219 protein-coding genes, 13 pseudogenes, 4 riboswitches and 1 other annotated feature (1 of these 237 only partly in view) are annotated in these 230,686 nt (G+C 44.6%); of the genes and pseudogenes, 74 read left to right on the top strand and 158 right to left on the bottom strand.

The window, feature by feature from the left end; all coding sequences use genetic code 11:
* From bacC to LJF29_RS11365, 4 genes are all read right to left on the bottom strand, one after another.
* Positions 1-730: the 5' portion of a dihydroanticapsin 7-dehydrogenase gene (bacC, locus tag LJF29_RS11380; RefSeq protein WP_229148598.1), read on the bottom strand. Its footprint begins 32 nt before the window's first position; only the first 730 of its 762 coding nucleotides appear in the window; it begins with the start codon at positions 728-730; its stop codon lies beyond the left edge, outside the window.
* The gene (locus tag LJF29_RS11375; RefSeq protein ID WP_229148596.1) at positions 730-1,440 is read right to left on the bottom strand and encodes a cupin domain-containing protein; all 711 of its coding nucleotides are present in this window, start codon (positions 1,438-1,440) and stop codon (positions 730-732) included. The genes bacC and LJF29_RS11375 overlap by 1 nt, the downstream gene beginning before the upstream one ends.
* Positions 1,430-2,044, bottom strand: coding sequence for a bacilysin biosynthesis protein BacA (locus tag LJF29_RS11370; RefSeq protein WP_168749025.1), 615 nt, complete (start codon positions 2,042-2,044; stop codon positions 1,430-1,432). The genes LJF29_RS11375 and LJF29_RS11370 overlap by 11 nt, the downstream gene beginning before the upstream one ends.
* 160 nt (positions 2,045-2,204) lie before the next feature.
* A complete protein-coding gene (locus LJF29_RS11365) occupies positions 2,205-3,443 on the bottom strand; it encodes an MFS transporter (RefSeq protein ID WP_229148593.1) in 1,239 nt (412 codons plus the stop codon).
* A gap of 233 nt (positions 3,444-3,676) precedes the next feature.
* On the opposite strand from LJF29_RS11365, the pseudogene LJF29_RS21235 reads away from it, so the two are divergent.
* Positions 3,677-4,409 (top strand): annotated as a pseudogene (locus tag LJF29_RS21235) (MFS transporter); the annotation flags it as partial.
* A gap of 30 nt (positions 4,410-4,439) precedes the next feature.
* On the opposite strand, the gene LJF29_RS11350 reads toward LJF29_RS21235, so the two are convergent.
* From LJF29_RS11350 to spsA, 14 genes and pseudogenes are all read right to left on the bottom strand, one after another.
* Positions 4,440-5,852 (bottom strand): amino acid permease, encoded by a 1,413-nt coding sequence (locus LJF29_RS11350; RefSeq protein ID WP_229148589.1) that lies wholly within the window; start codon positions 5,850-5,852, stop codon positions 4,440-4,442.
* Complete coding sequence (locus LJF29_RS11345; protein WP_229148588.1) at positions 5,852-7,552, bottom strand: M20 family metallopeptidase; 1,701 nt, start codon at positions 7,550-7,552, stop codon at positions 5,852-5,854. Before LJF29_RS11345 ends, LJF29_RS11350 begins: the two co-directional genes overlap by 1 nt.
* Positions 7,553-7,623: 71 nt before the next feature.
* Positions 7,624-9,171, bottom strand: coding sequence for an L-glutamate gamma-semialdehyde dehydrogenase (gene pruA, locus LJF29_RS11340; protein WP_229148587.1), 1,548 nt, complete (start codon positions 9,169-9,171; stop codon positions 7,624-7,626).
* Between the two features lie 228 nt (positions 9,172-9,399).
* On the bottom strand, positions 9,400-10,674 hold the full coding sequence (gene rocG, locus LJF29_RS11335; RefSeq protein ID WP_229148585.1) for a Glu/Leu/Phe/Val family dehydrogenase: 1,275 nt from the start codon (positions 10,672-10,674) through the stop codon (positions 9,400-9,402).
* Positions 10,675-10,854: 180 nt separating this feature from the next.
* Positions 10,855-11,319: a biofilm surface layer hydrophobin BslB gene (gene bslB / locus LJF29_RS11330; RefSeq protein WP_010332321.1), complete on the bottom strand. Its 465-nt coding sequence runs from the start codon at positions 11,317-11,319 to the stop codon at positions 10,855-10,857.
* A 328-nt stretch (positions 11,320-11,647) separates the two neighbouring features.
* Positions 11,648-12,103, bottom strand: coding sequence for a dTDP-4-dehydrorhamnose 3,5-epimerase family protein (locus tag LJF29_RS11325; protein WP_010332322.1), 456 nt, complete (start codon positions 12,101-12,103; stop codon positions 11,648-11,650).
* Positions 12,096-12,947, bottom strand: coding sequence for a dTDP-4-dehydrorhamnose reductase (gene rfbD, locus LJF29_RS11320; RefSeq protein WP_229148694.1), 852 nt, complete (start codon positions 12,945-12,947; stop codon positions 12,096-12,098). Before rfbD ends, LJF29_RS11325 begins: the two co-directional genes overlap by 8 nt.
* Before the next feature lie 13 nt (positions 12,948-12,960).
* Positions 12,961-13,908, bottom strand: a complete 948-nt coding sequence (gene rfbB / locus LJF29_RS11315; RefSeq protein WP_229148582.1) for a dTDP-glucose 4,6-dehydratase — start codon at positions 13,906-13,908, stop codon at positions 12,961-12,963.
* 2 nt (positions 13,909-13,910) lie between these two features.
* The gene (locus LJF29_RS11310) at positions 13,911-14,648 is read right to left on the bottom strand and encodes a sugar phosphate nucleotidyltransferase (protein ID WP_168749033.1); all 738 of its coding nucleotides are present in this window, start codon (positions 14,646-14,648) and stop codon (positions 13,911-13,913) included.
* 172 nt (positions 14,649-14,820) lie between these two features.
* Positions 14,821-15,021, bottom strand: a pseudogene (locus LJF29_RS21310) (spore coat protein); the annotation flags it as partial.
* Entirely contained in the window at positions 15,021-15,890 is an 870-nt protein-coding gene (locus LJF29_RS11300; RefSeq protein WP_229148578.1) for a GNAT family N-acetyltransferase, read from the bottom strand. The pseudogene LJF29_RS21310 and the gene LJF29_RS11300, both read right to left, overlap by 1 nt.
* Positions 15,891-16,218, bottom strand: a pseudogene (locus tag LJF29_RS11295) (DegT/DnrJ/EryC1/StrS family aminotransferase); the annotation flags it as partial. It abuts the gene before it with no gap.
* A 20-nt stretch (positions 16,219-16,238) separates the two neighbouring features.
* On the bottom strand, positions 16,239-17,663 hold the full coding sequence (locus LJF29_RS11290; protein WP_229148577.1) for a CDP-glycerol glycerophosphotransferase family protein: 1,425 nt from the start codon (positions 17,661-17,663) through the stop codon (positions 16,239-16,241).
* Between the two features lie 4 nt (positions 17,664-17,667).
* On the bottom strand, positions 17,668-18,438 hold the full coding sequence (gene spsA, locus LJF29_RS11285) for a spore coat dTDP-glycosyltransferase SpsA (RefSeq protein ID WP_229148575.1): 771 nt from the start codon (positions 18,436-18,438) through the stop codon (positions 17,668-17,670).
* A gap of 319 nt (positions 18,439-18,757) precedes the next feature.
* Here spsA and gerQ point away from each other — a divergent pair, with 319 nt between their 5' ends.
* Positions 18,758-19,288: a spore coat protein GerQ gene (gene gerQ, locus LJF29_RS11280; protein ID WP_229148573.1), complete on the top strand. Its 531-nt coding sequence runs from the start codon at positions 18,758-18,760 to the stop codon at positions 19,286-19,288.
* Positions 19,289-19,334: 46 nt separating this feature from the next.
* Here gerQ and LJF29_RS11275 read toward each other — a convergent pair whose 3' ends face one another.
* The 3 genes from LJF29_RS11275 to LJF29_RS11265 all read right to left on the bottom strand — a co-directional run bounded on the left by LJF29_RS11275 (position 19,335) and on the right by LJF29_RS11265 (position 21,428).
* Entirely contained in the window at positions 19,335-19,706 is a 372-nt protein-coding gene (locus tag LJF29_RS11275; protein WP_168749038.1) for a DUF423 domain-containing protein, read from the bottom strand.
* A gap of 62 nt (positions 19,707-19,768) precedes the next feature.
* On the bottom strand, positions 19,769-21,091 hold the full coding sequence (locus LJF29_RS11270; protein ID WP_229148571.1) for a purine/pyrimidine permease: 1,323 nt from the start codon (positions 21,089-21,091) through the stop codon (positions 19,769-19,771).
* A gap of 19 nt (positions 21,092-21,110) precedes the next feature.
* Positions 21,111-21,428: a YwdI family protein gene (locus LJF29_RS11265; RefSeq protein ID WP_010332334.1), complete on the bottom strand. Its 318-nt coding sequence runs from the start codon at positions 21,426-21,428 to the stop codon at positions 21,111-21,113.
* Between the two features lie 166 nt (positions 21,429-21,594).
* Between LJF29_RS11265 and LJF29_RS11260 the strand changes: the two genes are divergently transcribed.
* On the top strand, positions 21,595-22,965 hold the full coding sequence (locus LJF29_RS11260; RefSeq protein WP_229148569.1) for an aldehyde dehydrogenase: 1,371 nt from the start codon (positions 21,595-21,597) through the stop codon (positions 22,963-22,965).
* Between the two features lie 24 nt (positions 22,966-22,989).
* On the opposite strand, the gene LJF29_RS11255 is transcribed toward LJF29_RS11260, so the two are convergent.
* From LJF29_RS11255 to LJF29_RS11235, 5 genes are all read right to left on the bottom strand, one after another.
* Positions 22,990-23,667 (bottom strand): uracil-DNA glycosylase, encoded by a 678-nt coding sequence (locus tag LJF29_RS11255; RefSeq protein ID WP_229148567.1) that lies wholly within the window; start codon positions 23,665-23,667, stop codon positions 22,990-22,992.
* A 13-nt stretch (positions 23,668-23,680) separates the two neighbouring features.
* The gene (locus tag LJF29_RS11250; RefSeq protein WP_229148562.1) at positions 23,681-24,487 is read right to left on the bottom strand and encodes a glycosyltransferase family 2 protein; all 807 of its coding nucleotides are present in this window, start codon (positions 24,485-24,487) and stop codon (positions 23,681-23,683) included.
* 95 nt (positions 24,488-24,582) lie between these two features.
* Complete coding sequence (locus LJF29_RS11245; RefSeq protein WP_229148560.1) at positions 24,583-25,110, bottom strand: hypothetical protein; 528 nt, start codon at positions 25,108-25,110, stop codon at positions 24,583-24,585.
* A gap of 48 nt (positions 25,111-25,158) precedes the next feature.
* Positions 25,159-25,794 carry a permease prefix domain 1-containing protein gene (locus LJF29_RS11240; RefSeq protein ID WP_229148558.1) on the bottom strand — a complete coding sequence of 212 codons (636 nt, stop codon included), beginning with the start codon at positions 25,792-25,794 and terminating at the stop codon, positions 25,159-25,161.
* Positions 25,787-26,125, bottom strand: coding sequence for a PadR family transcriptional regulator (locus LJF29_RS11235; RefSeq protein WP_010332341.1), 339 nt, complete (start codon positions 26,123-26,125; stop codon positions 25,787-25,789). Before LJF29_RS11235 ends, LJF29_RS11240 begins: the two co-directional genes overlap by 8 nt.
* A 144-nt stretch (positions 26,126-26,269) precedes the next feature.
* On the opposite strand from LJF29_RS11235, the gene LJF29_RS11230 reads away from it, so the two are divergent.
* A complete protein-coding gene (locus tag LJF29_RS11230) occupies positions 26,270-27,076 on the top strand; it encodes a bifunctional hydroxymethylpyrimidine kinase/phosphomethylpyrimidine kinase (protein WP_229148557.1) in 807 nt (268 codons plus the stop codon).
* Between the two features lie 100 nt (positions 27,077-27,176).
* On the opposite strand, the gene LJF29_RS11225 is transcribed toward LJF29_RS11230, so the two are convergent.
* The 3 genes from LJF29_RS11225 to scrA form a co-directional block, all read right to left on the bottom strand.
* On the bottom strand, positions 27,177-27,425 hold the full coding sequence (locus LJF29_RS11225) for a hypothetical protein (RefSeq protein WP_229148556.1): 249 nt from the start codon (positions 27,423-27,425) through the stop codon (positions 27,177-27,179).
* 92 nt (positions 27,426-27,517) lie between these two features.
* The gene (sacA, locus tag LJF29_RS11220; RefSeq protein ID WP_229148554.1) at positions 27,518-28,957 is read right to left on the bottom strand and encodes a sucrose-6-phosphate hydrolase; all 1,440 of its coding nucleotides are present in this window, start codon (positions 28,955-28,957) and stop codon (positions 27,518-27,520) included.
* Positions 28,954-30,339, bottom strand: coding sequence for a PTS system sucrose transporter subunit IIBC (gene scrA, locus LJF29_RS11215; RefSeq protein WP_229148553.1), 1,386 nt, complete (start codon positions 30,337-30,339; stop codon positions 28,954-28,956). Before scrA ends, sacA begins: the two co-directional genes overlap by 4 nt.
* Before the next feature lie 298 nt (positions 30,340-30,637).
* Here scrA and LJF29_RS11210 point away from each other — a divergent pair, with 298 nt between their 5' ends.
* A complete protein-coding gene (locus tag LJF29_RS11210; protein WP_229148552.1) occupies positions 30,638-31,405 on the top strand; it encodes a formate/nitrite transporter family protein in 768 nt (255 codons plus the stop codon).
* Between the two features lie 38 nt (positions 31,406-31,443).
* On the opposite strand, the gene sacT is transcribed toward LJF29_RS11210, so the two are convergent.
* Together sacT and LJF29_RS11200 are read right to left on the bottom strand one after the other, a co-directional pair.
* Positions 31,444-32,274, bottom strand: a complete 831-nt coding sequence (sacT, locus tag LJF29_RS11205; RefSeq protein WP_229148551.1) for a sac operon transcriptional antiterminator SacT — start codon at positions 32,272-32,274, stop codon at positions 31,444-31,446.
* Between the two features lie 41 nt (positions 32,275-32,315).
* A complete protein-coding gene (locus LJF29_RS11200; RefSeq protein WP_010332348.1) occupies positions 32,316-32,618 on the bottom strand; it encodes a hypothetical protein in 303 nt (100 codons plus the stop codon).
* A gap of 529 nt (positions 32,619-33,147) precedes the next feature.
* Between LJF29_RS11200 and vpr the strand changes: the two genes are divergently transcribed.
* Positions 33,148-35,568: a serine protease Vpr gene (gene vpr / locus LJF29_RS11195; protein WP_229148550.1), complete on the top strand. Its 2,421-nt coding sequence runs from the start codon at positions 33,148-33,150 to the stop codon at positions 35,566-35,568.
* A 57-nt stretch (positions 35,569-35,625) separates the two neighbouring features.
* Here vpr and LJF29_RS11190 read toward each other — a convergent pair whose 3' ends face one another.
* The 8 genes from LJF29_RS11190 to LJF29_RS11155 all read right to left on the bottom strand — a co-directional run bounded on the left by LJF29_RS11190 (position 35,626) and on the right by LJF29_RS11155 (position 43,752).
* Positions 35,626-36,630, bottom strand: coding sequence for an LLM class flavin-dependent oxidoreductase (locus LJF29_RS11190; protein WP_229148549.1), 1,005 nt, complete (start codon positions 36,628-36,630; stop codon positions 35,626-35,628).
* A 178-nt stretch (positions 36,631-36,808) separates the two neighbouring features.
* Positions 36,809-37,558, bottom strand: coding sequence for an oxygen-insensitive NADPH nitroreductase (gene nfsA, locus LJF29_RS11185; RefSeq protein ID WP_229148548.1), 750 nt, complete (start codon positions 37,556-37,558; stop codon positions 36,809-36,811).
* Positions 37,559-37,650: 92 nt separating this feature from the next.
* Positions 37,651-38,310: an ABC transporter ATP-binding protein gene (locus LJF29_RS11180; RefSeq protein ID WP_229148547.1), complete on the bottom strand. Its 660-nt coding sequence runs from the start codon at positions 38,308-38,310 to the stop codon at positions 37,651-37,653.
* Between the two features lie 5 nt (positions 38,311-38,315).
* Complete coding sequence (locus LJF29_RS11175; protein ID WP_229148546.1) at positions 38,316-39,602, bottom strand: ABC transporter permease; 1,287 nt, start codon at positions 39,600-39,602, stop codon at positions 38,316-38,318.
* Complete coding sequence (locus tag LJF29_RS11170; protein WP_229148545.1) at positions 39,602-40,606, bottom strand: hypothetical protein; 1,005 nt, start codon at positions 40,604-40,606, stop codon at positions 39,602-39,604. The genes LJF29_RS11175 and LJF29_RS11170 overlap by 1 nt, the downstream gene beginning before the upstream one ends.
* A gap of 72 nt (positions 40,607-40,678) precedes the next feature.
* On the bottom strand, positions 40,679-41,005 hold the full coding sequence (locus LJF29_RS11165) for a hypothetical protein (protein ID WP_229148544.1): 327 nt from the start codon (positions 41,003-41,005) through the stop codon (positions 40,679-40,681).
* 205 nt (positions 41,006-41,210) lie between these two features.
* Complete coding sequence (locus LJF29_RS11160; protein WP_095712739.1) at positions 41,211-42,395, bottom strand: FtsW/RodA/SpoVE family cell cycle protein; 1,185 nt, start codon at positions 42,393-42,395, stop codon at positions 41,211-41,213.
* Between the two features lie 211 nt (positions 42,396-42,606).
* The gene (locus LJF29_RS11155) at positions 42,607-43,752 is read right to left on the bottom strand and encodes a GNAT family N-acetyltransferase (RefSeq protein WP_095712738.1); all 1,146 of its coding nucleotides are present in this window, start codon (positions 43,750-43,752) and stop codon (positions 42,607-42,609) included.
* Positions 43,753-43,981: 229 nt separating this feature from the next.
* Between LJF29_RS11155 and ywcE the strand changes: the two genes are divergently transcribed.
* Positions 43,982-44,248, top strand: a complete 267-nt coding sequence (ywcE, locus tag LJF29_RS11150; protein WP_081638379.1) for a spore morphogenesis/germination protein YwcE — start codon at positions 43,982-43,984, stop codon at positions 44,246-44,248.
* Between the two features lie 42 nt (positions 44,249-44,290).
* Here the strand turns inward: ywcE and qoxD are convergent, their stop codons facing one another.
* Genes qoxD through qoxA form a run of 4 tightly spaced genes read right to left on the bottom strand, consistent with a single transcriptional unit; the run spans position 44,291 to position 48,237 of the window.
* Positions 44,291-44,665: a cytochrome aa3 quinol oxidase subunit IV gene (gene qoxD, locus LJF29_RS11145; RefSeq protein WP_024123290.1), complete on the bottom strand. Its 375-nt coding sequence runs from the start codon at positions 44,663-44,665 to the stop codon at positions 44,291-44,293.
* Position 44,666: 1 nt separating this feature from the next.
* Positions 44,667-45,281, bottom strand: a complete 615-nt coding sequence (gene qoxC, locus LJF29_RS11140; protein ID WP_010332353.1) for a cytochrome aa3 quinol oxidase subunit III — start codon at positions 45,279-45,281, stop codon at positions 44,667-44,669.
* A gap of 13 nt (positions 45,282-45,294) precedes the next feature.
* Entirely contained in the window at positions 45,295-47,244 is a 1,950-nt protein-coding gene (gene qoxB / locus LJF29_RS11135; protein WP_010332354.1) for a cytochrome aa3 quinol oxidase subunit I, read from the bottom strand.
* Positions 47,245-47,271: 27 nt separating this feature from the next.
* On the bottom strand, positions 47,272-48,237 hold the full coding sequence (gene qoxA, locus LJF29_RS11130) for a cytochrome aa3 quinol oxidase subunit II (protein WP_081720819.1): 966 nt from the start codon (positions 48,235-48,237) through the stop codon (positions 47,272-47,274).
* Between the two features lie 514 nt (positions 48,238-48,751).
* Here qoxA and LJF29_RS11125 point away from each other — a divergent pair.
* Positions 48,752-48,997, top strand: coding sequence for a GlsB/YeaQ/YmgE family stress response membrane protein (locus tag LJF29_RS11125; RefSeq protein WP_010332356.1), 246 nt, complete (start codon positions 48,752-48,754; stop codon positions 48,995-48,997).
* Between the two features lie 62 nt (positions 48,998-49,059).
* Here LJF29_RS11125 and galT read toward each other — a convergent pair whose 3' ends face one another.
* The 4 genes from galT to LJF29_RS11105 all read right to left on the bottom strand — a co-directional run bounded on the left by galT (position 49,060) and on the right by LJF29_RS11105 (position 52,932).
* Positions 49,060-50,601, bottom strand: a complete 1,542-nt coding sequence (galT, locus tag LJF29_RS11120) for a UDP-glucose--hexose-1-phosphate uridylyltransferase (protein ID WP_229148543.1) — start codon at positions 50,599-50,601, stop codon at positions 49,060-49,062.
* 3 nt (positions 50,602-50,604) lie between these two features.
* On the bottom strand, positions 50,605-51,777 hold the full coding sequence (locus LJF29_RS11115; protein WP_229148542.1) for a galactokinase: 1,173 nt from the start codon (positions 51,775-51,777) through the stop codon (positions 50,605-50,607).
* Between the two features lie 82 nt (positions 51,778-51,859).
* Entirely contained in the window at positions 51,860-52,243 is a 384-nt protein-coding gene (locus LJF29_RS11110; RefSeq protein ID WP_229148693.1) for a GtrA family protein, read from the bottom strand.
* Between the two features lie 17 nt (positions 52,244-52,260).
* Positions 52,261-52,932 (bottom strand): TetR/AcrR family transcriptional regulator, encoded by a 672-nt coding sequence (locus LJF29_RS11105; RefSeq protein ID WP_229148540.1) that lies wholly within the window; start codon positions 52,930-52,932, stop codon positions 52,261-52,263.
* Between the two features lie 352 nt (positions 52,933-53,284).
* On the opposite strand from LJF29_RS11105, the gene slrA reads away from it, so the two are divergent.
* The 3 genes from slrA to LJF29_RS11090 all read left to right on the top strand — a co-directional run bounded on the left by slrA (position 53,285) and on the right by LJF29_RS11090 (position 55,717).
* Entirely contained in the window at positions 53,285-53,443 is a 159-nt protein-coding gene (gene slrA / locus LJF29_RS11100) for a transcriptional regulator SlrA (protein WP_010332361.1), read from the top strand.
* 421 nt (positions 53,444-53,864) lie between these two features.
* The gene (locus LJF29_RS11095; RefSeq protein ID WP_229148538.1) at positions 53,865-54,179 is read left to right on the top strand and encodes a DUF485 domain-containing protein; all 315 of its coding nucleotides are present in this window, start codon (positions 53,865-53,867) and stop codon (positions 54,177-54,179) included.
* On the top strand, positions 54,176-55,717 hold the full coding sequence (locus LJF29_RS11090) for a cation acetate symporter (RefSeq protein ID WP_229148536.1): 1,542 nt from the start codon (positions 54,176-54,178) through the stop codon (positions 55,715-55,717). Before LJF29_RS11095 ends, LJF29_RS11090 begins: the two co-directional genes overlap by 4 nt.
* A 44-nt stretch (positions 55,718-55,761) precedes the next feature.
* On the opposite strand, the gene LJF29_RS11085 is transcribed toward LJF29_RS11090, so the two are convergent.
* The 7 genes from LJF29_RS11085 to cidR all read right to left on the bottom strand — a co-directional run bounded on the left by LJF29_RS11085 (position 55,762) and on the right by cidR (position 62,877).
* Positions 55,762-56,364: a DsbA family oxidoreductase gene (locus LJF29_RS11085; RefSeq protein WP_059335201.1), complete on the bottom strand. Its 603-nt coding sequence runs from the start codon at positions 56,362-56,364 to the stop codon at positions 55,762-55,764.
* An 89-nt stretch (positions 56,365-56,453) separates the two neighbouring features.
* Positions 56,454-57,704 (bottom strand): iron uptake transporter deferrochelatase/peroxidase subunit, encoded by a 1,251-nt coding sequence (gene efeB, locus LJF29_RS11080; protein ID WP_229148535.1) that lies wholly within the window; start codon positions 57,702-57,704, stop codon positions 56,454-56,456.
* Between the two features lie 18 nt (positions 57,705-57,722).
* On the bottom strand, positions 57,723-58,880 hold the full coding sequence (gene efeO, locus LJF29_RS11075; protein ID WP_229148533.1) for an iron uptake system protein EfeO: 1,158 nt from the start codon (positions 58,878-58,880) through the stop codon (positions 57,723-57,725).
* Positions 58,877-60,322: an FTR1 family protein gene (locus LJF29_RS11070; protein ID WP_229148532.1), complete on the bottom strand. Its 1,446-nt coding sequence runs from the start codon at positions 60,320-60,322 to the stop codon at positions 58,877-58,879. The genes efeO and LJF29_RS11070 overlap by 4 nt, the downstream gene beginning before the upstream one ends.
* A 155-nt stretch (positions 60,323-60,477) precedes the next feature.
* Positions 60,478-61,146 (bottom strand): thiamine phosphate synthase, encoded by a 669-nt coding sequence (gene thiE, locus LJF29_RS11065; RefSeq protein WP_229148526.1) that lies wholly within the window; start codon positions 61,144-61,146, stop codon positions 60,478-60,480.
* On the bottom strand, positions 61,143-61,961 hold the full coding sequence (thiM, locus tag LJF29_RS11060) for a hydroxyethylthiazole kinase (protein ID WP_229148520.1): 819 nt from the start codon (positions 61,959-61,961) through the stop codon (positions 61,143-61,145). The genes thiE and thiM overlap by 4 nt, the downstream gene beginning before the upstream one ends.
* Positions 61,962-61,968: 7 nt before the next feature.
* On the bottom strand, positions 61,969-62,877 hold the full coding sequence (gene cidR / locus LJF29_RS11055; RefSeq protein ID WP_229148519.1) for a cidABC operon transcriptional activator CidR: 909 nt from the start codon (positions 62,875-62,877) through the stop codon (positions 61,969-61,971).
* 105 nt (positions 62,878-62,982) lie between these two features.
* Here cidR and LJF29_RS11050 point away from each other — a divergent pair, with 105 nt between their 5' ends.
* From LJF29_RS11050 to LJF29_RS11035, 4 genes are all read left to right on the top strand, one after another.
* On the top strand, positions 62,983-63,369 hold the full coding sequence (locus LJF29_RS11050; RefSeq protein WP_003227375.1) for a CidA/LrgA family holin-like protein: 387 nt from the start codon (positions 62,983-62,985) through the stop codon (positions 63,367-63,369).
* The gene (locus LJF29_RS11045) at positions 63,351-64,028 is read left to right on the top strand and encodes a CidB/LrgB family autolysis modulator (protein WP_229148518.1); all 678 of its coding nucleotides are present in this window, start codon (positions 63,351-63,353) and stop codon (positions 64,026-64,028) included. The genes LJF29_RS11050 and LJF29_RS11045 overlap by 19 nt, the downstream gene beginning before the upstream one ends.
* A gap of 105 nt (positions 64,029-64,133) precedes the next feature.
* Positions 64,134-65,336, top strand: a complete 1,203-nt coding sequence (locus tag LJF29_RS11040; RefSeq protein ID WP_229148517.1) for an MFS transporter — start codon at positions 64,134-64,136, stop codon at positions 65,334-65,336.
* Positions 65,337-65,370: 34 nt separating this feature from the next.
* Positions 65,371-65,568 carry a YwbE family protein gene (locus LJF29_RS11035; protein ID WP_010332373.1) on the top strand — a complete coding sequence of 66 codons (198 nt, stop codon included), beginning with the start codon at positions 65,371-65,373 and terminating at the stop codon, positions 65,566-65,568.
* A gap of 34 nt (positions 65,569-65,602) precedes the next feature.
* Here LJF29_RS11035 and LJF29_RS11030 read toward each other — a convergent pair whose 3' ends face one another.
* A complete protein-coding gene (locus LJF29_RS11030; protein ID WP_229148515.1) occupies positions 65,603-66,790 on the bottom strand; it encodes a class I SAM-dependent rRNA methyltransferase in 1,188 nt (395 codons plus the stop codon).
* Positions 66,791-66,911: 121 nt separating this feature from the next.
* On the opposite strand from LJF29_RS11030, the gene glxA reads away from it, so the two are divergent.
* Positions 66,912-67,292 (top strand): glyoxalase GlxA, encoded by a 381-nt coding sequence (gene glxA / locus LJF29_RS11025; protein ID WP_010332375.1) that lies wholly within the window; start codon positions 66,912-66,914, stop codon positions 67,290-67,292.
* A 39-nt stretch (positions 67,293-67,331) separates the two neighbouring features.
* Here glxA and LJF29_RS11020 read toward each other — a convergent pair whose 3' ends face one another.
* Positions 67,332-68,009 carry a DUF2711 family protein gene (locus LJF29_RS11020; RefSeq protein ID WP_229148511.1) on the bottom strand — a complete coding sequence of 226 codons (678 nt, stop codon included), beginning with the start codon at positions 68,007-68,009 and terminating at the stop codon, positions 67,332-67,334.
* 87 nt (positions 68,010-68,096) lie between these two features.
* Complete coding sequence (gene celB / locus LJF29_RS11015; RefSeq protein WP_168749073.1) at positions 68,097-69,431, bottom strand: PTS cellobiose transporter subunit IIC; 1,335 nt, start codon at positions 69,429-69,431, stop codon at positions 68,097-68,099.
* A 226-nt stretch (positions 69,432-69,657) separates the two neighbouring features.
* Between celB and LJF29_RS11010 the strand changes: the two genes are divergently transcribed.
* The 3 genes from LJF29_RS11010 to LJF29_RS11000 all read left to right on the top strand — a co-directional run bounded on the left by LJF29_RS11010 (position 69,658) and on the right by LJF29_RS11000 (position 74,313).
* On the top strand, positions 69,658-71,595 hold the full coding sequence (locus LJF29_RS11010) for a S8 family peptidase (RefSeq protein ID WP_229148509.1): 1,938 nt from the start codon (positions 69,658-69,660) through the stop codon (positions 71,593-71,595).
* 444 nt (positions 71,596-72,039) lie between these two features.
* On the top strand, positions 72,040-73,419 hold the full coding sequence (locus tag LJF29_RS11005; protein WP_229148508.1) for a sucrose-specific PTS transporter subunit IIBC: 1,380 nt from the start codon (positions 72,040-72,042) through the stop codon (positions 73,417-73,419).
* Positions 73,420-73,470: 51 nt separating this feature from the next.
* Entirely contained in the window at positions 73,471-74,313 is an 843-nt protein-coding gene (locus tag LJF29_RS11000; protein WP_010332379.1) for a PRD domain-containing protein, read from the top strand.
* A 53-nt stretch (positions 74,314-74,366) separates the two neighbouring features.
* Here the strand turns inward: LJF29_RS11000 and LJF29_RS10995 are convergent, their stop codons facing one another.
* Both LJF29_RS10995 and LJF29_RS10990 read right to left on the bottom strand, forming a co-directional pair.
* A complete protein-coding gene (locus LJF29_RS10995) occupies positions 74,367-75,227 on the bottom strand; it encodes a glycosyltransferase family 8 protein (RefSeq protein ID WP_010332380.1) in 861 nt (286 codons plus the stop codon).
* 110 nt (positions 75,228-75,337) lie between these two features.
* Positions 75,338-76,051 carry a TIGR02206 family membrane protein gene (locus tag LJF29_RS10990; protein WP_229148507.1) on the bottom strand — a complete coding sequence of 238 codons (714 nt, stop codon included), beginning with the start codon at positions 76,049-76,051 and terminating at the stop codon, positions 75,338-75,340.
* Positions 76,052-76,204: 153 nt separating this feature from the next.
* Here LJF29_RS10990 and LJF29_RS10985 point away from each other — a divergent pair, with 153 nt between their 5' ends.
* From LJF29_RS10985 to LJF29_RS10975, 3 genes are all read left to right on the top strand, one after another.
* A complete protein-coding gene (locus LJF29_RS10985; protein WP_229148505.1) occupies positions 76,205-76,720 on the top strand; it encodes a MarR family transcriptional regulator in 516 nt (171 codons plus the stop codon).
* Positions 76,715-76,927, top strand: a binding site (T-box leader). (Overlaps the previous gene by 6 nt.)
* Before the next feature lie 44 nt (positions 76,928-76,971).
* Positions 76,972-78,210: a tyrosine--tRNA ligase gene (tyrS, locus tag LJF29_RS10980; RefSeq protein WP_229148504.1), complete on the top strand. Its 1,239-nt coding sequence runs from the start codon at positions 76,972-76,974 to the stop codon at positions 78,208-78,210.
* Between the two features lie 152 nt (positions 78,211-78,362).
* Entirely contained in the window at positions 78,363-79,730 is a 1,368-nt protein-coding gene (locus LJF29_RS10975) for a M28 family metallopeptidase (protein WP_229148502.1), read from the top strand.
* Positions 79,731-79,760: 30 nt separating this feature from the next.
* On the opposite strand, the gene ywaC is transcribed toward LJF29_RS10975, so the two are convergent.
* Both ywaC and LJF29_RS10965 read right to left on the bottom strand, forming a co-directional pair.
* Positions 79,761-80,393: a GTP pyrophosphokinase YwaC gene (gene ywaC / locus LJF29_RS10970; protein WP_010332385.1), complete on the bottom strand. Its 633-nt coding sequence runs from the start codon at positions 80,391-80,393 to the stop codon at positions 79,761-79,763.
* Between the two features lie 140 nt (positions 80,394-80,533).
* Positions 80,534-81,469 (bottom strand): 1,4-dihydroxy-2-naphthoate polyprenyltransferase, encoded by a 936-nt coding sequence (locus tag LJF29_RS10965; RefSeq protein ID WP_059292251.1) that lies wholly within the window; start codon positions 81,467-81,469, stop codon positions 80,534-80,536.
* Between the two features lie 448 nt (positions 81,470-81,917).
* Between LJF29_RS10965 and LJF29_RS10960 the strand changes: the two genes are divergently transcribed.
* From LJF29_RS10960 to LJF29_RS10930, 7 genes are all read left to right on the top strand, one after another.
* Positions 81,918-82,067: a teichoic acid D-Ala incorporation-associated protein DltX gene (locus tag LJF29_RS10960; RefSeq protein WP_010332387.1), complete on the top strand. Its 150-nt coding sequence runs from the start codon at positions 81,918-81,920 to the stop codon at positions 82,065-82,067.
* A gap of 17 nt (positions 82,068-82,084) precedes the next feature.
* Positions 82,085-83,593: a D-alanine--poly(phosphoribitol) ligase subunit DltA gene (gene dltA, locus LJF29_RS10955; protein ID WP_229148501.1), complete on the top strand. Its 1,509-nt coding sequence runs from the start codon at positions 82,085-82,087 to the stop codon at positions 83,591-83,593.
* Positions 83,590-84,777: a D-alanyl-lipoteichoic acid biosynthesis protein DltB gene (gene dltB, locus LJF29_RS10950; RefSeq protein WP_229148499.1), complete on the top strand. Its 1,188-nt coding sequence runs from the start codon at positions 83,590-83,592 to the stop codon at positions 84,775-84,777. The genes dltA and dltB overlap by 4 nt, the downstream gene beginning before the upstream one ends.
* Positions 84,778-84,793: 16 nt before the next feature.
* Positions 84,794-85,030 carry a D-alanine--poly(phosphoribitol) ligase subunit DltC gene (gene dltC / locus LJF29_RS10945; protein WP_003227325.1) on the top strand — a complete coding sequence of 79 codons (237 nt, stop codon included), beginning with the start codon at positions 84,794-84,796 and terminating at the stop codon, positions 85,028-85,030.
* A complete protein-coding gene (gene dltD, locus LJF29_RS10940; protein ID WP_229148497.1) occupies positions 85,030-86,208 on the top strand; it encodes a D-alanyl-lipoteichoic acid biosynthesis protein DltD in 1,179 nt (392 codons plus the stop codon). Before dltC ends, dltD begins: the two co-directional genes overlap by 1 nt.
* Before the next feature lie 88 nt (positions 86,209-86,296).
* A complete protein-coding gene (locus tag LJF29_RS10935) occupies positions 86,297-87,055 on the top strand; it encodes an SDR family oxidoreductase (protein ID WP_229148496.1) in 759 nt (252 codons plus the stop codon).
* 140 nt (positions 87,056-87,195) lie between these two features.
* Entirely contained in the window at positions 87,196-88,287 is a 1,092-nt protein-coding gene (locus LJF29_RS10930) for a branched-chain amino acid aminotransferase (RefSeq protein ID WP_010332392.1), read from the top strand.
* A gap of 30 nt (positions 88,288-88,317) precedes the next feature.
* On the opposite strand, the gene licH is transcribed toward LJF29_RS10930, so the two are convergent.
* From licH to LJF29_RS10895, 7 genes are all read right to left on the bottom strand, one after another.
* Positions 88,318-89,646 (bottom strand): 6-phospho-beta-glucosidase LicH, encoded by a 1,329-nt coding sequence (gene licH / locus LJF29_RS10925; protein WP_229148494.1) that lies wholly within the window; start codon positions 89,644-89,646, stop codon positions 88,318-88,320.
* Complete coding sequence (gene licA, locus LJF29_RS10920; RefSeq protein ID WP_010332394.1) at positions 89,643-89,975, bottom strand: PTS lichenan transporter subunit IIA; 333 nt, start codon at positions 89,973-89,975, stop codon at positions 89,643-89,645. Before licA ends, licH begins: the two co-directional genes overlap by 4 nt.
* 17 nt (positions 89,976-89,992) lie before the next feature.
* Positions 89,993-91,351 carry a PTS lichenan transporter subunit IIC gene (licC, locus tag LJF29_RS10915; protein ID WP_229148488.1) on the bottom strand — a complete coding sequence of 453 codons (1,359 nt, stop codon included), beginning with the start codon at positions 91,349-91,351 and terminating at the stop codon, positions 89,993-89,995.
* Between the two features lie 15 nt (positions 91,352-91,366).
* Positions 91,367-91,675: a PTS lichenan transporter subunit IIB gene (licB, locus tag LJF29_RS10910; RefSeq protein WP_010332396.1), complete on the bottom strand. Its 309-nt coding sequence runs from the start codon at positions 91,673-91,675 to the stop codon at positions 91,367-91,369.
* A 133-nt stretch (positions 91,676-91,808) separates the two neighbouring features.
* The gene (gene licR, locus LJF29_RS10905; RefSeq protein WP_229148484.1) at positions 91,809-93,728 is read right to left on the bottom strand and encodes a transcriptional regulator LicR; all 1,920 of its coding nucleotides are present in this window, start codon (positions 93,726-93,728) and stop codon (positions 91,809-91,811) included.
* A 166-nt stretch (positions 93,729-93,894) separates the two neighbouring features.
* On the bottom strand, positions 93,895-94,011 hold the full coding sequence (locus LJF29_RS10900) for a hypothetical protein (protein ID WP_128568460.1): 117 nt from the start codon (positions 94,009-94,011) through the stop codon (positions 93,895-93,897).
* A 71-nt stretch (positions 94,012-94,082) separates the two neighbouring features.
* A complete protein-coding gene (locus LJF29_RS10895; RefSeq protein WP_010332399.1) occupies positions 94,083-94,673 on the bottom strand; it encodes a DNA-3-methyladenine glycosylase in 591 nt (196 codons plus the stop codon).
* 127 nt (positions 94,674-94,800) lie between these two features.
* Between LJF29_RS10895 and katX the strand changes: the two genes are divergently transcribed.
* Together katX and LJF29_RS10885 are read left to right on the top strand one after the other, a co-directional pair.
* Positions 94,801-96,444, top strand: a complete 1,644-nt coding sequence (katX, locus tag LJF29_RS10890; RefSeq protein ID WP_229148483.1) for a catalase KatX — start codon at positions 94,801-94,803, stop codon at positions 96,442-96,444.
* 99 nt (positions 96,445-96,543) lie between these two features.
* On the top strand, positions 96,544-97,746 hold the full coding sequence (locus LJF29_RS10885) for an MFS transporter (protein ID WP_229148481.1): 1,203 nt from the start codon (positions 96,544-96,546) through the stop codon (positions 97,744-97,746).
* Here the strand turns inward: LJF29_RS10885 and LJF29_RS10880 are convergent.
* Genes LJF29_RS10880 through sigY form a run of 6 tightly spaced genes read right to left on the bottom strand, consistent with a single transcriptional unit; the run spans position 97,743 to position 100,647 of the window.
* Positions 97,743-98,519, bottom strand: a complete 777-nt coding sequence (locus LJF29_RS10880; RefSeq protein ID WP_010332402.1) for an ABC transporter permease — start codon at positions 98,517-98,519, stop codon at positions 97,743-97,745. The two genes, LJF29_RS10885 and LJF29_RS10880, sit on opposite strands and share 4 nt — an antisense overlap.
* A complete protein-coding gene (locus LJF29_RS10875) occupies positions 98,516-99,403 on the bottom strand; it encodes an ABC transporter ATP-binding protein (protein ID WP_229148480.1) in 888 nt (295 codons plus the stop codon). Before LJF29_RS10875 ends, LJF29_RS10880 begins: the two co-directional genes overlap by 4 nt.
* 6 nt (positions 99,404-99,409) lie before the next feature.
* Positions 99,410-99,598, bottom strand: coding sequence for a sigma Y negative regulator YxlE (gene yxlE, locus LJF29_RS10870; protein WP_024123344.1), 189 nt, complete (start codon positions 99,596-99,598; stop codon positions 99,410-99,412).
* The gene (yxlD, locus tag LJF29_RS10865) at positions 99,598-99,801 is read right to left on the bottom strand and encodes a sigma Y negative regulator YxlD (protein WP_229148478.1); all 204 of its coding nucleotides are present in this window, start codon (positions 99,799-99,801) and stop codon (positions 99,598-99,600) included. The genes yxlE and yxlD overlap by 1 nt, the downstream gene beginning before the upstream one ends.
* Positions 99,801-100,118, bottom strand: a complete 318-nt coding sequence (locus tag LJF29_RS10860) for a YxlC family protein (protein ID WP_229148474.1) — start codon at positions 100,116-100,118, stop codon at positions 99,801-99,803. Before LJF29_RS10860 ends, yxlD begins: the two co-directional genes overlap by 1 nt.
* On the bottom strand, positions 100,111-100,647 hold the full coding sequence (gene sigY / locus LJF29_RS10855; RefSeq protein ID WP_229148472.1) for an RNA polymerase sigma factor SigY: 537 nt from the start codon (positions 100,645-100,647) through the stop codon (positions 100,111-100,113). The genes LJF29_RS10860 and sigY overlap by 8 nt, the downstream gene beginning before the upstream one ends.
* Positions 100,648-100,861: 214 nt before the next feature.
* On the opposite strand from sigY, the gene LJF29_RS10850 reads away from it, so the two are divergent.
* Positions 100,862-102,235, top strand: coding sequence for a purine-cytosine permease family protein (locus LJF29_RS10850; RefSeq protein WP_127696338.1), 1,374 nt, complete (start codon positions 100,862-100,864; stop codon positions 102,233-102,235).
* A gap of 12 nt (positions 102,236-102,247) precedes the next feature.
* On the opposite strand, the gene LJF29_RS10845 is transcribed toward LJF29_RS10850, so the two are convergent.
* The 5 genes from LJF29_RS10845 to cydA form a co-directional block, all read right to left on the bottom strand.
* The gene (locus LJF29_RS10845) at positions 102,248-103,078 is read right to left on the bottom strand and encodes an NAD(P)H-hydrate dehydratase (RefSeq protein ID WP_229148471.1); all 831 of its coding nucleotides are present in this window, start codon (positions 103,076-103,078) and stop codon (positions 102,248-102,250) included.
* A gap of 85 nt (positions 103,079-103,163) precedes the next feature.
* Positions 103,164-104,891, bottom strand: coding sequence for a thiol reductant ABC exporter subunit CydC (cydC, locus tag LJF29_RS10840; RefSeq protein WP_229148469.1), 1,728 nt, complete (start codon positions 104,889-104,891; stop codon positions 103,164-103,166).
* Complete coding sequence (cydD, locus tag LJF29_RS10835; protein ID WP_229148468.1) at positions 104,888-106,591, bottom strand: thiol reductant ABC exporter subunit CydD; 1,704 nt, start codon at positions 106,589-106,591, stop codon at positions 104,888-104,890. Before cydD ends, cydC begins: the two co-directional genes overlap by 4 nt.
* The gene (gene cydB, locus LJF29_RS10830) at positions 106,591-107,607 is read right to left on the bottom strand and encodes a cytochrome d ubiquinol oxidase subunit II (RefSeq protein ID WP_229148466.1); all 1,017 of its coding nucleotides are present in this window, start codon (positions 107,605-107,607) and stop codon (positions 106,591-106,593) included. The genes cydD and cydB overlap by 1 nt, the downstream gene beginning before the upstream one ends.
* Entirely contained in the window at positions 107,591-108,997 is a 1,407-nt protein-coding gene (gene cydA, locus LJF29_RS10825) for a cytochrome ubiquinol oxidase subunit I (protein ID WP_229148465.1), read from the bottom strand. The genes cydB and cydA overlap by 17 nt, the downstream gene beginning before the upstream one ends.
* A 554-nt stretch (positions 108,998-109,551) precedes the next feature.
* On the opposite strand from cydA, the gene cimH reads away from it, so the two are divergent.
* From cimH to LJF29_RS10810, 3 genes are all read left to right on the top strand, one after another.
* Positions 109,552-110,901: a citrate/malate transporter CimH gene (gene cimH, locus LJF29_RS10820; protein ID WP_010332414.1), complete on the top strand. Its 1,350-nt coding sequence runs from the start codon at positions 109,552-109,554 to the stop codon at positions 110,899-110,901.
* A gap of 123 nt (positions 110,902-111,024) precedes the next feature.
* Positions 111,025-112,713 carry a M56 family metallopeptidase gene (locus LJF29_RS10815; RefSeq protein WP_229148460.1) on the top strand — a complete coding sequence of 563 codons (1,689 nt, stop codon included), beginning with the start codon at positions 111,025-111,027 and terminating at the stop codon, positions 112,711-112,713.
* A gap of 56 nt (positions 112,714-112,769) precedes the next feature.
* Positions 112,770-112,973 carry a hypothetical protein gene (locus tag LJF29_RS10810; protein WP_026014625.1) on the top strand — a complete coding sequence of 68 codons (204 nt, stop codon included), beginning with the start codon at positions 112,770-112,772 and terminating at the stop codon, positions 112,971-112,973.
* A 12-nt stretch (positions 112,974-112,985) separates the two neighbouring features.
* Here LJF29_RS10810 and LJF29_RS10805 read toward each other — a convergent pair whose 3' ends face one another.
* From LJF29_RS10805 to LJF29_RS10785, 5 genes are all read right to left on the bottom strand, one after another.
* Positions 112,986-113,825 carry a polysaccharide deacetylase family protein gene (locus LJF29_RS10805; protein ID WP_010332418.1) on the bottom strand — a complete coding sequence of 280 codons (840 nt, stop codon included), beginning with the start codon at positions 113,823-113,825 and terminating at the stop codon, positions 112,986-112,988.
* A gap of 103 nt (positions 113,826-113,928) precedes the next feature.
* Positions 113,929-114,657 carry a ZIP family metal transporter gene (locus LJF29_RS10800; protein WP_229148458.1) on the bottom strand — a complete coding sequence of 243 codons (729 nt, stop codon included), beginning with the start codon at positions 114,655-114,657 and terminating at the stop codon, positions 113,929-113,931.
* 110 nt (positions 114,658-114,767) lie between these two features.
* Entirely contained in the window at positions 114,768-115,865 is a 1,098-nt protein-coding gene (gene msmX / locus LJF29_RS10795) for a maltodextrin ABC transporter ATP-binding protein MsmX (RefSeq protein ID WP_010332420.1), read from the bottom strand.
* A gap of 119 nt (positions 115,866-115,984) precedes the next feature.
* On the bottom strand, positions 115,985-116,878 hold the full coding sequence (locus LJF29_RS10790) for a PucR family transcriptional regulator (protein WP_229148457.1): 894 nt from the start codon (positions 116,876-116,878) through the stop codon (positions 115,985-115,987).
* 217 nt (positions 116,879-117,095) lie between these two features.
* Positions 117,096-117,932: a YitT family protein gene (locus LJF29_RS10785; RefSeq protein WP_010332422.1), complete on the bottom strand. Its 837-nt coding sequence runs from the start codon at positions 117,930-117,932 to the stop codon at positions 117,096-117,098.
* Between the two features lie 69 nt (positions 117,933-118,001).
* Positions 118,002-118,104, bottom strand: a riboswitch (guanidine-I (ykkC/yxkD leader).
* Positions 118,105-118,495: 391 nt separating this feature from the next.
* Here LJF29_RS10785 and LJF29_RS10780 point away from each other — a divergent pair.
* Positions 118,496-119,035 carry a DUF4352 domain-containing protein gene (locus LJF29_RS10780; protein WP_128568461.1) on the top strand — a complete coding sequence of 180 codons (540 nt, stop codon included), beginning with the start codon at positions 118,496-118,498 and terminating at the stop codon, positions 119,033-119,035.
* Positions 119,036-119,108: 73 nt separating this feature from the next.
* Here LJF29_RS10780 and galE read toward each other — a convergent pair whose 3' ends face one another.
* Both galE and LJF29_RS10770 read right to left on the bottom strand, forming a co-directional pair.
* Positions 119,109-120,128 (bottom strand): UDP-glucose 4-epimerase GalE, encoded by a 1,020-nt coding sequence (galE, locus tag LJF29_RS10775; protein ID WP_229148456.1) that lies wholly within the window; start codon positions 120,126-120,128, stop codon positions 119,109-119,111.
* Positions 120,129-120,242: 114 nt separating this feature from the next.
* Positions 120,243-120,749: a YbhB/YbcL family Raf kinase inhibitor-like protein gene (locus tag LJF29_RS10770; protein ID WP_010332425.1), complete on the bottom strand. Its 507-nt coding sequence runs from the start codon at positions 120,747-120,749 to the stop codon at positions 120,243-120,245.
* Positions 120,750-120,875: 126 nt separating this feature from the next.
* Here LJF29_RS10770 and LJF29_RS10765 point away from each other — a divergent pair, with 126 nt between their 5' ends.
* The 8 genes and pseudogenes from LJF29_RS10765 (at position 120,876) to LJF29_RS10735 (ending at position 127,453) form a co-directional block, all read left to right on the top strand.
* The gene (locus LJF29_RS10765; RefSeq protein ID WP_229148454.1) at positions 120,876-121,754 is read left to right on the top strand and encodes a LysR family transcriptional regulator; all 879 of its coding nucleotides are present in this window, start codon (positions 120,876-120,878) and stop codon (positions 121,752-121,754) included.
* Between the two features lie 91 nt (positions 121,755-121,845).
* Positions 121,846-122,324 (top strand): annotated as a pseudogene (locus tag LJF29_RS10760) (LuxR C-terminal-related transcriptional regulator); the annotation flags it as partial.
* 49 nt (positions 122,325-122,373) lie between these two features.
* Complete coding sequence (pepT, locus tag LJF29_RS10755) at positions 122,374-123,606, top strand: peptidase T (RefSeq protein WP_229148452.1); 1,233 nt, start codon at positions 122,374-122,376, stop codon at positions 123,604-123,606.
* A 106-nt stretch (positions 123,607-123,712) separates the two neighbouring features.
* On the top strand, positions 123,713-123,838 hold the full coding sequence (locus LJF29_RS21185; RefSeq protein WP_010332428.1) for a hypothetical protein: 126 nt from the start codon (positions 123,713-123,715) through the stop codon (positions 123,836-123,838).
* 277 nt (positions 123,839-124,115) lie between these two features.
* A pseudogene (locus tag LJF29_RS10750) lies at positions 124,116-124,394 on the top strand (hypothetical protein).
* An 86-nt stretch (positions 124,395-124,480) separates the two neighbouring features.
* Positions 124,481-124,666: pseudogene (locus tag LJF29_RS10745) on the top strand (hypothetical protein); the annotation flags it as partial.
* Positions 124,667-124,732: 66 nt separating this feature from the next.
* Positions 124,733-124,839: riboswitch (SAM riboswitch) on the top strand.
* Positions 124,840-124,923: 84 nt separating this feature from the next.
* The gene (locus tag LJF29_RS10740) at positions 124,924-126,057 is read left to right on the top strand and encodes a 5-methyltetrahydropteroyltriglutamate--homocysteine S-methyltransferase (protein WP_229148450.1); all 1,134 of its coding nucleotides are present in this window, start codon (positions 124,924-124,926) and stop codon (positions 126,055-126,057) included.
* A gap of 68 nt (positions 126,058-126,125) precedes the next feature.
* Positions 126,126-126,235, top strand: a riboswitch (SAM riboswitch).
* A 78-nt stretch (positions 126,236-126,313) separates the two neighbouring features.
* On the top strand, positions 126,314-127,453 hold the full coding sequence (locus LJF29_RS10735; RefSeq protein ID WP_229148448.1) for a 5-methyltetrahydropteroyltriglutamate--homocysteine S-methyltransferase: 1,140 nt from the start codon (positions 126,314-126,316) through the stop codon (positions 127,451-127,453).
* Positions 127,454-127,499: 46 nt separating this feature from the next.
* Here LJF29_RS10735 and LJF29_RS10730 read toward each other — a convergent pair whose 3' ends face one another.
* The 7 genes from LJF29_RS10730 to LJF29_RS10700 all read right to left on the bottom strand — a co-directional run bounded on the left by LJF29_RS10730 (position 127,500) and on the right by LJF29_RS10700 (position 134,203).
* Positions 127,500-128,894, bottom strand: coding sequence for a sigma-54 interaction domain-containing protein (locus tag LJF29_RS10730; RefSeq protein WP_229148447.1), 1,395 nt, complete (start codon positions 128,892-128,894; stop codon positions 127,500-127,502).
* A gap of 78 nt (positions 128,895-128,972) precedes the next feature.
* Positions 128,973-129,746 (bottom strand): 3-hydroxybutyrate dehydrogenase, encoded by a 774-nt coding sequence (locus LJF29_RS10725; protein WP_229148445.1) that lies wholly within the window; start codon positions 129,744-129,746, stop codon positions 128,973-128,975.
* A 17-nt stretch (positions 129,747-129,763) separates the two neighbouring features.
* Positions 129,764-130,420 carry a CoA transferase subunit B gene (locus LJF29_RS10720; RefSeq protein ID WP_024123370.1) on the bottom strand — a complete coding sequence of 219 codons (657 nt, stop codon included), beginning with the start codon at positions 130,418-130,420 and terminating at the stop codon, positions 129,764-129,766.
* Entirely contained in the window at positions 130,417-131,130 is a 714-nt protein-coding gene (locus LJF29_RS10715) for a CoA transferase subunit A (protein WP_229148444.1), read from the bottom strand. The genes LJF29_RS10720 and LJF29_RS10715 overlap by 4 nt, the downstream gene beginning before the upstream one ends.
* A 24-nt stretch (positions 131,131-131,154) precedes the next feature.
* Entirely contained in the window at positions 131,155-132,594 is a 1,440-nt protein-coding gene (locus LJF29_RS10710) for a GntP family permease (RefSeq protein WP_229148442.1), read from the bottom strand.
* Between the two features lie 228 nt (positions 132,595-132,822).
* Positions 132,823-133,665, bottom strand: a complete 843-nt coding sequence (locus LJF29_RS10705) for a methyltransferase domain-containing protein (RefSeq protein ID WP_229148692.1) — start codon at positions 133,663-133,665, stop codon at positions 132,823-132,825.
* A 376-nt stretch (positions 133,666-134,041) separates the two neighbouring features.
* Complete coding sequence (locus LJF29_RS10700; protein ID WP_229148440.1) at positions 134,042-134,203, bottom strand: hypothetical protein; 162 nt, start codon at positions 134,201-134,203, stop codon at positions 134,042-134,044.
* A gap of 169 nt (positions 134,204-134,372) precedes the next feature.
* Positions 134,373-134,474: riboswitch (purine riboswitch) on the top strand.
* Between the two features lie 127 nt (positions 134,475-134,601).
* On the opposite strand from LJF29_RS10700, the gene LJF29_RS10695 reads away from it, so the two are divergent.
* Positions 134,602-135,795 (top strand): NupC/NupG family nucleoside CNT transporter, encoded by a 1,194-nt coding sequence (locus LJF29_RS10695; RefSeq protein ID WP_010332441.1) that lies wholly within the window; start codon positions 134,602-134,604, stop codon positions 135,793-135,795.
* Positions 135,796-135,838: 43 nt separating this feature from the next.
* On the opposite strand, the gene LJF29_RS10690 is transcribed toward LJF29_RS10695, so the two are convergent.
* From LJF29_RS10690 to LJF29_RS10680, 3 genes are all read right to left on the bottom strand, one after another.
* Entirely contained in the window at positions 135,839-136,513 is a 675-nt protein-coding gene (locus LJF29_RS10690) for a DUF3298 and DUF4163 domain-containing protein (protein ID WP_229148438.1), read from the bottom strand.
* 147 nt (positions 136,514-136,660) lie between these two features.
* Positions 136,661-136,951 carry a hypothetical protein gene (locus LJF29_RS10685; protein WP_229148437.1) on the bottom strand — a complete coding sequence of 97 codons (291 nt, stop codon included), beginning with the start codon at positions 136,949-136,951 and terminating at the stop codon, positions 136,661-136,663.
* A gap of 51 nt (positions 136,952-137,002) precedes the next feature.
* Positions 137,003-139,063 carry a catalase gene (locus tag LJF29_RS10680; RefSeq protein WP_229148435.1) on the bottom strand — a complete coding sequence of 687 codons (2,061 nt, stop codon included), beginning with the start codon at positions 139,061-139,063 and terminating at the stop codon, positions 137,003-137,005.
* Positions 139,064-139,273: 210 nt separating this feature from the next.
* On the opposite strand from LJF29_RS10680, the gene citH reads away from it, so the two are divergent.
* Positions 139,274-140,554, top strand: a complete 1,281-nt coding sequence (gene citH, locus LJF29_RS10675) for a citrate transporter CitH (RefSeq protein ID WP_010332446.1) — start codon at positions 139,274-139,276, stop codon at positions 140,552-140,554.
* Between the two features lie 44 nt (positions 140,555-140,598).
* Here the strand turns inward: citH and LJF29_RS10670 are convergent, their stop codons facing one another.
* Entirely contained in the window at positions 140,599-141,705 is a 1,107-nt protein-coding gene (locus LJF29_RS10670) for a hypothetical protein (protein ID WP_229148433.1), read from the bottom strand.
* 323 nt (positions 141,706-142,028) lie between these two features.
* Between LJF29_RS10670 and LJF29_RS10665 the strand changes: the two genes are divergently transcribed.
* The gene (locus LJF29_RS10665; RefSeq protein WP_229148431.1) at positions 142,029-143,312 is read left to right on the top strand and encodes an MFS transporter; all 1,284 of its coding nucleotides are present in this window, start codon (positions 142,029-142,031) and stop codon (positions 143,310-143,312) included.
* A gap of 18 nt (positions 143,313-143,330) precedes the next feature.
* Here LJF29_RS10665 and LJF29_RS10660 read toward each other — a convergent pair whose 3' ends face one another.
* Both LJF29_RS10660 and LJF29_RS10655 read right to left on the bottom strand, forming a co-directional pair.
* Entirely contained in the window at positions 143,331-144,770 is a 1,440-nt protein-coding gene (locus LJF29_RS10660) for a DEAD/DEAH box helicase (protein ID WP_229148429.1), read from the bottom strand.
* Between the two features lie 81 nt (positions 144,771-144,851).
* Positions 144,852-146,000: a rhamnogalacturonan acetylesterase gene (locus LJF29_RS10655; RefSeq protein WP_229148428.1), complete on the bottom strand. Its 1,149-nt coding sequence runs from the start codon at positions 145,998-146,000 to the stop codon at positions 144,852-144,854.
* A 164-nt stretch (positions 146,001-146,164) separates the two neighbouring features.
* Here LJF29_RS10655 and LJF29_RS10650 point away from each other — a divergent pair, with 164 nt between their 5' ends.
* Positions 146,165-146,506: a PadR family transcriptional regulator gene (locus tag LJF29_RS10650; protein WP_095712674.1), complete on the top strand. Its 342-nt coding sequence runs from the start codon at positions 146,165-146,167 to the stop codon at positions 146,504-146,506.
* Positions 146,503-147,024 (top strand): DUF2812 domain-containing protein, encoded by a 522-nt coding sequence (locus LJF29_RS10645; protein ID WP_229148424.1) that lies wholly within the window; start codon positions 146,503-146,505, stop codon positions 147,022-147,024. The genes LJF29_RS10650 and LJF29_RS10645 overlap by 4 nt, the downstream gene beginning before the upstream one ends.
* A gap of 213 nt (positions 147,025-147,237) precedes the next feature.
* On the opposite strand, the pseudogene LJF29_RS10640 reads toward LJF29_RS10645, so the two are convergent.
* The 18 genes and pseudogenes from LJF29_RS10640 to LJF29_RS10555 form a co-directional block, all read right to left on the bottom strand.
* A pseudogene (locus tag LJF29_RS10640) lies at positions 147,238-147,366 on the bottom strand (hypothetical protein); the annotation flags it as partial.
* A 17-nt stretch (positions 147,367-147,383) separates the two neighbouring features.
* Positions 147,384-147,836 (bottom strand): hypothetical protein, encoded by a 453-nt coding sequence (locus LJF29_RS10635; RefSeq protein ID WP_229148423.1) that lies wholly within the window; start codon positions 147,834-147,836, stop codon positions 147,384-147,386.
* A gap of 13 nt (positions 147,837-147,849) precedes the next feature.
* Positions 147,850-148,146: a YxiJ-like family protein gene (locus LJF29_RS10630; protein ID WP_229148421.1), complete on the bottom strand. Its 297-nt coding sequence runs from the start codon at positions 148,144-148,146 to the stop codon at positions 147,850-147,852.
* Between the two features lie 36 nt (positions 148,147-148,182).
* Positions 148,183-148,671, bottom strand: coding sequence for a DUF2716 domain-containing protein (locus LJF29_RS10625; RefSeq protein WP_229148418.1), 489 nt, complete (start codon positions 148,669-148,671; stop codon positions 148,183-148,185).
* A gap of 22 nt (positions 148,672-148,693) precedes the next feature.
* Positions 148,694-149,143: a hypothetical protein gene (locus LJF29_RS10620; protein ID WP_229148690.1), complete on the bottom strand. Its 450-nt coding sequence runs from the start codon at positions 149,141-149,143 to the stop codon at positions 148,694-148,696.
* Between the two features lie 72 nt (positions 149,144-149,215).
* Positions 149,216-149,542: pseudogene (locus LJF29_RS10615) on the bottom strand (DNA-binding protein); the annotation flags it as partial.
* A gap of 205 nt (positions 149,543-149,747) precedes the next feature.
* Positions 149,748-150,164: a hypothetical protein gene (locus LJF29_RS10610; protein WP_229148417.1), complete on the bottom strand. Its 417-nt coding sequence runs from the start codon at positions 150,162-150,164 to the stop codon at positions 149,748-149,750.
* A gap of 47 nt (positions 150,165-150,211) precedes the next feature.
* Entirely contained in the window at positions 150,212-150,556 is a 345-nt protein-coding gene (locus tag LJF29_RS10605; RefSeq protein WP_229148416.1) for a hypothetical protein, read from the bottom strand.
* 28 nt (positions 150,557-150,584) lie between these two features.
* Positions 150,585-151,055 carry a YxiF family protein gene (locus tag LJF29_RS10600; protein WP_229148413.1) on the bottom strand — a complete coding sequence of 157 codons (471 nt, stop codon included), beginning with the start codon at positions 151,053-151,055 and terminating at the stop codon, positions 150,585-150,587.
* Positions 151,056-151,195: 140 nt separating this feature from the next.
* Positions 151,196-151,489, bottom strand: coding sequence for a molybdenum metabolism regulator (locus LJF29_RS10595; RefSeq protein WP_229148410.1), 294 nt, complete (start codon positions 151,487-151,489; stop codon positions 151,196-151,198).
* Entirely contained in the window at positions 151,479-151,751 is a 273-nt protein-coding gene (locus LJF29_RS10590) for a DUF4240 domain-containing protein (RefSeq protein WP_229148408.1), read from the bottom strand. The genes LJF29_RS10595 and LJF29_RS10590 overlap by 11 nt, the downstream gene beginning before the upstream one ends.
* Positions 151,744-152,592, bottom strand: coding sequence for a DNA-binding protein (locus tag LJF29_RS10585; protein WP_229148404.1), 849 nt, complete (start codon positions 152,590-152,592; stop codon positions 151,744-151,746). Before LJF29_RS10585 ends, LJF29_RS10590 begins: the two co-directional genes overlap by 8 nt.
* A gap of 59 nt (positions 152,593-152,651) precedes the next feature.
* Positions 152,652-153,554 (bottom strand): annotated as a pseudogene (locus LJF29_RS10580) (RHS repeat-associated core domain-containing protein); the annotation flags it as partial.
* 67 nt (positions 153,555-153,621) lie between these two features.
* On the bottom strand, positions 153,622-153,981 hold the full coding sequence (locus LJF29_RS10575; protein ID WP_121643646.1) for a YxiJ family protein: 360 nt from the start codon (positions 153,979-153,981) through the stop codon (positions 153,622-153,624).
* Between the two features lie 36 nt (positions 153,982-154,017).
* Positions 154,018-154,833 (bottom strand): annotated as a pseudogene (locus LJF29_RS10570) (RHS repeat-associated core domain-containing protein); the annotation flags it as partial.
* A gap of 170 nt (positions 154,834-155,003) precedes the next feature.
* Complete coding sequence (locus LJF29_RS10565; protein WP_129550932.1) at positions 155,004-155,477, bottom strand: hypothetical protein; 474 nt, start codon at positions 155,475-155,477, stop codon at positions 155,004-155,006.
* 22 nt (positions 155,478-155,499) lie between these two features.
* Positions 155,500-162,516, bottom strand: a complete 7,017-nt coding sequence (gene wapA / locus LJF29_RS10560) for a tRNA nuclease WapA (RefSeq protein WP_229148400.1) — start codon at positions 162,514-162,516, stop codon at positions 155,500-155,502.
* 170 nt (positions 162,517-162,686) lie between these two features.
* Positions 162,687-163,625 (bottom strand): DMT family transporter, encoded by a 939-nt coding sequence (locus LJF29_RS10555; protein ID WP_229148689.1) that lies wholly within the window; start codon positions 163,623-163,625, stop codon positions 162,687-162,689.
* Positions 163,626-164,740: 1,115 nt separating this feature from the next.
* Here LJF29_RS10555 and LJF29_RS10550 point away from each other — a divergent pair.
* Entirely contained in the window at positions 164,741-165,505 is a 765-nt protein-coding gene (locus LJF29_RS10550; protein WP_229148393.1) for a TerC family protein, read from the top strand.
* A gap of 121 nt (positions 165,506-165,626) precedes the next feature.
* Here LJF29_RS10550 and LJF29_RS10545 read toward each other — a convergent pair.
* The 4 genes and pseudogenes from LJF29_RS10545 to LJF29_RS10530 form a co-directional block, all read right to left on the bottom strand.
* Positions 165,627-165,764 (bottom strand): annotated as a pseudogene (locus LJF29_RS10545) (universal stress protein); the annotation flags it as partial.
* A gap of 224 nt (positions 165,765-165,988) precedes the next feature.
* Complete coding sequence (locus LJF29_RS10540) at positions 165,989-168,748, bottom strand: AAA domain-containing protein (protein ID WP_229148392.1); 2,760 nt, start codon at positions 168,746-168,748, stop codon at positions 165,989-165,991.
* A 156-nt stretch (positions 168,749-168,904) separates the two neighbouring features.
* Positions 168,905-170,326, bottom strand: coding sequence for a glycoside hydrolase family 43 protein (locus LJF29_RS10535; protein WP_229148390.1), 1,422 nt, complete (start codon positions 170,324-170,326; stop codon positions 168,905-168,907).
* Between the two features lie 95 nt (positions 170,327-170,421).
* Complete coding sequence (locus LJF29_RS10530; protein WP_229148389.1) at positions 170,422-170,856, bottom strand: hypothetical protein; 435 nt, start codon at positions 170,854-170,856, stop codon at positions 170,422-170,424.
* 191 nt (positions 170,857-171,047) lie between these two features.
* Between LJF29_RS10530 and hutP the strand changes: the two genes are divergently transcribed.
* The 6 genes from hutP to LJF29_RS10500 all read left to right on the top strand — a co-directional run bounded on the left by hutP (position 171,048) and on the right by LJF29_RS10500 (position 178,521).
* Complete coding sequence (hutP, locus tag LJF29_RS10525) at positions 171,048-171,494, top strand: hut operon transcriptional regulator HutP (RefSeq protein WP_069838380.1); 447 nt, start codon at positions 171,048-171,050, stop codon at positions 171,492-171,494.
* Positions 171,495-171,606: 112 nt separating this feature from the next.
* Positions 171,607-173,133, top strand: a complete 1,527-nt coding sequence (gene hutH / locus LJF29_RS10520) for a histidine ammonia-lyase (RefSeq protein WP_229148387.1) — start codon at positions 171,607-171,609, stop codon at positions 173,131-173,133.
* The gene (hutU, locus tag LJF29_RS10515) at positions 173,130-174,788 is read left to right on the top strand and encodes a urocanate hydratase (RefSeq protein ID WP_229148386.1); all 1,659 of its coding nucleotides are present in this window, start codon (positions 173,130-173,132) and stop codon (positions 174,786-174,788) included. The genes hutH and hutU overlap by 4 nt, the downstream gene beginning before the upstream one ends.
* 12 nt (positions 174,789-174,800) lie before the next feature.
* Entirely contained in the window at positions 174,801-176,066 is a 1,266-nt protein-coding gene (hutI, locus tag LJF29_RS10510; protein WP_229148384.1) for an imidazolonepropionase, read from the top strand.
* Positions 176,059-177,018, top strand: a complete 960-nt coding sequence (gene hutG, locus LJF29_RS10505) for a formimidoylglutamase (RefSeq protein ID WP_229148382.1) — start codon at positions 176,059-176,061, stop codon at positions 177,016-177,018. The genes hutI and hutG overlap by 8 nt, the downstream gene beginning before the upstream one ends.
* Positions 177,019-177,093: 75 nt before the next feature.
* Complete coding sequence (locus tag LJF29_RS10500; RefSeq protein ID WP_229148381.1) at positions 177,094-178,521, top strand: amino acid permease; 1,428 nt, start codon at positions 177,094-177,096, stop codon at positions 178,519-178,521.
* 42 nt (positions 178,522-178,563) lie between these two features.
* Here LJF29_RS10500 and LJF29_RS10495 read toward each other — a convergent pair whose 3' ends face one another.
* The 4 genes from LJF29_RS10495 to deoR all read right to left on the bottom strand — a co-directional run bounded on the left by LJF29_RS10495 (position 178,564) and on the right by deoR (position 182,886).
* Positions 178,564-179,865, bottom strand: coding sequence for a pyrimidine-nucleoside phosphorylase (locus LJF29_RS10495; protein ID WP_010332494.1), 1,302 nt, complete (start codon positions 179,863-179,865; stop codon positions 178,564-178,566).
* Positions 179,866-179,893: 28 nt separating this feature from the next.
* Positions 179,894-181,075, bottom strand: coding sequence for a nucleoside permease NupC (nupC, locus tag LJF29_RS10490; RefSeq protein ID WP_010332495.1), 1,182 nt, complete (start codon positions 181,073-181,075; stop codon positions 179,894-179,896).
* A 92-nt stretch (positions 181,076-181,167) separates the two neighbouring features.
* Entirely contained in the window at positions 181,168-181,839 is a 672-nt protein-coding gene (deoC, locus tag LJF29_RS10485) for a deoxyribose-phosphate aldolase (RefSeq protein WP_229148380.1), read from the bottom strand.
* Positions 181,840-181,944: 105 nt separating this feature from the next.
* Entirely contained in the window at positions 181,945-182,886 is a 942-nt protein-coding gene (gene deoR / locus LJF29_RS10480) for a DNA-binding transcriptional repressor DeoR (protein WP_229148378.1), read from the bottom strand.
* 353 nt (positions 182,887-183,239) lie between these two features.
* Here deoR and LJF29_RS10475 point away from each other — a divergent pair, with 353 nt between their 5' ends.
* From LJF29_RS10475 to LJF29_RS10445, 7 genes are all read left to right on the top strand, one after another.
* On the top strand, positions 183,240-183,815 hold the full coding sequence (locus LJF29_RS10475; RefSeq protein WP_229148376.1) for a hypothetical protein: 576 nt from the start codon (positions 183,240-183,242) through the stop codon (positions 183,813-183,815).
* Between the two features lie 12 nt (positions 183,816-183,827).
* On the top strand, positions 183,828-184,259 hold the full coding sequence (locus tag LJF29_RS10470) for a hypothetical protein (RefSeq protein ID WP_229148375.1): 432 nt from the start codon (positions 183,828-183,830) through the stop codon (positions 184,257-184,259).
* 134 nt (positions 184,260-184,393) lie between these two features.
* On the top strand, positions 184,394-185,200 hold the full coding sequence (locus LJF29_RS10465; RefSeq protein WP_229148373.1) for a hypothetical protein: 807 nt from the start codon (positions 184,394-184,396) through the stop codon (positions 185,198-185,200).
* A complete protein-coding gene (locus tag LJF29_RS10460; protein ID WP_229148372.1) occupies positions 185,187-185,999 on the top strand; it encodes a hypothetical protein in 813 nt (270 codons plus the stop codon). Before LJF29_RS10465 ends, LJF29_RS10460 begins: the two co-directional genes overlap by 14 nt.
* Before the next feature lie 19 nt (positions 186,000-186,018).
* A complete protein-coding gene (locus tag LJF29_RS10455; RefSeq protein ID WP_229148371.1) occupies positions 186,019-186,681 on the top strand; it encodes an ATP-binding cassette domain-containing protein in 663 nt (220 codons plus the stop codon).
* Positions 186,678-187,181, top strand: a complete 504-nt coding sequence (locus LJF29_RS10450; protein WP_229148370.1) for a hypothetical protein — start codon at positions 186,678-186,680, stop codon at positions 187,179-187,181. Before LJF29_RS10455 ends, LJF29_RS10450 begins: the two co-directional genes overlap by 4 nt.
* 17 nt (positions 187,182-187,198) lie before the next feature.
* Entirely contained in the window at positions 187,199-188,026 is an 828-nt protein-coding gene (locus tag LJF29_RS10445; RefSeq protein ID WP_229148369.1) for a hypothetical protein, read from the top strand.
* A gap of 61 nt (positions 188,027-188,087) precedes the next feature.
* On the opposite strand, the gene LJF29_RS10440 is transcribed toward LJF29_RS10445, so the two are convergent.
* The 13 genes and pseudogenes from LJF29_RS10440 to LJF29_RS10380 form a co-directional block, all read right to left on the bottom strand.
* Positions 188,088-188,918, bottom strand: a complete 831-nt coding sequence (locus LJF29_RS10440) for a DUF1206 domain-containing protein (RefSeq protein ID WP_229148368.1) — start codon at positions 188,916-188,918, stop codon at positions 188,088-188,090.
* A gap of 69 nt (positions 188,919-188,987) precedes the next feature.
* Positions 188,988-190,099 (bottom strand): annotated as a pseudogene (gene eutH, locus LJF29_RS10435) (ethanolamine utilization protein EutH).
* A gap of 71 nt (positions 190,100-190,170) precedes the next feature.
* Complete coding sequence (locus LJF29_RS10430) at positions 190,171-191,517, bottom strand: MmgE/PrpD family protein (RefSeq protein ID WP_229148367.1); 1,347 nt, start codon at positions 191,515-191,517, stop codon at positions 190,171-190,173.
* Entirely contained in the window at positions 191,514-192,656 is a 1,143-nt protein-coding gene (locus tag LJF29_RS10425) for a M20 peptidase aminoacylase family protein (RefSeq protein ID WP_229148366.1), read from the bottom strand. Before LJF29_RS10425 ends, LJF29_RS10430 begins: the two co-directional genes overlap by 4 nt.
* A gap of 15 nt (positions 192,657-192,671) precedes the next feature.
* Positions 192,672-193,421 carry an amino acid ABC transporter ATP-binding protein gene (locus LJF29_RS10420; RefSeq protein ID WP_229148365.1) on the bottom strand — a complete coding sequence of 250 codons (750 nt, stop codon included), beginning with the start codon at positions 193,419-193,421 and terminating at the stop codon, positions 192,672-192,674.
* A 12-nt stretch (positions 193,422-193,433) separates the two neighbouring features.
* Positions 193,434-194,108 (bottom strand): amino acid ABC transporter permease, encoded by a 675-nt coding sequence (locus LJF29_RS10415; RefSeq protein WP_010332503.1) that lies wholly within the window; start codon positions 194,106-194,108, stop codon positions 193,434-193,436.
* 22 nt (positions 194,109-194,130) lie between these two features.
* Positions 194,131-194,925: an amino acid ABC transporter substrate-binding protein gene (locus tag LJF29_RS10410; protein ID WP_229148364.1), complete on the bottom strand. Its 795-nt coding sequence runs from the start codon at positions 194,923-194,925 to the stop codon at positions 194,131-194,133.
* Between the two features lie 23 nt (positions 194,926-194,948).
* Positions 194,949-195,446, bottom strand: coding sequence for a GNAT family N-acetyltransferase (locus LJF29_RS10405; protein ID WP_168749196.1), 498 nt, complete (start codon positions 195,444-195,446; stop codon positions 194,949-194,951).
* 13 nt (positions 195,447-195,459) lie between these two features.
* Complete coding sequence (locus LJF29_RS10400) at positions 195,460-196,785, bottom strand: LLM class flavin-dependent oxidoreductase (protein ID WP_229148363.1); 1,326 nt, start codon at positions 196,783-196,785, stop codon at positions 195,460-195,462.
* 392 nt (positions 196,786-197,177) lie between these two features.
* Positions 197,178-198,164 carry a penicillin V amidase gene (gene yxeI, locus LJF29_RS10395; protein WP_229148362.1) on the bottom strand — a complete coding sequence of 329 codons (987 nt, stop codon included), beginning with the start codon at positions 198,162-198,164 and terminating at the stop codon, positions 197,178-197,180.
* 151 nt (positions 198,165-198,315) lie between these two features.
* On the bottom strand, positions 198,316-199,128 hold the full coding sequence (yidA, locus tag LJF29_RS10390) for a sugar-phosphatase (RefSeq protein ID WP_010332508.1): 813 nt from the start codon (positions 199,126-199,128) through the stop codon (positions 198,316-198,318).
* A 39-nt stretch (positions 199,129-199,167) separates the two neighbouring features.
* Positions 199,168-199,728 carry a hypothetical protein gene (locus LJF29_RS10385; RefSeq protein WP_229148361.1) on the bottom strand — a complete coding sequence of 187 codons (561 nt, stop codon included), beginning with the start codon at positions 199,726-199,728 and terminating at the stop codon, positions 199,168-199,170.
* Positions 199,718-200,140: a DUF3255 family protein gene (locus LJF29_RS10380; protein ID WP_229148360.1), complete on the bottom strand. Its 423-nt coding sequence runs from the start codon at positions 200,138-200,140 to the stop codon at positions 199,718-199,720. Before LJF29_RS10380 ends, LJF29_RS10385 begins: the two co-directional genes overlap by 11 nt.
* Positions 200,141-200,244: 104 nt before the next feature.
* Here LJF29_RS10380 and cotNE point away from each other — a divergent pair, with 104 nt between their 5' ends.
* Together cotNE and LJF29_RS10370 are read left to right on the top strand one after the other, a co-directional pair.
* A complete protein-coding gene (gene cotNE, locus LJF29_RS10375) occupies positions 200,245-200,610 on the top strand; it encodes an inner spore coat protein CotNE (RefSeq protein ID WP_229148359.1) in 366 nt (121 codons plus the stop codon).
* Positions 200,611-200,856: 246 nt separating this feature from the next.
* Entirely contained in the window at positions 200,857-201,210 is a 354-nt protein-coding gene (locus LJF29_RS10370; RefSeq protein WP_229148358.1) for a hypothetical protein, read from the top strand.
* A 41-nt stretch (positions 201,211-201,251) separates the two neighbouring features.
* On the opposite strand, the gene LJF29_RS10365 is transcribed toward LJF29_RS10370, so the two are convergent.
* From LJF29_RS10365 to LJF29_RS10340, 6 genes are all read right to left on the bottom strand, one after another.
* A complete protein-coding gene (locus LJF29_RS10365; protein ID WP_229148357.1) occupies positions 201,252-201,602 on the bottom strand; it encodes a YxeA family protein in 351 nt (116 codons plus the stop codon).
* 11 nt (positions 201,603-201,613) lie between these two features.
* Positions 201,614-203,488: an FtsX-like permease family protein gene (locus LJF29_RS10360; RefSeq protein ID WP_229148356.1), complete on the bottom strand. Its 1,875-nt coding sequence runs from the start codon at positions 203,486-203,488 to the stop codon at positions 201,614-201,616.
* Positions 203,463-204,236, bottom strand: coding sequence for an ABC transporter ATP-binding protein (locus LJF29_RS10355; protein WP_229148355.1), 774 nt, complete (start codon positions 204,234-204,236; stop codon positions 203,463-203,465). The genes LJF29_RS10360 and LJF29_RS10355 overlap by 26 nt, the downstream gene beginning before the upstream one ends.
* A gap of 154 nt (positions 204,237-204,390) precedes the next feature.
* Entirely contained in the window at positions 204,391-205,368 is a 978-nt protein-coding gene (locus tag LJF29_RS10350; protein WP_229148351.1) for a sensor histidine kinase, read from the bottom strand.
* Positions 205,365-206,054 carry a response regulator transcription factor gene (locus LJF29_RS10345; protein ID WP_229148349.1) on the bottom strand — a complete coding sequence of 230 codons (690 nt, stop codon included), beginning with the start codon at positions 206,052-206,054 and terminating at the stop codon, positions 205,365-205,367. The genes LJF29_RS10350 and LJF29_RS10345 overlap by 4 nt, the downstream gene beginning before the upstream one ends.
* A 122-nt stretch (positions 206,055-206,176) precedes the next feature.
* Complete coding sequence (locus tag LJF29_RS10340; protein WP_229148347.1) at positions 206,177-206,575, bottom strand: hypothetical protein; 399 nt, start codon at positions 206,573-206,575, stop codon at positions 206,177-206,179.
* A gap of 174 nt (positions 206,576-206,749) precedes the next feature.
* Between LJF29_RS10340 and LJF29_RS10335 the strand changes: the two genes are divergently transcribed.
* The gene (locus LJF29_RS10335; RefSeq protein WP_229148346.1) at positions 206,750-207,715 is read left to right on the top strand and encodes an iron-hydroxamate ABC transporter substrate-binding protein; all 966 of its coding nucleotides are present in this window, start codon (positions 206,750-206,752) and stop codon (positions 207,713-207,715) included.
* A 44-nt stretch (positions 207,716-207,759) separates the two neighbouring features.
* Here the strand turns inward: LJF29_RS10335 and fba are convergent, their stop codons facing one another.
* From fba to iolA, 10 genes are all read right to left on the bottom strand, one after another.
* Positions 207,760-208,632: a class II fructose-1,6-bisphosphate aldolase gene (gene fba, locus LJF29_RS10330; RefSeq protein ID WP_229148342.1), complete on the bottom strand. Its 873-nt coding sequence runs from the start codon at positions 208,630-208,632 to the stop codon at positions 207,760-207,762.
* 20 nt (positions 208,633-208,652) lie between these two features.
* Complete coding sequence (gene iolI / locus LJF29_RS10325; RefSeq protein WP_229148341.1) at positions 208,653-209,489, bottom strand: 2-keto-myo-inositol isomerase; 837 nt, start codon at positions 209,487-209,489, stop codon at positions 208,653-208,655.
* A gap of 87 nt (positions 209,490-209,576) precedes the next feature.
* The gene (locus LJF29_RS10320) at positions 209,577-210,446 is read right to left on the bottom strand and encodes a sugar phosphate isomerase/epimerase family protein (protein WP_229148338.1); all 870 of its coding nucleotides are present in this window, start codon (positions 210,444-210,446) and stop codon (positions 209,577-209,579) included.
* An 18-nt stretch (positions 210,447-210,464) separates the two neighbouring features.
* The gene (gene iolG, locus LJF29_RS10315; protein ID WP_229148336.1) at positions 210,465-211,499 is read right to left on the bottom strand and encodes a bifunctional inositol 2-dehydrogenase/D-chiro-inositol 1-dehydrogenase; all 1,035 of its coding nucleotides are present in this window, start codon (positions 211,497-211,499) and stop codon (positions 210,465-210,467) included.
* A gap of 22 nt (positions 211,500-211,521) precedes the next feature.
* Positions 211,522-212,838, bottom strand: coding sequence for a myo-inositol transporter IolF (gene iolF / locus LJF29_RS10310; RefSeq protein ID WP_010332524.1), 1,317 nt, complete (start codon positions 212,836-212,838; stop codon positions 211,522-211,524).
* A gap of 19 nt (positions 212,839-212,857) precedes the next feature.
* Complete coding sequence (gene iolE, locus LJF29_RS10305) at positions 212,858-213,754, bottom strand: myo-inosose-2 dehydratase (RefSeq protein WP_229148334.1); 897 nt, start codon at positions 213,752-213,754, stop codon at positions 212,858-212,860.
* Between the two features lie 15 nt (positions 213,755-213,769).
* The gene (gene iolD / locus LJF29_RS10300; protein ID WP_229148329.1) at positions 213,770-215,683 is read right to left on the bottom strand and encodes a 3D-(3,5/4)-trihydroxycyclohexane-1,2-dione acylhydrolase (decyclizing); all 1,914 of its coding nucleotides are present in this window, start codon (positions 215,681-215,683) and stop codon (positions 213,770-213,772) included.
* A 32-nt stretch (positions 215,684-215,715) separates the two neighbouring features.
* A complete protein-coding gene (gene iolC, locus LJF29_RS10295) occupies positions 215,716-216,693 on the bottom strand; it encodes a 5-dehydro-2-deoxygluconokinase (RefSeq protein WP_229148327.1) in 978 nt (325 codons plus the stop codon).
* Positions 216,694-216,716: 23 nt separating this feature from the next.
* Positions 216,717-217,532, bottom strand: coding sequence for a 5-deoxy-glucuronate isomerase (iolB, locus tag LJF29_RS10290; protein WP_229148325.1), 816 nt, complete (start codon positions 217,530-217,532; stop codon positions 216,717-216,719).
* 74 nt (positions 217,533-217,606) lie between these two features.
* Entirely contained in the window at positions 217,607-219,070 is a 1,464-nt protein-coding gene (gene iolA / locus LJF29_RS10285) for a methylmalonate-semialdehyde dehydrogenase (protein WP_229148324.1), read from the bottom strand.
* A 413-nt stretch (positions 219,071-219,483) separates the two neighbouring features.
* Here iolA and iolR point away from each other — a divergent pair, with 413 nt between their 5' ends.
* The 6 genes and pseudogenes from iolR to LJF29_RS10255 all read left to right on the top strand — a co-directional run bounded on the left by iolR (position 219,484) and on the right by LJF29_RS10255 (position 224,147).
* Positions 219,484-220,239, top strand: coding sequence for a myo-inositol utilization transcriptional regulator IolR (gene iolR / locus LJF29_RS10280; RefSeq protein WP_010332530.1), 756 nt, complete (start codon positions 219,484-219,486; stop codon positions 220,237-220,239).
* A gap of 53 nt (positions 220,240-220,292) precedes the next feature.
* The gene (locus LJF29_RS10275) at positions 220,293-221,225 is read left to right on the top strand and encodes an aldo/keto reductase (RefSeq protein WP_010332531.1); all 933 of its coding nucleotides are present in this window, start codon (positions 220,293-220,295) and stop codon (positions 221,223-221,225) included.
* A 264-nt stretch (positions 221,226-221,489) separates the two neighbouring features.
* Entirely contained in the window at positions 221,490-222,140 is a 651-nt protein-coding gene (locus LJF29_RS10270; RefSeq protein ID WP_229148323.1) for a hypothetical protein, read from the top strand.
* 3 nt (positions 222,141-222,143) lie between these two features.
* Positions 222,144-222,452 carry a DUF2653 family protein gene (locus LJF29_RS10265; protein ID WP_229148321.1) on the top strand — a complete coding sequence of 103 codons (309 nt, stop codon included), beginning with the start codon at positions 222,144-222,146 and terminating at the stop codon, positions 222,450-222,452.
* 79 nt (positions 222,453-222,531) lie between these two features.
* Positions 222,532-222,633: pseudogene (locus tag LJF29_RS10260) on the top strand (HPP family protein); the annotation flags it as partial.
* 128 nt (positions 222,634-222,761) lie between these two features.
* Positions 222,762-224,147 (top strand): sugar porter family MFS transporter, encoded by a 1,386-nt coding sequence (locus LJF29_RS10255; protein WP_010332536.1) that lies wholly within the window; start codon positions 222,762-222,764, stop codon positions 224,145-224,147.
* Positions 224,148-224,191: 44 nt separating this feature from the next.
* Here LJF29_RS10255 and htpG read toward each other — a convergent pair whose 3' ends face one another.
* Together htpG and LJF29_RS10245 are read right to left on the bottom strand one after the other, a co-directional pair.
* Complete coding sequence (gene htpG / locus LJF29_RS10250; protein ID WP_229148319.1) at positions 224,192-226,072, bottom strand: molecular chaperone HtpG; 1,881 nt, start codon at positions 226,070-226,072, stop codon at positions 224,192-224,194.
* A gap of 189 nt (positions 226,073-226,261) precedes the next feature.
* The gene (locus tag LJF29_RS10245) at positions 226,262-226,513 is read right to left on the bottom strand and encodes a hypothetical protein (protein ID WP_168749226.1); all 252 of its coding nucleotides are present in this window, start codon (positions 226,511-226,513) and stop codon (positions 226,262-226,264) included.
* Between the two features lie 116 nt (positions 226,514-226,629).
* Here LJF29_RS10245 and LJF29_RS10240 point away from each other — a divergent pair, with 116 nt between their 5' ends.
* Complete coding sequence (locus LJF29_RS10240) at positions 226,630-227,451, top strand: SDR family oxidoreductase (protein WP_229148318.1); 822 nt, start codon at positions 226,630-226,632, stop codon at positions 227,449-227,451.
* A 33-nt stretch (positions 227,452-227,484) separates the two neighbouring features.
* Here LJF29_RS10240 and LJF29_RS10235 read toward each other — a convergent pair whose 3' ends face one another.
* On the bottom strand, positions 227,485-228,645 hold the full coding sequence (locus LJF29_RS10235; RefSeq protein WP_229148317.1) for a TetR/AcrR family transcriptional regulator: 1,161 nt from the start codon (positions 228,643-228,645) through the stop codon (positions 227,485-227,487).
* Between the two features lie 141 nt (positions 228,646-228,786).
* On the opposite strand from LJF29_RS10235, the gene LJF29_RS10230 reads away from it, so the two are divergent.
* Positions 228,787-230,124 carry an aldehyde dehydrogenase family protein gene (locus LJF29_RS10230; RefSeq protein ID WP_229148315.1) on the top strand — a complete coding sequence of 446 codons (1,338 nt, stop codon included), beginning with the start codon at positions 228,787-228,789 and terminating at the stop codon, positions 230,122-230,124.
* A gap of 123 nt (positions 230,125-230,247) precedes the next feature.
* Here LJF29_RS10230 and LJF29_RS10225 read toward each other — a convergent pair whose 3' ends face one another.
* Positions 230,248-230,673: a DUF5391 family protein gene (locus tag LJF29_RS10225; protein ID WP_229148313.1), complete on the bottom strand. Its 426-nt coding sequence runs from the start codon at positions 230,671-230,673 to the stop codon at positions 230,248-230,250.
* Positions 230,674-230,686: the final 13 nt, after the last annotated feature.

Below are 230,686 nucleotides of genomic sequence, written 5' to 3'. Positions count from 1 at the left end.
TGGCGCTTCCGGTCATGTAGCTTGATAAATCAGAGGCTAAAAACAGCATCACGTTTGCTATTTCTTCAGGTTTTCCGAGTTTTAGCATCGGATTCACCTTCGCCTTTTCTTTCTTGATTTCTTCAAGTGTGCCTTCATTATTTTCAATAAAGGATTTCTCATTTAACGGCGTATCGATAATTCCCGGACATACACAGTTAACGCGGATTTGATATTTGGCGTAATCAACAGCCATTGACCTTGTCAGCTGCAACACGCCGCCTTTGCTGGCGTTATATGCCGGGATATCAGGCCATGCCACGACTCCGCCGACAGAGCACGTATTAATGATATTGCCCTTGCCGGCAGCCAGCATATGCTTGAGTGCGTGCTTGCTCATTAAAAACATGCCCGTCAGATTGACTTGGAGCACCTTATTCCAATCGCTCAGCTCCATCTCATGAATAGGCGCGACGATTTCGATCCCCGCATTATTAATTAAAATGTCTAATCCTCCGAATGTATCGATTGCCGATTGAACAGCGTGCTGGCAGGCCGCTTCGTCCGTGATGTCTGTTTGCACAAAGTGCAGCCGGTCATGATTTTCTTGCCGGACCATCGCTTCTCCCTGTGCTGCATCAATATCCGCCACAACCACATTTGCATGCTGGTTCAAAAAAGCTTGAACCGCGGCATAGCCGATGCCTGATGCGCCTCCTGTTATAAGGACGGTTTTATCGATGAGGTTCATTATGATTCATCCGCCTTTACCTTTTTCGTCTTTGATCTGTTATAGCGCGGCGGAAAGAAGATGTTAATGGATTGAGATTCTTTTTCAGAACGGTTGATGGCGCCATGGTCTTCACGAGGTTCGCAGAAATAGGCGGTGCCGAATGTCATATCCACTGTGCAGCCTTCAACGGTCATATCATATCCGCCGCCGATGCAGATGCCGATTTGTTCATTGCGATGTTTATGGAAAGGCATTTCGCCGCCGTTTCCAGGAATCTTGGCCAGCATAATTTCTATCCAATCCTCAACAAAGAACGTGACTTCCATTCCGGGCATTAAATCTCTTGTTTTAAAAATATTCAAAAAATAATCTTCAGGACTTGTATATGTTTCATCAGCTTTATACCGTTTAATATCAATGGCAATGACTTCTTGGTCTGTTTCATTTCTTGCTCCATGAGGCACTTGCGGCGGCGCGATATATGCCGATTCCAAGGCTGTCATTTTTTTTGTGACATCTCCGACAGTCATGGACAGCTCGCCTGAAACGACCATGCCGATTTGGACTTCCTGATGCTGATGCGGTTCAACATTAGTATGCGGCGGAACGTAAGACATCAGCACTTCAGTATCGCCGCGGACGGTGGAATACTGTCTCACTCCGTTCTCCCACTCTATTAATTTTGGTGTCGGGAAATAAATCTCCTTCAAATCTTGTTCAGTTTTCATACTCAACGTCTCCTTTTCCGAATAATGACCAGCTCATAGGAATGCTTTTAAACGTCTTAACAAATTTGAGCCCGTATTTTTGCCTTGCCAGTTCATTGGTTAAAGCAATGTCTGAAAGACCTTCTTTTACTTTTTTTGCTGCGGCGCTGGTTGAATTGACCAGCTCAAACCTAACGTCTTTGCGGGTAAAATATTTTATTAAATTGATAGGTGATGGATGTGAAACAATAACAGATGTGTCAAGCATGTCGTCGCTGAATGTGAAATCAGGACGGACTGCCAGGCCGTACATCGGTGTATCGCACCTGAAGATTTGCAAAAGCTGCAAATCCGGCCTCATGTAGAAATGCTTAATGCCGTCGTAAGCATGTGGAACGATGGTATATTCCAGCGGGCTTTGAAGAGTCCTTTCGATGCATGATTCAAATGTATCATGCAAAGATAATTTACTGTTTAGCCCCTGGAGAAGAGTAAAATTGGAGATGAAATGTTTTGCTGCGTACTCACTGCTTGTCCCTTCTGGGCCGAGCGTGTTGACTGTAATCAGTTTTGATATTGAATAAGCTTTGTTTTTTGTCTGAATGCTATTATCCAATATAATCATGAGCACCAACCAATCTTTTAAATTTTAAGTAAATTTTATCCAGCGGAGATAAGACTGTCAACATTATTTGGAAATATTGATAAATATCCCTATACAAACGAAAAAACCCTAAAAATAGGGTTTTATACATCGCTTATTTATAGGAATTTAGAAGCTTTGTTTATTGATATAATGAATGATCCGCTTTCTGATCATGAATGCCGTACTTTCTGTAGGCAAAAATACTGAGTCCCAATCCCAGTACTGTAATGCCTGCACATATGAACCCGACAGCTGTATAACCATATTCCACGTATACCGGTCCCATCAAAGCAGAACCCAACGTCACGGCAAGATTCGAGGCGAGGCTGTAAAACGCCATAATTTTCCCGCGATGACGCTCTGAGCAATCACTCAAAATGGTGCTGAGCAGCGTCACCGTCAAGCTCTGCATTAATCCCCAGATGAATAGACTGATGATGAGCAGAGGCATTGATGCAGGCGCATACGCGATACAAGCCAGCAGAACGCTGATGACCGCCAGCGCAATGACCAGAGAGCGCATTTTTCCAATACGGTCGGCAATTTTACCAGTAATGACGCTCATGGAAAATCCGATGCCATAAATCATGATAAATAAGCCGGCAGCCGTATTGCCTCCAGCAAAAACGTCCTGAAGGTAAGAGCCTAAAAACGAATACATACCGTAAAAGCCAATCATATTGCAAAAGGTGATTATGATATAAACGGGAACACGCGGCACTTTAAGCGCGTCTCGAAATGTCCCCGCCGGCTCCTCTTTTTCCTCGAGGCTGCTGTTTTTATTATCGTTATGGCGGCGCATTTCAAATAGAATGAGCAAAACAACAAGCACACCCATCAAGGCGAAAATCCAGAACGTCCATCTCCAATGTAAGACGCCGCCTATAAATGATCCGATCGGCACACCGAAAATCAGTGCAAGCGACCAGCTTGATACGATCAGTCCCATCACTTTGCCTCGATATGTATACGGGACACGATCCCCGACAACTGCGTAAGCGGTTGGGACAAATGCACCTGCTGCCAATCCTGAAAGCGCCCGGCCTAAAAAGAAGAAAAAGATATTTTGCGCCAAAGCGCATATCACGGTTCCTATAATAAAGATCACAAGTCCCAACATTAAACTCAGTTCTCTCGAGTATTTATCCCCTAAAGGAACCAGCAGCGGGGCACCGATAAAAATCATAATCCCATATATACTGATAGATAGCGCAAGCACGCTGACATCTGAGTTGAAGGCATCTGCTAAATCAGGCAGCAGCGGTGAAATGACAAGCTCTTCAGATCCAGCCGCAAATACGCCCATTGTTAAAGCCAACGCAAGAAATAGCGGAAAATGATGTTTTGATTTGTTGTGATTGTTTTGTTTACTGTTCATTCTCCCTTAACACCTCTTCCGGAATCTTAAAATAAAGTTGAATTATAGTTTAGCATCCTTTATTTGCAATTCACAATTCGAACGAAAATAATTTTCTTTTTATTATTTTCATTCAAATATGAATAAGGGGTTTCTTGTTTCAATTTTAAAATAAATAAAAACATATCCTGGGATATGCTATAGTAATGCATTTGTTAAGGTGTGCCACCTGTCGAATCAAGATTATTCAACAGTTAGCCCCGATTACGGGAGGATTCATCCTTCAATTTACTGACTGGTCAACCGTGTTTATCGTGCTGGCCGGGATCGGGTGTCTTATTTTTGTCGCGGTTCTTACCGCATTGCCTGAGTCACTGCCTCCTGAAAAACAAACAAAGGGCGGACTCCGGGAGACGCTGAGCACATTTTGGCACTTGCTTGCCGACCGGGCGTTTATGGGTTTTGCTTTCAGCCAGGCCTATATCATGACCGGCATGTTTGCTTATATTTCCGGTTCGCCATTTGTCCTGCAAAACATATACGGTGTATCGGCCCAAATGTTCAGCATGCTGTTTGCCATCAACGGGGCGGGCTACACAGATGACGGGGCGGCTGGCCAAAAATGTTGATGAGCGCAAGCTGTTCATCTCTGGTCTATTGATCTCCATCATCGGAAGCGCCGCACTTCTTTTGTCGCTCACTTTTGACCTCGGGCTGTTCGCTGCCTGCGCATCTTTATTTATTATCGTCTCCAGTGTCGGTATCGTCACAACGACAGGTTTTACGCTGGCGATGCAAAAGCAGGAAAAAGGGGCGGGCAGCGCCGCTGCGCTCCTTGGGCTTCTGCCCTTTATCGGAGGGGCCATTGCCGCTCCGCTCGTCGGTGTTGCCGGGGAAGAAAGCGCGTGGCCGATGGCGCTGAGTATATTTGGCTTTGATGTGCTCGCGATATTGTCCTATGTGTTTCTTGTCAGACGTAACGCATAAAAAGCTCTCCGGCCTCCCGGAGAGCTTTTTCTATTGCGCTTCTGTTTGCTCTTTTTTCAGCGGTTCTTTTTGTAAGCGTTTCTTGATGCTCAAATGATAGTACGCATAGCAGAAAATAATGAGTGGTACACCGCAGTACAAGCCGATTCTTTGATCTGGGATGAAAATAAGGCTTATCAATATGCATCCGTATAATACAAACCCAAGAATCGGCACCAACGGATAAAGAGGAGTTTTGAATTCCAGGTCGTTCACGTTCCCGCCTTCAGCGAGGAACCGCCTGCGAAAGAAAAATTGCGAGGCGCAAATGGACATCCACGCGACAACTGTCACCATGCCTGAGATTGATATACACCATAAATACACGGTTTCTGCAGCCATGACACTAGTCAGCAGCGAACAGCCGGAAATCCCAATCGTAATCAGCAGGGCATTGATCGGCACCCCTTTTTTGGTCAGTCTGGTTAAAAGAGCCGGGCCCATTTTGTTTGTTGAAAGCGACCACATCATGCGCGAGGCTGCATATAAACCAGAATTGGCAACAGATAAAATCGCCGTTAATATGACAAAGTTCATCATATCAGCCGCAAATGGGATGCCGATTTGATCAAGCACCGCTACAAACGGACTTTCAATCACCCCCGCTGTTTCGTACGGAAGAATGGCGACCAAGACGAACATGGCCAGCACAAAGAAAAACAGCGTTCGCCAGATGACATTTCGAATGGACTTCGGCAGTGTCTTTTCCGGACTTTCACTCTCCCCTGCCGCAATTCCGACCAGCTCCGTCCCCTGAAATGAGAAATTGACCATAACCAGCGTAAACATAACAGCCAGCACACCATTTGGAAACAGTCCTTTATCGGTCATGAAATGAGATAAAAAAGGCGTTTCCTGGCCGCCTTTAAAATCAATCAAGCCAAACACAGCGCACCCGCCGATCACGATAAATAATATGATCGCTGTCACTTTGATGCTCGAAAACCAAAATTCCATTTCCGCAAAGCTTCTGACTGACAGCACATTAATTAAAAAGATGATGATACCGAAAACGAGGCACCATATCCAGATTGGCACGGAGGGCAGCCATCTTTGCATCAAAATGCCCGCTGACGTTAGCTCCAAGCCGACTGTATTCGCCCAGCTGAACCAATACAGCCAGCCGATCATAAAACCTGTCGACGGCCCCAAAAACTTTGCAGCATAAGCTTGAAACGATCCGGAGACCGGCATGGCAACAGCAAGCTCCCCTAAACAAAGCATGACTAGATACATTAAAAATCCGCCAATCATATAGGCAACAATGGCTCCGAGCGGCCCCGCCTGGCTGATCGTAAAGCCTGAACCTAAAAACAGACCGGTGCCGATGACGCCGCCCAAGGCAATCATAAACAAATGCCGGCTTTTCATACTGCGCTGCAATTCATTTTTATGATCCTGCATCATCCTTCTCCCTTCGGCTCTTTTGTGCTGATATTCATCCGATAGCTTTGCAAAAGGTGAACAGTGGTCTGCTGTATCAGATCAGGCAATATATGAAATGTGTACGGCTTGTATACTCTTTCGGTCCATTTATGTCCGTCTTTGCCGTATACCCCCATGTTAATGGAAGGAATGTTCAGTTTCCGTATGTCTTTGAACGGAATGGTTCCAATCATCTCCCACCCCGGGAAGTTTCTGATAAAGGAATCAATTTCGTCATCGGTTTCGTGCAGCGACAAAAAGCTGCCGTCTGCCAAGTAAGGGAAAAACTTTTTGAAAACAAAGGTTTCACCTGTCGTTTTGGCGGTTTTGTCCACCGCTTCTTTGATTACATGCTGCAATAGCTGGTCTCTTGTGCTTTCTTCTTTTAAATAGTTATGCGGTAAATAAGGAGGAGCATAAAACAGAATGACTTTTGCGCCCTGATCGGGATCAAGTTTTTGGAGTTCTTCAATTGCATTAAAACATCTCATGCGCAGTTCAAGATGCTCATTGGCTTTGAATGCTTGCTCTATACACTGCTCAGGATCGATACCGCGGCTTCTTAGCTTTTCCATGTACTGGTCCAGACTGAAGAATTGAATATCCCAAGACAAATGTCTCTTTGGAAGATTTGTTCGCTTTAGATATTCTTCATAATAATCAGATAATTTTTGTCTTGTGATCCGGCACGCCTCCTCAGCGACTTGGGTAAGCTGGTCCATGACTTCCTTTGCTGTTTTTTCATATATAAAATAATTGAAATACAAATAGCTGCTGACGGCGGTTTGGACGTTATAGGATTCCTTGTTATCACGCTGGTACAAGCAGGATGGGGGCAGAACCAATTCGCCTTCAATCTTTTCTGCTAAATGAATATTGTTGTGGATGCGGCTTGTGATTTCAGAAGAAATGAGATTTGGATCGATGCCAGCAAGCGTATCTCCGACATGCACTTCCCGGCCTGATATATAAAAGCAAGGCAGCAGCTTTCCCGCGGCTCCGGTGTAAATATATCTTGTTGAATCACCATCGTATAGCGGCGTAATGAAATCGGTATTAATAGCAGCCAGATACTGAATCTGTTTCTCCTTTTTTAATCGGTTCAGCTCAGAAATACTGGCGAGAATACCGGCATGCTGGCTTTCTTCATCCGGATTTGCCATAAATAATAGATTTCCCGGCAATGCTTCGCGGTTCTCTGAAAAGTGCAGGAGATTGGACAAATGCACTGCGATGCCGCTTTGCATGTCGACAGAGCCTCTGCCGAACATCCATTCACCCGACTTGGCGTCCCGCTGAACGTCTTCATCAAAAGCATAGCTGGAGAAATACTCAGCCAATTTTTCAGAATCAAAAGCGATATCCTTTAGCGGTCCAAAATCTTCAATTCCCACTGTATCCAAGTGGGCGTGATAAATGACGGTATTTCGGCTTTCCCCGCTGCCTTTCACAAACGCAAACATATTTTTCCGGTTGTACGGGTCGTTAGGTATAGCCTGCTCCCATACATGGCAAGGATGTTCCTGAAAATAAGGATAGCTCATGATGACTTCTTTGATAAAATCAGCTTTCGTCCCTTCCCCGATGGTGCCATTCACACTGCTGAGGCTGACCAGAGACTTTGTCAGTGCCTCAATTCGTTCAGCCGGCATCATGTGACTGATTTTTGTATAGAGCATACATCATCCCCCTCATCCCAAAATGTAAATAGTGCGATCTAAACACAATCGCACTATTTCCGTTTTCTCAATTAATACGCTTCGGATGTTGTTTTCGCCTGCATATGAAGAATTAAATAATCCGGACCTCCTGCTTTTGAGTCTGTTCCAGACATATTAAATCCGCCGAATGGCTGATAGCCGACAATAGCTCCGGTACAGCCTCTGTTAAAGTATAAGTTTCCGACATGAAAATCCTCGCGAGCCCGCTCAATGTGCGCACGGTTTTTTGTCAGCAGAGCGCCTGTCAGTCCGTAGTCTGTGTTATTTGCAATCTCAAGCATATGGTCGAAATCACGCGCTTTGCAGATGGCAGCAACCGGCCCGAAGATTTCTTCCTGCATGAGGCGTGCATGTTCATCAACATCTGCAAAGATCGTCGGCTGAATAAAGTAGCCTTTTGAATCATCACCTTCTCCGCCGGTCAATAGCTTGCCTTCAGACTTGCCGATTTCAATATAGCGCATGACCTTATTATAGGATGCTTCATGAATGACAGGTCCCATATACGTATCAGGATCTTCCGGACTTCCGACTGTCAGCGTTTTGGTCAGCGCAACTGCTTTTTCTACGACTTCATCATAGACATCCTGATGAATCACTGCACGGGAGCCCGCTGAACATTTTTGCCCTGAGTACCCGAATGCGGAGTAAACGATAGAAGAGGCAGCAAGATCCAAATCAGCATCTTTGTCGACAAGCACTGTATCTTTCCCGCCCATTTCAGCAATCACACGTTTCAGCCATTTTTGGCCCGGCTGCACTTTTGCGGCACGCTCATAAATTCGGCAGCCGACTGCACGGGAGCCTGTAAATGATACAAATCTTGTTTTAGGGTGTTCAACTAAGAAATCGCCAATTTCGGCTCCATCTCCCGGAATGTAATTGAGAACACCGTTTGGCAAACCCGCTTCCTCCATCACCTCGACAAATTTAGCGGCCACGACTGGCGCAGCATCTGCCGGCTTCAGCAGAATTGTATTCCCCGTGACAATCGCAGCCGCAGCCGTTCCTGCCATAATGGCGAGCGGGAAATTAAATGGCGAAATGACAATGCCGACGCCAAGCGCTTCATAATGGTATTGATTATGCTCGCCTGCCCGGCTCTTTACCGGAGCCCCGTCCTTCAGCTTTACGATTTGGCGCGCGTAGTATTCCAAAAAGTCTATTGCTTCCGCTGTGTCAGCATCTGCTTCCTTCCAAGGTTTTCCCGCTTCCTTTACGAGATAGCTTGAAAATTCATGCTTTCTTCTGCGTAAAATAGCCGCAGCTTTAAAAAGGATATTCGCGCGATGCTCCGGTCTTTGTTTTTTCCACGATTCAAATGCCTGTAACGCCGATTGCATCGCTTTTTCAGCAAGCTCTTGATTAGCCGTTGAGGCGTAGCCGATCACTTCTTCCTTATTGGCCGGATTAATCGAAACAATTTTGCGATCCGTTTCGATCTTTTCTCCATTAATGACAAGCGGATAATGCTTGCCGAGCTGAGTATTTACAAAGGCCAGTGATTCTTGAAAGGCTGTTTTATGCTTCGCTTCCTTAAAATCAGTGAATGGTTCGTGCGCATATGAAACGGTCATATGTAGTCCCCCTCGTTATGTAATATGTCTTCTCACAAATATAAAAGCAAGATTCGTACCAGTGCTTCGCCTTTTCACAAAAAAATTGCAGAATCGCAGAGAACGTTGTCAGAAATCTAAACATATTGCCTTCTGTGAACAGAAAGTGCAAAATCACTTTGCGATTTTCATCCATACGCAAACAAAAAAAGCAAAATGTTTTTGCAGGAGAAGGGAGGGATTATCCCCCTAAACCCACCCGCGGAATTGAGACGCCTCTGCAGACTTTCTGATGCCCGTCATGTAAGCCGCCAAGCGCATATCGACTTTGTGTGTGGCCGCAATCTGATAAATCGTTTCAAATGAATTGACCATCACGTTTCTCAGCTTTTCCGCAACCTCTTCTTCTGCCCAATAATACCCTTGGTTGTTTTGAACCCATTCAAAATAAGAAACCGTTACGCCGCCTGCACTCGCCAGTATATCCGGCACCAGGAGTACGCCTTTTTCATTCAAAATCTTTGTCGCGTCGATTGTCGTCGGCCCGTTAGCCGCTTCGACCACAATTGAGGCCTTAATGTTATGGGCATTTTTGGCTGTGATTTGATTTGAGATAGCCGCAGGCACTAAAATATCGCATTCTTGTTCGAGCAGCTCTTCATTTGTAATGACATCTGTAAATAAATTGGTGACCATTCCGAAACTGTCCCGCTTATCGAGCAAATAAGGAATATCGAGGCCATCCGGGTTGTACAGACCGCCGTGGGCATCCGAAATACCGATAACCTTTGCGCCGGCATCATGCATAAATTTAGCCAGAAAACTGCCGGCGTTCCCAAAGCCCTGTATGACGATGCGCGCGTTTTGCAGCTTGATTCCTTTTTTCTTAACGGCTTCTTCTATACAAATGGTTACGCCTTGTGCTGTTGCTGTTTCCCGGCCCTGTGATCCGCCTAAAACGAGCGGTTTTCCTGTGATAAAACCCGGAGAATCGAATTCCCGAAGCCGGCTGTATTCATCCATCATCCACGCCATAATTTGCGAATTGGTGTACACATCGGGAGCGGGAATATCCTTTGTGGGGCCGACTAACTGGCTGATGGCGCGGACATACCCCCGGCTCAGCCGTTCCAATTCTCCAAATGACATCGTCCGCGGATCACAAATAATGCCGCCCTTTCCGCCGCCGTATGGCAAATTCGTGATGCCGCATTTGAGCGTCATCCAAATCGATAATGCCTTTACTTCCTCTTCATTCACTTCGGGATGAAAACGCACGCCCCCTTTTGTCGGGCCGACCGCGTCATTGTGCTGTGAACGATAGCCCGTAAACACTTTCACGCTGCCGTTATCCATTTTCACCGGAATTCGTACAGTGAGCATTCTCATCGGCTCTTTCATTAATTCATACATTCCGCTCGGATAGCCCAGTTTCCGCAGGGCTTCCTTTATGATCGCTTGCGTAGACAGAAATAAATTGAGAGCTTCTCTTTCTTCATCCTTTGTAATTTGTTTTTCTGACATGTTTTTCACCTCGTCATCATTTTATCTTCAGGAAAATATAAGCGCTTTTAAAAAACTGAAATAGATCAATTCCTTTCTTCACTGGGTTCACCCTTATCTACATGCAAGAATCGTACCAGTTTTTAAAACATACAAAAAAGAGGCTGATACCACATCAGCCCCTGATCATTTCTATTCCTATTAACGAGGGTCAATCACCAGCTGCGTTTCAGCATTTAAACTGCCGATTCCCAAACCGTTTACTACATCGCCTTTAATCGTGTAAGTGCCTGCGCGCGGAAGCGTTTTGCGCACCATCACGAGGTCAAATTCGGTTGCGCCTAACAAATCAAGCGTAAGCGGGAGTCTGACCGTTTTTCCATCGTTTAAAATCTGTGTTTCTTTCAGTGTTCTTCCATTTACAGAATCTCTTGTTGTCGCGTGGAACCCGTCAGGAAATTGAAACTCTACTGCTCCCAGAGAAAGCACTGCGTTTGGTTTATAAGTCACTTCAATATCTGAAGTTGTCCATTCTTTTGTACTGTTTATCGTTTTTGCCTCAATTGTTGCAGACTGCGCATGAGCTTGGCCTGAAGGAAGCAAGATTGATAGCAAGACAGCTGAACTGATGAAAAATGAAGATACGAATGAAGTTCTTTTTAACATGACAATTTCCCCCTCAAATCACTGTTGAAATTTGGCCAGAGCGTCCTCTGCAGAAAAAGCATTTAACCGTAATTCGCGAATTACCAATTCTTTTTCTTAAAAATTAATCTATCATCAATTTCCATGGAAGTAAATGCTTTTTTAGGAATATTAACACTTAAATGAAAATAATAAATTCATCCCATTTTCACAAGATTCTAATAGACTGTTTTCGACCTGCATCTAGTAAAATATGCGCCTAATATTTCTATCTTTTGTCCCGATAACAAAACGGGACAAAAAAAGTCGAAGATGCCTGATGATCTTCGATGGATAGCTGCTCTATGATCTATTTAAATTCGGTATTCCAGTTAAAACCGATTGTCTCATCATTCCATGGGATTCTTTTTTCATCGGGCTGATCAGGGTTATACGAGGTTGTTGTAAAATAGATAATTGTCAGCGGCGTTTCGCCCAGCACTCTGTATCCGTGAGCGACGCCTTTTGGAATCAACAACAGCATCGGGTTGTCTTCTCCCATATAATAGACATCGGTTTCTCCTTTTGTTTCTGAATCCTCCCGCAGGTCGTAAAGGACAACCTGAGCGTGGCCGGTCGGGAAGAACCAGAGATCGTCCTGCTTCTCGTGATAATGAAACGCTTTGATCACACCCGGATAGCTTTTGGACCAAGACGCCTGCCCAAAATGCTCAAGGAGGTTCTCATCATCGCGAACCAGTTCAGCAAAAAAACCTCTGTCATCACAATGCTTTGTCAGTTTCTTCACCTTGACTCCTTCAATCACAAGCACTGCTCCTTTCCTGCAAATATTCCCGTAAAGCATCCCGCCAATGACGCGGTCGTATGCCGGCTTCTTCAATAGCCCTGTGGCTCAGCACAGAGTAAGCCGGCCGGGGCGTCGAATTCCCATATTCTTCTGTCGTCACAGGTGTTATCGTTGTATCCAGCCCGCTTTCTTCCATAATAGCCTTTGCAAACTCATACCAGCTGCATATGCCTGAATTGCTGACATGGTAGATGCCCGGCGGATGGCTGAACAGCTTGATGACCGCTTCCGCCAAATCCTTCGTATAGGTCGGCGAGCCGATTTGATCGTTCACAACCCGCAGCTCTTGTTTTGTTTCAGCGAGCTTCAGCATCGTATGAACAAAATTGCTGCCGCTTTGTCCGTACACCCACGATGTTCTGATGATCGTGCTGTCTGTTCTTGCTAACTGGATCAGCTCTTCTCCGAGTTTTTTACTTTTGCCGTAGATGGTGTTCGGGTCGAGGTGGTCGTCTTCCCTGTATGGCTGGGTCCCCTTCCCATCAAACACATAATCCGTGCTGATATGAACATATTGCGCTCCGATGCGGGATGACTCCAGCGCTGTGTAGTAAGCGCCAATACCGTTGATCAAGTATGCTTTATCCAGCTCCGTCTCGCATTTGTCGACGGACGTAAACGCGGCGGTATTGACCACGATATCCGGCTGATAATGCCCGAACGAATGCCGTACAGAACGCTGATCGGCGATGTTCATCATCTGCTTTGTTAACGCAATGACCTCATATCCGGCTTGCTTCAGCTGCCGGCACAGCTCCAAGCCAAGCTGTCCGCTCGCACCGGTCACCAATACCTTTGTCAATCGGATCACCTTCTCATCGGTCATTGTCTGTATACCAGCGAATCGTGCGCGCAATACCTTCTTCAAACGGCACTTCCTGCCGCCAGCCAAGCTCATTTTTCAGCTTTGACGCATTGATCGCGTAGCGCCGGTCATGCCCTTTTCGGTCTTCCACGTGAGCAAACAATTCCTCACAGCCCAAATGTTTCATGATGATACTCGCCAGCTCTTTATTCGTGCGTTCATTTCCGCCGCCGATATTATACACCTCACCGTTTGTTCCTTTTTCTAAAATCAGCTTGATGGCGCGGCAATGGTCCTCTGCAAAAAGCCAGTCTCTGATCTGAAGCCCGTCGCCATAAAGCGGAACCGGCAGACCTTGTTTTGCATGGCGGATAATCGTTGGGATCATTTTTTCACTATGCTGATATGGGCCGTAATTGTTGCTGCAGCGTGTAATAATAGCCGGCAGTTTGTGTGTTTTCACATACGATAGAACAAGAAGGTCAGAGCTCGCTTTGCTCGCGGAATAAGGGTTGTTAGGAGAAAGCGGCGTTGCTTCCGTAAATGCGGGATCATTCGCTTCTAAATCCCCGTACACCTCGTCTGTTGAAATATGAATCAGCTTTTTGGCTTTTCCTTGTAAGACTGCCTCCGCCAGACGGTATGTGCCCATGACATTCGTTGTGATAAACGGCTCCGCTTGGGAGATGCTTCTGTCTACATGCGATTCCGCAGCGAAATGAATCACGCCGTCATAGGTCTCGTCAAACGCCCGGTCAATATCCTCTTGAATGCTGATATCCCCTTTTACAAACCGAAACCGGCTGTTTCCCTTTAGTTTTTCGATTTCCTGCGGGTGGCTGGCATACGTTAATTTATCTAAAACGGTAATGCGCGCATCCGTTTCCTTCAGCATGAGCTTTGTAAATGTGAGCCCTATGAAGCCGGCCCCGCCTGTAATGAAATATGATTTTGCCATAGCTATTCGTCCTGTCCTTTCTGTAAAGCCTGATGTACCAGCCGGGAGGCGAGATAAAGCGATTCGTGTGTTCCTGCATCGACCCACCAGCCCGATAACACATCATACGTCAGCTTGCTGTTTTCAATGTATAAATTATTTACATCAGTGATTTCCAGCTCGCCGCGCTTTGATGGTGATATTTGTTCAATATACGAAAACACTTCTGCATCATACATGTAAATGCCGGTTACACAAAGGTTGGTCGGCGGATTTGCAGGCTTTTCAATAATGGATCGAATTTGTTTGTTTTTCTCATCAATCTCAGCAATTCCAAAACGTTCTGGATCATCCACTTCTTTCAGAAGCACCTTCGCCCCTTTTCCCTGCTGTTGAAATCGCTCCGTATAAGGCTTTAATGAATCTTCAAATATATTATCACCTAATAATAAAATGAAAGGGTTCTTTCCAGTAAAGCGTTTTGCATACGATAACCCATCTGAAATTCCAGAGGCGGCGGGCTGCACTTGATAAGTGACGGAAACGCCAAGCTCCTCTCCGCTTCCCAGCAGCTTATAAAACTGAGGCATGTGCTCTTTTTGGCTGATAAGTAAAATCTCTTTAATTCCGGCTTCCTCGAGCTTCATTATCGACCAGTAAATCATCGGATAAGGGCCTACAGGAAGCAAATGCTTGTTGACGGCTTTGGTTAAGGGCATAAGGCGTGAGCCGTTTCCTCCGGCTAAAATGACACCTTTCACATTAACACTTCCTTACATGCATTTTTATATCTTATCATCAAGCAAACCATAATGGATGGGTGATACCCGGTTCATTCCTTTTCCATTTACGAGCGGCAGGCCGATTCACTCTGCAGCCGAGACAACAGGGTGCTCGCCTGCTTTTTGATAGAGGACTGAGACCAAGTGATAGTCTTCCGGCCGCCGTTTTGTCGGCTTGAAACATTTCAAATTTAACGAATTTAATGATATTGCACCCGCTTCCGACGCGGCATCAATCCCGTGCAAAGGCCTAATCCCTTTTACCGTCATGATTAATACCTGTCGTCTCGAGACTATTAAAAACGGGAGCGTGCTTGCCGACAGTTTTGTTCGCGATCTGAAAACCCGTCATTATTTCGCCTTCTTGCCCGGCCAAATGTGGTAATTATAATACGATTGAACAGCGGTAAATCCCATTCTTTCATATAGGCGGATCGCTCTTACATTATGAAGCTGCGTCCCCGCTGTTACCGTTTTATGCTTCAATGTCTCCGGTTGTTCTATGAGATGCGCCAATAAATGAAACGCGACACGCTTGCCTTCATACCCCGGCTTCACAGCCATCAAATCAAGCACATACTCATCACCTTTTGATAAACCTTGCAGGTAGCCGATCATCTCTCCATTATATTTAGCAGCAATATTGATATCTGCTCTCCCCGTCAGATTGTTTCGTGTCCACTCTTGAAAGATTTTGTTCGCCGCCTCACGGCTAAGATAAGGATCGTGAAAATATCTGCTTTTCGCAAATGCATCGCTGGCTAACTGGCAAATCTCTTCGGTGTCTCCAGGTTCAGGCTGAACCAGTTCAAAAAATGGCGGCGTTTTTTCATATGGAGACGGAGTGTTCACCAGTTTAAACAAACTGCCGACAAAATAAGAGGACGGCTGCTGCTGAATGACATGTACTGCTCCAATATCCTCTGCCGGTACACGCACAAACACAAAATCTGTTTCATCCATTTGCCGAACAGAATACAGGGCCTGAAACAGCTGTTTTAGCTGCCCTGTGCTGTTGGCCGCGAGAAGCTTTACGTTCATGACTTTTTTCTGAAGCATTTTGCTTTCCCAAAGGGCGTCTTCATACAGCATCACGCCTTGAAGCTGACTGTTTTCAAACAGGCCGAGCGAAAATTGATACGATCCGTCAAGCGTCATCTGTTTGCTTTGGAGAAATTCCATGATTGCCTCTTGGGAAACATTCTCTTTTATCGTATACACCTAACCAGCCCCTTTTGCGGTGTCCCGCACGGCCTCAATCACGCCGTTGACATCTTCGTCAGACATTGATGGATACAGCGGGAGTGACAGGGTGCGTTTGTAATTATTCATGGCGCGCGGGTAGTCTGTTTCCTTAAACCCAAATTGCTTTTGATCATACGGATGAATATGCACTGGGATAACATGAACACTGTGTGCCGATATTGTATTCATCCTTTAAAGCCGTAAACATCTCATTCCGAGTGACACCGGCCTGCTTTCCATTGGCTTGCAGGACATATACATGCCAGGCATGCCGGCCTTCATTATGAACAGACGGCGTGATCAGCTCTGACAAACGCGGCAATGTTATTCAGAATGATCCCGCCTGTAATCAACCCCTGTTTTCGCTTCTAGTGCCGAAAACAAGGCGAGTGTCGACTCAGTAACCGGGTAATTGGAAGCCGTAAATGACTGACGCGCCGCTTCTGCCCTCTGATACATGGCGGGATTTCGAAGAACCTCAATTAGGGTATGCGCTAATTCCTCCGGCTTTTCAAATATAAAATCGCCAAGAGACTCGTAATACGGGTACGTGCGGTTTCCGGTCGATTTTCCGATTAGTGCGGGTTTTTGAAACAGCATGGCCTCAAGACCCACCGTTGAGGTTTGCGTTACAGCGGCGTCTGCATACGCCAGGATATCGTACAGATCCATCTCTTTTTTGATGATTCTGCATGCTTTATGTTTTTTTGCCGCCGCATGATATATATCCAGCTTGTTTTTTCCGATTTCCCACGGGTGAGGTTTAATGATGATTTGCAGCTGTTTTTGCGTGGAAAGCTCCGCTAACACACGTGAATAAAATTCCTCGGAAAAGGGCTGTGTCGCGATCAAAACGATTTTTTTAGACGGGTGAAAGGCCAGCTTTCGATAAAATACTGACATGTCCATAGGTGTCCTGTTAAAAATTTCGTCAAAGCGGGGATGTCCCGTTATGAGAATTTGTTCTGGTTTGCAGCCTTTTTGCTGATACCAGCCAGCTTCATACGCGCCAAAAACAGCCTGATAGGTTGTAAAAACGGGCAAGAAGGCTTCATCTCCCATCAGCGCTCCATGCTGAAGGCAGATGCTCACGGCCCCTCTTCTTTCACATGTCAGAGCGAGCACCCTGCTGTAAATGTCTTCTGTCGTTCCAACAACAACGGCAGAAATGTTCTCTTTCGTGAATAAAGCATCTACTGTGTCAATGGCCTCCATGAACAAAGGAATATCCTTGAAAAGCCGTTCACGAAATGCTTGATCACCGAATGCCGGGTGGTCATCATAAGCCGAAAGAATTGAAAAAGCCTTTTCAAGATACGGCTTCGGATCGCCTTTTTTACATGAAGCAGCCACTTCAGGCTTGCTGATCACAGGCAAATCGCAATAATTTGGCATACTCCATCTTGCCAAAACAGCAGTTTTCTCAGGATCAAATTGGTAGTAATTTTCATTTACAAAACGAAGGTGATCAAAATGCAAGATCACTTTTCCCTTAACGGGCGCGTCATTTGTTTTGGCAATGCTCTGTTTTTTCTCTTCAAAGAACGTCTGAATCTGACCTTCATTGATATGCTGCTCCGCAGGTCCGAATAATTCCGGTTCTTCTTCCATCATCACTCTCAGCTCAGGGCTGATGTATTGGTAAAAATTACCGATAAGCCCGAGCGGAATCCCTTTGTAGCGAAGCCTGTCAAAAAGCTCCGCATACTTCCGGTACAGCACCCAATAATTGCTTAAATAGGCCGACAAACTCTCACCCCATTCCAAGCTTTCTTAATGATTCACGCAGTTCGCGGCAGTTGCGTTGCGGAGGAAGATTCCGTACGAACTCGTTTTTTTCTGACTCAAACAGCTGAAAATGAATGGATTGGTCTGTAATATAGTTCAGATCAAGCTCCTCGGCCAGCGGGTAAAACGGATAAAAATGATTGACTCTCCAAAAGAACCGGGCATCACCGATCCGATAAAACGCCGGGCTTTCATCCCAATAAGAGCCAAACGCCTCCTTCACCTTCTCAAGCACCGTATACCTGTGCATCACCGAGCAATGGTCAATTGCGCACGGGGCGTTCCACGTTACTTGACTGGCGGGCCTGACGGTTTCTTTTACAATGTCTTGATTCTCGTTTAAATGATAGGTTTTCGAACTTGAGTAGATCACAGCCTTTTCCGGGTGATCATCGAGTTCACGCACCATCTTTAACAGCCGATCCGGCATATAGATGTTGTCATCCGTCGCATAGGTGATATACTCACCCTGCGCCATCTCAATCGCTTGATTGATCAGCGCCGCGTATCTCGTTTTTTCCGTTCTCTCTTTCACTCCAGATACATCGCTTTGATAGAAATGCACACGGTTATCATTCAAAAAGGGACGGATTTCATTCAGCGTCTCTACATTTGAATTGTCATCCATAATAAACAATTCAAAATCAGAAAAAGTTTGTGAGAGTATGCTTGAAATGGACTTTGCCACATAATCGCTTTTGTTATAGCTCGTCATTATCACTGAGACTTTCGGCAAATCCTACACCTCCTTCTTGAATTTTCACACCTGAAACTAACGTTATCTTATGTTGCTTAAGCGCAAGTTGCGCTAGGAAGACAGACTAATATGCGAAAAGATTGTGTACATCGATTGAAAAAACAGTGATCGGCCAGAGAAATCGGCACGCTCACTGTTCTTTTTTCAGCATATTCCAAGCTTTGGCCTCATAAGGTGAAAGAGATAAAAATCGCACTAGCGACTAAGATCGTTTGTCATCGGGGGTGAGTCATCTCGGAGCGTTTATTTATACATCCGGAACATGTTCTGAATGGTTTTCATAAAAAGGAGGAACGATATGAAACCGAAAAAAAACCAATATCAGCAAATGCAGGGATATGATATGCAGGGGTATTCTCCTCAATTTGGCGCAAATCCGTATCCGCAGCCTCAAGGGCAAGGTCCGCAAATGCAGACGATGGGACAAATGCAGCAAATGCCCATGCAGCAGGGGCAGCAAGGCTTCGGATTCCCTACTCAGCAGCAAGGCCAGGGCGGCGGGTTTCAAATTCCATCGGGGCAAACACCATCGGGCGGCCAAAACATTCCCGGCATGCTGCCTGTCGAGGAATCATACATCGAGAATATACTGCGCCTGAACAGGGGAAAAACGGCTACCATCTATATGACATTTGAAAACAGCAAGGAGTGGGGATCAAAGATTTTCCGCGGCGTCATCGAGGCGGCGGGCCGGGATCACATTATTATCAGCGATCCGAAAACAGGAACCCGCTACCTTCTGCTGACGATCTATCTTGATTACGTCACCTTTGATGAAGAAATTGCATACACGTACCCATACTCGATGTCATCCTATTCACCAAGATAAAGAAAAAAAAGCCAATCCTCATGATATGAGAGATTGGCTTTTTTCTTTATAGATATTTGACAGCTGCGACAACGATCATGATCCAAGAAATAATGAACGCCACACCGCCAAGCGGCGTGATTGCGCCGAGAATGGAAATTTGCGTCACACTGAGGATGTATAAGCTTCCGGAAAACAGCACAATCCCCGCAAACATCAGCCAGCCGGCTGTTGTGACACTGCCAATGCCGGATATTTTATCAGCGAGAAACGCGACAACAAAAAGCCCCAGCGCGTGATACATGTGATACTGCACGCCTGTGTGCCAAACCTGAAGATATTTATCAGGAATTTTCCCTTCTAATCCGTGTGCGCCAAATGCCCCGAGTCCCACGGCAAGCATGGCATTAATAGCGCCTAATATGATAAATACTTTCATCTATTCTCTCCCGCCTTTTCGTTAAACTCCTATCAATTATCATATCGCACCTGTATAAAAATTCAATGTTTGTTCTCCGATGACACGAGATTGTCGGATTTTCTCCTGCGCCATAGCTGAAACTGATCCATCGCTATTGCAGCAAGCGTCCCTAAGACAAGCCCATTGCTTAACAGAGAAATAAACACCGGATGCATATCCTTTAATGCACTTCCCGGCACAAACATAATGCCGACACCTGTAAGCAGTGAAATGCCGATCACAGCCCGCATTCTTTTCAGCTCTGATGTCTCATAGGAATCAAATTCAGTAAACGCCAAACCAACCATTGCAGAAAACACAACAAAGTTTACCGCAAACCCAACGGGTGACGGCAGGCTCGCAAACGCATTCATAAAAAACGGAATCACGCTGATGAAAACGACCAGCATACTGCCGAGAACAAACGGCTTTTTAGAAGACATCTTGGTTGTTTCAATAAAACCCGCCGCTCCCGAAATCGGAACCGGTGCAATGGCTCCAGACAAACCGCTCAGCAAATGACTGAATGAAGCCGCAAATCCGGCATGGCGCTCATGACGCTTCCCATCCGTCTGTTTCCCGAATTTTTTCACCGCAATGTCCACAACCTTCATGCTTGCCAGCATGTTAACGATCAGCAGAATCGTAATAAAAACCGATGTGATGGCTAGGCCGCTGTTAAATAACGGGGCACCGAACGGCAACAGAGATGGCAGCTGAAACAGCCGATCCGGCCATTCGATCGGTTTTGCAACGCCCGCAGCCGCAAACAGCACCCATCCGCCGAAAAGAGCCAATAAAATAGAATATTGCTTTAAAAAAACGATATTAGAATTTGACATGATAAAAGCCGCGGCGACGACAACCAGCGCCAGGCCAAATACAAGACCATCCACGCTGTCTTTTAAATAGCCAATGCCAAGAAGCCCTTTTATAATCGGCTGGCTCAGCTGCATGACGAGCAGCAGCAAATAGACCCCTGTCACAACCGGAGTAAACAAGGCAGCAAGCCGATCAATGACCTTGAAGACACTTAACAAAAAGAAACATACAGCGCTTACAAGAAGCGCCCCCTGCAAGCCGCGCAGTGTTTCGCCATATGTCGCAAACACCGTTCCGGTCAGGCCGCCGTAGATTGTGTACACTCCCCACCACAAGCCGGCAGGGCTTTCATTTATAGGCAGCCGGTGTCCTTTCAAACACTGAATAACTGCGGCAATTCCCAATACAAAAAAAGTGCTTTGAATCAGCCGTGCAGAATCTGAATGATCCAGATGAAACGACTGGGCAACCGCCACCGGAACAACAATCGCCGCGGCAATCATAAACGCTGCCCATTGCAGAGCGCCAAGAACCAATTTCACGTAAGCTCAACCTTTCTGATTAAAAATCAAATAAAGACTCTCCGTTTCCATCCTCTTCCTGCTTATCTTTTTCCTGCTTCCGATACTTGTTTAATCCGGCGCTGCCCATCATTTTTTCCATCAGCAGCTGGTCTGTCGAAGGCGGCGCCGACGGACTTGCCGTAACACTCGGCTGAATGCGCGGCGTGCTCCCCGTCTCCGGCTGATCCAGCACGACGTCGCATAAAGAACGGACGACGGCCACGTGGCGCTTCAGCTCCTCATCATGTTCGGCCGTCTTTGCTTTCTTCAATTCCTCTTCCATCTTCTGAATCAAAGCGGATATATGAATGTTCATAAAAAATCCTCCAAAAATAAAATGTAGTCTCCCTGCATTTTATCAAATTCCTGCCGCAAACGCAGATATGAGTTTGTTATTTTTTCTGACAGGAATCTCGCATTTGACAAGCAGAAGCCAATTTTCACATAATGAATCACCATGACCTGCAGGAAGGAGAGAGATTATGAACAGCATCCCCTCGATTGTCAGCAGCCATCAAGCATTTTTCGCGGCAGGGCATACAAAATCAATTGACTCAAGATTGGACGTCTTAAAAAAGCTGAAACACACCATCAAAGCGTATGAAGCGGACATCACGGCCGCTCTCTATCAGGATCTTCACAAATCTGAACAAGAAGCGTACACAACGGAAATCGGCATTGTTCTTGAGGAAATCAGCTTTGTGATGAAACGGCTGAAAAAATGGGCCAAGCCGAAAAGAGTCAAAACGCCTTTGACCCATATCGGTTCCAAAAGTGTTATTTTCCCCGAGCCGTATGGCACCGTCTTGGTGATTGCGCCATGGAATTATCCCCTGCAGCTGGCGCTTTCTCCGCTGATCGGAGCCATTGCGGCCGGAAACACGGTCGTTCTCAAACCCTCAGAATATACGCCAGCTGTTTCGGCTGTTCTTTCCGCTCTCATCCGTGACGTTTTTCCGGGTGATTATGTCGCTTTGGCGGAAGGCGGGCCGGACATCAGCACAGCTCTATTACAGCAGCCGTTTGACTACATATTTTTTACTGGAAGCGTGGCCGTAGGAAAAGTTGTCATGGAAGCGGCGGCCAAACAATTAATTCCCGTCACCTTAGAGCTCGGAGGAAAAAGTCCCTGCATCGTCCATAAAGATGCTGACATCAAGCTTGCCGCCAAACGCATCGTTTTCGGGAAATTTACGAATGCGGGCCAAACCTGCATCGCACCGGATTACTTGCTCGTTCACGAAGACATCAAAACAGAGCTTACGGAAGAAATGAAGCGTGTCATTGGTGAGTTTTACGGACTGCAGCCCGAACTGAATCCGTCTTATGGCAAAATCGTCAGTGAACGCCATTATCAGCGGCTGCTGAGCTTTCTGAAAGACGGCGTCGCGCTAATTGGCGGCCAAGCAGACCACCGGCACCACAAAATAGCGCCGACCATTCTCGGTCAAGTCACAGATGATTCCCCAGTGATGCAAGAGGAAATTTTCGGACCCATTCTTCCGCTGTTTACATATCGCGGCATCGATGAAGTCATTGAGAAAGTCAAGTCGCGTCCCAAGCCGCTTGCCCTGTATGTGTTTACAACAAACCAAACAATTGAACGAGAGATAATAGAAAACCTGTCGTTTGGCGGCGGCTGTATCAACGATACGTTGATGCATGTTGCGACACCGTATTTGCCATTCGGCGGCGTGGGAGAAAGCGGAATCGGCAGCTATCACGGATTTGACAGCTTTAACACATTTACGCACAAAAAAAGCGTCGTCAAGCAAACGAACCGCTTCGACTTCGCTTTCCGTTATCCATCATCCAAAAACGGCCTGCGTTTGATACGGAAAATACTCAAATAAAAAAGCGCAGGTCATCTGCGCTTTTTATAAATCCTTTATACACCAATCAATCGGAGTTTCCCCCATTTTCTCCAAGTAGGCATTTGCCCGCGAAAATGGCTTGCTGCCAAAAAATCCGTTTCTTGCTGAAAACGGGCTGGGATGCGTCGATTCAATAATAAAATGCTTGGACGTGTCGATCCGTTCTTTTTTCATTTGGGCATGCCGGCCCCACAGTATAAAAATAATCGGCCGCTCTCTTTCATTCAGCACATCAATTATCCGGTCAGTCAGCTGCTCCCAGCCTTTTCCCTTATGGGAATTCGCCTGTCCGCGCCGCACTGTGAGCACGGTATTCAGCAAAAGAACCCCCTGCTTCGCCCAGCTGACGAGCGACCCGTGATTCGGTATGCTGCAGCCGATATCATCCTGAAGCTCCAGAAAAATATTTTTCAATGAAGGCGGCTGCTTCACACCCGGCTTTACGGAGAAGCTTAAGCCTTGAGCCTGTCCAGGCCCGTGATACGGATCTTGACCGAGAATAACCACCTTGACATCATCGTACGGTGTGTAGTGCAGCGCATTGAAGATATCGCGGCTGTCCGGATAGATCGTCTCCTCCATGTATTCCCGCTTCAGCATTTCTCTCAGCTCTAGATAATACGGTTTTTCAAACTCTTCCTTCAGCTGTTCCCACCAGCTGTCCTGCAAAAGCTGTTTCAAGATGCAAACCTCCTTACGAACGATGAAGTCTGGAATAGACAGGTTTGCCATCCCAAACAATCTCACTTTGTGCTTCCCGCCTCTTCATGTCAGGCTCTTCAAGCAGGACGGCAAAGTTTTTCGTCGGCAGTTCCCCTAGTCCGTGCTTCTCACTTAAACGATCCAAATATTGCTTCCGCTTGGCGCCAAGGTCTGCGGACTGATTGTCTCCCGCGTCACTGAAGGCATATATCACACTGGCACAAGGCACACGCTTAACCCGGTAATCCTTCGCTGCACGCAAGTAAAAATCCCAGTCCCAATAATTGTGCACATCAGCATCGAAATACCCGATCTCATCATGCAGGAAACGTTTGTACATGCTGCCCGATGGCACGTAGGTCGAGAACACTCTCATATCCTCATAATCAGCGGTATACGCAAATAACTTCCGCGAAACCGGATATCTTGTCCCTTCTCTCTCTTCAAACGACACAATTTCGGCATCAGAATGAACGAAATCTGCCGTTTCCATCTCCTTTGCCATTCTTTCCAGATGGCCCGGCGTGAAGAAATCATCATCATCACAAAGCATGATACAGTCGCCTGATACCTCTTTGACACCCGCATTTCTCGCTGCTACATGGCCTGAGTTTTTTTCTAAATCAATCACAGCAATCGGCAGCTCCGGATACAGTGCTTTGGCCTGCTCAACCGACTCCCCGGCATCATTGACAATAATGACTTCATACGGCTTCATAGTCTGCTGTGAAATCGACTCCAACAACTCGCACAAAGCCGGAATCCGATTATAGGTCACAATTACGATAGAAATCTTCATGATGCTCTCCTTCTCATTTTCATAGTCATGTACTATTAAAACATATATTGGACGGGAGATCAGTGGGAATATCCTACCGAACTGTGAAATGGAAACTACAGAAACAGCAAAGTGACGCCTACCAGAAGCACCATAATCAGCATCAGCTCTCCACATACACGAACGACATCTTTCAGGCGGACGCCATTCGGCAGGACGAGATGCCATAGCTTAGATTGATAGACCGGCAGCAGCACCAATGCGTAAGAAAGGCACAAAAAAGTGAATGCCGGCGGAACAAAAGCACAGCCTGCATCGTCCCAATCTCTCACAATTTCAGAAACACTCGTTCCATCTGACAAGAACAAACCAATCAACAAGGCCAGCAAAACAAAGGATCCCAATTGAACATCAAACAGCCACATGCGTTGGTGGCAAGCAATCCAGAGTGCCCAAAACCAGCCAATAGAATAGAATAATAATAGAAAAACGATTGCACCAGCAGTAAAAACAACATCTGGCATCCTATCGAGCAAAAAAACAAGCGGTACGGACATGGCCATAACCAAAAGCATGGATGCACCCACAAACAAAAATACAGCCACATGAATAACAAAACCATATAAACAAGAGCCGAGTCTCATGACAATCCCCCTTCATTACATAGAATTTCTATGTACATACCTAAAAAATCAGGCAAGCTGGCGCCTGCCAAAATAACAGCCTATTCGCCCGCACGCCGGAAATAACAGCGTAGCACAAGCACACGCCCCTATAAACCAAGGTGTCAGCAAGGATTGAAACAGCGCAGCAGGAACTAGATCAAACAGAAAAACAAACATAAAAATAACGTTCGGCACCATAGAAATAAGAATCGTATGTAAAACAAGCCGTTCACCGCGTTGCCCGAACTCCCTAACGCCTTGGTACCCAATCAGCACCCAATAGAGAATATAAGCAGCTAAAATCAGCCACACAGAAACAGAAATGCCTTTCCACACTGCATGAACAAAAGGAGATTCTAACCATGCATGCAATACTGTAATGGTAATACCTGCTGCAAATAAAGCACTATTGCAGAATAGATGGAATAATAAAAACGTACGGGCGGATACAGGCTGTTCTTTCTGAAAGGATGATACAATCTCATCCGGTGTGCCAAATTCCCGAAGCAAACATTCCATGGCTTCTGCCTCACTCTTCCCCTCTTGAATGGAGTGAAACAAGTGGTGTTCAATATGGTTTTCGATCTCTTCGATCATCGCTTCACTATCAGAAACCCCTTTAAGCCCGTTTTTCACTTTATATATATAAGTCTCTTTATCCATTCTGTCCGCCCCGCTTCAGCATTCGGTCCATCATAGCTGAAAACACGCTCCATTCCTTTGTGCGCTCTGCCAGGATCTCTCTGCCGTCTTCTGTAATCCGATAATACTTACGATCCGGGCCTTTCTCCTGCTTCTCCCAATATGAAGAAATATATCCTTGCCGTTCAAGTTTATGAAGGGAAGGATACAATGTTCCCTCTTTCATCTGCAGTTCATTATCGCTGCGGCTTCCCATCTCTTTTACAAGCTCATAGCCATACATCGGCCTCTCATTCAGGAGCGTTAATACCAATATCACAGTGCTGCCTTTAATCAGCTCACGATTTAACATGACAAAACCCCTACCTAGTTTTCTTATGTAGCATTGTACGAAATCACCCTGAAACTGTCAATTGATTCCTATAAACCTTTCGTATTGTGATAAGCAGAAAATCTAACTATAATGAGATATAAAACATTGATGGAGGTTCAACACATGTCTATGCATAAAGCACTCACGATTGCCGGCTCCGATTCCAGCGGCGGCGCGGGAATTCAAGCTGATTTAAAAACATTTCAAGAAAAAAACGTATATGGGATGACAGCCTTAACGGTGATCGTTGCAATGGACCCGAACAACAGCTGGGATCATCAAGTCTTTCCGATCGATCCAGACACGATTCGCGCACAGCTCGCAACGATTGTAGACGGCATTGGTGTGGACGCCATGAAAACGGGAATGCTGCCAACCGTTGAGATTATCGAGCTTGCGGCGAAAACGATCAAAGAAAAACAACTGCAAAACGTCGTGATTGATCCGGTTATGGTGTGCAAAGGGGCAAATGAGGTTCTTTATCCGGAGCACGCACAAGCCCTGCGTGAACAATTGGCACCGCTCGCTACCGTGATTACGCCAAACCTGTTCGAAGCCAGCCAGCTCAGCGGCATGGGCGAATTAAAAACGATTGAAGACATGAAAGAAGCAGCGAAAAAAATCCACGCCCTCGGCGCTCAATATGTTGTGATTACAGGCGGAGGCAAGCTGAAGCACGAAAAAGCTGTAGACGTTCTATATGACGGAGAAACAGCGGAAGTCCTTGAAAGCGAAATGATTGATACGCCTTATACACATGGCGCCGGCTGTACGTTCTCCGCAGCGGTGACGGCAGAACTCGCGAAAGGCGCGGAAGTCAAAGAAGCAATTTACGCGGCGAAAGAATTTATTACTGCTGCGATTCAAGAGTCCTTCCCGCTGAATCAGTATGTCGGACCTACGAAGCATTCTGCTTTGCGCCTGAATTAGCAATCATAAACAAAATCGGCTGCCTTCCAGAGAGGCAGCCTTTTTTTATATTCTCGGAGTCTTTTCACAGAAAAAACTGCCGATTACATCGGCAGCCTGTTTATTTGGTCTTTAAATTGTTCGCAGATGACCTCAAAAATATCTCTATGGATTGAACAAAAAGTGCATATTCCTTCATTTGTTCATATGCCCGTGAAAGGGTTTCTGCCGCTTCACTATGCGATGTTGTTCCCCGTAGCATTTTTTTCAGCTGAAGCAGCACATCCTTATATTCTTCCCGCTTATCCTCAACTTGGTCCGCAGCCTTTTCTAAACATTCCGGTGTTATCTTCTGTTCATGTATATTCAAGAAAACAACTCCTTTTACAGAAAAAAATGTAGGTTATCGTTGAAGAATAGCACAGATGGCACAGATTTCACATAAGAAAAAAGAAGGATTTTCTACATAAGTGTCCAAATTCCGACTTTCATTTCAGATCTTCCGTTTGATCTCGCAGTCACTTGATCATTTCCCGGGAAAGGAAAATATCTTGCGCTGAATACCTCTTCCCCATGATTGATAAAGACTTCCACTGATGACGCGTCGATATACATGTGCACTGTGTGCAGATTGCTGATGCGGCAATGTCTCGCTTCTGTTTTTGTACCGTCAAAGCTTGTGCGCTCTAGTGTGATAAGCCCCTCTTCCTTCCGGTAAGAGAATGTGGCAGTGGCGCGGATATCGATTTCAAAACCAGACTCCGTATCAATGTCTTCAATCAAAATTTCAGCTCTTTCAGGATTTTCAACTGGCAGCGTACCAGGCGATCCATACATGTTGATTTGAACTTCCTGCCCATTTTTCCTCATCGCTTTCAGCTCAGGAAGCGGCTGCTGTATCAGCTTCTCCCCTGATAGCGTCAGCTGTCTCGGCAGCGTCATACAGTGAATCCAGTGATAATCTTTCGTCGGATGATACTTCTCATCCTGATCAGGTACAGCCATCCACGCAAACAGTATCCGGCGCCCCTGATCGTCTTCAAGTGTCTGCGGCGCGTAAAAATCAAAGCCTTGATCAAGCTCCGTAAACGCAGCATGCATCAGCCCCGTTTTTTCGTAATCGAGCTGGCCTATAAAATATCCAGATTGATACACATTTTGATAACGATAGCCGTCAGCTTCAAGTCCTTGGGGCGAGACAATCAGCACGTCGGAGCCTTGAAGAGAAAACAGGTCAGGGCACTCCCACATATATCCGAAATCATTCAGTCCGTTGAGGCCGGCACCTGTTATCGGGCCGAGAAACGTCCACTCAGTCAGGTTATTGGAAGTAAACAAAACAGCTTGGCCCTTCATGTTCTCCGTTTGCGCACCGATCACCATATACCATTTTCCTTCATGCTCCCACACCTTCGGATCACGAAAATGAGCTGTATAGCCTTCAGGAAGACGGGCCACGACACCTTTTTTCTCAAAGGTCAGCCCATCGTCCGATACAGCAACGCACTGATACGTTTCTCGATTCCCATCCTGGTCCCTGACATTTCCTGTGTAAAACAGATAGAGCCGGTCATCCTTGACAACAGCGCTGCCCGAGTAGCAGCCGTTTTTATCAAACCAATCACTCGGAGCCAGCGCAATCTCTTCCCGCTTCCAGCTCACAAAATCACATGTCGTATAATGCCCCCAAAACTTTGCCCCGTGCCCTGTCTGAAACGGCTGCCACTGAAAAAACAAATGATAGACTCCCTTCCAATACACCACGCCATTTGGATCATTCAGCAAACCAACCGGGGGCATGATGTGAAAGTGCTGGCGGTGCGGATCGCTGTCAGCAATATGTTCTTTCTTCTCAACTTCTTCATAAGCCCGGCGACGCAGCTTCTGATCATGTGCTGTCATTTTTTTCTCTCCTCATCTTCGTTTATTTTCATGACAAACGCCGCAATGAACGCTGATACTGCCGCAATAACCATTCCAATCATATAGTTCACTAGATTTCCAAATCCAAACGGTGCTGCAATGGCGATCATCGGAATGCCTGTTAACCCGTAAGCGTTTGCAGCAACATGTGTAAAGACGACATACGCGCCGCCCAACGCGCCTCCAATCATCGCGGCGATAAACGGCTTCCGGTAGCGAAGGTTCACCCCGAAAATGACGGGCTCAGTAATGCCAAGAAAAGCAGAAAATGCCGCCGGAAGAGCGATTTCCTTCGTTTTTGCCTTTTTCGCTAAAAAGAAGACGGCAAGGCCGGCCCCGCCTTGGGCGACATTTGCCATAGACCAAATCGGCAATAAATAGTTCCTTCCAAGATCTGAAATAAGCCCCGCCTCAATCGCATGGAAGCTGTGATGGACACCTGTGAGGACGATCAGTGAATAGGTGCCTCCAAAAAGAAGGCCTGCGACAAAACCGGCATGATCATACACATATGTTAAAGCAACAGTAATACCGGAGCCAAGCGCTCTTCCTAAAGGGCCGATGGCAATAAATGCGACAAACCCGGTGACAATGACAGTAACAAAAGGCGTAACCAGCAAATCGACCGCATGCGGAACCACTTTTCTTGTCCATTTCTCTACCTTGCTCATGACGTAAACTGCCAGCAGGACAGGGATGACGGTTCCCTGATAACCGAGAAGCGCGATATCAAACCCGAAAATATGCATATAATCAGGTGACGCTTCCGCCAAACCCCATGGATTCAAAAGCGTCGGGTGTATCATGATTCCCCCGATGACCGCTCCTAAATACGGATTGCTTCCAAATTCTTTTGAAGCGCTGACCCCGATCAAAATCGGCAGGAAGATGAATGCCGCGCTTGAAAACATATCAAGGAGCTGCAGCAGCGCAGAGTCCTTACTCATCCAATGAAAGGCATTGATCATTCCCAATAACCCCATTAACAGGCCGCTGGCTACGATGGCTGGAATGATCGGAACAAAAATATTCGAAAGCGTTTTCGCAAATCTCGCCGCAGGATTCAGTTTCTCTTTAGCAGCATCCTGGTGATTCACATGTTCTTCACGCTCTACATCGGCTTCCTTAGAAAAAGCATCATACACTTTATTGACAAGGCCTGTTCCAAAAATAATCTGGTATTGGCCTGAACTGCTGAAAGCGCCTTTGACACCTTCAAGCTCTTCTACTTGTGCTTGATCTATCTTTGATTCATCCTTAATCACTAAACGCAGTCTTGTCGCACAATGAGCCGCGCTGATAATGTTTTCTTTTCCCCCGAGAAGCTCAATGAGGCGTTTTGCAGTCTCTTTGTAATCCATCTTCTTCTCCCCCTTTTATAAACAAAAAAGACCTAAAATTCGCCAACGAATAAAGGACACAGCGATCCTTTTTCATTTACGCAAATTTTAGGTCTTGCCTGCTTTACCAGTCACAATCCCGCTTATTCAGATTGAGAATACGCTTTCATCATAAAACATGACAGCGTTTTCGTCAACTGTTTTTTAGTTAAAAAGTTTGATAGATCATGTAGACAAAAATTCGTAAAAATTATTTGTGAAATCATTCACAATATCATGCTATACTATGCTCATCTATCAAAGAAAGCAGGAAAAGACAATGGAAACGCAAGCATTGCAAAAGGTTGAACAGTATGCTTTAAGAAAACAAGACATATTCGTTTCAAGCAAAATCCGTTATTTGCTCAGATCCATTTTGGCCAGCATGTTTATCGGTTTTGGCATTACAGCCGCAAGCAAAACAGGCAGCTATTTCTCTATTGCCGACTCACCGTTTGCCTTTCCGGCTGCCGCTGTGACATTTGGAGCTGCTATTGTATTAATTGCCTACGGAGGCGGGGATTTATTCACCGGCAACACCTTTTATTTCACTTATACCGCACTCCGGAAAAGAATCCGCTGGCGCGATACCCTGTATCTGTGGGCTTTCAGCTATACCGGCAATTTGATCGGAGCCGTTTTATTTGCGATTCTTATCAGCGCAACCGGGCTTTTCGAGGGGGCATCCCATTCCTTTTTGATTCAATTGGCAGAGCATAAGATGGAGCCGCCGGCGTCAGAGCTCTTTTTCCGAGGAATGCTGTGCAATTGGCTTGTATGTCTCGCTTTTTTCATTCCGATGTCTCTCAAAGGAGAAGGAGCAAAGCTGTTTGCCATGATGCTTTTCGTTTTCTGCTTTTTTATTTCCGGTTTCGAACACAGCATTGCCAATATGTGCACATTTGCGATCTCACTTTTGATCGATCACCCTGATACAGTCACACTGGCGGGAGCAGCCAGAAACTTAATTCCTGTTACGCTAGGCAATCTGGCCGCAGGAATTGTGATGATGGGCTGGATGTATCACACGCTGAATGCCGATAAATAAAAAAACTTCCAGAGATCACTCCCTGCAAGTCAAAGCGGTTATTCCGAGAGATCTTGAAGACGCTGGACATGCAGCGTGATATAGCCGGCCTCGGACTCCGGCAAATGTAATTGATATTCATTTTTCAGAAACTCCGCCAGCTCCAGCGCACATTGATAGGCAAATGAATACTTTTTTTGGATGAAATAAAGCATCTCTTCGTCCATGACATGAAACGCTTCATTTGATTCCAACCGGCTGACCGCGTATCGCAAATGCGTGACAAGGCGTTGATAGGAAATGCTGTTCTCATCCACCTTTCGATTAAAATAGTTTTCTATTTTCTCTATCATTTCTTTTATCATCGTCGTATGCTTCAGCGCTGAATACATACTCTCCGCATCCATCTTTGCCGTATGGATGTGAAGGGCAATATAACCCGCTTCATCTTCAGGCAGAGACACGCCCAATGTCTCTTTTACATGACCGATCGCCCACAGGCCGATCTCGTATTCTTTTTTATAGAGCGCCTTTATCTCATGCAATAATTTATTTTGCACAAGCAGTCCATTTTGAATCCTTTCGATCGCAAAGGACAAATGGTCAGAAAGCGCGATATGAATATGGTCGCTCAGCGGCGCCGCGAGCTCCCCTTCCGCATAGCTGATGATATCCTCAGCTATATCAATATGCTCCTCCGGCAGCGTTTGCAGGATTTGTTTAAACTTTTCATTTTCGTCGTGCACGACAAATATCTTTTCTACATTATTCATAGGGATAAGATCATTTTTCTTTTTTTGAAAAGCGATTCCCGGTCCCATCACAATTTTTTCCTGATCATCCTCTTTAATTAAAGCCGCATTGTTGTTTAATACTTTATAGATTTTCAAGAGGCTCTCTCTCCCGCCAATTAGCTTTTATGACTGGGATTTTACCTCCTTTTGACTGCCATGTAAAGATGCGGGCCGGCCCTCTCCTGCTTTGGCGATTCCTTGAATGCTTGCAGACATCTTCTTTTATAGAGAGCGGCGGCTTTCGCTTTCTGTTTTTCTTCGTCATTCACAGCCATCCGCCATTCATAAAACGAAACCAGTCCTGCGGCTTGCACCGCCGCTTTTCTTTGATATGTACGCTGAGCCGAATAAATAGCGGCAGCCGCATGTTTTCGGTCCGGCGCCACCCAGTTCATCAAAAAGACCATCCACACCCGTAAAGATACAAGCAAACGTTTCATAGAAAAACATCCCTCCGCTTCTTTTTGGCAGGCAGCCTTTTTAGCAGCCCGTTTTTTCAGCCGCAGCTCACAGGAAAAGACGGCCGATTTCTTTTCTCGCAAACTAGCAGCTCTAGCAAAACTCATGACTCTATGATAGACCGTGGAAAGAGAATTCTTTGTCACAATATGAGTGAAAAAACCAACTAGTTTTTAGAAGTTTTGTTGAAAGCTGAAAGAAATGAAATGAAAATTGGAGAACCGTTTTAAAAAGTTTATACACAAGTTATCCCAAAGATAAGAACAACTTAATCACAAGAGATATCCACATGTCCACAAACTCTATCTATATTTTGTATAGGAACATATATTCCCAACTATATATATACACAGCTTTATTCACTTATACACAGGGTTCTGTGTATAACTCCTTCCTTATACACAACCAAAATCCAATAAATGGTCCAAATGACACAAGGATTTTTTTGAATTTTCAAGAAATATATACTAGATCTTCAACATTTTTTCTTAACTCAAAGGGGGAAACACATTGAAAAACGGGATTATTCGCTTTCTGCTTCTAGGTCTTGTTTTATTCTTTACGTTATCCACAGGCATGACAGGGGTACAGGCAGCACCGGTTTCTTCAAAAGGATCGGCAGACCTGGAAAAAGCCGAGGTATTCGGTGATATTGACATGACAACAAGCAAACAAACAACGGTGATTGTGGAATTAAAAGAAAAATCCTTGGCAGAGGCGAAGGAAGCGGGAGTAAACCAAACGAAAAGCAAGCTCAAAAACGCCCGCTCAAAAGCAAAAAACAAAGCTGTGAAAGCGGTGAAAAATGGAAAAGTAAAAAGGGAATATGAGCAGGTTTTCTCCGGATTTTCTATGAAGCTCCCAGCTAATGAAATTCCAAAACTCCTAGCAGTAGATGACGTTAAAGCTGTGTACCCGAACGTCACTTATAAAACAGACAATATAAAGGAGAAAGATGTCACCATCTCCGAGGACGCTGTATCTCCGCAAATGGATGACAGCGCGCCATATATCGGAGCAAACGACGCTTGGGATTTAGGCTACACAGGGAAAGGCGTCAAAGTCGCTGTTATTGATACAGGGGTTGAGTACAATCACCCTGATCTGAAAAAAAACTTCGGACAATATAAAGGATACGATTTTGTAGACAATGATTACGATCCGAAAGAAACACCAACGGGCGATCCGAGAGGCGAAGCCACTGACCACGGAACACACGTGGCCGGAACTGTCGCTGCGAACGGTACGATTAAAGGCGTAGCACCTGATGCAACACTTCTCGCTTACCGCGTTCTCGGACCGGGAGGAAGCGGCACAACAGAAAACGTCATTGCAGGCGTGGAACGTGCTGTACAGGACGGAGCAGATGTGATGAACCTGTCTCTCGGAAACTCATTAAACAACCCGGACTGGGCGACGAGCACAGCGCTTGATTGGGCCATGTCAGAGGGCGTTGTCGCTGTTACGTCAAACGGCAACAGCGGACCGAACGGCTGGACCGTCGGATCGCCTGGCACATCCAGAGAAGCGATTTCTGTCGGTGCAACGCAGCTTCCGCTCAATGAATACGCTGTCTCATTCGGCTCTTACTCTTCAGCAAAAGTCATGGGCTATGACAAAGAAGATGACGTTAAGAGGCTTCACAACAAAGAGGTTGAGCTTGTCGACGCTGGTCTCGGCGAAGAAAAGGATTTTGAAGGAAAAGATCTGAAAGGCAAAGTGGCACTCGTCAAACGAGGCAGCATTGCTTTTGTGGATAAAGCGGACAACGCCAAAAAAGCAGGCGCCATCGGCATGGTTGTGTATAACAATTTATCTGGGGAAATTGAAGCCAATGTGCCTGGCATGTCTGTGCCAACGATTAAGCTTTCATTAGAAGACGGTGAAAAGCTCATCAGCGCCATGAAAGCTGGCGAGACAAAAGCAACATTCAAGTTGACGGTCTCAAAAGCGCTCGGTGAACAGGTTGCCGATTTCTCATCCCGCGGCCCTGTGATGGATACGTGGATGATTAAGCCGGATATTTCCGCCCCAGGCGTCAATATTGTCAGCACCATTCCAACACATGATCCTGACAGTCCATATGGCTACGGGTCAAAACAAGGAACGAGCATGGCATCACCTCATATCGCCGGATCGGTTGCCGTCATCAAACAAGCTAAACCGAAATGGAGCGTAGAACAGATCAAAGCTGCCATCATGAATACCGCTGTCACATTAAAGGATGGCGACGGAGAAGTATATCCGCATAATGCCCAGGGCGCAGGCAGCGCAAGAATTATGAACGCGATCAAAGCCGACTCGTTCGTCTCACCGGGAAGCTACTCGTACGGCACATTTTTGAAGGAAAAAGGAAACGAAACGAAGAAAAAAACCTTTACAATTGAAAATCAATCTTCCATTAGGAAGTCATACACGCTGGAATACTCATTCAACGGAAGCGGTATTTCCACATCCGGCACAAGCCGTGTTGTGATTCCGGCTCATAAAACCGGAAAAGCCACTGCAACAGTAAAGGTCAATACTAAGAAAACAAAAGCAGGCACCTATGAAGGAACTGTCATCGTAAGAGAAGGCGGAAAAACCGTCGCTAAGGTACCTACATTGCTGATCGTTAAAGAGCCGGATTATCCGAGGGTAACGTCTGTATCAGTTAATGAGGGCTCTGAGCAAGGCACCTATGAAATTGAAACCTACCTTCCTGCGGGAGCGGAAGAGCTGGCATTCCTTGTCTATGACAGCAATCTTGATTTTGCAGGCCAAGCAGGTATTTATAAACATCAAGATAAAGGCTACCAGTACTTTGACTGGGACGGCACGATCAATGGGGGTACAACACTTCCAGCCGGTGAATATTATATGCTCGCCTATGCAGCCAACAAAGGAAAATCTAGTCAAGTTCTGACAGAAGAGCCTTTTACTGTTGAATAAAAAGCAGCCCTGCCGAGAAACATCGGCGGGGCTTTTTCAATACAGGCTTTAGCGGCTTCATGCCTCGGCAATCGCCTCCTGTAAAAGGCGATAAGAATGAAGTTTATCCTCAAATCGATTCGTAATGGTCACCGCCATGATTTCCTCTGTATCATAAGCCTTACTCAAGGACATCAGCTGTTCCTTGACCTGTTTTTTCGTACCGACAATCATTCGGTTTCTGTTATCAGCAATTCGTCTTTGTTCATAAGGAGAGTACGTATTGTTCCGGACAGCTTCATAATCAGGAACGCCTTCTAAAGGAATGCCCTGCTCCCCCGCCAAGAGAGTAAAATCAAGCACTGCCGCAAGCTGTTCCGCTTTCTCCTCTGTATCCGCACATAGAACAAAAACAGCAACTGCCGCACGAGGCGTTTCTCCTAACACAGTTGGCTTAAATCGTCTCTTATATTGTCTGACCGTATCCTCTCCGCCCTCGCCATTAATAAAGTGGGCAAACATATAGCCGGCACCCGATTCAGCGGCAAGCAAGGCACTTTCTCCGGATGAACCGAGCAGCCATACATCCGGCGCGCTGGATATATGAGGCGCAGCCGTCAGATTCGGAAAACGGTGTTTGTCATCCGCCAAATCATGCAAATACATCGTCAGTTCCTTGATTTGCTGCGGATACTGATCAGCATTGCGCTTTCCGCCGTCATTGAGCGCCCAAGATGCAATCGGCATTCCTCCCGGCGCTCTGCCTAGGCCGAGATCAATTCTTCCCGGAGTCAAACCTTCCAGCACACGAAAATTCTCCGCTACTTTATAGGGACTGTAGTGCGGCAGCATGACACCGCCTGACCCCACCCTGATCCGGTTCGTTTTCGCCGCAATATGGCTGATCAGCACCTCTGGACTGGACCCTGCCAGACGCTTTGAAAAGTGATGCTCTGAAACCCAAAATCTCTTATATCCAAGACCCTCAGCCGCCTGGGCAAGCTCAACGGTTTCCCGTAATGCCGTTTCTGCAGAGCTTCCCTCGGACACCGGAGATTGATCTAATATACTTAATGATAACATCCCTACCACCTCGTCCTCATCGTATCACTGATCCATTATTTTTTCTTCTAAGCCGCTCACACTGTTCATCAGTGTCTCCCGATCAATCGTCATTTATTTGTGTCAGCTTGTCTCTATTTGTCGGAATATGTTACACGTGAAACATAAAAACCTCTCCGCCAGCGGAGAGGTTTCACATTTAGTTCTTATTAAAGCCTTTTTCCTTCACATAGTCATTTAAGTACGTACGCGGTTTCTGCTTCATAAAGTTCAGAATTTGATCAGACCACGTTTCCACCCGCTGACCATTTGTTCTTTCTCTATAATAATCAGAAATGGTTTTGTCATATGCCCTCATATGTTTACGAAAATCCTCGTCATTCACGTTATAGGTATTTTCATGATATACAGCCTGCTTCGGCAATCTCGGTTTTTTGCCGGATGGGTTGGCAGGATGTCCTACAGCCAGACCAAAAAGCGGGAGTACATGGTCAGGCGTTTGCAGCACCTCTGTCACCTTGTCCAGTTCATTCCGAATGCCTCCAATATAACATATGCCAAGCCCCATTGATTCTGCGGCGATGCTCATATTTTGAGCCGCAAGCGCAGCATCAATTAAACTGACCATAAACATTTCCGTATTTTCCAGCAGCTCAGAGATATGTTCGCCTTTTTCTTCAGCCAGTTTTTGATGACGGTACAAGTCCGCGCAAAACACAAAAAAGTGACCGTTATGTTCAACATAAGGCTGATTCCCCGCAAGCACAGACAGCTCACGTTTTTTCTCCGGATCGGAAACACCGATAATCGAATAAGCCTGCACATAGCTGGACGTAGGCGCAGCCTGCGCACTTTTCACTAATGTATCAATTTCCTCAGCTGTCAAAAGCTGATCAGTAAATGATCGGATCGATCGATGGTTTAAAATGGTTTCAATTGTGTTGTTCATCACAAGAACCTCCTCTCTCATTATGATATCCCACTTACTTTCAAGGTAAAAGTAACTTGCTTCATCATTTTAATAGCACCCAAAATATACAATTACACCAACTGTCCATCTTTTAAAGTAATAATGCGACTGCATTTCTGTGCAACAGATTGATCATGAGTTACAATAATAAGTGTTCTGCCTTCTTTATTGATTGTTGAAAATATGTCTAATATTATACGCTCTGTCTCTTCGTCTAATGATCCCGTAGGTTCATCTGCTAATATCAGCGCTGGATCATTAATTAACGCTCTTGCGATTGCCACTCTTTGAGCTTGTCCACCTGATAATTCTTTCGGAAATTTATATAAATACTCATTGAGTTCTAACTTCTCTAATAAACGAAATACAGTTGTTTTAATCTCTTTTTTTGTTTTTTTAGAATAAACTAAGGGTAGAGCCACATTATCAAATACATTCTTTTCATCTATAAGAACATAGTTTTGCAATATAAAGCCTATATTATTTTTTCGAAACTTAGCAAGTTGTTTGTAGTTAAGGTTTGTAAGGTTAATCCCATGAAACCAAAGCTCTCCACCATCTACTTTTTCCAAACCAGCGATTATATGTAATATTGTAGACTTACCTGCACCGCTTCTACCCATTATTGCTACCATTTCCCCACTCTCAACTGTTAGATCAACCCCTTTTAAAATTTGTTTAGATTTATTCCCATCTGCATAGGATTTACTTAAGTTAATAAGATTAAGCAACAAAATCACTCTTTCCCTTTTAACAATTCGGATATATTAAGCTTTTTAAGTTTTAAGTATAAAGGAGTTAGACCTAACAATGAAATAATTAATCCTGTAAACACCATCATTAAGTAGTAATACCAAGGCATCAGACCTATGGTATTCATAAAGAGAAACACTACCAATAGACTAATGGATAATACAAAAAGAACCTCAAACAACATATATTTATATATTTTATTAGGTGTTGCACCTGAAATAAGATGAATAGAATATTTCCTCATATTAATATTCCACTTTATATTAAATGTTATTGCAATACTAATTATACAAAAAGTAAACACTAACACTAATAGTAACACAATAATATTCAAACTTTGATTCATCATTGAAGATACTAATTCTACACCCATTCCATTAGCACCTATTACTGTAAAATCACTGAAACCAGTTTTTTTTGAGATATGTTGTAATTCTTTTCTAATTTGCAGATTATCCTTATTTGATAAAATTTGTCCCCCAATGAGGTGCAAATAGTGCCGTTGTTGGAAAGTTAAATCTGAACTATTGTTTTTAGGCGATTTTCTTATTGTAAATTCAGGTAGAATTATGTAGCGATCTAAATAAAACTCTGTATCTTCCCTTGCAGGTATCATTGAATCATCCTTCAATATACCAATGATTTTTCCATCTAAGTCTTTGTCAATATAATCAAACTTAATAGTGTCCCCAACTTTATAAATATTTGAATATTGACCTCCTAATATTACTGGAATTTTTTTGTTTTCTTTATAAATATAGTCTTTCTCTTTAAAAAATGAACCTTCCTTCAACTTTAAATTAGTGAAAGAAAATATGTTTTCACTTAACTGAATTGATTTAACAAAATCATATTTTTCCTTACTAATATTTTTTTCGTATGGTTCTTCAGAATAACCATATTCATAGCCTTCCAAAAAAGTTTCATTTCCTTTAAAATTTTGTATGCCGATTGGTTGTAATGTTGTATTAAAATATTTGAACTTTTTATTCGAGTGCAGTTCATTATAGAATACTTTTATTTTTGATAATGAACTTGGATCTCTGAAAAATGCTTGTTCTTTTTCATCAACCAAAGTATCAGATAACTGATAAATGTTTTGACCATCAAATTGAGCATAAAAACTTTTACTCTTTGTATTAACATTTAAAAACTGAAGAAAAGTTATTGAAATTAATAAAAAGAATAAACTAGATAACAGTAAAATTAAAAGAGAAAATATTTTTTTCTTAAATATACTCTCTTTAAGTTCGATTAAAATTTGCTTCATTATCTCAACACCTTAATTTTCTTCATTCTTGAATATAAAATAAAACAAAATACAAAAAATATACAATTAATAATGATTAAGATAATATTAAGTAGCATAGTGAAAATAATATTTTCATAAAATTCGCTTTTAAAATAAATATATGTATAGAGATTAAAAATAAGACTACTTAGAATAACAGATAATAATGTTACACTGATATATTTTCTAAATAAGTTCATGTATACATATTTATTAGGAATACCTATCAAAAAACTTATAGCAATATTTATACTTTTTTTATATACCCAATATTGACATATAAATATATTCATCACTATAATCACTAACAATAATATAGAGATTAATATATAAGTTAGATGGTCTTGCTGTAAATAACGCCCAGTTCCTTTTTTTTCAGAATCAACAATTTTGATATCTAAATTTTTATTGCTTGCTGTAGAAAATAATTTATTTTCAGATTCTTTTTCTTCTAAAACAAAGGATACACTAGTGCTATTTACTTCATCTAAATTAAGATAAACGAAAGTATTTAACTTTGATTTGAACTTTGTTCCTATCCTTCCAATAACTTTATAACACTCGTCTTCAAATACATAGCACTCATCCCCATTATTAAGTTTCTTAACATCTACACCAATTCCAATAACCGCCTTCTTTTCATTTCTGAAAAAATCTGTATTTTGAAAGAACCTTCCCTGTATTATTGGGGGAGATTTAATTTTTCCAGATAAAATAACAGCTCTAACCCTATTATCCTCTGGATTTATATTTTCTTTGTATAGAATAAAGTCTTTTTTTGAGCTGTTATAAATATTTTGTAAAATATCTCTTGAAAGTCCCTTTATTATAAGGTGCTCACTTTCTTCGCTATAAAAATCATTTGATATTTTATCAATCAAGTTCTTTTTAAGTTGATAATTTTCATAAGAAAATGCAAACAGACAAATAACCGAAATAAAAAAAAACAAATAAATATTTTCAATGCTGATTTTGAATTTCAATTAACCGACTTCCCTTTTTCTCAATTAATAGAGTTAACAGCCAATATAAGAATTGGCTGTTAACTCTATTAATTAGCTTCCATAAAAAGTTTTACCTGTATGTCCATCAGCAGTTGCCCAAGGACTGGTCGCTTTGGTATGATCTTTTCCCCATTTTCTACCTGAGTCAGTGTCTACTCTTCCCCAAAAGCCCACTTCCTGAGCTCTAGTATAATGATATTTTCCCTTCCAGGTAGTTTCACCTATTGCTCTTTCATATAAGGTAGAACCTGTAGGTGATTTGTAATCAATTTTCCCAGTATGTTTGGCTTTAGCAGCATTTGCCTCATAATTAGAGGTTAAAATTAAACAAGGGATTAATAACAGACTCAATAAGGTTATTTTTGACTTTTTATTCATGATCTCACCTCCCTGCGACTATAATACCCTATTTTTCTCAATTGATCAATAATTGATCAATAATTAATCAAAAAAACAAAAAAATTCAATTTAAAAACTAATACTTAAGCACTGTGCCATAACTCTAGTATATAAATTAAAAAATCCATTTAGAGAGATTCTTATATTTCTCTAAATGGATTCAGAATTTTCTTAACAGATTTTTTTATGAATTAAACAAATAACTTCTGTATCTCGTCAGCTGAACACTCGCATTATACACAATACCGAAACCAATTAACGTGGCAAGCGTCGAGCTTCCCCCATAGCTGACAAACAGCAGCGGAATCCCGGTAACAGGCATAATACCGATATTCATCCCGATATTCTGGAATGTGTGGATAACAATTAATGAAGTGTATCCCACACAAAAGAAAGAAGCAAAACGGCTGTAAGGATGTATCTTATCAATGAGCACTACAAGTCTGTAGATTAAGAAAAAGAACATGATGACGACAATGGCACAGCCTAAAAATCCGAAGCTTTCACCTAAAATAGCAAAAATAAAGTCAGTCTGTCCCTCTGGTACATAAACCTTCAAATTATGAACACCATTTCCGATAATCCCGCCTGAGCCGATAGCCATGACGGCCTGATCAACCTGCCAGCCGCTATTTGCATCTTCCTGAGTTGTTCCATTTGAATCAGAAACCCAAGATGTAACCCTGTTAATTTGATACTCTTGAATCCCAACTGACTTAGCAACATCAGGAAAATTAATCATGACTAACAAGACAAGAGAAATAAGTAAGACACCTGCACCGCCAATAATCGCAATCAGCTTCCAGTTCACACCAGACATAAAGATCATTACAATCACAATAAACATACAAACCCCTGCTGTACCGGCATCCTGAAGAAGAATAAGCCCGATTGGTACTACAGAAACACCAGCTATCTTTAGTAACAAATAAACATCATCTCTAAGAGATCGCATTTTTTTAGGATTTGTCTTAGAAATTACCGAGGCCACCACCATCATGAGGCCAATCTTCATAAACTCTGAAGGCTGCAGGGTAACAGATCCAAATTTAAACCAACTTTTCGCACCATTTTTTTCAGGTGCAATCGACTCAGGACTTACTTTTAATATCAATAAGAGCAGAATTCCGAATAAAAATACATACAAACTAAGTTTTTCTAGCTGCTCAAGGTCGAAATAAAGCAAAGCAACTACTGCAATAGCACCTAATATATAATAGACAATTTGTTTCTTCCAAGCCCCGTCCCCATACTGCCCAAACTGCCCGGCAGCATAAATCGCCACAACACTTATAATAAAAAACACACCAAATATAAAAATCAAATCCCCCTGATAAAAGGGGCTTTGCTGTTTCTTATATCGACTCATTCTATCCCGCCTTACATTTTCATCGGAAAATCACTAATGTTTATTATACATGAACCACGTTCAAGATGACACGTGAAGCTCGTTTCCTTTTTTGTTTTTTGCGCACAGTTGCTGCGCTTTTTCAGCTACACGAAATATGACGTATCATAAACCGAAATGTTTCGATTGACACAAAACTTTTCAAATGAAAAAAACCCCACTATAAAAGGGGTTAAAAGAAATCCATCAGAAATGGAGGTTTTAATTGAAATTCGTCATCAAGCCGTTTGATTTCCGGTACCGGTCCTTTTATCATGCCTGTTTCAAAAAGGAAACGAGCACTCCTGGCACCTAGGAAGAAAGCGGTTAAAGAAGATATGCTGCATTCTATTAGATGGTCAGATGACTCTTCCGGAATGATCTGCACCTGCTGGGACTCGACACGGAAAGTCTGTTGATTCCACGGGGCCCATTGATCCGTTACCTTAAAGTCAAAGGGAGCTGTCAGCCGAGATTTTGGATATTCCCGTAAAAAACCTTCAACGTCAACGATGCGCGCCATACTATAAGGATATATCTCTTGTTTAACCCGGGGTTCGGCAGTTAAAAAATCAAGATCTTCCTTCATTTGTACAGTCAGTTCTACTTCATTTAGCATCGAATCATGCTGGCAAATAAAATTCCACAAGCCTCTCTGGGCCTCCCTGTTCAAATAAACAAATTCTTTAACTCGCATCGTTTTATTTTTAATGTCATACACAAGATATCCACAAGGCACTCCATCTTCAGAGATATACATAGCCTTCATACCATCGATCTTCTCTGTCCAGTGCCCCTTTGAACGTTTCATTAGCCCATTATGCTTCGTTCTATACTGATTATAAATGGCATTCACTGCATCTGTTTCATTCTCTTGAAGCCTCCTCATGTATCCAGAGGTATCACCTAGCTTTTGCAATTGTTCTTTAAGGTAAGTAAGACGTTTTTGATAGAAACAAAGTTCCCAGCCAAATTTGCGGTAAAAGGAGATTAGGAACGGATGCAAAAAGCTGATGGTTTGGTTTTCTTTCTTCATGACCGTGAGAGCGTTTCGAATAAGTTCCTTTACTGTTCCTTTTCTTCTGTATTCAGGCCAGGTTGCCACCCCAGCAATACCTCCCATCTTCATCTCCTGCTCCTCAAGCATGACAGAAAAGGGAATAATGTGAAGCTTAGAGAAGAGTTTCTCTTGTTCCTTCATTCCGATGATGTAATGGTTCTCTAAAGCTTTTACTTTCTCTTCTCGTTCCTCATCACTGAGTTCTTTCTGAAAAGCATATTCAGACATGCGGATCACTTCTCGCCAATCTTCTCTTTCAAGCTTTATTACCTGATACATCTGCATCCCCCTTCTTTTAAAAAGAAAGCTCCATACATTCTCCTAGCGGATAGGCGATAAAAAATAAGGCAATAGTGCCAGACCATTTCCACAATTACCTGTATCAATTTCTGGAAAACATGGTATAATAATTGTAACAAAACGTTCACAAAACAACCACAAAACAGACACAATTCATTTCCTCTACTTCATTTTTGTAAACGCTGTCACAAAATGAAAGGAGACGGGTATGATGGACATGTTTTTTGCTTATTTATTGGTTGCCAGCGCTACTCCCCTCTTTATATGGCTCGATAACAAAAAAGTCGCACTCTCTGCTATTCCGCCAATTATTTTAATGTGGGTATTCTTCTTCTTTTACGCAACAGAAAGCCTTTCTCCACTCGGACACACTCTCATGATTATCCTGTTTGCCGTCAACGTCATTGTCGCTCATATTGCGGCCTTTATCATTTATGGCCTTCCTTATCTTCGCAGAAAGCGAAGCAGCAGTTAAAACAGCAAAAAAACCCTCTTCTGGACGAAGAGGGTTTTTTGCTTATTCGTTGTGGCCTGAGTGCTCTGAGTGTTCAGCGCCTCCAGGAGGATTTCCATCCATGTGGTCACCGTGATGATAGTGAGCCGCGAAAATCCAGATGGATCCAAGCACGATAACGATCGCGCCGAAGAATCCGAACAGCGTGTTTCCAACTTGGATACCGCCGTTTTCGCTCTCTGTCATGTGCATGAACATGAGGAGCTGGAGCGCCGCCTGAATGAAGGCGAAGCCGAAAATGATCCAAAGTTTTGCTGATGGACTCAATTCAGTATACACTGCAACCCATAGAGCCAGCAGGGTCAAAACAATAGAAAGTGCAAAACCTACAATGTGCTTCCATGGAAAGTGACTGTGTTCAGCAGATTTGTTTGCCATTTTACAGACCCCCCAATCCCATGAGATAGACACCTGTAAAGATGAAAATCCATACAACATCTAAGAAGTGCCAGTACAAGCTTGAGATAAAGATTTTAGATGAAGTTTGCGGAGTTAAGCCGCGTTTCTTCAACTGAATCAGAATGCCTGCAATCCAGAAAATACCGATTGTTACGTGAGTTCCGTGAGTTCCAAGTAAAACAAAGAATCCAGACCAGAACGCACTTGTACCGAGAGATGCTCCTTCATGTACATAGTGAACAAACTCGTTGATCTCACAACCGACGAAGCCGGCGCCGAGAAGAAGAGTGATAATTGTCCAAATGACGACGCCTTTTAAACTTCCGCGGCGCATTTCATGAACAGCGATCCCGCAGGTAAAGCTGCTGATAAGCAGCAAGAACGTCATAATCATTACCAGATTCACTTCAAACAGTTCGTCCGGTAAGACACCTCCTGCTGTTCTGTTTTGAAGAACGAAGAAGGTTGCAAATAGTGTTGAGAACAACACAATTTCTGCCCCTAAAAAGATCCAAAACCCGAGAATATTAAGTCTGCCGGTTTCAGATTGATATTCCATAGGCGCGTTAGAATTGCCGTGTTCTGCATGTTCCATAACTCACGCCTCCTTATTCGGAAATCTTTCTTTCCGTCTCTTTTATTTCATCAACACTAACGTAGTAGCCATTGTCGTATTCGAATGAACGCAGCACCATGCAGAGTAGGACTCCGATCAATCCGACTACGCCCATCCAGTACCATTCAAAGACAAGTCCAAATCCGGCGATACCGAAGGCAACAGACATAAAGAACGGTCTGCCTGAGTTGCTTGGCATATGGATTTTCTTGAATTTGCTTTCAGGGTATAATTCAGTTTTTTCTTCTTTCATGTGCAGGAATGCATCTTGAGATTTGACTTCAGGAAGCACCGCAAAGTTGTAGTGCGGCGGAATCGCAGATGAAGTCGCCCAATCAAGCGTACGTCCCACACCCCATGAATCTCCGCTGATTTCACGAGTTGAGTAACGGAAGCTGTAGTAGATGTTATAGCATAGGATTAAGAATCCTACACCCATCATGAAAGCTCCGACTGTTGAAATAAAGTTCAATGTTGTCCAGCCATCATTCGGTCCGTATGTGTAAATACGGCGAGGCATACCTTGAAGCCCCAAGAAATATTGCGGGAAGAAACAAATATTGAACCCGATCATAAAGATCCAGAAGAACCATTTTCCGATTTTTTCGTTCAGTTTGTGGCCGAACATTTTTGGATACCAGAAAATAAATCCTGCGAAACAAGCAAATACAGTACCCGCGATCAGCACGTAGTGGAAGTGAGATACCAGGAAGTACGTATTATGGTATTGATAATCCGCTGCTGCCATCGCAAGCATAACCCCTGTAACCCCGCCGATAACGAAGTTAGGAATGAATGCAAGCGCCCACAGCATAGGCGTTGTAAAGCTGATTCGGCCTTTATACATGGTAAAGAGCCAGTTAAAGATTTTAACCCCGGTCGGAATCGAGATTGCCATTGTCGTAATTGAGAAGAATGAGTTAACGGACGCACTGTTCCCCATTGTGAAGAAGTGGTGAGTCCAAACTAAGAAACTCAATACGGAGATGGCGATAATAGAACCAACCATCGCTTTGTAACCAAACAATTGTTTTCTTGCAAAGCTTGAGATAATTTCTGAGAAAATACCGAACGCCGGAAGAATAACGATATATACTTCAGGATGTCCCCAAATCCAGAACAGATTGGCCCAAAGCATCGGCATACCGCCTGCTTCCAGTGTGAAAAAGTGAGCGCCGAACAAACGATCAAATGATAAGAGTGCTAAAGCTACTGTAAGCACAGGGAAAGCAAACACGATAATAACCATTGTAATCAGTGTTGTCCATGTGAACATTGGCATACGCATCAGTGTCATGCCTTTTGTTCTCATTTTTAAGATTGTGACCATAAAGTTGATTCCTGTCATCAGGGTACCGATCCCGGCAATCTGAAGTCCGAGGAGGTAGTAGTTCTCACCCGGTCCAGGGCTCATGTCGTTACTTGCAAGCGGCATGTAACTTGTCCAGCCTGCGTTCGGAGAACCTCCGATAACGAAAGAAATATTGAAAAGCATAGCCCCTACGAAGAACGTCCAGAAACTCAGGTTGTTCAAGTAAGGAAATGCAACGTCGCGAGCACCGATTTGAAGAGGTACAACAACGTTAATAAGACCGATTAAAAACGGCATCGCCATGAAAATGATCATGATCGTACCGTGAGTCGTAAAAATTTCATTATAGTGGTTTGAGTCTAAAAAACTGTTATTCGGAAGCGCTAGCTGGGCACGCATCATCAAACCGTCGACACCGCCGCGGAATAACATAATTACAGCAGATATAATATACATGATTCCGAGTTTTTTGTGGTCAACAGTTGTTATCCATTCAGACCAGAGCCATTTCCATTTCTTGAAGTAGGTCAGTACAACAATGATGGCGATGGTAGATAGTGCAATGGAAACTTGTGCGCCCAGAATTAATGGGTCACCTGTTACAAAAAATTCATCCCATTTAAATTTCATGCGGGCTTCCTCCTTTCCTGATCAATATCATTCTTCTGTATCATCAGACTTCTTAAATTCATTTTCCTTTACGTTTTCAAACGGATCTGTTTTAGAGTGCGGTGAAACGGCTTGGTAGCCAAGGCGTTTGCGGGCCTCCATCGCATATTCTGCGTCTTGTCCATGATCAACGTATTTTAAGTGAGTAGAAGAGAACGTTAATTCGTCCACATTTTCAGGAAGCATCAATTGATCATACTTCTCTTTTGTCAGCTTAGGAGCCTCATTTTGAGTCTTTTTCACCCAGCTGTTAAAGTCTTTTTCTGTTACAGCATTCACATCAAACTCTTGGTCGGCAAAATGTTCACCTGTGAAGTTCGCGTTGCGGCCTTCATAAGTTCCCACTTCATCAGCCTGTAAGTATTGATCCATCAGCATTCCAGCCATGGCGTATTTTTGTCCTCCAAGCTGAGGAATCCATAGCGAAGCCATTGAATCTGCAGATGAGATTTTAAACAAGATCGGGCGGTCGACAGGAATGTTTAAGTAGTTGACCGTTTCAATATCCTGTTCAGGGTAGCTGAATACCCATTTCCAGTCTACCGAAGTAGCGTAAACAACAAGAGGCTCTTTATCCTTTGTTGCTTCAGGAGCTTTTTCTAACGAATATATCGTCTGTACGGTTGGCACAGAAAGTGCGATGACGATTAAAATTGGGATCACTGTCCAGACTACTTCTAAGAACGTGTTACCGTGAATTTCTGGGTTATAAGATCCATTATCTTTGCCTTTACGGTCGCGGTATTTTACTAAAATAATGGTAAAAAGAACAAAGACGACCCCGACGATAAACAGCATAAATCCGATAGATAACAGGATTAAATCACTTTGCTGATCAGCCACAGGCCCTTTCGGATCTAGTACTGAAGCATTGCTGCATCCCCCAAGGACGAAAACCACAGTTAACAGCGCTAATACAAGTAACGGTTTTAATGCTCTGAACAAGAAGATCACCATCCTTCCTATTGATGTAATAAATCTGAAGTGCATACTTCCTCAAAATCTTTTCTCTACTTTGTTATGCTATCAAAAACTTCACTTATTAGCTTTATTTTTTTATAAACTTCATCCCATTTTCGCTTAAATGTCATAAAATCGACAAAATTTGCTCCAACTTTATTCACATCTATCGCTTAATATGAAAAGTTTCTAGTTATTTCCGCATATAAGTAAAGAAAGAAGATGAAGAACTATTTCTGACAAATAAAGGTTTACCACAATAAAAAACCTAGGTCAATCAAAAATTTCATTTTGTTAAACATTCTACAAGGGAATTAATTTTTCCTTGTCTAGCATCTTTTCACACGATTACCATTTTAACGCAATGCATATTGAAAGAAAAGGCTCAATAGAGCGGCGATATGCTCTGAACTGTTCCCTCTTTTTGATTAGCACATTCAATTGTTTATCCTATACAAAAAGGAGGAATGATATAAGCAAATAAATCTAAAATAGGATGTGTTGCATGATGAGTTTCATAATTTCACTTATCGTAGCTATTATTATCGGATGGGTTGGTAGCCTGTTTGTAAAAGGAGATATGCCCGGAGGAATTATCGGGTCGATGATCGCAGGTCTTATTGGTGCCTGGATCGGGCACGGGCTGCTTGGAACATGGGGACCGCATCTTGCCGGATTTGCCATTATCCCGGCGATTATCGGTTCAGCAATTGTTGTCTTTCTCGTAAGCCTCTTAGCAAGAAAAAGAGGATAGAAACAACAGAGCCCAAAGTGTGAGCGTTTTGGGCTCTTTTTTAATAGGAAAAAGCCTCTTCCTTAACGGTTGAGGCTTTTTCCTTGTTTGACGCCTAAAGAATGGATAAACCTGTTGAAGGCCTGTTTTCCTTCGGGTGTCTGTTTAAATACGCCGGCATGTTCAAGAATGCGCGCGAATACATGACCAAGCTCTTCTTTTATGACCTGTTCCGCATTCCCTTTTGTTATGGTTCTTCTTTCCATCAGACGAAGAGCCCAATCTTTATGTTTAGCGGTCAGCTCATTTTCTTCTAATGCTGTTTTCGGATCAGCAGAGCACATTGCCGCTTCCGTTGCTTTCATTTCTTCCTGTAAACGGCCCGGCAATATCGCTAAGCCCATGACCTCAATCAGGCCGATATTTTCTTTTTTGATATGATGAACCTCTTGATGAGGATGAAAGATTCCTAATGGATGCTCCTCATCCGTCCGATTGTTTCTCAGCACGATGTCGAGTTCATACGAGCCTCCCCTGCGTCTTGCAATCGGCGTGACCGTATTGTGCGGCGTATCCCCTGTGAAGGCGGCTATGCCGGCTTTTTCATCAGAATATTGCTGCCATGCACGGAATATATGGTTCGCTGCGTCAGCGACTCTATCTGGATCGTCCCCCTGGAGCCTGAGCACAGACATTGGCCATTTCACTAAGCCCAGCAACACACCGGGATGACCCATCAATTCGTATCTTTCCTCCATTTCGGCACGCGCCATCGGAAAATCGTGCGCCCCGCCTTGAAAATGGTCGTGGCTTAGGATGCTGCCTCCGACAATCGGCAGGTCTGCGTTTGATCCGATAAAATAATGCGGATATTGCCCGAGGAATGAGAGCAGTCTTTCAAACGTTTTTTTGCTGATCTCCATCGGTTCATGCTCACCCTTTAAAACGATGCAATGCTCCGGATAATACACGTATGGCGAGAATTGCAAATACCATTGCTCGTCTCTGAGAATAACAGGAATGATTCTGTGATTCTGCCGGGCCGGATGGTTCACACTTCCCTCAAAGCCGACATTTTCCTTACAAAGCACACAAGGCGGATAATTCGTCTGCGTCTGTTCTTTGGCAGCCGCAATCGCTTTCGGATCCTTTTCGGGCTTTGACAGGTTAATTGTTATTTCCAGCTCGCCATATTCGGTCGGCACCGTCCAATGAACGTTTTTGGCGATTCTGTCAGACCTGATATAATAGACATCCTCTGCATATTGATAAAACTCCTTTGTCGCCTGTTTCGGTCCGTATAACGCCTTTGTCTCTTCAAACTTGCGGATGACCTCAGACGGAGGCGGGACAAAACAACCCATCAGCTTCGCACTGAGCAAATCTCGATAGGTGTCTGTATTTGCTTCTATGCGGCCGGTTTCTGCCGCCCACTCGTAAATAGGAGAAAGCAAGTCAGGAAGACGTTGGCTCTGCTTAATAGGTGTGCTTGAGACCGGCTGGGGATGTTTGATGTCCAGCACTTCATAAAGTCGGTTTCTCGTATATTCCTGATCCCAGATCGATATCAGTTTTCGTTCCAGCCCATACTCGATCAGCTGTTCCAGATGTTCAAAAATGCTCATGTGTCACTCCCCCTTTAGTTCTCTCGCTCCTTCACCAATATCAGCGACATAAAAATCAGCTTTGAGGCCTGTTTTTTCTTGATACCTGTCTCCAACCTTTTGGATAAAGTCATCAACAAATTCATCCTTTACAATACTGATTGTGCAGCCGCCGAATCCCGCTCCCGTCATTCTTGAGCCGATCACTCCTTCTTGCTCCCACGCCGCAAATACGAGCTCATCAAGTTCCGGACATGTCACCTCATAATCATCCTTTAATGAAAGGTGGGATTCCTTCATTAACCGCCCGATTTCGCGAATGTTGTTTTCTTTAAACATGTCGGCTGTCTTGATGGCGCGGTGGTTTTCATATACGGCGTGCTTTGCGCGGCGTCTGTTCGTTTCATTTCGGATCAGGTCAGAGCATGCGTCGAAATCAGAAGGCTTGATGTCGCCAAGTGATGTAATGTCGAGCTCCTTTTGCAGATCCAGCAATGCGTCGCTGCACTCTTGGCGTCTCGCATTATAGCTTGAGTCCGCCAATGTCCTTTTTTTGTTCGTGTTCGCAATAACCAGCGCAAGCCCGAAGACATCGAGTTTGCTATATTCATAGTCCAGCGTATCGCAGTTCAGAAGCATCGCATGATGTTCTTTCCCCATTCCGATTGCGAATTGATCCATAATTCCGCAATTGACCCCGATAAATGTGTTTTCCGCATGCTGCGCCATTTTGACAAGCTCCAGCGCATCGAGTTGAGGATGAAAATAGCTTTGGAGCACGACCGCCATCAGCAGCTCAATGGAAGCGGAAGACGAGAGCCCTGCCCCGTTTGGAATATTCCCTGAAAACACGATGTCAAAGCCATTCGGAATCGAATAGCCCCTTTGTTGAAATTCATATATGACGCCTTTCGGATAATTGGCCCAGTCGTCTTCTTTTTGATAACGGATGCCGTCAAGACTGCATTCCTTTATGCCGGCTTCCTGAAAGTTGTCCGAATACATCCTGACCAGCCCGTCATTTCTTTCTGCAACAGCAGCATATGTACCCATTGTCAGCGCGCACGGAAACACGTGCCCACCGTTATAATCCGTATGTTCTCCAATCAGATTTACTCTTCCCGGTGCGAAAAAAAAACGCAATCCCTCTTTTTCTCCGAATACACTTGCAAATATCCCCTTCAATTCTTCCCGCATGTGCATCACCTTTCATGGTTTTTATTTTTTGTTTCCCGGTCTTTCTGTAACGAAAACGGAAGATCATATGCTGCCGCCCCTGTCATACCCCTTCTTCTTTTGTCTTTTTAAAAACGAGCCATTTGCTTGCGACATAGTTGACAACAACAATCACCGCATTATCGAGTATTTTGGCCAGCGTTTCATTGGTATGGAACTGTCCCACAAGGAGGATCATCATGCCAAGGTCTATGCCGAGGGACAGCAGCCGGACGCTGAAAAAGGCAGTGAGCTCTTTCAGCAGGCTTTGCAGGTCATCTGTTTTCTGCTGAAACACATACATTTTATTTGTTATGTAAGCAAACAGCACAGACAAAATCCAAGCAGCTACTGTTGCAGCTTTATAATCCACATTCATGATCTCTACCAATATATAAAAGCTGGCGATATTCACGATTGTCGTGAAAACCCCCATAATGATATACATAATCAATTCTCTATACTTCACTGATGTTCCTCGCTTTCTGAAAAACTTTTCAAATTTCTTAGCTTTGCGTATTCGCGGTTAAAAGAAACAAAAACGGAAAGCGCGTCAAAAAAGCTGCGGAATGTGGCCGGATGGCCCAATACACGCGATTGTTTGATGATTCCGTCAAGCACCGCACATATTATTTTAGCCGTATATTCCGGATCAATACTGTCGTCAACCAGCTTTCTCTCCTTCAGCCAATTAATATATGACGTATTTTCTTCCACCCACAATTCGTACAGCCCCACATAAGCCTTGCATTTTTGGACAACTTTAAAGGTCGGCATATTCATTGCAAACGAGGTGATGTCCCACGATGGTTTATTTTTGTAGTAAGAATACAGCAGCTCTGCGGCATGTTTTGCAGCGTCATGAAGAGTCAGCGGTTTCGCAGATGTCCGCTCGATTTCATCCAGGTAGCCGATGATAATCTGTTTTTTCATTTGATGATTTTCGAAGATATGCTGCAGGAAGTCTTCCATGTTGTCAAAATGAACATAAAATGCGCCTTTACTGTACCCGGCAGCTCTGCTGATTTCTTCCACAGACACAGGGTCATATGCTCGGTCAATCAATAAATTCAGGCCAGCCTCTATAAACCTTTCAAATGTTTGCTCTCTTTTAATTTGAAATTTGTTTTTTTTCATATTTTTCTCCAGCCGTATGATTACCCTTATCTTACACCGGATCAATCTTTTGCGGTATTTATTTCTTTCCAAAGGTATGCTATTCGGTTGTGGAGGGGTCATATTTAATAGGCAATACGATTTATTTTCATTTACATACTATCCAGTCAGTATTTAATTGTTTATTATTATAAATAAGGCCCATTGGTTATATTAGTCATTTTTTTAGGGAATAGGTAGGTGATTCTTCCTTCAGTTTGTGAACACCGAGCAACTATGTGTGAAATTTGTTGTACTCGCCTCATCATCACACCGGCTTGCCTTTTATTGCCTGGATGTTGCAGGAAAACATTTTATACAATTGGAGGTTACTATGAAAACTCAAGTTAAAAAAGATTTGGACAAAGATTGGCATATGTTGATTCAAGAAGCTAGATCCATTGGATTGGGCATTCATGATGTGAGGCAGTTTTTAGAATCTGAAACAGCGATGAGAAAAACCAATCACAAAAAGGCCGTCCGCCAAGACTAATCCGGACAGGCGGATCTTTTACCTCTGGCTTTTCTATCATCTGATCTGAGTTTTCACCATTTCCTCTATTCGATAGCTTATATACTGTGGGATTTTGAGGACAAACGGTGTTTCAGCCTAAAATATGACAGACAGCTGGTGATGCGGTCACCTCTTGGCACATGCATTGTCATAAAGAGGTGATGCGAGCATAAAACCGGACTTTAGAAAAAAGGGCAGCTTTGCATAAGCTGCATTTGGTGAGGTTTTGAAAGCAAACAGCTGGAAAACCTTCGCCCGTTTTATACCCCCGCGTCTAAACTTCACGTTTCCTGCTTTTTTCATCCCCTTTATGATCCTGAAGAATAAATCGGACTTTCTGTACATACCTATTGGTGTACCTTTATGCTTATTTTTCAGCAGGATAATAAGGAGGAAAGCCATGTACAGATCGCAAGCTGATTACCAAAAGATTGCTGAATCTCCGTCTTTTCAAGCCTTTTTAAAGCAGAAACAGGCCTTTATTGTTCCAACTGCAATTTTCTTTTTTGTCTTTTATTTTTCACTCCCTGTTTTAACGTCTTATTTCACCTTTTTGAATACTCCGGCAGTCGGTGCTGTTTCATGGGCTTGGCTGTTTGCCATCGCTCAATTTGCTATGACCTGGACACTCAGTACGGTGTATTCCCGAAAGGCAGCTCGTTACGACCAATTTGTAAACGCTTTAAAAGAAGAGCTAAAGGGTGAACAGACATGAACCTGACAGCGTTTCTGTTATTTTTAGCGATTGTCGGACTGACGCTTGTGATTACGTATTTTGCCGCGAAACAGACGAAAACGACGAGTGAGTTTTATACGGCCGGCGGCGGGCTCACCGGTGTTCAGAATGGACTGGCAATTGCCGGCGACTACATGTCTGCCGCGTCGTTCCTCGGCATTGCCGGAATGATTGCATTATATGGTTTCGATGGATTTTTTTACAGCATCGGTTTTCTTGTCGCTTATCTCGTTGTCCTCTATATCGTGGCGGAGCCGCTTCGGAATCTCGGAAAGTATACGATGGCGGACATGATTGCGGCGCGTTTTAAAGAAAAGAAGATCCGCGGTGTCGCCGCTCTCAATACCATCGCCATCTCTACCTTTTATATGATCGCTCAGCTGGTGGGAGCAGGGGCGCTGATTAAACTGCTGCTTGGGCTCGATTATACCGTGGCCGTTCTGATTGTCGGAGTGCTCATGACCATTTATGTCGTGTTCGGCGGAATGATCGCGACGAGCTGGGTTCAGATTATTAAAGCCGTTTTGCTGATGGCCGGCACCCTCGTCATCTCAATCATTGTTTTTTCTAAATTCGGTTTTAACCTCAATACAATGTTTGAGCACATGAAAACGGCTACTCCGCTTGGCGCTGATTTTTTAAATCCAGGCAACAAATACAAGGTCCCGCTTGAAACCCTGTCGTTGAATTTGGCACTTGTGCTGGGGACCGCCGGCCTTCCGCACATCTTAATTCGCTTTTATACAGTTAAGGATGCCCAAACTGCCCGGGCATCGGTCGTTTCAGCAACGTGGATCATCGGTGTGTTTTACATTATGACGGTATTTCTCGGATTTGGCGCGGCCGCGTTTGTCGGTTTTGACGCGATTACAGCGGCCGATCCAGCGGGAAACATGGCGGCGCCGCTTCTGGCAAAAGCACTCGGAGGGGATTTCCTGTTCGCGTTTGTATCAGCCATCGCCTTTGCCACGATTTTGGCAGTGGTGACAGGCTTGGTGCTTTCTGCCGCTTCAGCGTTTGCCCATGATATCTACAGCCAGATTATCAGAAAAGGAGAAGCAACTGAGAAAGAACAGATGAAAGCGGCTAGATGGGCATCTGTAGCCGTCTCAGTGCTGTCTATCATTCTTGCGATTTTTGCACAATCCTTAAATGTCGCATTTCTTGTCGCATTGGCATTTGCCGTTGCCGCCAGCGCAAACCTTCCGCTGATTGTGTTTACTGTGTTTTGGAAAAGATTTAATGCCTCAGGCGCATTATGGGGCAGCCTGATTGGGCTGATCAGTGCTCTTGTCCTCGTGTCGATGAGCCCGAGTGTGTGGGACCCGGCCGGAGGTGCTATTTTTGTAGGCGAGCCGCTCATCCCGCTTTCTAATCCGGGCATCATTTCGATTCCGCTAGGTTTCCTCGGTGCGTGGCTTGGAACGCTTCTGTCTTCCGATAAAACTGCTCATGAAGATACATTTGCGGAAATACAGGTGAAGGCACATACCGGGATTCATATGGATCAGGATTAAAAAAGGCTCTCTAAACAGATTTTTGTTTAGAGAGCTTTCTTAGGTTACGTTTTCTGTTGTTCCTGAGAAATCGCGTTTTCAAATACTTCCTTGCCGGCTGCTCCTGGAATCACGGTGTCGCCGATGACAAAGGTTGGTACGGCTGTAATGTCAGCTTCTTCATAGGCGTGCTTAAGAGCTTGCCGCTGCACGTCCTGATATGTTCTTGCTTCCAGTGCAGCTTTGAACAATGCTCCGTCTAAGCCGACTTCCTCGGCCAGCTTCGTCAAGATATCAATCTCTCCGATGTTTTGGCCCTCTTGGAAAAACGCTGTAAATACACGGGTATTGTACTCATGTCCTTTGTTGTATTCTTTGGCAAAGTGAAAGCCTTCAAAAGCCAAGTCTGTATAAGGGTGAGGCGAGACGTTTGGAAATTTGATGTCGACTCCCAATTTCTCCGCCATCGGTCTGATCGAGGTTTGCCACATATATTTCTTGGAAGGATCGTTTACAGGATCAAGCTGCGGTGAAGGACTTGGACGCAATTCAAACGGCATCCACTCGACTTCAACATCCTTTCCTTTTATCGCTTCTTCAAAAGCGGCTTTTCCAATGAAACAAAATGGGCAGACGTAATCTGAATAAACTTTAATCTGTACGGTCATGATTGTCTCCTTTCGTATAGGTTGATTTTAAACTGTAACAATAAAAGTTACAACTGTTTTTTTAAAAAAGAAGCCTGCATGGCTTCTCTTTACGATTCAAGCAACCGCTGAGCAATATATTCTCCTTTTTTGCAACCGCCGGGGATTGCATATAAAGCAGAACCAATCGTTTGCGTATATTCATTTAACGCATCCTTTGCCGAAAGTGCCTTCAGCATGGGGATGAACTGATTGTCGGGATTTTTTTGAAAGCTGATAAACAGGAGACCCGCATCCATATAGCCGGTTTTCGAGTCAATGCCTTCTGTGTAAGAAAAGGCTCTTCGCAAAATTTGTTTCCCCGTAGATTTCGCAAGGCTGACGTGCGAATTTGACGGGATTTGATTCAGCTTGACAGGGTCTGTTTCTTTTTTTTGGCCAAAGGGTGCCCCCGAGCTTTTTCTGCGGCCGAAAGTATCCTCTTGATCCTTCAGGGAAGAGCGGTCCCAAATTTCAAGGAACATTTTGATTTTCCGAAAAGCCATATAAGTTCCGCCGGTCATCCAGTCAGGCTCGCCGGACTGAATCCACACGATCGAGTTCATCAAGGTGTCATCCTTGGTGCTTTGGTTTCCTGTTCCATCTTTAAACCCAAATAGATTGCGCGGCGTTTCTCCATTTTTGCCTCCGCTTAAAAAGCCTTTGTTTATCAGGCGGACTTCACAGGTGCCCACCGCTTGATTCAATAGGTTTCGCAGCGCGTGAAACGCCACCTGTTCATCATCTGCGCATACTTGGATGCAGATGTCTCCGCCTCCCTGCTTCGCATCGAGATTGTCATTCGGCATAGCCGGAAGGGCAGCAAGGTGTTTCGGTTTCTTGCTTTTCAGTCCAAAACGATCCTTCCCATCTTTTTCGAAAAAGTCAGGCCCGAAGCCAAATGTAACCGTTAAGTTGGAAGGCGGTAAATCAGCCGATTCACCCGTATCCTGCGGCGGCAGGTATTGATTCTTCTGTTCGCTCGACATTTTTTTGCCTGACGTCAGCATGTGTGTCAGGCTGGTCCAGTTTCTGAATAACGTGATGATATCGCTTTTCTCCTTCGCCGTCACATCAAGCGCGGCAAAATACACGTACGTCTGATGGGCAGTGGTGATTCCGGCCTGATGCTTTCCGTAAAATGGCACAATCTGGTCATCCTCTTTTTCGTCCTTCTTCGATGACTTAGCCGCGGTCTGAACAAGCGGAGCAAGACCGCCGAGGCCGCTGGCGCCAATCGCCACGGCCGCCCCAGCCATCGCTCCCCATTTTAATATGTCCCGTCTGTGAATTTGTTCTGGCTTTTTTTGTTCATCGCTCATGCTGTTACAAAACTCCTTTTATAGCACATTCGCAATCTTCGACATGGTTTCAGAAAGAGTCGTCAGCTTTGTGCTCAGCTCTCTGATTTGATCTTCACTTAATTTATCATAAGACGTATAGGCCTGATCATTTGTTTTGTATTTCGCCATTAAAACTTCAAATTCACTGAATTCGGTATCCAGCTTTTCCGTCAGGTCAGAGTGGTCTTTTACGAGCGCGCTTTTCACAGTTTGATACACGGCCTCAGAGCCTTCAACATTTGCCATAAGATCGACTAAATCGATTCGTGAGTAGCGCTCCTCTTCACCCGTAATTTTAGAAATACCTGCTTCGTTCAGAAGCTCCATCGCACCCGCCACAATTTGTTCTGGCGTTAATGTCAATGATTCAATCGAACCGTCAAGCTCTTTTACATCCTTGACAAGCTGGTCAGCCGTCGCCTTTTCCCCGGAAATATGTTTATCCTTCCAAATGGCTTTCTCAAGCTTGTGGAACCCTGTCCACTTGTCCCCTTCTTCTACATCGTTTTCACGGGCATCGATTTTCGGGTCAAGATCTCCGAGGCTTTCAGCAATCGGTTCAATTCTCTCGTAATAGACGCGCGCTTTCGCATATAACGTCTTTGATTTTTCAATATCGCCGGCCTTCACGGCAGCTGTAAATGCTTCAGCCGCCTTCACAAGCTGATCGCTCTGCTCTTTGACGTATTCTTTATATTCATCTGCCGCTTTTGCCAGCTGATCGCTTGCCTTTTTGCTGCTCTTCTTCGCTTCTGTCAGGTCTTCTAAGGACGCTTTCAGTGACTCGGATTCTGTCTTAATTTTGTCTGTATCCGGTTTGGCTTTTTGCGCCTCTGTATAGATAGGCTGAAGGTGCTTTTCGATTTCTGTGTATTCGAACGGATAGTCGCTGCGAATATCATTTTCAAAAGAAAGCCAGTAGCTGTTTAATTCTTTCCCCTTCTTTTGAATCTCTTTTTGATCGGCTTTTTCTGCTGATTCATTCAGCTCGGAAATCATGTTCTCCATTTTATTGACCGAAGCCGTGATCTCTTTGCTTACTCCGCTTTTTTGAGATGAAGCTTTTTCTTTAGTTGACGAAGTGTCATTGGCTCCGCATCCTGCACACAGTGCAAGGATGCATCCGGCTGTTACAGCAATCTTTGTGATATTCATTTTGTCAGTTCCTTTCCGTTTGTAAAATGTTTTGCCGCTTCTGAGACAAGCGCAATCAGTAAAAATAGTAAAATTAGCAATTGCGGAATCGTACTGTACACGGACGGGTAGATTCCGAGAACGGATACAGACGGAAGCCAGCTTTCTGCGTCAGACGGAAGAATCCCCGCGAGCTGCAGGCTGTGAACGCCTGTTCCAAGAAATTTCACGCACATATACAGGACAACCGCCATTGACAGCAGAAAAAACGGCTTCAATGGAATACGCATTCCGAGCTTTATCATAAGAATGCCGACAATGACGAGAACGACAAGGCCCCCGGCTGTCCCGCCGATCAGTTCAGGGAGAGAGAGCTTTCCAACAAGGCCGATGAAAAAGATGACTGTTTCGAGCCCCTCCCTCACGACTGCCAGAAATGCAATGAGCGCAAAGGAAAGCAGGCTTCGTTTTTTCAGCGCCTGTGATTTCTGAATATTGATTTTTTCTCTCCACTTGTCCATCGAGGCGTTCCTATGCAGCCACACCCCGACGTACAAAAGCATGACAGCGGACAGCACGCCGGTGATTCCGCCTAGCAAGAAATTGTTTTCTCCGAATACCTTCGAGGAGAACAGGAGGGTGACGCCGATTCCGGCTGCTAAGGAAACAAACATGCCGGCTGACGCTCCGCCCCAGATCCAAACAGAAGAACGAGTGACACGGGCTTTTTTTGTCATGGTCAAAAGCGCCCCGATGACAAGCAGCGCCTCCATTCCTTCTCGAATTGGGATCAATGCCGCGTCCCACCAGCTGTAGCTGCTCGAAGCAATCGGCTCAAGCAATTGAATCATTTCGTCAATTTGCTTTAATACCTGATCGGGATGGCTGCCGATTTCAGCCTTCATGAGTGCCAGATTTTCCTCCGATGTGGCATAGGCTTCTTTGGATTGGGATACGACGTCTCCTTCTACGGCCAGCCAAGATGTGATTAAGTTGTCGATAGCGGCTGACGCCTCATCCAGCTGGTCTTTTTCTATCAATTGTTTTGTTTCTTTTAAGCTTTGAATATAGGCTGTTAAGGACGTCCTTGATTGACCCGAGGATGTCTTTTTCAGCACAACAGCCTGCTGGTAGGTTTCTAAGTGAGAAGAAAGCTCTTCAAGCTGTGTTTCGAGTTTGTTCGCGTCTTGATTAATGAAAGAAAGAGAAATCATAGCGATATTCGAGTCCATTTTGCTGTGGGAAGAAAGATTTTCCTTCTTAATAGATGGTTCTTCCTTTTTCCACGCCGATTTGAAGGTCTCAAATGTTTGCTGTGCGGAATCTATATCTCCATCTTGTACTGATTTAATCATTTGCTTGTTTAATTCAAGCAGGGAAGCAATTGGATCATTTTCCGCATGCGCCGCTGAACCGAAAAATATCAACAAGCTGAGTAATATAAGTGCCAGCCCCCGAGCCATCATGTTCCTCCTATAATTGAAAATGATTATCATTATATATCATAATCATAGCCAGTTCCCGATCTTTGTCAATGAAAATTTGAAGGTCTGAAAACCTTGGCAGAGCAGCAAAAAGGCTGCCCTTTACAGGACAGCCTCTTGAAAGCAAAATCGGGTTATCGGCCGGTCTTATATGTGTGAATAACATCAAAAAATTTGCGTGCGGCTTCTTCTGGATCTTCCGTCAGACTGATAGCGCTGATCATACTGACACCGTCAGCCCCCGCTTCAATTACAGGACCGGCATTTTCTATTGTGATACCGCCGATGCCGACAATCGGGATGCTGATGCCTTGACGTCTCACCGCTTCAATGAGAGACACACCCTGCACAGCTCTTGTATCCTTTTTCGTTTCCGTCGGGTAGATCGGCCCGAGACCGACATAATCTGCCCCATCTTCCTCGGCTTGCTTTACCTCAGACATCGTATGGGCGGACACGCCAAGGATCATATCGCCAATGGCGTCACGTACTTCTTTTACTTTCGCATCCTCTTGGCCGATGTGCACACCGTCTGCCTTCAGCTTCAGTGCCAGCTCCACATCATCATTGACAATGAAAGGGACTCCGGCTTCACGGCATGCCGCCTGAACCTTTGCGGCGAAGTCAATCCGTTCCTCCCCTGTCAGTGCGCCTTCGCCCTTTTCGCGAAACTGGTACAGAGTGGCACCGCCTTTTAATGCGTTTTGTACAACTGCCAGAGGATCGGCTTTCGTATTGTTTGAACCCATAATAAAGTAAACAGATAATAGCTCTTTCATCATTTCCCGAGAAATACGTGTCATGAGACTGTCACCCTTTCTATTGTCGCTAACTCTGATACATCTTGTTCAGAGACAGAAGACAGCTTGTTCAGCAATTCAATCTGAAAGCTCCCCGGACCTTTGTCAGCTGTCTGCTGCGCGGCAAGCTGAGCCGCAACACCATATGAGGAAATCGCAGCGATGGCGGCGAATAACGGATTTTTTTCCACTGCACAAAACGCACCGACTACTGAAGTCAGAAGACATCCGGCGCCTGTCACCTTCGTCAGCAGCTTGTGGCCGTTATGAAGAGTGTATACGTTAGATGCGTCGGCAATGACGTCGACTTCCCCAGTAATCGCAATGACCGTGTTCAGTTTTTGCGCCGCCTGTTGAGCCAGACGGACAGTGTCGCCTCCGCCTTCACCGGCATCGACTCCTTTAATCATCCAATCCTCAACACCCACGGTATGTGCAATTTCAGCGGCATTTCCTCTGATTGCAGAGAGGCGCACCTCACGTATAATCTCACGTGCCGATTCAGTGCGGAACGGTGTGGCACCAGCCCCCACGGGATCAAGAATGACGGGTACGCCATGTTCATTCGCTGATTTACCCGCAATGATCATAGCTTCGACGGTTTCCTTGCTTAGCGTTCCAATATTTAAAACGAGCGCGCCCGCGATTTTCGCCATGTCGGCGACCTCTTCTTTCGCATAAGCCATTACGGGTGATGCACCGAGGGCGAGCAGACCGTTCGCTGTAAAATTCGTCACCACATTGTTTGTTATGCTGTGCACCAGAGGGCTATGCTTCCGGACGGCTGTTAGTCGTTTTGCTGCTGATTGTGCATCCATGTTAGCATCATCCTTTACTCTCTCTTTTTTTCGGATCCCATAAATACGATTTCGTATGTTCAAGCCAGGCTCTTGCCGCAAAGGACAAATAGCGGTCCTTTCTCCATATAATCGCAAGATGCCAAGGGATGACCGGATCGACAAGCGGAATGACTTTGACCTTTTCCGGGTCAAGGCCGAGACATATGCGTTCCGGCAAAAGTCCGATCCCCAGGTTGGCTGACACCATCTCACTGATAAAATCCCATTGTGAGGTTTCGTAAATGATATGAGGCCTGAATCCGGCCTTGATACATTCCATCATAATTCGATTGTGGAGAACAAAATCCTCCCTGAAGAAAATAAAAGGCTCTTCCTTCAAATCCTGTAATCGGCTCTCTTTCTCACCCGCCAGCCGGTGGGAAGGGTGTACGACAAGCATTAATGTTTCTTTTACAATCGTAAATGAATGAAAAATGTCTTCGTTTGCAGGAAGAACAACAACGCCAATGTCAAGAGAACCGTCTCCAACGCCTTCTTGGACTTTGATAGAGCCGTCCTCAACGAGCTGAAAGGTCACATTCGGATAATTTTCCCGAAAATCGCCGAGCACTCGCGGGAAAAATCCTGATCCGATCATCGGCGGCAGCCCGATTCGCACATGCCCTTTCTTGACCTCCATAATATCATTTAACTCGGATGTCAGGTTTTGAAATGATTTAATAATTTCCTGCGCCTGCACATACATGCTATAGCCGGCGTCCGTCAGCTCCACCTGCCTGCCATTTCGGTAAAAAAGCTCGATCCCAAGCTCCGCTTCTAAATTTTTGATCATTTTCGATATCGTCGGCTGAGAAACATAAAGTGATTGAGACGCCTTCGTAAAACTCTTCAGACGGGCGACCTCCAGAAAATATGTTAAATGGCGAATGTCCATTTGTTTCACCCTTTCTATAGACAAAAGGAATACTTATTATGCTTAATATATATTTTACCTATAGCGTAACCTCATGTACAATATGAATATAAGGGAGGCATCAAAATGAAAAAACTGTTGCTTACCGTTATTCAAATCGCTCTGTTATTTATATTCGCTCGGCTGATCAATTGGGTGACAGCCCTTCTTCATATAAATATTCCCGGCAGTATAATTGGGATTGTGATTCTTTTCACATTATTACACTTTAACATCATCAAGCTTGAATGGATAGAGCTTGGCGCGGCGTGGCTTCTTGGGGAGCTGCTTTTATTTTTTATCCCGTCTGCCGTCGGAGTGATTGAATACGGAGACATTATGTCAAAATTCGGTGTCAGCATTTTGCTTGTTGTCATCATCAGCACGTTTGTCGTGATGGTGTCCACAGGAACGCTTACACAACTTATTGCAAAAAGAAAGGAGAAAAAACATACGTGTTCATCGGAATTGTAAGTTTGTTATTAACGGTTTTGGTGTATTTAGGAGCAAAAAAAGTATATTCGCGTTTTCCGCGAGTCTATACGTCGCCGCTATTGGTGACGCCCGCTGTGTTAGTCGGTCTGCTGCTGCTGGTGAATGTCCCGTATGAGACATATAATCTCGGCGGTGAAGTGCTGACCGATATGCTTCAGCCGGCTACCGTGGCATTTGCGATCCCGCTTTATAAATATTTCCCTGTTTTAAAGAAATACGCAGTGGAAATTATTTTGAACGTCGCCTTCGGCTCATGCATCGCGATTATTTCTACAGCTCTTATTGCGAAATGGCTTCACCTCGGAACTGGTTTGATTGACAGCCTCGTTCCAAGATCAGTGACAACGCCGATCGCCATGAACGTATCTGAAATGATCGGCGGAATGCCTGCGGTCACAGCGGTATTTGTCATTTTGACCGCTTTGTTCGGCACCGTCATCGGCCCGATGGTCATCCGCTATTTCCGCATTGATAACGAAATAGCGCGGGGCGTGCTGCTCGGCACAAGCGCACATGGAGCAGGCACATCTAAAGCATTTGAGCTCAGCTCTGTGTCCGGCACGATTTCCAGTGTGTCGATGATCTTAGCGGCGATTATGACGCTTTGCGCGGCGCCGTTTTTACTTTCATTTATGTAAGAAAAAACTGTCCTGGCAAGGGCAGTTTTTTTTATGTCTCCTTCCATTGAAAAGCTGAGAAATTACAATATAATGTAATTTGTGGATACCAAAGGAGGCACCCCCATGCACAACTTGCAGGTGAAACGGCACTACGCAGCGTTAAAAGGATTTTATTTGTTTGCTTTCCTGGGCACAGGCAGTATCATTCCGCTGCTCAGCATGTATTTAACAAAGGAACAGCATGTAAGCGGCTCACAAGTCGGCTTGATTATGTCACTCGGCCCGATTGTGATGATCTTTTTCCAGCCGTTTTGGGGTATGCTGAGCGATTATACGCAAAAAACAAAAAGCCTGCTTGCGGTTTGCACATCAGTAACGGGTGTAATCGGGCTCGGCTATATCTTATTTGAAAGCTTTCCGCTGTTTATTCTGGTTGCGGCCTGTTTTGCAGCCTTTCAGAGCACTATCATTCCATTGTCAGACAGCATTTCTTTACGCTACACACAACAAACAAACGGAAACTACGGCGGAATCCGCCTGTTTGGTTCTCTCGGCTTCGGCATTGCGGTGTTTGTCATGGGACAGGTGACGAATCAGCTGTACCCCATTCACGTCATTTTTATCTTTGGCTGTGCCTTTCTGTGCATGGCAGCCATATTGGCCTCACAAATGCCGGGACAGCAGAAAACCAAAACAAAGATCAATATCCGCAAAGGGTTCCGGGAGCTGATCAGCAACAAACCTTTCCTCATCTTTATGATCATCACCTTTACGTCATTTGCACCAAATTTAGCGAACAATACATACTTCAGTCTGTTTCTCGACAAAAGCGGCGCGTCTCTTTCCGCCATTGGCCTTTTATTTTTTATCGGAGTGATCTCAGAGATTCCGTTTATGAGGTTTGCGCAGAAATTCATAGATAAAATGGGATTGCTCACTGTCATTATGCTGTCAGGCGGCGTTTCATTATTCAGGTGGATGCTTTACTTCACAGAGCCTTCGTTATGGATTATTTATGCGACGGTATGTCTCCAAGGCGTTTCCATTGGTTTATTTATTCCAGCGGCGCTGCAATACGTCAAAAAAATTACCCCAAGCCACGTGGAGGCGACAGCGCTAACCATGTACGCCGCCATCGGCAACGGATTCGGCAACTGGTTCTGTACGTTTGTTGGCGGGTACATTTTTGACTACGTTTCCATTTTCGCAGTCTATCTGCTCTTCGCCATTCTTAGCATAGCAGGCGCAGGGCTGACATTATATTTAATAAAAGCAGAAAAAAATAAACATTCGCTTCATCAGACGGCTGTTACTTTTAAACCATAACGACTATAATGAATAAAAAGGAAGGAAGTGTGCTATGAACGGGCAAGAACGGAGCAGCATTTCTAAAGGATTGCAGGTAGATATTGTCTTGAAAGCGGATCAAAAAACAGGAAAACTGACGCGAGGCACAGTGAAGGATATTTTAACGAAATCTAGCTATCATCCGCACGGCATTAAAGTCCGTCTTGAAGATGGCCGTATCGGACGCGTCCAGCAGATCATTTCTACATAAAAAGCTGCCCCTGAACCGGGCAGCTTTTCTCTTTTTATTTTTTCTGCAGAAAGACAACTTTTAAGTAATTGCCTTCTGGATATGCCGATATCGTTTTGAAGTCCTCCGGCAATGTAAATTCCTCTATAATCGTATAGCTTTCATTTGTTTCTTTGAACGCGGCATCGATAAAGCCTTTGAATTTCTTCATTCCGAAGGCGCTGCTGTTTGTAGAGGCGACAATGATGCCCTTGTCGGCTGTAATGGCGATCGTTTCCTTCAGCAGATTTTTATAATCCTTGGCCGCGCTGAAGGTGCGTTTTTTTGTGCGGGCAAAGGATGGCGGGTCGAGAACAATCAGATCAAAGCGCAGATCCTTTTTCGCCGCATATGAGAAGTATTTAAAAACATCCATCACTTTAATATCGTGCGCCTCGTAATCCAGCTTGTTCACGCTGAATTGCTCGATCGTTTTGGCCAGGCTTCGATTTGCCACGTCCACGCTTGTTGTTTTCTCCGCTCCGCCAAGCGCTGCCGCCACTGAGAACGCCCCTGTATAAGAAAACGTGTTTAAGACGTTTTTTCCACTGGCATAGCGGTCTCTGATCGCTTTGCGCACATGTCTTTGATCTAAAAAGATGCCTGTCATGGCGCCTTCGTTTAAATCAACCGCGTATTGTATCCCGTTTTCTTGAATGATGATCGGGAACTCGCCTCTTTCTCCCTTCACGAAGTCATCATCCTCGACATATTGTCCAGCCGTATCGAAGCGTTTCTTTTCGTAAATCGCTTTATATTCAATATCCAGTTCATCCAGAGCGGCAATTAACGTTTCTTTAAAGGTGTAAATGCCTTTGCTGTACCATTGGAGAAGCAGGTACCCGTCATAATAATCAACAGTGACACCGCCGATGCCGTCGCCCTCCCCGTTGAAGAGTCGGAAAGCCGTTGTATCAGGCGCCGCGAAAAGACTTGCACGCGCTTGTACCGCTTTTGTTAATTTGCTGAGGAAAAATGTTTGGTCGATATATTCATTTTTATTGCGTGTGAGCGTCCAGCCGACCCCTTTGTTTTGCAGGCCGTAATAGCCCCTTGCGAGAAACTCGCCGCTTTCAGACACGACATCAATGAGGTCGCCTTCTTTGACGTGCCCCGCACTGCCGGTGAGGGCTTCCTTTTCGATCAGCGGATAGCCTTTTTTGATTTTTGCAGCGTGTGCTTTCTTTAGGGTGAGTAGCTTCATATATGTTCGTCCTCTTTCTGTTTGCTTTTTCTTATCGTACCACAAAACGCCAAGATGTCTGCATTGACAGAAAGGAAAGGTTTTTCTACGATAGACAAAAAGAGTTTCTAGGAGGAACAGCATGGCAAAACGAATTGACCATACAGGCATTATGGTAAGAGATATTAACGCGTCTATTTCATTTTATGAAGAGGTTCTCGGCATGAAATTGAAAGACCGCATCACTCATACGAATGGTATTATCGAGCTTGCTTTTCTTGGCTTTGAAGATGGTCCGGAAACAGAAATCGAATTGATTCAAGGCTACAGCAGCGAGCTTCCCGCCGAAGGTAAAGTGCATCACATTGCCCTGCTGACTGATGACATCGCGGCCGAATATACAAAAGCGGAAAGAATGAATGCGAAATTTATCGACGAAGAGATTACAACACTTCCAAACGGGTATCGTTATTTTTATATCGAAGGCCCTGACGGCGAGTGGATTGAGTTCTTTCAGCGGTGAAAATCAAAGAACGTACATTTTGTCATGTACGTTCTTTGTTTATCTATACCAACTGATATACGTTGACTCATCGCAAATCATGGCTTCCCAGCCCATACCCTGAACCATGTCATGAATGTTTTCATCTTTCGCAAGAAAAACATTTATGAATGAGTCGTATACACTCATAAACACAAAATCCATTTTCTCATCAGTCAACATGAGCTCTGCGGCGGCTTCATCAAGAACCATCCGCAAGTTAGCCTCAGTTGTGTCCAAAAAGCCGCTGTTTTCCACAATTGGTTCTGAGTAATAAAACCGATTGGACCTGTTGTAACGAAGCACTTTTACCAAACCGGGAATATGAAAATTTGAAATATGGTCCTCACTAGGATAAAAGAGATCTCCTTTTAAGTTCGCATGTAAACGTTCAGCTAAATCCTCTCTCGCGTACTCATCCCTTAAAGCAAATATCGATGTCTTCAAAGCCAGCCCCAGCTCTGCATGTGTTTGGAATCCGCATGAAGACATGATTTCTTTCCATGTAACTGCTTTTCCTTTTTCTCTTACTTCTTGATCATTCGGATAAATATGCTCATACTCATTTTTTCTCTTAGCTTTTTCCCACCCTTCCGGCATTTGAATAAAAGGAGAAAATAAAATAGCAGCTGATGTATATTCAACTGGTAGTTGTTTTAAGATTGGTGATTCGTCATCTAACCATATGTATTCTAGCATGCGTACCTCCTTTACATATTCTAACATTCACCTATAGTTGAAAGAAGATCATCAGCCCTTTAACAGCTGATGATCTATAACATTACATCAAGACATATTTTTATCCCCGGATTCAACCGCACTCTCTTCCTTCCATTTTTGATGATCCCAAATTCTGAAAAACGGATAGTAGATAGCACATGTAATGAGCAGGTTCACCAGCTGCATGACGGCGCCCGATACTTTTCCGCCTGTCGCCAGGTACCCTGAAATGATCGGCGGCATGGTCCATGGCACGGCAATCCCGGCGGGCCTTGCCACCAGTCCGGTGCTCATGCCAATATAAGTGGCGGTAATGGTGAGGAGCGGGGCTATAATGAACGGAACGATAAGGAGCGGGTTCATCACAATCGGCATGCCGAAAATGATCGGCTCGTTGATGTTAAAGAGCGCGGGCCCGATGCCTAAGCGGCCGAGCTGCTTCATCTGTTTGCTCCGGGACCGCACAAGCATAGTGAGTACAAGTGCCAGCGTTGCCCCGCTTCCGCCGACATTAATCCAAATTTGAAAAAACTGAGTCGTAAAAATACTCGGCAGCGCCTCGCCCGCTTGAAACGCGAGACGGTTTGCATCCATGGCGCCATACCAAATCGGCGCCATAATACCGCCGATGATCGAAGCGCCGTGAATGCCGCACGACCAAAGCAGCATTTGCACGAATTCAGCGATCAGACTCCCGCCGAGGCTGCCGCCAAGGATGGAAAGCGGTGTGCCGAGCAGGTCTCCGACGACATTGTGCAGGCTTTCAAAAGGTGTCATTTCAACCAAAAGACGCGCCAGCCATATAAGAAATACGATGATAAAGCCGGGAATCAGCGCGACAAATGATTTGCTTACTGCCGGCGGCACGCCGTCAGGCATGTTAAACACAATATTTTTTTGAATGATGTACCGATAGACTTCAGTTGAAAACAAGGCGATGATCATGGCGACAAACAGTCCCTTGCTGCCGAGCAATGTGATGGGAATTCCGCCTCCGACCATGATTGATTCTGTTGAGCCATCCGGCGTAAAAGGCACCTCAAACGGCGTTGCCAATAAGAAGGCAGCAATTGAAATCGCTCCGGCCGACAGCGCATCAACACCGTAGCTTTCCGCCAGACGATAGGCGATCCCGAAAGCCGCAATCATTGCCATAATATCGAATGAAGCATTGACAGGATAGCCGAGCTTATCCGCCCACTGTTCTCCAAACACACTTGCCATAAAATCAGCATAACCGGGAATCGGCAGGCTGGTTAAAATCAAAAAGACTGAACCGATAATAATCAGCGGCATGGTCAAAACAATTCCGTCACGCAATGCGCTGAGATGCCGCTGACCGGCAATTTTCCCAGCGACAGGCATGATTTTTTCTTCCATCACCCGAGTGAACGCGCTCATCTGAAAAGCCCCCTTTTCTCATTGCTTTGTGAACAACCTTTGCAATGTTTTCTTTATCTTATTTTGAAAACGCTTACAAATTCATGCGGAAAATTTCCTCTTCCTGCGGAAAAAATCTGAATTCTTCTGAGCCATCCTATCAATGAAAAAATTTTTCCTTCTTACTATCAAAATCACATTATCCTCCGATATATATATCAAACATCATAGAAAAAGGAGAAGAACTATGAAAAACACGTTTTGCAAACTTGTTGTATCAGCCACTCTGTTTTTCAGTTTTCTCGCCCTAGGGCCCCTTGCACATGCAGAAAACAGCAGCGGGAATGAAATCATTGTGGTCTATAAAAACAAAGACGGCAAGGAAACTGTACTAGACAGTGATGCTGAGGTTGAGCAGCAGTATAAGCATCTTCCGGCGGTAGCGGTCAAAGCAGATCAAAAGACAGTAAAAGAATTCAAACAGGACCCTGATATTTTGTATGTCGAAAACAATGTCACGTTCACCGCAGCGGACAATACAGACCTCAAAATACTGTCAGAGGACGCCGACACCTCTGACAACTTCGAACAATGGAACCTTGAACCGATTCAGGTCAAACAAGCTTGGAAGGAAGGGCTGACAGGGAAAAACGTCAAAATCGCTGTCATCGACAGCGGGATCTCCCCCCACGACGACCTGTCGATTTCCGGCGGGTACTCAGCTGTCAGTTACACCTCTTCTTACAAAGACGATAACGGCCACGGAACGCATGTCGCCGGGATTATCGGCGCTAAGCATAACGGCTACGGAATTGACGGCGTCGCACCGGAAGCACAAATATATGCGGTTAAAGCGCTTGATCAGAACGGCTCGGGAGATCTTCAAGGCCTTCTCAAAGGGATCGACTGGTCGATAGCGAATGGGATGGATATCATCAATATGAGCCTTGGCACGTCTTCAGACAGCCAGATTCTTCATGACGCCATGGACAAAGCATATGAAAAAGGCGTACTGCTCGTTGCCGCAAGCGGAAATGACGGAAACGGAAAGCCAGTAAATTACCCTGCGGCATACAGCAGTGTCGTTGCAGTGTCAGCGACAGATCAACACAATCAGCTCGCAGCCTTTTCGACAACAGGAAATGAAGTTGAATTTTCAGCACCGGGAACAGACATCACGAGCACGTACTTACATCAATATTACGCGACGGGAAGCGGCACATCCCAAGCGACACCGCACGCCGCTGCCATGTTTGCTTTATTAAAACAGCGTGATCCTGGTAACACGAACGTGCAGCTTCGCGCTCTCATGCAGAAAAACATCGTTGATCTCGGAATGACGGGGCGCGATCAGCAATTCGGCTATGGCCTGATCCAGTATAAAGCCCAGCAGGCAGATAAAGCGTACGCGGCGGCTGAGCAAGCGGTCAAAAAAGCTGAACAGACAAAGGCACAAGCCGATATTGACAAAGCGAGAAAGCTCGTCAGCCAGCTGCCAGATTCCAACGCAAAAAAAGCTTTGCAAAAAAGACTGGATAACGTTCAGGCATACAGAAATGTAAAAGACGCGAAGGACAAAGTGGCAAAGGCAGAAAAGTATAAAACCAAGCAAACCGTTGATACAGCACAAGCCGCAATCAACAAACTGCCGAACGGTACGGATAAAAAGAACCTGCAAAAACGCTTAGATCAGGTCAAGCGCTATATCGCATCAAAGCAAGCAAAGGACAAAGTCGCCAAAGCGGAAAAAAGCAAAAAGAAAACAGATGTCAGCAGCGCTCAATCGGCAGTCAGCAAGCTTCCGGCAAGCTCAGAAAAAACGTCCCTGCAGAAGCGTCTCAACAAAGTGAAAAGCATCAATGTAAAAACGGCGCAGCAATCAGTCGCCGCAGCAGAAAAGAAATCAACTGACGCAAACGCGGCGAAAGCCCAAAAGGCCGTCAATGAACTTCAGTCCGGAAAAGACAAAACGTCATTGCAAAAACGGTTAGATAAAGTGAAGAAAAAAGTAGCGGCAGCTGAAGCCAAAAAAGTCGAAACAGCCAAAGCCAAAGTGAAAAAAGCGGAAAAAGACAAGACAAAAAAATCAAAAACAGCCGCTCAGTCCGCAGTAAATCAATTAAAAGCGTCCCATGAAAAAACAAAGCTGCAAAAACGGCTGAACGCCGTTAAGCCGAAGAAATAATTGAAAAACCTTTAAGGCGTAACGCTCGTCTTAAAGGTTTTTTCATCTGTTACATTGTGTACGCAACCTTTTTCCCATTTGCTTCACAGGCTTTTCATACTATTGCTATCCTGCTGTGAACAGCATAAAATGAACGTTACTACAGATATCAACTGCATAATGCGGGATTGTGACTGGCAAGCAGGCAAGACCCAACGATGCAAAGGGAGTATTAGTGCCTAGAAAAAGAAAGGTATTTTAACTCTTCTTTTCGTGTTGGGCTCGTAACGGCGCCATGGACATTTCTGCTTTATATGTTTCGTAATGCCCCGTCACCGACGAGGGCATTTTTTGATGGCTCTGCATGCTTTATATTTTTTCTCACTTTTTTCATTTTGATTGTCAACTTTTCATTTGATACGATGAACAAGCCGACTTTTCTTCAGCAGAGGAGGTTTTTATTGTTTGCAAAAAGAGATTGCGAAAGAATTATTGCTCCTCGCAGGAGGAAAAAACAACATTATCAGCATCAGCCACTGTACAACTCGTCTTCGTTTTGAAGTAAAGGATGAAACGAAAATCGACATACGTGCTATTGAAAATCTGCAAGGTGTGCAGGGCACCTTTTTCAGATATGGCCTGTTCCAAATTATTTTTGGGGCGGGTGTCGTCAACAAAATTTATAAAGAAGTCGTTTGTGTGTGGGAGGAATCTCCTTCTGAAGAGGCTGTTCAAGAGAAACATGCCAGCCGCAAACTGAACCCCGTCACAACATTTGCTAAAACGCTGTCCGATATTTTCATGCCGATTATCCCGGCGATAACAGCAAACGGTTTGCTCATGGGGCTGATCGGCATGATTCAGGTCTTTCACTGGTTCTCTGCCGACAGCCCGTGGATCAAAATGCTGGATCTCGTATCCAGCACCGCATTTATTCTGCTGCCGATTTTGGTTGGCTTTAGTGCCGCCAGACAATTTGGCAGCAACCCATTTTTAGGGGCATTGATAGGAGGGCTTCTGACTCATCCTGATTTGCTTGATCCATCCATGCTCGGCAGCAAAACCCCCGCTTCCTTGGACATATGGGGGCTGCATATTCCATTGATGGGCTATCAGGGCGCCATTATACCGATTCTTCTCTCCGTTTATATCATGAGCAAAATTGAGAAGCTTTTAAAAACGATTGTGCCCAAGTCACTTGATGTCGTGATCATTCCCTTTATCACTGTGATGGTGACAGGGTGTCTCGCGCTGATTGTGATGAACCCCGCCGCAGTTATTATCGGCCAGGTCATATCGCAATCGATTGAATACATTTATCACCACGCAGGCATTGCTGCCGGAGCACTTTTCGGGGGCATCTATTCCACTATCGTTCTATCAGGCTTGCATCATAGCTTTTATGCAATTGAAGCGACTTTGCTTGCCGACCCTCATGTGGGTGTAAACTTTTTGGTGCCGATATGGTCAATGGCGAATGTGGCGCAAGGCGGAGCGGGACTGGCGGTTTTCTTCAAAACGAAGCAGTCCAGCCTGAAGAAAATCGCGCTCCCCGCTTCCCTTACCGCGTTTTTAGGCATTGTGGAGCCGATTGTGTTCGGGGTAAATGTGAAGCTGATCCGCCCCTTTATCGGAGCCGCTATTGGCGGTGCTCTCGGCGGGGCGTATGTAGTTGGGGCACACGTCGTCTCGAATTCCTACGGACTGACCGGCATCCCGATGATTTCAATCGTGCTGCCATTTGGCATTGCGAATTTTGTTCATTATATGATCGGTTTTTTGATCGCGGCCGTCTCTGCTTTTATAGCTACATTGTTTCTCGGGTTTAAAGAAGAGACAGAATAACTGGATTTATTCGATTTCATTCATAAAACGGGGGATGAAAGGAAAAAAGCTATGAAAATTAAAAGAATCTTAAATCATAATGCAATCGTCGTAAAGGATCAAAATGAAGAGAAGATTCTCTTGGGTGCAGGTATTGCGTTCGATAAAAGAAAAAATGATATTGTCGATCCGTCTAAAATAGAAAAAACATTCGTCAGAAAAGATACACCTGACTATAAACAATTCGAAGAGATTTTAGAAACGTTGCCGGAAGACCATATTCAAATCTCCGAGCAAATTATTTCCCATGCTGAACAAGAACTGAACATTAAAATCAATGAACGGATTCACGTCGCGTTTTCAGACCATCTCTCATTTGCGATTGAACGCCTGAGCAACGGAATGGTCATCAAAAATCCGCTGCTGAATGAGATCAAAGTTCTTTATCCGAAGGAATTCCAAATCGGCATGTGGGCTAGAGCACTGATTAAAGAGAAGCTGGGCATTGAGATTCCTGAGGATGAAATCGGCAATATCGCCATGCACATTCACACAGCCAGAAACAACGCCGGCGACATGACACAGACACTTGATATAACAACGATGATCCGTGACATTATCAACATTATTGAAACCCAGCTGTCGATCAACATTGTGGAGGATACCATTTCTTATGAAAGGCTCGTGACCCATTTGCGCTTTGCCATTCAGCATATCAAAGCAGGCGAAACCATTTACGAGCTGGATTCAGAAATGATTGCCATCATTAAAGAAAGATTCAAGGATGCTTTCCTATGCGCCAAAAGCATCGGCACTTTTGTAAAAAAGGAATATGGCTTTGAGTTTCCTGAAAAAGAATTGTGCTACATCGCCATGCATATTGAGCGGTTTTATCATCGGTCAGTGGCGCGCTGACAAACAAAAAAAACGCTTTTGATGATCTCAAAAGCGTTTTTTTCATATATAGATTATTGGTTGATGGCCGGGCTCCCGATCGTATTCCACTTCGTATAGGACATGTAATGGAAATACTCATCGCGGTACGGATGCTTTGTATTGGAGTTCCAAGGCTTTTCTCCGCCGCAGAAGTGGACGATTGCCGGGTCTTCTCTCGTTTCATTATATTGCTTCCGTCCTAACAGTGTCGGTGGTGTTTTCAGTTTTAACATGATGTATGTTTGAGCGTTCCAGCGCGGATGAAGCTCATACCACTTATCATATAAGATCGCGTTCAGCGCATCTTGGTCATGTAACACAAGAAAATCTTCAGAACCGTTTTCATTGATAAAGTTGAGAACTTTTTCTGTGATGTTTTGCTTTCTCCAAGGTTCCATATCAATAATCATAATACCTGAGTTAAAATACTTTCCTGTGTCCGTTATATTCATTTCTTTCAAACGTTCATGCTGCCCCGCATCTTCCACAGCAGCAACGGTGTATGGAGAGATGTCCAAGTCCCATAGTTTCGAAATATCCTCAAGGACAAGTGCATCACAGTCGACATATATCATACGTTTGATGCTTTCATCCTTAATTAAGTCAGGAATCGAAATGCGGTAATATGCCGCTTTTGTAATATGGCTGCTTTCCACCGCATGTTCATACTGGTTGGCATCCACTTCTAAGAACTCAATCGGCACGCCGAACTTCAATGTCGTTTCTTCCAGCCTTTTTTTGTTATCAGGCTCAATTCCCCCATCAATCACATATAGCTTCACTTTTCTATTCTGGTCCATGTTTGTCAATAAAGAAACGAACATCCCACCTAAATGACGAGCATAATTATCATCTGCGCATGATACGATATGCATAAATTCATCTTTCTTCAATGGTATTCATCTCCCTTTGTGTTGTACAAGTTACATTCCCTTTTTCAGAAAATTAAACACCATTCTCCAATATTTTTTCTAATAGAATGTGCTAGACAACAAAAAGGCTATTATTTTTTGAACATGCGATAAAGCCAATAAAGAATGAAAAAGCTCGCGATTGCAATCGCTTCAGCTGAGGCGATATACCATGGCCAAGGCCCGAGAACATCCAAAAGTGAAGAGCCGCCCGGCTTTTTCGTTAAATACATATAATTCGCATTCAGCCAGCGGTCAACCAGATAAATGATCCCTCCGTACAGATTGACAATCAAAACAGTCACCCATAAAGAGCGCTGTCTGAGTCTGTACGCGCCAATTACTGCCATAAGCAAACAGGATAGAAATACGGACCCGTGCGAAATAAAAAAGAGAATATATCGTACATGCGGAAATGAAAACATACCAAGATCTGGGGTCAGAAGCGCCTGAAGCGAGCTTCCAATACCGACAAAATACAAAAACACAAACAGCTTTCTGCTCTTTGTCACCAGCATAATCGCTGATAAATACACAGACAGGTCACTCAACTGAAGAGGCAGAGAAGTCCGCACCGACCACCTGCCCGTGGCGATCATCCATATTTGGTAACCAATTTGTGAAGCAAGCAAAAGAAACACAAATAAATAGCGCAGAAATTGACTGAATGCAGGCTGCTTCACTGACCGGCGGAACAGAAACAATAGGATGGCAAGCACGCCGATCAAGCCTAATGTCACTGCATGCTCTGTCGAAAACAGATGAAATGGATCGTGTCTATACACGCCTTGAACATATTTTTGCACAACTGCACCCCTCGTTAGCGGATTTTTCTTTATTGTGGTGCTCTTTTGGCTTTTTTTATTCAACTGAAAAATATAGGCTTGAAGTTCACCATCGTCTCTGCTACAATTCACTTCATAACTAATGATTCTGATAATTTAAGGCAGGCCTGATTAATGGAACGTTTCAATACACCGCAGCAGCTTCGCAAAGAAGAGCATGACACACTCAGCAAGCTTAGACAAATGCCCGTTGAGTCACTCAACCTGGAAGCCATTTCGATCGCGACGAATCTGTATCGGTCTGCGCAAAGGCTCCGTGTCAAAATGGAGACTGAGGTTCTTTCTTCTTACAAATTATCTTGGACCGCTTTCTCCATTCTTTACGATTTATGGGTATGGGGCAAACTCGAAACGAGAAAAATCGCTGAGCTGTCAGGCATTTCAACAGCTACAGCAAGCAACGTGATCAAAACGCTCGAAAAAAAGGGCTTTTGCTCCAAAAGCATTGATACCAGAGATCGGCGACTTGTTTTTGTCACAATTACTGAATCCGGCAAACAAGCGATCGAAGAACTCTACCCCGAGTTTCACAAAGGGGAAACGGAATTGATTACGGGCATGACAAAAGAGGAGCAGAAAACCCTGACAGGACTGCTTAGAAAAGTAGCGGACAATCTTCATACACCATAAGCTTTGACGGGAATCCAGTAGCGGTTTGTCTCCCTGTTTCAGAGAGCCGGCGGAAGGTGCGAGCCGGCACACAGGCAAACGCGAATTACCTCCCCGAGCTTTCTTTGTGAACGTTAGTAGCAAAGGACGGGAAACCGTTATTCGAATGAGCGGAAGACGATGTCTTCAACCAGGGTGGTACCGCGTGCATTGAGCCACGTCCCTTATCGGGATGCGGCTCTTTTTGTGTTTCTAAAAAAGGAGGAAGAACGATGAAAACATTTGATCAGCTCACAGCAGCACAGCAAAAAGAAGTCGAAAGACAGCTTGATTTATATATGACAGGCGCCCAAGAAGTCATACCGCCGGAGGAATTAAAGGCTAAGCTTGTCAAATCGATTGCGACAGGCACACCACTAAAAATCAAACTCGGATTAGACCCTTCTGCACCGGATGTTCATCTGGGACATACGGTCGTTTTAAACAAGCTTCGCCAATTTCAAGAAAACGGCCACATTGTGCAGCTCTTGATTGGCGATTTCACAGGAAAAATCGGTGATCCGACAGGCAAGTCCGCGGCCAGAAAACAGCTGACCGATGAAGAAGTCAAGCACAACGCCAAAACATACTTCCAGCAATTCGGGAAAGTGCTTGATCCAGAAAAAGTCGAGCTTCACTACAACTCGAAATGGCTGAAAACATTGCATCTGGAGGATGTCATTGACTTGGCAGGCAAAATAACAGTAGCACGCCTAATGGAACGCGATGACTTTGAAGAACGCATCGCCATGCAAAAACCGATCTCCCTGCATGAATTCTTTTACCCATTGATGCAGGGATACGATTCCGTCGTTCTGGAAAGCGATATTGAATTAGGCGGAACAGACCAGCATTTCAATGTGCTGATGGGACGGCATTTCCAAGAACGATACAACAAAGAAAAACAAGTCGTCATCCTGATGCCGCTTTTGGAAGGCTTGGACGGTGTTGAGAAAATGTCGAAATCAAAAAACAACTACATCGGCATTGACGACCATCCAAACGACATGTACGGGAAAACGATGTCACTGCCCGACAGCCTGATGAAAAAATATATCCATTTGGCAACGGACCTTGAGCTTGAAGAAAAAAAACAGCTCGTGAAGGACTTAGAAACCGGCGCCGTTCATCCAAGGGATGCCAAAATGCTTTTAGCCAAAACGATTGTCCGAATGTACCACGGATTGGAAGCCGCTGAAGCAGCCGAACAATCTTTCAAAACAGTCTTTCAGGAAAACAGCCTGCCTGAGGATATTCCGGCTGTGAACTGGAAAGGCGAGAAAACAATAGCGATGATCGATCTGCTCGTCACTCTTGATCTTCTCTCTTCGAAAAGCGAGGCGCGCCGCATGATTCAAAACGGAGGTGTCCGGATTAACGGAGAGAAAATAACAGACATTCACGCCGATGCAGAGATAAAAGAGAATATGATTATCCAGGTCGGCAAACGCAAGTTTTTAAAACTCCAATAATTTGATGTCCTGACGCTTATGAAATCGGCTTTCATAAGCGTTTTTTTGCAGGTATAAAGCACTGTCTTTTCAAAAATGCGCTTCAGGTTGCAGGAAAACCCTTTAGCATCCCGAAATATTCCCCATCCAAACATTAGGGGAGGTTCATGTTTATGAAAAAGCTTTTAACTGTAATGACGATGGCCGTTTTAACGGCCGGCACGGTTCTCTTGCCGGCACAGAGTGTCACCCCTGCTGCGCACGCTGTCCAAGTATCAGAAAGCCAGCGGGAGCTTCCATTCAAAGCAAAGCGTGCGTACTCAACCATTTCTCAGCTTAGTGAAACAATCGGCCCCAGAATAGCCGGAACTGCCGCTGAAAAAAAGAGTGCCTTATGGATCGCCTCAACCTTGAGAAAATTAAAGCTTGATGTGAAGGTTCAACGATTCGGCATTCCTGACCGGCTTGAGGGAACGCTGTCATCAGAAGGGCGCGACATTCTTCTCCGGGCGGCATCCGGCTCAGCCCCGACTGAGGAAAAAGGGCTGACGGCTCCGCTTTACAATGCCGGCTTAGGCTATCCAAAGGACTTCACCGCTGACGCCAAGGGCAAAATCGCCTTGATTTCAAGAGGAGACCTGACATTTTACGAGAAAGCCAAGAACGCCGAAGACGCCGGAGCGAAGGCTGTCATCATTTATAACAACAAAGAAAGCCTTGTGCCTGTCACCCCAAATCTATCAGGAAATACAGTCAGCATTCCTGTCGTCGGAATTAAGAAAGAAGACGGTGAAACCCTTATCCAGGAAAAAGAAGCAACCTTACAAATAAACGCGCTCTCAAATCAAACCTCCCAGAACATCATCGGTGTCAAAAAACCAAAGAACATCAAAAATCCTGATATTGTGTACGTCACAGCACATTATGACAGTGTTCCTTTCTCACCCGGCGCAAATGACAACGGATCAGGAACCTCTGTCATGCTGGAAATGGCACGCGTCTTGAAAAGCATTCCTTCTGACAAGGAAATCCGCTTTATCGCTTTTGGCGCTGAAGAGCTCGGCCTGCTCGGCTCCTCTCATTATGTAGATCATCTATCAGAAAAAGAGTTGAAACGAAGCGAAGTGAACTTCAACTTAGACATGGTTGGTACAAGCTGGGAGAATGCGTCTGAGCTGTATGTCAACACATTGGATGGACAATCTAACTATGTTTGGGAATCCAGCCACACGGCCGCTGAAAAAATTGGATTCGACAGCCTGTCTCTGACACAAGGAGGCTCATCCGATCACGTGCCGTTCCATGAAGCTGGTATAGATTCCGCTAACTTTATTTGGGGAGATCCGGAAACCGAAGAGGTTGAGCCTTGGTATCATACCCCTGAAGACTCGATCGAGCATATCAGCAAAGAACGCCTTCAGCAGGCCGGCGACCTTGTGACAGCCTCTGTCTATGAAGCTGTGAAAAAAGAGAAAAAAACGAAAGCCAATAAGAAACAAATGAAGGTAAAAGCCTCTGACATTTATGAAGATATGAAATAAAAAAAGACGGCACATCGCTGCCGTCTTTTTTTAATCCACTTCTTTCTTAATCCCCAGCATTTTCTCATCTAAATAATGGGCGATCTCCGCCGCTTCCTTCAGTTCATCGGTTAAATGCTTAGGAACGTCGTTGTTCAATTTATAGTAGATTTTATGCTCCAAGCTCGCCCAGAAATCCATGGCGATGGTGCGGATTTGAATTTCTGCTTTGACGTATTCCACTCTGTTCGTTAAGTTCACAGGCATTTCAATAATCAAATGCAGGCTTCGGTAGCCGTTTGGTTTCGGATTCTGAATATAATCCTTTACCTTCACGATCCGCAAATCCTCATGCTGCTTCAGGACGTTCACGACATTATAAATATCAGAAATAAAGGAACAAATGATACGCACACCGGCAATATCGTTGATATGTTCCTTCATTTCCTGTGTCGTAATCTCGCAGCCCTTTCTCATGAGTTTATTTACGATGCTTTCAAAGCTTTTCACACGCGATTTTGTATGCTCAATCGGATTGTGGCCATGAATTAAATTATATTCCTGGCTGATAATTGAAAACTTTGTATCAAGTGCATCAAGTGCGAATTTATAAACCAACAGTTCGTTTTTCCAATCTTCCATGACAGTTTTTAAATCGTCCATATGTGTTACAGATAAATCCATTTTCGTCATCTCCTTTAACGGATCTTTATCCGCTGTCCATGTACTAGACGTGCCTGCCTGCTGCTAGGTTCTATGAATTTTTTTACAAAATCCTGTCGAATGTAACAAAAAAAGACCGCATGAAAAAGCGGTCTTCTTTCTTACCGGAAATAACTGATCAATAATCCAATTGACAGCAGGAATCCGAAAAATGTATTGGTTTGCGCTGTAGATTTCATCGCCACAATCATATTCATTGGCAATTCTTTTTTGACGAAGCCTTTTACCGCCTGAACTGGTTTAGGCACGCTCAAAAAGACGACAAACAGCCATGGGCTTGCAGCTCCGGTAATAACCAAGCCGACAACCCAAATATAAGCGACAGCAAACGATGCAGCCAGCAGAGTGACGGCTCCTTTATGCCCCATCAGGATTGCCAATGTTTTGCGTCCGCCTTTTTTATCCTCTTCGATATCGCGAATATTGTTCGACAGGTTGATCGCGCCAACAAGAATCGCAATCGGAATCGAAATGAAAATGCTCTGCTTATTGATCATGTCTGTCTGAATAAAAAACGAAATCAGCACAAATACCGAACCCATGCAAATGCCTGAGAATAACTCACCGAACGGTGTATATGCAATTGGCAGAGGCCCGCCTGTATACAGGTAACCGATCGCCATTCCCACGAGGCCGATGACAGCCAGCCACCAGCTGCTGCTCATGCAAATATACACACCGAGCAAAATGGCAATGCCGTATGAAGCGAGAGCTAATTGCAAAATCGTTTTGGGCTTCATACCATGTCTGACAATTGCGCCGCCGATTCCGACAGATTCAGCTGTATCTAACCCGCGTTTAAAATCGTAGTATTCATTGAATAAGTTCGTCGCGATCTGGATCCATAAGCAAGAAAACAGCATAGCCAGAAACAGCAGCAAATCAACCTTCACATAAAACATCGCCAAAACTGTTCCTAGAAGCACAGGAACAAACGACGCCGTTAATGTATGCGGGCGCGTTAATTGCCAAAGAATCTGCCCCATACTTTCTTTTTCCGGCGCTGTCTGACCCTCACCCTTATTTGTTTGGTTCATCTTCCTCTTCCTTTCTATTAAAAGGCTTACTTTATTTCAGCCGGCCACTTGATGAAACTTGCGTTTTGCTTCCTTATCTATCATAATGACTTCTCCACCATTTCACAAGATACCTTGAGCGGGCGTTTTCCTTCTTATTATACCCTTTCTGCCCTGATTTCATTAGGGTTCTGCCTGTGCCTTTACAAACAGGAGCGGAAAAATTTTTTTAAATACATTTTCGCTTTTTAAAAGTTAAAAAGTTCTCTTCATTACATTTGATCTTTCCTTTATAATGAATCAGTCAGAGAAGCTTCATTCATACTCTCTTTCTGAGATAAAAATTCACTTCTGAAGGCAGAAGCCGATATATAAATTTGAGGGAGATTAGGGAAAATATGAAACTTTTTGCGCATCCGCTCGTCATATACTCATGTAATTATCGAAAAAACGGGAAGGGAATTTAGATATGCTGCAATTGATGAAACAGCTGTATGAAAAACCCGCTGTCAAGTGGACTTGTCATACAGGCTTTTATTTGTTGATACTGCTTGTTTTGTTTTTTATGTATGGTTTTCACACCGCGAATACCGGTTCTTATATTTATAACGATTTCTAATTGGAGAGAGAATAACAATGAAACTTTTAGATGCTATTCAAACACATGCGGAAACTTATCCGCAAACCGAAGCCTTCCGCTCTCAAGGCCAGTCGCTCACATATCAGGAACTTTGGGCACTGTCTGACCGCGCGGCTGCCGCAATCAAAAAACGCGTTTCCGGAGAAAAGGGTTCTCCTGTTCTGGTGTACGGACATATGGAACCGCACATGATTGTCTCCTTTTTAGGAAGCGTCAAGGCGGGACATCCTTATATCCCGGTTGACTTGTCCATTCCGTCCGAGCGGATTGCGAAAATCATTGAAAGCTCGGGCGCCGAATTGCTGATTCACGTATCTGGTCTTCCTGTTGATATTGACAGCGGGCTGATTCAGACAGTATCAGCGGAAGAACTGCTGGAAAACGAAGGCACTGTCAGCCGTGATCAATGGGTGACAGGACACGAAACGTTTTATATCATTTACACTTCCGGAAGCACGGGCAATCCGAAAGGCGTGCAGATTTCAGCCGCGAACCTTCAAAGCTTCACAGACTGGATTTGCGCGGACTTCCCGATCAACGGAGGCAAAACGTTTTTAAACCAAGCGCCGTTTTCATTTGATTTATCCGTCATGGATCTTTATCCGTGCCTTCAGTCAGGCGGTACTTTACACTGTGTGACAAAGGACGCGGTGAATAAGCCGAAGATCTTATTCGAAGAGCTCAAAAAGTCCGGGCTGAATATATGGACATCGACGCCATCCTTTGTGCAAATGTGCCTGATGGACCCTGGATTTTCACAAGATCTGCTTCCTGAGGCGGACACATTTATGTTTTGCGGAGAGGTTCTCCCGGTTTCTGTAGCCGAAGCGCTGCTTGAGCGTTTCCCGAAAGCAAGAATCTTTAATACGTACGGTCCGACTGAGGCGACAGTCGCTGTTACGTCCGTTGAAATTACAAGTGACATCATCAGCCGGCACGAATCTCTGCCAGTCGGCTTCGCCAAACCAGATATGAACATTTTGATTATGGATGAACAGGGAAATCAGCTCCCGGATGGAGAAAAAGGCGAAATCGTCATTGCAGGTCCGAGTGTAAGCCGCGGCTATCTCGGTGAGCCTGAGCTGACCGATAAAGCGTTCTTCTCTTATGAAGGCCAATGGGCATACCGAACTGGCGATGCTGGTTATACACAAGATGGTCAGATTTTCTGCCAAGGCCGCTTGGATTTCCAGATTAAACTTCACGGGTACCGAATGGAGCTGGAGGAAATTGAGTTTCATGTGAGACAGTCTCAGTACGTGCGCTCAGCTGTTGTGATTCCGTATCAGCCAAACGGAACAGTTGAATATCTGATAGCTGCAATTGTGCCTGAGGAGCATGAATTCCAGAAGGAGTTCCAGCTGACAAGTGCGATTAAAAAAGAGCTTGCCGCTTCCCTGCCGGCTTATATGATTCCGAGAAAGTTCATTTATCAGGATCACATTCAAATGACGGCTAACGGCAAAATTGACAGGAAACGCATCCGCGAAGAGGTTCTTGTATGACGCCTTACAGCTCGTTTCTATTCTTTATATTGCTTGGCATTCTTCTGCTGCCGACCATTATTCTCGGCCTGAACGGGAAAAGATTCCAGGCATACAACATGTTTATATCCATTCTTATATTGGCTCTGATTTTCTCGCATGACTTACACGGCGTCATCGCCCTGTGTCTGTTTACCATATGGCAGGTGCTCCTGATCAGCGGCTACCTGGCGTACCGGCAGAAAGCGAACAGCGGCTTTGTCTTTTGCTCGGCTGTTATCGCGTCTATTCTGCCTTTATTCTTGTCAAAAATATGGCCGTTTCTTTCTCATCCGCAGCCGCATCATCCGGCGCATAACCTGATCAGCTTTTTAGGGATTTCGTATTTAACCTTTAAAGGCGTTCAGCTGATTATGGAAGCGAGAGACGGGCTGCTGAAGGAACAGCTGCCGCTTCACCGCCTGCTGTATTTCATCCTGTTTTTCCCGACGATTTCTTCCGGTCCGATTGACAGGTACCGCAGATTCGTCAAGGATGAGCAGAAGGCCTGGACAAAAGAGGAATATGCCGATCTGCTGTATACGGGGATTCACAAGATTTTCATTGGATTCCTTTACAAGTTCATTATCGGCTATGCGATCAACACATATTTCATCATGAACCTTCCCGCGATCACGCACAATAAGATCCTCGGGAATCTGCTGTACATGTACGGCTACAGCATGTATTTATTCTTTGATTTTGCCGGCTACACGATGTTTGCCGTCGGGGTCAGCTATATTATGGGGATTAAATCGCCGGAAAACTTTAATAAACCGTTTATCAGCAAAAATATTAAAGATTTCTGGAACCGCTGGCACATGTCTCTGTCATTTTGGTTCAGAGACTATGTATTTATGAGATTTGTATTTTGGATGACAAAGAAAAAGTGGATCAAAAACCGTATGGCCGTCTCAAATATCGGGTATTTCCTGCTGTTTATGCTGATGGGAGTTTGGCACGGCCTTGCGCCGCAATATATCATCTACGGCCTCTATCACGCCGTCCTGATGACGTGTTACAACTTTTTCGAGAAGTGGAATAAGAAATATAAATGGCTGCCGTCCAACCGCTGGACAACGATTCTCGCCATTGTGATCACGTTCCATTTTGTTTGCTTTGGGTTTTATATTTTCTCAGGAAAACCATTTCATCACCATCATTAAAGGAGATTAGAAAACTATGGATTTTAAACAAGAGGTATTAGACGTTTTAGCAGAGGTTTGCCAGGATGACATCGTAAAGGAAAACCCTGATATTGAAATTTTTGAAGAAGGTTTGCTTGATTCTTTTGGAACAGTAGAATTGCTGCTTGCGATTGAAAACCGTTTTGATATTCTGGTGCCTATCACTGAATTCGACCGGGATGTATGGAATACGCCTAATAACATTGTAAACCAGCTGTCTGAGTTGAAATAATGAAAAAGCGTTTTTTCGGTCCAATTATTTTGGCGTTTATTCTATTCGCAGGCGCCATCGCAGTTCCATCTTCATGGCTGACTCGTTTTATTACCGATAAACGGGTTGAAGAGTCAGCAACAACCTTAAACCCGAGTATGTTTCAGGGGCTTTATTTACAAAATCAGATGCTCAATGATCCGAAGTATCTTCCGATTTACGGATCTTCTGAGCTTTCCCGGCTGGACGAGTTCCACCCATCTAATTATTTTCAAGTAAACAATGAGGGATTTACGCCTTACCTTGTCGGCAAAGGCGGGTCCCAGTCATTGATACATTCTTTAAACTTCGCTGCCCATATGGATCAGCTGAAGGGCAAAAAAATTGTTTTCATCGTTTCTCCGCAGTGGTTTATTAAGCGCGGGTCTGATGAACAGCATTTTGCGCCGAACTATTCCGCGCTTCAAGGGCTGGATCTGGCATTTAACGAGCAGATCGATCCTGACGTGAAAAAGAAAATGATGAAGCGCATGCTGCGCTTCAAAGCTGTTCAAAACGATGCTGTACTTTCCGAGCTTTATAAGGCGATGGTGAACGGCCAGACATGGAAAGTGAACGCGCTGAAGCCGGCGGCAAAAGTATATTACAAGATGCTCGAAAAGAAAGACCTTTATTATTCAGCGACGGAAACCACAGGACCAAAGCGTTATATCTCACAATCCGTGAAGGATAAGTCATGGTCGGAATTAAATAAACTGGCCGATGAATCAGGCAAACGCCACTCCGGGTCTAACGATTTTCACATCGACAATCCTGTTTATAAGAAGCTGAAGCCGAAAGTGCCTAAGCTGAAAGGGAAGAACAAAGGCAGATCGTATGCGAAGTCACCGGAATACGGCGATTTTGAGCTGATGCTTCATATCCTGAAAGACGCGGGCGCAGAGCCTATGTTTGTCACCATCCCTGTTAACGGAAAATGGTATGACTACACAGGCTTCCCGAAAAAAGGTCGCACTGACTATTATGAAAAGGTCAATAAACAGATTAAAGCGAAGGGCTTCCAAGTCGCTGATTTTTCAGGTCATGAATATGACCCTTATTTTATGAAAGATACCATCCACATCGGCTGGAAAGGCTGGGTGTATGTGGATAAGGCAATTGATGAATTCTATAAAACCGGAAAGGTTACTTCATCGTGAGCATCTATTAGGACACGGCTGCATATTTCCTGCTAAGATTTGAAATAGTAAAGGAATCACAGCCAGCTTGATAAGAGGTGTTACATCAATGAAGATGACAGGCAATACGGTTTTGATCACAGGCGGTTCAGCAGGCATCGGGCTTGAACTGGCCAAACGGCTGCTTGAGCTCGGGAATGAAGTGATCATTTGCGGACGCAGCGAAACGCGTCTTGCAGAAACGAAAAAACAGCTCCCAGCCCTCCATACAAAACAATGCGATGTCGCTGACCGCACGGAGCGTGAGGCATTGTTTGAATGGGCCCAGAAGGAATTTCCAAAGCTGAACGTTCTCGTTAACAATGCGGGCATTCAAAAGGAAATCGACTTTAAAAAAGGGACTGAGGAGCTTTTTGTGGACGGGGATGAGATTGAGCTGAATTTCCAAGCGCCCGTCCATTTATCAGCTCTTTTTACGCCCCACTTGATGAATCAGCCGGAAGCAGCAATTGTTCAGGTAACATCCGGGCTCGCGTTTAACCCGTTAGCTGTTTATCCGGTGTACTGTGCAACAAAAGCGGCGCTCCACTCCTTCTCACTCACGCTCAGACACCAGCTTCGCGATACAAGCGTTGAAGTGATTGAGATGGCGCCCCCTATGGTTGACACGGGATTAAATCAAAAATCACGCGATAAGCAAGGTCTGACGTACCGCGGCATTACACCTGAAGAATATGTTCAATATTTCTTAGACGGCTTAAAAGAAGGCAAACAAGAGATTACAAATGAACGTGTCGAAGGTCTGCGGAATGCAGTCCGTGCCGATTACGACAGAGTATTTGAACAAATGAATGCGCAGGAGAATTAAATTCTCCTGTTTTTTCTTATAAATTTTTTACAAATTTGAGCAAACCTATTGCGATTATTTGGTGAAGGTATACAATAGAATATAAAATATTTTCAAATAAGTTTGATAATATAAACAATTTAACAACAGGGAGATTGACCATGACTAAACAAACGATTCGAGTTGAATTAACATCAGCAAAAAAACCAAAACCAGATCCAAATCAGCTTTCTTTCGGAAGAGTGTTTACAGACCACATGTTTGTAATGGACTATGCATCTGATAAAGGCTGGTACGATCCGAGAATCATTCCTTATCAACCCGTTTCAATGGACCCGGCCGCAATGGTTTATCACTATGGCCAAACGGTGTTTGAGGGCTTGAAGGCTTATGTCACAGAGGATGACCATGTTCTGCTTTTCAGACCGGAAAAGAACATGGAGCGCCTGAACAAATCAAATGACCGTATCTGTATTCCGCAAATTGATGAAGAACAGGTTCTTGAAGGTTTAAAACAGCTGATCGCTATTGATAAAGACTGGATTCCGAATGCGGAGGGCACGTCCCTTTACATCCGTCCATTCATTATCGCAACCGAACCTTTCCTTGGTGTCGCGGCATCTCATACGTATAAGCTTCTTATCATCCTTTCTCCGGTCGGCTCATATTACAAAGAAGGCATTAAGCCTGTCAAAATTGCTGTGGAAAGTGAATTCGTCCGTGCGGTAAAAGGCGGAACGGGAGATGCGAAAACCGCAGGAAACTACGCGTCAAGCTTAAAAGCGCAGCAGGTAGCAGAAGAGAAAGGATTTTCTCAGGTTCTCTGGCTGGACGGCATTGAGAAAAAATACATCGAAGAAGTCGGCAGCATGAACATTTTCTTTAAAATCAACGGTGAAATTGTGACACCGATGCTGAACGGCAGCATTCTGGAAGGCATCACGCGCAATTCCGTCATTACCTTGCTTAAGCATTGGGGGCTTCCGGTATCAGAACGAAGAATCGCCATTGATGAAGTCATCCAAGCCCATAAAGACGGTGTTCTTGAAGAAGCCTTCGGAACGGGTACAGCAGCTGTTATTTCTCCAGTCGGCGAGCTGATCTGGAATGACGAAACACTGATGATCAATAACGGAGAAACAGGGGAAATCTCCAAAAAGCTGTATGACACGATTACAGGCATTCAGAAGGGTACAGTTCCTGATGAATTTGGATGGACGACTGAAGTCGCAGCGCTCACTGAAAGCAAATAAACAAAAAACGGCCCGAAACGGGCCGTTTTTTTATGCTTCAATTTTGTTAAAGAACTGCGGCAGATGGGTTTTATGCGCCTCCAGCATTTCATCTAAGATCTGTTTGGCCACTGTGTCGGATGGTACGAGAGGATTAATCGTCATGGCGAGCAACGCTGTTTCGTAGTCGCCTGTGACAGCCGCTTCTGCCGCAACACGCTCAAATGATTTGATTTGCTGGACAAGGCCGCGGACAGATACTGGCAGGTCGCCTACGGCGATTGGCTTAGGGCCATTTTTCGTCATCACGCAGTTCACTTCAACAGCGGAATCATCTGGAATGCTTGCAATCGCACCATTATTGATCGTGTTCACCGGCTGAATGTCGTGTTTATCATTGTAAATGGAGCTGATGAGATTACACGCTGCGTCACTGTAGTATGCCCCTCCGCGTTTCTCAAGCTGCGGCGGCTTGATCGCCAAATTTGGATCTTTATAAAGCTCGAACAGCTCTTGCTCTACCTTTTGCACCACTTCAGCACGGGTGCCTTCCGTTTGTGATGCTTCAAGCTCATGCTCGAACATTTCTTTTGTTTTGAAATAGTAGCGGTGGTAGCCGCAAGGGATCATGTTGAGTGCCTTTAAGAATGCTGGCTCCCACTCAGCGCCGGAGATGTTTTTCATTGTCATCGCGTTTTCCGGATCACCCATCGCTTCAATGACTTGATCCTTGACGCTGACGCCATCTAAAAAGACGTCCATTCCGAACACCATATGATTCAATCCGGCAAATTGAACCTCTACCCGGTCAACCTCTACATCGAGCGCTTTCGCTACGCCCATTTTCATGCCGATTGGAACATTGCAGAGACCAACAACTTTCTTCAGGTTGGAGTAGCGAAGCAAGGCTTCCGTCACCATACCTGCAGGGTTTGTAAAATTAACGAGCCATGCATTCGGACAAAGCTCCTCGATGTCCTTGGCAATCTCTAGGATGACCGGGATGGTGCGCAATCCTTTAAAGAGTCCACCCGGGCCGTTTGTTTCCTGGCCGATGACGCCGTATTTTAATGGAATGCGCTCATCCTTGGCTCTCGCCTGCAGCAACCCGACCCGAAATTGAGTCGTCACAAAGTCTGCATCTTTCAGCGCTTCCCTTCTGTCCAAAGTGAGGTGAATGTCAATCGGGACACCAGCTTTTTCAACCATCCGCTTGGCGAGCGTGCCGACAATGTTCAGCTTTTCCTCGCCTTCAGGAATATCAACGAGCCATAATTCACGTACGGGCAGCTCTTCGTACCGTTTGATTAAACCTTCCACGAGCTCCGGTGTGTAGCTTGAACCTCCGCCAATCGTTACAATTTTCAATCCTTTTGTCATATGCTTGCTCCCCCTTGCACGGTGATTTTTTCATATAGCTCAATGAATTCAGCCGCCAAATCCTTGACTGTCATGGCATTCATTAAATGATCCTGCGCGTGGACCATCAGCAGTGTCATTTCTGTTTTTTCTCCGCCTGCTTCACTTTGGATCAGTTCTGTCTGATAATGATGGGCTTTTGACAATTCATCCGCAGCGTCTTGAAGCTTATTCCGCGCCTCTTCGCTGTCGCCTTTTTTCGCGGCGGCGATCGCTTCCATTGCGGAGCTCCTTCCGTTTCCTCCGTGAAGTATGATTTGAAAAATAATTTGCTCCATTTTCTCATTCACGCGATTCACTCCTTTCTTTACAAAGCTGCCTCTTTGTCGCCTGAAACAGCAGGCGTTTGAACGAGCTCTAATTCGTTTTCTTCTTTCAGCTTCTGTTTATCCCACATTCTGAAGAACGGGTAGTAGACAACAAAGGAAACGGTGATATTAATGGCTTGCATGACCGCGCCTGATATTTTGCCTCCTGTCGCCAAATAGCCTGAAAAGATCGGCGGCATGGTCCAAGGGACTGCGATACCAGCCGGTTTGGCGACAAGTCCGGTGCTCATTCCGATGTATGTGAGTGTCAGTGTGATGAGCGGCGTGACGATAAACGGAATTAAGAGCATCGGGTTCATGACGATCGGCATTCCAAAAATAATTGGTTCGTTAATATTGAAGACCGCCGGGCCGATCGCAAGCTTTCCGAGCTGCTTCATTTGTTTGCTTCGGGCGCGAAGGAACATCGTGACAACCAGTGCAAGAGTGGCACCGCTTCCGCCGATATTAATCCAGATATCAAAAAATTGCTGGGTAAAAATCTTAGGCAGTTCCTCACCGGCTTGGAAGGCGATCCGGTTGGCATCCATGGCGCCGTACCAAATCGGTGCCATGACGCCGCCGACAATGTTGGCGCCATGAAGACCGCAGGCCCATAAAAGCATTTTGACGGCTTCTGCGATAAGGCTTCCCCCGAGGCTTCCGCCAAGTATGGAGAGCGGCGTTCCCAGTAAAACGCTTACAACATTATGAAGGCTTTCAAACGGCGTCGCTTCCACAATCAGTCGGGCTCCCCAAATCAGGAAGATGACTGCAAAGCCGGGGATTAAAGCAACAAATGACTTGCTGACCGCTGGCGGAACGCCATCCGGCATTTTAAAAACCATATTGCGTTGAATAATGAGACGGTAAATCTCTGTTGACACCATTGCGATAATCATGGCGACAAACAGGCCTTTACTTCCCATCAGCGATAGCGGAATACCGCCGCTGACCATCATCTCTTTTGTCGAGCCATCCGGTGTAAACGGCACTTGATACGGTGTCGCTAAGAGGAAAGCCGCAAGAGAAATGGCACCTGCCGACAAGGCATCAACCCCGTATTTCTCCGCCAGCCTGTAGGCAATGCCGAATGCGGCGACAAGCCCCATAATTTCAAAGGTGGCGTCAACCGGGTAAGCGAGCTTCTCTGACCAAGCGCTTCCAAACGTTCTTGCCATAAAATCGGCATATCCGGGAATCGGGAGGTTGCCGATGATGAGGAAAAAGGAGCCGATGATAATAAGCGGCATTGTTAAAATGATACCGTCACGGAGCGCCTGCAAATGACGCTGTCCCGCAATTCTACCTGCTATAGGCATGACCTTCTCTTCTAACAACTGATTGACTTTATTCACATAGCCCGCCCCTCTCTATGACGCGTTTCCAAGCTGTTCAGCCGATTTCAGCACTTCCGCTCCGTTGCACGTCCCATAATGGACTGTGTTAATGACGTCTACCGGAACACCCTTTGATTCACCTAGTTTTTTCAGCTGAGGAAGCAAGTAACGGACTTGCGGGCCGAGGAGCAATACATCCGCTTTATCGATATGATTTTGTACAGAATCACCTGATACTGCCCAAATGGTATAGTCTTTTCCTTGTTCCTGCGCGCTTTTTTCCATCTTGCTGACGAGTAAGCTTGTTGACATGCCTGCTGCACAAACGAGTAATATATTCATGTAAGAGACCCCCTAAGAGTTTGATAGAATTTGTATGTCCTGCTGTTGATAACATCATATTATGAAATCGCTTTCATAAACACTCAAGGTTTTTCCGCAGGAAACGGAAAAAAGGTATATCCAGGCTGTCAGTTTATCGTTTTTTGTCAAACACATCGGAGAGCTCTTGGTATGTGCGGCTTTTTAAAAGCTGGCTTACCGCGGCCGGGTCATCCAAAATGCTGCCGAGCAGTTTATACATGCTTTGCAAATCCGCCTTGTTTTCCTTTTCGACACAAAGCAGGCAGACAAATTGAACCCGTTTATTCTCCCAGTCTATCGGTTTTTTGAGCGTGCAGACGGCCCAAAATGTCGTTTGCGTCTGCGGGACGAGCGGGTGCGGAATGGCCACGAGGTTGCCGAAGCACGTTGGCGACATCTCTTCTCTTTCAAATATAGAATCTATGATTTCCTTATTCGCATAGCCGCCTTCCACTGCTTTCTGACCTAAAAATTGAATCACTTCTTCTTTTGAACGCAGATCCTTCTGGAAAAAAACGAGATCTTTTTTGAGATAGCTGATCGCTTTTTCTTTCTCATCATTGAGGATGGATTCTATTTTTGCAAAATCGGTTCCGCCTAAGATGGTGTTTACCTTCAGTACAGGCACAGGGAGTTCTTTTTTGATCGGAATGGTGCTGACGACAAAATCAATCGATTCATAAGACATCTGGTCAAGACTGTAATATTCAGCCGTGCCGAGAATATCAATCCGCTTGCCGAAATGGGAGCGAAGTTTTTCCCTCAGAAGCTGGGCGCTTCCCGCACCTGATGCACAAACGATGATGCAGCGCTTCGGCGGACTTTCTGTTTTCTTCCGTTCAATTGCGGCGCCGAAGTGCAGAGCTAAATAACCGACTTCATTTTCATGGATATCAATGCCCGTTTTCTCTTTTATGACGATTCCGGCGATGATTCCAGCCTCAAAGGCGAGAGGATAATTTTCTTTGATCGCTGACAGCATCGGATTTCTCAAATTCATACCATACCGGTTGCGGGTGACCGCGGGTTTTACATGCAGTGCCAAGCCGATTTTCAGCTCTTGATCATGCAGGATGCCGAGCTTTAATTCTCGATCGACCGCTTCGATCATGGCGGCAGTCAGCCGATCTGTTTCTTCATCAATTGAAAATTCGCCGTCCCCGCACTGCGACTGTGTCATTCGTTTCGTGCCGAGAAGATGCATGGCGATATAAGCTGTTTCTTTTTCCGGAAACGTGACGTCAAGGGCTGATTCCAGTTCTTTCACAATGGCTTCTGCAGTTTGGTATTCTTTTTGATGCAGAATGTGTTTCATATCTTCCGGGAAAAGAGACACATAGTGTTCCGTTCTGATCCGCTTACAGGCGATGGCGATGTGAATGATGAGGTTATTCAATCCAAGGTTAGACAGAGGAATCCGGTCGTTTTTGACCTTTTTCATAATAATAGAATGGATGATATCGATTTGTTCCTTCGGCAATATATCAGCCTTTTCATTCAGTAAATCGATCTCTGTTTCTCTTTCATCGACAATGTACTCCGCCATACAATACCTCATCTGCACCTCATCTCCGCGCAGCTTGAAGCCGTAATTCGGGCGTGTTTCCATGACAATGCGGTAAGGGAGCAGCCGTTTCTTCACTTCCTTTAAATCGGTTTGAAGTGTAGATTTTGAGATAAATAGTTCGTCAGCCAGCTCATCCAGCTTGAGATAATGATCCGCCAGCAGCAGCCGTTTCATGAGATATGTAATCCTCTCCTCGGGAATTACCGGCAGTCCCTTTTTCTGATGAAACTCGTCTTGCAGCAGCATTCTAAAGGTCTGGTCGTCATGAATGCGCAGCTTGTATCCCGAGCCTCTTACCGATTGAACCAAAGCGCCATGGGCGCTTATCACATCTTGGAGTTCCTTTATATCATTGCGGACCGTCCGCGTCGTCACATGTAAATGTGCGGCAAATACCGAGCTTGTCACCGGAGCTTCTGCCGCCATCAATAAGCGCAGAATTTCACGAAGTCGCCCATGCAGCATGAGAAAAACCTCCTATCATGATAGATGCAGGAATTACATAAGTAGGCAGAAAGGATGTGGTGAAGGGAAAGCGAAATGTATATAAATTCTATAATGGGGAGAAATGCAAGTCAATGAACATCGGGAGGACAAGAGGGAAAACAGACCCATAAAAAAACAGCCGGAATCAGCCGGCTGTTCGGGATGCGGACATGTTCTTTTGTTTAGACGCCTTGCGGTCCTTCATGATTTTTCGAACAATCGGGTAAATGACCGGCGCCCATTTGATAACGGTTTTGACCATTTTTTTCAAGACTCCGATTCTCCCTTCTTTTTTTCTCAACTATTCCCCAGATTCCCCTTTGCTTAAACATGCTAACGCGATACGTACCTGTTTCCCGTCACCCAGAAACGCCACGGATAATCGCGCGCCTCTCCGCTGTTGTCAATGCCGATCCGCGGGCCGGTTGATATTTCTTCCGGTGTGTACCCACTTTCAATGTAAAGCGGCTGTTCCGTGATCCAGCGTCCGTAGTCATTCATCGTGACGCCAAGCGCTTTCGTCAACTTTCCAGGACCATTTGTCCATTCCCTCGGACGCCGGCCCGGCCTTCTTTCCTCCATTAACAGCTGGCCTTCCTGAGGCTCAATCGCCCTGATTAATACCGCTTGCGGAACATCCTCTTCGGCGGCAACGACGTTCAGCAATGTATGGGTGTGCATCACATACGTATACACACGGCCAGCTTCAGCAAACATAATCTCAGTCCGTTTCGTCCGGCGGTTGTTAAAGCTGTGGGCTGCTCTGTCCCCGGCTCCCATATAGGCCTCTGTTTCCACGATATAACCTGAAGCTGTCCCTTCATCCGTTTCTTTTACCAAAAGACAGCCGAGAAGAGAGGGAGCCAGTTCTAGGGCCGTTTTTTGATAAAACGTGATGGGCAGCGGATTTCTTTTTCTGGTCACGGATGTCGTACTCTCCTTTTTTCGTTTTGGTAATTGTACCATTCCCGAAGCAGCTAAAAAAAAACTTCAGTTTTAAAATTCTTCCATCAAGGGAATATTGTTACTGTTCAAAAAGGAGGATCAATCAATGAAAGATGATCATCAAAAAGAGTATCTCGGCACAAATGTCGAAGGCAGTGAGGACTCGCTTTCTCATAAGACATCCGGGAAAAACGAGTCAGAGGATACCTTAACGAACAGACAGGGGCATCCCGTCACTGACAACCAGAATGTGAGAACGGTCGGGAACAGGGGACCAACAACGCTGGAGAATTACGATTTTCTTGAAAAGATCAGCCACTTTGACCGGGAACGCATCCCTGAACGTGTTGTGCATGCCAGGGGCGCGGGCGCACACGGTTATTTTGAAGCCTACGGAAGTTTTGGAGACGAGCCGATTTCAAAGTACACGCGAGCGAAGCTCTTCCAGGAAAAAGGCAAGAAAACGCCGGCATTTGTCCGTTTTTCTACGGTCAATCACGGAAAACATTCACCTGAAACCTTACGGGACCCCCGCGGTTTTGCCGTTAAGCTTTATACCGAAGACGGAAACTGGGATTTGGTCGGGAACAACCTGAAAATCTTTTTTATTCGAGATCCGCTGAAGTTCCCGGACCTTGTACACGCGTTTCAGCCTGACCCGGTGACCAATATCCAAGATGGTGAACGTATTTTCGACTTCATTTCTCAATCTCCTGAAGCGACACATATGATCACATTCTTGTTTTCGCCTTGGGGCATTCCTGCCAACTACCGGCAAATGCAGGGTTCAGGCGTTCACGCCTACAAATGGGTGAATGAGGAAGGCAAGGCCGTTCTTGTAAAATACCATTTTGAACCGAAACAGGGCATCCGCAACCTGACACAGAAGGAAGCGGAAGAGATTCAGGGGAAAAACTTCAACCACGCGACACAGGATTTGTATGAAGCGATTGAAAACGGCGATTATCCGGAGTGGGAGGTTTATGCCCAAATCATGAGTGATGACGAGCATCCGGAGCTCGACTTTGATCCGCTTGATCCGACTAAGCTGTGGTATAAGAATGATTTCCCGTGGAAGCCGATCGGCAAATTAGTGTTAAACAAAAACCCTGAGAATTACCATTCTGAAGTAGAACAGGCTTCATTCGGTACAGGGGTCCTTGTCGACGGCCTTGATTTTTCTGATGACAAATTGCTTCAAGGCCGGACGTTTGCCTATTCCGATACGCAGCGATACAGAGTTGGCGCAAACTACCTGCAGTTGCCAATCAACTCACCGAAAAAACACGTCGCGACCAACCAGCAGGGGGGTCAAATGCAATACCGCGTGGATATCGGCGAAGGTCAAAATCCGCACGTCAACTATGAACCGTCTATTATGGGCGGACTAAAGGAAGCAAACCAGCAGGCAAAAGACCATACCCCGCATGTCGCAGGCGACCTGAAGCGGGAAGCGATTGACAGAACGAACAATTTCGGACAAGCCGGTGAAACGTACCGGAGATTTACTGAGTTTGAGCGTACTGAACTCATCACAAATCTGGTCAATACGCTTTCAACCTGCAGAAAAGAAATACAGGAGCAAATGATTGAGAATTTCACAAAAGCCGATCCGGACTACGGAAAACGCGTGGCGGAAGGGCTGAAAAAGGCTTCAGAAAATAACAGCAACGGACCGGTTGGCACGACAGAAACGGCTCAAGCCGTCGAGCAGGCCGAACAGGAAAGCCATCCGTCTGATCCGTATTAACACCAAGAACAGGACTTTTTTGAAGTCCTGTTTTTTCATTTCTCTATTGAAACGTTTCCACAAATTGTGTTGTACTGGAAGGAAAGAGGTGGTGAGAGCATGGAAATTCAGCAGCCGCTGATTCCTCAGCAAAAAACAATCGGCACTTTAGATCACGCCGTTTTCTTATGCATGGTATTTTGTTTTTGGTTTTCGGGCTATATTTACGTTCCTGTTTTCAGCCTGTATTTGGAGGATCTGCACTTTTCATACGGAGCGATCGGCATGATTCTCGGAAGCTACGGGGTGACCCAAATCCTGCTGCGGTTCCCGCTTGGGGTTCTGTCAGAAATTCTTTTTTCTCTGCGTAAGCCATTGTTAATTGCCGGCTTTGGATGTTCCATTCTCAGCAGCGTGCTTTTTCTTGCGTTTGATTCTTTTTTCTTCGTCCTGACCGCCCGGCTTCTCGCGGGGTTAACAGCATCCATGTGGGTGATGGCAACGATTCTATACGCTCATTATTTCAAAGATGGCAGTGCGTCAAAAGCAATGGGCATTATGCAGTTTTTCACCGTCATGCCTCAGTTTGTCAGCATTGTGTTCTGCGGGCTTGCAGCAGCGCATTTAGGCAGGCAGGTTCCGTTTTGGATGGCACTGGCTGCCTCGTGCATCGGCCTTGTGATATGCTGCTTTATTAAAGATCCGTCCGTTTCTCCTGGGCAACGTAAGGCTCTCCGTATAACGCAATACATCAAAGAAACATTGCGGCTGCCAAAGCTGAAGCTTTTCACGATTCTATCTATGACAGCTCATGCCGTGCTATTTATGACGGTGTTTGGTTTTACGCCGCTTTATACAAATCAGCTCGGAATGGGAGACATCGAACTGCTTTGGGTGATGAGCGCCTTTTTTCTCCCTCATGCAGCGGCTACCCTGAGCTTTTTGTTTTTGCGTTTTACCGGAAGAGTCGCCTATGGCACCATGCTGATCTGTTTTGCTGTCATTGGAGTCTGTTTGATGTTCGTCCCTTTTTCAGTTTCATTGTCCACGGTTTGCATGACCCATGCTTTCATCGGTCTGGCGCTTGGCTTTGTGTTTCCCCTATTGTTAAGCCGGGTCGTCGATATCAGCTCAGCTCGTTTAAAAATGTCAGCCATGGGATTTTATCAATCGTTTTATGCGCTGGGCATCTTTATCGGCCCCCTTCTCGCCGGAAAAATCGCACAGGTTTTCGGTTTGGCAGAGGTATTTTATGGAGCGGGATTGATGGCATTTTCCGCTTTGTTGATGATGCTGGCCACAAAGCGAAAAATGATCGGTTAATAGCTTTCATACTGCCGGAAGCGCCACACAGAAAAAATGGCCAGAAGCATGATGCACAGAATGGAGAATGTGAGCGACCACCCGAAAAAGTCCGCCCGCTCTCCATGAAGCAGAATATGCTCCGCCTGCTTGCAAAGCTCAGCCGGCAGCCATTTCGCACCATCAGGAAAAAGCGAGACAGCAAAGGAAACGGCAGCAGTCAGCCCAATTCCGGCTGCCGCGGCTGCTCCGAGAGACCGAAACATCACGCTTCCGGCTAGCCCTGCAGTAACAATAAACATCATCCAAAGAGAGTAGAGGCCGAGGCTTGCTGCAAAGCGGCTGAATGATGCGTGTTCAAACAAGATCCGGACGTAATAATAAGCAAGTCCGTACCCAGCTGCAAACGAGGCGATTCCGATCATGCTTTGGGTGATCCATTTGTTCAATATATACTGGGCTGCCGTCACAGGCCGTGACATGATCAGCGCCGTTACACCTTGATTTCTTTCATTCGCCACACTGCCCATGACACTGAAGATGATCAGCGCCATGCCAAGCGTGTTGAATTGGGAAAGCGTGCTCACCATCACCTCAGATCCGGAAGGCATGGTAAAACTGATTTTCATACCGTCTGGAAGGCTCCCCCCATGCGCAATGATTTCCGGCATGTAATAAATGGTCAGCGGCTGCGTCAGCCCCACGATCATCATCGCGATGGGCAGCCAGATCAGCTTGCCGCTTCTCCAGCCTTCCAGCCATTCCTTTTGTAATAGCGTCATCATGACATTCATGCGTGCACCACCTTAAGATAGACGTCTTCGAGAGACTCGGTTTTTTGTTCAAAACAGGTGATTGTCAATCCCATTTGGATACAATCACTCAGCAATGTCCTGCCAGAGCCTGTATCGCTCAGCTCAAAAACAGCTTGAGACGGATTCTTATAGACAACATGGGATATATAAGGCCTCTCTTCAAGCCACCCCTTCAGTTTCTCTTTTACAGTAAGAGTGAAAACATTCGTTTGATGCTGTTCTTTAAGCTGCTGTAAAGCGCCTTTCCATGAAATCTCACCATTTTGCATGATCACGACTTGATCACACACCTGCTCCGCATCGTGCAAAACGTGAGTAGAAAACAAAACAGCCATATGTTTTTTCAGCTCCCGCATCATATCCAGCACCTCGATACGCCCAGAAGGGTCCAGGGCAGATACCGGTTCATCCAAAATCAAAAGCTTCGGTTTATGAAGCAGAGCCTGAGCCAGGCCGAGCCTTTGTTTCATGCCGCCAGAATAACCGCCGATTTTTTTGTTTGCCGCGTCCTGCAAACCGACAAACTCCAGCATTTCGCCTATTTTCTCAAGGCTTTTTTTCTTTGAAAGGCCAGACAGTCTCCCGGCAAAGGTTAAAAATTCATTAGCCGTCATCCAGGAATAAAAAGCCGGGTACTGCGGAAGATAGCCGATCATACTGCGATCTGCCTTTTGCTCCCCGTACAGCTTGATCGTCCCGGAGGTAGGTGACAGCAGTCCGGACAGCATTTGAAGCGTTGTGGTTTTACCAGCCCCATTCGGTCCTAATAGAGCGACACACTCGTTCTCCTTGACTTGAAAACTGACATCCCGTACAGCTTGATGATGCCGATATGATTTGCATAATGACTCAATAGATAGCATGCTCGCTCACCTTTGCTTTCTGCCGACGGTAAAAAATAAAATCGGCCCAATAATATTGATGCATATAATCACTGCTGCCCACATCCATTTCGGCCCGTTTGTCCGCTCTTCTTTCACACAGCTGATCAGGGCAAACACTGCCAGCACGGCCTGTAACACAATCAGCGGCACAATCATTTCCCAAGAAATATTCATTAGCTGATCCTCCTATTTTTTCGGTCCGGCCTTATCACAAAAAAGTAATAGCAAATCAGAGGCATCGGCGCTTGAATCAGTCCGACAAATCCCCACACCCATGCCAGACGATCCCTTTTTTTCGCATCAATGAATAAAAAGATGCCCTGTGCCAATACAATCAGATAAGCAAACACCACAATCGTCAAATCTGTTTGGGACATCAGCGCTTCACCTCACGTTCGCCAAGGTATCGTTTTTTCTCAGCCGCAATTAAAATCGGCAGGACAGCCAGCGCACAGACCTGAAGCACGACAAAAGCAGCGGGAACTTGAGTAAATGCCAGAATCGCCGCGCTTACCACCATCAGTGCACAGAACACAAATAAGATAACTTCTTTCAGCACGCTTTTTCTTCGTTCGGCTTTCATTTGTGACAGCTGATCAAGCAATTCTTTTTGACTCGGTATATTCGGGTTGGCGCATTGGTCAATTTTCTGCAATTCCGATTTTAAATGAACAGATCGCTTTTCTTTATTCATCGGTCCACTCCTTTCTGATTTGCTGGAGCCCTTTATGGACTCTGGACTTTACCGTGCCTTCTTTGATATGCAGCATCACCCCGATATCCGCATAGGTATAGCCGTAATAGTGCCTTAATAAAACGGGCGTGCGCAGCTTCGGGTCAAGCTGAGAAAAGAGATCAAGCGTCTCGCTCCACTCGGAGCCTTTCATTGACACGTCCCATTTGATCTTGCGTATCGTTTCCTCTGTAACAGCCTGATTTCGTTTCCATTCTCTCTTTCTCTTTTTCTGGTGATCAAGGTAGAGTCTTGACGCAATAGAGATCAGCCAAGTGGAGAATTTGGATCGGCCTTGAAAACTCCCCAGATGGACGTACCCTTTCAGAAAGGTTTCCTGAACCAGATCCTCGCTGATGTCAGGGTGAAGGGAAAGCTTTAACAAGTATTTGTATAGAAAAGAATAATAATGCTGAAAAAGAGCTGTAAACGCCTCGTCGCTTCCCTCTTTCGCCTGCTGAATCAATTGCTTTTCTTCATTTGTATCCAATGCACGCGATCCCCCCTTTTTTTGTTATCTTGCCTTATGAGACGACACCGGATTCCAAAGCGTTCAATTTTTTTTTATAATTCTTTTGATCTATTGACTTCACTGGCTTCTCATTGGTTTTTGTGAGCATCAAAATTTGTAAAGCGAAGTACAGTCTGTTAAGCTATGTTTTTATGTCTATATCAAAATTTCATTATATATGGAGGACGATGCATTGAAAGTAGAAAGGCGAACGATTGAATATATTCCAAATGAAGAAAGACATGGTAAAGCGAAAGATTTATTTCCCGTATGGTTCGGGGCCAATATGCATATCACCACGTTAGTAACCGGTACTCTTCCCGTTGCAATGGGACTTAATCTGTTTTGGAGTGTTGCCGCTATTATTTGCGGAACCTTAATTGGTGCCATATTTATGGCTTCTCATTCCGCGCAAGGACCTCAGCTCGGCATCCCGCAAATGATTCAAAGCCGTGCCCAATTCGGCGTAATCGGAGCGATTCTTCCCCTCTTCTTAGTCATGTTTATCTACCTTGGTTTCTTCGCAAGCAGTACGATTCTGGCGGCCGGGACCTTAAGCAGCTTTGTTCCCATCCCGGGATCATGGAGCATTATAGGCTTAAGCGCCGCATGTTTTTTACTCACCATTTTCGGTCATGATTTGATTCATAAAATGCAAAAAATCCTTTCTTGGACCTCTTTTGCCGTATTTTTTGCTGCAACGATACTCATTTTCCAATTACCGATTCCGGCAGGCAGCTGGGTGCCCGGAACGGTCGACTTGCCCGTTTTCTTGGTGGCGGTCAGCGCCGTAGCGACTTGGCAGCTTGCCTATGCGCCTTATGTCGCCGATTATTCCAGATATCTGCCCATTAAAACACCGGCGTCCAAAACGTTTTGGTACAGCTACGCAGGAACATCTGTCAGCTCCATCTGGATGATGCTGCTCGGCGCGCTGCTGACCACAGCACTTCCTGATTTTACGACAAACTCAGGGACCCAGATTGTGCAATTGTTCGGCCCCTTCTCGTTCATTATGCTGATCATTGTTTTATTTGGCCAGATGGCGATTAATGTCTTTAACTTGTATGGAGCCTTTATGTCCACGACGACTACGCTTGAGCCGTTTCTGAAATTAAAAGTCACACCGAAAATCAGAATCATCATGATTCTTGGCGTCACAATCGTCGGAACAGTCCTAAGCCTTCTCGGGCAAAGCAATTTTATGGAGCTGTTTTTGAATTTTATCTTTTTTATCAGTTATTTCTTAATTCCATGGACGGCGATCAATTTAGTGGATTACTACTTCGTCCGCCATGGGAACTATGAGGTCAAAGCGATGTTTGATGTCAACGGGCCATATGGAAGAGTCAATTGGATCACAACGATTGCTTTCATTCTATCCATCTTGTTAGAAATTCCGTTTATCAATACATCCTTTTACATCGGGCCATTGGCAAAAATGTTTGGCGGCGGGGATATCGCATGGATTATCGGCTTAGCCGTGCCTTCTGTTCTATATTATGTACTCATGAAACCGCGCCTGAAAAAACGAGCGGCTTATCAAGAAAAGCTGTCTTCCCTATGAAGACAGCTTTTTTCATTCAAATCGTTTCCACACACGAGGCAACATGTCAGAGAGCTCGTGGGCGAGCAGCGTATGAGCAGAGTGTTCGTCAGTCCAAAGCTCGGCGCATGCACCGTGCAAGTATACGGCATTTAATACGGCATGTTTCGGGTCTTTGTGGCAGCAAAGCATGCCCAATATCATTCCTGTCAGCGTGTCGCCGGTTCCTCCTTTGGCGAGTGCCCCGTTTCCGGTCGGATTGCTCCAGCAGTCGCCATCGGGAAACGCGATGATGGTTTGATTTCCTTTTAACACGATCACCGTTTGCAGCTGAACCGCCCACTCCTTGGCATATTCCGCTCTTTTGTTTTGTAAGTCTTTCACCGGAACCCCTGTCATTCGGGAAAACTCACCTGGGTGCGGCGTGAGGATGACGGGTGCCTCCCGTTTCGGATACGTGCGCTTTGTCAGCGCTCCGGCATCCAAAATAACAGGGCAGTCCTTCTCAAGTACATGATCAACGGCCTGCTGCACTCTCTCTGTTTGTGGAAGCCCCGAACCGATCGCAATTGCCCGGTACGTCTCTTCAAGCCGAGAGCCCGCCGCTTTTTCCCAGCCGTCACGCCAATACGTGGCCTCCGGCAGAACCGGAACGATCAGCGGGATCACGCTTTCAGACGTGCCGATGACAAGCTTGCCGAGACCGCTCCGCATGGCACCAAGCCCGGCCAAAAGCGCAGCGCCCGGCATGTCATCGCTTCCCGCCAGCAGCAAAGCCGTACCGTACGTGCCTTTATGGCTCTCTGCATCTCTTTCAGGGAGCGCAGCCCTCACATGCTCTTCCGTCCAAATCGGAACATTCATATCCATACCTCCTCTTATTATCTCTTCTTATTTTTCCTGCACTTCTTCCTTTTCAAACAAAAAAGACAGCCCCAAAGGCTGTCTTCTATTTTACAGGAACGTCGAGGTGATAAAGACGGCGATATCGTTCGTTCGTCGCCAGCAGTTCCTCGTGCGTTCCTTCCATTTCTGTTTTTCCGTTTTCCAGAAAGACGATTTTATCGGCTGCTTCCACACCCGCCAAGTGATGCGTAATCCAAAGAATCGTTTTACCTTTCAGCACCTCAAACACGGTTTCCATCAGTTCGCGTTCCGTGATAGGGTCTAAGCCTACTGTAGGCTCATCAAGTATAATGATCGGCGTATCCTGCAGCAAAATCCGGGCGAGCGCGATCCGCTGCCGCTCTCCTCCTGAAAAACGGATTCCGGTTTCCTGAACTGAAGTATGATACCCGTCAGGCAGCGACTCAATGTAATCATGCAGCTTCACCTGCTTTGCGGCGCGGCGCACATCCTCGTCGCTCGCCTTCCCGTTTCCAAGCCTGATGTTATTCAAAATGCTTGTATCAAACAAGTGAGGCTTTTGATTTAACACAGCCACCGCATCAGCAATCTGGTCCTTTAAAAACGCCGTTTCCACTCCGTTTAACGTTACCGAGCCTGAGTCAGGTTTCAAGGCACCCTCAATTAATGCGAGTGACGTTGATTTTCCTGATCCGCTTCGGCCGAGCAGCGCCATTTTTTCTCCTTGGCGCAGCGTAAAGGAAAAATGGTTCAGTACTTGGCTGCTGTTGTCATAAGAAAACGTCACATCTCGAAACGCCAAGGTGACATCTTTGAGATCAAGCCTGTCAGCCGCAGACTCTGTTTGTGAAGACTCAGGCTGAGGAGCCACCTTGTTCATTCTTCTGATAGAATCCTGATAACCCGGCACTTCGCCCAACGCATCAGAAAGCGGCAGAAAAGCTTCTGTCAGCGGAAACACAACAAGCACAAAGGCTGCAATCATTGTTCTGGCGAGTTCGCCATTTGCATGCTGCCCCGCCGTCCAAAACAGCATCAACAAAATGAGGCCGGCGACAAGGCATTGCGCGGCGAAATCCCGCCATCTAGTAAAACGATGTTTTTTTCGTTCCAGCTCAAACCACGTATTTTCTTCTTTTTCATAGGAATCAATAAAAGCATGCCGGCGTCCGCTGAACATCCAGTCGCTGACACCCATCACGGCATCTGTGAGACGGCTGTACAGCACATTCCGCCCGCTTTTCAGCTTGGCATTCTTCGCCCGCGTCACAAGCAAAGACACGACCGGAAACAGCACAACCAGAACAAACAGATACACCGCCAGCAAAATGGCAAACGGCCAGGAGAAAAAACCAAGCGCAATCACTGAAACAGCATACAAAAGCAAGGCTGAGATGGCAGGGAAAATGGTTTTCAAGAAGGCATCCTGCAAATGCTCAATATCCTCAGATAAAATGCCGAGCATATCTCCCGTGCGAAAACGGGATCGCAGCATCAAAGCGCCCGGCTCAAGCATGTTGTAAAGGCGGACGCGCATGTCGGACACGATTTTCAAAATGATGTGATGGCCGATCAGGCGCTCCACATAGCGTGACACAGAACGGGCAATCCCAAAGGTTCGAACGGCGACAATCGGGACATAAATGAGCAGGATGTTCTCCGGTCTTGTCGCCGCTTTTGAAATTAAAAACCCCGACGTAAACATGAGAAAAGCAGCGGAAAAAATCGTCACCGCGCCCAAAAAGACAACAAGAACAAACAGACGGGCATTTTGCTTGATATACGGCAGAATCCATTCTTCTTTCTTCATGCTCTTTCCCCCAGTTGTGCCTTCACGAGTTTGGTGTACACACCGTTTTTCGCCAGCAATTCATCATGAGTCCCGATTTCTGCAACCCTGCCTCCGTCCAGCACGATCATTTCATCCATATCAAGCATCCAATGGAGGCGGTGTGTCGCGAGAAAGACAAGCTTATCATCAAATAAATTCAGCATCGTTTCTTTTATTTCATATTCTGTTTCGATATCCAGATGGGCGGTCGGCTCATCCAGCAGCAGAATCGGCCGGTTTCCCAAAAAGGCGCGGGCCAGCGCGACACGCTGAGCCTGACCGCCGCTGAGCGTCCGGCCGCCTTCTCCGATCCGTCCCTCCAACCCTTCATGAAGGGTGTTTACAAACTCCTTCAATCCCGCTGAGGCAGCAGCGCGGGCTGTATCTTCAGCAGAAGCGCTTGGGTGATAAAAGCGGATATTGTTCGCCAGCGTATCATCAAAAATATAAGGATGCTGCGGAATATAGAGAAGGTTTTTCTGCCAGTTCCCGTCCTGCAGGTGCGAACGGCTTGAACCGTTCACATTAATAACACCGCCATCCGGCTCCAAAAACCCGCCGAGGATATCAATTAATGTTGATTTACCGGCACCGCTTGCACCAATAATGCCGATTTTTTTCTTGCCTTTGAATGACAAATCAATATCAGACACCGACCGGCCAACTGACACGCCTGACAGCTTCAGCTCATCTTGATCGGACCACATCCCAAGCTGAAGAGGCGCCTCTTCTTTAAAGCCAGGCTGCGACAAAATCTCTTGAATGGTTTTCCCTGCCTCCTGCCCGTTTAGCGTTGCATGATAATCGTTCCCCACTTCCCGCACCGGCAGAAAATACTCAGGTGCCAGGATAAGCGCCGTTAATGCAGGGCCAAGCAAAATATCGCCGTCAATCAAACGCAGTCCCAAAAACACAGCAACTGTCGCCACAGACAGCATCGTGAAAAAGTCGAGAGCAAATGAAGATAAAAACGCCACCCGCAGTGTACTCATTGTCGCTTTGCGATACCGCTCACTGACGTGGAAAATGTTTTTGCTATGCGATTTGCTCAATCCTAAAAAACGCAATGTCTCCAATCCGCGAAGAGAATCAACGAAATGGTTGGACAATGTCTGGTATGATTTCCACTGGCGATCCGCTTTTCGCTGTGCGACAAGGCCAAGAAGAATCATAAATATAATCAGAATCGGCAGGGCCGCGACTAAAATAATCGCCGACGTCCGATCCTGAAAAAACACGTAGATGACAACCGCAGCAGGCACAATCGCCATGCTGACCATTTTCGGCAAAAACAGTTCAAGATAGCGGCGGAACTGGCTGATGCCTTCCATCGCCAGGGTCACCATTTGCCCCGTCCCCTCTTTCTTTGTAAAGCGGGGGCCTAAACGGAACAGCTGATCGAGAAAGCTTTTTCTCAAATCAGCTCCCGTCTGGGCGGCATAATGATAGACGAGTTTCTGACGCGCCACTGTAACCCCGTGCCGCGCGACAAAAGCGATGAGGAAAAAGCCGATCACCGGAAACAGGGAGGCAATGCTCTTCCCGTTGAACAGTCCGGTTACAGCTTCACTCAGCCACTCTGCCTGCATGATAATAGCGGCTGTCTGAATAAGCGTTAAGCAAGTAATCACGGTGAGAATCCGCTTCATTCCTTTATATCGAAACAGGTCTTTTCCCATTAATAAGTCATAGGCTCCTTATGACTGACGCGCTTCCGGAAGACATAATAGCTCCAGATCTGACTGCCGATGACAAACGGCAATAGCGTTAATGCTGCAATTGACATGACTTTAAGCGAATAATCACCGGAAGAAGCGTTAGCTACTGTTAAATCGAACGCGCTTTGAATCGAGCTGACCATCACCCGAGGGAATAACGAAATGAAAATCATTCCTATGGTCAGAGCAAGTCCCGCGCCTGTCATCGCAAATGTCCAGCCGTCTTTACTCTTACGGATGAATAAAGCTGCAAGCATAAAGCAGATGACAATCAAAACAACAAGCGGTATTGTACTCTCGCCGCGGCGTGTAAACATGTCTGTCTCATAAGCAGAAAGAGCCGCGAAAGCAAGCACTGCCACAAAAACAATACCCATTATCTTTTGCGCCATTTGTCGGGCGCGCTGCTGCAAATCACCAATCGTACGCAGCGTGATGAACATTAATCCATGCAGGAAGCAGAGAAGTGTTACGGTCACGCCGCCAAGTACAGAATATACATTTATATAATCAGAGAAATGCGCGTGAATGTTCATATCGGCATCAATCGGCATACCGCGGAATAATGTCGTAAATAACACACCAAGCACAAACGGAGGAATCAGACTGCCGAAGAAAACCACCCAGTCCCAAACCTTTACCCATTTTAAATGATCAACCTTGCCGCGGAATTCAAACGCGACCCCGCGGCCCATTAATGCAAGCAGCACAATGACAAACGGAATGTAATAACCGCTCAGCATCGTTGCATACCAGTTTGGAAACGCCGCGAAGATAGCACCCGCACCAGTCAAAAGCCATACTTCATTCGCGTCCCAGAACGGCCCGATCGTGTTGATCAGCACTCTGCGCTCTAATTCATTATGGCCAAGAAAACGGGTCGCCATGCCGACCCCGAAATCAAAGCCTTCCAAAAAGAAGAAACCGATAAACAATACAGCAACGAGTATAAACCAAAGATCATGAAGAGATGCCATGGTATACCTCCTGACTAAAAGGATCTGTTGAAACAGGAACATCATGATGATCATCATGCTCCGCGCCTTTTTTAATTTCACGGATGAACAAGAATACGAGCAATGCGCCCAAAATCATATACATCACACCGAATGCGATGATTGAGAATAACAGGGAGCCCGCCGTTACGTTAGGCGACACGGATTGAGCCGTTGTCATCAAACCCATGACCGTCCAAGGCTGACGCCCGATTTCTGTCATAATCCAGCCAGCGGAGTTCGCAATAAACGGGAAGGAAATCAATGCGATCATGATGCGCAAATACCATTTGCTGTTTTCCAGCTTTTTGCGGCGGTTCAGCCAAAGGCCGCCTAACGCAGCAAGAATCATGACAACACCTGCTCCAACCATAATACGGAAGCTCCAGAACGTCGTTTTGACAGGCGGAATATAGTCGCCTTTTCCATACACTTTTTCGTACTCTGCCTGAAGTGTTTTCATTCCCTTGACACTGCCGCTGAATTTTTGGTAAGCCAGGTAGCTCAATGCGTATGGAACTTTGATTTCATTTGAGCTCTTTTCATTTTTCGTATCAATTGTGGCAAAGGCCGTCCAAGCAGCAGGGTCGCCGCTGTCTTCCCAAAGCCCTTCACTGGCAGCCATTTTCATTGGCTGTGATTCCATCAAGTGTTCAGCCTGCATGTGTCCGCTTAAGGAGACGCCAAGGCCTGCACAAAGACCCACAATCATTGCGAGTTTGAAAGATTGTTTAAAGAATGGCACTTCTTTTTTCTTTAATAGTTTAAAAGCACTGACACCCGCGATAAAGAAGGCCCCGGTGGCAAGCGCACCGAAAATGACGTGCGGGAATTCAACCCATAGCTGCGGATTTGTCAACAGCGCGCCAAAGTCATTCATTTCCGCGCGGCCGTTTTTGATCGTAAAGCCGACCGGCTCCTGCATAAAGGAGTTCGCTGTTAAAATCCAGAAGGACGACATAATCGTTCCGAATGACACGAGCCAAATGCAGAGCGCGTGAATTTTTTTAGGGAGGCGGTCCCAGCCGAAAATCCACAATCCGATAAAAATCGATTCCATGAAAAACGCCAATAATGCTTCAATCGCAAGCGGTGCGCCAAATACATCTCCGACAAAACGGGAATAATCAGACCAGTTCAGTCCAAACTGGAATTCTTGCAAAATCCCCGTAACAACACCGACTGCGAAATTTATTAAGAACAAGTGTCCCCAAAACTTCGCCATTTTGAGGTACAGCTCATTTTTCTTCACAAGATAAAGAGTCTCCATCAATGCAACCATAAACACAAGCCCGATTGACATTGGCACAAACAAGAAATGAAACAACGTTGTTGATGCAAATTGAATGCGGGCTAATACTAATTCACTCATGCTTTATCCTCCATTTCCGATTGAAAATGTTATATTGTTCACTACTTCACAAGCAGAACCAAAACTTTGATCAGCATTTCACAAAATAGACGAAAAAAATAATGCTCAACATTTCACAAATACATCAAAAAGTCGTCAAATATGATTCAAGATTGCCAGACTGACGAATGGCACGATCCCTAAATGGTTCATATTAAGTACTTTACAACGATCTGTTTCAAAAATAAAGCCCAAAATACCTAAAAAGTCCTGCGCTATGTGACGGATTATTGTCTATTTTGTTGCTGATTGATGGCGGTCGCTAGGATAAATGACCCTTTATTATCGTACATCAACACTTCGCTCCTTGCGAATAAAATGCTTGACCGGCATCAGCACTGGGTTCTCGGCACTCCGGCACATCCGGAATTTAGTCAGAACGTCTCTTTTCATCTGAATCATAAAAAAGAAAAGTTTGAATAGTAAATTTTTAATATATTAATAATTTCAATTTTTTAGTATACTTAACATAGTGAACAATTTCACTGGCAACAAGATTAGGGGGAGGTTTTTTAATGGGAGAGCTTCAAACTCAATTGCAAATGCAAACGGATACAATTCACGAAGGGGTTCGAAAAGAGAATTGGTTTGCGAAGGCTATGAATATAAAAGTAGGCATTATACCGCTTCCTGTGTATGCCCTGCTGTTTATATTAATTACTATTTTTGTATTGCATCACGATGTAAAAAGCGACATCTTGACATCCATTGCCGTCATGGCGTTTTTCGGATTTACCTTTGCCCAAATCGGAAAATCGATACCGATTGTGCGCTCTATCGGCGGTCCGGCCATCCTTGCTACTTTTATTCCATCTGCTGTCGTCTACTATCACCTGCTGCCAAATGATATTGTCAAATCCACCACAGAGTTTACAGAAAACTCAAACTTTCTTTATTTGTTTATTGCCGGAATTGTTGTCGGAAGCATCCTCGGCATGAAAAGAGAAACACTTGTAAAAGCATTTATGAAAATTTTTATACCGCTTATCGCCGGTTCTGTCGCGGCCGCCATTGTGGGACTGGCTGTCGGTACATTGCTCGGCCTCGGATTTCAGCACACCCTTCTGTACGTCGTGATTCCTATTATGGCTGGCGGCGTCGGAGAAGGCGCCATCCCTCTGTCCATCGGTTATTCCGATATCATGCCGATGTCTCAAGGGGAAGCGTTTGCACTTGTTCTTCCATCGATCATGCTCGGCAGTCTATGTGCAATCATTTTAGCGGGCCTGCTCAACAGAATCGGCAAGAAAAAACCGGAATGGACCGGCAACGGTAAAGTTGACCGTTCAGAAGATTCACCTGCGCTGGAGGAATCGCAAAACGGCCAGCACATGTTCAACCTTTCTCTGTTTGCGTCCGGGGGAATTCTTGCCGTCTCCTTGTATTTGGTCGGTATGCTCGCCCACGACTTTTTCGGTTTTCCTGCTCCTGTTGCCATGCTGCTGTTAGCTGTTTTGATCAAGCTGTTCAGACTGGTCCCTGCCTCAATTGAAAACGGCGCGTTTGGCGTGTCCCGCTTCTTTTCAACGGCAGTCACCTATCCGCTGCTCTTTGCAATCGGCGTGTCCATGACGCCATGGGACAAGCTTGTGGCCGCCTTTAATCTCAGTAATATTATTACGATTCTGTCTGTCGTTGTGACAATGATGACGGTCGGCTTTTTCACGGGAAAATGGCTGAACATGTACCCGATTGAAACAGCCATTATTAATGCGTGCCATTCAGGGCAAGGAGGCACCGGTGACGTCGCGATATTAAGCGCCGCAGAAAGGCTTGAGCTGATGCCTTTTGCCCAGGTGTCCACTAGAATTGGAGGGGCCATCACAGTGTCCCTCACGTTATTGCTGTTACACCAGTTTTATTGATAGGCTGAAAGCAAGTTCTTCGTATGACGAAAGAGCTTGCTTTTTTGCATTTCCGTGTTTTTACAAATTCCCGCCGCATGCTATAGTAGTAGTTGGAAAGATTATGATAGAAAGGACTCTAGCATGCCTATGGGAACCAGTCTTTTTTTCTTTATCATTCTCGGGCTGGGCATTCAGCTGATATCAGCCCTTGCAGCAAAGCTTCTTCCGGCATTAGAACTCTGGATTGATATTGTTCTTTGGGTCGGTGCTGCTAGCTTTATCTTCTCTCAACAGTCTTTCATAGACGGCATCGTCTCTCTGGCATTGATGTTCACCAGCTACTGGACCGCATTGGATCTGACTGTCCCCAGCCGTGTTGAAAAGCCATCAGGCGATTGGCAGGAAATTGAGCTTGCAAGAGACCACACACGCCTCCTCTCGGATATTGCCCTGACTGTCATTGTGTTTGCGGGCGCTATTGTTTTCTTCATTTACGGGCCTGACACCAGCGTTCTAAAATATGTGATCCTGTTCGGTTTCATCTCGGGCGGCGCGGCACTGGTAAAACGCATATTAAATTTTCTAAGTGTAAAAGTCTTTTATTCTTCATCTTTAGAAACATGGCATATCAGCTCACGATATGAAACCCGCACCTACCCGCTTTCAGACCTGAAAGACATCCGGCTTGAATCGACGGCAGATCTATTAAAGCTTCACCCGCTGTTGACAATGTATTCATCCCGGCTCGATATGACGACAAGCTTTCAGCAAGTCATAAGGCTCTCTCTTCCCGGCGAAACACTATATCTGACCGTGAAGGAACCAGAAAAATGGAAAGCGATCCTCGGGGAATTTCTAGATTCAGAAAACAAAGAGGAAACGGTTATTGCTGTCCTGCCGCTTTATCATCGGAAAAATGTGAAAAGGCTTTTAGGTAAACTTTATTTTGCCGCAAGCGTAAAAGGGATATCTGCTTACGCCATATTGGTGCTCGCTTTATATGCCTTACACGCTTCACCTTGGGTCATGACTGGTGCCGTGATGTTGTACTGGGCTTTGAATATGTATCTATCTGACCGGGTGCTGCGGACAGCAATGGATGCCAGGCCTTGTCTGAATTCAGACGTTCAGGCAGCGGCAGATAAGATGTTTAGAAAAGCAGGCATTGCGCATGTGGAGATATATGAAACGGATAGTGATGAATATAACGGCATGGCAGTCGGAATGAATGTAGGAAGATCAATGGTGATTCTGACAAGCGCTACATTAACCCTTCCGCCGCATGTCATTGAGGGTATTCTTGCCCATGAAGCTGTTCATATTAAAAAACGTGATGTGCTGTCCATGCAGCTGTTGCGCTTTCTTTATCTTGGGGCAGTCATCGGGATCATTCTTTTACTTGAGCATTACATCGCCCATCCCGGCGCTTACAAAATCGCACTTTGGGCGCTAATCATGGGAATCATCATTCTATTCCAGCTTTATCAGTCATTTTGTTCCCAATGGATGGAGGTGCGCGCCGATCACCTTGGCGCTTCACTGCTGGAGGGCGGATACAGGCAGATGGCTGAATCCTTAAAGATCCTGGCGGTTCGCCAGGATGAAGCTTTGCAAAAACAAAACACCTACAGCTCTGATATAGATGAAGATGAAGTTAAGGTGAACTCTCTCATCCGGGATAACAGCTGGCTTTTCAGAATCATAGACTTTCAGTTTTCTCCTCATCCACCTATGTATTGGCGTGTCAGCGCATTGCTTTCCAACAAAGGACACGGCATGGTCAAGCGCTGGCTGAGAGATCGGCTGAAAGAATCTGTCTCCCTCAAGTGAAACTTTTCAGATTTTAAAACGTATGAAAAATCATTGTTTAAGGGGGGAGCCATATGATTGTGATTCTTATCGCTTTGATCTTCGGAATGATCGTCATTTATCAATCGGCTCGATCATCTGATTCAGAAACCAAAGGACGCCAGCGGGCGGACAGCGGTTTTTTCGGATTTTCCGATGGTGATTCCCGCCATGATGGATGCGGCAGTGACGGAGGCTTCGGGGATTCCGGCTGTGACGGCGGAGGGGGCGGCGGCGATTAATCGCCGCCATTTTTATTTCATCGACTCAATGTACGCCCCAAAGGACGCCCCTGACATTCCCGGGGATACACGTACGCGATGGAGGGCGTACATCCCCTGATCTCTGGAGGCTGCACCAGGTTCAGTCGTCACTCCCATTTGATAACCGGTTTCTTCAGCGGCCTTCAGCGTATCTTCGTTGTAGCGCCCAACCGGATAGCTGATGATGGCCGTTTGCTGATTGAACATCCTATCAAACAGTTTTTTTGAATCTGCCATTTCGCTATATTGCTGTTCTGGTGTTAAACCGTTCAGCTCAAGGTGGTCAATCGTATGGCTTTCAATCGATATGCCATGCTGCGCCATTTCTTTCATTTGATCCTCTGTCAGATGATGTTTATGTCCAATTGATTTGCCGATCATAAAAATCGTCGCCTTCATGCCGTACTTCTTTAATACCGGATATGCGTCTTTGTAATTATCGGTGTATCCGTCATCAAACGTGATCAGCACACATTTCTCACTCGGCTTCTTGTCCTGAGTCAGCATGAGATACGCCTCTTTTGGGGTTAATGTCTGATAGCCGTTATCGTGCAGCCATTTCATATGTGCCTCAAATTCTTTCTTTGGCACACGGAGGCTGTTGCCCGAAGAGATGCTGTGGTACATCAAAATCGGCAGCTTTGCCGGTTTCTCTGTTTTGATCCATGCGGATGTATCATCTTCTTTTTTCTGCACATGTACTGTCTTTTCTTCCGGTTTCTTTTGTTCCGCTTTTGGCATCTGCTGCTCCGCATTTGCTTCTTTTTCAGCGCAAGCGGCAAGAGACAAGCAGCTGCCCAAAAGAAAGATGCTTAGGATAAATCGTTTCATCGTTTTCCTGCTTTCTGTCTATTTCTTCCTCCTTTTCATCGGTTGATTTGCGGGATTTTCAAGTGAAAAAACCAGACATGTAGCCATGTCCGGTGCAGATTAATTAGGAAAACTGATTCAAAATCAAAGACGTTAAAAGACCAAGAGCAGCAATTAACCCTGTCATCGGACCGCTGTCTTCATATGCCTCGGGCATCATCGTCGATGCAATCATTGCGATGATTCCTCCGCCCGCAAAAGCGGCGATTGCCGACATCATCCCCTCAGGAGCATCATCGAGGAAGTAATATCCTGACCATGAGGCAAAAATAGAAATCATCAGTACCGCCGCCCAAAGCAGCAAGATTTTCGCCTTTGAATATCCGCTGTTCTTCATGCCGGCCGTGCTGGACAGCCCTTCAGGTATATTGCTGATAAAAATCGCGACCACCAAAAGGAAACTGACGGATTGCTCCTCAAGAAGACTGGCTCCAATCATAATAGACTCGGGGACAGCATCCATGATGGTGCCGATAAAAATCGCGATCCCCCCGCCGCCTGCAGCTGCTTGTCCCGATCTTTTTCTTTGTGACGCGCCTCTTTTTGAAACCGCGTAGTCAAAAAGGGTAAACACGACAGCTCCTGCTATAAATCCGGCGCCTGTCGAGACCATTCCGCCATCCTTCACCGCGTCCTCAAGAAGTTCATAGGCGGCAGCGCCGATTAATACCCCTGTGCCAAAAGCCATGATATAACCGATGATACGCTTGCGAATCGGAAGAAACATCGACGCCAGCGCGCCCAGCAAAACAGCAGAGCCGGAAATACCGCCCCACATCGCCGCATTCCACATCTCGATCTCTCCTTTCTACAAACCACTACCCGCCGCGGTTTTTGCTGTAAACCTTGAAAGAGAGAGGGCATGCAAAAAACCGGACATCTCTCCATGTCCGGTTCTCCAGCTTAACGAATTCTGATTTCTGTTTCACTATCAAAGAAATGGCCTTTATTCATATCAAACGCAACTGTCAGCTCATCACCTGACTGAATATCGAGACGGGCATCAATCCTCGCAATAAAGTCCTGGTTATCAATTTGCGAATAAATCATGATCTCAGATCCCAGGAGCTCCGCGACATTGATTTTCGCTTTAATTGAAGAGCTCTTATACGATTCCACGACAATCAGTTCATCATGAATATCCTCAGGGCGGATGCCGAAAATGACTTCTTTGCCAATGTAGCCCTTTTCACGAAGCACCTTCATTTTCCCCTCCGGCACGCTCAACACGGAAGAACCGATTTTGATTGTGCCGTCAGACAGCTTTCCTTTGAAAAAGTTCATGGCTGGCGATCCAATAAAACCGCCGACGAATACGTTTTCAGGGAATTCGTAAACATCCTTCGGCGTCCCGATCTGCTGAATTTTGCCGTCCTTCATGACCACAATTCGAGTCGCCATCGTCAGTGCTTCTGTCTGATCATGCGTGACATAAATCGTGGTGGTCTGCAGTCTCTGGTGGAGTTTAATGATTTCGGCTCTCATTTGCACCCGAAGCTTTGCATCCAGATTCGACAAAGGCTCATCCATCAGGAATACCTTTGCATCCCGCACGATCGCCCTTCCCAGCGCAACCCGCTGTCTCTGACCGCCTGAGAGCGCTTTTGGCTTGCGGTGCAAATATTCTTCCAGCCCGAGAATTTTAGCGGCTTCCTCCACTCTTTTTTTAATTTCAGGCTTCGGCATTTTGCGGAGCTTCAGCCCGAAGGCGATATTATCGTATACCGTCATATGCGGATAGAGCGCGTAGTTTTGGAACACCATCGCGATATCCCTGTCCTTTGGCGCCACATCATTTACCCGTTTTCCTTCAATATAAAAATCACCCTTCGAAATTTCCTCAAGTCCTGCGACCATCCGCAGTGTTGTTGATTTACCGCAGCCGGACGGGCCGACAAATACGATAAATTCCTTATCCGCTATGTGAAGATTAAAGTCGTCTACCGCCGCTTCCTTCTGATCATAATATTTATAAATGTGCTCCATCCGCAATTCAGCCATCTAACATCCCCCTTTAGTATTGTAAGCGTTTTCTTAAATCAAGTGTATCAGCATTTATCCAACACTGAAATGGGCAGCATTCATAAAATCACACGGCCGTTTTCGTGCATATTTCCAGTTTATTCTGAACCTTCGCTTTGCAGGCAGATAAAATACGCAAGCAGAGCGCCTGTATACGTTTTAATGTCTATTCCTGACCGCTCGATAAATTTATCTATTCGGTACTGCAGGCTGTTGCGGTGCAGATGCAGTTTTTTCGCTGTTAATGTCACGTTTGAGTTGTTTTCAATAAACAGCTTGATCGTTTTTCTCAGCTCAGGTTCATTTACAAATAATAGCTCGGCTTCTTCACAAAGCAGTGATTTCAGCCGTCCCTTTTCTTCTTCCAATAATAAAAAAGGGAACATGATATCAAACGTCACACTCTGAACCTGCGGCAGCCGCTTTTCAGCAAATAGAAAATACGTTTGTTCACGGGCATAATGCTTTCGTAAGCGCTCATCTGTTTCATAAAACCTTCCGGCGTAAAAACGGACACTGAAGTAGAAATCACTTTCAAGAACCCTTGCGAGCGACTCCAGTTCGTCTTTCCCGGCCGCCGCTTCACTTTCCTGCTCGACAATCACGCCTCTGTCCTCATGCATCCAAACGATCACAAAAGACACCGGCCAAAAATGGCGCATCGCTTCCGCAAATGATGCCCGTTCAGTTTTGCCGATCAAATGAAAATGAATGAACCTTGTCCTCTTCTTGATATTCGGCGGCACTTCTCCTTTCGAGAATAGAAACGCAAACCACTTGTTTTCTTCCGGCGATTTGAGAGACATGTGCTCCGCCTCTTCCGCTAGCGTTAAAAATGACTGGAGCAGCAACGTCTCCTTTTGGCTGATCTCCGTTTTTGGGATCGAGATATATTTCTGACTGTTTTCATCAAAAAAACATAGACAGTCTTCCTTTGTACAAAGCTTGTCAGACACAATCGAACCGGGATAAATAGCCAGCAGCGACTTCATATGGTCTCCTCTCCTATGTAAGGATATGTATTTTCAGTATAAGGCGAAATACACATGTTCTCCAGCTTCTTTTTCACATAAGATGGCCCTCTTTCGTTTACAGCCTTGCTTCAACGGCAATAGAGGATATGCATGAACTGAGACGAATGCAGAAACAATACCGCACATATCCGTTCTAAACAAATAAATCCCTCTGCAGATGCGCAGAGGGACCTCCTTATTTTGAAATATCCACAAACCCTTCACCAAACACATCGCGCACGTCATGGACAATCACAAACGCTTTTTTGTCACAGCTTCTGATGATTTTCTTCAGCATAGAAAGCTCCTGTTTGTTAATGACGATGTACAAAATCTCTTTTGACTGGCCGGTATAGTTTCCCTTACCTGATAAAATGGTGACGCCCCGGTCCATCAGCGTATTGACCTGCTCGGCAATTTCACCTTTATTTTCCGAAATGACAGTAATTGCTTTTTTTGTATTCAGTCCTTCAATAATAAAGTCCATCACTTTCGTTCCGATATACAGCATCACAATCGTAAACATCATGTTTTCCGCACCAATAATAAAATAAGAGCTGAAGACGACAATTAAATCAAAAAAGAGCAGCGCGTAACTGATATTCCAATCTAAATATTTATTGGCGATTCTGGCCAGAATGGCGGAACCGGCTGTTGTGCCGCCGACCCGAATGATCATGCCGATCCCGACACCCGCAAACACGCCTGCGAAAATCGTGTTAATGATCAGCTCATCAGACGGTGTGCTCCACCCGTGTGTCAAATGCAGAAAAAGCGAGTTTGCTGCCACGGCGATAATCGTATAAACCGTAGTTTTCCCGTCGAGAAATTTATATCCGATCAATAGCAGAAAAGCGTTTAATATAAAGTTTGTCACCCCCGGAGACCATTGAAACACATAGTACAAAATCAGGGTAATCCCCGTAACGCCGCCTTCCCCAAGGTCATTGGGAATCGCGAATAAATTCACAGCAAGCGCGAAGAAAAAAGCGCCAATCACAAGCATCAGCACATCAAGCATTTTCTTTTTCATCACAAAACACTCCTCCTTCAGATCGTATCAACAAAAAAACCCAGGAGTACGCTCTTGCAAAAGAGCAGAAACTCCTGGGCTTTTATCCCACCGTGTCATAACAGCCAGGCTGTTATGTGTTTTCTCTCGGTCACAGGCCAATATGCATTGCGGAACCCTAGAAAACCAATGTTTTAGCATATCTTTTTCACTTTCCAATATTAGCATTATAAGGGACTGAGCAAATTGGTTCAAGGGGTATTTGCGGAGATTTAGTTGCAAGTGAAAATTCAAGAAAATACAAATTAGCTATTAACATATGTGCGATATAGACGATAAGAAAATAAGCATGTATTTTCACAAGAAAATATAACTATGAATGCTAAATAATATAATAAATTCATTATTTTGTATTGACTAAGTGAAATAATATAGGCATTATAGTACATATGTTTTGTGCATTTAATGACATAGGAGGAAATATAATGGCAGGAAAACTAGTCCCTTGTAAAGCTTGCGGTCAAGAAATTGCAAAAGGTGTAAAAAAATGTCCTAACTGTGGTAAGGATCAGCGTAACTTTTTTATGAGACATAAAATTATTACGTTTATTCTCGCAGTTGTTGTCATCATTATTATTGCTAACATTGGCGGCGGAGGCGGTTCAGAAGCCACTTCCAAAACATCAAGCAACAGCAAAGCAGAAACTGAAAAAACATACAATATCGGTGATACTGTTAAGACTGAGAAAACTGAAGTGACAGTTACGAAGGTAGAAAAACGAGATTCAGTTGGTAACGAGTTCCTAAACAAAAAGGCGTCTGACGGCGGTATTTTAGTTGCTGTACAATACACAGTAAAAAACGTGTCTAAAAAGCCTATAAGCTCTTTTTCAATTCCTACTGTTAAACTTGTAGATTCCACTGATACATCATATGATGCTGACATAGATGCATCTTCTAACTATGCGGCAGAAACAAAAATCGATGATTCAAAAATTTTAAGTGATCTAAATCCAAATATTAAAGTAACCAATGTTGAAGTATTCGAAGTGGACAAGGATGCTTACTCTAAAGGAACTTGGAAACTTAAATTCAGTAATGATGTTATTGTAAAAATTAAATAGTAGCTGAAAAGGGTGCCTGCGAAGGCACCCTTTTTTAGGAAAAAGGCCTTCTCTGTTGAGAAGACCTCCATTCTTATTCATGACTCTTATACCCATTCACATTAGAAGACTGCCATCTCCAAGAATCGGCACACATTTCCTCAAGGCCTCTTTTTGCTTCCCAGCCCAGTTCTTGCTTGGCTTTTGCAGGATCTGCGAAGCAGGTGGCAATGTCTCCAGGACGGCGGTCCGCAAAACGGTACGGAACCTCTTTCCCTGACACTTTTTCAAAGGCTTTGACCATTTCAAGCACACTGTAGCCTGTGCCTGTTCCGAGGTTGTATGCATCTGCTCCAGTGGAGTTCAATACTTTTTCAAGCGCTTTGACGTGGCCTTCTGCGAGATCGACGACGTGAATATAATCGCGCACGCCTGTCCCGTCTTTTGTCGGATAGTCATTGCCGAATACGCTTAATTGCTCCAGCTTGCCGACGGCTACCTGCGCCACATATGGCATGAGGTTATTTGGGATGCCATTCGGATCTTCACCGATTCGTCCGCTTGGATGTGCGCCGAACGGATTAAAGTAGCGGAGCAGGGCAACACTCCACTCGTTGTCGGCCGTATGCAAGTCACGCAATATTTGTTCAAGCATGAGCTTCGTCTGTCCATAAGGATTTGTCGCGCCTAATGGAAAGTCCTCCGTAATCGGTGATGTTTCCGGAACGCCGTATACTGTTGCAGATGAACTGAACACGATTTTCTTGACGCCGTATTTCTCCATGACCTCACATAATATAAACGTTCCCGTGAGGTTGTTATGATAATATTTGAGCGGAATCGCAACAGATTCACCGACTGCTTTTAATCCCGCAAAATGAATCACAGCTTCAATTTCATTTTCAGCAAAAACCGAATCTACTGCTTCCCGATCCAATAGATCTGCTTCATAGAACGTTAACTCTTTTCCCGTAATCTCCTTGACGCGATTCAGCGCCTCAGCTGAACTGTTGGACAGATTATCAAGTACGACAATCTCATATCCGCTGTTCAATAACTCCACACATGTGTGACTTCCGATGTATCCGGCGCCGCCTGTAACAAGTATTGCCATGATGTAAACCCTCCTAAAAAATGACCTGCTATTATTATATAGTGTTTAGAACTGGTCTACATCCATTTTCATGAAGTTTAATCGTTTATTAATCGTTTCTTCATATTTTCTGCCCTAAACCCTTGCCAGCAATTCAATAGAGGCTTCAGCGAGAATGCGTTCTTTCATTTCTTGGTAGAGCTGATTCATATAAAAGCCCTGCTGAAGATTCAGTTCAGCATCCAAAGCATAGACCGTCAGCGTATATGTATGATCCTCGTCAGGCGGCGTCGGCCCGCAATACTGGTGAATCACCTTTGGATTGATGCTTCCCGCAAGCGCTGAAGCAAAGCTGTTTTGCCCCTGTATCATCAAGTCCTGTCTTTCCTCACTTGCATGTTCAGGAAGCTCTCCGATGTGCGCCGGGATGTTCGCCGCTATCCAGTGAATCCAGCTGAATCCGCATACGGGAATGGCGTCATGGTCGATGAAAGTCAGTGCGAGCGTCTTTGCACCGAGCGGGACTTCCTCAAAGCGAATCGGAAAGGATACAAATGGATTCCCGTCTCTCTTATATTTTTCATCTGCATATTTTGAGTATTTGTCATGTAAATATGGATTTGCTTCTACGTATATGTTCATGTGATTCCCTCTCTCCATTTTTTCGTTCTATAGGTATACTAAACGAATGGAAGTATAATCAGTGATAAGCAAATACGCATTTTCAATTAACAATTTGTTATCAATTAGCAGTGAAGGAGGTATTTCATGGATTTAAAATGGCTGCAAACCTTTATTTCCGCAGCGGAATCAGAAAACTTCAGGGAAACGGCTGAGCGTCTTTATCTCACACAGCCGGCTGTGTCTCAACATATGAGGAAATTGGAAGATGAACTGGACATGCAGCTGTTTTTGCATAGCGGAAGAAGGGTTGTCCTGACTGACGAAGGCAGGCTGTTTTTGCCTTATGCCAAAGAAATGATCAATGCATACCAAGCCGGAAAGCACAAAGTCAGCCAATGGAAGCAGGGGTACAGCCGGGCACTTACACTGGCCGTACACCCCTACATCGCGTCCTATATATTGCCTCGCTTTCTGCCCGCCTATATCCAAAAACATCCGCATGTCGAGCTTTCAACTCATGTAGCTGAATCTGACGATATCAAACTAGCGGTAGAACACAATGAAGCTGATATTGGTTTGTCGCGAAAAGACCCGAACTCCGGCACTCTTTATTATCAGCACATATGCGAAGGTACGCTGTGTCTGGCTGCTCCTTTTCAAGAAAGCAGGCCTGCGGATGCTGCATCTGTCTTCAGCCGCTATCGGCTGCTAACACATGATCATCCGTCATATGGGGATGCCTTTTTGGACCGCATCCATTCACATTACCCGCATATTCAAACGATGGCTGTCGGGCAGACTGATACGGCTGTTCATATGATAAAAGCGGGAATGGGTGCCTCTTTCCTCCCCACCTACATCATCAAACAGGAAGAAGACGAAAAAAAGCTGATGGCTGTAATTACGCCGCCGCATCTTGAATTGCCGGCGTCCCAGACATTTATGATGTGGAAAAGAAATAGCGAGGACATTCAGCATTTTCACGCCATGCTGCAGGATTTCATGCAGTCCGAACAGGTCTAAAATCAATCTGCCGGTTGACGTTTTCTTTTATTTTATCGATGTACCGAGAAAGAACTGTAAAGCCCGGGAAACTGCCCGCTGCTGCTGTTATGTCCAAATGCCGTCCTGCTCAGGCATTGAAGCGGCCAAGGACATCATGTCCGCCCTCCCGGATACAAAAATCGTCATTTTAACGACCTTTGACACTGAAGAATACGTATTTGAAGGCATCCGTGCCGGCGCTGTCGGCCACCTGCTGAAGGACAGCTTCCTGAAGAACTGATAGACGCCATTCGGGCTGCCCCCAGAGGCGAAGCGATTTTCCGCACAGTCACAGCCGCTAAAATCAGTGAGACATTCCGCGCAAAGCAACAGCCTTATACTGAAAAACTGACTGAACCGTTTGCCAAAAGAGAACTCGAGGTGCTTCAGCAAATGGCCTATGGCCTGAGAAAAGAAGGGATTGCCGACAAGCTTTTTATCAGCGAAAGCACCGTCAAAACCCACGCGCATCGAATTCTGCAAAAATGCAATGCCCAAGACCGGACACAGGCAGTCGTTTTTGCCATTCGAAACGGCATTGTGAAATAGAAATCTCTCATCACAGCATGATAGAATAAGACAAAGGAGATGATTGGAAATGAAAGAAGACATCATTGAACGGTTTACTACATACGTAAAGGTCGACACGCAGTCAGATGAATCAGTCGACACCTGCCCATCCACACCCGGCCAATTGACGTTAGGAAACATGCTTGTTGAGGAATTAAAGTCAATCGGCATGGAAGACGCAGCCATTGATGAAAACGGCTATGTCATGGCGACTCTTCCTTCCAATACTGACAAAGACGTGCCGACAATCGGCTTTCTCGCCCACGTCGATACCGCCACAGATTTCACCGGCAAAAATGTCAATCCGCAAATCGTAGAAAGCTACGATGGAAAAGACATCACGCTCAATGAAAAGCTTCAGGTCATCCTATCGCCTGATCAATTCCCTGAACTGTCGGGCTACAAAGGCCACACTCTGATCACCACAGACGGCACAACCCTTCTTGGCGCTGACAATAAGGCTGGCATCGCTGAAATCATGACTGCCATGGATTATCTCATCAAACACCCTGAAATTAAGCACGGCACCATTAGGGTTGCATTTACACCTGATGAAGAAATCGGCAGGGGCCCGCACAAATTTGATGTTGAGCGATTCAATGCCTCCTTTGCCTATACCGTTGATGGCGGCCCGCTCGGTGAGCTTGAATATGAAAGCTTCAATGCTGCCGCGGCGAAAATCACAATTAAAGGCAACAATGTACATCCCGGCACGGCAAAAGGCAAAATGATCAACTCTGCAAAAATCGCAATGAAGCTGAACAGCATGCTGCCGGCAGATGAGGCACCTGAATATACAGAGGGCTACGAAGGCTTCTACCACCTGCTGTCCATTCAGGGAGACGTAGAAGAGACCAGGCTCAACTACATTATCAGAGACTTTGACAAAGACATCTTCCAAAACAGAAAAGAAACCATGCAGCGCATCGTTGAAGAGCTCCAAAACGAATACGGACAAAATCGCATTCAGCTTGATATGAACGATCAATACTACAACATGAGAGAAAAAATTGAGCCTGTCATCGAAATCGTCCACATTGCCAAACAAGCAATGGAAAACCTCGGCATCGAACCGAAAATCTCTCCAATCCGCGGCGGCACGGACGGCTCGCAGCTTTCTTACATGGGACTCCCGACGCCGAACATCTTTACCGGCGGGGAAAACTTCCATGGCAAATTTGAATACATCTCTGCCGACAACATGGTCAAAGCCGTAAACGTTATCGTTGAGATTGCAAAGCTGTTTGAAGAACAGGCGTAAGCTGAAAAACCAGTCCGAAAAAGGACTGGTTTTTTGCGTGAAAATGAAACATTTTAAAAGCTCTGTCCGTAAAACAACTATCGACGGATGAGGAGGAAATGCAAAGATGAAGAATACAATTGCCGCAAAAAGCCTGTTCAAAAAATGGATGATTTCGCGCCCGCTCAAAATGCAAACAAAACGATCAAACCCATTTAAAAAAATAAGAAGAATGTTCAAACGCTTTTTCTGACCCATCCCCGGACTCCCCTCAAATCAGGCATCTATTCCAAATTCCCGCCCAAATGCTCCGTAATTTGGGTTTTTTGTGTTCAATTCCTCAAAATAGGGTATATATCAAACAAAGAAGAACACATTATCCATATATAGTTAATTTGAATTACAGAAATTTAGGTTAAAAGTCATATAAAGGAATTCATTTTAACGTCGATAGTAACTATAGAACCAATCAAAAGAAAAAACACCAGCTTAATGCAAGACTATTTTCAGGTCATCGACGAAAAGGAATTTTGAGGGACACGCATTTATTTTTATTAGATTTGGAATTTTTTGAATACTTTTAGACGTTTTATCCGTACAATAGAGAATACCAAAACTTTTTTTGGGAGGTATGTAAAATGATCTTATTTATTATCATCGCATTATGTGGCTATCTTCTCTTTTCGTTCAGCAAAGACAATAGACGAAAACCGCAAAAGACAAGCCCTCTGCCTGCACCCGTTCCTCATCATAACAACCTAATCGACCTTGACGCCATCCGCCAAAAACGCCGGATGCACCTTTCCTAAGACATACCTTATAAATGAAAAGGCTGCAGATATGCAGCCTTTTCGTTATTCCTGAAACTAGACTTCAGTAATGATCGAATGATTGATGGAAGGACAAATTTTAGCTGACGGACGGCCAGAATGGGCGAATGTCTGTCAGCAAAAAGCGGCTCAGCTGGGGTGATACGCATCGCCTGCAGACTGCACATGGGGAAGATGTGCTGATTTGCACAGCCATCGCGATTGTGCTGGATATGGTATTGGTTGACGATGAAGATAAGCCAAACTTCTAAAAAACTGTTGACAATTCATGCAAAAATAATAATATTAAGATAATTGAAAACTCAATATGAAGATTTACCTTATCAAGAGAGGTGGAGGGACTGGCCCTATGATACCCGGCAACCGCTGTTTTACACAGAATGGTGCTAAATCCTTAAGAACATCGCGTTCTTGCAGATGAGGCAGAGATTTGATCGTTCAAGCTCTTCCTTACACAAAGGAAGAGCTTTTTTCATGCAGCAAACATTTCAGAAAAGAGGCGAATGATATGGCTCAACAAGTAAACCTTGCAGCACAGAAATCAGATAAACAGAAGAAAGCTCCTTTCCGCGCTGATCATGTCGGCAGTTTATTACGATCCGCACCAGTAAAAGAGGCGCGGCAAAATCAAGCGGCCGGCGAGATCACGGCAGAACAGCTTCGCGATATTGAAAATAAAGAAATCACCCGCATTGTCGAAAAGCAAAAGGAAATCGGCCTAAACGTCGTAACCGACGGAGAGTTCCGCCGTTCTTGGTGGCATTACGATTTTCTTGAAGGGCTTGATGGTGTAGAGCCCTTCATTCCAGCCGAAGGGATTCAATTCCATCATGCGAAAACAAAAGCCCGCAGCATTAAAGTCACAGGAAAACTGGATTTCACCAGCCATCCGGCGCTTGCCGATTATCAATTTTTACACAGCATTGCCGGAGATGCGACAGCAAAATTGACGATTCCAAGTCCGAATATGCTGTTTTTCGGTGAAAAAGCTGATCAAGGCGTATATCCCGATCAGGAGGAATATTTTCATGACCTGGCCCAGACGTACAAAAAAGCGATTACCGCTTTCTATGATGCGGGCTGCCGCTATCTTCAGCTCGATGATACGTCTTGGTCTCTCTTCTTTGAAGAAAAAGGCAGAGAGGTTGTTCGTGCCCTCGGCGGTGATCCGGAAACATTGCCTGCGTTATTTGCCAAAACAATTAACGATGCAGTGGCGGACCGTCCTGATGACCTAACGGTTACGATGCACATCTGCCGCGGCAACTTCCGCTCGACTTGGGCCGCATCAGGAGGCTATGACGCTGTAGCGGAAACGATTCTTGACGGTTTAAACCTTGATGGCTTGTTCCTGGAATACGATGATGACCGCTCCGGAAACTTTGACCCGCTCCGTTTCGTGAAACGCAAGGATCTGCAAATTGTCTTGGGCTTGATTACATCCAAATACGGAGAGCTTGAAGATCCAGAGGATGTCAAACGCCGAATCAATGAAGCTGCGCGCTTTGTCAGCTTAGATCAGCTTTGCTTGAGCCCGCAGTGCGGTTTCGCTTCAACAGAAGAAGGAAACCTTTTGACTGAGGAGCAGCAGTGGGCGAAGCTCCGTCATGTGGTCGACATTGCCAATGATGTGTGGAAATAATCTATCATTGACAGAAAAGAGAAATGTGTGAATAATAGATACTATCAGAAAATTTAATAAAAAGGTTTTCCTTATCAAGAGAGGTGGAGGGACTGGCCCTGCGATACCCGGCAACCGCTGTTTTACACAGAATGGTGCTAAATCCTTTAGAGCAGATTTGTGCTCTTGTAGATAAGGTTGAGATTGTTCACGCAAGCTCTTCCTTATCCTGAGGAAGAGCTTTTTTATATTTGAATGGAAAGAAGGAATGAACAACATGTCACAGCAAACAACACCCGCAGAACAAAAACAATCGCTCCAGAGAAAAAAACCGCCGTTTCGCGCGGATCAAGTCGGAAGCCTGCTGAGATCTGAGCCCGTCAAAAAAGCGCGCCTGCAAAAGGCGGCCGGCGAAATGACTGCCGAACAGCTTCGCCAGATTGAAAACGATGAAATCATCCGCATTGTGGAAAAACAAAAGGAAACCGGCCTGAACGTCGTGACAGACGGAGAATTCCGCAGAGCGTGGTGGCATTTTGATTTCCTGGAAAATCTGGATGGCGTTGAGCCGTTTATACCTGAACAGGGTATCCAGTTCCATAATGTGCAGACAAAAGCACGCGGCATCAAAGTGACGGGCGATATTGATTTCTCAAACCACCCGATGCTCGAAGATTACTCATTTTTACATGGCATCGCTGGTGATGCCACGCCAAAAATGACAATTCCGAGTCCGAATATGCTCTTTTTCCGGGGGAGACTGGAAAAGGATGCCTACAAGAACGATTATGCTCTTTTCCAGCATGATGTATCAAAAGCATATAAGAAAGCGATTCAAGCGTTTTATGACAGAGGCTGCCGCTACCTCCAGCTTGACGATACAGCATGGGCTGTTTTCTTATCTGAAAAAGGCTTAAAACAAGTGGAAGCATTCGGAACAACGCCTGACGAGCTTCGCCAGCTGTTTGCGAAGTCGATCAATGACGCCATTGCTGATCGTCCGGATGATATGACAATCACCATGCATATCTGCCGCGGCAACTTTCAGTCCACTTGGACAGCTGAAGGCGGTTATGATGCGGCGGCCGAAACCATTTTTGACGGCTTGAATCTGGACGGGCTTTTCTTAGAGTATGATGATTCACGCTCAGGCGGATTCGAACCGCTCCGTTATGTGAAACGCACTGATCTTCAGCTTGTTCTCGGTTTAGTTACATCTAAATTCGGTGAGCTCGAAGATCCGGACGACGTGAAACGCCGTATTGAAGAGGCGTCACGTTATGTCAGCTTAGACCAGCTATGCCTGAGTCCGCAATGCGGGTTCGCTTCGACTGAGGAAGGCAACAAGCTGACCGAAGAACAGCAATGGGCGAAGCTGCGCCATGTTGTTGAGATCGCTAACGATGTTTGGAAATAAAGAACAGAAACACACACTTGATTCCTTGGCGGGACAAGTGTGTTTTTTATGCCTGCTCAATTTGATAGGCTTTGCATTTTTCATATAAGCTTGTTTTTCCTATGCCTAATAGCTTTGCTGCCTTTATTTTATTGCCGTCTGCTGCGGCAAGCGCCTCGATGATCGCGTTTTTTTCCGCCTCAGCGATTGTCTCTTTTAATGGCTGTATCGATTGATATTCTCGGACTTTGATTGTTCTTTGAATGGGTTGATCTTCAGGAGCGAGATTCAGGTGTTTCGGTTCGATTTGTTTGCCGTCGAGGACGTTGACAGCCCGTTCTAGGACGTTTTCCAGTTCACGTATGTTGCCCGGCCAAGAATAACTCTGAAGCACTGCAATCGCTTCTTTAGAAAGCTCCAAGCCATCAAATCCAAATTTCCGTTCAAGTTTTTTTAATAGAAGCCCTGCGATGGGCACCACATCCATTATGCGCTCTCTTAGGGAGGGAATTTGAATGTTGATTACATTCAATCGGTAATAGAGGTCTTGCCGGAAGTCTCCTTCCCGGACCATTTTTTCGAGGTTTCGGTGTGTCGCCGCAATCACTCGTACATCTATCGGGACCGGGCTTCCTGCGCCGACCCGCTCTATCTCTTTCTCCTGCAGTACGCGAAGGATTTTGCTTTGCATATGCAGGGGCATATCACCTACTTCATCAAGGAAAATGGTTCCTTGATGCGCGAGTTCAAATTTTCCTTTTTTCCCGCCTTTTTTCGCCCCCGTAAACGCTCCGTCTTCGTATCCGAACATTTCTGATTCAAACAATTGCTCCGGGATCGAAGCGCAGTTGACGCGCAGAAAGGGAGCATACCGGCGGCGGCTGTTCTGATGGATGGCGTGGGCGAACAGCTCTTTTCCCGTACCTGATTCTCCTAAAAGCAAAACGGCCGATTGGCTGTCAGATACCCGTTCAGCCAGCCGTTTCGCATCCATAAAGAGAGGGCTGTTTCCGATCAAGTCGCCAAAATGATATTTACTGAAAAGCTCTTTTTCGTATCTATTTTTGTAGTAATTGAGCTCATTGAGGATGGGTTTAATTTTTCTTGAATAATCCATCCATTCTTGCGGATTGCGAAACATAACGGTTCCGACTGCTCCGACAAGCTGCTGGTTCACATAGAGCGGATACCGGTTGGCAATCATTTCACTGCCGTTAATTGGATGAATAGCGGCAGCCTCTGTACGCCCCGTCTTCGCCACGATATGCATTCTCGAATTTTCAATCACGTCCTGAACGGGTTTTCCTATCGCTTCGTTCTCTGTTTTTTTCAGAAAGTCACAGTATGCCGGATTGATATAGAGAATGTTCCCCTCATGATCAACCACAACAATACATTCCGCCGCAAGGTTGATGATTTCATCCAGCCATTCAAAGGGTAATCTTTTAATAGAATGTTTCATCTCCCTGTCGCTCCCGTCATATTGTAATCGCTTTCAAACTTATAATAAACGAGAGCCTCCTATGAATACAAGAATCTATTATTGAGCTGTGTAGCCTCCATCCAGCACGACCGCCTGCCCTGTGACGCCTTTCGCCTTTTCACTCGCCAAAAATACGGCATAATCAGCAATTTCTTTAACCGATAGAAGACGTTTTTGCGGCACCAGCGGAAAAATCACCTCTTCCAGAACCGATTCATAGGGAACATTTCTTGTTTTAGAAAGATCACTCAGCTGATTGCGGACAAGCTCTGTGTCCACATATCCCGGGCAGAGTGCATTCACCGTAATCCCGTGGGGCGCGCCTTCCAGCGCTCCCACCTTTGTCAGCCCAATGACGCCATGCTTTGCGCTGTTATAAGCAGCTTTTCCCGCAAATCCCACCAGTCCATTCACAGACGCGATATTGATGATCCTGCCGAACTGCTGTTTTTTCATAAAGGGAAAGACATGCTTCATCGCAATGAATGGCGCGGTCAGCATGACGCGAATAAGCTGTTCAAACCGTTCTGTCGGAAACTCTTCAATCGGCGCGACATGCTGCATGCCTGCGTTATTCACCAAAGTATCCAAACGTCCGTATCGGGTCTTGATAGTATGGACGATATCAGCGATTTGCTCTTCCTTTGTTACGTCACATGGAATGCCCATGGCGCTAAAGCCTTCCTCGTTCAGCTTGGCGGCGGCCTCCCCGCACGCTTTTTGATTTACATCTGAAATAATGACTTCGGCGCCTTCCCGGGCGAATTCCTTTGCGATTTCAAATCCGATTCCGCCGGCTGCGCCTGTCACAAGAGCGACTTGTGTTTTCATGTCATACACCTTCCTGTTTAAGATTTTTGCCGGATGACTGACTGGCTTACGGCGAAGTCAGCTTCAGTTTTCTCATATACCTCTTCCAGCGTGACGCCGTCCTGGAGCTCAGTCAGTGTCATATGGCCGTTATCAAAATCAAAAACAGCCAGGTCAGTGATCAGCCGATGAACGACTTTCTGTCCTGTCAGCGGGAGGGAGCATTGTTTTTTCACCTTCGATTCCCCATGTTTATTGACGTGCTCCATGATGACGACGATTCGCTTAGCCCCGTTGACCAAATCCATAGCGCCGCCCATTCCCTTCACCATTTTCCCCGGGATCATCCAGTTCGCCAAATCCCCTTGCTCAGAAACCTCCATGCCCCCGAGGATAGCCAGGTCGATATGACCGCCTCGTATCATCGCAAAGGATTCTGCGCTGTCAAAATAGGATGCCCCTGTTACGGCGGTGATCGTTTCTTTCCCCGCATTGATCAAATCCGGGTCTTCCGTTCCTTCCAGCGGATACGGGCCGATCCCAAGCAAACCGTTTTCTGATTGAAGCATCACATGAACGCCCTCCGGTATTTCATTTGCGACAAGTGTCGGCATCCCTATCCCAAGATTGACGTTCATACCGTCTTTTATTTCCTTTACAGCACGTTTGACCATTCGTTTTCTGGCTTCCTTCATTGTGCCGCCTCCTTTCCTTCCGCTTGCTGAACAGTTCGTTTTTCAATCCGCTTTTCATGTGTGCCGAGCACAACATGCTGTACGTAAATACCAGGCGTATGGATGTGGTCGGGATCGAGCTCTCCCGCCTCAACAATTTCTTCTGCCTCGGCAATTGTGATCTTTCCCGCCATGGCGGCAACCGGATTGAAATTTCTTGCCGTTTTCCGAAAAACTAAATTTCCCATGGTGTCCGCTTTCCACGCTTTTACAATGGCGACATCCCCAGTAATCCCTTTTTCTAACACATAGTTGCGTCCGTCAAAGGTTTTATGCTCTTTCCCGTCAGCGATAGATGTTCCGACGCCTGTGGCTGTGTAAAATCCCGGTATACCCGCTCCTCCGGCTCGGATTCTTTCAGCCAGGGTCCCTTGGGGAACCAATTCCACTTCCAATTCTCCGCTTAAAAATTGCTTTTCAAAAATTTTGTTTTCTCCGACGTAGGAAGCGATCATTTTTTTGATTTGCTTGTTTGCCAGCAGCAGACCGAGCCCCCAATCATCAACTCCGCAATTATTGCTGACGACGGTTAAATCTTTTACCCCTTTATCCCTTATCGCCAGAATGAGCTGCTCGGGAATTCCGCACAGGCCGAATCCGCCCGCGATCAGTGTATCCCCCTCCCGAATGAGTTCCGCGGCTTCCTTACTCGATGACAGCACTTTTCCCATATCTGATTCCCCTTTCGTTTTGTCCTATACAAGGCCCGTCAAACTGTAAATCGCGATAATCACAAATACGGCGGCGGTTTTGATGAGAGTAATCGCAAAAATATCCCGATACGATTGGCGATGAGTCAAACCCGTCACAGCCAGCAGGGTGATCACCGCCCCATTATGCGGAAGCGTATCCATGCCTCCTGACGCCATCGAAATGACCCGGTGCATCACTTCAGGCGGTATGTTGTAGGTCTGGATCGCTTTCACATATTGATCAGACATCGCGCTTAACGCGATTCCCATTCCCCCTGAAGCCGATCCAGTGATCCCTGCCAGCGTTGTTGTCGTTACCGCTCCGTTCACAAGCGGATCTGTAAACGTATGTGAAATGCCGCTGCTCAGCTTATGAAACCCCGGCAGCGCAGCAATAATGCCGCCGAAACCATACTCGGCGCCTGTATTCATCGATGCAAGCAGGGCACCGCCGATCCCTTCATTCAACCCTTCCTTTAGCTGTCCAAACACTTTTCTCCAATCAAACAAAATGGTTGCGATGATTCCGATCAGGAGGGCCAGCTCCACTGACCAAATGGCAACCGCGGAGGAGATATCAAGTTTCCCGAACTCTCCCAATCCTATGGCGGAAAAATCGAATTCATTCGGATACCACTTGGGGAGGATCGTGGTGAAACCTTTGTTCATCACACCAACAAGAATAAGAGGAACAAAAGCGAGTGCGTGCCTGACCCTGCTTGTGTCGGGCTCTAAGGCCGGTGAGCTTTGTTCCGGGGCAAGATCAGTTGGCTCACGCGCGGCAGAAATCTCCGATCGAAAACCGGCGTAGCCTTCTCCTGTTTTTTCTGCTTTTTTTCGCCTCGATTCCAAGTAGAACATACCCGCCGTCAGCACAAATACCGCGCCGATTATACCAAGCCAAGGGGCGGCATAAATGTCTGTTTTGAAAAACGTCGTAGGAATTACATTTTGGATTTGCGGTGTACCCGGCAGTGCGTCCATCGTAAAAGTAAATGCCCCGAGAGCAATCGTTCCCGGTATGAGGCGCTTCGGGATGTCAGCTTCTTTAAACAGATTTTTCGCAAAGGGGTATACAGCAAAGACGACAACAAACAGGCTGACTCCGCTGTACGTTAAAATAGCGCCCATCAATACGATAGCGAGTGTCGCTCGTTTCGCCCCGACCAATCTGACAATAGTCTTCGCAATGGAAGCCGCCAAACCGGACATCTCGACGACCTTTCCGAAAATGGCGCCAAGCAGAAATACTGGAAAGTACAGCTTAATAAAACCTGCCATCTTCTCCATGAATATGGTTGAGAAAAAAGGAAGTACAAAGCTTGGATCTGTCAGCAGCACAGCAAATAAGGCGCAAATCGGGGCAAACAAAATGACAGAAAATCCCCGATAGGCGATAAACATCAGCAAACCCAAAGCCAAAAGAATAATCATAATGTCCACAAACATCCCTCTTTTCCGCTTGTCTGAGAAAAGGAAAGCGTTTACAAAATATCCCCTCCCTTTCCGTCATTTCTAATGCAAGTTCTGTGCCAGTCACCAGAAGACCATTTCAAGCCTTTCCTCTTCCATATTTACGGAAAATGAGCGATAACTATTCCAATCCAGTGGAAAATTCCGTTTTTGCGGAAAACAAAAGGAAAGCTCTTTATGGGAGCTTTCCTCTTTCACTCATTTCGTTCCGATTAATATATCAACATCAACTGTCAGCTGAGCCGATTTCACTTCTCTAAACTGGTTGATATTTTCAGCCGATGCGCACCAGGCTAACGGTGTCATGTTCAGAAGCCATTCTACGCCTTGCTGATGAAGCGTTTTGGTATACCGCAGCCTCATCAGATGATCGAGCTGAAAATGTGTGGTAAAGCGCTCAATTGCAGGTGCATTGGAATAGGTTCGTCTTTCTGAATCTGCGTATAAAACTTGCCTTAGTTCTGTTAAGTAATCCTTTTGAGGAACAACCTTTATAACCAAACCATCTTTTTTCAGCAGTCTGTGAAACTCTGCATAATTTGAAGGTGAGAAAATCGATAGAATGACATCAAACTGCCGGTCTTGAAAGGGCGCATTAGCTACATCGGCTACGGCCCACAGCTTTCCGCCAATATTTTTTGCAGCTCGTAATATGCCATCCTTGGCAATATCAATCCCAATGCCGTGCACTGTTTTCTTCTCTTGAAGCAGCTCGCAAACCGCTTTCAAGTGGGTCCCCTCACCGCATCCGCAATCTAAAATGGTTAACGTCTCTTTTTCAGACTTCCGGTCACTGATCAAGTCAGCTAATGCCTGATGTAGCGGTGCAAAAAAGTGATATTCTGCCATCAGCCGGCTTCTTGCTTCGAAAAGCCCCGCCCGATAGCTGCTTTTGACCGGCTTTGTCAGGAAATTTACGTACCCATGCCGGGATATATCAAACGTATGCCCGCTCTTGAAATAAACCAAACTTTTCCAAGATGTGACCTTCATTGAAGAATCGCAAATCGGGCATCGAAAGAGAGAGACAAATTGATTCATATAAGCAGCATGCTTCTTTATGTTTGACACAAAAAACACCTCATTCATTCGTTTTTAAATAAATGAAAAAGGCATAGACAAATAAACCTGGGCCTATCTAACTTTTTGGCCAGGTCTGGAAAGTCGTCTATACCTGTCATTATCTATAACGAATGAATTGAATAATCATAAAAAAGAACTCCTTTTTGCTGCATAGAGGGTTTCCCCACTATTATGATACATCAATCATCCAGGAATAGGAACGAGATTCTCAACGACAGGCCGCTGCCCGAACTCCTCACTGTTTAGAAGATCAATTAATAAGCGGGCTGTTTCTTCAGCTCCTCCGTTTTGTTGTTCAATCGGCCCAATGGAGCCAGTACACCGGCATTATTGATTACATAAATGCTTCCGGCTCCGTATCAAGGCTAATGCGCTGAAACAATTCATCAAAGAGCGCCTCAATCCCGTGGCTATCTCTCAAACCACTGCTGTCCAAGTCGATCAGCTTTAGATTATTCTGTCTTGAAATACAGTACAGCCGATGGTCCGCATGCATTGGCGTGCCTGTGATGATATGCTTCGTTTTTCCCTCCTGATCACAATTTCAGCATAGCAATCCATTATGATTTTCCTTTATTTTCTCGACTTCGAAATATAAATTTATTATTTTGAAAATAGTTAAAAAGGTTGATTTTCAAAAAGTGAAAGGATAAAATACTGCTATCATCTTAGAAAAAAGACATTCTTGTATATGATCAGTAATATGGTCTGATTGTTTCTACCTAGTAACCGTAAAAAACTAGACTACAAGAAAGTTTGAATAAATTTGAACGAGTTGAAAAGGACAAGTTCTTTTCTGTTTGCTCTTATTTTTCACACTTTCTGAACTTCCAGAATTTGTGAAGAATAAGGGCTTTTTTCATTTCCATAATAAACCTCATAGGAGTTGCTATCATGTACTTTTTATTAAACCTTGTCGGTCTCATTGTGATTATGGCAGTTGTGTTCCTATGCTCCCCGCAGAAAAAGAAAATCCAGTGGCGTCCGATCATTACGTTAATTGTTCTGGAGCTTTTGATTACGTGGTTTATGCTGGGGACAAAAATTGGCAGTTGGGCCATCGGACAAATTGGAAATTTCTTCACTTGGCTGATTGCTTGTGCCAGTGACGGGATCGCCTTTGCCTTCCCTTCTGTGATGGCAAATGAAACGGTAGACTTTTTCTTCAGCGCACTTCTTCCAATTATTTTCATCGTCACATTCTTTGACATTTTAACATATTTCGGCATTTTGCCATGGCTGATTGATAAGATTGGCTGGGTGATCTCAAAGGCTTCCCGCTTGCCGAAACTAGAGAGCTTTTTCTCTATTCAAATGATGTTTTTGGGAAATACAGAAGCTCTGGCAGTCATCCGCCAGCAGCTCACAGTATTAAACAACAACCGTCTGCTCACATTCGGCTTAATGAGCATGAGCAGCATCAGCGGTTCTATTATCGGTTCTTACCTGTCAATGGTGCCGGCGACATACGTGTTTACAGCCATTCCATTAAACTGCTTAAACGCACTGATTATCGCAAACCTGCTGAACCCTGTGCATGTGCCGGAGGATGAAGACATCATCTATACGCCGCCTAAAGAAGAGAAGAAAGACTTTTTCTCTACAATTTCTAACAGTATGCTTGTCGGCATGAACATGGTCATCGTTATTTTGGCAATGGTGATTGGATATGTGGCATTAACGTCAGCAGTCAATGGCATTCTTGGTGTTTTCGTACACGGCCTGACCATTCAGACGATTTTTGCTTATCTCTTCAGTCCGTTCGCATTCCTGCTTGGGCTGCCGGTACACGATGCGATGTATGTCGCTCAGCTGATGGGAATGAAATTGGCAACGAACGAGTTTGTTGCGATGCTTGACTTGAAAAATAATCTTAAAACACTACCCCCTCACACAGTTGCGGTAGCGACGACATTCCTGACGTCATTTGCCAACTTCAGTACTGTCGGCATGATTTACGGAACGTACAACTCGATCCTTGACGGCGAAAAGTCAACGGTCATCGGGAAAAACGTGTGGAAGCTGCTCGTCAGCGGAATTGCGGTATCTTTACTAAGTGCTGCGATTGTCGGTCTGTTTGTGTGGTAGAAAAATGGAGCCATATCCCTTTTTAAGGATATGGCTCTTTTGATTATTGATAAACAGAGGAAGGCACCTGCACATCACGGATTCCAGCTGCATAAGGTCCCAAGTCATACTGGCCGAAGACGATGGCGATCCCGTTTTTCGTAAAGTAAAACATTGTGTTTTGGTTAAGGATAATATCCTCTTTCTTTACATCAGGGAAAAACAGCGTGTCATGTTTTTTGATATAGCTGTATAGGTAATCTTTCGTTTTGCTGACTTTAGTTTTGGTATTCAGAATCTGATTCAGTGTCACCCGCTTGTGTGTGTTCAAGTCGTAGTTGAAGGACTGAACAGACGTTAAACCATGGGCGCCGCCTGAATAGATATAATTGAGCGTTTGAATGCTGAGCTTGCCCGCCGCATTATATTTGACGCTGAAGGATGTTTGATATTCCGCTTTGAAACCCTGCTGTTCACCGGCTTTTTTGTTTTTCAGGTATTCTTGATACGATTGTTCAATGTAGGCTTTCAGCTCTTGATTGATGTTTTTTTCAAACGCGGCATTCCCGATGTGATGCACCTGAGGATACTTTAATTCCTTGATCTTTTTGTACGTATGGCTGCTGACAGCCGGCGTTTTCGCTTGAACCGCTTTTAAAGATGGGGCCGCATATGCAAATACACTAAAAAGCAAGACAGAAGCAGCAACGGCGAGTATTATCATTTTATTCCATTTCATACAATCTCCTCCTTTGATTTTCTTTGTTTATCATTCCCTCTTTTCTGCAGCGCACACCTTTATAGACCGATGAAGTGAAAAGAAGTTTCTAGGTCGATCTGCTCGATTTTTTCCCAAATAAAAAAGAGACAACATACTGTCTCTTTTTTACTGTTTACGCTCAGCAATCACTTCGTGAACCGCTTGTGCCAAATCAATATTCCCAAACATCTCTAACACCGCAATGACGGTCTGGTCAGGTATGTGTTCTGACTCGTTCTTCGGCACGATCAGTTCTTCCACTGTTTTTTTCAAGCTTTCATTCAGCTTTTGCTGCGGATACGCTTTGGCATACAGCTCCAACGGATTAAGATCATGGTTGACACACCATTGGGCGAATACTAATATCATCATATTTTCGTCGCGCTCGTAAGCCTCTGCGAGCTGTTTTTCGTTCATATGTCATGCTCCTTATCCATAAGTATGGTTCCTCTACGATACAGGAGCGAATCAAATTCGTCTATCCCAATGGCGGTGGGCGGCAACTGCTTCGATAAACGCTTTGCTGAAGCCGGTGTAGTCCTCTTCGTCTTCTGCTGTCACAATTCCCGGCCCCTCTGTTGCGCCGACAGCTGATTTAAGGAGGCCAACTCCTTCGTTTGCCGCACCGACCGCCTTATAGTGATTGTAGGCTTCTCTGATAAACGCCATCGCTTGTTTATCTTCTTTTAGTTCAAGTCCCCCTGCGGTATAGACGGCGTCATATAGAACGGAGTCTGTCGTCAGGAATGTGCCGCCGACCTCAAGCTGCTGTCCGGCGCCGCTTGTGATGTACCCCAGCGTTTGACTGATGACATCCGCTGTGATCCCTTCTTGTTCTAAGGCGTCCAGCACTGTTTGCAGTTCTTTTTCATCAAAACCATTGCCGGCGAGAACCGCGACTTTTCTCGTTGACGCTGTTTTCACTGTACGGGCTTGGCTTAATGCAGGTGAGGTAAGGATTTCTTTTGATGCTTTGCGTTTCGCCGGCGGCGCCACACCTACTCCTTTGGCGATTTCTTCTGCCAGGACAGTATCTACGTTGCTGAAGACATCGACGACCTGCCGCTGCACATCTTTGCTTTTGACCTTCCCGACCTCGAAGCAAAAAGCGGAGATGATGTGCTTTTTCTCAACCGGGGACATGCTGTTCCAGAACAGTTTTGCCTGTGAATAATAATCATTAAAACTGTCGCTCCGCTGGCGGATTTTTCTGCCCTCTACTTTCTCCTGATAGTGGACGTAACCGCCTTCTTCGGCTGACGCAGGAGACGGGTCATTGTTCTGCAGAGAGTTTTTATGATAAGCGACCGGCCCCTTATTGATGGTCATCCGATGATAACCGTCGTACTGGTTGTTATGGAACGGACATACCGGGCGGTTAATCGGAATCTCGTGGAAGTTCGGGCCGCCAAGACGGATTAGCTGCGTGTCTGTATAAGAGAAAAGCCGTCCCTGCAGGAGCGGATCATTTGTGAAGTCGATGCCCGGCACAACATTTCCGGGGTGGAATGCGACTTGCTCCGTTTCCGCAAATACATTATCCTGATTGCGGTTCAGCGTCATTTTCCCAATGATCTTCACCGGCACAAGCTCTTCCGGCCAAAGCTTCGTCGGATCAAGAATATCAAAATCAAATTTGAATTCATCTTCTTCCTCTATCATCTGCACGCCTAGCTCATATTCAACCGTACCTCCGTTCTCAATCGTTTCCCACAGATCGCGGCGGTGGAAGTCGGGGTCTTTTCCGGCAATTTTCTGCGCTTCATCCCATACGAGAGAATGCACGCCGAGCACCGGCTTCCAATGGAATTTCACGAAACGCGCCTTTCCTTGTTCATTGACAAACCGGAACGTGTGAACGCCAAAGCCCTCCATCATCCGGTAGCTGCGGGGGATGCCTCTGTCAGACATCGTCCACATCACCATGTGAGCCGACTCAGGGTTATTGGCGACAAAGTCCCAAAACGTATCATGAGCAGTAGCGGCCTGCGGCATTTCATTGTGCGGCTCAGGCTTAAACGCATGCACCAAATCCGGGAATTTGATCGCATCCTGAATAAAGAATACCGGGATATTATTGCCTACGAGATCATAATTTCCTTCTTCAGTATAAAATTTTGTCGCAAATCCTCTGGCGTCACGCACTGTGTCAGCGGAGCCTTTGGAGCCCGCAACCGTTGAAAACCGGACAAATACCGGTGTCTTCACCGAAGGGTCCTGAAGAAATTTCGCCCGGGTGAATTCTGTCATCGGTTCGTAAACCTGAAAAAAGCCATGCACGCCATACCCGCGCGCATGCACGATCCGTTCAGGGATTCTCTCATGGTCAAAATGGGTCATCTTCTCCCGAAAGTGAAAATCCTCCATCAACGTCGGGCCGCGAACTCCGGCTTTTAACGAATGTTCGTCCTCAGACACCCGTACGCCTTGGTTTGTCGTCATTTTCTTTCCGCTGTTATCAACCCTGTACTGTTCGAGCTGCTCGTCTTTTGAGTGTTCATTGACTCGTTTGTTTTGATCATCACTCATGTCTGCTCCCCCTTTTCCTATTCCAGATCTCAAAAAATAAACATTCTACAGCACATTTACCCTTGGCGACCTGCATATAAACTGCTCATCTGCTCTCTAGGTTTTTAGGTCTACTTGTCAACATGAGGTCATAAATATTTGAAATAAGCCTTCCTGAAAATTTGGAAGCGCTTACTAAAAATTGTGCTGTTGAATGGGGGAGGTCATATCGTGCTTGCGATACTCGGTTTTGTGATGATCATTGTCTTCATGTATCTTATTATGTCAAATCGGCTTTCCGCTCTTATTGCTTTAATTGTTGTTCCTGTTGTGTTTGCCCTGATCAGCGGATTCGGCAAAGACCTGGGCGATATGATGCTTCAGGGGGTAACAGGCCTCGCTCCGACAGGCATCATGCTATTATTTGCGATCCTGTATTTCGGCATCATGATTGATTCAGGCTTGTTCGATCCGCTCATTGCCAAAATCTTATCCCTTGTCAAAGGAGATCCATTAAAAATTGCTGTCGGCACAGCGGTACTGACGATGACCATTTCGCTGGACGGAGATGGGACAACAACGTACATGATTACCATTGCGGCGATGCTTCCGCTATACAAACGGCTCGGCATGAACCGGCTGGTGTTGGCGGGAATTGCAATGCTCGGGTCGGGAGTCATGAATATTATTCCGTGGGGTGGTCCGACTGCAAGGGTTTTGGCTTCTTTAAAATTGGACACGTCAGAAGTCTTCACTCCGTTGATTCCTGCTATGATTGCCGGCATTCTCTGGGTGCTTGCCGTAGCCTATATTCTAGGAAAAAAAGAACGGAAACGGCTCGGCGTCATCTCAATTGAACACCAGCACGCATCCGATCCGGATACAGCGCCGCTCAAACGCCCCGCTCTCCAGTGGTTTAACCTGCTGCTGACTGTCGTGCTGATGGCCGCTTTGATCACCAGCCTGCTCCCGCTCCCTGTTCTTTTTATGATCGCATTTGCTATCGCCTTGATGGTGAACTATCCAAATGTAAAAGAGCAGCAAAAGCGAATCTCAGCGCATGCAGGAAATGCCTTAAACGTTGTTTCCATGGTGTTTGCCGCCGGCATTTTCACAGGCATTTTGTCGGGTACTAAAATGGTAGACGCCATGGCGCATTCTCTCGTATCACTCATCCCTGACGCCATGGGCCCGCACCTGCCCTTGATTACAGCCATCGTCAGCATGCCATTTACCTTTTTTATGTCGAATGACGCCTTTTACTTCGGTGTTCTGCCGATCATCACAGAAGCCGCCGCTGCTTACGGGATCGATGCCGCAGAAATCGGCAGAGCCTCCTTGCTGGGCCAGCCTGTGCATTTGCTCAGTCCTCTCGTGCCTTCCACTTATTTATTGGTCGGAATGGCGGGCGTCAGCTTTGGCGACCATCAAAAATTCACGATCAAATGGGCCGTGGGAACAACCATTGTGATGACGATTGCGGCACTGCTGATTGGGATTATTTCGTTTTAACATGAGAAAAGGATTTCCGCTGCCGGAAATCCTTTTTTGGTCATTTAATTGATATATTTTATGACAGGCAAGCTTTCTACACCTGAAGCATAGTAGTAATTTAAAACACTGAAAAAGTCTATCGCTTTGCCGGTTTTTAGATCAACGATTAATATATGATCCCCATAGTTCTGATCATCCGCATCAAGCCTTCTAGGTGTTTTTTTACCTAACGTATCAAGGAAAGAATCATCATAACCTACCCCGGACTGATAAGCTGATACATGATGCATAAAAAGCGTGCCTGTGTCTAAGTAAACCATGATGGCTGAGCTTGAACTTGCATAACTCGAACGATAAGTGACAGGGTCAGAAATATTTTTAACCTTCACATCAGAAATGGAATGGGTGCGCTGATTATACCCGCCACCATAGGAAAAATAATATTCTCTTTCCCAGTTTAATGAAGAAGTTTTCGTATTAGAATTGTACAGCAGTGTACCATTCGCATAAACGGAACCGTCTCCATACTCAGCAACAAAGGCTTGTAAATTAGACGTTACCGATTTTACACTTGAATAATTTGAAGGGTTTTTCGCATTTAACTGAATGTTATATGAATCTCCCGTTGATCCTTCAGAGTAAACCCGGATCATATAATCGCCAGCGGGAAGCTCTTTTAAAAGCACTAAGTTCCCTGCAGCCATTGATATATTAGACGGCTGAGCTTCTCCTGTATCCCAATTGACAACATACAATTTCAGATGGTAATCGCTGTTGTTTGAAAGAATTCTTGTGATAAGGGTTCGATCTGACGAAGTACTGAAAAAGTACATATCATCAGGATTATTTTCATCGAGGACAGAGGTTGTATTGAAAACCTGGTCATCGGAGTTGTACATGGAACTTGTTTTAAAACCATTCTCATTCGAAGGCTTCTTCAGTTTCATCTTTTCTGTTTTATTGTCTGTTTTAAGGCTTACTTGCTTCGCTTGATTTAATGAAACACGCTCAGTTTCCTTTTGTTTTTTCAGTTTTTCCTGCTGCTCCATGATTGTTTTTTCTTTTAACACACTTTGCGCTGAGGCAGCATTTGAATTCATACCTAAACTAAAAACAATAAGCAACACAGTACACAAAAAAGGCAGTGAAACAATTTTTTTGTTCTTCATATACAAACCCCTTTCCAATTTTATACTATACATATCGGCGAGGAGCTCGGATCATTTACATAAATATATTTATTTTCATGAATTGTTTATTTTTTCTATTTGGTTAATGACCTGCCATTCGAAGCCATCAGCTCTTTATACCAATAAAAGCTTTTCTTGCAGCATCGAATTTATCGAAAGCGCCTAACCCGTTTTCTGTCATGATCAATGGCAGCTGTAGCGGTCATAGACTAAACATTTTGTAAAAATTGACGGCGGTTCCATCCTTTTCTATGTGGTTTCTCGTACAATAGAAGTATCGTTACTGGGGAGGGGCTCTGCAGATGAAACGTTTTACGAAACAAGAAAACAGCTGGGTTGTATATGACTGGGCAAACTCTGCTTATTCCATTGTCGTCACAACCGCGGTATTTCCGTTGTTTTATAAATCAGCCGCTGCGGAAGGCGGTGTCAGCGCTGCTCAATCTACTGCTTATTTAGGCTATACGATAGCGATTTCTACCTTTATTCTCGCCATGCTCGGCCCGATTTTAGGAACCATCGCCGACTATGAAGGCTGCAAAAAAAAGTTTTTCGGTTTCTTTGTGTCTGCCGGTGTCGCCAGCACTGCGGCGCTTGCCTTTATTCCTAGTGAACATTGGCTGCTTTTGCTGCTGTTCTACACCATATCGGCTGTCGGTTTTTCCGGCGCCAATGTTTTCTACGATGCCTTCCTCGTTGACGTCACGCCTGAAGAGCGAATGAATCTTGTTTCCGCTCGCGGCTTTGGTTTAGGCTATATTGGCAGCACGATTCCATTTATCCTCAGCATTGCCGTCATCCTGCTTGCACAAGCAGAAACAATTCCGATGTCTGTGTCTGCCGCAAGCCAGCTGTCCTTTTTTATAACGGCCGCTTGGTGGGGGCTGTTTACCATTCCGATGCTGAAACACGTTCATCAGCGCTATTACATCAAAAAAGAACCCCGCATCATAGCCAACAGCTTTAAACGCCTCGGGCAAACGATGAAACGGATCCGGCAGTACCGGGCGCTGTTCCTTTTTCTGCTTGCTTATTTCTTTTATATCGACGGAGTCGGCACCATTATTACGATGTCGACGTCCTATGGATCAGACTTGGGCATCAGCTCCACAAGTCTCCTGATCATCCTGTTTGTCACTCAGGTCGTCGCCGCGCCGTTTGCCATTTTATACGGAAGACTGGCGGAGCGCTTTACGGGGAAAACAATGCTGTACGTTGGCATTGTCATGTATATGATTGTCTGCGTATATGCGTATTTTCTGGAAACGACGCTTGATTTCTGGATTCTAGCCATGATTGTCGCCACCTCGCAGGGCGGCATTCAAGCATTAAGCCGCTCCTATTTCGCCAAGCTCGTCCCGAAACACCATGCAAATGAATTCTTCGGCTTCTACAATATTTTCGGGAAATTCGCCTCGATTATGGGGCCGCTGCTCATTGCCGTTACCGCCCAGCTAACCGGGAAATCCTCGACTGCGGTGTTCAGCCTGATCATTTTGTTTGTGATCGGAATTGTCATCCTCGCGTTTGTGCCGGAAGAGAACAGTGCCGATGTCAGCCATCACAAAAATGACCTGCCCCTTTAACTGGGAGCAGGTCATTCATCATTTATTCGCTTTATTCACCTTAAGCTTTTTCCCTTTGACGGTTGTATCCTTCATGGCTTTGAGAACACGAGGGCCTTTTCCGTTTAAAATTTCTACGTACGAGGCGTTATCCATGATTGTAATGATGCCAATGTCATCAGCTGACACACCATCTATTTTGGCAATCGTCCCTACAAAATCAACGGCTCTGATTTTCTTTTTCTTTCCGCCGTTAAAATACAGCTTCATGATGTCTTTATTCAGCTCTTCGCTTTTGTCCTTTTTGATTTTCGGACGGTCCTTCAGTTTAGCGAGAAAATCCGGTTTCTTTTTTGCGATTTCCTCTTGGGACGGGGCTTCTAATGTCTGAATCCCGAATCCGATATAGTCTTCTATTTCAGCTAGGAACCGCTTTTCAAACGGTGCCACAAATGAAATTGCTTTTCCCTGATTCCCGGCTCGCCCTGTCCGTCCTGTACGGTGTACGTAGCTTTCTTTCTCAAGGGGCAGATCATAGTTGATGACAAGGGCGATATTCTCGATATCGATCCCCCGTGCGGCGACGTCTGTCGCGACTAGATACCGGTACTCGCCTCTCTTAAATTCATTCATAACGTCAAAGCGGTCTTCCTGGATCATCCCGCCGTGAATTTTATCACATGGATACCCTAAGTCATCCAATTCATCGGTCAGCTGATTGACATGCTCTTTCGTCCGGCAGAAAATGATGCAGCTGTCCGGGTTCTCAGTAATAAGTACATCCTTCAGCAAAGAAAACTTATTCTCTTCTCTGACTTGAATCACCGCATGTTCAATATTCCTTGTGGTGAGGCCCGCCGCTTTGATTTCGATATGCTCTGGGTTTTGCATATATTGACGGCTTAATTTCTCAATATCCTCTGGCAGTGTCGCAGAAAACAGCATCGTTGTGCGCTTAACCGGGAGATGCTTGATAATCGCCTCCACCTGATCGATAAAGCCCATATTCAGCATCTCATCCGCTTCATCAATGACCAGATAGGAAAGGCGATCCAGCGGCAGCGTTCCTTTTTCAATATGATCCAGGACACGCCCCGGAGTGCCGACAACAATATGGCTTTTTTGCTTCAGCTCGGCTTTTTGTTTATCAAAAGATGATTTTCCAAACACAGCTGTGGCTTTGATTCGTTTAAATCTTCCGATGTTCGTGATATCCTCTTTTACTTGCACGGCAAGCTCACGGGTCGGTGTCAGCACCAGTGCCTGCGGTTTGTTTTCGTCCCAATCCGCCATCTCGCAGAGAGGAATGCCAAACGCAGCCGTTTTCCCGCTTCCCGTCTGTGATTTGACGACAAGATCTTTTCGTTCAAGGGCAGCCGGAATCACGCTTCGCTGCACCTCGGTCGGTTCTGTATACCCCAGTCCTTCCAATGCTCGTAAAATGTCATGACTGATTTGATAGTTTTTAAAATGACTCATGTATAAACTCCTGTCTCTTGCAGATGTTCTCATTATACTCTAATTTCCGGCAGCGTATGTGTTTTGCCGAAAAATGACGTTTTAGAAGCCATCAATCCCCTGTCTTTTTAATTCCTGAACGGCCAATCGCGCCAGTGCATCGGCCCCCGCGCGGTTCGGATGCAGTGTATCGCCATCCATATAAAGCGCGAGCGTTTTTACCGGACCGATCGATGTAAAGTATGCCGAACTGAGGACATTCAAGTCAATAAGATGTGTTTTTTCCTCTTCGGCCAAAGCCAAAATAGAAGCCCTGTACCATCGGTTTACAGACGAATGGATGCCTTCAGAAGTGAAATCGGTCGCCCGGCCCTGAGGTGTTGAAAGGATGACTTCCGCGCCCTTTGCTTTCACCTGCCGGATCATATCACGCATAATCTCCTTAAATTCCGCTTCAGATTCATTATGCTTAGGATTTGTATCGTTAATGCCGAGCTGCAAAATAAAGTAATCTCCCGGTTTAATGTACTTCAAGATCGCCTCAAGCTGTCCGTCATTTCGAAACCCTCTCGCAATCTGCCCGCCTGACGCCATGTTTCTCACTTGAAAGGTATGCTTGTCGACATAGTGAGGCAGCATCTGCCCCCAGCCCGCCTGCTTGCTGCTGTTGAGCGGATAATAATTGCACACCGTCGAATCGCCGCCGATATAGATCGTTCGGTTTGTCACCGGCTGATCAGACAATTTCTTGATTTTTAGCGCGCTGAGCGTAAAAGCGGTACCCGCCTTGCCTTCAGTCACCAGCAGATTCAGCTGCCCGTCGGTGACAGGAATTTGAAACGTATCCTCCGCACCGTCTCCCGTCATATTGATGACCTGAAACACACCCTCCGCCGCCACACTTGCCCTCGCCGTATTGCCCAGCGTCACCTTCACCTCATAAAGACCATTCGGAATATCCACATTAAACGTGTTGTCGCTTTTCGTCCCATACGCCAAAAATTGAACCGCATCACTTTTCACGCCCGTCCCGGATGCCGCCACATCCTTCATATGTTCCGGCGTTTGAAAACCGTAGCCCCTTGACGGGTTATAACGGTCAGACGCCCTTACCCCAATGTAATCAGGCTCAACCGAACCGCTTCCAAAGTCAAACTGATATACCTTCGGCTCTGACGCCTTCAAACTCTCCGCCCCGCTGAAACCCAACATCAACATCATCACAAAACCCGACGTTATCCACTTTTTCATTAAGAATCCCCCTCTATGAAAACGCATTCATTAATGCATACTCGGTGATTGTTTCTTTATGATGACTGAATGCAGAAAAAAATTGCATTGACAAAGGAAAAGGAAGATTTTATCATATCAATTATTGATATATCATTAGTTGATATAAGAAATGAGGTGACTGCATGCCAAAGCAACGTCCGCAGGAAATGGATCAGCTTACTGACCCAGCCTATTATATTGTCTTAACCTTGCTGGAGCCAAAACACGGCTATTCGATCATGCAGGAGATTGAAGACATGACCGATGCCTCCTTTACGATCGGCCCGGCTACCTTATATACATTGTTAAAGAAATTATTGCAGGAAGAGATCATTGAGCTTGTCAACAACGACAACCCGCGCCGCAAAGTGTACCAGACCACCCTGCACGGCCAAGAATTACTCAAAAAAGAAATGCAGCGCAGAAAAATGATGGCGGAACACGGCGAACGCGCTTTTCAACAATTGAAAGGGGATTCATCATGAAACAGAAAAAATATATGATGTCCGAAGGCTTGGCTTTTTCAGAAGAAAAGGATATGAAGAGACTAAGTGACATGGCCAGCAAGGGCTGGGTGCTCGATTCTTTTGCGTTTATGGGATATAAGCTTAGAAAAGCTGAGCCGCGGAAATTGATCTACAGTATTGATTATCATGATGTTGGGGATGAAAGCTTGGCGGAATACACCGAGATGTTTGAAGCGGCCGGATGGGAGCGTGTTTGCTCTTCACGAGGTATGCATATCTTTTCGGCTGAGCCTGGGACTTCGCCGATATACAGTGATTACTCCACCTTGAGAGAGAAATATAAAAGAAGCAAAAAAGACGTTCGAAACGTCACCTGCACCTTCAGTTTCCTGACTCTCTTGTCCATTACACTCCATTATGTAAACGGATTATCAAATTGGGTGCCTTTGTTTTTTCTGATTGTGACTATCCCGTTTCTCGTGACATATGCGGCAACAAAAGCAAGAACGCTGGGAAAGTGGGGAAAATCAGTGTGACTTCTTGTCACACTTGATTACATCCCATCCTCCGCAATAGAAGCTTATTTGGTTTTCTTCGTCATACACATAATAACGGAGCCTCTCCCATTGGTCGTCAGTCGGTAAAAGCTCCAAGTCAACCGAATCGATGGATTCAAGGTCATCCAGCTTTGATGCACTGATGTCTTCAAACCGCAAATGAATGTCACAGGTTTGAGCAGATAGTTTTAATTCAAACACAGGAATATGAATATAACGATCATCTTCTTTCATATAGAAAGTAAACTCGTTTAATGTAAATGGACCTGTATCCGCATCAGAAAGATGCTGTTTCATTTTCTCATATTGTGTGATATTCATATGGATTCCTCCTCCTTTTATGTTTCATCGCCAACCATATAGATCTCCGCAGCATCGTATTCAAACCACATGATCCGTTCGCCTGAGTCCGTTAGGCACTGGAGTTTGCCTTCGGAAAGATAGTTTTTCGGTTGAGGGTCAGTGATCAGAAAAACATCATCATTGATGGAAGCTAACAGAAAGAGAAAATCTGCAATGCCCCGGTCTGTTTCATGTACTACGCATTGGAAATGAAATTGCCTTTTCGCCAGCTTCGTCACTTTGTAAGCATAGCCTTTGAAAAACTCTGACAGGTCTTCTATAAATGAACCACCTGTTATCACCTGTATCATGATTTGCTCATAGGCAAGCCCCTGCCAAAAACGATAAAAAGACTCAGCATCTTTAAGTTCGCATGACGTAACGGTTTGGTCGGGCTTAAGCTCGACCATGTCCAAATTGCCAATACTGCTTATAGAGGTTTTTTCCATAAAATCCTCCTTATTAGTTGGATAGCGCAGCGCAAATCTCTTGTCTGACTTGCTCATACAAAAGAATGTGATGATACAAATCAGTATCGTGTTTGATCATATCCAGAGGGATGTCAGGATACAGCTCAAAAAAGCTTCTCTCCAACGAATGCCGCTGATGCCGGGGCATCCTTTTATTCGCCAGCACATAACCCAAACTGCCGGCAATAAGCATAAAAAACTCATATATTTCCGCTTCAAAGCCGTACAATTCATCAGGAGACGGCTTTTCTTCAAGCTCTTGCTGTCTTTTTCTCAGTTTTTCAAACACGCGATCCTCTCCTCCGACACATGTTAAATAACAAACTCATCTATCTTGAAACAGGATAGGCGGATATTTATCTATCGCCTCCAACAGGTCTTCACCAAACACAGTGATTGTACATTTCCACGGATCACCCAAAAGCCCCCAAGAAAAATCCTGATAAAAAAAGAAATAATAGTCTCCATTTGGAAATACGGGAACAGGCCAATCGCCAAATTCATCCTGAGGCATTGTCTGATGAGGGCTAAACATATATCCGTCATGCTGCCAATCTAATGCGTACATTACATCGTTCTTTCCAGTACATAATTGAAATGCTTTTAAAATAGAAGTCTCTAAATCACTCAGCACTTCGCTCACATCATCATGACCGGATTTACTGCTCATCGCGCTTGAGATATCAAACACTCGATATGGATCAGGCGGGATGATGTGATGACATCTGCTTCCGGGCTTCCATTTTACAAGCTTGTTCACATGTGACCAGATTTGGTCTTGTTTTGTATGACTTAAAGCGTGCCAATTCATCATGATCTCATCCTTACCCATCATGCTAATGGATATCCTGCTTATAAACACCAGAAGAGGTCACTGCATAAACAGCGTTACTTGTCAGTTTCAGCTGTTGAACGTCTAGGGCTACACCGTTCGAGTCACAGCATGTTATCTCTTCCATCTCTTGACTCACATCGGTAGAAATCAAATAAAGAGACGGCTTAAGGTCTGCTCTGTAACAGTTGACCGTCCCGATCCAAAAACCTTCTTTAGTTACTGTGAGCTGATCAAACACTTCTGATTTAGGTGCTTCATCCGACAGAATCCACACCCGTCTCACAACGTTTTCATCAAATGCGGCGACTGCATCTCCGTAATACAGCATATAAATCAATCCGTTTTTTTCTGCAAGCCCATAACATTCATCTACAGCCGGTGCATCCATTTCTTCAAGCTTTCTATCAAGATACATTTCCTTCTGCTTACCATCTAACGTAAAACACCACACACTATCACCCTTGGGATTTTCATCATGATAAATGCCTTCATCACATAAACCGACCCAAAGGTGTTGCTTCTCATCAAGAAGACAGCAGGAGACCCCTGAAGGCAAACATAAAGCCCTTCTCACTCTTCCCTCTTCTGAAAAAACCTTTACCTTCGGCTCATACGATTCGTAATAAACAAAGACATAGCCATTTGCACATTGTTGAAAGAGCTGAATATCGCTGTATGCCATCTGCTCTTTCACTTTAAAATCGCGAACTTCACCAGAAGGATCATAGATTGAAACAGTGATATCACCTTTCTCACCTTTTCCAATGTAGACACGCCCCTGTGTATCAGCATGAAAAAAACAATCGTGGGTGTTCGTGTTGATGATTTTATTCATTTTTAATTTTTTCATTTGTTATGCTCCCAGGTTAGAAATGAAGTGATAAGAATAAGCCATTTATTAACTATTAGTAACGGACAGCCTAGTTTCATTAATCGTTTTGATATAAAGCTACTTTCCAATTCAGTCTTAAATCGCGATGACGTTGTCTTTTACATTTCGTCTGGCTGCTGTTATGTTCTAAGTAAGAAAAGAGAGGCTGACAACCTCTCTTTTTTTATTTAGTGTTCAATTGGTATGCATAAAACGATCGATCATCAAAGCGAACTGTTTCAGCTTCTATAGCAATCAACATGCTGTTCATATTTATAAGAAAATTAGCGTTTGAATGGTAGTGTTCAATTTTAGAATTCGAAAGGTTTCCGATCCCTTCTGGGTGATAACTGAACTCAAATATTTGCCAATTATATTCTTCTGGAATAATTTTTTCTAATCTCATGTCGCCAACATCTGCACTATAATAAGTAGATGCCATATTTCGGAATAATATTTTATGCGTATATTCAGCTTCACTTTCAAAAACCTTGATATTAAGTGAGAGCTCTTTTTTAAACACATTAAAATCTAAATGAAGGACACTGCATCCCTCATCTATATAATCAACCCATTCATTAATTGTTTTGTACATTGTCATCTCCTACCTCGTAATCAATAACGCCTTGCAACAAGCAGAAAAACTAATTACTCTGTATATTGTTTGATCCAATCATTTAAATCATCAGTTGAATGCAAATAAGCTTCAGGAGAATCTTTTAAATCAATCCCACTTAGAAGGATTAACATATCCCAGACTCTATCGTCTTCTACTTCGGGGTTATCCGCATAAACATAAGTGCCCGCCCAATCTGACACTTCTTCTCTTGTTGTTTGTCCATTTAAGACCCTTTTGATTTTATTTATGCATTCTATTAGCTTTGGCTCGCTCAATTTGATCACCACGTATTCAAGTATTAAATGATTTATTAATAGTATGCAAAGCACCGTACTGATTGTTAGATATTGAATTTTTTTCCACAAAGGATACATTCCAAAAGAATTCCTCCTAGGAAAGCATCTACCAATAAACAAGCTCGCATCCGTATTCCGTGTGCAATATACATAAACCAAACTGACACTCGGGCTCAACCAAAATAAAACTATGATTGAGAAGCCCTTCTTCGAACTCAATACATTCGAATAAGCCGTCAAGGTGCTTGAGACATTTTCCGAAGGTACAAACTAACGCACCAATTTCGTTGCTGTATTGATGAAACAGCAGAACGTCCCTGTCATCATAGGCAACATAGGACTGAGATGTTTTCAAGATCAGCTGTTTCGCTTCCGTTTTTCCGAGAGCATCAACCTCACGGGTATTGGCTTGTATTGAATTTGATAAAACCAGCTCAAGCAACTGCTTACTTTTCGCCAGATCAGCAAAACGATAAGTAAAGCCTCTTTCTGCACAAGGGACTAGTTTTTCTTTGATTTCACTCTTCAACAAACGTCTTTTATTCTCATCGAGTTTTTCGATTAATCTTTTTTGCACGCGCCGCAATCCCTCCGCCGTCAATTTCTCAATTTTTTTTCATTTGATTAATCTATCTCTTGTTTCTTTGTCATTTATCATTCAGATTTGTTCTAAAAAAGCTTGTATCGCTTATTGATACAAGCTTCATATTCTACTACTTAAAACTCACCTAGCGGATTTTCCCCAAAACGCTCCCACAGTTTTGGAAACCTTTCAGGCAAATCTTCTTCTCCCCAATCCAATTCAATATCTTCTAGTTCGGCAAGCCCCTTTTGTTCAAGCGTATCTAGTAGCTCATCGTATACTTCATCATCCCAATCATCGTCACCAGTCTTCTTGTATATCAATGCCTCTGTCGCCACCGACAGAAAGTCTTCATTTTGCGGATAGCCTTCCTCGTCAAGCGTTTCCTCCGTGATGTATGCTGCCAAATACTCGTGATCATCCAGCACTTTTTCGAATGTCTCTTTGCCCCTGGGCAATCAGCCATCCGCGGAAATAATCAAATGTATCGTCCGAGCAACCGTCCATGAGAATGTATGCAGCTCCCCATAGGGAAGACTGGTAGCTTTTTTGCATTAAAGTTTGAATCATAAACTCAAAATCAATGATCTCATCGGTCTCTTTTTTCACTAATGTATCACGCAGCCACTCATTAGGTTCTTCCTGACTTCCAGCTTGGTCAATAAGCTGCCAAAATGATGTTTCATTCATTTGATTGTCCCCCTCTGATATCCCTCTTATAGATCCCCGAGTCTGATAGAGCATAAATAGAATTACTTGTCAGTTTCAGCTGTTGTATCGAGAGCTCCCGCCCGTCTCGATCACAGCACTTCACCTCTTGTATCGGCAGACTGACATCAGCCGGAATGAGGGACAGTGAATGTTCATCTTTGCATATCCAAAACCCGTCATCTGAAATTGCAAGCTGGTCATATACTCCAGAATATTCTTTATCAGAAACAATCCACACTCGTCTCACGTCCGTCTCATCAAATGCGGCAATGACTGTATAAGAGTAGTACAGCATGTATATCAGTCCATCTTTTTCTGCAAGTGCATAGCAGTCATCTACCGCGGGCGCATATATTTCTGAAAGCTGTTGATCAATGTGAGTTTCCTTTAATTGTCCGTCTAAAGTGAAGCACAGCAAACTTTGCTCACTGGGGTTTTCGTCATCATAAATACCTTCATCACTTAAACCGGCCCATAGGTTTTGTTTTTCATCCAAAAGACAGCAGGAAACCCCTGAAGGCAGAGAAAATACACTTTGTTCTTTTCCATCTGCTGAAAACACCTTAACTTTATACTCATGCAGCTTAGAGTAAACAAATACATAACGGTCATCCGAACTCTGTTGAAACAATATAATATCCTCGCACAGAATTTGTTCATTAATTTCAAATCTCCGGATATCGCCGGACAAATCAAAGATCGAAATTATAATTCCTGTTTTATCCTTTTTCCCGATGTACATGCGTTCATGATTATCCACATGAAAAAAACAACCTTCATTTACTTCCTTTTTTATCTTGTTCATTATTAATTTTTTCATTATATCCCCCTAGTCTCTAGTACGTTAAGAACTGCCTTTAAAAGCAGCTCTATTACAAATTAATATGGAAAACTTGTTACTATTCTCCCATTCCTATCTCTTATAACTCGAACACGTTTAGTTTTTCTTTTATTACCATTCACTCCAACATATCTTTTAAAAGTCTTTTCGTAAACTGTACGACCATATTGTCCTTTACGTGCTTTCCCTGATCTTAATGTACTTCTTGTTGTTCGTTTCAAAGCTCTGTTACTCTTGAATTTCCCCTTTTTTCCATATTTTTTATCGGAGCGCTTTGGACCGTGTCTATCTTTTATATGATGCCAAGACTCTTTATTAAACCAACCTCTTTTTGCCTTATTAGCAAAACTATAAGCCCTCTTAGCACCCTTAAATATCTTCCCAGGACCAAAGTTAGAAGCAGCTGCCCAAGCAGCACCTTTCCACCCCTTACCTGATTTATATGCCTTATATCCATCATAAGCTGCAAATCCGGCATTTACCACAAGCCATACCCAATGCCCATCCGGATCAACATTCATCACTGGGTTATTATTTCCATAAGCATACCCATTCTGATCCAATGAGTCTCCGTCGCTGCCCGGGTCTGGGCCGAGCGATAGGAACACGCCGTTTCTTGGCTCGTAGTAGCGGGCCATGAGATAGTACAGGCCGGTTTCTTCGTCGTATTGGTAGCCTGCGTAGCGGTAGCGGTTGTCTTTTACTTCATCACTTGCTTCGGTTTTTGTTGGATTTCCCCATGCGTCATATTGATACTTGGCAACGGTTTTTCCCGTGCTGTCTGAGATTGCAATGACGTCACCTTGTGCGTTGTAGTGATAGAAATATTTCTTGCCATTTTGCGTGAATGCTAGCAGTTGTCCACTATCACCGTATGTGTATGCTTTTGTGAAAGTATACACATTCAGACTGTCGCTGTAAAAATAAATTGTGTCTTTCCCGAATTAATTAAAACAGCTGTCAAATATACTTGACAGCTGTTTTTGTTTATTATTTTAGTTTAAAGATTCATACTCCTGTTATAAGCTTATTAATCAAAATCCTAATTTTTTCATGAAATTCTAAGCATTCACTTAATTCTTGATATTTTAAAATATCACTTTTATAATTCCTAAAATGAGGATAATGTTCATAGAACGTTTTTTTTAACATTTCTCTTTGATATCTAGGAATTTTTTTATCTTCAATTATATAATTTAAACTTCCAGTTATTAAGGCAAAAAATTCATAAAATTCATCTAAAGAAGTATTTGTTTCTTCTTCAAAATCATACATATCATTTGGAAACGGACCATGTAATAATACATAATATTTTTTGAACTCATCTAATGTTTTTTGATCAATATTATATCTTTTAAAAAATTTCATCCATATTCAGGCCCTTCTATATTGTAGAAATTAAAATTAACGCTTTTTCTTTTTCTTCCATTTATTATTCACAAATGTAACTACCTTTCCACTTCTTGTGTAATAACCAGTTCTTTTTCCATTCTTAATCCTGTAACCTTTTTTTCCAGTAGCTAGTATTACTTTTTCGCGTAAATGCTTATTAGATCTATAAAATGCTCTAGCAACTTTTGTATATCTCTTTTTACTGTAAGATTTACCATTTCTCACAATATGTTTATTATGATGATAGTCCAATGACTTTCTTTTAGTTTTAAATGTTCCTTTATACCAATGTCTTGAGGTGGCCCATTTTCCGATTTTTTTTGTTAATTTTAACTTTCCACCACCTACAAATCCTGATGCGGCTGCAACCGCTACGCCTTTCCAACCCTTGCCTGATTTATAAGCTTTGTATCCATCATATACCGCAAATCCTGCATTGACAACAAACCATACCCAATGGCCGTCTGGATCGACATTCATGACCGGGTTGTTGTTTCCATAGGTATATCCGTTTTGATCTAGTGAATCTCCATCGCTTCCTGGGTCTGGGTCGAGCGATAGGAACACGCCGTTTCTTGGCTCGTAGTAGCGGGCCATGAGATAGTACAGGCCGGTTTCTTCGTCGTATTGGTAGCCTGCGTAGCGGTAGCGGTTGTCTTTTACTTCATCACTTGCTTCGGTTTTTGTTGGATTTCCCCATGCGTTATATTGATACTTGGCAACGGTTTTTCCAGCTGTCTGAGATTGCAATGACGTCACCTTGTGCGTTGTAGTGATAGAAATATTTCTTGCCATTTTCTGTGTAGGATACAGCTGGCCGCTGTCACCATCTACGCCAATTTCTCAAGTTCTTTTCATTTGATTATTCTTTCTCTTGTTTTCTTTGTCATTTATCATTCAGATTTGTTCTAAAAAAAGCTTGTATCGCTTATTGATACAAGCTTTTTTTGCTCTTATAACAAATTAATTTGTTTCCCATAACCACACTACACTAAGTATTATCCTAAATATTCCTCAATTGTTTTTACATTTGGTAATAGCCTTTTGAGATTAACTATTAACTCAGGGCAGCCCGTGAAGACAATATCAGAGGAGTCAAAAAAACCGACTTCGAATACAGCTCCTTCTACTGGCGAGTTGTAGTCTTTATCCCAATAAGCCCTATTCTCATTAATAACTGGTACCGAGGATAGAGACAGTTTATTCAATGATTTAGAGACAGCTGTAAATACTCCAAAAGTGGGAACGATGTCATAAGTACTGAGTATCTCCTTTAAATTTTCACCTTTTATATACACGAATTCTAAGTGTCTTGAGAATAATTCATGCTCAATATAATTTTTATTTTCAAACAATGTTATATCAGAAAGATCACTGATAAGCCAATTATATTCTTCTATTTTCAAATCTATCTTGTCTAATAAGAGTTTTAAATTAAAGTATTGATCATTATCTTCTAATACAATTCTCATTCTTTGCCTCCTAATCTATACCTTATGGTCTCTCCCATCGTTGTCTTGGCTTCACTTTACTCCAATCCCATCTATGCTTATGAGGAACTATTGGATGTTCTTTTGCGTTTCCATGATTAGTATAATCAATATCGTATTTTGCCCATCCTCGATGATCATATCTTCTTTTTTGATGCATTTTCTTCTTCTTTATCCAATATACAGTGCTGTTCCGTTTTCCCCCCTTCGCTACTGGTTTTTTAAATGTAACATATCTATTACTCTTCCTTATTTTCCCTCTATATTTTACACCTTTTGATTTTCGAACGAATTTGTAACTTTTAACCGCTTTATAAACCCGACTAGCACCCTTAAATATCTTCCCAGGCCCAAAGTTAGTAGCAGCTGCCCAAGCAGCACCTTTCCACCCTTTACCTGATTTATATGCCTTATACCCATCATAGGCTGCAAACCCGGCATTTACCACAAGCCATACCCAATGCCCATCCGGATCAACATTCATCACCGGGTTATTATTTCCATAAGTATACCCATTCTGATCCAGTGAATCTCCGTCGCTGCCCGGGTCTGGGTCGAGCGATAGGAACACGCCGTTTCTTGGCTCGTAGTAGCGGGCCATGAGATAGTACAGGCCGGTTTCTTCGTCGTATTGGTAGCCTGCGTAGCGGTAGCGGTTGTCTTTTACTTCATCGCTTGCTTCGGTTTTTGTTGGATTTCCCCATGCGTCGTATTGATATTTGGCAACAGTTTTTCCAGTGCTGTCTGAGATCGCGATGACGTCTCCGTGTGCGTTGTAGTGATAAAAATATTTCTTGCCATTTTCTGTGTAGGATAATAGCTGGCCGCTGTCACCGTATGTGTATGATTTTGTGACTTTGTTGTCCGCGTCTGTTTCATACAAGACGTTCAGGCTGTCTCCGTCGTAGAAGTAGTTCGTGACTTTTCCGTTGACGGTTTTTTGGATTCTGTTTCCTTTTTCGTCATACTTATATGTTGCGAATGGCTTGTCTTCGCCTTTTTTTGTAACGGCAGTCAGGTTATCCTCCGCATCCCACGTATATGTGAATTTGCCGTCAGATGTGCGGTTGCCGTTTTTATCGTAAGAGATGCTTTCCTCATTGACTTTTGTCAGCTGGTTCATGATGTTGAAAGAAGCGTTCACCGTTTTGCTTGTACCGTCTTTTACAGTTGTAACGGTTTTCCGGTTGCCGAATCCGTCATATGTGTATTCAATGACAGTTCCGTCTTCATGGGTTTCCTTGATAAGCTGATTCAGCTTTCCATACTCATATTTCACCTTGCCGCTTGCTGAGCTGTTTATCGTTGTGCGGTTGCCGTTTGCATCGTATTCATAGCTTTCTGTCAGAATGCTTCCGCCATTTTTGTCGCCGATATGCAGCGAGCTTACAAGGTTTCTTTCGTCATATGAAAAACTTGTTCCGCCGCCGTTGCCCGTAATAAAGGTTTGGACGTTGCCATTTTCATCATAATCAAATGAATAGGAAGATGTACTATCTTTCATCTCAACCATTTGATCCAGTTTGTTATACGTAAATTGATTCGTTCCTTTTTGGTCCCCATGGCTCCATGAGAAGGTTTTCAGCTTATCGGAGTCACTAGGATATGTCCATGTTTGGCTGCCGCCGCGGTCAGTCAATTCGGTTAAACGGTTTTTGTTGTCAAATGTCCGTTTCTTTGTGGTGTTCTGCTCTTTATTGACGACCGATGTTTCATTTCCATTTTTGTCATACGTGAAATCGTACTTTTCTGTACCGTTATACGATTTTGATTTCACCCGGTCTGTTCCATCATAAGAAAGAGACACTTCGTTGCCATTCGGTGAAATGGTTTTGGTTAGATTGCTGTTGGCATCATATTCACTTGCTAGCACATTACCCAGAGGGTCAGTTGTTTTGACAAGCTTGCCCATGACATCATATTCATATTGATAGGTTTGATCTGCTCCCGCCCGAATGGTTTTGCTTACCTCATTGCCTTCCTTATCATAGCTGTGAAGGATAGACGTGCCGTTAGAGAGCGTCATGTTTGTCAATTGGTCTGCCTGATCATACGTATAGGTTGTTTTTTCACCTTTTGCATCCGTTTCAGCTGTTTTCTTACCCGTTTCATCGTAATCAGTTGAAGTAGCGTAACCTAGTTCGTCCTCTTCCTTGGTCACATAGTTTCCATTGCTGTCATACGTGCTTTTTGTTAAAAGGCTACCTTCAATCAGACGGATATCATCAAACCACGCGGTTCCTGTCGCGCTCTTTTGAAACAGTATGCTGATATCGACTTTATTAATCGGCTTTGTTTTTGGTATAACAACAGCTGCGCGGTTCCATTCCTGTGTTCCAGAAGGGAATTTCGCATTGTAGACGCCTGTGCTGCCGTCCGCATAAGTGACATTAGCCTGCAGAGAATAGTCTTTTTCATCTGTGAACTTGACACTGCTTGCTTTCGACATTCCTGTCAGTGTGAGATAAACCGGTTTGTCGTTTGCGCTTTGCCCTAAGACAACGGTTTGTTTTGTTACTGATCCGGCTTGGGACGCACTGGTCCGGGCAGCTTTTAATGATACTTCATCATTAAAGCCTTCTTCAGAATCAACGGATGCCCCGCTTGCGCTCCAGTTTTCCGTTGCTGATGTGAAACTGCTGTTTTGAACTGGGTTATAGCTTGACGATACTTCGCCTTTTTCCAGCTGAACTTCATCAAACCATGCTTTCCCTTTGCCATCTTTATCTTTATGGTCCACTTCCATATACACAACAGCTTTTCCTGCATTCGCAGGAGTCGTAAAAGTGATTTGCCGTTTTGTCCAGTCATTTTTTCCGGCTAATGCACTGTATTCATTGTGAATCCATTGAATTCGTTTTTGATCTTTGTCTCGCAAATCAATATTAAAGTAAGCTCTTGATTTCGCTAGATCGGTTTTTATTTTCCCGCTTAATGTATAGGTTGTATTCGGCTCCAGCTCAACTGTTTGAGTCGCTGATGAATACCCGTGATCTGTTCCGGCAGACGTTGATTGGCTCAAGACTTCCAATGCCTTTGATCCGGAAAGAACCCCGCTTTTATCGGCGATGACTGAGATTTTGCCGCTGTCTTTAGATGCGGTCAGATTCCAGCCGGATTTTTGCGCTTCAAAGCTTCCATCTTTCAGAATATTGGTTGAGGCGGATAACTCTTTGCTGGATTGAATCTGATTTCCGTATTTATCATAAACGGCTGCTGAAGATGATTTTCCGCTCTGATCGGTTTCGGATACAGCATCCAGTCCGTCATAGGCAATATCCGTTACATTCCCCTCAGTATCCTTCATCTTTGTGACATCGTTGTTTTTGTTGTATTCGTATGTCTCAGTTCCATATGCGTCTTTAACAGACGTAACGTTGCCATCTTTGTCATATTGATAGCTTTCCGTTGCTTTTCCTGTTCCGACGTCGTTTGGATCTACATCTTCTACGACATTGTTGCCTTCATACTTTGTATTCGTTGTAATTTTTAACCCTTCCGCATCATCAATGACCTGAATCGGATTTCCCGCTTCATTATAGCCGTACTGTACTTTCCGGCCATTCGGCTGTGTCATGAGAAGCGTCTTTTTATCAGCATCATAGCGATAGACATATGTTTCTTTCTTAGCGTTAATCGCTTTATCGAGACGGTGCCCGCTATACTGATATTCGGTAAAGACAGGCTTTGCTTCGGTACTGTTGGCTGAATATTGTTTGATAAGGCGTCCTTCACCATCATAGTCATAGCTTGTGACAGTCCCATCTGTATCCGTGACTTTCTTCAGCAAATCATTTTCATATGAGTAGGTGACTTTCTTATTCTTAGGTCCGGTGATGGAAGTCACATGGCCATTTTCATCATATGTGAGTGTGAGCTTGCGGCCTGATGCATCTGTAATGGCTGTCAATTGATTCTTGTCATTATAAGTGTAGACGGTTGCATTGTTGTGGCCATCCACTATCTTTTGAAGCTTGCCGCCTTTTTTATTGAAATAGGCGTTTGTTTGATCCTTTGTTTTTAATATGAACTGATCAGCTGTTTCTGTTAATTCAAGATAGACACCGGTCGGCGGCTGATACGTGCCATCGGCTTTTTTAGTAAAGCGATGAGTAGTAGCGTCTTCATCAATATACATTGCCCCGCCGTTCGTCGGTATGACAGATGTTTCTGCATCAGCATACCAGCCTTGTCCAAATAAGTGATCAGAGCTGTCAAGACTGTTGTAGGTTCTCGATAAGCCCAGTCCTGGTCCGCGCCCGTCAATTGACATATCCTCTTCATTCACAATGACATTTCCTGTCGCACCGTTTAACTGGCCACTTGGGATATCAATGATAGACCAGTATTCTTCTGTTCCAAGGAATTCTGCGCCTTCATGGAACGTTGGGTTAAAGGGTGCTGTCGGAATCGTTTCACCATTCGCATCATAGGCGGAAAGAGTGAAGGAATAATTCTTCTTCCCTTTGTAATTTCCATTTGCATTGTTATAGACAGGTGACGGGTCAAGTGCCAATTCACGGCCTTTTCCGTCTGTATGCAGCTTGTAGCTTCCGGCTTTTATTTCCTCAGAAGTCGGCCAAATGTTTTTATTTTGGGTTGTCCAATGATCCACGTCCCCAACATCATAGGACTGATATTCTTTTCCGTTATAGATATTAATTTTATAGCCTTTCGCATTTTGAACCCTTTCCCATATCAAATTCACATAACCGGTTTGGCTTGATTTTGTGTTTGTATACACATAACCGGATAAGTTCTTTGGTTTAGCGATATCAGGAAGTGTCGGGTTGGCAGCCGGTGATGCAATGGCTTCGCCATCTTTGTTATAGGCGATTATTTTAAATGAGTAATTTTTTTTGGCTGCATCCCCACCGGCGTTTTTATAGGTTGGTCCGGGATTGATCGGCAGCTCTGCTCCGTTTCCATCCTTTAGGTGTAGAGCATATTTTCCCGCTTTCATTTCTGCACTTGTCGGCCAGATCTTTTTCCCCTTGGTAGTCCAAGACGTCTGATTTCCGAGATCAAGTGTCTCAAAGCCTTTCCCATTGAACACTTGGACTTTATAGCCTGTTGCACCGGATACAGCTTTCCAAGAAAGATCGAAGTATCCTGTGGCATTCACATTATTAAAGCCCTTTGTTGACGGTGCTTGTGCTTTTCCTACATTAGGGATAACAGGCTTTGCCGGTGCGGACATCGCTCCTTCTCCCTGATCAAAGATTGCACTGACGCCAATCCAATAGTTTTTGCTTGTGGCATAGCTTCCGCCGGAGTTTTTATACACTGGAGATGGATCTAGCGCTAATTCAGTACCGCCTTTGCCATCAAGGTGAAGCTTGTACTTACCGGATGAAATTTCTGCACTTGTCGGCCAAATGTTTTTCCCTTTTGTGCTCCAGGATGTCGTGTTGCCGACTGAGATCGCTTGATATTCTTTCCCATTATAAATCCATACCTTATAGCCTTTTGCACCCTCGGCCTTTTTCCAGCTGATATTGAAAAAACCAGTGCCGTTCCCGTTATTGTATGCTTTAACAGCAGGTGTGCTCGCCTTCGGGATGGTGTATGTCACTTCAATATAAGGCTTATTGTTTGAGTTCGCTGAGGAAATTAGTTTTTTCCAGTATTCCTTACCGTTTCCGTTTGCATGAAGCTTGAATCCATAGTTGGCCCCGCCGGAGTTCCATGCCTTTACAGCGGCGGTCACATCGTAACTCGCCCACTGTCCTTTATGGACGTCGGCTTTTCCGATATTTTTAGATGCCGGTTTGGTGTTCCATGTTACTTTTGCATGATCATAATTGCTGTTGACCGTATCCAGCCAAAGACCAGTTGCCTTTGTTCCGTAATAGGAATGGGCGACGTATGTTTTTAATGTAGCTTTGCTGACTGTCATATTTTGAATCGGTTTTAAATTGTTAAATTTCATGAACGCATAGTTTGTGCCTGTTGTTTTGTCGTAATAACCCGTTTTCAGCACATAGGCCTTCAGATTAGCATCCCATTTCTGCGAAGATGCAGAATAGTTGGTCGTCGGGTAGGCACTCATGACAAACGTATCTGATGAAACAGATAAGGACGTTGACGGGTCGATAGACACTGGATACACGCGTTCAGGGTCTTTCAGCCAGTTCTCGTCTGCCGTGAGATGAAGCAAATACCCTTCATCATTCTTTTCCAGCTTATAGCTGACTTTTTCTGATCGTCCCACCTCACCGGAAAGCTCATCCAGTTTTGAATCAGTCATAAAAGGTTTAGGCACAGAAAAAACAACTTTTCCTTTTTCATCAGAAAAATCTATTGATCCGTCCTCTTGTTCTTTTGCCTGCAAATTGGTTTTGACCTGAAATGAAAATGTGTTGTATCCATCATACTGATGAAGGACTACATCTTCTTTTATGTTTTCGTTGAATGTGAAAGTCTGAAGATCAATGTTCGGAAAAACATCCGGATAAACAATCTCATTACCATCAGTCTTATAATCTGCTGGAGTATCTTTCGGAGTAAGTGAAGTTTTATTTGGACCTTTTGCTTCTACAAGTGAATATGTAAGGTTGTGATCATTGTGCTCAAAAGTCGCATAAAGTCCGTTCTTCATTTGCTTTTGAAAATCTGAATTCAAAACAGCATTTTCAGTTTCGACTTGTTTGCTTGTCGTTTCTTTTAATTCAGGAGAAATCTCCTCCCAGTCTGCATTCGATGTTTCCTTTGTATGAATAGGATCAAGGTATACTTCCTGTTTATAAACACCGTCCCCTTCATAATAAAGCTTTGTGTTTTCCGTTCTTTCTGAGGTGATTTCTCCCTCTTTGTTTATATCCTTCTCATTAAATGGTACAGCTTTCTCTGTTTGATCATTCTGAAGGGTTTCTTCCGGATCAGCAGCTGCGACACGATTTCCGGACTCTTCTTCTGAAGTTTTTGCCAGTACATCTACTGGCAATAATGAAATCATTAGCGCCAACACTAAACATACGGCAATGAATCTCTTAACGTTCCGCCTCTTTCTTTTTTTCATTTTCTCTCTCCTTTTGTAATAAAAGTAATATTTACTCAACAATGTTAACGTCACTGAAATATTATTACAATATTTTTCTAGAAAATTTATCTTATTTTAAGATTTAAACAGAGCATAAAGACCCAAAAAACCAAAAAAAGGCCCATTTAAGGCCTTTACACTTTTTTCTATCATGATTGAAATTGTTCTAAATCCTTTTCTTCAGCAGCTGCATCCGCCTTCCCCTGCCTCCTGACAAGCGTCAAAGCCATACCCCCAAATATCATCACAATGCCGAGCGTTTGATAAAGATCCGGGCGGAACCCTGTAAACACGGTATCCAGTACGATCGCGACAGCGGGGTCGAGGAAGACAATGATCGAAATAAATTTCGTTGATAAAAATCGCAAGCTGTCAAAAAACAGCAAATACACAATACCTGTATGAATAATACCAGTGGAGACGACCATGATCCAGTTCCCCTGAGACAGGTCAGCAAAAGCGCCGAAATGAATAAACGGAAGGAGGATGATGACACCTAATCCGGTCTGCAAAAAGGTTGTCGTATAGGGGCTCAGATTGTGAATGCCCTTTCCTAATAACGTTGTGAATGCGTAAAACAGCGCGGCGAGAACTGCCCAAATGATCCCCGATCCCATCAGCTGGCTGAATGAAGTATTGCCGTTAATGCCGGAAATCAGCGCCGTTCCAAGAAAACAGATCATAATGGAACTGACGGAGATGACATTCAATTTTTCTCTATAGATGATGCTCCCCAGGAGAAGAACAAGCACCGGTGCAAGGTGGTATACAGAGATGGCAATGGTAACTGACGTTTCTTCAAAAGACTTAAATAAGAAGACCCAATTGAATACCAGAAAGAAACCGCATGCTAATGTTTGCAGGACTTCCCGCTTGCTCCATTTTTCAGTTTTATGCTGACCGGACGCCAGCCAGCAGACGCTTAAAAATAACGTCGCGCACAGACAGCGAACAAATACCAATTCAAATGACGGCAGATTGGTATGCTCTGAAAAAAAGCCAATGGAACCGAAAATCACCATAGAGATGATCATTTTCAGCACGGCTGTTGATTTTTGTTTTGGTAATAATAAAAGATTTTGCTGCATCAAACGTATTCTACCTCCAGTTATGTATATGGAAATGCACCCTTTATTATAGTTTCTTGCCGGCCGTCCAGCCGTCTATGGCTAGGTTTGAGCTGTAATGAAGTGTGCCTCATTAGAAGCATTAACTTCTTAGAGAAACGATATTTTACTTGACTGCCCTCGCGTATGAGGGGCATGATTATCTATAATAACTGAACCATTTCATCGTCCTTGAAACGATTCTTCCGTTAATTCTGTTTGGATCACACCCGTTGAAATGCTATTCCTGATTCCCTTTGAACATAGCGAGCTGCTTTGTCAGTCCGATGACCGCATGCTTGGAGGACATATAAATAGCCCGCGCAGGCTCTGCCATCAAGTGGACACAGAGCGATGTTAATCATACACCTTGTTTTCCCCCCTCAGATCACAGCCTTGCTATCATGTATATCACTATTTGAATGATGCGGCTGATCATTCTAGAACAGGGGTGATTTCCCTTATTCCTGCTGCGTTGAATAAAATATCCGGATGTAATTGGCTTTTCTTCAAGCTTTGGCATCAAAGATCCCGCCTGCTGGACTTCAGACAAGTCTGATTCTTCCTGTTTACTATAAATTCTGACTTTTTATTTGTTTGAATATCTACTCCATCGACCCGAAAGCTGTCCGCTAAAGATTATGTGACCGCCGAAAAGCTGATTGCCGTTTCTCTATTTACCCCAGTAATTAGTCATTCTTTTTTTGCCATTTTCTGTTTTTACTCATTTTGATAATTTTACATAAGCTTGCATATTATAGTTTGTAATATCATGTAGGATCGCCACCCATCCTCTATTTTCCATATGTTTATCATACAGACATTTACCAAAAAACTCACCTGTTTTTTAAGGAGAGAGATCATTATGGTTCAAGCTTCAGGTGCACGATGAAATGATCAAATGACTATTTTACATCTGTATCTGTTTCAAAAAAGCCCCGGATTCCTTTCTTGTTCCAGGTTATTTTTTCTAGTAAGAAAGAAAAATCCATTAAATACCGAACTACTCTTTAGAGTTAACTATAAATGAGAAGGGAAATACTGTTGATATTGAAACTTTTACGGCATACTTTACAATTTAGAAAGGAAAGATGTGGATGGAGTCTATCTGGCTTGAATATGTCTGGACATTGTTCATTTTAATCGGATTAGAAGGACTGCTATCGGCTGACAATGCTCTTGTACTGGCAGTTATCGCCAAGCATTTACCCAATGATCAGAAAAAGAAAGCGATAAATTATGGAATCATAATGGCATTTGCCTTCCGATTTGCGGCGCTTTTTGCCATTTCGTTTATCGCAAACGTCTGGCAGATTCAGGCGATAGGAGCAGCGTATCTTCTTTACCTGGGCTTAAAGCATGTGATTAAGGCCCGTTTCGGGAAAAAAAGTAAGAATATTCATGAGGAGGACAAAGAGGAGGCTGCCGGGAAAGGTTTCTGGCCCACAGTCGGAAAAATTGCTTTAGCGGACCTCGCTTTTGCCATTGATTCGATTCTGGCTGCGGTTGCTTTAGCTCTCGGGCTTCCTGATTCACCACTTGATGATTTCGGCGGCATGGATGGAGGACAATTTATTATTGTTGTCCTAGGTGGAATTGCAGGCCTTATCCTAATTAAGTTTGCAGCAACTTGGTTTGTAAAGCTTCTTAATCAACGCCCTGCACTGGAAACAACCGCATATGCCATTGTGGCCTGGGTCGGCGTCAAACTGGTGGTCATTACCCTTGCCCATGAAGACATTGGAATCCTAGATCATCACTTTCCACACAGCACCATCTGGACACTAATCTTCTATGGCGTATTAGTGGCCATTGCTTTATTCGGCTGGTTTGCACCGGCCAATAAATCAACAGAGAAATAAAGATATAAAAGTATATTGGTCATTTAAACATATGCGTATTAATATTTGAAGCCAAACAAGATAGAGGCGTCCCCTTACTGATTAAGGGAGCGCCTCTTTTGGGTAACATGTACATTTTTATCTATCGAACAATTAATACAGGACAAGGCGATAATTGAGACACTTTGTGGCTGACACTACCAAGCATCATCTCTTTCAGGCCGCTGATGCCCCGGCTGCCGACTACGATCAGGCTGACGCCTTTCGCTTTTGCGGTATTTCTTTTGCCAGATGCACTGCGGCATCAAGCGCTTTTGCACTCATGTCTGCGGCTTTTAATAAATCCCCTATTATCACTCAGTTTGAATTTATCATACTGAAAAGATTCAATGACAACAATATAAACGTTTTCACTATATTATTTTCAGCTAAATAGTTAGTAAAGAAACTATTTAACACTCTAAAGGGTATATAGACATAAAAAATCAACTTATCCTTAGGTTGTTAATCATTCTTTAACTCATTTGTTTTTAAAATACAATCTAACAATCCCTTTATTCTTTCTGCCTCACCACTTTCATTGGTTCTCAATCTAATAAAAGGTATCCCCGATTTTTCAAGAATAGAGTCCTTTAATTTATCCCTTCTTTTTTGGTCGTCTGAATGATGATAAGAAGTACCGTCTACCTCTATTACCCCAGCAGGTTCATTGCCCATTTTGTAATAAAGCAGAAAATCAAATCGAGCTACTGTTCTAACGAACCTTTGTTCCTCTTTGTTTAAATGGGAGGTATCATTAAATAAATCCTTTAAACGATACTCCCTTCTAAACTCAATTTTTTTATAGGCTTCTTCTTTAAGAATATCTCTGAGCAAACTCGCTATAATCCTTTCAGATTTAAATCTTGAGTCACTCTCTAGTAGTTTATTTTCTCGTTGTACTAAAACTTCTGAGAATTCTTTATATAGTAAATCGAACACGGAAACGACCTGACTTTCATGATATAAACTAGCTTCCGTATAATATTCCATATAACGTATTAACTCGGAGATTTCTTTGTTACTTCTCTTGAAAATATCGACAGCAGATACTAAAACAAAACGTTTTTTTGCTCTCGATATAGCTACATTTAATAAAGTGGCACTATCAACAAATTCAATATCCTTTTTACCGCCCTTATCATCAAGTACTGTGGAGAAAATAATCCCATCACATTCTCTTCCTTGAAACTTATGTACAGTATCTTTAATAATTACTTCTCTCATATAACGGTTAGCTGCTTTTATTTGGGCTCTATAAGGAGCAATAAATCCAATATCATCAAAATCATGTGGGAAAACCTTCTCTCTAATCGTTGCCTCTTCAAGAGAATCCAATTCACGAACATTGTGTCGTCCGCCTTGAAACCTCATATGATTTCCTTTAACGGTTTTTATTAAAATAATTGAAGAATCCTCTTCTTCATCATATTTAGTCAACGGAATGAGATTGCCTTCATAGTATTGTTCATTACAAAATTTGATGATCATAGGGTGGCAACGATAGTGCTCCTTTAACAAAGTAACGGGAATTTTATTCTCATATACTTTTAGAATTGAATGCAGCAGGCTATTTTCTACATAATCAAAGCAAGGTTCGATTCCCATCTCTCCCTTTAATATGTTCTTATCTGGAATATGAGGTAGTTGTTTCGTATCTCCAACAATAATTACATTTTTAGCACAGCCTAGAGCAAGGATACCTGGCATCAATTCCAACTGTGAGGCCTCATCTATAATTAAGTAATCAAATAAGAAACCATCTGGAATTGATTTCATTAAAGAGAATGCAGTACTCAGAATGATAGGATATCGATTTATAAATCGATCAAACTGCTTTGCGTCTTTATACTTCTTGTGCTCAAAGATCTCTTTCTTAACCGCTTTTTGTTTATTATGTATATAATTTTTAAAAATTAATGTAGAATAATTTTGAATTCGATTACTTAGCTCGTCAAAATTTTTGGCATGTAGCATTTGATTTATTTTACTTAACTCTGTATTTAATTCAGTTAGTTTTTGCTTATAGAATTGATATTGGAGTTGAGAAAGCATTTTCTCTTTATTTAAACTGTCCCCTATTTGTTTGAAGTCATATAATCCATAGTAGAAAAGATATTTGGTTTTCTTAAAGAAGTTCATTCGGTTCTGTTTGTTGAGTACTTCATCAACCATAAAATTTAAAATCTTAGAATTATTAAACTTATAAAAGGGTAAAAGCTTTGGCTTCATGGTTTCTAATGAATCAAAATGTTGTTTATAATATTTTTTCTCTGTTTCTAGGTCTTTTATTTGCTGTTTTATTACTGCTTGTCTGTTTTGTAACTTTAATAGTTCTTTAATAGATTCTACATCACTTAAGAGGCTTTTCAGTAACTCTGATTCTCTCTCATTCTCAATCTTCCAATCGGCTATATTTTGAGGAAATTCCGGAAGTTGCTCAAAGAATTTCTTTTGATTACCTTGGCTACCTAATGATGCGAGAAGAAAATCGTATCCTGCTTTCTCCATTTTTTCTCTAACATTAGCAACTGCAGAATTATTACTTGAGACAATCGCAGCATTCTTTCCTTTGATCACTAAATTAGTAATTATATTTAAAATAATTTGTGTTTTCCCAGTACCAGGAGGGCCTTCAATTACACTTATTTGAGAAGAAAAAGCAGATTGAACTGCCTGGATCTGACTTAGGTTTAAACCAAAAGGAAAAAGGAGTATCTCTGAATCCTTATATGCCCGACTTTCCTTCGAAAAATAAGCATAGAGAGCACTTTCTATTCTTAATGGCATACGCTGAATTTCACCTTCCAAAATAGGTGGGATATCATTTTGTGTTTTATCTTTAACAGCCGCTATATATCCAAAATAATCTAATAAATGTTTAAACTTTGCATTACCTAAAGTAATCTTTTCAATATCTTTTTCTTTATAAATATATTTCTGATCATTTCCACTAAAATTTAAAATAGCATATTTATCTCCATATATTATAACGTTTTCAATATTCGCTTTTACATTTCCCTTTAAAACAAGTCGTTCTTGTTTATTAATGACCATTTCTCGAACAGGTGTAATTATACACCTATCTAACTCTTCACTTTTCTTCATTCCACTTTTCAATGTAATATGAACAATTATTTTAGCATTATCACGTTTAGAAAATCGCCATTCTTTAATTTGATCAGAATATGTTGTATTACCTACCTCAATGCTTACACCCGCCAAATTATTCCCTCCAAAAACATCTTATTTATCTATAAAATTGTTATTTTTTGTTATAGTATACAAAATTAATTAGAGATTATCAAAATACCTATTAGAGTAGTAAGTAAGAAAAGAACCTTTTCTTAATCAAGAAAAGGTTCTCAAATATAATTTATCTTATAATCTTACTCCCCATACAGCCTCACCGCTACCATTCAATACACTAAACGTCATCACGTTCTTCTCTCTCACCGAATCCCACTGGCGTAAAAATACGCCATGATACATCTTGCCTGCTAACGTAAGTTCAGCTGTATTCTTTCCGGTTTTCTTCCACGTTCCGGTCATTTCCCCGGAAATGGTGTGGTCTTTGTTGAGCTGAATGTTGATGGTTTTTTTGATGTCTGCTGAGATGTCTTTACCGTGCTGAATGAGCTTGTAGGTTCCTGTGATGTCTTTTTGTTTTGCTTTTTCCAGTATTTCTCCTGCGTAACGATATGGCGCCACTACCGGCCAGCCGTCTTTATTCATGAACATTTGATGGACTCTGACTTCATGTTCTTCACCCCTGCCCGGGAAGCGGGTGTGGAAGATTAAATAGGAGCGTCCGGTTTTTTCGTCATAGTATGCGGAGTTGTGGCCCGGTGAGACATAGCCGGTTCCTTTTTCATTTTCTGTTTCAAATGAATAGCTGCCCATGAGTTTGACGCCGTATGGTTCGATGGAGCGGTCGTCGAAGAATGTGCCTTCTTTGCCGCGGACGTCAATCATTGAGTTGCCCTCTGCATCATAATACGGGCCATCCGGATTCTTGGAGCGGGCGACACGAATGTTATAACCGCCTGTTGCGTCAAGACCGCCATATGATAGGTATAAGTAGTAATACTTGGTGTCTGGATTGTAGAGCACATATGGGCCTTCGATTCTGCTGTGGTTGCCGCCGAGCAGTTTTTTGCCGTAGCCCTGTCCAGGGAGCGGGAAGCCCGTTTTCGGATTCATTTCCAGAATGAAAATGCCGCCTGAATATGAACCGTACACCATCCACAGCTTGCCGTTTTTATCAAAAAAGGTGTGCGGGTCTACGACATTTGGGTGTTTGGTTGCGTCATAAGGTGTTCCGTCACTGCTTGTGCCTTCCATGCCTGATTTCAAAAAGATGCCCTTGTTTTTATAGGGCCCTTCGATGTTGTCAGCGACGGCCACTCCCATGGCGGATCTTGGTGAGTCACCGCGGCAGGCGTTGTAGTACATATAGTATTTGCCGTCCGCCAGCTGCGCGACATCAGCCGCCCACAGGGTATTGGATTGCGCCCATTCGAAGGTATCTTTTAATTCTTCATAGACATTGGGAATAAGAGGGTTGTCGTTGCTAACGCTGGTGGTCAGCTGCTGCCATTGCATGAGGTCATTCGTTTTTGCTGAAGCGAGATGAGATCCAAAAACATAAAAGGTGCCGTTTGACTCAATGATGGAAGGATCATGGACACTGACTTCTTTAAAGACGGGTTTTTCTGCCTTTTGCGCATAGACGGAGTTTGGCAGGGTGAAGGCCATGATAAGGGCTGCAAGAAAACATAAACGGAACAATCGGTTGAACATCTAAACAATTCGCCTCACTTTTTTTTAAATTTTTAAACGCTTACATTTTTTATGAAGAAACACTGGCCCGCTATGAAGGCCGGATGTTTTCATATTCAAACGGGTAGGTAATGCCCCACTGTTCTCTGACATTGTCCAAGATGCTCATGACATTCCAGGGAGAGACTGATGGTCTGGCTGCCTGTTTGGTGCAGGACTGCTGCTTGCATATCCTCTACTTCATAGTTCAACCCTTTTGCGGTTTCTCCTTCTTCAATCTCCTCTGTTTTTCCATTGGCGTATGTAATGAGTGCTTTTTCCGGCCTTGTAAAGTCGTCGACTGTGATAAAGCCATTTTCTCCGGCAACTACGCCTCTTTTTGGCATTTTCGCTCTCATTGTCAGCGATATGACAGCCATTTCGTTGTCAGTGTTTTTTAAGATGACGCCCGACTGCTCGTCTACAGTCGGCTTGGCAGGGCTGAGAATCTCATTCGGCTGGCCCGTGAGAAAATACCTTGCGGAAGAGAGCGCATAGGCTCCTGTGTCCAAGAGTGCGCCGCCACCCACACACCTATCTGGCATGAATGATGTGCAATGTGCTGAGATTTCTGCATCACGATATCACAATACCAATCTAACTTGTTAAAGACTGTAAAAAACCTTTTGACTTCTATTGCTGAAACACTTAATATAATACTCAGTTAATAGTTATCAGAATTTTTAGGAATTGAGTGATTCATATGACACTGCATAAAGAGCGCCGGATCGGCCGGCTGTCTGTTCTTCTGTTGCTTAATGAAGCTGAAGAACGTACACAGGTCGAGGAGCTGGAGCGAGATGGATGGAAGGTCTGTCTTGGCAAGGTAGGATCAATGGACGCGCATAAAGTAGTAGCTGCAATTGAAACCGCTTCCAAAAAGAGCGGCGTCATTCAATCTGAGGGCTACCGTGAGTCACACGCGCTTTATCATGCGACAATGGAGGCTTTGCATGGCGTGACCAGAGGTGAAATGCTGCTAGGATCGCTGCTTCGGACGGTGGGATTGAGGTTTGCCGTTTTGAGGGGAAATCCTTATGAAAGTGAAGCGGAAGGCGATTGGATCGCTGTCTCGCTTTACGGAACAATAGGAGCGCCGATTAAGGGACTTGAGCATGAAACATTCGGCGTTGGAATTAATCACATATGAAACAGCCCATAGATCTTAGACGATAGGGGGCTATGCGTGAAAGCAGACTTTCACAGCATAGCCCCTTTTTGCATGGGTGCTTTACCAAAGTAAAGAAAAAGGAGTTGGGCTTATGGTGACTTTAGACGGTTCTTCATTGACAACAGTGGACGTTGCTCGTGTGCTGTTTGATTTTGAAGAGGCAGCGGCTTCCGAGGAAAGTATGGGACGTGTGAAGAAAAGCAGAGCGGCAGTGGAACGGATTGTTCACGATGAAAAAACAATTTACGGCATCAATACCGGATTTGGCAAATTTAGTGATGTCTTGATTCAGAAAGAAGACTCAGCGGAGCTGCAGCTGAATTTAATCCTTTCTCATGCCTGCGGAGTCGGCGATCCTTTTCCTGAGTGTGTTTCCAGGGCCATGCTGCTTTTGCGCGCCAATGCGCTGTTAAAAGGCTTTTCCGGTGTACGCGCTGAGCTGATCGAACAATTGCTTGCCTTTTTAAATAAACGCGTCCATCCTGTCATCCCCCAGCAGGGATCACTTGGCGCAAGCGGGGATCTGGCGCCGCTCTCCCACCTGGCGCTTGCGCTGATCGGGCAAGGAGAAGTCTTTTTTGAGGGAGAAAGGATGCCGGCAATGAAAGGCTTGAAAAAAGCTGGAATTCAACCGGTATCACTGACATCCAAGGAAGGGCTTGCCTTGATTAACGGGACTCAGGCCATGACTGCTATGGGTGTGGTCGCATACATTGAAGCGGAAAAACTAGCCTATCAAACAGAGCGCATTGCCAGCTTAACGATTGAAGGGCTCCGCGGAATTATCGATGCGTTTGACGAGGATATTCACTCCGCCCGCGGCTATCAGGAGCAGATCGATGTCGCAGAGCGAATCCGTTTTTATCTATCTGACAGCAGCTTGACAACCTCTCAGGGAGAACTGCGGGTTCAGGATGCGTATTCATTGCGCTGTATTCCGCAAGTGCACGGTGCGACCTGGCAGACGTTAGGCTATGTGAAAGAAAAATTAGAGATTGAGATGAATGCAGCTACGGACAACCCTCTTATTTTCAATGACGGGGACAAAGTCATTTCTGGCGGAAACTTTCACGGACAGCCGATCGCCTTTGCCATGGATTTTCTAAAAATCGCAGTATCAGAGCTTGCGAATATCGCAGAACGCAGGATAGAGCGCCTTGTAAACCCGCAGCTGAATGACCTGCCGCCATTCCTAAGCCCTCATCCCGGTCTGCAATCCGGTGCAATGATCATGCAGTATGCCGCGGCCTCACTTGTTTCTGAAAATAAAACACTGGCCCATCCCGCAAGTGTGGACTCTATTCCGTCATCCGCCAACCAAGAAGACCACGTCAGCATGGGAACCATCGCCGCGCGGCATGCTTATCAGGTGATCGCGAATACAAGAAGAGTGATTGCGATTGAAGCAATTTGCGCATTGCAGGCTGTTGAATACAGAGGCATAGAACATGCTGCCTCCTACACCAAACAGCTTTTTCAAGAAATGAGAAAAGTCGTGCCGTCCATTCAGCAGGACCGTGTTTTTTCCTATGACATTGAACGCTTGACTGTCTGGCTGAAGAAGGAATCTTTATTACCTAATCATCAGAAAGAAGAACTAAGGGGGATGAACATATGACTGATGTAAAAAAATCAATCCGTGCCAATAGAGGAACAGAACTTGAATGCTTAGGGTGGGAGCAAGAGGCGGTGCTTCGGATGCTTCGAAACAACCTTGATCCGGAAGTCGCCGAGAAGCCGGAAGACCTGATTGTATATGGCGGGATTGGCAAAGCGGCACGGGATTGGGACGCTTTTCACGCCATTGAGCAATCCTTAAAAACACTAAAACATGATGAGACATTGCTCGTGCAATCCGGAAAGCCCGTTGGCATGTTCCGTACACACCCGCAGGCGCCGCGCGTGCTTTTAGCAAACTCTGTGCTTGTTCCGAAGTGGGCGAACTGGGAGCATTTCCACGAGCTTGAGAAAAAAGGGTTAATGATGTACGGGCAAATGACAGCAGGCAGCTGGATTTACATTGGCTCACAAGGCATTTTGCAAGGAACCTATGAAACCTTCGCTGAGCTCGCGAGACAGCATTTCGGAGGAAGCTTAAAAGGGACATTGACGCTGACAGCCGGTCTCGGCGGAATGGGGGGCGCCCAGCCGCTGTCTGTCACGATGAATGACGGAGTTGTGATTGCCGTCGAGGTTGATGAGAAACGAATCGACAAACGAATTGAAACAAAATACTGTGACCGGAAAACAGCGTCGATTGAGGAAGCCTTAGCGTGGGCTGAAGAAGCAAAGCTAGCAGGAAAACCTCTCTCCATCGCTCTTCTCGGAAATGCGGCAGAGGTTCACCATACTCTTCTGAACCGCGGCGTCACCATTGATATCGTCACCGATCAGACGTCTGCCCATGACCCATTAATCGGTTATGTTCCTGAGGGCTATTCACTTGATGAAGCTGATCGTTTGCGCCAAGACAATCCAGACCTTTACGTGCGCCTTGCGAAACAAAGCATGAAAAAACATGTGGAAGCCATGCTGGCCTTTCAACAAAAGGGTTCAGTTGTATTTGACTACGGCAACAACATCCGGCAAGTTGCTAAGGATGAAGGGCTGGAGAATGCCTTCGATTTTCCGGGGTTTGTCCCTGCTTATATCCGCCCCTTATTCTGTGAAGGAAAAGGGCCATTCCGCTGGGCGGCGCTTTCCGGTGATCCGGCAGATATTTACCGTACGGATGCGTTATTAAAAGAACTGTTCCCGGCAAATAAAGCCCTTCACCGCTGGATCGATATGGCTCAGGAAAAAGTCGCTTTCCAAGGCTTGCCGTCCCGTATTTGCTGGCTTGGATACGGAGAAAGAAAAAAGATGGGGCTTGCCATTAACGAATTGGTTCGAAACGGGGAGCTAAAGGCGCCTGTCGTCATTGGGAGAGATCATCTGGACTGCGGGTCTGTCGCCTCACCAAACCGGGAGACAGAAGCGATGATGGACGGAAGTGACGCTGTCGGCGATTGGGCTGTGCTAAATGCGCTTGTCAACACAGCGGCGGGTGCGAGCTGGGTTTCCTTCCACCATGGCGGCGGCGTTGGAATGGGCTATTCACTGCATGCCGGTATGGTTGCGGTTGCCGATGGAAGCAAGCTGGCTGACGAACGGCTCGCCCGAGTCTTAACGAGCGACCCGGGAATGGGCATTATCCGTCATGCGGATGCGGGTTATGAACGTGCTGTTGAAGTAGCGAAAAAACAAGACATTATCGTGCCAATGCAAAAATAAGGGAGTGATGACATGCCGAAACAAATTGATACGATACTCATCAACATTGGTCAGCTTTTGACGATGGAAAGCAGCGGCCCCCGCGCGGGCAAAAGCATGCAGGATCTTCATGTGATCGAAGATGCTGTTGTCGGGATCCACGAACAGAAGATTGTGTTCGCCGGAAAAAAAGGGGCTGAAGCCGATTACGAGGCAGACGAAATCATTGACTGTTCGGGACGGCTTGTAACGCCGGGCCTCGTCGATCCGCATACCCATCTTGTATTTGGCGGATCTCGGGAAAAGGAGATGAATCTAAAGCTTCAGGGCATTTCCTATTTAGAAATTCTGGCGCAGGGCGGCGGGATTTTGTCCACTGTCAAAGACACCCGGGCTGCCTCGGAGGAAGAGCTGCTGAAAAAAGGCCATTTACATCTGAAAAGAATGCTGTCATATGGCACGACCACTGCTGAAGTGAAGAGCGGCTACGGCTTAGATAAAAATACAGAGCTGAAACAATTGCGTGTCGCGAAACAACTGCATGAGAGCCAGCCCATTGACCTTGTCTCCACTTTCATGGGCGCTCATGCCATTCCTCCTGAAGATAAGGACCGCCCCGATGAGTTTTTAGATCGCATGCTGGATCTTTTGCCGGAAATAAAAGCGGAAGAGCTCGCAGCCTTTGCAGATATTTTTACAGAAACAGGCGTTTTTACAGTCAGCCAATCCCGACGTTACTTAAAAAAAGCGGCTGAGGCGGGATTCGGATTAAAAATCCACGCTGATGAAATTGATCCTCTTGGAGGAGCTGAATTAGCGGCTGAGCTAAGAGCTGTCTCAGCCGATCACTTGGTGGGCGCCTCAAATGAAGGCATACAGCAAATGGCTGAATCAGGAACCATCGCCGTCCTCTTGCCGGGCACGACGTTTTACCTTGGCAAACACACATATGCCAGAGCAAGAGACATGATTGATGCGGGGGTACGTGTCAGCTTGGCAACGGACTTTAATCCGGGCAGCTCCCCAACTGAAAATATTCAGCTGACAATGTCGATTGCCGCGCTTCACCTGAAAATGACCGCAGAAGAAATATGGCATGCCGTCACAGTCAATGCCGCATATGCCATAGGAAAAGGTGATGAAGCAGGGCAGCTCAAAGCTGGACGCTCTGCAGATCTTGTCATTTGGCAAGCCTCGAATTACATGTATATTCCGTATCACTACGGCGTCAATCATGTACATCAAGTCATGAAAAACGGAACAATTGTAGTCAACAGGGAGGGAGGCATTTATGAATAAATACCCTTTTCTCAGAGAGGCAGGTTCTTCGTTTAAAGACCGAGATGTCACAAAAATGAGCGATCTGATAGAAAAATGGAACGGCCAAAGCATTAAGGGGCCGGGACTGATAGGTGTCCCCCTATCAAAATCGTCCATCAGTCATTCCGGCGCTTCCTTTGCCCCCGGAACAATACGCCAGGCTCTAAAACATTCATCGGCTTATTCTGCTGAGCTTGGGGAACATGTCGTATCAGATTTTCTTTATGATCTGGGGGATGTCGATATTCATGTGACTGATATCGTGAAATCACATGATCAAATCTTCCAAACCATGCATGCTCTGCTTTCGGATTATCCAGATTGGGTGCCGCTCATACTCGGGGGAGATAACTCCATCAGCTACTCCACCATAAAAGCGATTGCGCAAACGAAAGGAAAGACAGCCGTTATTCAATTTGATGCCCATCATGATGTGCGGAACACGGAGGACGGGGGGCCGACAAACGGCACCCCCTTCCGCCGCCTTTTGGATGAAGAGATTATAGAAGGTCAGCATTTGATTCAACTGGGTATCAGAGAATTCAGCAACAGCTTGGCTTATGAAACATACGCGAAAAATCATCACGTGGACATCCACACGATGGGAATGATTCGTGAGAAAGGCCTGATCCCGACCATTAAAGAAATCCTGCCTGCTGTTCAAACTGAAACAGACTTTATTTTTATATCTGTTGATATGGATGTCTTAGACCAGTCTCATGCACCCGGCTGTCCAGCGATTGGCCCGGGCGGCCTCTATACAGACGAATTACTCGAAGCAATCAAGTACATCGCACAAGAGCCCAATGTCGCAGGGATCGAAATCGTTGAAGTTGATCCCACCCTCGATTTTCGGGATATGACAAGCAGAGCCGCAGCTCACGTTCTGTTACACGCATTAAAAGGGATGAAACGCTCCCGATTCAAGTGATCTTCCGGCAGGTTGTATGTTGGTAACAAGAAACTCATCTGCCTGATAAACGGCAGCTAAAAGGAGGACGAGACGGTGGGTCTTCAGGAGAAAAGCGGCCATCAGCTGAAACGGACAATGAAAAGCAGGCACTTATTTATGATTTCATTGGGAGGCGTCATAGGAACAGGACTTTTTCTCAGCACGGGCTATACGCTAAGCCAAGCCGGGCCCGGCGGGACGATACTCGCTTATTTAATCGGCGGATTGATGATGTACCTCGTCATGCAATGTCTCGGTGAATTGTCAGTCGCCATGCCGGTGACCGGTTCCTTTCAAAAATACGCTACAACATTCATCGGGCCATCTACCGGTTTTATGGTCGGCATCATGTACTGGGTGAATTGGGTGGTGACGGTAGGTTCTGAGTTTACCGCATCCGGTATTCTCATGCAGCGCTGGTTTCCTGACAGCAGCGTATGGATGTGGAGCGCGATTTTTGCAGCTCTCCTTTTCGTATGCAACGCATTTTCAGTCAAATTATTTGCGGAAACCGAATTTTGGTTTTCGAGCGTGAAGATTGTCACCATCATTTTATTTATCATCTTAGGAGGCGCCGCCATGTTTGGCTTGATCTCTTTAAACGGGACGGCTGATGCCCCTATGTTTTCAAATTTCACCGGTCATGGAGGATTGTTTCCGAACGGCTTTCTCGCTGTATTTATCGCCATGATATCTGTGAGTTTTGCCTTTTCCGGAACAGAATTAATCGGCGTCACAGCAGGAGAATCCGCAAATCCTCAAAAGGATATTCCGCGCTCCATCCGTAATGTCGCATGGAGGACAGTCATTTTTTTCATTGGTGCCATCTTCGTATTATCCGGACTGATTTCATGGAAAGAAGCAGGAGTAATTGAAAGCCCCTTTGTAGCAGTGTTTGCAGAGATCGGAATCCCTTACGCCGCAGATATTATGAATTTTGTTATATTAACAGCCTTGCTGTCCGTGGCCAATTCAGGCCTGTATGCCTCAACCCGTATGCTGTGGTCGTTAGCAAATGAAAACATGATCAGCTCTCGTTTTAAAAAAGTCACATCTAAAGGCATTCCACTCAATGCCTTAATCATCAGTATGGCTGTATCTTGTTTATCTCTCGTATCCAGTATTGTGGCACCTGGAACTGTATATGTGGTGATGGTAGCGATTGCTGGATTTGCAGGGGTTGTGGTCTGGATGAGCATTGCGCTGTCTCAACTCTTGTTCCGAAAGAGATTTCTTAAAAAAGGGGGGAATGTAAAAGATCTGACATTTCGCACACCGCTTTATCCTCTTATGCCTATAGCCGCCCTTTTATTATGTTCAGCTTCTTGTATCGGTCTGGCTTTTGATCCCAATCAAAGAATCGCTCTCTTCTGCGGAATTCCTTGTATCATCCTATGCTATCTCATCTACTATTTCAGAAAAAATCTTACGAAAGCAAAAAAAATCGAACAAGAGGATTATCAGGTTGATCATATCCTGTAATCAAAACAGCACACCCCACTCAGGATGGGATGTGCTTTATTTTTATTCCGTAATTAATGTATGAATCAGCTTCGGCGCCTTCGCTTCCGCTGCGATGCGGATGTTGTCATAAACTTTCGCGATGACTTCATCGACGTTTTCGCGGTTGGCGTAAAGCGTCACGAGTGGTTCACCTTTTTCTACCTTGTCGCCGACCTTTTTGCGGAGCATGATGCCGACGGCTAAATCAATTTCGTCTTCTTTTGTGGCGCGTCCGGCTCCTAACAGCATGGCAGCAACGCCGATTTCGTCCGCTACGATTTCGGAGACCACACCCGCTTCTTTTGCTGGCACATCAATGTGATAAGCCGCTTGCGGAAGCTTAGACGGATCGTCAACAATCGAGCTGTCACCGCCTTGGTTTTTTAAGAAATCTTTGAATTTCTCTAGCGCTTTGCCGTTTTTCATGACCTCTTCAAGCTTCGCTCTTGCTTCGTCTAATGTACCTGCTTTTTTCGCAAGCACGACCATTTGGCTGCCGAGTGTTAAGACTAGCTCGTGCAGGTCTTCAGGGCCTTCGCCTTTGAGCGTGTCTATCGCTTCTTTCACTTCAAGCGCATTTCCGATCGCAAAGCCGAGCGGCTGGGACATGTCGGAGATGACAGCCATCGTTTGGCGGCCGACTTTGTTGCCGATTCGTACCATTGCTTTCGCGAGTTCAGCCGCATCTTCCTCTGTTTTCATAAAGGCGCCCGCTCCCGTTTTCACGTCAAGCACGATCGCGTCCGCTCCGGCAGCGATTTTTTTGCTCATAATGGAGCTAGCGATAAGCGGGATGGAATTTACCGTACCCGTTACATCACGCAGGGCGTACAGTTTTTTATCCGCCGGCGTTAAGTTGCCGCTTTGGCCAATGACGGCAACCTTGTCGCGGTTCACAAGCTTAATAAATTCGTCCTTAGACAGTTCCACGTGAAACCCGTCGATCGCCTCTAATTTATCAATTGTTCCGCCCGTATGACCGAGGCCGCGGCCGGACATTTTGGCAACCGGCACATCAAGAGCCGCGACAAGCGGTGCAAGGACGAGTGTTGTCGTGTCGCCGACGCCGCCGGTTGAATGTTTATCCACTTTAATTCCCTCGATGGCAGAAAGATCAATCGTTTCACCGGAGTTCACCATAGCCATTGTTAAGTCCGCCCGTTCACGATCACTCATATCCTGAAAATAAATCGCCATGGCAAGCGCGCTTGCCTGATAATCAGGAATGCTTCCGTCCGTATAGCCGTTCACGAAAAACTGGATTTCTTCTGTGGTGAGTTCTTTTCCGTTTTGTTTTTTGATGATAATATCTACCATTCTCATTTTAGTCACCGATCCTTTTCGATTATGTTCAGTAAATCAGACCTACAACTGCCGCTGTTAAAAAGCTGACAAGCGTAGCACCGTATAATAATTTCAGACCGAAACGAGCAACAACGTTTCCTTGCTTTTCATTCAGACCCTTTACAGCACCGGCAATGATACCGATGGAAGAGAAGTTCGCGAACGAAACGAGGAATACTGATACAATCGCTGTTGTGCGGCCGCTGAAGTGAAAACCGTTTTGCGAAAGAGACGTCATAGCGACAAACTCGTTCGATACCATTTTTGTTGCCATAATACTTCCGGCGTTAACAGCCTCATTCCATGGAATACCAACAAGAAAAGCGAATGGAGCAAACACATATCCAAGCAGGTCTTGGAAGGAAATACCGAGTACAGCGTTAAAGATACCATTGATCAAAGCAATAATCGCGACAAATCCAATCAGCATTGCTGCGACAACAACCGCTACTTTGAAACCATCTAAGATGTATTCTCCGAGCACTTCGAAGAAGGATTGTTTTTCTTCATTTTCTACACGGAGCATATCCTCATCTTTTGCGACCTCGTAAGGATTAATGATAGAGGCAATGATAAAACCGCCAAATAAGTTCAATACAAGAGCCGTTACGACGTATTCAGGCTTCAGCATCGTCATGTAAGCGCCGACGATTGACATGGATACGGTTGACATCGCAGAAGCGCAAAGCGTGTACAAACGCTGCTGTGACAGTAAACCGAGTTCTTTCTTTAAGGAGATAAAGACTTCTGATTGCCCTAAAATTGCAGATGCGACAGCATTATACGACTCAAGTCTTCCCATTCCGTTTACCTTGCTGAGGGCAAGGCCGATGTATTTAATAATAAACGGGAGGATCTTCCATTTTTGCAGAATTCCGATGAGTGCAGAAATAAATACAATCGGCAAGAGAACGTTCATAAAGAATGTCGATTGATCCGCATTCACCAAACCGCCAAACACAAAGTTGATTCCTTCTGCCGCATAGCCAAGCAGGTAGCTGAATCCTTGTGCAAATCCTCCTACGAGAAAATTCCCGATCCCCGTATTAAGGAGAATGTAACCGAGAATAAACTGCAAAATGAGCATGACAATAATTGGGCGGACCTTAATTCTTTTTTTGCCGCTGCTCGCGATCCACGCAAGGCCTAAAAACACGATTAAACCGATAATCCCGATCAAATACTTCATATGTGTTTCTCCTTTATTTGTATTCGCTTACATTATTATTTCCCCGGAAAGAAAAGCAGGGCACGGAAAGCAATTTGCCTTCCGTCTGCTTCTTAATAATTGTCTCCGCCGGCTCCGTTCTCTCCTTTTACAATGGAAACGCCTGCACTTGCGCCAATGCGGCTTGCACCTGCTTCGATCATCGTGTCTACATCTTCTTTCGTTCTGATACCCCCGGATGCTTTTACGCCGATATCAGGACCTACTGTTTTGCGCATTAAAGCGATATCTTCCTTCGTTGCGCCGCCTGTTGAAAAACCTGTTGAGGTTTTCACGAAATCCGCGCCCGCAGAAACTGCTAAACGGCATGCACGCTCTTTTTCTTCATCTGTCAGCAGGCATGTTTCAATAATAACTTTGACAAGCGCTTTTCCGGCTGCAGCTTCCACCACACCACGAATATCCGCTTCCACCGCTTCATCTTCTTTATCTTTCAAAGCGGCGATGTTAATAACCATGTCCACTTCAGTGGCGCCTTTTGAAATCGCATCCTTCGTTTCGAACGCTTTTGTTTCTGTTGTGTTGGCGCCGAGCGGGAAGCCGATGACTGTACATACGTCAACTCCTGTTCCCTCAAGCTCTTTTGCAGCCAGCTGCACCCATGTCGGATTTACACATACAGAAGCGAATTTGTATGTTTTCGCTTCTTCTATTAATTTCAGAATATCCGCTTTTTGTGTATGCGGTTTCAAAGCTGTATGATCAATTTTATTGGCTAATGGCATCCTTCGCACACTTCCTTTTTTGTTAAGATATTTTTTAGCATAACCGACTTTTGAACATATGTAAATTGGTAATTGAAATTTTGTTCAGCGAACGGTCTAAAGGTGTCACAAATCATTAACAAGTGCCCTTGCGGTATGCTGATCAATGATTAACACGTTGGCATATTTTCCTGTTAACGCACCGTGGATAGAAGGCACTTTTCGGCTTCCGCCGGCCACTAATATAGAGCGTTCCTTCAGCCTCAGATCTTCAAGCTCGACGCCGATGGTCCGGTCATTGATGGCGGTGCTGCAAATATTCCCTTCCTCGTCAAAGAACCGCGAACAGATATCTCCAACAGCCTGATGTTTCAGCAATGCTTTCTCTTCTTCGTTAAAATAGCCGAGCCGGAATAACAGCGCCTCGTCCCGGACGGTACCAACTGTAAAGAGAGCGATATTGGCCTGCTTGCCCATCTCGATAATCCGTGCGATATGGCGGTCCTTCTCTACCATTCGCTTTACATCGGCGTTATCAAAAATGACGGGAAGCGGGAGATAGCGCGGCATCGTTTGAAAAGCCTCTGCAAACAGCTGAATCGTTTCAGCCGAATAGGTGTTTACCCGGGAATGGCTGATGCCGCCTTTCAGCTGGACGACCTCTACACCCTTTATTTGCTTTGGCTGCATGTTTTGCGCGATCTGATACATGGTGGTTCCCCAGCTGACGCCGACGATGTCGCCGTCTTTTACCGTTTCATGCATATATTCTGCACCGTAACGGCTCAAGTCATGTGTGATTGCTGCATAGTCCGGTGTCGGAGAAAACACAACGTGTGCTTCGAGAAGCCCATATTTCTCTTCCAGCATCGAACCCAGCGCATCTAAATCTTCAAAAGGGTCCATCACGCGAATTTGGACAAATCCTTTTTCTTTTGCGTATTGCAGCAATCGGGAAACGGTCGGCCTTGAAATGCTGAGCTGCTCTGCGATTTGCTGCTGACTGTAGTCAGACTGATAATAAAGCCTTGCCGCTTCTATGCTTAATTGTTGTTTTTCCCGATCCATTCCGCACCTCCCTTGAAAGACATACAACGCATTACTTGTTTATATTTCCAATCACTTAAATCTGTTATACGAGCTGCTTAGATCATTAAACTTTCCCGCGAATTTAATTTAACTTTATTTTCACATACAGCATACTATGAAGTTTTCCATTCTCCAATATATAAATTACTCTTCCAACACCCAAATCATATTAAAAGCAGGCGAAAAAACAGAAAAAACTTTTAAAATTAGAAAATACATTTTTATATATCATATTATAAATTTATTCAATTAAATAGAAAAATATAGTTGACTTCCCACTTTATTATAGTTATATTGAATTAGCGCATTTAATAAAAGGAAGGGTTTTGTATTTGAAAAAAGTATCTCTCATATTACTATCTATAGTATCTTTGTACTTATTATCAGCATGTAATAATAACAAAATAAAAATGGTAACAGATGAAATTTCCGAACCAATAATTGTTATTACAGATACAGATAAAAATTCAAAAAATGAAGATAATACGTTTTGGTTGGATTCTGGATCAAAGCATATTTATTTCAAAGAAATATTTTGGTCATCAGACATTGAGGGTGGACCATTTTATAAAAAACAAATCGCTTCTAATGATGTTGATAGTAAGCAAGTTTTAAAAGATAAAAAGACTGACACAGCTCCCCTTCCGAAACATTATAAAATTTCTATGGTTACAGATTTAAAACATCCTACCCCAGCATATATATTGGGCAAAATAAATAGTGCTGGTGGAAAAGAAATTACATGGAAACAGGAATATAAGGAGCCTGATAGTGATAGTGATTATTTAATTGAACTGCCATCTTTTAAAGGCAGTACAGCTACTATCTCTTTAAGGTTTATTTGGATGAATGAAAACCAAGAATGCTACGGTGTGGCGGACAAGGTTTTTAATATAAAAAAAATTTAGGAGTGAATACACTTGAAAAAGAAGTTATTTGTATTGATGCTAGTACTGGGTATCAGTATTACATCACTTGGTGCAGCTAAGGTTTTTGCAATACACGCACCTGATGCTAACTATAAAGATACTTCATTTCATTTTGGATTTTTAAAGGGTAATCCATATGATGAAACAAAAAAACGTGATAAGTATAGAACGACCTATGTTTATCAAAAAGTGGAGGATGTTAATATTTCCTACAAATCTTGGGTGAAAGCAAAAGGAAAGGATGCCTCAAGAGGACACATCTACACTATAAAATCAAAAGGTGTAGTTCTCATGACTAACTGGGCAGTTGAAGATCATAAAGGCTGGTGGGCTGACTATGTACCAACTTCAATTGCGGCTAAAAAGGACGGGAAGGGTCATTCAAACGGCGTTTGGAGTCCTGATTACGATAAAAACTCTTAATAACATAAAATAATCATTATTATTATTTAGTTTAAGGAAGATTTAAGTTCTTTGAGGACTCCTTAACTAGTAATATATTATTTAGGTGCTGGCTACGCTCAGTGCCTATTTATATTTATAAATGGAGGGATTATATGGGGGCATTAATTTTACATCGTCTTCTACATAGAAAATCATTTTATATATCGCTATTATTTGGATTATTTTGTGCAATTGCCTATTTTTATGCGGATGAACTTTTCTTAACTGAATCACTAGAAAAAGATGGAGGAGTTGCATTCACTCCTTATACAAAATGGATGGGTATTGGAGGATTTTCAGATTATCCCGCATTGTTTTTATTTTTGTTACCCATATTGGCCACTTTGCCATTGGCAGATTTATTTGCCAGTGATCATCGTACAGGTTTCACGTCATTTTTATTTTCAAGAAAGAAAGCTAGCTCTTATTTTAAACATTTATTAATTATAAATTTTGCGGCAGGCTTTTTTGCCGGAGCAATTCCTTTATGTATTAATCTTTATCTATCTTTTATGAAACTTCCTAATGTCCCGCCTGACCGAGTAATCAATAATGAAATGCCATTAGTCACAGGATATACTTTTTTCCCAGATTTATACTATAACCATCCATTGCTGCATATTTTTTTCTATATCATGCTGACTGGTTTATTTGCAGGCATCTGGGCTACTCTAGCATTAAGCATTGGTATGTTTTTCAAAAACACTTTCGTTGTTGTGTTGTCTTCATTTGCTTTTGAATTTATTCTAAATACTATTTTTTCAACGATAGGGCAGGATAGTTTGCAAGCGTCTAGTTTCTTACAGCAACAAGCCACTAATGGCGCAAGTTTTTCAGGCATGTGTTTTCAATTAATAGGGATGGTTGTTCTTAGTATTGTACTTTATGTTATAGGAGTTCGAAGGTATGTTCATAGTTAGAGAATGGAAAAGCCTTATAGCAGATCTACGTGCCGATAAATGGAAGTTGTTAGGATGGTTTTGCTTACTGATCCTAACCATTCTTTCTTTAATTAAGAATGCACGGCTTGAAGACGTAAAAGGCACGATCAGCATTGCAGATGCAATGGATCAATTTTTCTCGGTTTACACATTTGTTTTTCCTGTTACCCCACTTTTACTTTTGTTCATTGCAATTAGTCTTTTGCCTTTCTTTTCTCTATTTCGAGTCATTCGTTATAAATCAAGGGCAGAACTTTTTTTGGCTTTTGTTGGTCGAATTCTTGGTATCTCCTCTTGCTTTACATTTGTTTTTTTATTATTTGGTTTTATTATGAGTGTTATTTGGTGCGGGGGGTTTGTTCATAACTGGGATACAATTAATGGAACGCCCTACATATTATATGGGGAACAATTGCAGGTTAATGTATTTTCTCCTGTATGGATGATATTTCGTTATATCACAACAGCCTTTTTAGTTTTCTCTTTTTTTATAACCTGTACCAGTGCATTTTATTTAATTTTCTCAAAATATATTTATAGTTTTATATCAATAATATGTCTCCTTATGATGGATAGAATGTCGAATACATTTTTCAACATATCGATTTTACATGATTATCTCTCATTAGAATTAACTCAATGGCTAGTACCAGGATCTTTCGAAATTACAGTGTTTTTATATTTAGGGGGGACGATTCTGTTGCTATGTGCGATATATATTGGAATGATAACAAAAGATTTCTCTAACGGAACCATTGATATAAACAAACGAAAATAAAAAGTTTGGAGTGAAAAAAGTGTCAGAAACCTATTTAAAAGCAGATGGTGTAACCAAATTATTTAAGAAAAATAAAGTGTTAGATAATATATCTTTATCGTTGGAAAAAGGGAAAATATACGGTTTTCAAGGGAGAAATGGCTCCGGCAAAACAATGCTTCTCCGTATACTCTCTGGATTAATGAAGCCCACTGAAGGGCAAATTTGGATTAATGGGACTAACATAACAAAACAGGGTAATTTTCCAGATGATATTGGTGTACTTATAGAATATCCAGGTTTCGTATCTAATTACACAGGTTTTAAAAATTTAAAATTACTATCAATGATACGATCTAAAATTAACGATACCGATATTAGAAAAGCTATTACAAGTGTCGGACTTGACCCTGATGATAAAAAAAAGTATAAGAAGTATTCCTTAGGGATGAAACAACGATTAGGCATTGCACAAGCTATAATGGAGAACCAGCAGTTAATTATGCTAGATGAGCCTACAAATGCTTTAGATAGAGAAGCCGTTCATCTAGTTGAAAAGCTCTTTTTCGATTTAAAAGCTGAAGGTAAAACCATTCTAATTGCAAGTCATGATTATGAAACGCTTAAAACTGTTTCTGATAAAATTTTCGATATTGATGGGGGTCGTATTGTTAATGAATCCGAAAGGAATGTAAACTCATGACAAAAAGAAATTTTGTTTTAATATTTATGTGCTTTCTGTTTCTAGCCATAGCCTTTAGTATTTTTCAATATACGTCTGTAAATAAGCCTTATAGAGGATATAAATTGAACATCATCAATTCAAGAACTGAATCCTCAATTAATGCATTGGGTTTAACACAAACCTTTGGTCAAGCAAAAACTGAAACTATCAAAGATGAAATGTTAAATGAAATTACGAATTATATTATTCCTTTTACATTTAAGAATAGTACAGGCAAAACAATCGATCTTCACCCAGAGTTTTATCGTTTAATGCACGAAGAAGACATGACTCAAAGTATTGACTTTATTGACGATAAAACCAAAAAAAGAGTTTTAAGTATACCACCTGACACCATAATACATGGGAAAGTAATATTTACATACAACGACAACAATGTTGTGAAACCTTTACAACTAAATATAAATGATCGAAAAGGTATGGTTATTAATTTATTTAAAATTCCCGTCTTTGAGTAAATACAGGAAGGAGAAATATGAGAGACTTTTATTTATTATTCAAAAGAGATTTATTCACAGGTTATAACCATATAAAATTTAATTTCATTTCTTTGATTATTTTAAATCTATTCTTTTTATTTTATCCAATCATCCTAATTAAATCCTATGATACTGGCTTGCATTATTCTTTTTTAGATACATTAATTCTTGGAATTGGCGGAGTTCCTATTGAATTTGTTAAAGAGAAATCTTTTTCGTTTCCTTTTATATGGCTTTTTATGCAATTCAATATGGTGCTGTTAGTAAATACATGGGCAAGAAACGATGTAATAGATTCAGGTTCCTTTATAAGGATTAGAGTGCGTAAAAAGTGGAAACTCATCCTCAGTAAGTTCTGTATTATTTTTATTAGTACATTCATTTTTTGTGCTGTTGTATTTATATTACTCTTTTTTTTATGCGAAATATTTAAAATAGATGCTATCAATTACACAGAGTATACTATACACACACTTAGCTTTACAGAGAGTACCTTTACTTACAAACAATTGCTCGCATTTATTATCTTTTCAACTTTTTTAGGAATGCTTTCAGTTGTTTTCTTTTTCACTGCACTCTCTTATATTATTAAACCTATCTATTCACTCTTAACTGCAGCCACATGGCTTGTTTTATCTATTTTCAATGATAATATTTTTCTTATTGGAAATCTTAGTATGATTCTTAGATCCCTTAATACTTTTTCACATAACTCTATTATTATAACAATATCACTCCAAATCTCGTTTATTTTAATTACGATTATTTTAACTATACTCATTATGAATAAAAAGGAAATTCTTCATTCTAGCGTTAACGATTAAGTATAACAATAAATAATCATCATTTGATTTTAAAAAAGCTCTGTCATTTCTCGTTCAGAGCTTATTTTTCCCACTTCATATATTGATAAATGCCTTTCATGATGGCGTATATTCCATATAACACAAGCCCGCACGCCAAGAAGATCAGAATCAGTCTGCCATGCGGCTGCTGCGCGAGTTCAGCGAGCGCCCCGTCAAAGCCTCTTGTGTCGTCCGGATCAGAAGTGAGAGCGGTTTTTATGAGAAAGAAGCCGATGGCTGAGAAAATAATAGCACGGGCGATGTTGCCTGCGCGTCCTGTGTTTTTTGCAATACATATCATTTCTTTGCTCATTTTTGACGTATTGAATTCTTTCATAAAAGAAGCACGGATACCTTTTATGAATTGAACCACTGCAAATAGGAAAAAGCCCGCTCCTGTGAGTCCCGTCAGCCACTGCCCAAACGGCTGCGCCAATATATAAGCAGACCACGTCTGTTCTGAAGTGCTGCCGCTCCCATGATCAAAGACAAACCGAAGGGCATTCCACGCAATTGATGCGTATACGGCGGCACTGAACAAATTTCCCGTTCTTCGTGACAGGCCCCTTCTCCCTGTGCCGTGGCCCTCTGTATCCTTAACCGCACTCAGCACCATCCATATGACATACCCGATGAGTCCGACTCCGATGAAGAAAAGCAAAATCGACCCAAACGGCATGCGTGATAAGGTTTGAAGTGCTCCGCTTGAATCCTTTGCCCCGCTGCCAGAACCGGCAGCCGTCATCAATGCCAGAATGCCGAGCAAGATAAAAACACCGCCGAATGTAAAATAACCAAGCCTTCCGAACCGCTTTATCCAAGGCTTGGATTCCTGTTTTATTTTAGAGATGCACTGGTCCTTCGCATCCATGTGCCCAACCCTCTTTCCGGAATCGTTACTGTATCATTTCCCTAATGAGGAGAGTTGAAACAGCCTTCCTCAGTTTTGTTTAAGAGAGTCTTGTCTTTGCTGCCCGGCCGAATAGGCGGGCGTGGCCCACGCAGCTGCCGCGACAGCTGTAATACCGCCAGCTAATTTCCCGATGATCATGGCTGCTGCCATTTCTTTTTTCATTCCCGCCACAAAGCCGAGGTGGCTGCCGAGCACAAAGGCGGCGCTGACCGCAAACGCGACATTGATAACCTTTCTTCTCGGCGTCATGTCTTTTAAGGTGGCGAGCATTGGGATATGGTGTGCCAAAGAAGCAACCATTCCTGCTGTCGCTGCCTGATCTAGGTGCAATACCCTGCTCAAAGTATAGAGCTGTTTGCCAAAAGCTTTTGTGATAAAAGCTGTCAGCGGAAAAGCGCCCGCTAATACAATCGCGATGGTGCCTACGGTTTGTATGCCTGTTTCAATCTTTTCGAGGCCTGGTATCAGTAAAATGCCTGTCATCGTTTCAATCGAGACAGCAACAAGCCCAATGATCGCAACTATACTGACAGCCTTCCCAAAAACGTGAAATACGCGGATTTCTTGTCGGTGTAGCGCCATAATCCAAAAGCGATAACCGCAGAAAAAAGACTTGGAATCAGAATGTTTTTCAGGATCAATCCCATCTCAAATCCCGCAGCTAACCCGCCTGCGAAGCATCCGATCGGCACAGTGCACAGTCCGATTAAAATGCCTTTTGCAAAATACGGGTGATCCTGTTTTTCAATCATGCCAAGAGCGACAGGAATGGTGAACACGATTGTCGGCCCCATCATCGTCCCCAGAAATACCCATGAAAACACGCCGGCGTCCGGATCTTTCGCCATTTCTGCTGCCAGCGCATAGCCTCCCATATCAATGGCCAGAATGGTGTTGGCAAAGGAGGAAGGATCTGCGCCAATGGCGGCATAGATCGGGGACACCACGGGAATCAGTATTCCCGCAAGCACTGGCGCAAGCGACACTATCCCAACCATTGACAGCGCAAGCGGCCCCATGGCCTTAAAGCCTTCTGCAAACCGCTCGCCAAGCCCCCACCTGTTTCCCAAGCAATAATCGGCTGCCCCCAATAATAAAAAGATGGCCAGAATACATACAACCGCATCATTTACCGTCATGGCCTTTCTCCTTTATCAAACGTAAGATTTGGCTTTATCATATCATCTGAAGGAGGGATGGGAGGCGGATTCTAATCTAAATGCGATAAAAATTCTTTCATGTCAGCGCGCTCAATGGCTCCTATGATATGCGCTGCTTTTTGCACATCACTTGGCAGCGCTGATTTCAATTTTTCTTTTACGTCTTCTTCAGACAGACCGTTTCCGGGAGCTCCCTTTGGGCAGTCCACGCGCGCTTCACATATGCGGCCATCTGATAAAAATGCCCGAACAATGGTGAAACGGCCTTTTGGAACCGCTTGAGAGGCTGGCTGAATGCGATTGTCATACACACGCTGAATATGACGCATTGCGGCGTGCATGTGATTTGGTATCGGCTCGCTGTTGAAATGTTCAGCAATCAGCTTCTGTCCGTGCAGGGCAAGGGCAATGACATATTCAACGCTAAAGCGGCCTTCCTCTCCTGTTTTTGGTGATCTTGCGGTTAATGCAGCATCTCCGCCAGGCGGAAAGACGACTTCAATCCGTTCTGTATTGTCAGCAGAAATGGCTTCCTGAAAGATAAGCTGGCGAATGGCATCTGCCGCGTGGTGTGCCGCGGAGCAGAATGGATAGATTTTAAACCATAGACCTGGCTTCACGATTCTCCATGGTTCGCCCCAATGGCTTAACAGCGTGGTTTGGGACTTGTCTACATCACCGTATAGGCCGAAGAAACCTTTTTCTCCATCCAATGCCGTACGAGTGCCTCCAACATCAGATTGGGCCAGCTTAACAGCAAGCAAGCCTGATTGAGCTGCCAGCCCTGCGTGCAGCGGTTTCATTTCTGTACCGAATTGCACCCTCATTCCGGCAGACTGCGTTGCGGCAAAACCGATTGCTTTTTCCAGTTCTTCTTGAGTGAGTTCCTCCGCGTACCCGACAGCACAGGCGGCAGCTATGGCTCCGAGCGTTCCCGTATTGTGCCAGCCTTTTTCATAGTGCAGGCTGCCAATCGACTCTCCAAGCCTTGCCATCACTTCCACACCGACAATATAAGCGCCAAGAAGCCGCTCGTCACTTTCGCGAGCGGCAGCTGAAGCAATGAGTGCCGGTAAAATCACTGCACTTGGATGTCCCCTTACATCAGAATGGACATCATCGAAATCCAGAGCATGGGCGATAAATCCATTGAGCAGCGCAGATTGTAATGGCGCTGCCTTTTTCCCTTGCCCGATAATAGGGACAAGGGGCGTGCCGCCTTCCTCTTCAATCAGGTGCAAAAGCTTTTGAATGCCTTTTTCTTCTCTTCCTGCGAATGATGCGGCTGTAAAATCAAACAATCCCTTTTTGGCTTCACGCATCGCGTCAATGGCGTCCTCAGGTTGTGATAATCTTACAGCCTCAGCAAGACCTGCTGTCAGTTCTGTTTGGATCATTTGATTGACTCCAGTACAAGTACAGCCAGCTCAGCAAAGTAGCTGGCTGCAACTTGCAGTGCGTCTTCATCCAATGTAAACGCCGGATGATGCCACTCTTCTGTGCCGTTTGTTCCCATCCAGACAAAGAGGCCAGGAATTTTTTCTTGATAAAGAGCAAAGTCTTCTCCGCCCGGAGATTGCTCCGCTTGCACCGTTTGATAGCCAAGCCGTGCCGCAGCTTTGGATGCCGCGTTTAAAAATGTGCCGTCATTCTGAACGGACGGCAAATAAGGAAACCACCGGAATTCGGCCTGTGCCCCGTAGCCCGCGGCGATTCCTTCAGCCACTCGTTTCATATGCTCGGGAACGGTCTTTCTCGCTTCTTTTTGGAAGGTGCGAACGGTGCCTTCCATCTCAGCCTGGTCCGGAATCACGTTCCATGAACTGCCTGCCTGTAATCTTGTGATGCTGACAACCGCGTTTTGCAATGAGCTGATATTGCGGCTGACCACAGATTGCAGGCCGCTGATAATTTGTCCTGCTGCAGCGATTGGATCAATACTGTTATTTGGGATGCCGGCATGTCCGCCTTTCCCTTTCACAACAATCTCAAATCGGTCAACACTTGCCATGAGCGGACCTTCCTTTATCCCAATGGTGCCGACAGGCAAATCAGGCTTATTGTGCATGCCAAAAATGGCGGAAACGTCATCAAGTACGCCAGCTTCTATAACCTTTCTTGCTCCTGCGGCGATTTCTTCCGCAGGCTGAAAGATAAAGCGGACTGTGCCTTTCAGCTTGTCTCTTCTTTTATTCAGCAAAATCGCCGTGCCGATGATGGAAGCGGTATGAAAGTCATGCCCGCACGCATGCATCGTGCCGTCTATTTTAGAGGCAAACGGCAGATTCGTTTGTTCCTGGATCGGGAGCGCATCAATATCCGCTCGTATCGCAATAACGGGGCCGTCTTCCTGCCCTTTGATTTCGGCAATCACGCCAGTCTCTAATTGAGGAACGTCAACAATATCTATATGTTCTTCTTCAAGCCAGCGGCGGATTTTTTTTGTCGTTTCAAACTCTTGAAATGACAGTTCAGGGTGTGCATGAAGGTCACGCCGCATATTGATTAAACGTGTCTGAAACGTTTCTTCGGCCATTCTTCTTCTTCCCTTCTATATAATCTCTGCAGGCTCTCCCACCTGCTTGATAAATCGTTTTGTCCGTTCATTTTTCGGATGGTCAAACAGTTCTTCAGGCGTTCCCTGCTCGATAATATGGCCGTCCGCCATAAAAATCACTTTATCTGCAACCTCTCTTGCAAATGCCATTTCGTGCGTGACGATGATCATTGTTGTTTGTTTTTCAGCAATCGATTTGATGACTTGAAGCACACCCGCCACAAGCTCCGGGTCAAGCGCCGAAGTCGGTTCATCCAGCAAAATCGCATGCGGATTGACCGCTAGTGCCCGCGCGATGCCGATTCGCTGCTGCTGGCCGCCGGACATTGTGATCGGGTAGCTGTCCGCTTTATGCTCTAAACCGACCTGCTTCAGAATCTCCATCCCAATGCGGTTCGCTTCATCGCGTGATTTTCTTTGAGCCGTGAGTAAAGCCTCCGTAATGTTTTGCAGGGCGGTTTTATTTTTGAACAGATTGTAATTTTGGAAGACCATGGCCGTTTGCTGACGGAGCTGGTATGCCTCCTTGCGTGTAAACTTTTCCGCGTTCAGCTTGGCTTCTCCTATTTCAATGATGCCTTGATTGGGACGCTCCAATAGATTCAAGCACCGAAGAAGCGTTGATTTTCCGGAACCGGACGGACCGATGATTGCCACCACTTCTCCGCGTTTGACTTCAAGGTCGATTCCGTCCAGCACGACCAGATCTTTAAACGCTTTGCGTATATTTTTTACTTTTATCAACTGATTTCACCTCTAAGTCCGGTATGGCTTGCTCATGGCGCGTTCAAACAAGTCCTGCAGGATGCTGTAAATGATTGTAAGAACCCAATAGACAATCGCAACCGCCAAATAGGTTTCAAAATACTTCAGATTTCCCGATGCATACATCTTACCTTGCGCAAACATCTCCATGACACCCAAAGTAAATGCCAATGAGGTTTCTTTTAGGAGGCCGATAAATGTATTACCCGTTGCCGGTATCGCATTTCTAACTGCCTGCGGAAGGATAATTCGTCTGTAGGCCTGCAGCTTCGTCATACCGACAGACAGGCACGCCTCCAGCTGACCTTCATCAACAGAGTTGAGGGCAGCACGGAAAATTTCTGCCAAATAGGCGGCGTTTTTTAAACTTAAACCGATAATGGCAGCTGTGAGAGCTGTCATCTTGCTCATCTCCGGAAACAGCTGCGGCAGCCCGTAATAAATTAAGAACAGCTGCACAAGTGTCGGCACGCCCCGGAAGAATGAGATATACAGCTTTGACAGCTGATGAAGCACTGGAATTTTATTCTTTGTAATGAGTGCGAGAATAAGTCCGCCGATAATCGCAAAAACCATGGCTGCTACAGCCATAAACAATGTAATCGGAAGGGCCTGAATTAAAGTCGGGAATGCTGAGATCATGAATTCCCAATCAATCGTATTCATTCTGGTGGTTCACCGCCGTTTCTTAATGCTTCTGTTCTACTGTAATATCTTCGTTAAAATATTTTTCTGAAAGCTTTTTAAGCGTTCCGTCTTTGCGCAGTTCATCGAGCGCTTTATTGACTTTTTTACGGGTCTTGTCGTGCGCGTCATCCTTGGCAAATGGGAATGCGACTTGTTCGTACACAATCGGATCTCCGGCAAGCTTCAATGGCAAGCCTGTTTTCTTAATTTGCGCGATCAGCACACTTCGGCTGTTTACGTAAGCGTCCACACGTCCGTATGCGACATCCTTCAGCGTGCCTTCCTGTGTCTCGTATGTTTTGATATTTATTTTTTTGTCAGGATCTTTGCTTTCAAGATTTTTCGCGTGATTTGAACCTAATACAGCAGCTACTGTCTTTCCTTTTAAATCGTCTGCTGATTTGATGTCATTGTTGTCTTTTTTGACGACAATCTGTGTTCCTGCATAAGAGTACGGTTCTGTGAAGTTGTACATGTCCTTTCGTTCATCTGTCACCGCTACCTGATTGGAAATGGTGTCAAGCTTGCCTGTTTGAAGCTCTCCCATCAGACCGCTGAATTCGAGCAGCTTCCAGTCCAGTTTCATGCCGATTTTCTTTGCAACAGCTTCCATTACTTCTACATCAAAACCTGTCAGCTTTCCGTCTTCTTTATAAGCGAACGGGTAGCTCTGACCGGTCGCACCCACATGAAGTACGTTGTCATCCTCTTTACTGCTGCTGTTCCCATTGCCGCAAGCTGATAGCACGGCTAATAACGCAGCAACTACCAGCACAGTCCATTTTCTCATTTTCATTTGATTTTCCCGCCTTTTATCTTTTATAGGTCATGTCGCAGTTGTTTTTTCATATAGACTGTCATATGTCCTTTGCCCAGATCCTGCTGGCCTGCTCGGACATATCCTTTTCTTTCGTACATCTCAATCAGCCACGGGTGCTTATCCGCTGTTCCAAGCGATACAAACGGAACCTTTAACGTATCACGCAGGATGGTCTGCTCCAGCCATTGAAGCAGTTTTGTCCCGACTCCCTTTTGTCCGGTTTCAGGATCAACAGCGAACCACCAGATATGAGGAACGCCATACGGTCCAGGCTGCTGTCCCCAAGGCATTCTTAAGGAGATGGTCGCAATGATCCGCCCGTCTTCTTCCATGACGTAACAGGCGTTTTTTCGGATATTGTTTAAGACCAGATCCAGATCGGCTTGGGCCGCGGCAAAACGAATGCCGAGCTTTCGAATCGGTTCATAGGCGCGCCTTGTCAGCTCGAGAAGCTGTTCGGCATCACGTTCAGTTGCCAGGCGATATTGCGTCTTCATCGAGCGTTCCTCCTTACCTCGCATAACGGTTTACCGGTTTTTCTAAACCGAAATGCTCTCTCAATGTTGTGCCTTCATATTCTTTTCTGAACACGCCGCGCTCCTGTAAAATCGGAACCACTTTGTCAACGAACAGTTCAATTCCTTCCGGAAGAAGCGGGGGCATGATATTAAATCCGTCACAAGCTTTATGGTCCACCCATTCCTGCATCTTGTCGGCAAGCTGTTCCGGCGTTCCGACAAAAATGTGATGGCCTCTGGAGCCTGCAACGTATTTGTAAAGCTCACGTATCGTCATATTGTCCCGTTCAGCCATCTCTTGAACAAGCTTAAATCGGCTCTTCACCGCGTTGGATGCATCCGCGTCAAGCTTTGGCAGCGGCCCGTCAAGCGGATAAGCAGACAAATCAATTCCGCCTAAATAATTCTGAAGGATTTGCAGACCGACAGATGGAATGATTAAATCCTGAAGCTCTTGATATTTAGCCCGCGCCTCTTCCTCAGTATCCGCGATGACCGGAAAAATGCCCGGCATGATCGCGATTTTTTCAGGATCGCGGCCAAACTCGGCTGCCTGCTTTTTAATTGATTCATAAAATTCCTGTGCTGATTCCAAATGGTTTTGTGCCGTGAAAATCACTTCAGCTGTTTTGGCAGCCAGCGCTTTCCCGTCCCCTGATGAACCCGCCTGAATCATGACAGGCTGGCCCTGCGGCGACCTTGAAACGTTCAGAGGCCCACGGACTGAGAAATAATCTCCTTTGTGGTTGAGCTCGTGCATTTTTTCTTTATGAAAGAATTCACCTGTTTCTTTATTGCGGATAAAGGCGTCCTCTTCCCATGAATCCCAGAGTCCCTTTACGACCTCGACAAATTCCTCTGCCCGCTGATAGCGCAAGTGGTGTTCGAGATGCTTTTCCCCGCTGAAATTCAGTGCCGTTGACTCAATGGATGAGGTCACGACATTCCATCCGGCACGGCCATTGGACAGGTGATCCAGTGACGCGAATTGTCTGGCAATGTGAAACGGCTCGCTATAAGTAGTGGAAGCTGTCGCAGTCAGGCCAATGCTTGATGTCACCTGCGCCAAAGCGGAGAGCAAAGTAAATGGCTCAAACCTTGTTAACACATTTGGATGCGATTTGCTGTCAATTGACAGGCTGTCTGCTAAAAACAGCATATCCAGCTTGCCCCGCTCTGCTGTTCTCGCCAGCTCTTTAAAATAATCCAAGTTCATGCTCGCATCCGCAGGCGCGTCCGGATGCCGCCAAGACGCAACATGATGGCCGGTTCCCGCAAGAAAAACTCCTAATTTGATTTGCTTCTTTTTGCTTGTCATGACGTTACTGCTCCTTTTATCATGTTTTAGGCTGAAAAGTTCGAAAAATAAACTCCTATATTCCTAGTTGTTTAATGTGAATAAATCAAAATGTACATTTGTATGGCGAGTTTGTCAATGAGTTGAGATCAATTTTTTCTATACAAGCTGAAGAGTTCCTTGCGTGAACATGATGGAATAACATTGGTTCATTCAACTAGTGCAACCTCCATATCGGCAAAGAAACTGAGTCTGATGAAGCAGCGACTCAGTTTCTATCCAAACATTTTATAGAAATGCAGTTTTTAACATTTCCTTTGCCTTTTCTTCTCTTTTGCAAACCGCCTAACGTAACTATCTAATAAAAAAACAGCTGACTCCGGATTCAAACCGGAATCAGCTGATTGAGTCAATTAATTAAGCTCATGAATACTCTCTTCTGCTTTAGCGGAAAACACTTTAGGCTCTAAGCAGTCAAGGTCTTCATGAAATAAATTTACTTTTTGGATTTGCCGATTGTCATAGTGGTGGAAATAATAGTTTCCAGTGTCATTGCACATCACGGAAGTATATTGCGTATAATCGATTTCATCTTCCTCCGTTATCACTGCGCCCTTGGGTATCGTCATATTCGCCAAAATTTGAAAAGCGGCTGTTACCCCTTTCGTTTCATCGGCCGCCGGCTCTAGATGTTCTTTCAAATAAACAGCTCTGACAAACCGGGAAGGCGGTGTATAATCCCCCGGAAGGCCCACAGTCCCAGAGCCTTGGCCAAAAGCGGACAGCGGTAATCCGCCCATCTCCTTGCTCTCTAATTGCTTCGGTCTGATTCCAATATATTGGCGCAAATTGGTCACATGCCATAAAAAGTCGGGGCTGTTCGTCATGACACCAGGTTGATTGTCATAGACTTTGAGGCCGTCTGCTCTCGGTTCTATCGTCAGGCTGCGTCCCGTCCGGTCTGACAATATCCAGTGAAGCGGTAAAACTGTATCCAATAGATCTAATTTTTTCTCTACAATCGTTAAAGATCGAATCTTTTCTTTCACGTCTTCCAAAGACTTACAGACTGACAGCGCCCATGTCACAAACTCATGCGGGGCAATGTTAACGGTGTCTTCCCGTATCGTTTTTTCGTACTCCGCATAGCCCGGAAAATAAAGTGCAGCACACGATAAACCGTTTTCATTAATGCCGTCTGCAAATAAAATATTCCCAAGTTTTCTCCCCATACCGATAAAAGCGTACTGTGTCTGATGGGCCTTTCCGTCAGCTTCACTACTCCAACTGTGACGGCGCGGATAGAGAATCACCTCTGTCCCCAGCTGAAATGCAAAATCCATTGTTCTTGCTAATACATGTTTACGGTCAGCAGTTTCCAATGTAAGACTTGTGCACATTTGATCAGTCCCCTTTTCAATTCAGATTAATATCATACATATTGTGAATGAATTGGTTTTATCAGCATAACGAAAGTCAAATCGATTCGTCAAAGAATTGACATTACATCTAATAAAACGAAAAAATCCAGCCTTTAGAAGGCTGGACTTTTTATTTAGCCAAAACAAGCTCGTGAATCGCATGTGCAACGCCATGTTCATTATTAGAGCGCGTTTGAAAGTTTGCGGCCTCAAGCACTTCCGGAATGGCGTTTGCCATGGCAACACCGCAGCCGGCCCATTCGATCATTGTCAGATCGTTGCCGTTGTCGCCTATGCTCATGACTTCAGCCTGCTCGATTCCGAGCAGATTCGCCAGCTGACGCACAGCATTTCCTTTGCTTGCTTCCGGATGCAGAATTTCGTAAAAGAAAGGCGCGCTTCTGACCATCGTATACTTTTCTCTCACGTCTTTCGGTATCGATGTAATGACGTGGCTTAAGTGCTCTGGTTTATCAATAAACATCACTTTCGGAATGAGAATGTCTTTAGGCATCTCCTCAATTTTGCGGTAATGAAGCGGCACCTGTGTCACGTACGACTCATATACGGTAAATTCGCTGATATCACGGTTAGGCGTATACAGGTTGGCTGAGTCGAAGAAGTGCATCGGTGTCTCCAGCTCTAAGCTCAGGTCATATAATGATGCCAAATCATCATATCCTAGAGACAATTCCGTCACCACTTCTTTTGTATGCGTATTTTGAACAAGCGCCCCATTATAGGCAATCACATAGTCGCCTTCCTCAATTAAATTGAGTTCATCTAAGTATCTCCGAACACCCCCGATAGGCCGTCCGGTGCAAAGGACAATTTTTACCCCTTCCGCTTTTGCGGCATGCAGCGCGTCACGGACCTCCGCCGTCACTTCATGATGATCATTTAAAAGTGTTCCGTCCATATCGATTGCTATTAATTTGTACATTCTGCATCTCCTTCGTGTCGTTTTCAGGCTATAGTCCCATCATATCGTTTTTTCTTTTTGATATTCAACCGCAAGAGATGATTTTCTCCTGTTTCTGTTTAGACGTCTGCCTTGTCTCCGAATCCGCGTGTGCGGCTTGCGTTTTCTTTCTGGACCCTTTTCGCCGGTTTCTGCTTGTTTCTGTTTCATCAGCAGGAAGCCGGCAGCTAAAAATGGAATACCCGTGATATTGAAGATGGCAAGCTTCACACCCGCCGCCGTCAAAAAATATGCCCAAGAAGATGAAGGATTCCGTCTGATCATCACATAAGCAGCTATTTCGAGAATAATCATGATCGCATGCAGCACTAAACAATACATAAGCAATGCAATCACAAAAAACAGAACATAATTCACCAATGCGCCCGAGTACATCATAGAACGCAGCATTTGCATAAATGATAACGACTGCATCGACCCGTTTATGACATTCGGGTTATAAATCGTATAGTCACTAAATAAATGCTTAATCTTGAGAAAAGCCCATAATACGAATATCCACTGAATGATATGTAAAATAAGACCTGTCACCACTAGACTTTCCGCTTTTTTATTTCTCATGTTTCTCCTCCTTGCCGGCCTTTGACTCGATTCTTGTCATCGTTTTTTCCTGGCCATTTTGCTCCCATATCAGCGTCCCGTCTTTCCCTCTTTTCAGTTTGCTTTTGATCGGATAATAGGAGCCAAGGTACTGGATCTCAATGGAGCCGTCAGTGCTTTGAGACATCACCTTGTATTCCATAAAGGGCAGCTGCACCTCTCCTCTCCCTTCAATCACCTCCGTCTCCAGCACCTTGTCTTTGGTAAATGTGACCGTTGCTGATTTCACGCCATCCATGGGACCGGGGATAATGCCCTCATCCCAAGTTCCGTAATAAAACGGCGTCTCGTCTTTTGGCTGCTGGCAGCCCGAAATGATGAGACATACAGCAGACAGGAACACAATAACAGGTCCTTTTCCGCTCAGCGTCATCACCGTCCTTTCTTACTTTTTTAGGCGAATGCCGTGGCACTGTGCCAATGACTACATAGATTATAAGGAATTCACCCACATTTCTTTTTAAGGAGATTGATTACATGAACCCTTATCAATATTACAGCCCGCAGCTCCCTCAGCAGGAACCTTACTATAGCCAATATGAATACAATCCATATCCGCAGCAGGATGTATACCAGCCATACCAGACGGACAGACAGCCGGCATTGGAAAGAAGAATCGCTGCGCTTGAACGGCAAAACGAACAGCAGACAAGAGAATTAACCCGTCTGTCGAATGAGGATCGCCGTCAAAACCGGGAAATTGCAAGGATGGCCGATCAGGTCAATCAGCTAAGCCAGGCTGTTGAACGCCATACACGCCGCTTAAACCGGCTCAATCAGCGCCTCCGCGCCGTAGAAAACAGATTAAATATCCCATTTACTGCGGGCGAAGGCGGTTTCTGAAGCAAGAAAAGAAAAAAGCGGAATACGATTCTCCAGATGTCGGAGTTTCGTTTTCCGCTATTCTTATGTGCAGGGCGGGACATTTACATAAAAAGGGTTTTTACAAGTATACAATTTTTGCCGATGTCATTCAAAGGATGAGGGGGTAAGGAAAATAATTGTAGTTCTCCTTTTGCCGAATTTCTTCTGGTTCAGGTTGCATGATAAGACCGACAAAGGTCAATTGAACACATGGAGGGATTATACATGCACAATCCGCAACACAGTCTGCAGCAGCTGAACCAATGCCGCCAGACAGCGCAGCAGCTTATTCAGCAAACACAGCAAAGCAGCAACCAATATCGTCAAATGCTTCATCAAGAGCAGCAAAACATTCAAATGCTGCAGCAGATCCTCAATCACGAACAACAAGCTGCACATACCATTCAGCAAGCGCTGCAAGGGCATGACGCAGCCATTCAAAAATGCCAGCAGGTTGTCAACATGTGCAACCAAATGCAGCAGGAACTCAATGGACAATCAAGTGTGATGAATACAAATGTATCTACACTTCCATTCGGTCAACAGACGCCATTTCAACAGCAGTCCTATCAGCAGTAACAGATAAAAGCGGCATAGATGTTCCCATGCCGCTTTCCTCTTTATTGTTTTAATTTTGATTGTACGGTTTTTGGCAAATCTTTATATTTCACTTCTTCCCAAGTCTCTACATATTTGCCTTTTGCACTGACTTTTACATACGCATTCTTCCGCAAATCTTTGCCGGCGTAAAACGTTACCTCGCTCTTTTCACCGGATTTGTTATAGCCGTCTAGTGTATATTCAGTACCGCCCGGGCTAAGGTGTTGGCCATTTCGATTAATCTGGACATACATATCCTGTCTGGAGATAAGCGGGTTGACCCTATCGGTAATCTCGTTATGAATGAAGAGAAAGCCGCAAATCGCTGCGACCGCCCCTGCAGCCACAATGCTTGAAATGATTTTTTTCATATTCATCATCCTTATTTCATCGCTAAAAAGCTTTTCATTTTTTTCAAGTAGCTGGACCGGACCATCAGGAAGAACAGCAGCTGAAAAGCCAAAAATCCTCCGATTGTCAGCAGCACTGGTTTGGTTACGTTGACAAAGCCGCCAGCTCTGATGGCAAAGGCCGTATGAAGAACAGCCATCGCAAACGGAAAGAAGAACAAGATCGCTAATTGAATGGTTACGCTTTGTGACATTTCTTCTTCACTAAATCCAATCTTCGCTAGTGAACGGTAGCGCTTCTGATCTTCCTCTAAATCTGTATACAAGCGGAAGTACAAAAAGCTTCCGGCCGCGGTAAAGAAGACAATGGCAATGAAGAGCCCGATAAATAAGCTTAAGCTTGGCAGCTGCACTGTAAGATAGTGCGTGGTGGCCTTCGCATCAAATTGAAAGTGAACGTCAGAATAATCACCATACAGGTTATTGGCAAGTGATTGGCTGATGCTTAAACTGTCTTTCCAATTTTTATATTTATAACCGAATAGCTTCGTGCTTTCTCCCAGCTGATGAAGTTCTTTGTAGGTCGTTTCATTTACGACAAGAACACTGTTTACAGAAATCAGCGGTTTTTTTGTTTCCTTCACTTTGAGCATCTGATTTGTCAGCTCATTTTTCTTGTTCAGCAGATCTAATTGTTGCGGAAATTCAGTTTTATCCTTGATTTCATAGGTGCTTGGGAAATAGATGCTTTCCCCGTTTTTCAGATTGTTCAGGCTGATACTGAAGTGCTTTTGAAAGGTTTTCTGATCCATTAAGATCACAGGCGGCGCTTCATCACCCCGCTTATAGCGCACGTATGAAACCGGCATATCGTAGCGTGTAAATGAGAAATGGTTTTGTTTCAGCTCATGTTCAATCTCTTGCAGATGCTGTTTTTCTTTCTGATTGCCTTCATAAGATAAGTACTCCATTTCATAGGCTGAATCCATTGCCCCGACAGTTGACTTGTAAACAGCCAGAACACCCGTGGCTGTGAAAGCAACCGCCGAAATAATACTCACAATAAAAAACAGGCGGGCATTATCCTTTAAGCGATAGACTAAATCAGAAATCCAAATGACATTTTTCCCGCGTAAATAAAAGCCCTTCCACTTTTTCACAGCCCGCAATACCCAAATGCTGGTTTGGCTGAAGAAAAAATACGTTCCGATAATGGTTAAGATTAAAATGAGAAGAGGCATATATGTGTGAACATAGCCTTTTACAACCAAGCCGTAGCCCATCACAAGGCATGCGACGCCGAAAATTGACAGAAGGATAGACGGCTTCGGCTCAGGTTTTATGTTTTCTGCGCCTTTTATCAGCAAAATAACGGTTTTGGATTTAATAAAAAAAAGCGTAAATTGCGATATAAGAAAAAATAAGAGCATAAATCCGCAAATCGTGATCCCCAACGCCTTCCAAGGCATATACAGCGGCAAAGCGTCCATTTCTAAAATATAGGCGCCGATTGTAAAAAACGTTTTTGAAAAAATCAGTCCGCCGATGATCCCGGCAACAATTGAAAAGGCGCCGATCAACATGTTTTCAGCTGTCACCAGTACGCGCAGCTGGACAGGTGTAATTCCTTGAATCAGCAGAATCCCAAACTCTTTATTTCTGGATTTCAAAAAGGCGTTGACGGAATAGAGAACAAATAAAATCGAAAAGATAAAAATCAACCACTCCGCTGCCATTAATCCTTTCTTTGCAATGTTATTTAAGTATCCTTCCTTAAGAGCAGGATGAAAAATAAACATCGCGAAGGTAAAAAAGATCAATACGGAAAAAGCACTGCTCAAGAAGAACGCCAGATACGACCTTTTGTTTCGTGTAACATTTTTATAAGCGAACTGAAGAAAGGTCATTTGCGTTTCCCCCCAGCATAGAAAGTACATCCAGGATTTGTTCATAAAACACCTGGCGGTTATCTCCGCGGTAAATTTCATTAAACAGCGTTCCGTCTTTAATAAAAATCACGCGCTGGCAGTAGCTTGCAGCCACAGGATCATGGGTGACCATTAATGCTGTAATCTGATCGTTCTGGTTCAGGCTTTGCATCGTTTCCATGACATCCTTGGAAGCTTTGGAATCAAGATTCCCCGTCGGTTCATCTGCCAAAATAAGAGAAGGTTTATGAATCACCGCTCTCGCAATGGCCGCCCGCTGGCGCTGTCCGCCTGAAACCTCAAATGGACGCTTTTGTAAAAGATTCTCTATTCCAAGCTTTTCAGCGATGGCATGCAGCTTCTTTTCCATCACAGAAGGAGATTCTTTTTCAAGTGTTAACGGCAGCATGATATTCTCGCCAACCGTCAGGGTATCAAGCAGGTTAAAGTCCTGAAACACGAAACCAAGCTGTTTGCGTCTGAACTGTGCCAGCCTCGTTCTTTTCAGATTGTGAGGGTTGTCACCTTTGATCAGGACGTCTCCGGAATCGGGACGATCTATGGTTGAAATGATATTTAAAAGCGTTGTTTTCCCGGAACCCGACGGCCCCATCACCGCTGTGAACTCCCCTTCTTCTACAGAAAAAGAAATTTGTTTTAACGCCTGGTGGGACACTTGTCCTTTATAGGTTTTATTTATATGTTTGACCTCGAGCATATTCGCCATGAGAATCCTCCTTATCGTTATTCTTCATCATAAATTGGCTTATCATGTGTGCGGCGGACGTACCTCATAAAAAAATCCCCCCTGATAAGCAGTTCGTAAACAAATCTTATCAAGAGGGATGTCCCGTGCGCTATGCGGTTTTCTTAATGCCTCCTTACACTTTTGTAAGAAACAAAAATTGTACCGCTGTGCCTTTTCCCGGAGCAGAGCTGATCTCTACTTCATGATTCAGTTTTTCTGTGATTTCTTTCACCAGATGAAGGCCTATGCCGGTTGACTCCTGGAAACGCCGGCCGTTTTCGCCTGTGTAATAGGGATCAAACACACGCTTGATATCCTGCGAGGGAATCCCCACACCATAATCTCTTACTTCTAACACGGTTTTACCCTCACGCTGAAAAATTGTCAGCTCAATCCGGTCACTCATGCCCGCAGAATATTTCACCGCGTTTGTCACGACCTGACCAATCGCGAATTTCAGCCATTTTGGGTCTGTATAAATCATATCGTCAGTGAGAAAATTGGTTTTCGGATATACACGATGCTCAATAAAAAAACGTTTATAGCTCTGAATAACAGTTTGGAGAATATCAGATAAAGAAACCGCTTCTATTTTGAAATCTCGCTCAAACAGGTCGAGCCTTGAGGAATACAGCAATGTTTCCAGCCCATATTCAATCTGCCGGATTTCTCTTTTGATTTGCCCAAAAATGGGCTCGTCCTCTTCCTGAATGATTAAATTAATAACAGAAAGCGGCGTTTTCACTTGGTGCACCCACTGGTTCATATAGGTCACTCTTGCTTCCAGCTTCGCTTCTGTTTCATGAAGCTTCTGATTGTGAAGGCGGTTCAGTTCCATTTGTTTTTCATAAAGCTCAGAACAAAACAGAGAAGAACCCAAATCAGGCACTTCCGCATCCTCCTGATGAGAGCTGAGCCACTGATAAACGCCGCGGTGTTGATACCAGCGATAGATCAAATACCCAGCTAACAACAGCAGCTGCACGCCGAGTATATAGAATAAATGAGACAGGGAACGCTGGCCCGCAAACCAATAGTATGTAAAAACAAAAATGCCTTGAATCAGGAAAAGCAATATCAAGAGTACATGAGTCCGTAAAAACAGCTTCATGACAGCGGCCTCAACTGATATCCTTCACCGCGGACAGATTCAATTGAAATGGGCACCTTAAGGTCACGCAGCTTTTTGCGCAAACGGGTGATATATACATTCAGGGTATTGTCGTCGACAAACAGATCAGTGTCCCACGTTTTTTCCATTAACCGGTCTCGCCCCGTTACCTTTTCTCCCCGTTCCAGCAGCACCTCAAGAAGCTTGCTTTCTTTCTTGGACAGCTCGCTTTTTTCGTCTTGATAACGCAATTCAAACCGCTCAACATACAGCTGTACACCTTCGAATTCCACGATTCTTTCTCCCTGCTTCACCGCATATTCTCCGTACGCCCTGCGAATCTGGCTTTTGATTTTCGCCAGCACAATATCATAAGAAAACGGCTTTTCAATATAATCGTCTCCGCCGTTTTCAATCGCCATCACTTGATCCATCTCTCCGCTTCGGGCAGAAATGAAAATGATCGGGCTGGTGGAATGCTGGCGGATCTGCCGGCACCAATAATATCCGTCATACGCCGGTAAATTGATATCAAGCAGGACCACGTCAGGCTTTTCCCGCAAGAACACATCTAAAACGGATGTGAAATCAGTGGTAACCACCGTATCATAACCGTACTTCTCCAAATAATTTTGCAATAATGACCGAATGTCTTCGCTATCTTCCACAATCATGATTTTATTCATGCAATCCATCCTCCAAAAGGATCCGGCCGTTTCAGAGCCATCATTTTTTGATGCCCCCATCATAATGCTTTCATCGGTTCTGCGCAACAAGAGAAAGCGGGCTTTCATAAAAGACCCGCTTCTTACTGCTCTTTGCGAATATGTATATCCTGAATAGACTGTTTCGGCGCATGAAACCTGCTCTCGGCTTCACTTCTTGCCTCAGCAAAGGTCCGTGCCTCCACATTGTCTTTGTAGACATCCAGCTGAATCAGATACAGCGGGCGCACTTTAAAACCGTGAATAATCGCCACAGCCCACAACGGGAGCACAATAAGCAATCCGGGCGGATCAGGCAGCACGAAAGCAAACGCAAATACGAAAAAATAAATGATTCCGTACATGATCCACTTTTTATTTCTAACCTTGATGCCAATAAATAAAAAGGCAAAAAAACTGGTAATGGCAAAAGGCATAAAAATAAACAGCATCCACCAGCTATGAAGCCATTCCCATACGGCACCTCTTTTTGTGATTTCCATATTTACCTCCTCCTATTTACCTATAATAATCGATTAAGAATACCGCGTCACTTGTATAACAAAAACTTTCTCCTTTTAAAATAGTGATAGACGGGGCACAGGTTTCTTGCTATATTATTAATTGATAATGATAATCATTACTAATGGATCAAAATACATATTGGGGGGTTCTTGATGAAAAAGAACACATTGCTCGTGGGCATGCTGGTGCTGCTTCTCGTATTTGTCAGTGCTTGCAGCGGCACAGCTTCGAAAGGAAGCCCAGATGATTCAGCTTCCGAAAAGACAGAAATGAGAACATACAAATCAACAAAAGGGAATGTCAACATTCCTGCACATCCAAAACGCATCGTCACTGATTTTTATGCTGGGGAATTGCTGTCTGTCGGGGCAAATGTGGTCGGCTCGGGCTCATGGTCATTTGATAATCCATTTTTAAAATCAAAGCTCAAAGATGTAAAGGATGTCGGTGATCCGATCAGCGTTGAGAAAGTCATGGAGCTTCAGCCTGACTTAATTGTTGTCATGAATGAAGAGAATGTCGATAAATTAAAGAAAATCGCTCCAACCGTTGTCGTTCCTTATAACACCGCGAAAAACGTCGAAGATACCGTTGCAATGTTCGGAGATATTGCGGGCGCCAAGGATAAAGCAAAAGCATTTATGGCTGACTTTAACAAAAAAGCGGAAGCAGCCAAAAAGAAAATTGCCGGCGTCATCGACCAAGATGCGACCTTCGGCATTTATGAAAACACAGACAAAGGCAAATTCTGGGTCTTCAATGACAATGGCGGACGCGGCGGCCAAGCTGTATACAACGCGCTTGGGTTAAAAGCGCCTGAAAAAATTGAACAAGATGTCATCAAAAAAGGCGAGATGAAACAGCTCTCTCAAGAGGTCATTCCCGAGTATGCCGCAGATTATATGTTCATTACGGACTACAATCCGAAAGGCGAAAGCAAAACACTCGACAAGCTGAAGGAATCCTCCATTTGGAAAAACCTAGACGCTGTGAAACATAACCGTGTGTTTATGAATGATTTTGACACCTTCTATCCGTACGACCCGATTTCCGTCAGCAAACAGGTTGATTTGATTGCTGATATGCTGGTAAAGCGTGAAAAAGAGAATCAGAAATAAAGCCCATATATAAAAGCACTCACCTCGTTGTGAGTGCTTTTTCTTCAGCTTACCTGCTGTCTCGCTGCTTTTCCCGCTGAGCCAAACTCTTTCATTTTGCTTTTTACCGTTTCTTTTACGGCTTCGATGCCAGGCGTCATATAAGCGCGGGGTTCATATAAATCCTGGTTCTCTTGAAACATAACGCGTGTTTCTTCTGTCCACGCCATCATACATTCCGTATTGATGTTAATTTTCGCATGGCCGAGCTGAATGGTTCTTGCAATTTGGTCAGCAGGTATCCCCGACGCCCCGTGTAGAACTAGCGGAATGTTCGTGGTCTTAGAGATCTCCTCCATCTCCTTGAACCCCAGCTTAGGCTCTCCTTGATACTTTCCGTGGACTGATCCAAGCGCAGCTGCCAGCGCATCAATATTTGTTTCTTTAACGAGACGTTCACATTCATGAAGGTCAGCATATTTCACGCCGCCCACAAGTCCGTCTTCCATGCCGCCCACTGTTCCGACTTCGGCTTCCACTGAGACACCGTGAAGGCGGGCATAATTCGCAACCTCTTTCGTCATCGCAATATTTTCGTTTATCAGCGAATGTGACCCGTCAATCATCACTGAGCTAAATCCCGCGTCAATCGCTTGTTTGCAGCGCTCCACACTGCTTCCATGATCAAGGTGAAGCACAACGGGAACGGTGATTGATAATTCTTCAATCAGCGCATTGACCATCGCGGCTACGGTTTTAAATCCACCTAAGTAGTCGATTAACCGATCCGATGCCGCCGCGATTACAGGTGACTGTTCTTCCTCTGCCGCCTGTAAAATCGCCTTCGTCCACTGCAAACCGTTGATATTAAACTGGCCGATCGCGTATTGCTCCCGCTTTGCATCTTCAAGAAGCTCTTTCATCGATACAAAAGCCATGTCCACCCCTCCTTTATCCATTACATGTTGAAGTATTTTGATACGACATCAACCGTTGTTTTTTTCGCTGTTTGAATGGCTTCCTCAGCACTCAGCTTATAGTATTCAGGCCGGAAGAGCTCAACCGATACAACATCAGAGAAGCCGATTTCCTTCAGAGCCGATAAGTGGGCATCTAAGTCAATCGCCCCGTGGCCCGGCCATACACGATCCTCATCTGTTAAAAACCCGATTGGAAAATCTTCTGTATCATCGATATGGTAGATGAAAATTTTCTTTCCGTCCGCTTGCTTTAAGCTTTCGATATTAGAACCCATGGCGTGGAAGTGGAAACTGTCAAGGACAAGCCCGACATTGTCACGCTCGACAGTGTTTACGATGTCGTACGCTTGTTCAAACGTATTGACTGTACATTGCGGGTGGCCGACAAATTCAAGCGCAATTTTTACGCCATACGGCTCTGCGATATCTGAAAGCTCAGTCAGTACCTCTACACTGCTCTTTTTGATTTCTTCTTTTACAATCTTCTGCTCAGTCACAAGCGGTACGGCTACGACATATTTCACACCGAGGGTTTTGCAGGTTTCCATCATGTCTTTAAATTCAGCGATGATCTCATTGTGGCCTTTTTCATCACGGTTGTTGAAGAACACGAGTGCGTTTAAGGCCAGCGGTTTGATGTGATGGGTTTGAAAGTATTCCGCAAGATCGGCCAATGAATGGTCTTTTAAGTACTCCGGCAGCTTATCCATTGTGCGGATTTCAATATAATCATAGCCATGCTTTTCACATAGCTCTACATCCTGTTTAAGATTTGAGTTTTCCAATGTTGTTGCTTCGTTAAAACAAAGTTTCATGCCAGACTCCTCCATCTGCAATTTTAGATATGAAGGGAGTTCGGCAGGAAGGCTGTTCGCCATATCCCGCCGAACTCCATGCTCAGCTTATGCCAGACCTAATTCTTCTTTCATTTTTTTAAGCATAAATCGGCTTGATTCATCCGCTCTTTCATCGACCCAAGCAAAAACGGCATTCGTCGCAATTCCGTCGAACTTCATCTCTCTCAGCTTTCTGAAAATCGTCTCAAAATCAACCTCACCCTGACCAATGTCCAAATGCTGATGAACCGTTACTTTCGCGTCAGGCGGATTGACGATGTAGCGGAGGCCATGAGCTGCCTTATGATTAAAGGTATCCGCAAATAAAACATGTGTGAGGCGGTCGCCGGCTTCGTCAAACATGGTCTCAATGTCGCCTTTGCCGTCATCATAGAAGAACGTATGGGCAGTCGAGTAGACAAGATTGATCCAATCCTTGTCAAGCGCGCGGATCATATCCATCGCACCTTTGTGCGTTTCGATAAAATCGTATGGATGGGCTTGAAGATTGAGTTTAATGCCCTCTTTTTCAAAGACGGGCAGAAGCTCATCCATGGATTTGATGAATTTTTCTTCACTTGTTAAAGGATCATATTTTGAACCGCTGAATTCACTGTTCATCAAATCCACTTCAAGCTCAACCGCAATTTCGATCGCTCTTTTCCAGTTGCGTACCGCAGCCTGGCGGCGGTCTTCTTCAGGACCCGCCCAGTGGTAAAGCGGAAGGAGTGATGAAAGCTTAACACCTGTATCCCTTAAAAGCCGCTTTAATTGTTTGATTTTTGCTGAATCGACTTTCGGATATTTATAGAAAGGGCAAAAATCCTCACGCGGCGACAGTTCAATATATTCATAGCCAAGCTCCGCCGTTTTATAGACCATTTCCTCCAACGTTAAATCATCTCGATACATTGATGGATCTAATGCTAATTTCATATTATCATTCCTCTTTTTTTAGTTTTCTACTGTTGTAAATGATAAATAGAATTCCGGTTTTTCCTTCAAATCAACCTTTTCTTTTTGTCCAGATTCCTGGGCTTTTACACACGCGTCAGTTGTAACGGCAGCAATATAGCCGTCCCATGCCGTCGGTCCGCTGACTTCGCCTTTTTTCTGGATCGAATCAATGAAGTCTTGGATTTCCACATCGTACGCATCCACAAAGCGTCTCTGCCAATCCATCAGAATGTTTGTGCTGAATTTCCCTTCTTTTCTCATGCTGATGCTTGATGGTTCAGGAAGCTTGATGATGCCGTCTTCTCCAACAATCTCACATTGAATGTCATAGCCGTATTTACAGTTCACAAAGATTTCAGCATTAATGACGATACCGCCTTTTGTTTCAATGACTACGATTTGCGGATCTTTTAAGTGCGGCAGGGCGTTTTTCGATTTTTTCGGATAGATGACTTGAACGGACTCGTAGTCATCATTGACGAGCCAGTGCAGCACATCAATTTCATGAACGAGCGTATCAACAACTGCCATATCAGTCGTATAATTTTCAGCTACAGTCGGGTTGCGGTGCGCGCAGTGAATCATCAGCGGCTCGCCGATCACATTGTTGTCGAGCGCTTCCTTCAGCTGTACGTAACCGCTGTCATAACGGCGCATAAAGCCGACTTGAACGAGGCGTTTCCCCACTTTCATTTCTTCTTCGACGATGCGCATACATCCATCAGCAGTTGTCGCAAGCGGTTTTTCACAGAATACATATTTCTGGGCTTTAATGGCTTTCAAAACACTCGATTCATGCGCAGGCCCCCAGCTTGTCACTAGGACAGCATCTACATTTTCAGCTGCCAGAAGGCTGTCATCATCAGGATATACTGCTGCATTTAATTGGTAGTGCTCGACGACGTTCTGTGCGGCTTCTTGATTCACATCTGTTACAGCCACAATTTCTGCGCCGGACAGTTTGTTTGTGATGCGGTTAATGTGTTCTTTTCCGATTGCTCCAGTTCCAATAACACCAATACGTAAACTCATTGACAGCCACTCCTTCTGTTGGTTACATCATTTTGCTTTCTTTGCCTTGCTTTACGTGATTGTAAGGCGATCCGTAGAGTTCCTCTTGAATTTGTTCAAGTGACTTGCCAGACGTATTCGGCGCGAAGAGAAGCCCGATGATCATACTGGCCGTCACACATCCGAGGAGAATTGCAGCCATCGTTCCAATGCCGAAATTGGTCATAATCATTGGGACAAACAGACTCCAAATCCCTATTGAAATACGGACGAGGAAAAACATCAGTCCTTGTGCAGAAGCACGATATTGCGTAGGAAAGATTTCACTGGCCCATAACTGATAGTTCGCTTGCTGTCCGGCTCCGTTATTGATGCCGATCACGACAATAAACAGGAGCAGAACCGGCAGGCCTTCAACCGGCAGCAGAAACAGTGACCAGCCGATCACTGCCATAAAAGCTGCGATTCCAAAAACACGTTTTCTATATTGATCTGCAAAAGGCATGAAGATCAAGGCGACCCCCAGTCCGGTAAAGATAAACAGTCCCATTTGCAAAAGATTTGCCATATTGGCAGATACCCCGCCGACCTGCTGGTAAATGTATGGCATAAAAAAGCCCATCACCCCGGCGGCTAAATTCCAAACCAGGTACACACCCATCAAAAACAGGATGCTTTTTAGATACATAGGCTTGAGCAAATCAAAATACGATGTTTTGTTTAATACAGCCGGCTTCTCTGTTTGTGTGTCTGCGGGCTGATTTTTCTGCTGCCATGCATCTGACTCAGGAAGTCTGATTCTGAGGACGTACGTAATCAGCGCAATAACCAGCAGGTGGGCAAACACGATTTTATTTCCCAAGAGACCTAAGTCACCGACCAATACGGAGAGAAGCAGCACAACGACTGCCCCCGCTGCCCAAGCGACCTGTGCGACTCCGCAATGGCGGGCCCGGTTTTTCTTAGGCGCGTTTTCCGCGATAATGGTCCACGATGCGGTGATATCAGCGCCAACCGATAGCCCGATAATCATGTAACCGCTTAACAACATGGGGAAATTGACTCCAAACAGGACTAAACAAATCCCCAGCGCGTAAACGAGCATGCTGTTGGTGTAAACAGCTTTCCGCCCAACTCTATCCGCCAGAAATCCGCCGAGCAAAGCGCCGACAGCGGCAGAAATGGCGTTTGCACTCAACGCGCCGAGCAGACCGATTTGAGTATCTGACAGTTTCAGGTAACTGACCCATAACGATAAACCAGCAGATCCAGCCACAATCGAACCGGCATCAATATAGTTGGCCAATGCTGCCGCGATGGTCCGTTTATTGAGGGCCGAATCTGCAATGGTATTGCCCATATATTCACTCCCCCTCTAGTTATTTCGCCACACCTAACAATTGCTTATCAATGTAGTTTCTGGCGATCAATGCGTACTCCAGCGGGTTTGCGATATCGGGATTCTGTTCAGCCTCAACAACAATCCACCCGGAATAATTGTGCTTTAACAGCAGCTGATACACTTCTTTAAAATCAATGCATCCGTCACCGGGAACCGTAAACATGCCTTGTAAAAACGATTGCTGAAACGATTTCCCTTCGATTTTGCATTGTTCCATGACATTCAGACGGGCGTCCTTAAAATGCACGTGTTTAATGCGATCAATATGCTTTTCCAGCATGCCCATGTAATTGCCGTCAGAAATATATGAATGGCCTGTATCATAGAGGAGATGCACATGTGCAGGGTCTGTTCCCTCCATCAGGCGGTCCACTTCTTCCGCTGTTTGGATACCGGTACCGAGGTGGTGGTGATATACCAGCTTTAAGCCATGCTGAGCGGCAATTTTCCCAAGATGATTTAATCCTTCACAAAGCCGTTGCCATTCCTCATCAGTAAAATGCGGCTTCTCTGTAAACACGTTTTTCTCAAGGCTTTGCACGCTGTAGGTTTGTTCAGAGACAACTGCGACATCCGCATTCACTTGCTGCAAATACTCACAATGCAGGGTAAAAGCCTTCGCGGCTTCACCGAGTCCGTCACGCAAAATGAAGCTGCTGAACCATTTTCCGGCAATGCGCAAATTGCGAAGCTTAAGCTCTTTGTTGAGGATGGCAGGCTCGGGGAAAAAGCCCCCGACTTCCGTCCCTTGAAAACGTGCGACGACAATATCACTTAACAAATGCTGAAGTGTATTTCCCGCTCCAATTTCAGGCATATCATCATTCCGCCACCCAATGGGAGCGATCCCCCACAGGATTTCATGTTTGCCCATCATGTTGCCTCCCCTCTAATACTGCTTAGCAGATTCGAGCATTTTCTCTTTTGCTTCGTATGCTTTTTGAACGCTTTCTTGTTCAGATACTTCAGCCACTCCGACATGCCACCAGCTGTCATAGCCGTCCGTCATTGTTTTTGGCAGCACTTTCATTTCAATCAACGTTGATACGTCTTGTTTCTTCGCATCCTCTAACGCCGCTTTTAACTCTTCCACTGTGTTAGCACGGTACGTTTTCGCACCGTAACCCTCAGCGACTTTCGCGTAATCGACATTCAAGATTCGATTGTCATCTGTGCGGAACTCACAGTAGTAGCTGCCGCTTCCGTGGTCCATTTGCAGGTTGTTGATACATCCAAAACCAGAGTTGTCAAAAAGCAGTACATTGATTTTCTTGTTATACTGAATCGCCGTAATCAGCTCGGAGTGAAGCATCAGGAAGCTGCCGTCCCCGACAATGGAATACACTTCTCTATCAGGGTGGGCTAATTTAAGCCCCAGTGTCCCGGACACTTCATAGCCCATGCAGGAGTATCCGTACTCCAGGTGATACGTATTCGGAACATTAGAATGCCACAGACGCTGCAAATCTCCTGGGAGTGAGCCTGCCGAACAGATAATGACGCTGTCTTCAGGAATCGTCTCGTTGATCGTCAGCAATGCCGTTGTTTGCGGAAGCTCCGTATTCAACGCGTCAGCATATTCATTTAGAACCTCTTGAGAGAAATGATGTTTGATTTCCGGATCAAATGCTTCCCGTTTAAACGTCACTTTGCTGAGGCGTTCACGTTCAGCGAGCCATTCGTCCTTCAGCTCCTTGATTGTTGAACCGAATTCACTCTTATAGCCTTCAAGCAAGCCTTGCAGTTTGCCAAGCGTCACTTTCGCATCCGCTACCACTTGGAACGCATCGAGTTTATACGCCTGCATTCGGCTGACATTAATGTTCAGAAACTTCGCTTTATCAAAATCAAAAGCGGTCTTAGAGGATGTCGCAAAATCCGTATATCTTGTGCCGATACCGATAATCAAATCAGCTTGGCGGGCCGCTTTATTTGCCGCAAGTGTACCTGTGATGCCCATTCCGCCGAGGTTGTTCGGAAAATCAGCTTCAACTGTCGATTTTCCTGCCTGCGTTTCAACTAACGGAATGTCATATGCTTCAGAAATGGCAACCAATTCATCGCGCGCACCGGAGTATTTTGCGCCTCCGCCGACGAGGATCACAGGATTTTTACTGGCTTTAATCAGCTCCGCCGCACCTTGAAGCTCGCGCTCGCTCGGCTGCATACGATCAATATAGTGAACCCGTTTGACGAAGAAACTCTCATCGAAATCGTACGCTTCACCTTCGACATCCTGAGAAATGCAAATGGTTGCCGGGCCTGCTTTGGCCGGATCAGTCATGACTTCAAAAGCGCGAAGCAAGCTGCTCATCAGCTGCTCAGGGCGTGTAACGCGATCCCAGTATCTCGATACAGGTTTCAATGCATCGTTTGTCGTAACCGCCGCACTGTATTCTTGCTCCATTTGCTGCAGTACAGGATCTGGCTGTCTTGTCGCAAATGTATCTGCCGGAATCAAGAGAACAGGAATGTTGTTTGCTAATGCCGTGCCGGCTGCCGCCACTAAGTTGGCCGCTCCCGGTCCGACAGATGTTGAGACCGCATAAATTTTTCTTCTCAGCATTTGCTTGCTGTACGCCATTGCGGCATGCGCCATTCCTTGTTCATTTTTCCCTTGGTACACTTTTAAATGGCCTGCATCCTGCTCAAGCGCCTGCCCAATCCCTAATACATTTCCATGGCCAAAAATCGTGAAAATCCCTTCAACAAAAGGCTCTTCTTTTCCATCAACATGGATGTACTGCTGGTTTAAGAATTTAATCAGTGCTTGTGCTGTTGTTAAGCGAATTTTCTTACCCACAAACGATCCCACCTTTACTCGATCTTTTTCAATTATGACTGTGCTTCAATAAGCTGTACGATTTCTTCCGCTGTCGGCATGGCTTCCGATGAGCTGTGCTTGCTGACAACAATGGAGGCTGACGCGCTGCCGTATTTCAATGCGGTTTCAATGTCTTTTCCGCTGACAAGCCCGTAGATAAAGGCCGAAGCATACGAATCACCGGCCCCAAAGGTTTTCAGCACGTTTGTTTTGTACGCTTGGGCGCGGAAGACTTCGCCCGATTTGCTGTATGCGTAAGAGCCCTCTACGCCGTGCTTGATGACGACGAGATCGGCTGAATGCTCAAATAAAGAATTGACAGACTCTTCATTGCTGCCGCCTGTGCGATTTTCCATAACATCGAATTCATCCCGTGTTCCGATGACGATATCGGACTGCTCAGCGACCAAAGAATAGTAAACCGCTGTTTCATCCGCTGACTGCCAAGTGTATGGACGATAATCCAGTTCGAATACGACTTTTACCTGATGCTTTTTTGCATATTGAATGGCTTTTATCACCGCTTCCCGAGACGGGCTTTTGGCGAGCGCTGTACCGGAAACGAGCAGCATTTTCGCATTGGCGATATAGTCCTCGTTTACCTCCGATGGCTCAAGATAAAGATCCGCCACGTCATCGCGGTACATTAAGATGCTGCATTCTTCCGGACTCAGAATCTCCGTAAATGCCAGACCGGCTTTATGCCCTTCCTTATCAACGATCATTTGCGTTGTGTCTACGCCGGTGTTTCTCATATAGGACTCTATGAACCTGCCATGCTGGTCATCTGGAATTTTGCCGATAAAGCCCGCTTTTAAGCCGAGCTTTGAGCTGCCAATCGCGATATTCGCAGGTGAACCGCCGACGTATTTCGAAAATGTCATTGTTTCTTCCATTGGGCGGTTGTATTCAACCGCGTTCAGGTCAATACACGCCCGACCGATGGCAACAATATCAAATTCCTTCTCTTCATTGAATGTATACTTCATCGTAAACAGCCACTCCTCACTTGTTAGCGTTCTAAAATCCACTCATGAGCCGAATCATTATGAAACTTCCACTTTCGCGTCGGCCCTGCCATGACATTTAAATAGTAGGAAGTATATCCGTCCGGCACACCAACCGGATGATATCCCGCAGGAACAATGACAACGTTTTCATTTTCTACAGTCATTGTCTCGTCAATGGAGCGGTCGTCAGTGTATACGCGCTGAAATACAAAGCCTTGGACCGGATCTAATTCATGGTAGTAGGTTTCTTCCAAGAAGGATTCCTCAGGCAGGTTGTCTTGATCGTGTTTATGAGGCGGGTAGCTGGACCAGTTTCCGCTGTCTGTATACACCTCAACCACTAAAAGGCTGTTAGCTGAAGGGTCTGAATCCGGAAGAATGTTGTGAACGGTCCGTTTGTTCGAAAACTTTCCGCGATGTTCAATCCCGTTGTCTTCCGCCTTGATCAACTTTGTCGGAAGCTGCTTTTCTGATTGCGAATAGCAAAGCGCCACTCTCGCATCACTCTCTGCCGTAATCTGAAAGGCACGGTCATTGGAGATATAGACGCTGTCTGTCGGTTTTCTCTCAAATACGCTTTCACGCGTACCGATATGTTCAAACGTAGATTCATGATCCGTCACTGTGATTTTTCCCGTCACTGCCACAATGCAGATTTCTTGTTTTTTCAATTCTTCTGTATAGTTTGAACCGGATGCGAGTTCTAACACTTTAAACTCTACATAGGTAAGATCTGAGTTTGATTTCGTTACTTCATGCACAAGTTTGACGCCTTTTGATACTTCATTCGACTGCGGCTTACGCAACAAATGACTCATGGTTAAGCCCTCCTCTTTCTATGGTAAGAATGAGTCCGAACAGCGCAGAGACACGCCGTTCGGCTGTTCGTCGTTTAGTTGAAATCAGGTGCCGGGTATCTTGCTGTCACTACTTTTTTACGCGTGTAGAAGTCAACGCTGTCCTTACCGTTCGCGTGCAGCGTTCCGAAGAATGAAGACTTCCAGCCGGAGAATGGGAAGAACGCCATCGGTGCCGGCACACCCAGGTTGATGCCGAGCATTCCCGCATCAATGTTTTCACGGAAGTAGCGGATGGCATTTGAGTTCGATGTGAACAAGCAGGCGCCGTTTGCAAACTCAGACTTGTTGGCAATCTCAATGGCTTCTTTCAGGTTTTTCACGCGGATGACGGATAAGACCGGAGCGAAAATTTCATCTTTCCAGATCGTCATCTCTGTCGTGACGTTATCGAAGATTGTCGGGCCGACAAAGTAGCCGTCGTCAGATACGTTTTCACGTCCGTCACAAACGAGTCTCGCGCCTTCTTCCAGCCCTTTTTCAATATAGCTGAGCGTGCGTTTCTTGTTGTCCTCGCGAATGACCGGTCCTAAGAACACGCCGTCATCAAGGCCGTTTCCGATTTTAATCTCAGCCACTTTTTCCTGCAGCTTCGCCATGAATTCATCAGCGATACCTTCTTCAACTGTCACAACCGCACAAGCCATGCAGCGTTCTCCAGCTGAACCGAAGGCTGCTCCGATGATGTTTGTGACCGTGTCTTCGAGATTCGCATCATTCAGGACAATCGTGTGGTTTTTCGCGCCTGTCAGAGATTGAACACGTTTTAAGTTTTCGCTGCCTTTTTTGTAGACGTATTCGCCAACAGGCTTAGAGCCAACAAATGAAATCGCTTTAATTTCAGGATGCTCCAGAATGCCGTTTACCACATCATGTGCACCATATACGACGTTGAAAACACCTTTAGGAAGACCCGCTTTTTCGAAGAGCTCAACCAATTTCTCCGTTAACAGCGGCGTACGCTCAGACGGTTTTAAAATAAATGTGTTGCCGAGTGCAATGGCCATTGGGAACATCCAGCAAGGAACCATCATCGGGAAGTTAAATGGTGCGATTCCGCCGACAACTCCAATTGGGTAGCGATAGTTGGCCGCTTCAACATCCGTCGCAATAGATGCAAGTGAGTCTCCCATCATCAGAGAAGGCGCGCCTGCCGCGAACTCAACGTTTTCAATCCCTCGTCCCACTTCTCCCAGAGCTTCTTTTGTGTTTTTGCCGTTTTCGATGGTGATTAGATGAGCAAGTTCTTCTTTATGCTGAGACAGCAGCTGCTGGAAGTTAAATAGAATTCTCGCACGGCGCGGAACCGCCACTTTCGACCATGTTTTAAATGCCTCAGCCGCTGTTTGAGCCGCGTAATCAATGTCTTCTTTTGTAGAAATCGGCACTTGGCACAGCACTTCTTTCGTCGCCGGATTGATAACGTCTTCATATTGATCTGTTTTGCTTTCAACCCATTCACCGTTGATATAGTTTTTTAATTTTCTGATTTCTGACATTCTTATTGCCTCCTTCATTAGTAAACACATACACTTGTATGGATGGTTCAGGATAGATTCATATGATAAGAATTAAACGCTTTCAAAAAAACCAAAAAAAATCAATGGTTAGATACATGTGTTATGCATGCAAGCAACCATTTCATCACTGAAATCACACATGTCAGGTTACTTCTTGGTCATTTCTTGGTTATATTCTAATCGTATAATACCCATAAGTCAATCATAAACACTAAATTTTCTCATTATTTTTATTATACTAATCTTTCAGCAATGGAAGAGACCGCCTGCAAGTTCGGTGAATCTTGAAAAAAATTTATACCAATGTTATCATTTTTTAAGCAACTATTGATTAACTTTTGATTTTTATTATATATTTACATTACTTTAAGATTCAAGAAGGAGTTTTTTGTATGAAACTGATGCGGATACAGGAAATGGAGGAGTACATTTTATCGCATGGCACTGTTTCCTTAGATGAGCTGTGCCAGGTTTTCAATGTCTCGAAAAACACAGTCAGACGCGATATCAACAAGCTAACGGAAAAGGGTGCGATCGAAAAAGTATACGGCGGCGTAACATCAATTGAGAAAACCGCATTGGTTCCTTTTGAGAATCGCACCATCCAGCACCAAGATGAGAAAACAAAAATTGCCCATTATGCTTCCCGGTTTATTGAAGACCATGACTTAATCTTCATTGATTCAGGGACAACGACCAAATCGATTCTCGATACGCTTGATCCGAACAAAAATGTCACCATTTTAACCAACAGTTTGGACATTATCAATGCGGCGGCGGCTTTGAAACATATCAACTTAATCATCATCGGAAACAACTATAAAAGAAAAACACGCTCCTTTGTCGGCATGGATGATCCCGGTACCTTGGAGAAGTACAATATCAACAAAGCCTTTATGTCCGCAACCGGAACAACACTGACACATGGATTGACCAATTCGGATCTGCTCGAGTACGACATTAAAAAGAGGATTTCTGAAAAAGCGAAAGAAGTGTATTTATTGGCCGATCATTCTAAATTCGGAAAATCAACGCTGCTGACCTATGCGCCCTTTGACAGACTGCATTGTATTGTGACATCTCAGCCGTTAGATGACGAGTACACGCAGTACTGCCATGAGCACCAAATCGGCATTCATCTGGCTTAACGTTTACAATAGTATTGAGAGTCTTTCATCAATTTTATTCCAGGAGGTAGATCATGAAAAAAGCAACGCTCGGAAAATCAGACCTGCAGGTATTCCCTATCGGATTAGGAACAAATGCTGTAGGAGGACATAACCTCTACCCGAATCTGAATGAAGAAACCGGAAAAGAATTGGTTCGCGAGGCCATTCGCAATGGCGTGACCATGTTAGATACCGCTTACATTTATGGGATCGGCCGTTCCGAAGAATTAATTGGTGAGGTGCTGCGCGAATTCAACCGCGAAGATGTCGTCATCGCCACGAAAGCCGCACACCGAAAAGAAGGAAATGACTTTGTCTTTGATAATTCACCAGCATTTCTTAAAAAATCGGTTGATGAAAGCCTGAAGCGTTTGAAAACTGACTATATCGATCTGTTCTACATTCACTTCCCGGATGAACATACGCCGAAGGATGAAGCGGTTAACGCACTGAATGAAATGAAGCAAGCCGGAAAAATCCGCTCCATCGGTGTCTCCAATTTCTCTTTAGAGCAATTGAAAGAAGCAAACAGAGACGGATTAGTAGATGTATTGCAAGGCGAATACAACCTGTTAAACCGTGAAGCGGAAAACACATTCTTCCCGTATACGAAGGAGCATAATATTTCATTTATTCCTTACTTCCCGCTCGTGTCTGGATTATTGGCAGGAAAGTATACAGAAGATACAACGTTCCCTGAAGGAGACCTGCGAAACGAACAGGAACACTTCAAGGGCGAGCGTTTCAAAGAAAACATCAGAAAGGTCAACAAGCTTGCGCCAATTGCTGAAAAGCACAACGTGGACATCCCTCACATCGTATTGGCTTGGTATTTGGCAAGACCGGAAATCGATATTTTAATTCCTGGCGCAAAACGTGCCGATCAGCTGCTTGATAACATCAAAACAGCTGACGTGACGCTTTCTCAAGAGGATATTTCATTTATTGATCAACTGTTCGCATAAGAAAAAAACAGCCTTCTCTATTGGGAAGGCTGTTTTTATTTGCCCATAAATTGGTTTGATTTTGATGTAAAACTTACAAAAAGAGCCATGAATCCGATAAAATAAAGGGAGTTTATCTCAGAAAGAAAGTGATTGAAAAAGCTAAATACGATATGAAAGATTGATATGACGCTAGAATAAGCTCATCTATCTGGCCCCTCTTTCACTTTTGCTGATGATTCAAACCAGAAATAACGGGCCGTTGCGGCCTATGGAGGAAACAGAATGAAACTGAAATATGTAAAAGCCTTAGTTGCAGTAACCGTTGCTTTAGGTGTACTGCTGCCATCAACCATTTCTCATGCAAAAAGTTTTAGTGGCCGCTCATCATCCAGTCACAGCAGCCGAAGTTCAAGCTCGTCATACAGCGGAAGCTATAAATCCAGCCCGAAATCAAGCTACAGTTCAGGATCAAGCTCTTCAAGCAAAAACTCCAAAACGTCTGATGATTCATCATCATCGATTTCGCTGAAAAAGAAATCTTCCGATAAGACAAGCTCATCAAGCTCTAAAACATCGTCAGGCACGTTTTCCGGCGCAACATCAAAAGTAAGCGGAAAGACATACAGCGGAAAAACATCTAAAGCTTATGTTGGCGGACGTTATGTTTCAGTGAATCATTATTACAATGCAGGATTCTCGCCATCAGGATGGTTTGGCTATTATAGCGGATTCACAACGAGCATGTTTATGATCAGCATGATGCACCCTTGGGGTTACACTTATCATCCAGTCGGGGGCCCAGGCTATGTTTCTTATGGCGCTTCGCCTATTGCCTGGATCGTTGATGTCATCGCTTTGATCATTATATTAATCATAGTCATTGCAATCATTCGCGCATTTAAAACACCGAAGACATACAGAAGGAGCTTTTAGGTAATGAGATTGGTATTAAACGAGCAAGAAATTGTAGACGGGATTTGTGTGTATATTTCTAATGAAGAAGAGATTTACCCTGAAGACGTTGAAGTAAAAGAGCTGTCTTACAACAAGCGTACAGGATTTTTCGCTGAAGCCAAATATGGCCTGCATCACAAGCAGCTTGAGTCGGATGACATTTCAGAAGGCATTATTCAGTTCTTAGAGGAGTACCATAATTTCAATCCAGACGTTACCGTCGTTGAATTGCAGTTTGATAAGAAAAAAGGATTCTCCGCCTTGGTTTTCGTCAACGAGGGAGAAGAATAAAAATGTCCTAATTAAAATCTTACTCCGGGCGAGTAAGGTTTTTTAATATGTTTTTTCTCCCGTCCATGAAGTGCTGTAATTACTGTTTCCCGTTTTCATTGGATCTGCCATCATTGTGATCCTCGCTATCGTGATCAATAACTTGCGTAAAAACCGCCAATATCCCTCGTTTTGGCTTTGAATTTCCTTTTATGAAATCAATATTTTTTCAAACAAATGTTTCAAATCGATTAGGAAAAGGGTACTACTCTATTAACTTTGTTAAATATAGTACATACTCATTGGCTCAAAGACTGAGGAGGAACATTTGTGAAGACAAATATAAGGAAATATTTGATCTACTTTTTCGGCGCTTTAGGGGGGCTGCTTTACGGTTACGATACGGGCGTCATCTCGGGCGCGCTGCTATTTATCAACAATGATATCCCTTTAACAACACTGACAGAAGGATTGGTTGTCAGCATGCTGCTACTCGGCGCGATTTTTGGTTCCGCATTCAGCGGGACGTGCTCCGATCGCTGGGGCAGGAGAAAAGTCGTATTTGTCCTTTCCATCATTTTTATCATTGGGGCGCTCGCTTGTGCGTTTTCTCAAACCGTCACCATGCTAATAATGTCTCGGGTCATTCTCGGTTTAGCCGTAGGCGGTTCAACGGCGCTGGTGCCTGTCTACCTTTCAGAAATGGCGCCGACAAAAATCCGCGGAACACTCGGCACGATGAACAATCTAATGATTGTCACCGGTATTTTACTTGCATATATCGTTAACTTTCTATTCACACCGTTTGAAGCGTGGCGCTGGATGGTGGGGCTGGCTGCGGTTCCTGCCGTGCTTTTATTAATTGGGATCGCGTTTATGCCGGAATCGCCAAGATGGCTCGTGAAGCGCGGACGTGAAGATGAAGCGAAACGAATCATGAAAATCACTCATGATCCAAAAGATATTGAAATAGAATTGGCGGAGATGAAGCAAGGGGAAGCTGAGAAAAAAGAAACAACACTCGGCGTGTTAAAAGCCAAATGGATTCGTCCCATGCTTTTGATTGGGGTCGGTCTTGCTATATTCCAGCAGGCTGTCGGCATTAACACGGTGATATACTATGCGCCAACCATTTTTACAAAGGCTGGCCTTGGTACGTCAGCTTCTGCACTCGGCACAATGGGAATCGGTGTCCTCAACGTCATCATGTGTATCACCGCCATGATCTTAATTGACCGTGTCGGCCGCAAAAAGCTTCTGATCTGGGGAAGTGTCGGCATTACGCTGAGCTTGGCCGCACTATCGGGTGTGCTCCTGATGCTGGGGCTCTCTACATCAACAGCTTGGCTCACCGTCGTATTTCTCGGAGTTTATATCGTATTCTACCAGGCGACATGGGGGCCGGTGGTTTGGGTGCTCATGCCTGAGCTCTTCCCGTCCAAAGCGCGCGGAGCAGCGACAGGGTTCACCACTTTGGTGCTATCGGCGGCCAACCTGATCGTGTCGCTCGTCTTCCCGCTCATGCTCAGCGTGATGGGCATCGCATGGGTCTTTATGATTTTCTCAGTCATTTGTCTTCTCTCATTTTTCTTCGCCCTTTACATGGTTCCTGAAACCAAAGGGAAAAGCTTGGAAGAAATTGAAGCAAGCTTGAAACAACGTTTTAAAAGAAAGAACAACAGACAAAGCCGTGTGCTCAATGAACGGACGTCATAAATAAAAAAAGGAATCGTCTCATTTGGACGATTCCTTTTTTATTCTTACACCATTACTTTGCACATATTGTTCGTAAATTCCACAGGGTCCTGAATTGGCAGACCTTCGATCAGAAGCGCCTGATTGTACAGGAGATATGTGTACAGGCTTAGTTTCTCTTTATCTTGTTCGAAAGCGTTCTGCAGCGTGTTGAATACCTCGTGATTCGGGTTGATTTCCAGCACTTTGTCCGCCTTTACATTTTGGCTGTCCGGCATCGCATTTAAGATTTTTTCCATCTCGATTGTCACTTCACCGTCAGCTGCAAGGCAGACCGGATGAGATTTGAGGCGTTTGGATACTCTGACGTTTTTCACTTTGCCGGACAGAATATTTTTCATTTCCTCAAACAGATCCTTGTACTTGCTTTCCTCTTCTTCAGACTGCTTTTGATCCTCTTCTGAATCGATGCCAAGATCGCCGCTTGATACAGATTTGAACTCTTTTTCTTGATATGAAGCGAGCATTTTGATCGCAAATTCATCAATATCCTCTGTAAAGTAAAGAATTTCATAGCCTTTGTCCGCTACCATTTCCGTTTGCGGCAGTTTTTCAATGCGGTCGTATGAATCACCGGTCGCGTAGTAAATATATTTCTGCTCTTCAGGCATTCTGGATACATACTCGTCTAGGCTGACCAGTTTTTTCTCTTTGGAAGAGTAGAATAATAAGAGATCCTTCAATTGATCTTTATTCGCGCCAAAATCATTGTACACGCCGAACTTCAGCTGTCTGCCGAATGATTTGTAGAAGGTCTCATATTTTTCTCTGTCTTTTTTCAGCAGGCTCTGCAGCTCGCTTTTGATCTTTTTGCTGATGTTTTTCGCAATCAGCTTCAGCTGGCGGTCATGCTGCAGCATTTCTCTGGAAATGTTCAGCGACAGATCCTCAGAATCGACCATACCCTTTACAAAGCTGAAGTGGTCCGGCAGCAGATCCGCGCATTTGTTCATAATCAGCACGCCGTTGGAATACAGCTCCAAGCCTTTCTCATATTCCTTAGAGTAATAGTCAAACGGCATGTTTTCAGGAATAAATAGAATCGCGTTGTAACGAACGGCACCATCCACACTAATATGGACGTGAGTGAGCGGTTTATCAAATCCGTAATGCTTTTCAGAATAGAACGTTTCATAGTCCTCATCTGTCAGCTCGCTCTTGTTTTTTCTCCAGATCGGCACCATGCTGTTGACCGTCTGTTCTTCCTGCACCTCTTCAAATTCATTCTCGCTGCCTTCCTTCGGCTTGTTAACTGTTGTATCCATTTTGATCGGGTAGCGAATGAAGTCGGAGTACTTTTTGATGATTGCTTTTAAACGATATTCTTCTAAAAATTCATCATAGCTCTCATCTTCCGTGTTCTCTTTGATCTTCAGAATAATGTCTGTGCCGACAGAATCCTTTTCACACGGCTCAATTGTGTAGCCGTCCGCGCCTGCAGACTCCCATTTATACGCTTCTTCGCTGCCGAGCGCCTTACTGATAACGGTCACCATGTCGGCAACCATAAACGCCGCATAAAATCCGACACCGAATTGCCCGATGATGTCATGACCGTCCTTCAATTCGTTTTCTTTTTTAAACGCAAGAGAGCCGCTTTTCGCGATCGTACCGAGGTGCTGTTCAAGCTCGTCCTTTGTCATTCCGATCCCTGTATCCGTGATCGTCAGCGTTCGCGCACCTTTGTCAGCCGCAACTTTTATGTAGTAATTGTCTTTATCGAAGGTTAGCGCATCATCCGTCAGCGCTTTGTAATAGATTTTGTCAATCGCGTCACTCGCATTGGAAATTAACTCGCGCAGAAAAATTTCTTTTTGGGTGTAAATGGAATTAATCATCATATCCAGCAGTCGTTTGGACTCTGCTTTAAACTCTTTTTTGGCCATTCCGCTCGCTCCTTTTTCATGCTTTGTGATGTTATGTAAACTCTTTTCAGCATCTATTTATCACAAATGATGACTTCTGTCAATATGGTTTTCATCAAAGAACGATAGATGCATATATATGTCAATTTAACATTAGTTGGGTGAGTTTTCACTATTTTTTCTAGACAATCGGATAAGAAAAAGAGAGGATCAGCCTCTCTTTTGTCCTGCATCATTCCAACGGCCAAACTCCCGCTTCATCCAAATATGCACCGGATAGAAAAACAAACAGAACGGTATCAGAAACAATAGATTATGCCATGAAGCATTCAGAAGTGCGCTAGCTGTAACCGGAAACGTAATCTCTTGCAATAAAAAAGAGATGACAGTCAGCACAGCAAACGCAGCCGGAATCGTGACAAGACAATAAAATTTGAGTTCCTTCTTATGCTGTATCTTCAAAACACATAAAACCTCCCACAATTTCTCATTCATCTTACCATATGCAGGTATTACTTTTTTCACATGTTTATCACTGCACACAGCGGGAAGACAAATAAAAAAGGAGGATTCTTGTAATGGGAAGATTAGAAAACAAAACAGCTGTGATCACAGGCGCTGCGACAGGCATTGGACAAGCAACGGCAGAGGTTTTTGCCAATGAAGGCGCGCGTGTGATTGTCGGCGACATTAATGAAGATCAAATGAAAGAGACAGTCGAAGCGATCAGACAAAACGGAGGACAGGCTGAGGCTTTTCATCTTGATGTGTCAGATGAAGAAAATGTGAAACAATTTGCTGATCAACTCAAAGACGCGTACGGCACAATTGATATTCTCTTTAACAACGCCGGCGTCGATCAGGAAGGCGGAAAAGTCCACGAATATCCCGTTGACCTGTTTGACCGCATTATCGCAGTCGATCTGCGCGGCACGTTCCTTTGCAGCAAATACCTGATTCCGCTCATGCTCGAAAAAGAAGGCTCCATCATCAACACCTCCTCCATGTCAGGCAGGGCTGCGGACCTTGACCGCTCCGGCTATAACGCCGCAAAAGGCGGTATCACCAACCTGACAAGAGCGATGGCAATTGATTACGCAAGAAACGGCATCCGGGTCAATTCCATTTCGCCGGGTACGATTGAAACCCCGCTGATTGATAAACTGGCCGGCACCAAGGAACAGGAAATGGGCGAGAAATTCCGCGAAGCCAACAAATGGATCACGCCGCTCGGCCGACTCGGCAAACCGAAGGAAATGGCGACGGTGGCGCTGTTCCTGGCATCGGACGACAGCTCATACGTCACAGGCGAAGACATCACCGCAGACGGCGGCATCATGGCGTACACATGGCCTGGGAAGATGCTGATTGATGAGAAATGGAAGGAAGAAACGAAATAAGAGAGGGGATTCACCCCCTCTCTTTTTTGTTTTTCAAAGCAATACAATCTTATACTTCTTCACATCCAAAAACTGCAAAAACTCCCTGGCCAGCACCCTCGGATCGTGCGCCTTTCCCTCATCCAGCCGATACAACATCAAACCGATAATCATAGCGGAAACATAATAAGCATAGAGTTTCTTTCCCGCGCGGATATCAAGCTGCTGATGCAGGTAAAAAGATTCCAGCGCTTTGAACATGCTGGGTATCACATGAGGAATTCCCCATTCAGGATTGAGAAACCGGACAATAGGCGAGCGCTCCGATAACGCAGAAAGCAGGCTGGCAAGCGCCGTCTCAGCTTCCGCTAAAGAAAGCTCATCCGGACTGGCACTCACCGTCAGCCGATCAATCATATATGCACACGATTGATGAATCATCGCTTGTACCAGCTCATCTTTATTGGCATAGTGATCATAAAAGGTCGCCCTGCGAATGTTGCTTTTTCTGGCAATATCCGAAATCGTCACCGCCGCATAGTCTTTTTTCTCCGCCAATACGTCCAGTAACGCCTCCTGCAGCGCCTGTCTCGTGCGGACAACACGACGGTCAATTTGCTTGTTCTCCTCCAGCTCCGCTTCAACAGCCTGTCCAAACAGCCAATAAAACCGTTTCTGAGAAACAAGTTCCCATACCTTGTGGCTGATGGCTTCTGGAGACGCTGACGCATCCTCATTCAGCCAGTACAAAATAATCGCATACGTATACAAAGCCCTGTAATGTCCGTAAATCTCCTGCTCCATGGGCGTCAAATTGACATGAATCGGAGACAGCATGACATCCTGCTGAAACACATCTTTAAAAAATCGGTGGAAATTGTGATACGGTACGTTGTCTCTAACCATCATTGCTGAGAAGAAAGATTGATGCTGATGAACAAAAGACAATGTCGGATGCACGGTTTGCCGCTTTTGGCTGAGATGAAGTGTATCCATATGCTTGAACGCTTCATAGAGCGCTTCGCTCAATCCTTCCTGCATGTCACCCATCAAATCCTCAATGATGGAAAACTTATCCTCGTAATAAAGATAGAGTGTCCCGCGGCTCACTTGTGCGTGTTCAGCAATTTCTTTCATTGTAATCTGTCGAATATCCCTTTTTTCTAATAAATCCAGAAGCGCCTGTTTGATTTGAGCCTCAGCAGATTCCGGCAAAAGAGTCACCTCCAAACTTAGACAGATGTTCGATATATGTACGGTAACGTATAGATGATTCTCCGTTGTCTTTCTTATAGAAAAGATACCACTTTATAATAGTTCCGAGATAAGCAGAAAGCAAATGAGGGGGATTTTACAATGGAACAGCAAGTAAAAGACGACATTCAGCGCGTCTTCCAGCTTCAGAAAAAACAGCAAAAAGTGCTGCGCGCTTCAACAGCGGAACAGCGCAAAGAAAAGCTTCAGCGCTTTTTGGATTCCGTCATCGCACATGAAGAGGAAATCATCGAAGCGATCCGCAAAGACGTGCGGAAGCCGTATCACGAGGTCAAAAAAGCAGAAATCGAAGGTACAAAAAAAGCGATCAGAGATAATATGAACAACCTGGAAACATGGATGGCACCCAAAGAAGTCGGTTCATCCTTAAGCTCTGATGCCAACGGAATCCTCATGTACGAGCCTAAAGGCGTTACGCTTATACTCGGTCCGTGGAACTACCCGTTTATGCTGACGATGGCGCCGCTTGCCGCTTCTATCGCAGCAGGAAACAGCGCCATTGTGAAGCTGTCAGACTTTACGATGAACACGAGCAACATTGCCGCAAAAGTCATCCGAGATGCTTTCGACGAAAAAGAAGTTGCCATTTTTGAAGGAGAGGTTGAAGTGGCCACTGAGCTTCTTGATCAGCCGTTCGACCACATTTTCTTCACCGGAAGCACAAATGTGGGAAAAATCGTCATGACAGCAGCCGCCAAGCACTTGGCATCTGTCACGCTTGAGCTTGGCGGCAAGAGTCCGACCATCATCGACAGTGAATACGACTTAATGGACGCAGCGAAAAAAATTGCTGTCGGCAAGTTCGTAAATGCCGGTCAAACCTGCATCGCGCCGGATTATGTCTTCATTAAAAAAGACGTGCAGGACAAGTTCGCGGGCATTTTACAAACCATTGTCAACGCAGGATTTATGGAAGATGATTACACGCCGGACCGAAACAAATTTACGCAAATTGTCAATGACCGCAACTTTAACCGCGTCAAAGCTTTATACGACGATGCCATCGAGAAAGGCGCGGAAGTTGTGTTCGGCGGCGTCTTTGACGCAAGCGACCGTACGATCTCGCCAACCGTTTTGAAAAACGTTACGCCAGATATGAAGATCATGCAGGAAGAAATCTTTGCACCGATCCTGCCGATGATGAACTATGAAGACATCGATGAAGTCATTGATTACGTAAATGACCGCGATAAACCGCTCGCGCTTTATGTATTCAGCCACAACCAAGACCTGATCGACAATGTCCTTCAGCATACCACATCAGGAAATGCAGCCATCAATGATGTCGTCGTTCATTTCAGTGACGTCAACCTGCCATTCGGCGGCGTGAATACAAGCGGAATCGGCTCTTACCATGGGGTATACGGATTTAAAGAGTTCTCCCATGAAAAAGGTGTGTTTATTCAAGCAACTAAATAAACATGGTTCAGAGAATCTGCATCCCTTGCAGATTCTCTTTTTCTATCATCCCCAGTTCAGTCATTTCCAGTTTGTGAATAAATGTAGTTCACAGAAAAATCATGCATCAGCGAAAATAGAAAACTATGTAAAATTCCTTGTGACAGGTTTCTTTGACGAAGAACGAAAAGCGGCAAAAAACCAAATGATGTTTACAGCCGCTGAAGCGAGACAGAGCCCCATCACAGTAATCACATCAGAAAGCGGATGGTCACCAAATATACTGATCATCAGCACAATGGCGGCAGTAGATAAGTGAATCAGCAAACCCATGCCGCAAAGCGCCGCCATCACAAATCTTATTGCATCCACACCCAGCATGTACATGAGGATGGGAATGAGATAGAAAACAAGTATCATACCAATTGCCGACCACATACCGATAGAGTTGAACTGATTGGCTGAGGACCCCGTGTCTGCCAGCGGAGAAAGTGAAGCCGCAGCAATCACAGCGCAAAAAAGGAATGCAGAAATTGCAGTCATGATCACTACGCGATTTTTTCTGGACATGATCAATTGACAC

This window comes from Bacillus sp. LBG-1-113 (assembly GCF_020708615.1).
GTDB classification, from domain to species: domain Bacteria; phylum Bacillota; class Bacilli; order Bacillales; family Bacillaceae; genus Bacillus; species Bacillus mojavensis.
The sequence above is the reverse complement of the archived record's forward strand: the minus strand, read 5'-3'. Positions and strand labels throughout refer to the sequence as shown.

Coding starts and splice junctions, on each gene's coding strand:
- nfsA (WP_229148548.1), bottom strand. CDS start 37,558: ATGAACAACACAATTGAAACCATTTTAAACCATCGATCGATCCGATCA.
- hutU (WP_229148386.1), top strand. CDS start 173,130: ATGACTGATGTAAAAAAATCAATCCGTGCCAATAGAGGAACAGAACTT.
- pepT (WP_229148452.1), top strand. CDS start 122,374: ATGAAAGAAGACATCATTGAACGGTTTACTACATACGTAAAGGTCGAC.
- msmX (WP_010332420.1), bottom strand. CDS start 115,865: ATGGCTGAATTGCGGATGGAGCACATTTATAAATATTATGATCAGAAG.
- LJF29_RS11000 (WP_010332379.1), top strand. CDS start 73,471: ATGAAAATTAAAAGAATCTTAAATCATAATGCAATCGTCGTAAAGGAT.
- ywcE (WP_081638379.1), top strand. CDS start 43,982: ATGATGGACATGTTTTTTGCTTATTTATTGGTTGCCAGCGCTACTCCC.
- LJF29_RS10460 (WP_229148372.1), top strand. CDS start 185,187: ATGTTCATAGTTAGAGAATGGAAAAGCCTTATAGCAGATCTACGTGCC.
- LJF29_RS11105 (WP_229148540.1), bottom strand. CDS start 52,932: ATGAAAAAAAACAAATTTCAAATTAAAAGAGAGCAAACATTTGAAAGG.
- LJF29_RS10365 (WP_229148357.1), bottom strand. CDS start 201,602: ATGAAAAAAATCATTTCAAGCATTGTGGCTGCAGGGGCGGTCGCAGCG.
- LJF29_RS10335 (WP_229148346.1), top strand. CDS start 206,750: ATGAAAAAGAACACATTGCTCGTGGGCATGCTGGTGCTGCTTCTCGTA.
- LJF29_RS10360 (WP_229148356.1), bottom strand. CDS start 203,488: ATGACCTTTCTTCAGTTCGCTTATAAAAATGTTACACGAAACAAAAGG.
- LJF29_RS10345 (WP_229148349.1), bottom strand. CDS start 206,054: ATGAATAAAATCATGATTGTGGAAGATAGCGAAGACATTCGGTCATTA.
- LJF29_RS11095 (WP_229148538.1), top strand. CDS start 53,865: ATGTACAGATCGCAAGCTGATTACCAAAAGATTGCTGAATCTCCGTCT.
- LJF29_RS10430 (WP_229148367.1), bottom strand. CDS start 191,517: ATGATCCAAACAGAACTGACAGCAGGTCTTGCTGAGGCTGTAAGATTA.
- LJF29_RS21185 (WP_010332428.1), top strand. CDS start 123,713: ATGAAGAATACAATTGCCGCAAAAAGCCTGTTCAAAAAATGGATGATT.
- LJF29_RS10700 (WP_229148440.1), bottom strand. CDS start 134,203: ATGCATGCGGACCATCGGCTGTACTGTATTTCAAGACAGAATAATCTA.
- LJF29_RS10765 (WP_229148454.1), top strand. CDS start 120,876: ATGGATTTAAAATGGCTGCAAACCTTTATTTCCGCAGCGGAATCAGAA.
- LJF29_RS10805 (WP_010332418.1), bottom strand. CDS start 113,825: ATGAAACGATTTATCCTAAGCATCTTTCTTTTGGGCAGCTGCTTGTCT.
- LJF29_RS10585 (WP_229148404.1), bottom strand. CDS start 152,592: ATGAAAAAATTAATAATGAACAAGATAAAAAAGGAAGTAAATGAAGGT.
- LJF29_RS10590 (WP_229148408.1), bottom strand. CDS start 151,751: ATGAATGAAACATCATTTTGGCAGCTTATTGACCAAGCTGGAAGTCAG.
- LJF29_RS10705 (WP_229148692.1), bottom strand. CDS start 133,665: ATGAATCAATTTGTCTCTCTCTTTCGATGCCCGATTTGCGATTCTTCA.
- LJF29_RS10355 (WP_229148355.1), bottom strand. CDS start 204,236: ATGGCGAATATGCTCGAGGTCAAACATATAAATAAAACCTATAAAGGA.
- LJF29_RS11265 (WP_010332334.1), bottom strand. CDS start 21,428: ATGAACATTCATATATCCGCTTTGATTCAGAAGATGGAAGAGGAATTG.
- yxlD (WP_229148478.1), bottom strand. CDS start 99,801: ATGTCCCAAACAGATTTGACGATTGTGGTGTTTGCTTATCTGATTGTA.
- glxA (WP_010332375.1), top strand. CDS start 66,912: ATGGCAAAACGAATTGACCATACAGGCATTATGGTAAGAGATATTAAC.
- licB (WP_010332396.1), bottom strand. CDS start 91,675: ATGAATATATTACTCGTTTGTGCAGCAGGCATGTCAACAAGCTTACTC.
- cimH (WP_010332414.1), top strand. CDS start 109,552: ATGGGAGAGCTTCAAACTCAATTGCAAATGCAAACGGATACAATTCAC.
- rocG (WP_229148585.1), bottom strand. CDS start 10,674: ATGTCAGAAAAACAAATTACAAAGGATGAAGAAAGAGAAGCTCTCAAT.
- LJF29_RS11085 (WP_059335201.1), bottom strand. CDS start 56,364: ATGACCGTACAGATTAAAGTTTATTCAGATTACGTCTGCCCATTTTGT.
- LJF29_RS10965 (WP_059292251.1), bottom strand. CDS start 81,469: ATGAACCAAACAAATAAGGGTGAGGGTCAGACAGCGCCGGAAAAAGAA.
- qoxB (WP_010332354.1), bottom strand. CDS start 47,244: ATGAAATTTAAATGGGATGAATTTTTTGTAACAGGTGACCCATTAATT.
- dltA (WP_229148501.1), top strand. CDS start 82,085: ATGAAACTTTTAGATGCTATTCAAACACATGCGGAAACTTATCCGCAA.
- efeO (WP_229148533.1), bottom strand. CDS start 58,880: ATGAATATCACAAAGATTGCTGTAACAGCCGGATGCATCCTTGCACTG.
- LJF29_RS10450 (WP_229148370.1), top strand. CDS start 186,678: ATGACAAAAAGAAATTTTGTTTTAATATTTATGTGCTTTCTGTTTCTA.
- LJF29_RS10535 (WP_229148390.1), bottom strand. CDS start 170,326: ATGTTCAACCGATTGTTCCGTTTATGTTTTCTTGCAGCCCTTATCATG.
- LJF29_RS11010 (WP_229148509.1), top strand. CDS start 69,658: ATGAAAAACACGTTTTGCAAACTTGTTGTATCAGCCACTCTGTTTTTC.
- rfbB (WP_229148582.1), bottom strand. CDS start 13,908: ATGGCAAAATCATATTTCATTACAGGCGGGGCCGGCTTCATAGGGCTC.
- LJF29_RS11050 (WP_003227375.1), top strand. CDS start 62,983: ATGAAAAAACTGTTGCTTACCGTTATTCAAATCGCTCTGTTATTTATA.
- celB (WP_168749073.1), bottom strand. CDS start 69,431: ATGAGCGCGTTCACTCGGGTGATGGAAGAAAAAATCATGCCTGTCGCT.
- yxlE (WP_024123344.1), bottom strand. CDS start 99,598: ATGAATATTTCTTGGGAAATGATTGTGCCGCTGATTGTGTTACAGGCC.
- iolE (WP_229148334.1), bottom strand. CDS start 213,754: ATGGGCAAACATGAAATCCTGTGGGGGATCGCTCCCATTGGGTGGCGG.
- LJF29_RS10445 (WP_229148369.1), top strand. CDS start 187,199: ATGAGAGACTTTTATTTATTATTCAAAAGAGATTTATTCACAGGTTAT.
- LJF29_RS10650 (WP_095712674.1), top strand. CDS start 146,165: ATGCCAAAGCAACGTCCGCAGGAAATGGATCAGCTTACTGACCCAGCC.
- LJF29_RS10680 (WP_229148435.1), bottom strand. CDS start 139,063: ATGAGTGATGATCAAAACAAACGAGTCAATGAACACTCAAAAGACGAG.
- LJF29_RS10880 (WP_010332402.1), bottom strand. CDS start 98,519: ATGAATGTCATGATGACGCTATTACAAAAGGAATGGCTGGAAGGCTGG.
- LJF29_RS11375 (WP_229148596.1), bottom strand. CDS start 1,440: ATGAAAACTGAACAAGATTTGAAGGAGATTTATTTCCCGACACCAAAA.
- LJF29_RS10660 (WP_229148429.1), bottom strand. CDS start 144,770: ATGAGTCATTTTAAAAACTATCAAATCAGTCATGACATTTTACGAGCA.
- LJF29_RS11260 (WP_229148569.1), top strand. CDS start 21,595: ATGAACAGCATCCCCTCGATTGTCAGCAGCCATCAAGCATTTTTCGCG.
- LJF29_RS10265 (WP_229148321.1), top strand. CDS start 222,144: ATGAGATTGGTATTAAACGAGCAAGAAATTGTAGACGGGATTTGTGTG.
- LJF29_RS10635 (WP_229148423.1), bottom strand. CDS start 147,836: ATGGAAAAAACCTCTATAAGCAGTATTGGCAATTTGGACATGGTCGAG.
- LJF29_RS10425 (WP_229148366.1), bottom strand. CDS start 192,656: ATGGCCGAAGAAACGTTTCAGACACGTTTAATCAATATGCGGCGTGAC.
- htpG (WP_229148319.1), bottom strand. CDS start 226,072: ATGGCCAAAAAAGAGTTTAAAGCAGAGTCCAAACGACTGCTGGATATG.
- scrA (WP_229148553.1), bottom strand. CDS start 30,339: ATGGATTACAAAGAGACTGCAAAACGCCTCATTGAGCTTCTCGGGGGA.
- LJF29_RS10845 (WP_229148471.1), bottom strand. CDS start 103,078: ATGAATGTTCCGATTTGGACGGAAGAGCATGTGAGGGCTGCGCTCCCT.
- LJF29_RS10985 (WP_229148505.1), top strand. CDS start 76,205: ATGGAACGTTTCAATACACCGCAGCAGCTTCGCAAAGAAGAGCATGAC.
- bslB (WP_010332321.1), bottom strand. CDS start 11,319: ATGTTAAAAAGAACTTCATTCGTATCTTCATTTTTCATCAGTTCAGCT.
- LJF29_RS10550 (WP_229148393.1), top strand. CDS start 164,741: ATGGAGTCTATCTGGCTTGAATATGTCTGGACATTGTTCATTTTAATC.
- qoxD (WP_024123290.1), bottom strand. CDS start 44,665: ATGGCAAACAAATCTGCTGAACACAGTCACTTTCCATGGAAGCACATT.
- LJF29_RS11160 (WP_095712739.1), bottom strand. CDS start 42,395: ATGAGTCGATATAAGAAACAGCAAAGCCCCTTTTATCAGGGGGATTTG.
- ywaC (WP_010332385.1), bottom strand. CDS start 80,393: ATGGATTTATCTGTAACACATATGGACGATTTAAAAACTGTCATGGAA.
- LJF29_RS11110 (WP_229148693.1), bottom strand. CDS start 52,243: ATGTATATCATTATGGGGGTTTTCACGACAATCGTGAATATCGCCAGC.
- LJF29_RS10780 (WP_128568461.1), top strand. CDS start 118,496: ATGAGACATAAAATTATTACGTTTATTCTCGCAGTTGTTGTCATCATT.
- LJF29_RS10725 (WP_229148445.1), bottom strand. CDS start 129,746: ATGAAAACACAAGTCGCTCTTGTGACAGGCGCAGCCGGCGGAATCGGA.
- dltB (WP_229148499.1), top strand. CDS start 83,590: ATGACGCCTTACAGCTCGTTTCTATTCTTTATATTGCTTGGCATTCTT.
- LJF29_RS10410 (WP_229148364.1), bottom strand. CDS start 194,925: ATGAAAATGAGAAAATGGACTGTGCTGGTAGTTGCTGCGTTATTAGCC.
- nupC (WP_010332495.1), bottom strand. CDS start 181,075: ATGAAGTATTTGATCGGGATTATCGGTTTAATCGTGTTTTTAGGCCTT.
- LJF29_RS10495 (WP_010332494.1), bottom strand. CDS start 179,865: ATGAGAATGGTAGATATTATCATCAAAAAACAAAACGGAAAAGAACTC.
- LJF29_RS10790 (WP_229148457.1), bottom strand. CDS start 116,878: ATGAAGTCGCTGCTGGCTATTTATCCCGGTTCGATTGTGTCTGACAAG.
- LJF29_RS10240 (WP_229148318.1), top strand. CDS start 226,630: ATGGGAAGATTAGAAAACAAAACAGCTGTGATCACAGGCGCTGCGACA.
- LJF29_RS10370 (WP_229148358.1), top strand. CDS start 200,857: ATGCACAATCCGCAACACAGTCTGCAGCAGCTGAACCAATGCCGCCAG.
- LJF29_RS10655 (WP_229148428.1), bottom strand. CDS start 146,000: ATGAAAAAGTGGATAACGTCGGGTTTTGTGATGATGTTGATGTTGGGT.
- LJF29_RS10645 (WP_229148424.1), top strand. CDS start 146,503: ATGAAACAGAAAAAATATATGATGTCCGAAGGCTTGGCTTTTTCAGAA.
- sacA (WP_229148554.1), bottom strand. CDS start 28,957: ATGACAGCACATGATCAGAAGCTGCGTCGCCGGGCTTATGAAGAAGTT.
- LJF29_RS10320 (WP_229148338.1), bottom strand. CDS start 210,446: ATGAAATTAGCATTAGATCCATCAATGTATCGAGATGATTTAACGTTG.
- LJF29_RS10740 (WP_229148450.1), top strand. CDS start 124,924: ATGGCTCAACAAGTAAACCTTGCAGCACAGAAATCAGATAAACAGAAG.
- LJF29_RS10690 (WP_229148438.1), bottom strand. CDS start 136,513: ATGAAATGGAATAAAATGATAATACTCGCCGTTGCTGCTTCTGTCTTG.
- LJF29_RS10730 (WP_229148447.1), bottom strand. CDS start 128,894: ATGAAACATTCTATTAAAAGATTACCCTTTGAATGGCTGGATGAAATC.
- LJF29_RS10380 (WP_229148360.1), bottom strand. CDS start 200,140: ATGACGCTGAGCGGAAAAGGACCTGTTATTGTGTTCCTGTCTGCTGTA.
- iolG (WP_229148336.1), bottom strand. CDS start 211,499: ATGAGTTTACGTATTGGTGTTATTGGAACTGGAGCAATCGGAAAAGAA.
- LJF29_RS11035 (WP_010332373.1), top strand. CDS start 65,371: ATGAACGGGCAAGAACGGAGCAGCATTTCTAAAGGATTGCAGGTAGAT.
- cydD (WP_229148468.1), bottom strand. CDS start 106,591: ATGGGAAAAGACCTGTTTCGATATAAAGGAATGAAGCGGATTCTCACC.
- LJF29_RS11040 (WP_229148517.1), top strand. CDS start 64,134: ATGCACAACTTGCAGGTGAAACGGCACTACGCAGCGTTAAAAGGATTT.
- LJF29_RS10935 (WP_229148496.1), top strand. CDS start 86,297: ATGAAGATGACAGGCAATACGGTTTTGATCACAGGCGGTTCAGCAGGC.
- iolB (WP_229148325.1), bottom strand. CDS start 217,532: ATGAGTCATTTGTTGCGTAAGCCGCAGTCGAATGAAGTATCAAAAGGC.
- iolI (WP_229148341.1), bottom strand. CDS start 209,489: ATGAAACTTTGTTTTAACGAAGCAACAACATTGGAAAACTCAAATCTT.
- LJF29_RS10875 (WP_229148480.1), bottom strand. CDS start 99,403: ATGCTATCTATTGAGTCATTATGCAAATCATATCGGCATCATCAAGCT.
- LJF29_RS11070 (WP_229148532.1), bottom strand. CDS start 60,322: ATGGCTCGGGGGCTGGCACTTATATTACTCAGCTTGTTGATATTTTTC.
- cidR (WP_229148519.1), bottom strand. CDS start 62,877: ATGGACATTCGCCATTTAACATATTTTCTGGAGGTCGCCCGTCTGAAG.
- LJF29_RS11125 (WP_010332356.1), top strand. CDS start 48,752: ATGAGTTTCATAATTTCACTTATCGTAGCTATTATTATCGGATGGGTT.
- LJF29_RS10230 (WP_229148315.1), top strand. CDS start 228,787: ATGGAACAGCAAGTAAAAGACGACATTCAGCGCGTCTTCCAGCTTCAG.
- LJF29_RS11345 (WP_229148588.1), bottom strand. CDS start 7,552: ATGCTCTATACAAAAATCAGTCACATGATGCCGGCTGAACGAATTGAG.
- LJF29_RS10685 (WP_229148437.1), bottom strand. CDS start 136,951: ATGAACGAAAAACAGCTCGCAGAGGCTTACGAGCGCGACGAAAATATG.
- LJF29_RS10815 (WP_229148460.1), top strand. CDS start 111,025: ATGCCTATGGGAACCAGTCTTTTTTTCTTTATCATTCTCGGGCTGGGC.
- pruA (WP_229148587.1), bottom strand. CDS start 9,171: ATGACCGTTTCATATGCGCACGAACCATTCACTGATTTTAAGGAAGCG.
- LJF29_RS11030 (WP_229148515.1), bottom strand. CDS start 66,790: ATGAAGCTACTCACCCTAAAGAAAGCACACGCTGCAAAAATCAAAAAA.
- LJF29_RS11175 (WP_229148546.1), bottom strand. CDS start 39,602: ATGAAGCAAATTTTAATCGAACTTAAAGAGAGTATATTTAAGAAAAAA.
- LJF29_RS10625 (WP_229148418.1), bottom strand. CDS start 148,671: ATGATGAATTGGCACGCTTTAAGTCATACAAAACAAGACCAAATCTGG.
- thiE (WP_229148526.1), bottom strand. CDS start 61,146: ATGACACGTATTTCTCGGGAAATGATGAAAGAGCTATTATCTGTTTAC.
- LJF29_RS10440 (WP_229148368.1), bottom strand. CDS start 188,918: ATGGATGCGAAGGACCAGTGCATCTCTAAAATAAAACAGGAATCCAAG.
- LJF29_RS11200 (WP_010332348.1), bottom strand. CDS start 32,618: ATGAAACGTTTGCTTGTATCTTTACGGGTGTGGATGGTCTTTTTGATG.
- LJF29_RS10415 (WP_010332503.1), bottom strand. CDS start 194,108: ATGAATACGATTGATTGGGAATTCATGATCTCAGCATTCCCGACTTTA.
- LJF29_RS11090 (WP_229148536.1), top strand. CDS start 54,176: ATGAACCTGACAGCGTTTCTGTTATTTTTAGCGATTGTCGGACTGACG.
- hutI (WP_229148384.1), top strand. CDS start 174,801: ATGCCGAAACAAATTGATACGATACTCATCAACATTGGTCAGCTTTTG.
- LJF29_RS10900 (WP_128568460.1), bottom strand. CDS start 94,011: ATGGTCAAAACCGTTATCAAATGGGCGCCGGTCATTTACCCGATTGTT.
- yidA (WP_010332508.1), bottom strand. CDS start 199,128: ATGTACAAATTAATAGCAATCGATATGGACGGAACACTTTTAAATGAT.
- LJF29_RS11235 (WP_010332341.1), bottom strand. CDS start 26,125: ATGTTAAATCGTGAGCTGATTAAAGGCAGCACTGTGATATTGGTATTA.
- LJF29_RS10610 (WP_229148417.1), bottom strand. CDS start 150,164: ATGACAATGTACAAAACAATTAATGAATGGGTTGATTATATAGATGAG.
- iolA (WP_229148324.1), bottom strand. CDS start 219,070: ATGTCAGAAATCAGAAAATTAAAAAACTATATCAACGGTGAATGGGTT.
- LJF29_RS11350 (WP_229148589.1), bottom strand. CDS start 5,852: ATGCAGGATCATAAAAATGAATTGCAGCGCAGTATGAAAAGCCGGCAT.
- LJF29_RS10340 (WP_229148347.1), bottom strand. CDS start 206,575: ATGGAAATCACAAAAAGAGGTGCCGTATGGGAATGGCTTCATAGCTGG.
- galE (WP_229148456.1), bottom strand. CDS start 120,128: ATGGCAATACTTGTTACAGGCGGCGCCGGATACATCGGAAGTCACACA.
- LJF29_RS10695 (WP_010332441.1), top strand. CDS start 134,602: ATGTACTTTTTATTAAACCTTGTCGGTCTCATTGTGATTATGGCAGTT.
- iolC (WP_229148327.1), bottom strand. CDS start 216,693: ATGAAGTATACATTCAATGAAGAGAAGGAATTTGATATTGTTGCCATC.
- LJF29_RS10770 (WP_010332425.1), bottom strand. CDS start 120,749: ATGAACATATACGTAGAAGCAAATCCATATTTACATGACAAATACTCA.
- LJF29_RS11240 (WP_229148558.1), bottom strand. CDS start 25,794: ATGGATAAAGAGACTTATATATATAAAGTGAAAAACGGGCTTAAAGGG.
- LJF29_RS10665 (WP_229148431.1), top strand. CDS start 142,029: ATGAAACGTTTTACGAAACAAGAAAACAGCTGGGTTGTATATGACTGG.
- deoR (WP_229148378.1), bottom strand. CDS start 182,886: ATGGATCGGGAAAAACAACAATTAAGCATAGAAGCGGCAAGGCTTTAT.
- LJF29_RS10785 (WP_010332422.1), bottom strand. CDS start 117,932: ATGAAAAAGAAAATGCTTGATGTGCTGATGCTTGTGATTGGCGCTTTT.
- katX (WP_229148483.1), top strand. CDS start 94,801: ATGAAAGATGATCATCAAAAAGAGTATCTCGGCACAAATGTCGAAGGC.
- LJF29_RS10465 (WP_229148373.1), top strand. CDS start 184,394: ATGGGGGCATTAATTTTACATCGTCTTCTACATAGAAAATCATTTTAT.
- licR (WP_229148484.1), bottom strand. CDS start 93,728: ATGCTGCATGGGCGACTTCGTGAAATTCTGCGCTTATTGATGGCGGCA.
- hutP (WP_069838380.1), top strand. CDS start 171,048: ATGACACTGCATAAAGAGCGCCGGATCGGCCGGCTGTCTGTTCTTCTG.
- iolF (WP_010332524.1), bottom strand. CDS start 212,838: ATGGGCAATACCATTGCAGATTCGGCCCTCAATAAACGGACCATCGCG.
- slrA (WP_010332361.1), top strand. CDS start 53,285: ATGAAAACTCAAGTTAAAAAAGATTTGGACAAAGATTGGCATATGTTG.
- LJF29_RS10350 (WP_229148351.1), bottom strand. CDS start 205,368: ATGAAGCTGTTTTTACGGACTCATGTACTCTTGATATTGCTTTTCCTG.
- LJF29_RS10385 (WP_229148361.1), bottom strand. CDS start 199,728: ATGAGAAATAAAAAAGCGGAAAGTCTAGTGGTGACAGGTCTTATTTTA.
- LJF29_RS10960 (WP_010332387.1), top strand. CDS start 81,918: ATGCTGCAATTGATGAAACAGCTGTATGAAAAACCCGCTGTCAAGTGG.
- LJF29_RS10715 (WP_229148444.1), bottom strand. CDS start 131,130: ATGGGAAAAGTGCTGTCATCGAGTAAGGAAGCCGCGGAACTCATTCGG.
- cydC (WP_229148469.1), bottom strand. CDS start 104,891: ATGAAGAAAGAAGAATGGATTCTGCCGTATATCAAGCAAAATGCCCGT.
- fba (WP_229148342.1), bottom strand. CDS start 208,632: ATGGCTTTTGTATCGATGAAAGAGCTTCTTGAAGATGCAAAGCGGGAG.
- LJF29_RS11370 (WP_168749025.1), bottom strand. CDS start 2,044: ATGATTATATTGGATAATAGCATTCAGACAAAAAACAAAGCTTATTCA.
- LJF29_RS10405 (WP_168749196.1), bottom strand. CDS start 195,446: ATGAAGACGCAATATCGCCTGGCAACTGAACGTGATGCCGAACAGCTT.
- LJF29_RS10720 (WP_024123370.1), bottom strand. CDS start 130,420: ATGAAGGAAGCCAGAAAACGAATGGTCAAACGTGCTGTAAAGGAAATA.
- dltC (WP_003227325.1), top strand. CDS start 84,794: ATGGATTTTAAACAAGAGGTATTAGACGTTTTAGCAGAGGTTTGCCAG.
- LJF29_RS10800 (WP_229148458.1), bottom strand. CDS start 114,657: ATGTGGAATGCGGCGATGTGGGGCGGTATTTCCGGCTCTGCTGTTTTG.
- LJF29_RS10555 (WP_229148689.1), bottom strand. CDS start 163,625: ATGCAGCAAAATCTTTTATTATTACCAAAACAAAAATCAACAGCCGTG.
- LJF29_RS10225 (WP_229148313.1), bottom strand. CDS start 230,673: ATGTCCAGAAAAAATCGCGTAGTGATCATGACTGCAATTTCTGCATTC.
- LJF29_RS11155 (WP_095712738.1), bottom strand. CDS start 43,752: ATGTATCAGGTAATAAAGCTTGAAAGAGAAGATTGGCGAGAAGTGATC.
- LJF29_RS11245 (WP_229148560.1), bottom strand. CDS start 25,110: ATGAGACTCGGCTCTTGTTTATATGGTTTTGTTATTCATGTGGCTGTA.
- LJF29_RS10735 (WP_229148448.1), top strand. CDS start 126,314: ATGTCACAGCAAACAACACCCGCAGAACAAAAACAATCGCTCCAGAGA.
- LJF29_RS10860 (WP_229148474.1), bottom strand. CDS start 100,118: ATGAATAAAGAAAAGCGATCTGTTCATTTAAAATCGGAATTGCAGAAA.
- cotNE (WP_229148359.1), top strand. CDS start 200,245: ATGAACCCTTATCAATATTACAGCCCGCAGCTCCCTCAGCAGGAACCT.
- LJF29_RS10975 (WP_229148502.1), top strand. CDS start 78,363: ATGAAAAAGCTTTTAACTGTAATGACGATGGCCGTTTTAACGGCCGGC.
- LJF29_RS10885 (WP_229148481.1), top strand. CDS start 96,544: ATGGAAATTCAGCAGCCGCTGATTCCTCAGCAAAAAACAATCGGCACT.
- LJF29_RS11275 (WP_168749038.1), bottom strand. CDS start 19,706: ATGAAAGTATTTATCATATTAGGCGCTATTAATGCCATGCTTGCCGTG.
- LJF29_RS10575 (WP_121643646.1), bottom strand. CDS start 153,981: ATGAAATTTTTTAAAAGATATAATATTGATCAAAAAACATTAGATGAG.
- hutH (WP_229148387.1), top strand. CDS start 171,607: ATGGTGACTTTAGACGGTTCTTCATTGACAACAGTGGACGTTGCTCGT.
- tyrS (WP_229148504.1), top strand. CDS start 76,972: ATGAAAACATTTGATCAGCTCACAGCAGCACAGCAAAAAGAAGTCGAA.
- LJF29_RS11190 (WP_229148549.1), bottom strand. CDS start 36,630: ATGTTATCATTAAGTATATTAGATCAATCTCCGGTGTCCGAGGGAAGC.
- LJF29_RS10670 (WP_229148433.1), bottom strand. CDS start 141,705: ATGAAGAACAAAAAAATTGTTTCACTGCCTTTTTTGTGTACTGTGTTG.
- LJF29_RS10565 (WP_129550932.1), bottom strand. CDS start 155,477: ATGAGAATTGTATTAGAAGATAATGATCAATACTTTAATTTAAAACTC.
- LJF29_RS11365 (WP_229148593.1), bottom strand. CDS start 3,443: ATGAACAGTAAACAAAACAATCACAACAAATCAAAACATCATTTTCCG.
- cydA (WP_229148465.1), bottom strand. CDS start 108,997: ATGAGTGAATTAGTATTAGCCCGCATTCAATTTGCATCAACAACGTTG.
- LJF29_RS10275 (WP_010332531.1), top strand. CDS start 220,293: ATGAAAAAAGCAACGCTCGGAAAATCAGACCTGCAGGTATTCCCTATC.
- LJF29_RS11115 (WP_229148542.1), bottom strand. CDS start 51,777: ATGCGGGAAGAATTGAAGGGGATATTTGCAAGTGTATTCGGAGAAAAA.
- LJF29_RS11230 (WP_229148557.1), top strand. CDS start 26,270: ATGTCTATGCATAAAGCACTCACGATTGCCGGCTCCGATTCCAGCGGC.
- deoC (WP_229148380.1), bottom strand. CDS start 181,839: ATGCCATTAGCCAATAAAATTGATCATACAGCTTTGAAACCGCATACA.
- LJF29_RS10605 (WP_229148416.1), bottom strand. CDS start 150,556: ATGTATCCTTTGTGGAAAAAAATTCAATATCTAACAATCAGTACGGTG.
- iolR (WP_010332530.1), top strand. CDS start 219,484: ATGAAACTGATGCGGATACAGGAAATGGAGGAGTACATTTTATCGCAT.
- hutG (WP_229148382.1), top strand. CDS start 176,059: ATGAATAAATACCCTTTTCTCAGAGAGGCAGGTTCTTCGTTTAAAGAC.
- qoxC (WP_010332353.1), bottom strand. CDS start 45,281: ATGGAACATGCAGAACACGGCAATTCTAACGCGCCTATGGAATATCAA.
- LJF29_RS11210 (WP_229148552.1), top strand. CDS start 30,638: ATGGAAACGCAAGCATTGCAAAAGGTTGAACAGTATGCTTTAAGAAAA.
- yxeI (WP_229148362.1), bottom strand. CDS start 198,164: ATGTGCACAAGTCTTACATTGGAAACTGCTGACCGTAAACATGTATTA.
- LJF29_RS11250 (WP_229148562.1), bottom strand. CDS start 24,487: ATGAAGATTTCTATCGTAATTGTGACCTATAATCGGATTCCGGCTTTG.
- LJF29_RS11020 (WP_229148511.1), bottom strand. CDS start 68,009: ATGCTAGAATACATATGGTTAGATGACGAATCACCAATCTTAAAACAA.
- LJF29_RS11165 (WP_229148544.1), bottom strand. CDS start 41,005: ATGAATAAAAAGTCAAAAATAACCTTATTGAGTCTGTTATTAATCCCT.
- LJF29_RS10930 (WP_010332392.1), top strand. CDS start 87,196: ATGACTAAACAAACGATTCGAGTTGAATTAACATCAGCAAAAAAACCA.
- efeB (WP_229148535.1), bottom strand. CDS start 57,704: ATGAGCGATGAACAAAAAAAGCCAGAACAAATTCACAGACGGGACATA.
- gerQ (WP_229148573.1), top strand. CDS start 18,758: ATGAAACCGAAAAAAAACCAATATCAGCAAATGCAGGGATATGATATG.
- wapA (WP_229148400.1), bottom strand. CDS start 162,516: ATGAAAAAAAGAAAGAGGCGGAACGTTAAGAGATTCATTGCCGTATGT.
- galT (WP_229148543.1), bottom strand. CDS start 50,601: ATGAGCATTTTTGAACATCTGGAACAGCTGATCGAGTATGGGCTGGAA.
- LJF29_RS10400 (WP_229148363.1), bottom strand. CDS start 196,785: ATGACAAGCAAAAAGAAGCAAATCAAATTAGGAGTTTTTCTTGCGGGA.
- dltD (WP_229148497.1), top strand. CDS start 85,030: ATGAAAAAGCGTTTTTTCGGTCCAATTATTTTGGCGTTTATTCTATTC.
- cydB (WP_229148466.1), bottom strand. CDS start 107,607: ATGGCATCTCTTCATGATCTTTGGTTTATACTCGTTGCTGTATTGTTT.
- LJF29_RS10270 (WP_229148323.1), top strand. CDS start 221,490: ATGAAACTGAAATATGTAAAAGCCTTAGTTGCAGTAACCGTTGCTTTA.
- thiM (WP_229148520.1), bottom strand. CDS start 61,961: ATGGATGCACAATCAGCAGCAAAACGACTAACAGCCGTCCGGAAGCAT.
- licH (WP_229148494.1), bottom strand. CDS start 89,646: ATGACAAAAGGATTGAAAATTGTAACGATTGGCGGAGGTTCAAGCTAC.